The sequence below is a fragment of the Pyxidicoccus sp. M15 genome, from assembly GCF_056858435.1.
This window is the reverse complement of sequence record NZ_CM166495.1, coordinates 6019123-6249808: the sequence shown is the minus strand read 5'-3', so window position 1 is coordinate 6249808 and position 230686 is coordinate 6019123. Positions and strand designations below refer to the sequence as shown.

Sequence of the window (230686 nt, the reverse complement as noted above, 5' to 3'; positions counted from 1 at the left end):
TCTCGGCCACGCGCCGCTGCTCGTCGGACAGGTAGAAGATGGCGGAGCGGTACTGGGTGCCCCTGTCGTTGCCCTGGCGGTTGAGCGTCGTCGGGTCATGCATGCGGAAGAACCACTTCTCCAGCAGCGTCTCGTAGGTGAGCACCTTCGGGTCGAACACGACGCGCACCGACTCCGCGTGCCCGGTGTCGCCCGAGCTCACGTCCTGGTAGCTGGGGTGCTTGAAGGCGCCTCCGGTGTAGCCGACGTCCGTCTTGACGACGCCCGGAATCTTCCGGAGCAGGTCCTCCATTCCCCAGAAGCAGCCTCCCGCCAGCAACGCCGTCTCCGTGCCCGCCGCGGGGACGGTGAACTTCACGGCACCGACCGCAGCCTTCGGAGCGGTGCGGCCGAAGTGCGGCAGCCAGCCGCCGTAGCCCTCCTTCTCCAAATCATTCACGGGGACGAAGCGCAGCGCCGCCGAGTTGATGCAGTAGCGCAGCCCCGTGGGCTTCGGCCCGTCCTCGAACACGTGGCCCAGGTGGGAGTCCCCGGCCTTCGAGCGGACCTCCACGCGCACCATGCCGAGGCTGACGTCCCGCTTCTCCACCACGTGTGCGCCGTCGACGGGGCGGGTGAAGCTGGGCCAGCCGGTGCCGGAGTCGAACTTGTCGCGCGAGGAGAAGAGCGGCTCGCCGGTGGTGACGTCCACGTAGAGGCCCTCGGCGTGGTGGTCCCAGAAGGCGTTGTGGAAGGCGGGCTCGGTGGCGTCCTCCTGGGTGACCTCGTACGCGAGGGGCGACAGGGTGCGACGGAGCTCCGCGTCGGCGGGCTTCTCGTAGCGGCGGGTGTCGCTCACGGTGGGCCTCGGGGGGGTGGAGGCCGCGCTGGCGCCGGGGGCGGCCCCGCGGGCCTCGGTGCACGCGGCCAGCACGGCGAAGAAGGCCAGGGCAACGGGGAGGAGCCGGCGCGCCACCGGCGGCGGAGCGCGGCGGGACGGGGGTGGGATGGCGGCAACGGGCGACATGGGTGGGGCCTCCGGGCACGCCGGGTGCGTGCGGGTTCTCCCGCCTGTACGCACGAGGCCCGAACCGGGTTTCAGAGATGGGCGCCGCTCACACTGTCCGCGTGGGTCCGTGCCACCTGCCCCCTGGAAGGTCGTCTACTGAACAGGCGGCTTTGGTAGATACAGACCCCATCCACGTACGGCCATCAAGGAACGAAGCCCCATGGATTACGCCATCCGCACGGAGGGCCTGACGAAGCGGTACGGCGCCCTCGCGGCGGTGAACAACCTGAGCCTCGCGGTGCCCACCGGCTCCGTCTTCGGCTTTCTCGGACCGAACGGCGCGGGAAAGACCACCACCATCCGCATGCTGCTGGGACTCATCCGTCCCACCTCCGGCGCGGCGTCGGTGCTGGGAGTGGACGTCCTGCGCGAGCGACCCCGGCTCTCGACCTTGGTCGGCGCCATCGTCGAGGTGCCCGCCTTCTACCCGTACCTCGATGCCGCGGAGAACCTGCGCGCCATGGCGCTCGGCGCGGGGCATGCGCTGGCCGCGGGTGAGGCGGACCGGCTGCTGGACCTGGTGGGCCTGGCGAAGGACGGCAAGCGCCCGGTGAAGCAGTACTCGCTGGGGATGAAGCAGCGGCTCGGGCTCGCGGCGGCGCTGCTGGGCAACCCGCCCGTGCTCTTCCTGGACGAGCCCACCAACGGCTTGGACCCCGACGGCGCGCGGGAGATTCGCGACCTCATCGGCTCGCTGCGGAGCGAGGGCCGCACGGTGTTCCTCTCCAGCCACCTGCTCCAGGAGGTGGAGCGCATCTGCACGGACGTCGCCATCGTCCAGAACGGGGAGCTGCGCACGCAGGGCAACGTCGCGAAGCTGCTGGCGAGCAGCGGCATCGAGCTGCGCGTCTCGTCGGTGGCACGGGCCGCGGGCCTGCTGGGCCTGCCTCCGGCGGAGGCGCATACCTCCGAGGCGGGCTGGCTCCTCACCGACGGCACCGACAACACGGTGCCGGGCCTGCTGCGCAAGCTGCTGCAGGCGGACGTGGATGTCTTCGAGGTGCGCCCCAAGCGCAACTCGCTGGAGCAGCTCTTCTTCGAGGCCACCGCCGCCGCGCGGGGAGGGACCCACCCGTGATGCTCACCGCGCTCTCCCGCCAGTTCATGGCGGAGGTCCTGAAGGCCCGCAAGCGGAGCCTGTTCTTCGGCACCCTCGGACTGCTGCTCTTCTTCGCCATCCTCCCGCTGCCCATCGCCATCGCCGGGGCGGCGGATGCGTCCATCCGCGACTGGGCCCGGGACATCGTCACCTTCCCTGGCTGCCTGTTGAACACGCTCAAGCTCACCCACCTGGTGCTCCCCATCCTCATCACGGTGGTGGCCGCCGGAGCGGTGGGCGGCGAGTACTCCGGTGGCACGTGGAAGATGACGCTGCCGAGGACGACCTCGCGCGCCTCGCCGCTCGTGGCGAAGTTCCTGGCCACGCTGGCGCTGACACTGGGCTCGCTGGCCTTCACCTTTGCCTTCGCCGCGGCCATGGGGGCGGTGGGCTCGCTCATCCTCGGCTTCCCCTTCGTCCCCGCTCCGGTGGACGTGGACATGGGGGCCATCGGCCGGATGGTGGCGTACTTCCTCCTGGAGTTCTCCTGCATCATCAGCCTGGCGATGCTCGCGTCGGTGGCCACGCGCTCGCTCATCGGCGGCGCCGTGCTGGGCTACGTGGCCCAGCACCTGCTGCGCGCCCTGACGTTCCTGCCCGGCGGCTGGCTGTCGCCGATGACCAACCTGGAGTCGCTCCAGGCGCGGTGGCTGGCGCAGAGCAGCTACGGGGTCGCCGACGTGGAGGCGGCCATGGGGCGCGCCATGAGCTGGCAGGCCAGCACCGCGGCGGTGGTGGTCTTCACCGTCGGCTGCGGCCTGGTGGCCATCTGGCTGTTCGAGAAGCGGGACCTCGCGTCGGAGTAGCGGGCGTCAGCGGCACCGCACGTCCGAGGGGACGGGACCGATGTCGCCGGCCCTCCCCTCGGTCAGCCGCTTTCCGTGCGCTTTCCCTCACTCGGCGCCCCTTTCGGTCGGCAACGAAACGCTAGGCCACTTCGCCGGTACCCCACCCTCGCGCCGCGCACTATCCCCACGGGCCTGGGACTGGATGGCCCGGGGAGGTGCACGCATGAAGACGTCTGCCGAGCCGTCGACGCAACGGCTCTCGATCCGCATCAACGGCGCGGAGAAGCAGCTGGACGTCGCGCCATGGACCACGCTGCTGGACCTGCTGCGCGAGTCGCTGGATTTGACCGGGACGAAGAAGGGCTGCGACCACGGGCAGTGCGGCGCGTGCACCGTCCTCGTCGACGGCAAGCGCATCAACTCCTGCCTGACGCTGGCCGTCATGAAGGACGGCTGCGACGTGACGACCATCGAGGGCCTCGCGAAGGGCGATGAGCTCCATCCGGTCCAGGCGGCCTTCGTCGAGCAGGACGCGTTCCAGTGCGGCTACTGCACCCCCGGGCAGATCTGCTCCGCCGTGGGGCTGCTGTCGGAAGGCCGTGCCCGGACGGAGGACGACATCCGCGAGCTGATGAGCGGCAACCTCTGCCGCTGTGGCGCCTACCCCAACATCCTGGCTGCCATCCAGCAGGCGCGGCAGGCCCGCAAGGAGGGCAAATGAACCGCTTCTCCTACGTGCGTGCCGAGGACGTCCCCGGCGCCGTGGACGTCGTCGCGAAGAACACCACGGCGCGGTTCATCGCGGGAGGCACCAACCTCCTCGACCTGATGAAGGAGGACGTCACCCGCCCCAGCCACCTGGTGGACATCACCCGCCTGCCCCTGAACCGGATTGAAGACACGGCGGACGGCGGCCTGCGGATTGGCGCGCTCGTCACCAACTCGGACCTGGCCTGGAACGAGCAGGTGGAGCGCCGCTACCCGCTGCTCTCGAAGGCAATCCTCGCTGGCGCCTCGCCGCAGCTGCGCAACATGGCGACGACGGGTGGGAACCTGCTCCAACGCACGCGCTGCTATTACTTCTACGACGTGGGCACGGCCTGCAACAAACGCGAGCCCGGCTCCGGCTGTGGCGCGAAGGAAGGCTTCAACCGCATCCACGCCATCCTCGGCACGAGCGAGCAGTGCATCGCCACCCACCCTTCCGACATGTGTGTCGCGCTGGCGGCGCTGGAGGCCGTCATCCACGTGAAGGGTAAGGACGGCGAGCGAAGCATTCCCTTCGCCGACTTCCACCGGCTCCCCGGCGACACGCCGCACCTCGACACCAACCTGAAGCCGGACGAGCTCATCACCGCCGTGGAGTTGCCCCCGAGGGGCTTCGCCACGCACGCCGCCTACCTCAAGGTCAGGGACCGCGCGTCCTACGCCTTCGCGCTCGTCTCCGTGGCCGCCGCGCTCGAGCTCGACGGGGACCGCATCCGGACCGCCCGGCTCGCGCTCGGTGGTGTCGCGCACAAGCCCTGGAGGGACCCCGGCGCGGAGGCACTGCTGACGGGCAAGCCCGCCACGCGGGAGCACTTCCAGGCGGCGGCCGACGCCCTGGTCAAGGGCGCCAAGGGGTACGGGCACAACACGTTCAAGATTGAGCTGGCGAAGCGCAGCGTGGTCCGCGCCCTGGCCCAGGCCGCCGGGCTGGAGGGACAGCCATGACGACCTCTTCCAACTCCACGCAGCTCGGACAGCCGGTCAGTCGCGTCGACGGTCGCGCCAAGGTGACGGGCGAGGCCCGGTACGCCGGGGAGTTCAACGTCCCCGGGCTCGTCTACGGACAGGTGGTGTCGAGCACCATCGCCAGGGGGCGCATCAAGCACCTCGACGTGAGCGAGGCCCTGCGCGTCCCGGGCGTGCTCCAGGTCTTCACGCACGAGAACCGCCCCAGCCTCCCCTGGTTCGACCGCAAGTATCGCGACGATGACGCGCCCAAGGGCTCACCCTTCCGGCCCCTCTACGACAAGGAGATTGTCTACAGCGGCCAGCCCGTGGCGCTCGTGGTGGCGGAGAGCTTCGACCTCGCCCGCCACGCGGCCACGCTGGTGCGCGTCGAGTACTCGCGGGACGAGCACGAAACGGACCTGCGCGCCCGGCGTGGGAAGGCGTATGCCCCTGGCAAGGCCAAGGACGGCTACGAGCCACCGCCCAGGCCCTGGGGCCATGCGGACAAGGCGCTCGGGAAGGCCGCCGTCCGGGTCGACGTCGAGTACGAGTCCCCCGTCGAGCACCACAACCCCATGGAGCCGCACGCGTCCACGGTGATTGTCGAGGACGATGGCTCGCTCACCATCTACGACAAGACGCAGGGCGTGCTGAACAGCCAGCAGTACGTCTGCAACGTGTTCGACTTGCCGAAGGAGCAGGTGCGTGTGCGCTCTCCCTTCGTCGGAGGCGCGTTCGGCTCGGGGCTGCGGCCGCAGTACCAGCTGTTCCTCGCCGTCCTGGCGGCGCGGGAGCTGAAGCGCTCGGTGCGGGTGACGCTGTCGCGCGAGCAGATGTTCACCTTCGGCCACCGTCCCGCGACGCTGCAGCGCGTGGCGCTCGGGGCCGCGGAGGACGGCACGCTCGAAGCGCTCATCCACGAGGCGGTGGGAGAGACCTCGCGCCTCGAGCACTACGTGGAGAATGTCGTGAACTGGGGCAGCATGCTGTACCGCTGCGACAACGTCCGGCAGGACTACAAGCTTGTCCAGCTCGACTGCCCCACGCCCATGGACATGCGCGCGCCCGGCGCGGCCCTCGGCGTCTTCGCGCTGGAGGCAGCGATGGACGAGCTGGCCCATGCGCTGAAGATGGACCCCATCGCGCTGCGCCTGAAGAACTACGCCGAGAAGGACCAGAACAAGGACAAGCCCTACTCGAGCAAGGAGCTGCGAGCCTGCTACCAGCAGGGCGCGGAGCGGTTCGGCTGGGCGCGGAGGACGCCGGAGCCGCGCTCCATGCGCGACGGCCGGCAGCTCGTTGGCATGGGCATGGCCACCGGCATCTGGGACGCGATGCAGATGCCCGCGAGCGCGAAGGCCGTGCTCGGCCTGGACGGGAAGCTCACGGTCAGCAGCGCCACCTCCGACATCGGCACGGGCACGTACACGGCGATGACGCAGATTGCCGCGGCCACGCTCGGCCTGCGCGTGGAGGACGTGACGTTCAAGCTGGGAGACAGCTCGCTGCCCATGGCGCCCCTGCAAGGGGGCTCCTGGACGGTGTCGTCCGTGGGCTCGGCGGTGAAGGAGGTCTGCGAGAAGCTCCGCGAGCAGCTCTTCACCTTCGCCCGGAAGATGAAGGGCTCCCCGCTCGCGAAGGCGGACCAGGAAGAGGTGTCCTTCGCGGAGGGGCACATCCGCCTCAAGGCGGACCCGGCCCGGGCCGTCTCCTTCGTCGAGGCCATGCGGCACGGCGGCGTCCTCCACCTGGAGGAGAAGACGCTGGCCACCCCGAACCCGAAGCAGCTGGAGTACACGCGCAGCACGCACTCCGCGGTGTTCGTCGAGGTGAAGGTCGACGAGGAGCTGGGCACGGTGCGCGTCACCCGGGTGGTGAGCGCCATCGCGGCGGGCCGCATCCTCAACCCGAAGACGGCGCGCAGTCAGATTCTGGGCGGGGTCGTCTGGGGCCTCGGCATGGCGCTGGAGGAGGAAACGGCCATCGACCAGAAGCTCGGCCGCTTCATCAACCACAACCTGGGCGAGTACCACGTGCCGGTGCATGCGGACGTGCGGGACATCGACGTCATCTTCGTGAACGAGGAGGACACGGTGGTCAACCCGCTCGGGGCCAAGGGTCTGGGCGAGATTGGCATCGTCGGCGTCGCCGCGGCCATCGCCAACGCCATCTTCCACGCGACGGGCAAGCGCGTGCGGAGCCTGCCCATCACCCTCGACAAGCTGCTCTGACGCCCCCGCGAGGGAGTGGTCCGGGGAGCGTGCTGTTCACAAATGTCGGGGGGCTGCGGAGCGCAATGTCCCGACATTTGTGAACAGCGCAGTCCCGGAGCAACCCCGCACGTCCATCCACGCACGCCGCCAGGCGCCGGACGGGAGAGCAACGAGCCCGTGCCGGAGCCAGGCGGTCGCGGTCAGCCTTGGTTGTTCTGGATGATGGTGTCCGTCGCGAGGTTGGTGACCTTCGGATTGCTGGTCAGACCGGTGAAGTTGTTGTTCTCGATCACCACTCCGCTGCAAGCCGCGGCGACCCGGACTGCTCGTGCGGTCGTCGTCCCCGCGGCCTTGACGAAGGTGGAGCCGGCCACGCGGGCTCCGACGGCGGCGACCAGCTCGACCCCCCAGGCCGTGTTCCCGATTTCGGTGAACCGGCACTCCTCCACGGAGAACGCCGTCACCGGCGCTGCCGGTCCGGCCACGAGCAGCCGCTTCCCGGGTGCACCCGTGAACTGAGACCTCAGCATGCGCACCCTGTCGGCCTGGTCGATGACGGCGATGAGGTTCGACGGGCCGGAGGGAGCGGTGAACGTGCAGGTGTCGAAGGTGATTCCGCTGATGTTCGGGCCAAAGATGCGCAGGACGTTGTTGACTGGCCGGGTGATGTTCGTGCGGGTGAACGTCACGTCGTGGATGGAGCCCCCAGGGGCCGCGTCGTTCTGGATGCGGATCTCCTGCCCGTCCGCGATCAGGCTGCCGGCCATGTCGACCGAGCAGTCGGTGAAGCTCAGCCGTTCAATGGCCCCCGAGCTGTGCGAGTTCTTGACGACGATGCCCCGATTCGAGCCGGACCCGCTGCAGTTGATGAAGGAGCAGTCGCTGATGGAGGCGCTCATGCCGCTGTAGTCCCCACCGGTCCACTCGAGCCCGGCGACCATGAACCGGCTCACCGAGCTGTGACCGGTGCACCCGACGTAGCTGCCCCGGTTGATGCTCATGTTGTACAGAAGCGCACCCGGGGCGCCAATCGGCACGAACTGCAGGCAGTCGTCCCCGGATTCGACGTCACAGTGGGTGGCGAGGAAGTCGTTTCCGCCGATGACCCGGATGCCGCCGGTGCCGGTATCGACCGCGCTGTTGCGGATGTTCACCCGGTCCATGCGGCCCCGGTCACCGGCGTACACCACCGCCTGCCCACCCGCGAAGGTGTCGATGCTGAACTCGCTCAGCAGCACGTCGTCGCCGTAGAGGGCGAGGATGACGCCGGTGCGGCTGTGGTCCCTGGCTCCGATGGTGCCCGGCCCGGTGATGCTGACGCCGTTGGAGCGCACCGCGAAGTCGGCGTTGCGGAGGAAGGCGTTGGCCAGGCCGGGCTGCGTCGCCCAGTCCTTGAGCAGCAACGCGCCCTGCTCGAGGTGCAGTTTCGCGCCAGCCGGCAGGAACAGGCTGCTCGTGCACCGGTAGGTGCCGGCCGGCAACACGCCCACGGCCGCCTGGCTCGCCGTCGCGTTGATGAGCTGCTGCACCGCGGCGGTGTCGTCGGTAGTCCCGTTTCCGGTGGCGCCGAAGTCCGTCGCGTTCAGGGGGTCCGCCGCGAATGACTTGAATGGGGTGAGCCAGCCGAGCAGAGGAGCGGCCAGCCCCATCCCAGACAGGGCGAGGGCTTTGCGGCGGCTGAACAGCAGGGCGCGTCTATCGTTCATGAGACCCTTCATTTCCCAGGCGCACCGGAGCGCGCAGGTGTTCATGCGGCAGCTGCCGACCTGCTTGAGCGGTCAGCAGGGCCGACGGTAGCCCTGAGTGACCGTCGGCGGGCACTGCCGATCACACCGCACCCGATATCTGGAATGCCTGCCACGCCCGTTCTTTCACTCTCTGTCCGGGCGGGCACGGACCGCTCGCTCACCAGACGGGTGAGCCTGCGGTGCGACCGGTCGTTGGTGCCAGGACGTGCGGTGTCCCGCTGAAGGTCATCCAGGAGCTGAAGGACCACGCGACCATCGAGATGACCGTGCGATGCGGTCCAACGGGGGCAATCTGCTTGGAGGCAAGCGGCCTGAGTTCCCTGGTCTCCCAGGGATCACGAGAACCCCGTGGGAGGCGGACAGGAGCGTACGCCCTGGCAAGGTGTGGCGGGGAGGAGCGGGTGAAGGAGCACGGGTGGGCGTACCGGCGGAGGCAACCGGAGGGGACGGTGCTGTACGAGGCTGTGTAGGACAACCTCGCCACATTGCTGGCGGAAGCCAGCGAGGTGGGGCGCGGACTGCCCCGGTACGTGGAGCACGTGCCCTTCCGTCAGTGGACGCTGTCCTTTCCGCACCGAGTGCGGTGGGTGCTGCTGAAAGATGAGGGACTGATCTCGGACATCCTCACTCTCTTCCTGCCGGCGGTGTTCGCCATGCAGCGTCGGAGGGCACGGCGGCAGGGGTTGCGCGGTGGGCAGGTTGGGGCCGTATCGTTCATCCAGTTCTTCGGCTGGCGTTGCAGGTAACGCCGCACTTCCACTCGCTGGTGCCGGACGGTGTTTGGGTGCCGCAGGAGGACGGCGTGCATTTCGAGGCGTTGCCGCCGCCCACGCAAGCAGCCCCCGGCGCGAGGGCCCCCAGGCGGCGTGGTGGTGAGGTTCCAGCCACCCCAGCCAAGAGAGCCAAGCCCCTGTCGCGCACCTCATGGGAGCGCGGCCTGGGCTGGCGTGTACCCCAAGGGACTGCGCGGCCTCTCCACCCGCCGGCCGCACTGCTCGGGGGCCCATGTCCGCGGCCTTCCTCGCCCCCTCTGCAACTGCCCACCGCCCTTAACAGTGCCCCTATCCGTCCTATACTTCACCTCAACAGTGCCTCATCTCTCCTATACTTCAAAACCAATATTTCATAAGCTTGAGACCAATCTCTGGTGCAGATGGGAGAAACAATGATTGAGGTGCTTTCCATAGATCTGGACGCAAGGCTCAGGGCGCATTGTGTTACTGCACGTTGCAGTTACGAGCATTTCTTAAGGATAGTGCATGAGGCGGAAGAGAATTTGGAGATCCAAAGGAAAATAATCAAAGGAAGAACCGCCTATGCAACGCTCAGAGCGGATCTCAAGCGCGGCTGCGTGCTCCCTCCGCTAGTTCTTGCTGTGCACGATGCAGGGCTCCAATTGCCTCAATCTGCATCCCGCATAGACAACCCCGATGTCATCGACGAAACCGAAAAGAAGCTGTCAACGCTAAAACCAAGCCAAGTCTACATAATCGACGGCCTGCAGCGCACAAACACTATTCGCCAGACCATGCAAGAACTCCAAGGCGAAGAGCGTGCGACATTCCTGAAAAGGCAGATACGACTAGAACTCTGGGTCAACATTTCGTTTGGCGCGGTGGCCTACAGAATGCTGCTGCTAAATGCAGGGCAGCATCCAATGTCCATAAAGCATCAAGTGGAAATCCTGAGCATGAAGCTCAGAGAGGAACTCTCTGCCATTCCAGGCATCGAGATCGTCACCAGCCTAGAAGCAAGACGGAGAATACATGCCGGCCAGTTCCATCTCTCCAAAATAAGTCAAGCCTTCCAGTCTTGGCTGCAGGGACAGCCGAACATTGATCTTCGCAACACGGTCATGGAGCAACTCCTAGCGGAGTCGGCCATCGAAACTCTGGGCTCTGCACTTGGCACACAGGCAGATGGGAACTCGCGAGACTCCTTCAAGAGCCTCATGGAGTGGTTTGTGTCGATCGACTGCAAATTGCCGGCGGAGTCGATGGATTTTCTGGGCAACGAAACGGTACTGCAAGGGATCGCTGCGGCCGTTGGGGCTGCGGAGCGCAACCCAGCGCTTGTAGATCGCATGCGCCGTGGACTTGCACGACTGCGCGACGCAGTTGATTTGGAACCTAACTCCGACCCTTTGGCCATTCAAGATTTTGAAGAAATTCGAAAGGGAATTGACACAGCCAAGCGCAACGTAGGCCAAGCAACCCGAGACATGGTATTTCGAGCCTTCCAAGAGTATTTCGTAACAGATGGCACCAAGACGATGCAGGAGTGCTGGCGATTTGCCGGTGGCACATAAATGCAACCCCAACACATTCTAAAGGCATTGGGTTCAGACGGCGAACTCCCGCCTGAACGCATTGCTGAGAAAGTCAACGCGGCACGCAGCGACTTATCTCCCATTGTTTGCACTGATCAAGGCGCGGCTCGACTCATTGCGATACTAAAAGGGGAGCAAGGAGTTCGTCGCTTCAGTCTGCTAAGGTCACGCGTCAATTTTCAGAGTTGGCGATATCGCCAGTTGAATCTTGGGGGCACCCTTCTTGAGTCGCTCGAAATTCCTGGGCGTGAACCATTGGATGTTTCGCTGCCTCCTTCCCTGGCGGAAGAACTGCTTGTTGAGGCTTGGATTAAAGACGAGCAGTTGGTTCAACCCGTACGAACTACAAGTGCGGATTCATATATCCTAGTTTCTTGGCCAAATACCGGAAGGAGTGACTATAGCACTCTCGCTCCAGCACTATTCAATGCCGCACCTGCATTCGCACCAAATCTGCGGTGTCTTTGGCATGACGCATCGACTATAGACGTCGATCCACAGTCTAGCCTGCTAGGCCCTGCAGAAGGTGCGCTTCGGCGTATTTTTGCATCAGCCCTGATTCAAGATGCAGCTAGCCGTAGATTCATGGCGCTCTACAGGGTCTTGGAGCACGGCTATCTCAGCTCAATCTTGGACGAAATAAGATCCAGATTCTTTGAGGACCCTTCGCAAGCCATAGACAGAGCACAAAACGCTCTATCTTCCGAGCTACAACAACTGCGCGCACTGGCGGAGAAGTATTCACTGACGAGTCAGTTTGAGCATGCCTATGACATTATCGATGCAACACACACCTCCAATCGATTTGCCGCCGCGCTACATCGAAGACTAAAGAGCGACAAGGCAATAGGAACTCTACCAAAGGCAGCAAAGGGGACCTCCTATGTTTATCAGATTCGATGCGCAATTGCGCATGCCGGGACATCTCGGGTGTTTATTGAGCAGTTCGATGATGCCGAGCCGTTGATTGAGCAGGTTCTTGAGCCTGTTGAAAGGGCGGTGCACATCTACTTGCGCATCAAAGTGGCTTAAGGCCGCCTGGGGGGCCCACCAGCGCCTCCCATTTCGGACTTCAAGTGGGTAGTCAGTTCCATGGCTTCCAATCGCTTGCAGAAGGTTTCCTCGCTGCCGCTGCCTATGCGAATCCCTCGTGCCTCACCAACGCATGCATGAGGCTGATGAAGCGAGTGCGGGTGCGCACCAGGGCCTTGCGCACGGCCACCTGTGCTCGCAAGTGCCGACGTGCATCCGAGGTGCAGTGGGCCGGTTTGTACGCTCCCGGCTTGTAAGCCTCCGCCAGTGTTACAGGGCGCGTGACGCTCTGGCGCTGGAGCGCTTGTCGCGAGCGGAGGACGGCCGCATCGCCTACCGGATGAAGCGCCCGCTGCCCGACGGAACCACGGACCTCTTCTTCACCGGGCTGGAGCTTTTACGGCGTGTGGCGTCCCTGGTGCCTCCGCCTCGGTATCCGTACGGCGTATCCGTACGGCGGACGACGTGCCGGGCCGATTGAAGACGGACGGATGCTGTGCTCGGCGGTGGTCGCGAGCCTGGGCGTGAGCGATTGGGTGGGATGGGGCTGAGCGAAGGGCTCAGGAGGAGCCGGCGGCGCGTCGACGCTTCCACTCGTGCGGCAGCAAATCTCCGATGCGCGAGTCGGGGTGTGTCTGCACCCGAAGCAGCATGTCGGCGAGGTAGTCCTTGGGGTTGACGTCGTTGGCCTCGCAGGTGGCCGCCAGCGCGTAGAGGCCGGCCAGGTTCTCTCCGGCGGCCTCGTGGTCTACGAAGAGATGATTCCTCCTTCCCAGCGCTGCCTTTCTGAGCGCCGCCTCTGAGCGGTTGTTGTCCAACGGCAGCCGCTCATCCGAAACGAAGCGGCTCAGCGCGTTCCACTGCTTCAGCGCGTAGGAAATGGCCACGCCCAGCGGCCCCTTCGGCGGATGCTGAGGCGCCTGCTCCTTGAGCCAGGCGCGCAGACGCGCGAGGACGGGCGCGCTGTGTTGCTGGCGCAGCTCGCGGTGGGCAGCCGTGCGCACCACGTCCACCTTGCGCGCCTGGGCCTCCACACCCGGTAGAGCGCGAGGATGAGGTCCAGGGCCTCGCGGGCCTCGGGGGCGGTGGCGAACGCGTCGAAGAAGCGGCGCCGGCAGTGCGCCCAGCAGCCGACGCGCACGCGCCCGTCCGGCAGCGTCACCGGGTGGGAGTTCGGCCCCGGATGACCTTTCACTTCCGCTACGGCTACCTGTCTGCGTTTCCGAACCTGGGTGGGAGCCGGCTGATCAAGCACCACCTGTTTCCCCAAGAGGAACTCCTCGCACGCTGGTTCGTGCGACACAACATCAACATCCACGAGTTCACGATGGTGATTCCGGAGCACTTGCATCTCCGTGTCCACAATCCTGGAGGACGTGGAGGGCCGTGGAATGCGGCATGGCGGGAGTATATGAACGCCAACCTTCATCGACGTCACATCCCGCGCAAGGAGCTGCTGCGCAATGCGCTGGAGCTCGCCTTCAGATTCGATATCGCTGGACCCATCGTGTCCTACTACGGTCACCCCATCCCACCACCCGGCCCCCACATCTTCGCGGCCCCTTGAGGATGCATGCGGTTCTTCAGAATCGAAGAGGACGCGTCCTCACTGTACACAGGCAACTTGAATGCGGCGCACAAGTGGGGGCTGCCGGGTACCCAGCCCTGTCCCGCGTGTGGGCTCACCAATGCTGTCCTCGGGCTCGAGTATCCCTGTGTGGACTTGTCGGGGCTCCCCGCGTCGGAGCTGAAGAAGCTGTCCAACCCGGCCCCTGTCCCACTGGAGGAATACGAGCGACTGCGTGCACTGGTGCTGCCGCTGGTGCCTCAGAGCACGGTGCTAGAACCAGGAGCTGAGTTCGGCCCACTGACGGGTACAGGCTCCGGTACATTCGGTCAGCTCTTCATGCAGGCCAGTTGGTCGCTCTGCATGCGCCATGAGGCATGGGAGCGGCTACAAGCCGCCGGAGTGTCGGGCCTCCAGGGCTGTCCTATCGACGTACGCTTCCGTGGAAAGACCCCACCCAGATTGTTGAACATGCAGTTGGAAGTACACGGCCGGTTTCACTCCGACTGCCTGACCTGGACTCGAAAGCCCTCGTGCCCCAGGTGTGGTACGAGCGACGTAGAGGGGCCCATGCCGAACCCCGCCGTTCTCGATGCATCGACGTTGCCAACGGGGCTGGACCTCTTCCGCCTGCTCGACGTGCCGGGATTCATCGTCGCCACAGAGCGCTTCGTGGACGCGGCGAGACAGTTGCAACTGGACGGAGTGACGTTCCGCGAAGTCCAGGCACGGCCCGAGGCGCCGTAAGCGCACGGCCTCCGTGCCCTCTTCGCTCCGGGACGGAGGCCACAGCGCACCGATTTTCAGCTCGAAGTCCTCGAACGGCGCGGCCCGGATGATGTCCTCGTCACCATGGACGCCCAGCTCGACCCAGCGGCCGTTCATGAGCTCGCTCACTGTGAGCGTGCACGCATCCAGGTCGATGAACCAGAGATGGCGGATGCCGATGCGCGCGTAGAAAGGGCGCTCCAACTCCAACTCCACGGCGCACCTCCGGGTGTGGCCAATGGAGGTCTCACGACAAGCCGGCGCCCGTCGCGACGAGGCACGGCGAACACGTACCTTGCAATGCACCAGAAAATAGGAACCGTGATTCATGTCTCATCCCCGGGTGAGGCGGTTTCGGCCCTCGCCAGGGCGGTTTCGTCACATCACTCGCCGGAGCGCGCCCCGGCCTCTGTATCTCCGTTTCCACCGGGGGCCTGGAGTCACGGGCCGCCGGAAGGCCGCGCGCACTTTCGCGCTCGCGGCGCGAGGAGGAGACACCATGAGATTCTTGAACGCGGTACGAGGAATGTTCCTGGCGAGCGCGCTGGCGCTCGTGGGCTGCCAGGGCGGAGAGCCGGGCGATGACGGCCCGACGGAGGCGCCGGGGAGTCAGGAGCAGCCGGTCACCAACTGCGTCAGCCTGGTGCCGGTGATGACGAGCAACAGCGCGCCGTCGGGCTTCGCGTCGAGCTCGGGCATCTACGGCTCGAATCCGGCCGCCTACGAGCCCTGGAAGGCGTTCGACAACGCCACCACCTTCTGGCTCTCCACGGCCAACGTGACGCCCGCGTGGCTGGGGTACGAGTTCGGCAATGGCGTGATGAAGACGGTGCGCCGCTACGCCATCAGCTACTCCAACGGCTCCATCACCACGCGTGCCCCGAAGAACTGGACGCTGGAGGGCTCCAACGGCAGCACCTGGGTGGTGGTGGACACGCGGACGAATGTGACGGGCTGGACCAACGAGCGGCGCGAGTTCGACGTGGCCCATCCCGGCAACTACAAGAAGTACCGGCTGCACGTGTCGGACGACAACGACAACCGCGCGGGCATCGTCACCGTGTCCATTGGCCGGCTGGAGCTGTACCAGTGTGACGCGTTCCCCACGGTGTCCGACGTGTGGACGAAGACGTCCGGCGCTCCGGGTGGCTTCACGCGCATCCATGACCTGGCGGGAGACCCTGCAGGCCGCACCTACTCCACGGGCATGACGACGGTGGGGGTGGAGGGCCAGCCCATGGCGGGCTTGATGGACGGCTTCCTCACGGCGCGAGACTGGAACGGCAACATCACCTTCCACAAGCAGATTGGAGTGCCGAACTTCATGACTGTCGGCTACGGCATCGCCCGCAACCGCACGTTCGAGGAGATCTACGTCGTGGGCCTCACGGACGGCCCGCTCAACGGTGCGCCCAGCAGCGGTGGGCGTGATGCGTTCATCACCCGGTACCGCTACACCGGCGTGTTCGGCTGGACGCGCCAGATTGGCGTGGCGGGGGCTCAGACGGAGGGCTACGGCGTGTCCATCGACTCGTCGGACAACGCTTTCCTGGTGGGCTCCACCGACGGCAACCTGGATGGCAACGTGCGCACCGGCAACTCCGATGCGTTCGTCACCAAGTACAACGCCACGGGCGTGAAGCAGTGGACCCGCCTGCTGGGCGTGGCAGGGAAGACGACCCACGCGCAGCGGGCCTCCGCCGACACCTCCGGCAACGTCTACGTCTCCGGCTGGACGGACGGCAACCTGGACGGCCAGACGCTCACGGGCCCTCAGGATGCGTTCATCACCAAGTACGACGCGAATGGGGTGAAGCAGTGGACGCGGCTGGCGGGCGCTCCCGCCACGGCCGTGTGGCTCTACGGCTCCACGGTGGATGTGAACGGCAACGTGTACCTGACGGGCTACAGCGGCGGAGGCATGGACGGCGTGCCCAACGTCACGCCCCAGATTGACGTATTCCTCGCGCGGTTCAACCCGGCGGGCGTCAAGCAGTGGGTGTGGGAGCTGGACTCGGGCTCGGGCTCGTGGGGCATGGGCATCTTCGCCCATGACGATGGCATCTACCTGACGGGCGGCGCGGTGGCGGACGTGACGCAGACGACCGACACCACGGGCGGCAGGGTCCACAACTACGTGGCGAAGGTGAACTACTCCGGCGCGCTCCAGTGGATCAAGCAGCAGCCCACCGCCGTGCTCGGCGGCGTGGAGAAGGACGTGCGCAGCATGGGCGTCGTGGTGGACCAGGATGACAACATGTACGTCGGCGGCTACCTGGACGGGAACTTCGAGGGCAACACGCTGCAGGGGGCCCCCGACTCGTTCCTGACGAAGATCGCCCCGTAGCGAGGGCACTGGAGGCGCGGCACGCGGGACAGGTGCCGCGCCTTCATTCCTCGTCGCTGGCCAGCCGGGGGTTCACCTCCAAATGATGTCGTGCGACTTTGTCGCGGACTTTTCGTTCCCTTTTGAGCCGGCCGTGTTTCAGGCCGTGTTCACCGGGAGAGCGAATGCGTCTTCGCGATGCAGTGGCGGTTCTCGTCTCCTTCTCAAGTGTGGGGTTCGCCGCACCCACCTCGAGCGATGAGCTCGCGGAGGTTCGTGCCTCACTTCGCGCACACAATCGGGTCCCATGAATCTCACGCCTTTCCGCCTCCGAACCCTTCTCTCCCCGGCGGTTCTGCTGACGCTCATCGCTTGCGGCTCGGGAGAGCCCAGTGACCCGGGAGCTGACGCTGGAACTGACGCGGGAGTGAAGCCGGTTTATCCCGGCGAGTGGAAGGTCCACGCGCCCATGAAGGATCCTCGTCGCTCGGAGCTGGGCGCGGGAGTCATCGATGGGAAGATTTACGTAGCCGGCGGTAGATTGGACAACGACTTTCCGCTGGATCTCCTCGAGATCTATGATCCCGCTACGGACAGCTGGACGCCAGGCCCTTCGATGCCGGCCCCACGGGATCACGCGGGCGTCGCCGCAGTGAACGGTAGGCTGTATGTGATCGGCGGCTATGGCCCCGCCACCACTGCGACGGTGTTCGAGTTCGATCCACGCTCATCCACCTGGACTAGCAAAGCGCCGATGGTCTCGCCTCGCGCCGCATTCGCTGTCGCCGTGGTCGGAACCAAAATCCACTGCATGGGCGGTATCCCGGGAAACGCCCACGAAGCCTACGACGTCTCAACGGATACCTGGGAGATGTTGCCCAAGATGCCCAGGGGCCGAGAGCACCTGGCGGCCGCGAGCATCGGCACGACGATCTATGTCGTCGGCGGTCGTGTCGCACCCTATCCTTACGAAAACTACGCTGCCTTGGATGCGTATGACACCGTGACCAGGACCTGGACGCAGCTGCCCGCAATGCCCACCGCGCGCGGGGGGCTCGGCGCTGCGGCGCTGGACGGCAAGTTCTATGCGATAGGCGGCGAGTTCCCAAGCGTCTATGCCCATGTCGAGGAGTACGACCCAACCACCCAGGCCTGGCGAAGAATGAAGAACATGCTCACGCCGCGGCACGGCGTCGCCGCGGTCACGGTGAACGAGTGGATTCACGTGGTCGGAGGCGGTCGAAAGCTTGGCACTGCTGGCACGACTGCCAACGAAGCTTTCAAGCCGGACTAGGCACCGGTACCGGCAGCGCTGGCGTCAGCCCACCTGGGCCGTGGCGACGAAGAAGCCGGTGTTCACCTGGGAGGGGTCCACGGTGAGGCCGTACCGCTCGACGAACTCCGGCCCGAGCTCGCGCTGCATCAGGAAGAGGACCTGGTCCTGGGCATTGCGGACGGTCTCCTCGCCCCCGCCGCCCAGCTCCGGGTCGAAGAAGTAGTTGGGGCCGATGGCCTGGTCCAGGGTGCGCAGCGTCTCGGGAGACTCATCGCGCAGGTCGTTGATGAAGGCGACCGCCTCGTCGCCCTGGAGGCCGTAGAGGGCCGCCACGCGCCAGGCCGTGTCGATGTTCTGGATGTTCTCCACGTTCCCCGACGCGAAGGCTGCCTCCCGCGCCTCCAGCTGCGCGAGGAACTGCTCGCGGGAGAGCCCCAGGTTGCCGAGCTGCGCGGCGGTGTTCGGGTCGGCGGTGAGCAGCTCGCGCGTGTCGGCGGGGACGCCCGCCTGCTCCAGCAGCCGCGCGCGGTCCTCGGCGAGCGCCTCGCGCTCCTCGTTGCCGTTGATGATGCCGCTGATGAAGCCGCCAATGGCATGCACCACCCCGCCCACGATGCCCAGCGCTCCGCCCACCACCGTGCCCGCCGCGGGGACGAATTCCAGCACGTCACCCACCAGGCTGATGCCGGTGCCGATGGTGGAGATGATCTCCCCCGCGTCCGTCCCGTCCTCCCGGAGGTTGCCGATGTCCTCGGCCAGCTGGGCGGCATCCAGCGCCAGGCCGATGGCGGGCAGGAAGCGGCCGCCCACCCGAGCCGCGTCGCCAGCCAGGTCCGCCGTGCGGCTGAACATGCCGAGCAGCCCCGACGCCATCAGCACGCCGCCGCGCGCCGCGCCCAGGAAGCTCTGCAGGGCCTGCGGGTACTCGCCGTCCGCAAAGGCCTGGGCCCCGGCGTAGATGCCGTAACCCACCGTGGCCACCGCCAGCGCGCGCTGGAAGGGGTTCTTCTGGTCCCACTGCGAGACGATGGCCTGCGCGCGCGACGTGTCCCAGTCCGCGCCGGCCCGGAAGTTGGAGAGCGTGTCCAGGGCCAGCTTGAAGTTGTCCACCTCGCGCTTGATGCTGGCGAACTCGCTGCCCGCGGTGGTCAGCGGACCGATGAGCGCCTCGATTTCCTCGGCGGCGCGGGTGGCGCCCTCGGGGCCCTCGGCCTCGTGCGCGGCGAAGATGCCCGCCTGGGCCCGCGGCAGGCCCGGGGCGAGCACCTCGTTCTGCAGGCGCTCCTCCAGGTTGCCATCGGTGTGCTCGTCCATCTTCGCGGCGAGCGCCGGGTTGTTGCTCACGCGGCCCACGAACTCCACCGCCGCGGCGGCGTGCGCGTCCGTGTTGGCCAGCAGGGTGTAGGAATCCAGCAGCACCTTCGCCGCGTCCGAGTCGCCCTGCGCGGCGAGCGTCTCCAGCGCGGGGCCCGTCTCCTCCAGCGTCTGGGCGAGCTGGTGGGAGAGGCTGTTCATGCGGTCGCGGTCCGCCGCGCGCTCGGGGTCGGCCCAGAAGGCGTCCGTATAGGCCTGGCGCTGCTCGGCCGTCATGCCCGGGCCGAAGGCGGCGAGGTCCGCGGCCAGGCGCTGCTCGTGGACGGCCACCTCGCCCTGGGCGGTCGCGAGGTCCTCGCGAATCTTGTTCACCCCGTCCGTGGCCTCGTTGAGGATTTCGTTCCCCGCCTCCACGAGCCCGCGGTTGTTGATGAGGTCCTGCGCGAGCGCGCCGGCCAGCCGCACCCCCTTGCCCTCCTTGGCGAGGTCGTCGAAGACGTCGTCGAACTGGTTGATGTCGCCCGCGTCGCCCTCGGCGGCGAAGGCCTCACCCAGGGAGGAGGAGAGCTGCTCGACGCCGTCCTCGCTCGCGAGGTCCGCCACGGCGGCGAGGCTGGTGATGCCGGCCTCCGTCTGGCGCTGGGCGCCCTCGCCGGAGTCATCCACGCCATGCCGGGCGCGGTGCGCGAGGTCGCGGGAGAGGGTGTTCACCTCGGGCGCCAGCTCCTCGAGGAGCGCGTCCACCGCCTCGGGGTTGCCCAGGGCGCGGGCCTCCTGCTCCAGCGCGATGGCGGCGGCGCCGGTGCCTCCCTCCGCCAGGGCGGTGCGCACGCGCTCGGCGGCGGCCTCCGTGGCCTGGGCGGCCGGGTCCGTCACGGCGGCGGTGGTGCTCGCGCGCGGCGCGGTCTCGGAAGATGCGCGGGCGAAGGCTTGCGGCGCGGTGAAGGAGGTCCCCGGGGTGATGCGGAAGGAGTGGCCCTGGAGCATGGCCGGGGCTGACGCCGTCTCCCCCGTGAGCTTCTGGCGCACGGGGCCGGTGGGGGCCTCGAAGCCGGTGCGGCCGGGATCAACGCGCTGCGTGACGGGCTTGCGCTCGGGGACGTTGCGCGGCGCGGCGGCGCTGGAGGTAAAGGCCTTGGGCGTCGTGGGCCGGTTGCGGATTCCGTCGCTCTTCATGCGCCATCACCCTTTTTCGCGGAGCGTGGGAGTACTTCCGCAAGGGGCATTGTCGCGTAAGGAGCCTCGGAGGTTTCCAGGAGCCGGGTCGGACGAGTGGCCCGCCGAGGGGGCACGCTCGACTTCCACAGGTGGGGCAGGCCCACCCACCCCATTCCCGCCTCCCTACGCCGGCTGCTTCTGGCTCAGCGCCACGCTGCCGAGAATCAACGTCCCGGCGATGAGCATGGAGCCGGTGAGCGGCTCGTCCAGGAGCAACCACGCCCACGCCACGGCGAACAGCGGGACGACATACGTGACGGTGGAGGCCCGCGCCGCGCCGATGCGCTGGATGAGCCGGTAGAAGATGGCATAGGCCACCCCGGTGCAGAGCACGCCGAGCGCCCCGGCGCACAGCCAGGACCGCACGGGAATGGCGTGCTCCGGCCACGACATGACGGCGAACGGGAGCATGAACACCGCCGAGCACAGGAGCGTGGCCGCCGCCACCGCGCCGGCCGGAAGGCCCGTGAGGTTGCGCTTCACCATGTTCCCTCCAATGCCATACAGGAACGCGGCCGTGGTACCCGCCGCCACCGCCCAGCCGATGCTCGCGCCCGCCGTCTTGCCGCTGGCCAGCACCACCACGCCCGCGAAGCCCGCCAGCAGCGCCACCGCGCGCCGCGAGCCGATGCGCTCGCCGTAGAACAGGAACGCCACCAGCGCGGTGAACAGCACCGCCATGCTGTTGCAGATGGCCCCGATGCCGGCCGGCGCCCGCTGCGCCGCCCACGCGAACAGGGCGAACGGCACCGCCGAGTTGATGGCCCCGATCAAGGCCAGCCTCGGCCATAGCTTCAGCGGGAACGAGGCTCGGGCCCGCCACAGGAACGGCATCAGCACCAGCGCGCCCAGCGCCAGCCGCAATTCCACCAGGGGCATCGCGCCGAAGTCCTTGGCCGCGACGCGCATGAACATGAACGACGCGCCCCAGATGGCGCCCAGCAGCCCCAGCTCCAGCGGCGTCTGCCAGGTGACCGCGAGGGAGGGAACAGAGGGACGGACCAGCGTGGATGAGCTCATGGGTGAGGCTCCAAAATGACTGTTGGCTGTCCTCTAGATGTCGCCTGCCGCCCTTCCCCACAAGCGCATCTTTTTCCAGGCAGCCTCAAGTATGATTTGAGGCTCCTCATGCCCCTGCCCTCCGACTGGCTCCCGGCCCTGGCGGCGTTCGAGTCCGCCGCCCGTCACCAGAACTTCTCCCATGCGGCGGAGGAGCTGCACCTGACCACCAGCGCGGTCAGCCACCATGTGCGCAAGCTGGAGGCGCAGCTCGGCGTCGCCCTCTTCCAGCGGCATGCGCGCGGCGTGTCGCTCACGGCCGAGGGGCGCCAGCTCGCGGACACGGCCAGCAGCGCGATGGCCGACATCGACGGCGTGCTGCGAGGCCTGAGCGCCGCGCGCGACGAGCGCAACCGCGTGCGCATCAACACCCTGCATTCACTGACGTACACCTGGCTGCTGCCGCGCCTGCCGGCCTTCACCGCCCTGCACCCGCACATCCGCATCCAGATTGACACGGAGGCCTCGCTGGCACGCTTCGACGAAGGTGGCCCCGACCTGGCCATCCGCCACGGAGAGGGCCACTGGACGGGGCTGACGGCGCACCACCTCATGGACGAAGTCCTCTTCCCGGTGGCCTCGCCCCGGCTGGCCGGCTTCCAGGACGTCCGGGATGCGGCGGGTGTCGCGAAGCTGTCGCTGGTGAGGGACCTGTCTCGCCAGGGCTGGGCGGACTGGTTCCGCGCGGCGGGGGTGCGCGACGCGCAGTTCGACGAGCGCCACGTCTTCAGCGACACCACGGACGCGCTCAAGGCGGCGGTGCACGGCCTGGGCGCGGCGCTGGGGCGCGAGCAGATTGTGGCGCCGTACCTCGCGGAGGGCAGCCTCGTGCGCCTGCCCGGTCCCCCTCTGCCCGCGCGCTTCGGCTACTTCGTGGTGTACCCGGCGCACCGGCGACTGCGGCACGCGGCGCGGACCTTCGTCGACTGGGTGCTCCAGCAGCCCGCGCGACCGCCCGCTGAGCCGCCCCCGGCCCGGTAGGCGCTCGCTACATCCGTTTACACGCCGTGGGTCTGGGACTCACCCTGGTGCGCCACGGCCGCTGCCCACATTGACAGGTTCCTGTCGAATTGGCAGAAGCCTGTCCATGACGAAGCTCACGGAAGCGGGGGCGCTGTTCACGGAGCTGGTGCTGGAGGTGTTCCGGGTCAACGGCCTGACGCTGGAGGCGGGAGACGCGCTGACGGAGCCCCTGGGGCTGAGCAGTGCCCGCTGGCAGGTGCTCGGCGTGGTGGACCACGAGCCCGCGCCGGTGGCGAACGTCGCGCGCATCATGGGGCTCGCCCGCCAGAGCGTGCAGCAGACGGCGGACGCGCTGGAGCGGGATGGCTTCCTCGAGTACCAGGAGAACCCGCACCATCGCCGCGCGAAGCTCCTCGCGCTGACGCCCCGGGGACGCGAGGCGCTCCGCAAAGTCGAAGCCCGCCAGGCGGCCTGGGCCAACCGGCTCGCCGCGAAGATGGACGCGCGGGCCCTGCGGGCAACGGCGGACGGACTGCGGCAGATGCGCGAGCACCTCGAGGCCGAGGCCGCACCGGCCAGCGAAGGGCGGACGGGAGGTGGGCGATGAGCGGCGAGTCGACGATTCCCCTCCTCCCCTGTGTCGCGCTCGGCGAGACGATGGACTTCTACCGGGCCCTCGGCTTCGAGGTGACGTACCAGCAGACCTCGCCCAATCCGTACGCCGTGGTGCGCCGCGGGGGCATCGAGCTGCACTTCTTCGGACTCAAGGGACTGGAGCCCTCGGCCGCGTACAGCTCGTGCCTGGTGGTGATGCCGGAGGTGGAGTCCCTGCATGCGACGTTCTCCGAGGCCCTGCGGCGCACGCGCGGCAAGCTCCCGGTGTCCGGCATCCCCCGCATCACGCGGATGAAGCCGGGCCAGGGGCGGTTCACCCTGGTCGACCTGTCCGGCAACTCCCTCATCTTCGTCCGGCGCAAGGAGGCGGAGTCCGCCGAACCCGTCCCGGAACCGGAGCCCCGCTCCCGGCTGGCGAAGGCGCTCGCCGCGGCCGTCCGCCTGCGGGACTTCAAGACGGACGACGCCGCGGCGGCGAAGGTCCTCGACGTGGCGCTCGCCCGGAACGAGCCCGCCGCGCCCGTCGACCGGGCCCGCGCCCTGGCGGCCCGGGCCGAGCTGGCGGTGGCCCTGGGCGACCCGAAGCGCGCGAAGGCCCTGCGCGCCGAGCTCCAGCAGGTTCCCCTGTCCGGCGAGGAGCGCGCGCTCCTCCAGGTGGAGCTGCGCGCCGTGGACTACCTGGAGCGCATGCTCGGGCGGCGGGACTGAAGCCCCCGGGAGTCCCTACGCCGTCGCATCGAAGCCGTCGGTGGACATGGCCAGCTCGCGCCACGCGGCGAGCTCCTCGGCGACCTGCCGGTTCTTGGCTTCGACGACGGCGACCGTGTCGCTCCCCAGGGGCAGCCGCAGCGGCGGCCGCTCCGCGTCCACCAGCGTGAGCATGGCCTTCGCCAGCTTGTGGGGGTTGCCCGGCTGCGCGTGGTTCAGCCTCGTGGCGGAGGAGCGGATGACCCCGGACGACCCGGCGTAGTCGGCGATGGGCTCGGACACGGAGAGGGACTGCCCGTCGAGGAAGTCCGTGCGGAAGTAGCCGGGCTCCACCACCGTCACCTTGATGCCGAGCGGCGCCAGCTCCGCATGCAGCGCTTCCGAGAGTCCCTCCACCGCGAACTTGGTGGCGCAGTAGACGCCCCAGCCCTGGGCGGAGGCGTAGCCGCCGACGGAGGACATGTTGATGACGTGTCCCGAGCGCTGTCGCCGCATCTGCGGCAGCACCGCGCGGGTGACGGCGAGGAGGCCGAAGACATTGGTGGAGAACACGCGCTCCACGTCGCGAGCGCTGGCCTCCTCCACCGCGCTGAGCAGGCCGAAGCCGGCGTTGTTCACCAGCACGTCGATGCGGCCGAAGCGCGCCACGGCCGCCTCCACCGCGGCGCGGGCCTGCGCCTCCTGGGTGACGTCGAGCGCGGCGGCGAGCAGGCGCGGGTGCTCGCCGAACTTCGCGGTGAGGCTCCTGGGGTCCCTCGCGGTGGCGACGACGGCGTCTCCGGCGGCCAGGGCCTCGGCGGTGATGAGGGCGCCAAAACCACGGGAAGCTCCAGTGATGAACCAGACGCGCATGGCGGATTCCTTTCGGGTGCGTCGCCGGGCGGTGCGACCGGCTGACGATTCAGAAGGTACCGGCCGCACCTCGTTGAGAGAATCTCTTGAGTCCTCATCAAGTTGGTGAATTCATCTCAACAATGAAGCGCATCGACCCGGCGGCCCTGTCCCCGTTCCTGGCCATCGCCACGCACCGCAGCTTCCGGAAGGCGGCGGTGGAGCTGGGGGTGTCGCCCTCGGCGCTGAGCCACGCGCTGAATGGCATCGAGGAGCGCCTGGGCGTGCGGCTGGTCAACCGCACCACGCGCAGCGTGGCACTGACGGAAGCAGGCGAGCGCCTGTTCGAGCGCATCCGTCCCGCCTTCCGCGACATCAACGATGCCCTCGAGGACCTGAACAGCTTTCGCGGCCAGCCCATGGGCACGCTGCGCATCAACGCGGCGCTGCAGTCTGCCCAATTGGCGCTCCTGCCCATCGTCACCCGTTTCCTGCGGGTGTACCCGGACGTGCGCGTCGACCTCGTGGTGGAGGACGCGCTGACGGACATCGTCGCCGCGGGCTTCGACGCCGGGGTGCGCCTGGGCGAGAGCCTCGAAGCGGACATGCTCGCGGTGCCCATCGTCCCCCGCATCCGGTCCGCCGTCGTGGGCTCGCCGGGGTACTTCGAGCGGCATGCCCGGCCGAAGACGCCGCAGGACCTGCGCGCCCTGCCCTGCATCCGCTACCGCTTCCTCAGCGGCGCCCTCTACCGCTGGGAGTTCGAGCGGGGCACCGAGGAGGTCAGCATCGAGGTCGACGGCCCGCTGAGCGTCACCGAGCAGAACCTGATGGTCGACGCGGCGCTGGAGGGCGTGGGGCTGGCCTATGTCTTCGAGCCGAGGGTGAGCGGGCTGATTGCGCAAGGCCGCCTGGTGCGCGTGCTGGAGGACTGGTGCCCCTCCTACCCGGGCTTCTTCCTCTACTACCCCAGCCGCCGCCAGCTCCCGGCCGCCCTGCGCGCCTTCGTCGACTTCGCGAGGGCGCCCGCGCCCGGCCGGAAGGGCTGAGCGGCCGGAAGGGCACGTTGTTAGGATGGAGCGGCCCTTGGCGGAATCAAGCGCGAGGTGGACCTTGGATGAAGTGAGCCGGAGAGCGGCGTTGAAGCTGATCGCGGCGGCGGGAGTCACCACCGCCGCGGGGTGTTCGCGCGGCACCGGAAAGGCAGAGGAGCCGGGAATGAGTCAGCAGAAGAGTCCGCAGCAGCAGGAAGCCGTCCTCCGTGTGGACCCGCTCGGGATGCCGTGGCGGACGCCGGACCCGTTCCTCTTCTGCGTGCACCACGACGACCGGTACCCGGCGGGCAACGAGCACCTGGGGCCGTCCGCCTCGCTCGCGGGCCGCAACCTGGGTCAGGACTTCGACCAGCGGGACGGCTGGAACATGTATCACGGCACGGTGGTGCCCGGGTTCCCCCAGCACCCGCACCGCGGCTTCGAGACCGTCACCATCGTCCGCAACGGGCTGTTGGACCACTCCGACTCGCTCGGCGCGGCGGCGCGCTTCGGCGGGGGCGACGTGCAGTGGCTCACGGCCGGCGCGGGCATCAACCACTCGGAGATGTTTCCGCTGCTGAAGCGGGACCAGCCGAACCCGGTCGAGCTGTTCCAGATATGGCTCAACCTGCCGCGCGCGAACAAGCTCGTGGAGCCGCACTTCTCCATGCTCTGGAATCACGTCATTCCGAAGCACGTCGTGAAGGACGAGGCGGGACGCACCACGGAAGTCACGGTGGTGGCCGGCCGGGTGGGCGACGTGAAGGCGCCGCAGCCGCCGCCGAAGTCGTGGGCGGCGCACGCGGACGCGGACGTGGCCATCTGGACGCTCAAGCTGGCGCCGGGTGCGCGCTGGACGTTGCCGGCGGCGGCGCGGGGCAGCAACCGCATGCTGTACTTCTTCCTCGGCTCCGAGCTGCGCGTGGCGGGGCGTGCCATCGCGCCGTCGCATGGCATCGAGTTGCGCGCGGACGTGGACGTGGAACTGGAGAACGGCGCGGACGTGGCGGAGTTGCTGCTCCTGCAGGGGCGCCCGATTGGGGAGCCTGTCGTGCAGTACGGCCCGTTCGTGATGAACTCGCGGCAGGAAATCCAGCAGGCCTTCGCCGACTACCAGCGCACGGGCTTCGGCGGCTGGCCGTGGCCGAGCAATGCCCCCGTCCATGCGAGGGAGGAAGGCCGCTTCGCGAGGCATGCCGACGGACGGCTCGAACGGCCGGCCTGAGGACTCGAGACGCGCGGGAGGCGGAGCCCGGAAGCTCCCCTGGCGTCTGCAACCCGGACTCCTGCTGCGGCACGCGTTGGCAGTTCTTGGATGACGCCATCGGACTTCCGGGGGAAACGCTAGACTGGCCGCATGAGAAAGAAGCTCCTCGTCGGACTCGGCGTGCTGCTCCTCGGACTGGGCGGTTTCATCGTGAAGACGCTCGCGGACGCGGGCCAGTTCAAGCAGCTCGTCCCCCACTTCGCCGGCCGCTGCACGCCGGTGTCCGGCATGCCGGGCGCCGAGGACATCACCTTCCACCCGACGCTCGGCTACGCCTACGTCTCGTCGGATGACCGGCGCGCCACCCAGGCCGGGCGCCCCGTGCAGGGAGGCATCTACCGCCTCGACCCGGCGGGCTCCGCGCCTCCCGTGCTGCTGACCGGAGCCTTCAAGGAGTCCTTCCACCCGCATGGCCTCGGGCTCTTCGTCGCCCCGGACGGCGCGCAGACCCTGTTCGTCGTCAACCACGCGGAGGCGGGCCAGCAGCAGGTGGAGCGGTTCGAGGTTGGCGCGGACGGGATGCTCGTCCACCGCGAGACGCTGCGAGACCCGGCCCTGGTCTCCCCCAATGACGTCACGGCGGTGGACGCCAGGCGCTTCTACGTGACGAACGACCACCGCTTCCCGCCGGGCGCCATGCAGGTGATTGAGGACTACCTGCAGCTCGCCCTGGGCAACGTGCTCTATTTCGACGGCCAGGGCTTCCGGGAGGTCATCGGCGGCACGGCGTACGCCAATGGCATCAACCGCTCCGCGGACGGGCGGACGGTGTACCTGGCGCAGGTGCTCGGGCGCTCGCTGTCCGTCTACACACGGGACCTGGACTCGGGAGCACTGACGCACCGGAACACGCTCCCGCTGGGGAGCGGGCCGGACAACATCGAGGTGGATGCGCGAGGCGACCTGTGGATTGCCTCCCACCCGAAGCTGCTGGCCTTCGCGGCCCACGCGAAGGACCTGTCCGGAGCGACGCGAGCTCCCGCCCAGGTGCTGCGGCTGAAGCCCTCGGGAGATTCGTTCGAGGTGGAGGAGGTGCTCCTCGACGATGGTCGGCAGACGGCAGGCAGCGCCACGGCGGCGGTCTCCGGGAAGTGGATGCTGCTGGGCCCCGTCTTCGAACCGGAGCTGCTTCGCTGCGAGCTGCCATGAGGCCGGGGCGCTCGCTCCGCGCGTTGCTCGGCCTTGGCGCCATCCTCCTCGCCGTGAGTGCCTGCGGGCCCCGCCGCCATCCGGCCTTCCCGCCCGAGAAACACGGACTGCCGCCGGGGCTGCCTCTTACCTTCGCCCAGCTGCGTGACAGGGCGCTGCCGGCCGGGGACCGCTTCCAGATTGACGCCTACGTCGCGGGCTTCAGTGACTGTCCGCCGTGCCCTCCGCGGGCCAACTGCGCGCCCTGTCGGCGGCTCTCGACTGTCTTGTCCCTGCGCGAGGAGCCACCGCCGCACCACGCCGAGCCACCGCTGCTGAGCATCGACATCGGCGTCCATGACGGCCACGCGTTCGTGCCCGGCCGCAGGTATCGCTTCGAGATTGGCCCACCGACGCCTGACGACACCTCGGGGATGCTGTCGTACGAGGCGCCCCTGCTGCGCTACACGCCGCTTCCCCCTCCCCCGGAGGGGTGAGCGCCATATGCAGGCCCGCCGCTCAGCCGAAGGACACTGAGCGCAGCGCCCCTGAAGCCGCATCAATCCTGGAGACACATCGAGATGACGACAAAGTCCAAGATGGGCCGGTTGCTCGCATGCATGTGGGTGACGCTCGTGTTCAGCTCGTGCAGGACTGCCAGCGCGGTTGGAGTCAGCAGCGCGCGAAACGAAGGCACTCCCGATTCGCCTGCCGGGCTCCTCATCAGGAATGCGACGGAAGAACAGCGCGTCGCCATTGATGCAGCAGTTCGCGCGGTGGATGCCATATGGCGGGACCCTCGATTCTGGGAGCTTGTTCGCGAGCAGTCATTCCTGGCAGGCCCGGGAGGCGATATCGACGGTGGAGACAAGGTGGCGGAGGGCCTCGCCGCAGTGCGCCCCGAAGCCGTCGAGTACGTTGTCGGTGGTTGGCTCTGGTCCACCTGGACGGGATTCTGGTCCGGAACCACGGCATCGACGTCTTTCTGCGGAGCAGTCCAGCTCAATCGCGGTGCCATTGCGACTGGCTCCCCGAGGCTCGTCAACACGATCGCTCACGAGTTGACGCACTATCTGGGTGACGGCTCCACTCCCAATGGATGTCCTGGAGGGGGCTTCCGCTACTGGGACAAGGGGTACACCGAGGCGTCCCTCCCGTGGCTTGCCTCCTACGCGATCGGGGATCTGGCGCAATGCTTCCACGAGCAGGCCGGCGAGCGGGAGGCCGTGCTGACCTGCTTCCAGGGGCGCATCAACGCAGAGGATGGCGAGCGCAGGGCTTACGACCAGTGCTGTCTTGAAACGAAAGAGTCGGCCCTGGGTCCCGCGCGCAGGGACTCGCCCGTCTGCCAGGCCATGACATGCCAATGAACGCGGCCCGATAGCGCCCGCGTTCGTTCTCAGGTCAGCGGCCTGCGCCGACGACCGCACCGACGAGTCAGGGGCGCCCGTTCTTCACGGGCGCCCTCTTCACGCCGCCTGACGCTGAGGCGCGCGAGAGGCCTGGATGGCATCCAGCAGGCGCCGGCTCGTCTCGCGGTAGTCGAAGGAGCGCACGGCACGGTCGCGCGCGGCACGCGACATCTGCTCGCGCAGCGCGGCGTCCTGCCCGAGCCGGAGGAAGGCGTTGGCCAACCCCTCTTCATCCCCCTGGGCGACCAGCAGTCCGTCCGTCCCGTCGGAAATCATGTCCGGCGTGCCGCCGATGATGGAGCAGACCGGGGGGACGCCACACGCCATGGCCTCCATGACGGCGACGGGAGAGGCCTCGCCGAGGCCCACGCTGGAGAGCACGAAGGCATCTGCCCGGTGCAGCAGGTCCATCACCGCCGCTTCCCCGAGCGGCCCCACCATGTCCACGTGCGACTCCAGCCCGAAGCGGGCAATGGCCTCGCGGATTTCCTTCTCGTGGGGCCCCCTGCCCCCCACCGTCATGTGCGCCTTCAGCCCCCGGTCCAGCGCCTTGCGGAGCCCGGAGAAGGTATGGACGTGCCCCTTGCAGAGGTGCAGCCGGCCAATGGAGACCAGGTGGAGGCCGCGGGGGTCCTCCGCGCGCTGCGCCGGGGGGTGGAAGCGGTCGGTGTCCACGCCCATCCACAGGGTGTAGGTCCGCTCCGGAGGCAGGCCCGCGTCCTCGATGAGCTGGCGCTGCATGGGGCGCGCGGCGGCGGCCACGAACGTGGCGTCCCAGGCCTTGGCGGCGTGGTCCGTTCCGTACACCGGCAGGTCGCCGTGGAGGTGGAGGCTGTAGCGCGGGCCGCCGAGAATCCTGCAGAGCGCGAGCACGTGCGCGGCGTCCGCGGCGGAGTGGCCATGGATGTGGTCCAGCTTCCGCTCGCGCGCGTAGTGGAGGAGGTCCACCGCGCACGCCAGCATCCCCAGGGCCCGCGCCTTCTGCTTCATGTCCACCGAGAGCTTGGAGACGTACGCGAGGGCCTGGGCCACGCCCGGGAAGTCCCGCGGCGAGAGCAGCGCCGACGAGAGCCGCGGCGGGTAGAGGTACGTGGTCTCGGAGGCCGCACGCTCGGCCCATTCATGCGGACAGCCCTCCACGGGGCGCCGCGTGGAGAACACGTGCACCTCGACGCCAGCGGCGCGCAGGGCGGTGATCTCCCGCCAGAAGAAGGCGTGGGTCTGCGTGGGGAACTCTGGGATGAGCATGCCCAGGCGAAAGGGGGCGACAGTCATGGCGTGTGTTCTATCGAAAAGGGTCCGAGCCGTGGAACAACCAAAGCGCGGCGGGCCGGACGGAGGGAAGAGGTAGCAGGCAGCGTCCCCCCACGATAGACCGCCCCGGCCACGTTCGGCGCAGCCCCCCCGGAGCGCACCTCTGCGCACAGGTAGCTGCCGAGGCCCTCCACGAAGGCGCGGAGGGCGCGGCCCGCCTACCGACCGGACGCACGAGCGCCTGTTCCATCGGGGGCGCCGCGTGCCCGGTCTCGGCCTGTCGGCCCACCTCCGCTCGGCCCCTCACCTCGGGCGACCTCGGTGTCGAACGCCGGGCCGTGCCCCATCCGGCCCGAAGTGTCCCCGGGAAGGGTTCGGTCTCCCCGGCCGCGCACGACGCGCGCAGCTCAGGCGATGGCGATGGTGTGCAAATGACTGTCAGAAATCACTGTCTGCCTTTCAGGGAATCACAAGCCAATGCCTGTTCGAATGGAGTTCTGGTGCTGCTCCGTGCGGCTCCAGTTGGCGGGACAGTGGAGCATCAGGTTCCCGTCATGACCCATTGACCTGTGCACAGGACCGGGTTAGCGCCGTCCGTTCCCTTTTCCGCTCGAAAGGAGCGCACCATGGTCCGTCGTTTCCTTCCTGTTCTTCTGCAGCTCTTGCTGGTGGCCTCTCCCGCCGCTGCGCAGACCTCCCCCACCTCCATCACCTTCGATGGCTACTGGAACGAGACGCCGTCAGTGGCGCTGATCCCCGTGGGCGGCCAGGTGGTCGTCAACTATGACATCAGCCGCCTGCCGCAGTGCCGAAGCACCACCCCCTCGGGCACCCCGACCTGGACCATCACCGGCCACGTCCAGATGAACCGCGGCCCGGTGTCGAGCTTCTGGGTGGCCGGCTACGCGCCGGACGGCAACCCCGTCCAGCGCACCCTGCATCTGCCCGCGGGCGAGAGCGGCGCCCTGGTGATGTGGTTCGACATCTCGGGCCCGGGCTGCCAGGCCTGGGACTCCAACCACGGGAGCAACTACCACTTCCCCGTCGGCGCGCCGGCCATCTCCTTCAACTCGAACTGGGACGAGGTCGTCGCGGGCACCCCGAGCGCCGGCCAGACGCTCATCGTCAACTACGACGTGGCCCGCCTGCCCGAGTGCCGCGCGACGTACAACGGCCCGGCCTGGGTGATTGTCGCGCTGTACCGCTTCGACAACGGCCCCATCCAGGAGACGGTTGTCACCGGCAACGGCAGGTCCGTGGCGACGCCCATCACCGCTCCGGCCGGCGCCCGCCACCTGGAGATGTGGTTCCGCAACACGGACCGCAGCTCCTGCGTGCGCTACGACAACAACTACGGCGCCAACTACCACTTCGACGTGCAGTGAGCGGCACCGGCTGAGTCGTGAAGGTCCCCGGGGAAAGGTTGTTGAGGGCGTGATGGGGCACGCTCGTGCCCGCATCCGCGAACGTCCGCCGGAATCCGGTAAGCGGTGTCCTTCACCGCCGAGCGGAGGATGGCGGGCCGTCCCAAGCACCTTTCCCCGGGCATTCTCCGCCGATTGAGAATCGGAGGGCGCACCATGACTCCCGGCGGTCCTCGATGGACTGGCACAGGGTCCTGTCAGGACAGGTAGGTGCCGCCAAACGGCTTCAATACCAGAGGGGGCCGGGCTCACGCCCCGGGTGAGGGACCGTTCTCCCGACGGTGCGGAGATTCCGCGTCCAATACGTGTTGTCGTGCGTCATTGAAATCCCTGTTTTTAATATATTCCGGGTAGTTGATTGTTTTTGGGGCTTGGGCTACTCAGGTCCCGCTCGGGGACAGGATGGTTCCTGGGCAACCCGTCTGACATTGGAGGCGTACACCATGAGCAAGGGTATCGTGATGGCGTTGACGGCGCTGGCCGCGTTCGCGGTCGGCTGCGGCGGTGAAGTCGAGGCGGTCCAGGAGGAGGGCGCGCTGGCCTCGGTGGAGCAGGGGCTCGAGCGGGTCTGTGTGGCGCAGAGCTACGCGAGCGCCATTCCTCGCAGCAGCGGGCTCGACTACTGCCCCGCGAACCTGAGCGGTGCGACGACGCAGCTCAGCAACGGTCATCCGCTGAACATCCACTCCAACTGTGGCGGCTTCACCTACGTCATTGCTCGGAGCCTCTGGAACAGCAACTACTACTTCATGCGTCGGGACGCCCTCAGCCCCTGCTAGTTGGCGGCTCGCGACGTTCGCACGACCTCAGGCGGTACGCCTGAGGTCGCTGCGGGTGCCCCGCTGCGTTCACACCTGGAACTGCGCAGATGCGGTTAGGCTGACAGGCCACCCCGAGGAACGCCTGTGCCAATCCCGACCGCCGCAAGAAGCATCCTCCTGACGATTTCTGTCGTTCTGCTGTCTGCACCTGGCTGGGCCCAGGCACCTACCTGCTCGACGAGCCAGGTGGAGGACATGACGGGCCCGACCACGCCCGACAACATCGTGACGCGCTCGGGCGCCTACAGCGCCGCCTACGAGGCCTGGCAGGCCTTCGATGGCAATCCTTCCACCATGTGGATTTCGCCGGTGGGCCAGTCGCCGACCTGGCTTGGCTATGAATGGAGCCTGGGTGGGCCCAGGCTCATCACCCGCTACGCCATCACCTTCGCCAACGCGTCGCTCACCTCGCGCGCCCCCAGGTCCTGGACGCTCGAAGGCTTGGGCGCCTCCGGCTGGACCGTCGTCGACACGCGCAGGAATGAGACCAACTGGGCCGGTGTCGAGCGGCGTGAGTACGTGGTCGCCTCACCGGACCTCTATCGGCAGTACCGCCTGAACATCACCGACGACAACGACCCCAGCCCCGGCATCGTCGTCGTCTCCATGAGCAACCTCGAGTTCTTCGGCTGCTCCTGCTGGCCCACCGACCAGGTGCCGAGCATGACGGGCCCGACCTCTCCCAGCGGCGTGGTGACGCGCTCGGGCGTCTACAGTGCCACCTACGAAGCCTGGCAGGCGTTCGACAGGTTTCCCCACGACACCTCCACCATGTGGATCTCCCAGGTGGGTCAGGCGCCAGCGTGGATTGCCTATGACTGGAGCACCACCGGGTCCAGCACCTTCCTCTCGTACTCCATCACCTTCGCCAACGCGTCGCTCACCTCGCGCGCCCCCAGGTCCTGGACGCTGTGGGGGCTGGACGCGTTCTCCGGGGCGTGGCGCCTGCTCGACACGCGCACCAATGAGACCGCCTGGGCCGGGACCGAGCGTCGCATGTACTCGATGCAGCGGGGTTCCTACAGCAAGCTCCACCTGGAAATCACCGACGACAACGACCCCAGCCCCGGCATCGTCGTCGTCTCCCTGAGCCACCTCGAGTTCTACGGCTGCCGGTAGCGCCCGTCCGTCACCGCTTGCTCATGCCGCCCATGTCGAGAGGCCCGCCACGCTGGATGGCGCGCTGATAGGCGGGGCGGTCGTGCAGCCTATCGAGATAGGCGCCGAGGTTGGGGAGGGCGTCCAGGGCGCCCGTGGGCCGCGCCGCTTCCAGTACGAAGCTCATCTGGATGTCCGCGGCGCTGAAGCTGTTGCCCACCAGGTAGTCCCGCGTCCCGAGCGCTCCCGAGATGTAGCCGAGGTGGTTCTTCACCTCGCTGGAGATGCGCGGCTTGAGCGGCGCGCCCGCCTCGCCCAGCCGTCCCACATACAGGCCGAGCAGGAGGGGCAGCATCGCCGAGCCCTCGGCGTAGTGCAGCCAATGCACGTAGGTGTCGTACTCGGCCGAGTCCGGCGCGGGCGCGAGCCGCCCCTGCCCGTAGCGGCGCAACACGGAGTCGATGATGGCTCCGGACTCGGTGAGGACCCGCCCATCGTCCTCGAGGACCGGTGACTTGCCGAGCGGATGGATGGCCTTGAGCTCGGGAGGCGCGAGTTTCGTCTTCGGGTCGCGCGGGTAGATGACGAGCTCGTAGTCGAGCCCCAGCTCCTCCAGGAGCCAGAGGATGCGCTGCGAACGGGAGTTCACGAGGTGGTGCAGTTTGAGCACGGCGCCACGCTACCCCGTGGGCTCGCCCTTGTCCTCGCCCACCCTGCTCCGGCCGCGCCCTGTCGGCGGTGTATCCTCGCCCCGTCCCGGAGCGCCCATGCCGCGCTCCGGAGCGGAGCGGAGATACCAGTGACTCGCGGTGCTCGGAACGGAGGCGGGATGCGCGGGGGGAAGCTCGTGGGGTGGGTCGCCTGTCTCGTCCTCCTCGGAGGCGTGGGCCCATGGGGCGCGCCGCCGCCCGCCGGGGCCTGGCAACTTCCGCCCGTCAGCGACGGAGGCGTGGATGCCACCACCCCCGAGCGCCCCGTCGAGCAATTGCGCGACGCGCTCCAGACACGCCGCTCACCGGCCGCGCGGCAACTGCGGCTCGCCCTCGAGGCCGGCCCGCGCCAGCCCGCGGAGGTCCTGCGCGTCGCGGCGCTCCTGCAAGAAGACCCGCTCTTCCTCCCCTACGGCCTCCAGCTCGAGGCCGCGAGCGCACGCACCATGGCGAGGGAGCTCCTCGCCGGAGGCAAGCCCGTGGAGGCGCTGGCGGCGGCGACGCGGGCCCTCGCGCTCTACCAGCGTGCCGCAGAGAGCTGCCCGTCCCCCGTCGCGACGAGGAAGCTGCCGGAGGAGCTCGGGAGGACCGAGGCCCTGGCGGGAGAGGCCCACCACGGGCAGCAACAATGGGCGGAGTCCCAGCGGCTCTACGAGAGCGCCTTCGAGCACTTCGCCGCCGCCGAGCTGCTGAGGAGCTTCCTGCCGGAGACGCTCGGTCGCTACGCGGAGTCGTGCGCGCGGCAGGCGAAGCCCTCGGTCTCCCCCGCCTGCGTGGAGTGGCTCCGCCGCTTCGTCCAACTGGAAGCGCGAGGCTCTCCCAAGAGCCAGGCCATCGCGAAGCACGTCCCCCTCGAGTCGCTCGGCCCCTTCCCTGCCCCGAAGCCCCGGACACCCGCCGCGGCTGTCGTGGCCCCGGACACCCAGGCGTTCGCGGAAGCGATGGCGCTCTACCGGGCGCGGAAGTTCGGGGCCGCCGCCACCGCGTTCCAGGCCCTGACGGAAACGTACCCCACGTCGGCCCATGTCCTCCGCGCTCGCTACTGGCGGGGACGCGCGCTCGGCCGGAGCAAGCAGCTCAAGGAGTCCAGGGCCGTGCTCGGGGCGCTCGTGGAGGACGCGCCCCTCACCTGGTACGGCCTGCTCGCGGCGGGAGACTCGGGGGCGGACCTCCAGGCGCGCATCTCCTCCACCCCGGCGAGGGCGGCGGCGCGGGACGCGGCGCTCGTCCCGTGCGAGCAGCAGCGCCTGGAGCGGGCCGAACACTTCCTGGCCGAGGGCATGGCCCCGCTCGCGGCGGAGGAGCTGCAGGGGCTGGCGACGCGAGAGCCGGCGCGGCTCGGCTCTTCCTTCCTGCTGTACGTCGCGATGCTGCACTCGGAGGCCGGGGACGACCCGGCGGCGTTCCAGGTGGTCAGCGAGCTGCTGCGGAGGAAGCATCCCGACGCGCTCACGCCATTCGCCCTCCGGCTGCTCTTCCCGCCCAGGCACCTGGAGCTGGTCCAGAAGTACGCGGCCGAGCACGGGCTGGAGCCCGCGCTGGTGCTGAGCGTGATGAAGCAGGAGTCCTCCTTCCGCACCAACGCCGAGTCCGGACAGGGCGCGCTCGGGCTGATGCAGCTCTTGCCGGGCACCGCGGAGGGACTGGAGAAGGGCGCGAGCGGGCAGCTCCTCCAGGTGGAGCCCAACATCCGCGTCGGCACGAAGTACCTGCGCTATCTGCTCGACTACTTCTGCGGCAACCGCGCCTTCGCGCTCGCCAGCTACAACGCGGGGATGGGGCGGGTGAACGGCTGGAAGAAGCAGGGGCTGCTGGGGACGGACCTCATCGACTTCGTCGAGTCCCTCCCCGTGCGGGAGACGCGCGACTACGTGGCGCAGATCATCCGCAACCACTACTGGTACTCGTCGCGGGTCATCGACACGAAGGCGCGTCCGTTGGACCACTTCTGGGCCTCGGGCGCGAAGGCGAAGACGGGGCGCTGCGCGCCCAAGAAGGCCCAGAAGGCGCCCGCCAGGAAACAGTCCTCCAAGCGGTGACTTGCGGCGGGTCCGACGCCAGGGAGGGGAAGGCAGGCGTGAGCAGGGCCCGGCAGGAGCCCCGGTGCAACCGCATGGCAACACCGGCTCTGGACCTTCGGGTCGAGCGCCCGCTGCCAGTCAGCGAACGGGAGCCTACCCTCGGGTGTGTGCCTCGATGAGGAGCGGCGCCGTCGTCGGCATCGAGGGCCGCTTCCGGAGGTTCGCATGGAACGCCTTCTCACCCGCGCTCCGCGGTCCGCGCCGACGCACCGTGCCTGGCGTGTGAGCCGTCCCACGCCGCGCTGGCTGCATTGCACGTTGTCGGGGTCCTGGGTCGCGCTGGTCTTCGCCTGCCTGTCCTTCACCCCGTCCCTGCTGCCGCGCAACGGGCTCTTCCAGGGGTTCGTCAGCGGCATCAGCGCGGTCATCGGCTACGGGCTGGGAGTCCTCGGCGCCTGGCTGTGGCGAGAGCTCGTCAACCGTCCTCCAAGGGCCCCCCGCCCGCGAGCATGGCAGGCCCTCTTCGTCATGGGAGGTGTGGCCCTGGCCGGCGCGCTGCTGCTGGGCTGGCACTGGCAGCGCCGCATCCGCGAGCTCATGGACGTCCCCCACCCCGACAGCGCGGACTACCTGCTCGCCCCCGTCGTCGCGGCGGCTGTCTTCTTCGGGGTCCTCACCCTGGGGCGGGGCCTGCGGGCGGTGTACCGCCGGCTGGACGCGCTGCTCTCGCGGCACATCGGTCCTCGCGCGGCCCGGGCGATGAGCGGGCTGGCGGTGGTGGTGCTCACCGCCCTGGTGGCCAGCGGACTGCTCTGGGACGGGCTCATCGCCGCGGCGGACCGCACCCTGGCCGTGCAGGACACGGAGACCGACGAGGGCGTCGTCCCGCCCCGCGGCGCGCTGCGCTCCGGAGGCCCGGGCTCCCTGGTGGCCTGGGAGTCGCTGGGACGGGAGGGGCGCAACTTCGTGGGACGCGGCCCCACGGTGGACGAGCTCTCCGCCTTCAGCGGGACGACCGCGAAGGAGCCCATCCGCGTGTACGCCGGCTACGCCTCCGCACCGGACGCCGAGGCCCGCGCCGAGCTCGCGGTCAGGGACCTGGAGCGCGCAGGCGGCTTCGAGCGCGCCCACCTGCTGGTCGTCACCACGACGGGCAGTGGCTGGGTGGTGCCAGAGGCCGTGGCCGCCTTCGAGTACGTGACGGCGGGTGACTCCGCGATTGTCGCCACGCAGTACTCGCACCTGTGGTCGTGGCTGTCCGTCCTCGTCGACCAGGAGCGGGCGCGTGAGGCGGGCCGCGCGCTCTTCGATGCCGTCTACGAGCGCTGGGCGAGACTTCCCGCGGGCCAGCGCCCGAAGCTGCTGGTGTTCGGAGAGAGCCTGGGCTCCTACGGAGGCGAGACGGCCTTCAGCGGCGAGCGCGACCTGGCCAACCGTACCGACGGGGTGCTGTTCGTCGGACCGCCCAACTTCAACACCCTGTACCGCGAGTTCACCGACCACCGTGACGCCAGCAGTCCCGAGGTGGAGCCCATCTACCGGGACGGCCGCATCGTGCGCTTCAGCCGCAGGCCGGGCGTGGAGATTCCGCCGGCGTCCGCCCCGTGGGGTGACTCCCGGGTGCTGTACCTGCTCCACCCTTCCGACCCCATCATCTGGTGGAGCCCCTCGCTCCTGCTGAAGCGGCCGGATTGGCTGCGGGAGCCCCGTGGCGATGACGTCCTGGAACGGATGGTGTGGTTGCCCTTCGTCACGTTCTGGCAGGTGACGGCCGACCTGCCGCTGGGCATGTCGGTGCCGCCTGGTTACGGGCACGTGTACACCGGCGAGCACGTGGATGGCTGGGTGGCGCTCCTGCGTCCCGACGGCTGGACCGAGCAGAAGTCGGAGCGGTTGAGAGCGCTGCTGACACCATCCCGCCATGCGATTGCAGATGTCGCAGTCCATACCGAAGGTTGAGCCGGACTGGACGATGCATCGCGGATCGCGACGTCCGGCAAGCGGGTGGCCCCCCAGGCTTCCCACCCCGCTTCACGAGGTATGCATGAGCCCTCTCATCCTCATCTTCACGGTCATCTCCCAGGCTCCCACGCCTCCGCCCGACGACGCGGCGGAGGACGCTCCCCCGCCGACGCGAGTCGAGGCCGAAGAGGAAGAGGAGGACGAGGGCCCCTGGACGGGCTCCGCCGGGCTCGGCATGTCCTTCTTCACCGGCAACTCCCGCGCCTTCACCGTGACAGGCGACGCCATGGCGGAGCTCGACACTCCGGAGTGGGCGCTCACCCTGGAAGCGGATGGTGCCTACGGAGAGGCCGCGGAAGGTGACGACGCGGAGCGGGAGCTCACGGCCAAGACGCTCGGCGGGTGGGCACGCGGAGAATATCGCGTGAACCCCCTGCTCAGCGCCTACACGTTCGTCGGCGCCCAGACCGACCACCCCGCCAGCCTCGAGCTGCGCTCCGAGGTGGAGCTGGGTATCGGCATCACCCTCCTGGAGCAGGAGGAGAAGTCGAACGAGCTGTTCCTGCGCGGCTACATCGGTGGGAGCTATGCCAGGGACCGCAGGTTCCAGTACGTCCCCACGCGCGAGGAGCTCCCGGATGTGACGCTGTGGTCTCCCGCGTTCGGCGTGGCCTTTCGCTACGACATCAACGACCACGTGGAGCTCCGGGAGGACGCCCTGCTGCTTCCGGACGTCTTCGGCGACACCCGCGTGCTGTTCGACTCCACCACGAAGCTCGCCGTGCACCTGACGGAGCGCTTCTCGCTCACCACGTTCTTCGAACTGCAACACGACAGCTCTCCCGCGGAGGGGAAGGTGCCCACGGACACCTCTCTCTCGCTGGGGGGCGAGCTATCGCTCTGAGAAAGGATTGGAGCTCCCATGAGCAAGGCGGCGCATTTCGACGATATCCACCTCGAAGACGAGGCGAAGAAGAAGCAGCCAGCGAAGCCGCCGAAGAAGAAGGGCATGGCGCGGGTGCTGGACACGGTGGAGCGGGTGGGCAACAAGGTCCCCCACCCGGCGGTGATCTTCGTCGTGCTGATTGGCGTCGTGATGGTGCTCTCCCACGTCTTCTACCTCCTGGGAGCCAGCGTCACCTACGAGACCATCAACCCGGAGACCCACGCGGTGGAGCAGACGACCACCGCCGCGCAAAGCCTGCTCACCGGCGAGGGGCTGCGCTTCATGTTCGCGGGCGTCGTCCAGAACTTCATGAACTTCAACGCCGTCGGCGTCATCATCGTGGCCATGCTGGGCGTCGGTGTCGCCGACTCGGCGGGCCTGGTGGGCGCGTTGATCCGCAAGCTGGTGGCGGTCGCCCCTCGCAAGGCCCTGACGTACATCCTGGTGTTCGTCGGCATCCTGTCGAGCATCGCGGCGGATGCCGGCTACCTGGTGCTGATTCCCCTGGCGGCGGCGGCCTACCTCACCGTGGGCAGGCATCCGCTGGCGGGCCTGGCGGCGTCCTTCGCCGGCGTCGCCGCGGTCTTCACCGTCAACATCCTGATCAAACCGCTCGACGGCATCCTGACCGAGATCACCAACGACGCCATCCACATCATGGCTCCCGACCGCTCCATCGACCTGACGGCGAACTTCTGGTTCTCCGCCGCGTCGGTCGTCATGCTGACCGTCGCGGTCGCCCTCATCAGCGACAAGATCATCGAGCCCCGGCTGGGGGAATACAAAGGCGAGAAGCCGGCCGAGGTGGGAGCGAAGCTGTCCGCGGATGAGTCGCGGGGGCTGAAGTTCGCGTTCTGGGGGCTCATCGGGGTCCTGGTGTTCTTCGGCCTGCTGGCGCTGCCCCCGGGAGCGCCGCTGCGCAACCCGGAGACGGGCGCCCTCGTCGGAGACTCGCCGTTCATGAACGGCCTCATCGTCGCCATCACCGTGCTGTTCCTGGTGACGGGAGCCGCCTACGGCATCGGCGCGAGGACCATCAAGAACAGCGTGGACGTCATCAAGGCCATGGAGAAGGCCGTCGCCGGGCTGGGCAGCCTCATCTTCCTGCTGTTCATCATCAGCCAGTTCATCGCCTTCTTCACCTACTCCAACATGGCGACGCTCGCGGCCGTGAAGGTGGGTGATGCCCTGGAGCACGCGGGGCTCGGCGCCGTTCCGCTGCTCATCGGCTTCGTGGTGGTCGTCGCCCTCCTCGACCTCATCATGACGGGCGCAATCCCCAAGTGGGCCATCTTCGCGCCCGTCTTCGTGCCGCTGCTGATGCGGCTGAACGTCGACCCCGAAGCCGTGCTGGCCGCCTACCGCGTGGGAGATGGGCCGTTCAATGCCATCTCCCCGCTGAACGCATACTTCGCGCTGATCGTGACGTTCGCCCAGAAGTACCAGAAGGAGGCGGGCGTGGGGACCGTCGTGGCGCTGATGCTGCCCTACGTCGTGATCGTCTTCGCCATCTGGATCGTCATGCTCGTGGGCTGGCACCTGCTGGGGCTTCCGTGGGGGCTCGGGTGAGCCACCGCTGATTCCGGCGGACGTTCGAGCGGAAGCGAGGCAGCCATGTCGAGAGTGCGTATTCTGGCCACGGGCGGCACCATCGCGGGGAAGGCCGGGTCCGAGGTGGACCCGGGCTACACCTCCGGTGAGGTCGCCGTGGAGGGGCTCATCAACGCCGTCCCCGGGCTGCGCGCGCTGGCGCAGCTCCAGGGAGAGCAGGTGGCCCAGGTCGGCAGCCAGGACATGAACGACGCCCTCTGGCTGCGGCTGGCGGCCCGGGTGGGTGCGCTGTTCGCCGCCAACGAGGCCGACGGCGTCGTCATCACCCACGGCACGGACACGGTGGAGGAGACCGGCTATTTCCTCCACCTGGTGGTGAAGAGCCCGCGTCCGGTGGTCCTCACGGGCGCCATGCGGCCGGCCACCGCGCTGAGCGCGGACGGGCCGCTCAACCTCTACAACGCGGTCGCCGTCGCCGCGGACCCCGAGGCGCGCGGCCGGGGAGCCATCGTGGTCCTGAACGACGACCTCCACTGTGCGCGCGACGTGACGAAGGCCAGCACCACGGACGTGCACACGTTCATCTCGCCGGGCCCGGGGCTGCTGGGCAGCGCCAGCTATGGGCGCATCCGCTACTTCCGCCAGCCCCCGCACCCGCACTCCGTCGCTTCGGAGTTCTCGGTGGAAGGCCTCGAGCGCCTGCCCCGGGTCGACATCCTCCATGCCCACGCCAACATGCCCGCCGACCTGGTGCGTGCCAGCGTCGCGGCGGGGGCGCGCGGCATCGTGGTGGCGGGGATGGGCAACGGCAACGTGTCCACGGAAGCGGCGGGCGCGCTCGCCGAGGCGGCCAGGACGGGAGTCGTCGTCGTGCGCAGCACGCGCGTCGTCAGCGGCGACGTGGGCCGGAACATCGAGATGGACGACGACGCGCTGGGCCTGGTGGCCGCGGACCAGCTCAACCCGCAGAAGAGCCGCGTGCTGCTCCAGTTGTGCCTGGCCAGGGGCATGGGCCCCGGCGCCGTGCAGGAGGCGTTCTACCGCTACTAGCTGTCTCTCACCCGAACAGGAGGCTCCATGTTGTCTTCATTCCATTCCCGCGCGCAGGCCGCGTTCCACCCCGCCCCCTCCATCGAGAAACCCGAGGCCATCAAGCTCGACGCGGCGACCTCCGTCCCGACCAACGTCGACAGCATCGGCACGCTGTTGGGAGTCGACGAAGAGCCGAAGGACTTCGGCTTCGACCGTGCGGCGCTGAAGGCGGCGGGCTTCGAGGGCAAGTCAGGGCAGACGCTGGTCGTTCCGCGCACCAGTGGCCCCCCGCTCGTCGCCGTCGGCATTGGCGAGCGTGGGAAGCTCGACCCGGGCAAGCTCCGGGATGCCGCCGCCGCCTTCGCGCGGGCCGTGGGTCAGCAGACGCGTGTGGCCCTCCGCCTGCCCGAAACGGGCGCGGTGCCGCCGACCGTCGCCGCGCAGGTCGTCACGGAGGGCGTCCTCCTCGCCCGCTACCGGTACAGGCCCTACAAGCGGACCGCGGTGCAGGAGCCGCCGCTCGAGGCCCTGACGCTCGTCACGACCCAGGAGAACCTCGAGGAGGTCGAGCAGGGAATGGAGCTCGGGGGGGTCGCCGCGCGTGTCGCCGGGCTCGCGCGAGACCTCGCCAATGCCCCCGGCTCCCTCCTGACGCCCTCACGGCTGGCCGAGGTCGCCGAGGTGCTGGCCAAGAGCTCCGGACTGGAAGTCGAGGTCTTCGATGGTGAGGCCTTGTCCGAGCTCGGCTGCGGCGGCCTGCTGGGCGTCAATGCGGGCAGCGCGGAGCCGCCGCGGATGATCAAGCTGACGTATCGCCCCAAGGGAGACCGGGGGAAGGCAGCCGAGCCCGTGGGCCGCATCGCCCTGGTCGGCAAGGGCATCACGTTCGACGCGGGCGGCCTGGGCCTGAAGCCGAATGACCTCGTCCATGCCACCATGAAGGGTGACATGTCCGGCGCGGGGGCCATCCTCGCGGCGATGACGGCGCTGTCGCAGCTCGGCTGCAAGACGGAGGTGACGGCCTACCTGATGTGCACCGACAACATGCCCTCTGGCACGGCGATGCGGCTGGGGGATGTGCTGACGGTCCGGGGCGGAAAGACGGTCGAGGTCATCAACACCGACGCCGAAGGGCGCCTGGTGATGGCGGATGCGCTCGTCCTCGCCACCGAGCAGTCACCCAGGCCCGACGCCATCGTCGACATCGCCACGCTCACCGGTGCGTGCCAGCGAGCGCTCGGCGTCCGCAGCGCGGGAGTCATCGGCAACCACCAGGCACTCGTCGAACAGGTGAAGGCCTCGGGTGAGCGGACCGGCGACACGGTGTGGCAGCTCCCGCTGGACCAGAGCTACCGCGCGGAGCTCGAGTCGGACATCGCGGACATGAAGAATGTCGGCGGCGACAACGCCGGCGCCATCACCGCTGCCCTCTTCCTCGAGGAGTTCGTGGATGGCGTGCCCTGGGCGCACATCGACATGGCGGGCACGGCGAGGGCGGACAGCGACAGCGGGTGGCGCAGCAAGGGCGCCACGGGCTACGGCGCGCGCCTGCTGCTCGACTTCCTCATGGGCTTCACTCCTCCCACCGCCAGCCGCCACTGACACGCCCGCGCTCAGAAGGCCTCCGTGGCATTCAACGCCGTCACCACCATGCGGGGAATGCCACGGGCCAGGAGCGACACGGCGATGGCCGTGAGCAGGATGCCGGCAATCCGCTCGAGGAAGGACCGTGCCCTCGGGCTCACGCGGCGCTCGAGGTGCCCGGAGAGGTAGACGGTGAGGCCCGTGACGGCGGCGTAGGCGAGCCCCGCGACCGACAGCGCGATGACGTCCGGGAGGCTGTCGGCCTGGGTGCGGAACGAGACGAGGATGGCGAAGGTGGTCCCCCCACCGTGAGCGGGAAGGTGGTGGGCATGAACAGGACCGCCCGCCATACCTCGATTCTCGCTTCCGCTTCCTTGCCCGTCCCGTCGCCCTGGGGAGCGGGCTTCTCGGGCCCCGCGGGCACCGCCTCGTCCACGCCGCGCATCAAAGGGACGCCCACGTAGATGAGTGCGATGCCGCCGGTGACTGTCAGCGCATCGGTCGTGATGCCGAGCAGCTTGAGGAGCGGCTCTCCCACCCAGAGGGCCGTCATCGCGAAGACCGTCACGTAGGTGAAGACCCCCAGGGCGAGCCGGAGCTGCTCGGCCGGACGGAGCTTGCTGACGATGGGGAAGTAGGACGACAGCGTGGCCAGGGGGCTGTACAGGGTGAACAGCGCCATGAACATCAGCAGCGGATTGTCGAGTGACGGCATCGGGCTACTCCCCGCCCTGCCCCGGCTGCCAGGGCTCGTGCCGCGCCTGCGCCAGGAAGGCGCCGTGGCTGTCGAGCAGGGCGTCCTCGCACCACGCCAGCGCCTCCTCGGGTGAGGGCCGCTCGACGGCGGCATGCGGAAGGAGTCCGCGCCGGTGCGGGTCCGCGACGGCCACGACGACGCCGCGGCTGGCGAGCTCGCGCACGGCGGCGTCCAGCAGACGCGCCGCGACGGGATGGAGCCGGGAGACCGCTTGCAGGTCGAGCACCAGCCAGCGCGGGCCCTCCGGCACCGTGCCCAGCGACTGGAGGATGACCTCGGCGGCCGCGAACTCGATGTCGCCCTGGAGGCTCCTCACGTCGATGGCGCCTCCGTGCGCCTGGAGCACGTCACGCTCCTGGTGGAGGCGGCGCCGCCCGGACCGGAGCGTCAGCGCGCTTCCCACGCGGGTGATGACGGGAGCGGAGCGGCCGGGGTGGTGCATCAGGTGGAGCTGGAAGCGCTCGGCGAGCAGGCGGCTCGCGGCGACGGCGCGCACGCTGTTGCCCCGCTCATCGAGCAGGGGGCTGAAGAGCCCGATGCCGAACTGCCCCGGGCTGGCCGCCACCAGTCCGCCGGAGACGCCGCTCTTCGCGGGCAGCCCCACGCGCAGCAGCCACTCTCCCGCGAAGTCGTACATCCCGCAGCTCGCCATCACCGCGAGCACGTGCTCGGCAATCTGCTGCGAGACGACCACGGCCTTCGTGCAGGGGTTGACGCCGCCATTGGCCAGGGTGGCCGCCATGACGGCGACCTCCGCCGCGGTGGCCCGCAGCGCGCACTGGCGGAAGTAGACGTCGAGCGTCTCGTCGACGCCGCCGCGCAGCGAGCCCGCGTTGCGCATCAGCCAGGCCAGCGCGCGGTTGCGGTCCCCCGTCTCCAGCTCGGAAGCGAACACCGCCTCGTCCATTTCGAGACGACGGCCGGCGAACGCCGAGAGCACTCCCCGGATGCGCTCGAACCGCGCCGCCGGGTTCGAGGCCCGGACCAGGGACGTGGTGAGGATGGCTCCGGCGTTGACCATGGGGTTGGACGGACGGCCGCTGCCCGCCTCCAGGCTGATGGCGTTGAAGGCCTCTCCGCTGGGCTCCGCGCCCACGCGGGAGAGCACCTCCTCCAGGCCCAGGTCCGCCAGGGCCAGCGCGTAGACAAAGGGCTTGGACACGGACTGGAGGGTGAAGGGCACGTCCGCGTCACCGGCCTTGTAGAGGCGCCCGTCCATCGACGCGAGCGCCAGCCCGAACAGCCCCGGGTCCACCTCCGTCAGCTGGGGGATGTAGCTGGCCAGGGCGCCGCCCGGCTCGGAAGCGAGGCTGGCGTGAAGCTCCCGCAGGGCGGCGGTGATGGGGTCGACCGTCCCCTTCGGGGTTGTCGCCTCATCTCCGGTGCTCGTGGTGACCTCGGCCATCCCACAACGCTCACCACGCACCGCGAGGCGTGCAATCGCACACCGGGGCAACGTGGAGGCCACTCAGTCGGGTTGCCAATGGGCGCGCGTCCGTTCCACTGTCGTGCGCCGGCCCCCCTGGAATATCGCGCTGACGCGCTCCGCCTCGGTGAGCAGCCGGCGGAAGCGCTCTCGCTCCGGCGCGCCGTGGGCCCTGGCGTCGGCGAGCACGCGGGCGAGGAGCGCGTGTGCCGCCGCGCGGTCTTCCTCGTCGCGCGCGGCCAGCCCCACGACGAGCGCTATCTGGAGGACCTCCTCGAGCACCTCGGGGTTCCCCATTCCGTAGTGGAGGGGACCATCGACGGCGAGGAAGAGGAAGTCGCGCAGGCGCGTGGCCACGACGGAGACACGCGCCCTGCCATCCGGGTCCACCACGTTCCAGTCCCCGAGCGGCAGGCATGCCAGCCGGCGCATCACCGAGCGGACCTGCTGCAGCGCCTGCCGGGCCGTGTACGGGTCGTTCGCGGACGAGGACAGCGCGCGGTTGGCGACGTCGACGAGGATGCGGATGCCGAGGGCGGGATCGCACCCGGGATCTCTCGCCAGGGTGATTCTCAGGGCGGTGGCGAGGTCCCTGAGGGTGCGGTCGTCCACGGGCCCCCCACCGTCCGCCACCACCCATCCGACGACCTCGCCCTTGTCGACGTACTCGCCCACGGTGAGGTAGACGCGTGCCCGGACGCCCCACTTCCGGGCGCGGTGCGCGAGCCTCCGGAGGTCGACCTCCGCGAGGTAGCCCGACTCCGGAGCGCCAAGCGCGGTGGCATCCGCCGGCAGCACCAGGGTCGCCGCCGGGTCCAGCGGGAGCCGCTTCAGGCGCGCCTGGATGCGGCGCTCGGTCGCCGAGACGATCAACTCCTGGACGAGCCCGAGCACCCGCTCCACCCGCATGAACCGGAAGGTGCGAATCATGCAGAAGACGAGGGCGAAGAGCGCCCCGAAGACCAGGACGAAGGCGCCCGAGAGCACGGGGCGCGGCTGCACTCCGGTGTCCGCGATGAGGCCCAGCTCGCGGACGGCCGCGATGATGTACCCCATGGAGAGGGCGAAGAGCGGCATGGCGCGGCGCAACGGCGCGCTTTTCAGGTAGATGGGGACCAGGCGGGGTGAGTACTGGTTGGCCGCGGATTGGATGAACGGTGCGTTCAGGGACAACACGACGGTGAGGACGGTGATCTGCATTCCGAACAGCGTCGTGAGCGCGGAGCGGGTCTCGCTGGGGTCCCCCTTCCAGGCCAGCCCGAAGTAGCCCGGGGCGGTTTCCGTCTGCTGGTGGGCGAGCCAGCTGCCCAGCAGCAAGCCGACGACGAGCAGGCCGCTCAGGAGCAACCAGTAGGGATCACGGAGGTGCCTGCTCAGGTGGCGGGTGCTCATGCGTTCCTCGTGCCGGTGGCACTCGACTGCGGGCCGTCACGGGAGCGCGGGCATGCGGCGCGGGGACTCCTGAGCCGGGAGCGCCCTTCCTGGCGAGGGGGCCGAGCGCCCGCTGCCGGACGCATTCCGAGGGCCTACCCTCCGGTGTGCGCCTCGAGGACGGGGCGAGCACCGCGGGCGCGGCCCGCGGGGGCCTGCTGGGAGCTCCCGGACGGGCGGACCCGCTCGCGCGCTTTCGCCAGGGAGGCCGTCATGAAGCCAGTACAGGCAGCACCGCGCCCGGACCCCATCGCCCACGTCATGGAGGCGGCGGAGGAGCTGCGGCGACACTGGGGATGGTTCCTGGTGCTCGGGATGGTGCTCGTCCTGGTGGGTGGCTTCGCGCTGAGGGCGTCGGTGGCCACGAGCCTCGTCTCGGTGGTGACGCTCGGGATGGCCATCATCGTGGGCGGGGTCGCCGAGGTGGTCCATGCCTTCGGCGGGCGGCGCTCGCGTGGGTTCACCCTGCACCTGCTCTCCGGGGTGCTGGCGGTGGTGGTGGGCGCGCTGATGGTGCGCGCCCCGGTGCAGAGCGCGGTGTCCATCACCCTGCTCATCACCGGCTGGCTGGCCGCCTCGGGGCTCTTCCGCATCATCACCTCGATGACCACGCGTCAGGAGGGCTGGGGCCTGGAGCTGGCGAATGGCGCCGTCTCGCTGCTGCTGGGCGTCATCGTCTGGGGACAGTTCCCCGAGTCCGCGATGTGGCTGATCGGCACCTTCGTGGGCATCGAGATCCTCTTCCGCGGGTTCGCGTGGATCACCTTCGCGCTCACGCTGAAGGGCCTGCACCGGCGCGTGGCGCCGGGTGCCCGGTGAAGGCAGGCGCTCAGCGGCGCTGATCTCGCCGCGTCTGGGTCCGCCGCCCTCGGGCGGACGCATGGGCCTGGCGCTTGACGGAAGGGAAACGCTGCTGCTTGAGGGCCCCACCCTTCTTCTGACGCGAGGCCGCGCCCGCCACCTTCGAGGTGCGCCCCGCGGTGCGCGTGCGCCGGGCGGGCTTGCGTCCACTCGTGGCCACGCGGGCCGGAGCCCGACGCGTCGCCCTCTGGGTCCGGGCCCCGCCCAGGGCGCGGGTCCTGGCCGGCGTCTTCTTTTCGAGCTGGGCGAGTCGCTTCTCGAAGCGCTCGAGCGTGAGCTCGAAGTACTCGGCCTTCTGGCGGGTGTTGAGGTTGCCCTCGGCGCGCCGGCTCCGGGTGGGCGTCTTCCTGCCAAGCGCCTCCCGACGCTGTTGCCTCGCCTGGTCCTGATACTTCTCCATCAGGCGGCGCGTGCGCTGGATGCGGCTGCGCAGCTCCCGCTGCGACAGCTCGGACAGGTTGCGCGGGGCGCTGGACAGCACGAGCTGCGCCTCGCGCTCGGTGAGAAGGGACATCCTCTTCGACGGAATCGTACGCATGGAGCTCAACCTCTACGCATGGAATTGCCTGGCGGAACATCCACACCTTCCCCCGGGAAGCAACCTGCTCCCGGGGGCAGTTGCTCCGTTGCCGGAAGGCTTCAATGCGTGCCCTCCTCGTCGCCTTGCGCCAGCGCCTGGCCGCGGGTCAGCCGCTCCGAGGTGAGCAGCGCGGAGACCTGCTCCCGCGTCAGCAGCCCGGAGGCCACCACCAGGTCGGCGATGTTGGCATTCGTGGCGAGGGCCTCCCTCGCCAGCGTCGTCGCCGGGGCATAGCCGATGTGCGGAATGAGCGCGGTGATGACGCCCACGAAGGAGCTGACCTGGTGCGCGAGCCGCTCCTTGTTGGCGGTGATGCCCGTCACGCAGTTCAGACGCAGCGTCTCCATGGCGGCGGTCATGAACTTGAGGTTCTCGAACAGCACGTGGGCCATGACGGGCCCGAAGGCGTTGAGCTGGAGCTGACCCGCCTCGGCGGCCATGGTCAACGCCACGTCCCCTCCGGCGACCACGAACGCGACCTCGTTCACGACCTCCGGAATGACCGGGTTCACCTTGCCCGGCATGATGCTCGAGCCCGCCTGCCTCGGTGGGAGGTTGATTTCGTTGAGCCCCGCCTGGGGGCCCGAGCCGAGCAGCCGCAAGTCATTGCAGATCTTCGAGAGCTTCATCGCGCTGCGCTTGAGCGTGGCGGACACCTCCATGAAGACGCCCACGTCGGTGGTGGCCTCGATCAGGTTGGGCGCGGTGACGATGGGGTGTCCGGTGATGGCCGCCAGGTGCTTGCGGGCGGCCTCCGCGAAGCGCGGGTCCGCCGCGATGCCCGTGCCAATCGCCGTCGCTCCCAGGTTGACCTCCGCCAGGCGCCGGATGACGCCCTCCAGGCTCGCGTGGTCCTCGGCCAGCGTGACGGCGAAGCTCTCGAGCTCCTGCTGGAGCGTCATGGGCACCGCATCCTGCATCTGCGTGCGCCCTATCTTCACGATGCCGGCGAACTCCCGCCCCTTGTCGTGGAACGCGCGCTCCAGCTGCTGGAGCTCCGAGAGCAGCCGCTCGATGGACAGCATCAGCCCGACCTTGAGCGCCGTCGGGTAGGTGTCGTTCGTGCTCTGGCTCCGGTTCACATGGTCATTCGGGTCGAGATGCTCGTAGCTGCCCTTGGGATGGCCGGCCAGCTCCAGGCCGCGGTTGGCGATGACCTCGTTGAAGTTCATGTTCGTGGAGGTGCCAGCGCCTCCCTGCATGACGTCCACGATGAACTGCTCGTGCAGCCTGCCGCCCTTGATTTCCTCACAGGCCCGGTCGATGAGCGCAGCCCGGGTCGCATCGAGCGCACCGATTTCCGCATTCGCGCGCGCTGCGGCCTGCTTCACGCAGGCGTAGCCGAAGAGGAAGTCGGGATACACCGAGATGGGGCGGCCGCTGATGGCGAAGTTGTCGAGCGCTCGGCTGACATTGATTCCCCAGTAGGCGTCGGCCGGAATCCGTTTCGAGCCGAGGCTGTCGGTTTCGACCCGGAACGCCGCGCCGTTGGCGCTCACGGTGTGGATGCTCTTCTGGAACGTCTGCTCCGCGCGGGGGTCGGCCATCGTCGTGGTTCCTCGGCAGCTGGGGGACACACGCTGCGGCGCCCTAGGTGGACATCGCCGTGGGGGCGGGCCATGCGACCGGGGTGTGGTGTCCCGGCGGGCCGAGGACAGTGCCGGCGATTTTTTCGCGCAACTCCTGGACGCTTCCCGGGTTCACAGGGGTCTTTCCTGGAGGAATCACCCTATGAGGCGACACGGAAGGACGAATTTCATCTCGGCGTACGGGCTGCTGGCCCTGGGCATCCTCGGCTGTGGGGCCACGGAGGACGGCCTCGAGCCCATCGCGGACGCGCCCCAGGGTACGTCCCAGGCGGCCCTCACGGTGTACGAACAGGCCGCGCTGGACACGGCCAACAACGCGGCGAGCTGCAAGCCGCTCGGGAACTTCTATTGGGAGATTGGCAACGGGGCGGGGCTGCTCTACGGCATCCCGCGAGGCAGCGGCGTGTCGGCCACGACGGTGATGCCCATCGCGTCCGCGAGCAAGTGGCTGTACGTGGGGGCCTACGTGCAGTCCAGGGGGTACGCGAACCTCACCGCGGACGAGAAGAAGCGGCTCAACTTCACCAGCGGCTACATCGACGAGAACACCACCTTGTGTGGGGACGCCGGGGTGACCGTCTCGGATTGCTATGGACCGGCCTACAAGGATGTCTCCTACCGCCCGCTGCAGAATGGCCGGTACTTCTACAATGGCGGGCACATGCAGAAGCTGGCGCTGGACGATATCGGCGCGAGGAGGGGCACAGGCCTGTTGAGCGTCATGGACTGGCTCAACGCGCAGCTGGGCACCACCCTGCCGGAGTCCGACAGCGCCGTCGCCGTGGCCGGGGGCTTCTCGGGCAGCGCGGCGCAGTACCGCGTCTTCCTGACGAAGCTGCTCAACAACCAATATGAGCTGTCCTCCAAGCTGACCGTGGATTCGGTTCCGGCCTGGTCGGGAGGGCCCAACGTGTCCTTCACGCCGTGGACGGCGGGCCAGGCGTATTACGGGCTCGGACACTGGATTGAAGGAGAGCCCGTCAACGGCGTGTGGACCCTGACGGGCCACTCGTCGCCGGGAGCGTATGGCTTCTACCCCTGGGTGAATGCCGCCAGGACCCGGTACATGCTCCTGGCGCGCAACCGCCAGCTCGGCGCGGATGAGGAGGGCGAGAAGTCACGCGCCTGTGCCCAGACCATCCGCAAGGCCTACGAGCTCGGCGTGCCGCAGCCGTAGCCGCCGAGGTTCCCTCGGGGCTGCGACGCCGAACAGCGGAGAGTGGAGGCGGCGGGAATCGAACCCGCAGACGAGGCGATAGGAAACCCCAAGCAGGACGCGCTGTTACCCGCTATCGCCTTGAGTCCGCTCGGATTCGATATCCCGCCCCATCCCGTTTCGTCCCAGCTCGTCCCGCTCTAATCCCCGCTGGAGGGGAACACTGGGGGCACATGCGGCCCAACAGGGGCAATCCGCTCATGGACGCGACCGGCCCGAACTCCCCGGTCTCCCAGGGTTCACGAGAAGCCCTCGGGAGACTGACGATAGCGTGTGCCCTGGCGAGGTGTGGCTAGGGCGGAACAGGGGCACTATTGCGCGCAAGGAGGGGCATGGAGCGGCAGCGGAGAAGAGTTGACGGAGCCCCAGAATCGTACGCCGGGCGGGTAAAGAGGCCATGCCGCCAACTTGGAGCACACGTCCGCCGTGCCCACTGTTTGCTCAGAGACGGGCCGCTGGAGCTTTGACAATCCCTGCTTCGGACTAAGCACCGTGCGCTCGCCGGTGAGGAGGACGTCTCGCACAAAGATCACCTTCGAAACGGGCTTGAGAAGTCCTGCAGCCGCTTGACCAAGAATGTGCGTGCCGCAGCCACCGGGGTCATCACTGCGTCATCGAAGCCCTCATTATCCTCAGCCCGTCGCCAGTCCAAGCCCTTCAAGTCCTCCTCAGTGAGTCCGCGCACGCTGGAAAGGTGGTCGTCGAGAGGTGTCTCGCGCGTTCGCATGAGAGCCTGATAGACAATCACTTGAAGTGAGAGAATGCGCCAGAAGATAGGCCTCGTCTTCGGGTGAAAATCGAGTAGGAGGTGGCGCGCCTCGCCGAACGCACGGTGCAGGGAAGAATTCTGCTGACGATACTCGGACGCAAACTCGCTAAAGGTCTTAGCGCGCGGCGCCCGCCCCGACTCCTCGATAATCAAGGACTCGACCAAGCTCTCAAGGATCCCGAGATAGACTCCTTGGCGCCAGTATCGCTCGGGGGTCTTCGTCGAGTTTTCTCTCCAGTCTGGGGCATCCGGCGAATATTCAAGCGCCGGTGCCTCGACGGCCAGTGAGAAATCCTCGGTGAACGATAGGTAGAGGCACTTTGCGAGGCGATACTGCTCGGCGACGTACCGATCTAGCGTGAGATCGATCAGCGTGAGTCGATCCTGGATCAGCTTATATACAACGAGCGGGACAAAGAGAATGTAGAACGTCGACAGCATGTAATAACCGTCGCCACTCAGCCACCCTCCGTCTGGGCGCAGATCGCCCTTCCGCGAAGTACGCGCGATGCTCCTGATTCGCCGTAGGGCATTATTCGATAACTCGACGAGTTGGAACAGGAGTGGCTCGCACTCCACATATAAGCGCTTGCGCGCCTCATACTCGTAGTCTCGACGAGCGTCGTGCTCTTTCTGGTCAGCCTGGAGCTTCGCGCGGAGTTGCTCTAGCACGGTGATCACGGCGGTTGAGGCGGGTAGCCGCAGTAGGCGAACCAGGCGGCCGCGTCCTGCGGCCGCACGGTGGAGAGCGCCTCGCGCATGGCCTCGATGAGGGCGGCGTGGGTTCGCGCGCCGATGGCCCGCAGGCGCGTCTTCACCTTCAGCCAGCACGACTCGATGGGGTTGAGGTCGGGGCTGTAAGGCGGCAGGAAGAGGAGATGGGCCTTGCGGCTGCGAACGAGCGACTCGACTGCGGGACGGTGATGGGCGCTGAGGTTGTCCAAGACAACGACGTCGCCGGGCTTGAGGACGGGAAGTAGCCCCTCTCGGACGTAGGTCTCGAAGCGTTCGCTATTGGTGGCGCCCTCGAAGGTCAGCACGGGCCCCATCCCCTGGAGCGTCAGGTCCCCAATCATCGTGAGGACCTGCCGACGGCCCATCGGTACGTAGCCGCGTGTTCGCTGCCCTCGTTGAGCACGCCCATAGCGGCGAGTCATGGTGAGGGTGGCGGCGGTCTCATCGATGAAGTGGAGCTGCGAAGGCTTCAGCTCGGAGGCTTTATCCAGGTACCGCCGTCGCGCCTGGCGACTCTTCGCCAGCCGCCGCTCGGAGGCGAGGAGCGACTTTTTTTACGCGTGTAGCCCAGGCGCCGGAAGGCACGTCCCATGGTAGGGCGGCTCACCCGTACGCCTGTCGCCTTGGCGTAGGCATCCGCAATCTCCTGGGTGGTGCTGTCGGGGCTGGCATCCAGCAGCCGCTTCACCTTGGCGAGTTGCGAATCCGGGATTCGATAGTGGGGCCGCGGGCCAGGACGCAGCGGAGCGATGGAGTGGGTGCGCTTCCAGCGGCCGACGAGCCGATCAACCGTCGCGACCCCTACCCGAAACCGCTTGGCAAGTTCTTCCCACGTTTCTTCGTGCGCCAGGTACGCCTCGAGAATGCGTTGTCTCAAGTCCATCGACAGTGGAGTGCCCATAGTCCCAATTTGTGGGCTCCGCAGCGCACTGCCTTGCTCCTGTGCCACGGGACGGACCGATTCAGGGCTGCGCTACTTGCTTCGCACGATCAGCCTCCACGAGCACCGTTGTAAACCAACGTTCGCGATCGTCGATCGCGGTTGGAGAGCGAGCAGGCGCGGAGCGGACGGGAAGAGGCGGCAGGGGCACTTCCCGTTCGGCTCTGTGTGCGCAGAAAACCTGAGAGCGAGAAGGCCCTGCCCAAGGGCAAGGGTAGGTTCTGGTTGAAGCGTCGGCAGCGCCAGGCGCTGCTACGCTGGGGCGAGCTGAGCGGCTGCCCGCTCACCCTGCGGCGGTGCATGGCGGTGGCCGCCGTGGCGCGCGGCGAGTCGTGCAGCGCTGCGGCTCACTTCCTGGGGTGCGCCACCTCCACCGTCGTGTGCGCCGTGCGTCGCTACCGGGAAGGCGGGCGCGAAGCCCTCCGGGACAGGCGAAAGGGCAACGGCCAGCCCAAGGTCGATGACCGATTCCGCGAGAAGCTCTCGCGCGTGCTGGTGGGCACGCCCGAGGACTGGGGTTGGTGCCGGCCCACCTGGACGCGGGAGTTGCTGTGCCTGGAGCTGGAGCGCCGAGGCATGCCGCGCGTGTCCGTGGCGACCATGGGCCGGGCTCTGGCCTCACTCGGCGCGCGGCTCAAGGCAGCCAAACCCATCGTCCAGTGCCCCTGGCCGGGGTGGAAGCGCCGCCGCCGGCTCTACGAGTTGAAGTGCCTGGAGAGGTACACCCCGCCCGAGGAGCCGGTGCTCTACGTGGACGAGGTGGACATCCACCTCAATCCCAAGGTGGGACGCGACTGGTGCCTGCCCGGTCAGCGCCGGGTGGTGGTGACGCCCGGCAACAACCAGAAGCGCTATCTGGCCGGAGCTCTGAATGCGAGGACGGGGAAGCTGACGTGGGTCGAGGGCAAGTCCAAGGCCAGTGACCTCTTCATCCAGCTGCTCTGGCGCCTGGCGGGCGAGTACCGACGGGCTCGTCGCATCCACCTCATCCTCGACAACGCCTCGGTCCACAGCAGCAAGAAGACGCTCAAGGCGCTCGCGCAGCTGGGCGGGCGCATCGTGCTCCACTTCCTGCCGCCGTACTGCCCGGAGGGCAACCGCATCGAGAGGGTGTGGCTGGACCTGCACGCCAACGTCACCCGCAATCACCGCTGCCGCACCCTGGCCCGCCTCATGGAGCGGGTGCAGGCCTACCTCTCCGGACGCAACGCCCAGCGCTCTGCCAGTCCAAGCCTGCGCCGAGGGGACCTCAGGCGCACCGCCTGAGGTCGTGCGAACATCGCGATCGGCCGTTTAGCGCCTGCTGATTGGCGCTCAAGAGTTCCGACTTCAACTTCTCTTGCTCCTTCGCAGACCTACTCGTGAGTTCGCTCTTGTACCGCTCAAGCTTGCGATCGAAACTCAGCTTAATTACTGCCGATACGAGGCCTGAGACGACAAAGGCCGTGAGACCTGCCCCAGTAAGTTGATCCATGGTCACCGCTCGTTCATGCCAACCGCCATCCGCCATCGGCTAATCTCCGCCGCGAGGCCTAAGGTCGGCGCCTAGAGGGAGTCTATACCACCACCAGTAATAACAAACCCTTCGAGCTGGATCAGGACACGAACCATCAGCCCCGGGATTGGATTTCCACCGGCATCGACCGCAGGTAAGCTCTCCGACCACCATCCCCCTTCACCCAGGTCCGGGGTTCGCCTGATCTTCACGATAATGATGGTATCCGTACGGCGGACGACGTGCCGGACCGCTTGAGGATGGACGGGCGCTGTGCTCGGCGGTGGGCGTGAGCGGGGCGGACGTGAGCGACGGTGCTCAGGAGGAGTCGGCGGCGCGCAGGCGCTTCCACTCGTGGGGCAGCATCTCGCCGATGCGCGAGTCGGGGTGCGTCTGGACGCGCAGCAGCACGTCCGCGAGGTAGTCCTCGGGGTTGACGTCGTTGGCCTCGCAGGTGGCCACCAGCGCGTAGAGACCGGCGAGGTTTTCACCCGCGGCCTCGTGGCCCACGAAGAGAAAGTTCTTCCGGCCCAGCGCTGCCTTGCGCAGGGCCGCCTCGCTCCGGTTGTTGTCCAAGGGCAGGCGTTCATCCGAGACGAAGCGGCTCAGGGCGTCCCATTGCTTCAGCGCGTAGGAAATGGCCTGCCCCAGCGGCCCCTTGGGAGGATGCCGTGGGGTCTGCGTCTCCAGCCAGGCGCGCAGTTGCGCGAGGACGGGCGCGCTGTGAAGTTGGCGAAGCTCGCGGTGGACGGCCGTGCGCACCACCAGCGCCTCGCGCGCCTGGGCCTCCACCCGGTAGAGGGCCAGGATGAAGTCCAGAGCCTCGCGCGCCTCGGGCGCGGTGGCGAGCGCGTCGAAGAAGCGGCGGCGGGCATGAGCCCAACACCCGACGCGGGTGCGTCCGTCCGGCAGCGTCACCGGGTTGTAGCCGGTGTACCCGTCCACCACGAGCGCGCCCGTGGTGCCGCCCAGCACGTCCTGGGGCGTCTTGCCCCCGCGTCCCATGCTGAAACGGTAGCCGATGAGCCACTGGCCCTTCTCGTTCTGGGTGAGGAAGGTCCAGAGGTAGCCCAGACGCGTCTTCTTCGCGTCCAGCACTCGCAGCGGCGTCTCGTCGGCCCACACCACTTCGGCGGACGCAATGCATTGCAAGAGGTGGCGCGAGAGCGGCAGCAGCACCGAGGCGGACAGGTGGAAGAGGTCCGTCAGGGTGCTGCGGCTCATCGGCACCCCGCCTCTCTCAATCCGCTGAGCGAGCCGATGCAGGGGCATGGCGTCGGCGCACTTGGACGTCACCACGTGGGCGAGGAAGCCGGGGCCGTACTCGCCCCTGTCCACCACCTTGGCGGGCGCGGGCGCCGTCACCACGCCCCCGCCGCACTTGCACGAGAGGACTTCCTGCACGTGCACCTGCCGCTCGAAGCGGGCGGGCAGGTACTCGTACACCTCGGTGGTGCGGCCCTTGCCCAGCGGCTTCAAGTCCTCGCTGCCGCAGGCGGGGCAGTGGCGCTCCTCGGCCGGGACGGCGTGGCGAATCTCGCGCGTGGGCGCCCCCTCGGCCTTGCGGGCCGCTCGCTCGCGCCGCTTCTTCAGTGCCGCCGCCTCCCGCGCGGCCTTCGCCTCCGCCCCCGTCTCTTCCCCGCGCAGCTCGGCTGCCACCGTCGGCAGCTTCTCCGCCTTCTTGCCGAAGACGTGGCGCTGCAGGGCCGCCATCTGCCCCTTGAGGACGTCCAGCTCCCCGCCGATACGGCCCACCTCCGCCTTGAGCTCCTCGGCTTCCTCGCGCCAGGGACAATGGTGGTCGAGGGGAAGGACTCGGGGCACCCACGCGTAACAACGCCTCGGGTAGGGCATTCTCCACGTGACGTGCTCAGCTACCTGTCCGCCCTGGGGGCGTCCAGGCGGGCTGGCGCTTCACCTCGGCCACGTCGATGCCGTCCAGCAGCATCGCCAGCTGCGTGGCGTCCAGTTGCACCGACTGCGCGTCGGCGTCCACGGGCGGTAGCCGGAAGCGGCCCGTCTCCAGGCGCTTGTAGTACAGGACGAAGCCGCCCCGGCTGAAGGTGAGAATCTTCACCCGGTCTCCCCGCCGGCTGACGAAGGCGAAGAGGTGGCCGGAGTAGACGTCCTCGCCCCAGCCCGTGCGTACCAGCGCCATGAGGCCGTCAATGGACTTGCGCATGTCCACCGGCCCGGTGGCCAGCAGGATGCGCACCGAGGCCGGCAGTGTCAGCACGTGGTGCGCCCCAGCGCCGCTACCAGCCGGGCCACGTAGTCCACGTCCGTGCCTGGCCCGAACCGCACCCGCACGCCCCCGGCGATGACAACCTCCAGCGAGTCCTCACCCGAGACGGGCGCGCGGCTCACCTGCACCGGCAACAGGCGCACGGGCGGCTGCGCCACGGCGCTCTCCTGGCGCCTGCGTCGGTAGACCCACGACTGCAAGGTGCTCAGGCGCAGCCCCTGGCGCCCGGCGAACTCCCGCTGCGTCAGCCCGCTCGCTTCGAACTCCTCGGCGACGCGCAGCCACTCAGGCTTCTCAACTCTTTTCCGCACGCCTCGACGGATGACCTGTCTTCGTCATCCGCTCAATGCCCCGCAGCACGTCGTCCGTCGTACGGATACTAATGATGTAGATAGGCGGGGCGGTATCGTCCGCGGAGAAGAGCTGGTCGACAGTGGCGGACAGGACATCGAGCTGTTCGCGATAGTTCCGTTCGAAGCGCTCTAGGGTCGCTGCGGCGATCTCGCGCGTAACCATCGATTCGTCGCTCTCCACCATCGGCGAAGTACCCTACCTTTTGACACCGGTGAGTGTGACGAGCCCAGGGGACAGACAGGACGTGATGACAATTCACGGGCACCATTGCGCGTTGGCGAACCGCGCATGATGCCTATTAGGCCTTGAGTACAAAGGCAAAGCCCGACACGCCAACGCTGTTCTTGGAGCAGTCAAGTCAACTCTACCCCTGCCTTTCAATCGCTGCCGCTAAGGAAGTCTCAACTTTTCAAACAGGATTCGGTTCCGCTTCTTCGCATCCACCAACAACTTATCAAGCGAAATCACCTCAACATACGCCCGGAGACTCATGTTGAACCCGAAATACCCCATCTCGTCGGGCGTTTCCTTGAGGTCGTAATTCTGAACAACATCCCGCAAATGCGGCGTAACATCACAGATTACATAGCAATAAAATGGAATATTCTTCCCAACATTCATCGGGCGGCCGAGGCGATCGCGCGCTGTCCCTGCACGTACCTTTCGAACGTATTCATATACCTGCGAGATGGGATTCTCCTCATCTGTATAGTCATCGCGCGCAGGTCGCTTGAATTCAACAACCACAATCGATCCAAACGGACTGGTTTGGTCTGAAAACGCAAACGGTCGATTAAAGATGATTAGGTCGGGACGAGCGCGCCCGTCAGACTCAATTACTTCGATTCCCCTTAACTCCTTGTCGGAAGCGAGATATTGATGATACGCAAGCCGCTCATCAATCATCCAGAGATTGAGTTGCTCATACGGCACCTCATCCGATGTCGAACGCAGCGGAAAGATAATGCCATGAATAGCCTCTTCGACCGCATACCCGCCATCGGGCCGTCGCGCCAATGCCTTCTCAAACAAGTCAATAATGACGCGCCTGTGCACAATGTACTTGGCAAGGTTCGCCTTCCCGATGGCGTTCTCCTCACTCAGAAACTCATTGTACTTTGAACGATCGGTCTCTTCAGAACGAAGGAGTTCACGCCCCCGCTCCCTAAGATCAGCCTCAATCTTGTAGTTCAGTCGATGGAGTTCCGCATCGAGCTTCTCATCTGGAAGATCTGGAGGGAGCGTATCGATTATGTCCGGTCGAAGAGCCACCAAGTGGCGATACTCCGGGGCCCGGTCTTGTATGAATTTGGAAACCTGCTCGGCAGTTCGTTCCTTGATTGGTTTGATATATGGCTCAAGCCTCCGCAGGATTATAGGCTTAAGCTCTCTGCGGATGGACTGCATCGACAACTGCCCAGGAAAGAGAGAGCCAGAGTCCTCTGGGAGTTGGAATGCGTCACGCTCAGAGTTTACGGCACGATCCAAGGCAGGCGACTCAACCAAAGACAGCCACCAGAAGGACTCCCCACCCATCTCCAGTCGGCCGACAAGTTGAGGGATTACGTGCGAAAGCACATCGCTTTTGACTTCTCGTCTGTCCGCCAGAAATGCAAGCCTGTGAGACTGTATATCCGGAGATGTGACTCGCAGATGCGTGAGCCGAAAGGAATCCCCACCAACCTCGACCGTGTCGTGGAGTGCAGATGCAAGCATCTCAGACACCTGCTCAGAGACGCCGAAACGCTCATCTCCGTCCACAACCTCCACGCGTACGGGCGTCTCGGCGAGGGTGGCGCGAATTGACTCAAAGCAGTGATCAACTAACCGTTGACCAATGGTGCTTAGCTTCTTGGGCACATGGGCAAGGTATTGTGACTTCATGCCGCCGAGGGTCAGAATAGTCCCAGTTCGCCGGCTGCCCTTATACTCTTCGTCTACCAGCGAGCCAATGCCAAGCTCGGAAAAGTCGAATACTCTGCGGCGAAGAATCCCTGCCGAATCACGGTACACGCTATCGACGTGGACCTCGTCAAACGCCTTCAGCCACGTAAAGCGACCAACACCTCTCCCCCCTAACCTCTGCTTGAACATCGAATCTGAAGTGCAGAACGATTCGTAGTTCTCATCATTAAAGCCTATCCCATCATCAACCACTTGGAATCCAGATAAGGCTGGACCTGTTGCTTCATGGCCTAGCGGCAGCATCTTCTGCGCTGTGCCGCGTAAGACTTCAACAGTGACCGTTCCAGAGCCTTGGGCAGCGGCTTCAATCGCGTGAAGCGCATTGATCACGGCTTCGAATACCGGAAACAACGCTCGGGTTGCCGGAAGGTTGAAGTTCCGGAGTCGGCCACGTAGGTCGAGTTCGATCTTGGTGCTCACAGTGCGTTCTGCAGCAGAACTTCTTAGCGGATCGGTGCCTACCATGCCTCCCCCAGGTTCCAATGAAATGTGGACCCACACCCTACAACTGCAGAGCCAGCGCTTCAAGCATGTGCCGCTTCAGCGGGCCTCTCTCTGGCCTTTCCGGCGTCGCTATCCGGTCGAATTGGCCTGTCCCGTGTTGGCGCTCGGGACAGGCGAGAGTTCCGGCGGGCATCCGAGAAGTCCCAGGCTAGAGAATCCCTATACGGGAGCACCACCGTGAGCCCGCAGCGAATCTCTCAGCTGGCGCTCCGCTTGCCGCATTTGTCCTCAGCACTCTTCAGGTTGGCGATTGCTTGAACGATCGGTGCAGCCGTCCACCGGCGCAGTCGTCACCTCGTCTGGATGGCGCGCTGAAGCAGCGATCGTCCGCGTACTATTAGAGGGCTCATCCACATGGGCATCCTCCGTCACGGGTGGGGTGATGCCGCCTTCGTCGTCTGGCAGGTCAAAGTCCCTAAGCCCATCCCCCGCCTCCACGAGCGCCTGTTGAACCTCCTTCACCGCGTCCGCGCTGGAATACGGGCCCAACTGCGCCAGTCTCGCACGCATGACGGTTTCCAGCTCGGCAGCTGTGGCGAAGCGCTCAGCGGGGTTGCGCCTCAGCAGCGTGTGGAGGATGTCCCCGGAGTGGCACGGGCAGCCCTTCCGCCGCGTGCTCCACGTCCTCGGAGCGGTAGGCCATAGCGCACCAGATGGCGTCCTCCGCGAATGGCGGCAGCTCCGTCACCATCGACGCCACCGAGGCCGCGAGCGCCTGCTCTCGTTCCTCTTTCGACAGCCGCACCTCCACGTCCTCAATGCGCAGGTGGCCTGGATCGTAGAGATGCCGCCCGGTAGCAAACTCCAGCAGGGTGAGCCCCAGAGAGAAGAGGTCAGCCCGAGCGTCCACCACCTCTCCCAGCAGCATCTCCGGCGCGGCGTAGAGGACTTCGCCCTGGGTGTCGAGGACCGGGGTCATGGACCGCGTGAGGGGCGGCCAAGCGGATCGCCCTGGTAAGCTCGTCAGGGAGCCGTTGTGCGAGTTCGCGGCGTTGACTAGGTTGGGGTCGGCCAAGCGGATCGCCGGGTGCCTAACGCGCCTCGGTCGCAGCGGGCTTCCGGCGCCGGACCGGTGGCGGATTGCGGTAGCTGTCGCCTTCGATGACGAGGACGTGGGCGTGGTGGAGCAGCCGGTCCATGGCGGCACTCGCCATCAGCGGGTCGCCGAAGAGAGGCGGCCATTCTTCAATCGCCCGGTTGGAAGTGATGACGGTGCTGCGGCGCTCGTACCTCTGGCGGACTACCTCGTAGAGGTCCACCGGCTCATCCTGCGTCAGGCTGCGCAGGCCGAGGTCATCAATGATGAGCAGGTCGGGCGAGGTGAAACGCAAGAGGCGCTTCTCGTAGCTGCCATCGCCCCTGGCGGCTCGCAGTTGCATGAGCACCTCGTGGGCTCCGAGGTAGAGGGCGCTGTAGCCGGCACGGCAGGCTCGGTGGCCGAGGGCCTGGGCCAGGTGGGACTTGCCGACGCCGGTGGGGCCGACGATGAGCACGTTGTCGTGGCGCTCCAGGAAGCCGCACGTGCCCAGCTCTAGTACCTTGGCCTTGGGCACGCTGGGATTGAAGTGGAAGTCGAAGTCCTCGAGTGTCCTGGCGTGCTCGAAGGACGCGCGGCGCACGCGCTGGGAAAGCTGCTTGGAGTCGCGACGCTCCACCTCGTCGCCCAAGAGCCGGTAGAGGAATTCGGAGTGGGAGAGATTGTCGTCCACCGCCTGCTGGGTGCGCAGTTGCAGGGACTGGAGGACGCCGGACAGGCGCAGCTCCTTGAGCATGGGAATCAGCTCGTCAGTGGGACTCAATCTCGGACTCCTGGGCCACGGCGGGGTGGTGCAGCAACTCGGCCACGCTGCTTGCGAAGCGCAGCTGAGCAAGTGAGGCCGTCGCCGGAGCGGCGAGCGCCAGTGGCAGCGGCTGCAGGTCCAGCCCATGGCGCAGGATGTTCTTGAGACCCCCGTAGCTGTATGTGCCGTAGTAGTGGGCGCGCCGGGCAGCCGCTCGTGCGCGCTCGGGCGGGAAGGTCTCCAGGTGCGCAACAATGGCCTGCACCGCGCGCAGCTGCGACAACACGTCGTCGGAGTCGAAGACGGCGCGCACGTAGGTGAGCACCTCCTCTCCCAGCAGCGCCGCGCGGCCTTCCCAGTAGCCGCGGCTGCGATGGCGCAGGTCGGCGCGGTGCTGGGGCAGGTGCTCCTCGCAGGTACTGTAGAGGCCTGTGCCGCGCCGGGCGTGGGTGGCCACACGCACGTCGTCCGCAGACGCCTCCAGGCTGGCGTCGGTGACGCGCAGCCAGACGTCTCCAGGGTGAACGGACCGCCGCCCTAACTGCCCCGGACTGCGATCCGCTTGGCCGCCCCCGCTACGAACAGCTTGGGTGACCCGTCTGCGATCCATTACCCCGGCCCGTCACACTTCGGCCGGAATCGCTGATCGGCATGGCCGGAATACGCATGGGCACCCTACCATCGCCGATATGCGCGCAGGGGCACTGTCTCGACCGAACGGGAAGCCCGCCCCGGTGCTGCTACGAGTAGCTCGCCGGGGCAAGCCTATCGGTCGCGGGGGCGCGAGTCAGACCTCCTCGAATAGTCCTCCCGTGATGCCGGCTCGCTCCAGAGCTTCCTTGAACTCTCCGTCGACAATGATGGGGATGTGATAGCCCCAGAGTCGGAACACGCGGGCGTCGCCGACCTTCGCTTTATCGATCCGCAGTCCAGAAACGGAACGGTATTCGCCAAGCCGATCCGGCTCCTCGTCCTCTTCCGTGAAGAGCTGAACCTCTTCACACGCTGCGTCGTCAATGCAGCGAACTGTGCGCGCTACGTTCAACAAGTAGTACGGTTCGGTCTGTCTCTCGATCTCGACAGGGAAGAGCTGAACATCGCTAGGCGCCATCTCACGGAACACGGATGCCACCCGCGTGCTAACGATCGGAGTTCCTCCAACGGTCGTCTTGTCGAAGTCGAGCGGCCTTCCGGGTCGGGAGAACGGGACTCGCAGCAGCCCGGGAGCGTCCACCGGCCTCCCATAAACGAACGCCCAGATGTCGGCGATCTCTTGCCCCTCAAGATTCGTGGGCTCGCGCAAGTACCAACGCCCCGGCACATACACGTCGAAGTCAAGGCTGAAAAATCGTCGTTCCATGAATCATGCTCCCGGGTCCTTCATAATGAGTTTTCGCAGCATAGTTCCCGCCGTCGTAAGGTCGCGAGCAATTTTGCTCAGCTCATTGACCAATTTGACCCGACACTGTGCGGTGCCCTTGCATCCCTTCATCGCTATGCTGATTCGCTTCAGCACTTCTTGATGGTACTCGCGCGTGTGGGAGCCTTTGTGCCCCCTGATGCGCACCAAGTTTGCAGCGTCATCCAGAGTCATCCCCGCCTGTTTAAAGAAATCCTTAAAGACCGGAGTCCACGGGCCGCCTGTCTTGTCGGATATATCATTCTTGTTAGTGCAAATATGGTGAATCTCGCCGTCGGGGTCGCCCTGAATAGAGCTTTGTCCGCCGGAACTTCCGGGCCCCATTGCAACCGCTGCAACGGCAGTCGGCGCGAGCGTTATGTTCAACACGCCGGTCGCCGGGACCGCAATCGCCTGGACCTCGCCCGCGAAGGCGGCAGATAGCTGGAACCCGCCTTCGGCCTGTGCCCTCAATGCAGCCTGTGCCGCGCCCGGCAGCTTGGGGGCCTGCGCAGCCATTGCGTTCTTTCCGCCGAGTGCCGCCAACGCTACGACCACCAGAACGCGAGCCCCGTTGTCACCGAGTATCTTTCCGAAACGGTGCCCCGCGTCTTCCAGCTCGGAAAAGTTCTTCGCGTCCCTGGACTCGTCCCATAAGCGGAGGAACCCCCGTCCGAGATTCCACACAGGGCCGGTGCCAAGATACGCAATCAGGGATGCCGTCAGCGCAATCGCAATGACTTTCGTCACTGGCTCAGGAGCGACCAGCATGACGAGTGCGGTCCCAATCATTGCCGTAACCATCGCACGAAGCGCTGCGGGATTCGCCAAGTCCTTGATCGCCAGTTCAACCCCTTCCCAAACGGTGTCGAGCGCGAAGTAGAGGGCAAGCATCCGCCGTTCCATTACGCCCAGCGTAAACCCGCCTGTTATCAGGCTCAGGCAGTTGTCGGGCTCGCTCTGTCGCTGGCAAATCCGTTCATAGGACGACGGCACCGTGCGGCCATGAGCACCGTCTACAATCCCCTCTGCGGAAGCGAGCAACGAACGCCTGTCGTCTCTTTCCGCTTCAGCCAGTACGACGTTCAGCTTCAAGTCGAGCACGAGCTGCGTGACCGCGCTCTTGAACTCCTCTTCGCTTATTTCGACAGGCTCGGTCTCGACCGGCGTGTAGACGATCGGCGCTCCCTGCCCGGTGTCCAGGTGGACAACCCTCGTCGTCGAGCATCCTGCCGCGAGCACAAGCAACGCAACAATCCCGCATACCCTCATGAGAGCCCCCCAGAGTGAATGCCCCCAGCACATCAGGAGCAGGGCGCCACATACCAGCCGGCTCTGACGACCCTAAAGGTCTCTCACGAGAATCCTACCCAAAAAGCCCGCTCACAACCGGCGACCACACGAGTTCCGACGTCCGGTGAAAGTCCTGCGGCTGCCTGGGTTTAGATTCAGTCCCCCGTGCCCATCCATAAACGATTCCAACTCAGATGAACTCGGATGAGCTCTGCCTGGGGGTAGTGCACGTCTACCAGCTCGCGCATGCGTTCAGCGAAGTCCTTGGCCGTGCGCTGGTCCGTGACTTCGACGTGGCGCCAGGGACGGTGCACGTCCAGAAAGACGAAGAGGTTGGCCGTCCCATTGCGCCGGTACTCGTAGTCGTACCGGCGGGGCTTGCCCGTCGAGACACCTACCCGGACGCTCCTGGCAATCTGCTCGTCGGTGGCACGGGCATGAGCGGCCAGCAGAATCTGCGCGCGCTTGACCTGGCACACCCTCGCCGTGCCGCCGCGCACCAGCTCCTCCAAATGCGACTTCTCCTCGGGCTCCAGGGTGACGAGGTAACGTACATTCATGCGCTCCGACTCCGTGAAAGGGGAGTCGGACTACCTCGCGGCCACCGTGTCGATTCCCTCCGCCACCCCGCCCTTTACCGAGCTTCAAGGCCAATACCTGGCCTTCATCTACGCCTACACCAAGCTCAACCGGCGCCCTCCCGCGGAGGCCGACATGCAGCGCTACTTCGGCACCACGGCGCCCACCGTCCACCGCATGGTGCTGGAGCTTGAACGCCGAGGGCTCATCTGGCGCAGCGCCGGACAGGCCCGCAGCATCGAACTGCTGCTGGCCCCGGACCTGCTGCCCATCCTGCGCTGAGCTGGTCCGCGGCCAATCGGTCAGAACCTCTGTGCCGATGTACTAGGGGCGCGCACTCGGCGTCCGCTCCGAAGGGCGCTATTGTCTCCCTCCGTGAGGACGCCCCCTGCCCCTGCCCTCTTGAATTGCGCCGCCCTGAGCTGTGTCGTGGCGGCGCTGCTCTCCCTCCCCGCCCGCGCGCAGGACTGCGCGTTACCGGCGCCCCGTGACGCAGCGCTGCTGCTCGCGGCGGCCGAGGCGGACGAGCGGCTCGCGCGCTCGCTGGAGGAGGCCTCCAACGCCTGCCGCATCCCCGGCGAGCTGTGCGACGGCGCGCTGAAGCGCTGCCGCACGGACGCCGAGGCGGTGAACACCCGCGCCGCGGCGCACGACGAGGCGGCGCTCCGCGCCCAGCTCGCCGCGCCCGTGGGTGGTGAGGCCTTCGACCTCCAGCTTCCCCTTGTGCACGTCGAGGCCCCGGCCCACTGCGACCTTACCCAGGGAGGCTTCGCCGCGCAGGCCCGCCAGCGCCGCATCCACGCCTCGACGCACCGGCAGGTGCACGCGGAGGCGCTGCGGTGGGCCACCTGGACGCAGGGCGCCCTCGCGCGCTGCGGGCAGCGCCCCGGCGGCGCGGTGGTGAGCGCTGCGGGCACGTCGGGTGCCGCAGTCGCCGTTCCCGCCGTGGCCCAGCATGTGGCCGCGCCCACGCCCGCGGCGGCCGTGGCCGCTCCGGGGGCGGCCCCAGCGGCGGCAGTCCCGCCGGTGGCGCCTGCGCCGACATCCGCTGCGCCGATGACGGCTGCCGCGATGCCCGCTGCGCCGACATCCGCTGCGCCGATGGCAGCTGCCGCGACGTCCGCTGCGCCGATGGCAGCTGCCGCGATGCCCGCTGCATCGATGCCCGCTGCACCGACGGCGTCCGGAGCGAGTGCCTCTCCATCGGAGGCCCCTCTCCTGGCGGCCACCACGCCGGCGCCGTCTGCATCGAGGCCCGCGCCGCCTGCGCTCGCCACCATCGCGGCCCACACCATTCAGCCGGACGCACAGGCCGAGCAGGAGCATGCCGCGCGCGAAACGGCAGCGCAGCGCGCCCGCGCGGAGGCGGAGCAGCGCACCCGCGCCGAGGAGCAGCGCGCCCGCATGGAGGCGGAGCAGCGCGCCCGCGCGGAGGCGGAGCAGCGCACCCGCGCCGAGGAGCAGCGCGCCCGCGCCGAGGAGCAGCGGCGGTTGCAGGCCCAGCGCGAGGAGGCTGCGCGGCTGGAGGCGGCGCGTGTGCAGGCCCAGCGCGAGGAGGCTGCGCGGCTGGAGGCGGCACGAGTACAGGCCGAACGCGAGCGGGCCGAGCGCCTGGCCGCGGAGCGCGCGGAGCTAGAGCGCCTGCGGCAGGAGCAGCGCGAGAAGCTCGCGCAAGAGCAGGAGGAGCTGGAGCGCCGACGCGAGAAGGCGGAGCGCGAGGCCGAGCGGCGCAAGCTGGAGGCACAGGCCCGCGCCGAGGAGCAGCGACGGGAGGAGGCGCGCGCGCGCGCCGAGCAACTGGCGGAGCAGGCCGAGGAGCGCGCGGAGGCCCACCGGCGCGCCGTAGCGCAGCTGAAGGCCGAGCAGGAGGCGCGCGAGAAGGCGCTGCGTGCCCAGCGTGAGGCCCTGCAGCGCGAGGAGGCCGAACGGCGCGAGGCGCGCGTGGCCCAGGACGCGAGCAAGGCCCAGGGTGAGGCCCTGCGGCGCGAGGAGGCCGAACAGCGCGAGGCGCGCGTGGCCCAGGACGCGAGCAAGGCCCAGGCGCAGGAGGAGACCCGCCGCGCGAAGTACGCCGCGCTCGAGCTTCAGGAGCAGGAACAGCGCGCCGGTGAGGAGCGCCTGCGCCGGCTCGAGGCAGAGGGGGAGGAGCGCCGGGAGGAGGACGCTGAGGCGCACGCGGATACGCTCGCGCAGAGCGAGGACCCGCGGGCGCGCCCCGGCAGGGAGCTCTCGCTCGCCGCCAGCGGCGCAAGCCTCTCACTACCAGGCACGCTGGACTCCGGGAACACCTACCTGGGCGGCGCGACACTGGGCCTGCGCCTCGGCTTCTTCGGGGAGCCGCCGCTCGAGGGCGGGATGGCCTCGGGCCTCGAGCTGCACGCGCAGGGTCAGTACCTGCGGCAGCTGGGCGGCACGGCCAAACAGCAGCTCTTCCGGGTGGTGCCTGGCGCGCGCTTCTGGCTGGGGCGCATTGGCCTGGGAGCCTCGGCCGAGTGGCAGCGCGTGCAGGCGACCGCGCCCGTGACGGGCGAGACGCAGGCGACGAGCGCGCTTCTCGCCGGGCCGCAGCTCGCCCTGGCCCTGCTGGACGGCAGGGCGCGGCGCCTGGTGCTCAGCGCCCGCTGGCTGCCGCTGCTGGACGGGGAGCTCGGCACCTGGGGCGCCGCGGTGGAGGGGGGCCTCGGCCCGTTGCTGCTGGGCGCCGAGTTGCTCCGCGGTCAGGCTGGCTCTGGCGACGGGTGGACCGCCGCGCTGTCGGTGGGCTACCGCTTGCACTTCTGAGACACACCGGCAGCACGCCGGGCAGCGGTAGCTCTCGAGTGTTCGGAGTCCGAGGCGCGGATCCGAGTAGCGCACCAGCGGCGCGATGAAGTTCGGGCGTGTCGTGACACGCGAAGGAGCGGCGCACCAGCGGCCGTCCGAGCTGGCGGGCGACGAGGTGGGCGACGAGCGACGAGGCCGCTCTCATTCCGGGTGTGAAAAAGACGAGTCCTTCCCCGCACCGTCCTGCGAAGCTGGGACCATGGAACGCTTCGTCGAGGTCGCCGAGGGAGTCTCGCTCTGGGTCGAGTCACGGGGTCCAGAGGATGCCCCCGCCATCCTGCTCATCATGGGCTCCACCGTCTCGGGACTGGTCTGGCCCGACGCGCTCGTGGAGGCCCTGGCGCGCAACCACCGGGTCATCCGCTACGACCACCGGGACACCGGAGCGTCCACCTGGGCTTTCGACAGGGTCCCCTACTCCACGATTCGGATGGCCGAGGACGCACTGGCCATCCTCGATGCGCTCGGCATCGAGCGCGCGCACGCAGTAGGCCTGTCATTGGGAGGCATGCTGGTGCAGTGGCTCATGGTGGCGCATCCCGAGCGGCTGACCAGCGCGACGGTCATCGGGGTGCCCGCCCTTGAAGGCGCGCCCGCTCGCCCGAACGTGGCGGCCCGCGCCCCCATCGCCCCGGACCTGTATGAGTTCTGGCGCCACATGTTCGAGCCGCGTGAGCGCGAGGCGCAGATTGAATGGCGGGTCGAGAACTGGCGCAGGCTCAACGGCAAGGCGATTCCCTTCGATGCCGAGGAGTTCCGTGCGCTCGAGCGGCGCATCATCGCCCACGCCGGCCGGCACGACACCTCGACTGCCCATGCGCGGGCCGACCCCTCCGGCCTGGCCCTTGGGGCGGAGCTCGCTCACGCCACCGTGCCCACGCTCGTCATCGCCACCCCGGAGGACCCTACCAATCCCGAGTCCAACTCGCGGTTCCTGGCGGAGACCCTGCCGCGCTCGACCCTGGTGACGATTGACGGGATGGGGCATGCGATTCCACGTGCCGTCGTGCCCCCGCTCGCGGCGGCCCTTCTGGGCCACATCGAGACCGTGGGCCGCCGTTGAGCGTGTCCTCGCGTCCGGGACTCACGCCCCGCCCGTAGCGTCGTGAAGCCGCAGCACGTACAGGAAGTCCCGCAGGGTGCGGCCCCGGGCCACGACGAGCCCGTCACGCAGGATGAGATCTTCCTCCAGGACGTCCGGGAAGTGCGCCATGGGCGCGGGGGCCATCCGTCGATGGAAGGCGACGGGGCCCTCCCCCAGCACCTCCCAGTACCTGCGACGCGTCACCTCCTCGGGCTCCGCGTTGCCCTGAAGCACGGCGCGAGGCGCCCCCGTGGCAAGGTCGAAGAAGCGCGTGGTCTGGTCATCGGCGCGGGTGACCAGCCACTCCCCCGCCATGGCCACCGAGAACGGCAGCGCCGGATGCGGCACCTCGTACAGGAGCCTTCCCGTCGCGGCGTCGAAGAGGCGCACGCGCTCGTCCAGGCTGCACGCGGCCACCCGGCCGCCCTCGTCGGACAGCCGCACCGCGATGACGGGCTCGTCGGAGACCTGGAGGACGCGCCGCGAGCCTGCGGGCAGGTCGAAGAGCTCCACCTCCCCCGAGGCCCGTCCCACCGCGATGCGAGGCGCACGGGCCGCCGCCGCGTACGAGGGCGCGGGCTTCAGCAGCGCCTGGGTGTCGAGCACCAGCGCCCCCGTGCCCACGTCATGCAGCATGAGCCGCGAGGCCTCCGCGTAGCCCGAGACGACATGGGCCCCATCAGGCGTGAACTCCACCAGCGAGACGGGCGTCGCCGGCCCCCGCAGGGTGTGCCGCAGACTCCCATCCGCGACGCGCCACACCCGCACCACGCCGATTTCGATGACCGCGGCCAGCCACTGCCCGTCCGGTGAGAAGGCCATGGGCGGCTCCAGCGTCGGCTTCCTGGACGCATCTCTCCCCTCCAACGGTGGCGCGAACAGCTCCCGCACCGGCGCGAGGCGCTCCACGTCGACCAGCTGGACGCACCGCCTGGGAGGCTCCTCGTGGAAGCGCACGACGGGGTAGGCGGCCAGGGCGCCGTCCGGGCTGAAGCGCCAGGGCTGCAGGCCGGACTCGTTGGCGTCGATGGGCAGCTCCCGCATGTGTCCCCGGGCATCGATGGCGAAGGCCGCGTCGAACCGCTTCGCGATGGCGATGTTCCCCTCCGCCTGTCCCCAGAGGCACTGCACCCGGTGCTGCTCGGCGAGCAGCGTGGGCGGCGCGGGCGCGTGGAGCTCGCTCAGGAGCACGCCCCCGTCGGCGGCTGTCAGCGCGAAGTGCTTCAGGTCCGGCGAGAAGGCCGCCCCGCGCTCGTGGCCATCCGAGGCGTAGGGGCGCGTCCACAGCGTGACGCCGTCGCTCAGCTCCAGCACCTCCAGCCGGTCATACCGGAGCAGGCCCAGGCGCGATGTCCCCATCCAGCTCACCTGGGAATAGCGCCCCTTCCCCTTCAAGCCCTCCATCCGCTCCCAGTTCCGCGTCCGCGCCACGGCGACACCGTCCAGGGCCGCCCAGGCCAGCCACTCGCCATCCGGGCTGAAGGCCACCGTGCCGACGGACGTGTCGGAGTCCAGCCGCGCCACCTGCGTCCCCGACTCCACGTCCCAGACGCGCACCGTGTCGTCCGAGGCGCCCGAGGCCAGCCAGCGCCCCGAGGAATGGAAGGCCACGCTCAGCACCGACTGCTGGTGCCCCTGGAGCGTGCGGACCTTCCTGCCCGAGGCCACATCGTACAGGTGGATTCTCCAGCCGAGGTTGCCCACCGCGAGCAGCGTCCCGTCCGGGCTGAAGGCCACCGACGTCACCTGCCCCTCCTGGCCGGTGAAGGCCTGCAACTGCGCCCCCGTCTCGGCGTCCCAGATGCGCGCGTCGTGGTCTCTCGAGCCCGACGCCAGGCGCCTGCCGTCCGCGCTCCAGGCAATCCCTCGCACCTCGCCCTCGTGGCCCTCCATCACCTGGAGGCTCCGGGCGGTGGCCACGTCCCAGACGCGCACGTTGTGGCCATCCGACCACGAGCCGGTGGCGAGCCTCGTCCCCGACGGGTCGAACGCCGCGCATAGCACCTGGGCGTCGTGCCAGAGGACCTCGTCCACGCCGTCGAGGGCGCCGCGCAGCGGCAGCAGGGACTCCACCCAGGGGGCGCCACCCGCCGCTTCGCGCTGCCGTCGCCACTTCGCCGCCAGCGCGTACAGGTGCGCCTCCGGGTCGCTCCAGGGCTTCGCGCCTTCCCCCGAGTAGTGCGCGGCGGCGTCCGGCGCGTCGTACCAGCGCAGCCGGTTGTAGAGACATTGGAAGAGGGCCTCGGGGTGCGCCCGCAGGAAGTCGGCGTCGAGCGCGACGGCCTTGCGCAGGACGCGCAGTGTCTTCGGGCCCACCGTGGGCCCGTCCTCCCGCGACACGCGGGCCTCCTCGGGCGTCTGGGCGAGCGCCGAGTCCAGCGCGACGAGCAGCGCCTCCACGCCCTGTGTGCTCACGAGGTGTTCGAGGGTGGAGAGCTCGGTGAGGGATGCGAGGTCGTGGGGCATGGAGGGTCCTTCGCCGCGAAACGCGAGGGCGCGCATTCTCGCGCATTCCCGCCAGCGGTGACACCCACCGGGTGGCCAACGAGGCGGATGCCGGGCCCACGCGGGGACCCGGCATCCGCACCCGGACTTCAAACGGCGCGAGGAGGGACTACTTGACGCAGGAGCTCCAGCCGCGCTTGCCGTTGACGACCGTCATCTCCCAGTACCGGGTGCCGGCGTTGTAGTCGATGGACACGCCATCGGTGTAGCTGTTGGCCGTGAAGTGGCCACCGACGCCGGTGAGCATGCAGGCCACGCCACCCGGGTCATAGGTCATGTTCGCCGTGAAGCCGCCCGGGTCGCCGGCGCCGTAGAGCCAGGAGCCCTGGTCCGTGGGCACGTCCACACACCGGGCCCGGGCGCCACCCTCGTCCGACAGACTGCCGCCCAGGTACCAGTTGAGGCCGTCATTCCAGACGCGCGCGTAGTCCGAGTTCGTCTTGAACCCGCCCGTGCCTTCCACCCGCGTGAGGAAGCAGCGCCGCTGCGCGGTGACCGCCCCCAGCAGCCTCGCCGGGTCTCCCTTGAACCAGACGGCATCCGAGGTCCGGTTGGTGTCCGTGTTGATGCACTGCACGCCCGCGCCCAGCGCATAGCCGTTCTGCGGGCTGATGGCGAGGTACCAGGTCCCGCCGGAGATGTACGCATAGACGCTGCTCGTGAGCCCCGAGGACGAGGGCTTCAGGCTGCCCACGACGCTCGTGAGGAAACAGGTGCGACCCACGGAGGTCCCCATGTCGAGCCGGGTCCACCCGCTGGAGCCCCACCAGTACGAGCCCCCCAGCCCGACGCCCTGCTCGGTCTGCGCCACTTCCTCGCCAGGCGCCTCGGGCACGTCGCCCTCGGGCTGGCCCTGCTCGGGCAGCTCGCCGCCACAGCCCACGGCGAAGACGGCAAGGGGCAGCGCCATCAACGCCTTGCGCACCGACCGCGCACCCGTCTGCTTCGTGAATCGATCCATGTTCATGTTCCGGTCCTCTCGCTGAATGTCCTGGGGTGTTGCTTCTTGCCGAAGGCCCGCCGGGACGTGGTGTCCCGGCGGGCCGGCGTTGGGGAGCGGAACGTCCCCAGAGCAACGCGGATGCCAGCCCCCGCGAGGGCGTTTCCCCACCTGGAGGACCTCAGGAGCAAGGCAACCCTTGCCGCGCTCCGGGACTTCGGACCGGCAATCCTTGCCACCTCTGGCAAGGGTTGCGCGAAACACCTACGCCTTCCGGAGCCCCACCACCTCGCCGTAGCCCCCGGGGATGAAGAACTGGTGCGGCTCCATGCCCAGGATTCGCAGCGCGGTGGTGACGACGTCCGCGGACCGGGGGACGCGCTTCGAGGGCTGCCCCGTCTCCTCGATGAGGTCCACCGGGACGCCGAGCCCGCGCGTCGTGTACGAGCCCACCTGCCGGTTGCCCGCCACGTTCCCGCCCGCGAAGCAGACCGAGGTGTAGGGATGGTGGTCATCCGGCTGGGCGTAGCTGCCGTCGCTCGCGCGATAGGCCCAGCTCCGGCCGAACTCGCTCATCACCAGTACCAGGGTGTCGTCGAGCAGCGTCTTTCCCGGCTTGCCGGGCGCCGGCGTGGCCTTCATCTCCCCCAGGAAGCGCGCGACGCAGTCCATCAGCCCGCGGCCGTGCGCGCAGCTGAAGGCATGGCCATGGCCGTTGTGGGTGTCGAAGTCGAGCTGCAGGGAGACGTGCACCGAGGTGCACAGGTCCGACTTGAGCAGCCGCAGCGCCATGTCCATCCGCGGGTCCAGCCCGGTGAGGTGGAAGTTCGCGAGGCCGAACGTGTAGGTGAAGGTCTCGTTCAGGTAGCTCGACAGGTACGAGGGACGGCTCGTCTTCAGCGTGTCGATGCCCTTGGTGCCCTCCAGCAGGGAGACGACATCCGTCGCCAGCACGCGGGAGACGGACGACAGCGAGCCATGCAGGCCCTCCAGGTAGTTGTCCACCTTCGCCGTCGAGCGGCCCATGTGCTGCTCGGCGCGCGAGAGCGAGAAGCGCTCCACCGTCGTCGTCTTCAGGGTGCTCCCGGTGGGCCGGCCGCGCGCGTCCAGCTCGGGCGCCTCGGTGCGCGCATCCAGCCCCGTCCACCAGGCGTTGTCCGCGGGCTTCGCGGAGAGCATCGGCTTGAGCGCTTCGATGGATGGAACGCGAACCGGCGAGGCGTGGGAGGGCAACCCCATGCCCACCGGCACGCCCCGGTCTCCGGAGACGACCACGAACGGCAGCGGCCGGCTCTCGCGGTACCGCTCGTACAGGTGGTTCGCGATGACGGAATGCATGGCGGGCGCCCGGTAGTCCGCACCGGCGACGCCACACATCGCGGAGATGAAGGCGCTCGCGTGGTCATTGGTGCCCTGGTCGATGCCGTGCAGCACGCTCAGCTGCTCATGCAGCGCGAAGTGCTTGTAGCCGTACATGAGCGGGCTGTAGCTGCCGCGCGCGGCGGGGTCCTGGGGATTCCAGGACTGCCAGGTCCGCAGCGGCTTGTAGGGGCCGCTGGCGGGCGCGAGGCTCACCACCTTGCTCGCATCGAAGAAGACGGGCTCGCTGCTGTAGCCGGCGGGTGCCGGGACGCAGAGCGGAATCTCCGCATCCTCCAGCGGAGTGAAGTAGTACGCCGGCCGGAACCCGCCCGGGATGTAGAGCACCACGAGCCGGGAGGGGACGTCGGCATCCGCGGCCTGCGCGAGGCCTGAGCCCAGGAGCCCCGCGCGTTCGAGGAGCGCGAGCTGCCCCGCTCCGAGAGCCCACTTGAGCAGCGTGCGTCGAGAGGTGTTCGGCATGGGGTCCTCGGCTCAGTAGGTAATCCACAGCGGGTGGCGGATGAGCGCGGAGCAGACGCCAATCCAGGCCAGGCGCGTGCTCTGCGTTTCGAGCGGGAGGTACACCTGCTCGTGCAGCGCTTTCAGCTCCGCGTCCTCGGGCGGCTGTCCGAGCATGCGCAGGTAGAGGTTGCGCAGGTTCTTCTGCACCGCGTCCGGGTTCTTGGCGGAGGTGTCCGCGAGCGTCACGTAGCGCAGCACCGCCGGGTTGTTCCTCTTGTCCACCGCGCGCGCGCACCAGGCCTGGGACATCTGGACCAGGGCCTGCGCGGCGGAGGGACCGAAGCTCACGTCCCGCTTGCGGTACAGCAGCGAGTTGCCACCTCCGAGCGCCTCGAAGCGCTCGACGGTGCGCGGGTCGGAGACGTACTCGCCCGAGATGCCGGGCGCCCAGTCCCCCGGCCACACGAAGAACTTGTTCCAGTTCACCACGTACGCCCTGTTGCGCCAGTCCGGGTTGCTGGTGCTGACGAAGTCCTCGAGCGTGAGCCCCAGCTGGTCCATCAGGCTCACCACCATCTCCTCGGCGGACAGCCGGCGGACGCGGAACTCCTCGGGCGACGGCGTCTCCAGCTGCTCGGGCGGGGCCGGCAGGTCGCGAATCCAGGCCTCCACCTGTGAGCGGGTCAGCGTGACGCGGCCGCTGGCCACGAGCGCGTCGTAGGGCTGGCCCGGCGGCATCTGGGCATAGCTGCCGGGGGCGGTGCCCTCGAGCATCTGGACGAGGAGGCTGTTCTGCGGGTCCCCGCGCTTCACGTACCGCTCGTCGTAGACGAGCCCGCTCTCGAACGCGGCGAGCGAGGCGAAGAAGGGCTTGTTGCCGGTGAGGTGGCAGCCCTCGCACGCGGGCGCGAGCGCGAGCCGGATCTCGTCATTCTTGCTCGTGGCCTCGCAGGCCGTGCCGCCGTCCGGGAGGGTGGCCGAGTCATTGATGCGGGCAGCCTCCTGCTCCAGGCAGCCCGTCAGGGTGAGCGTGAGCGCGGCCAGCACGGCCGCGCCCAGCGACGAACGCCACGTGCGCATCACAGGCCCCTCCGGAGTTCGGGCTGCTCGAAGAGATACCGGAGGAAGGGCCTGAGCTTGCGCTCCCGGGCGACGAACTCCCGCGTGAGCTTGTCGATGAAGCCCTTCTCCGTGGCCGGGTTCAGCTCCCGGCCGATGAACATCGCGTAGAGCCTGCGCGCGGTGCAGCGGTCGAACTCGCCGGAGCGCACGAGGAGCTTGCCAAAGCCGAGCGGGCCCATGGTGCCGTCGCCGTGCTGCCCCAGCAGCGTGTACGACTCGGGCATCGTGTCGAGCAGCACCGCTTCCGGATTGGCCTTGAGCTGCTCGGGGGTGACCGGGGTCAGCACGGTGTTGGGCACGTAGGCGTTCTTCCAGCGGAAGCCCGGCATGTTGCCGATGTGCGGATACTGCCCGGACAGCCACTCCTTCGTGACGCGCTGGGTGCCCACGCCCGGGATGAAGGGCCACGGGACGTAGTAGCTCGGGGCCGGGTTGAAGTCCCACCGCTTGAAGGCGATGGCCGCGGGGTCCAGCGTCTTGTGGCAGTGCAGGCACGTCCCGCCGGTCGCCGGGTCGATTTCCAGCGGGGGGAAGTGCACGTCCGCGGGAGGCGGCGAGAAGCTCTGGCAGGCGAATATCTCCAGGAAGCGCGCGGCGCGGACGCGCTCACGAGGGAACGAGGACATCGCGCCCATCATGGTGAGCACCCCGGCGGCGGGAAGCCCCCTGGCCGCCTCGGTCGTGGTCCGCGGGTCGAAGCGGTAGGTGCGGTCGAGGCTGCCGGAGCGCGAGCGGTCGGCGGTGAGCGCGAGGTGGAAGGGCTCCAGGTCCTCCACCACGAACTCGCGCCACGCCTGCGGGTCGTTCGGCGCCGGGTGCAGCGGATCTCTCGGGGCGTTGTCCGCGTCCGGGCGCCACCACGTGGTATTCGCATCCACGGCGTTGCTGCCCAGCTGCCGGCCGAAGCGGACGTACAGCGCGCGCAGCCAGTTGGTTCCGACCGAGTAGTTGCCGATGACGAGGTCCGAGAGCGGCCGGTCATGCCACGCGAGGTGCGCGAACAGGCGCGCGGGCTCCTCGTACGGGTGGCGGCGTTGAGTGCCGATGAGGTCGAAGGTGCTCGTCCCGCCCAGGCCGGAGAGCGGCGAGCACCACACCAGGTTCGGTCCGCAGCCGCACCCCTTGGGGAGCCCGGGGTCGTAGTAGCCACCGCTGGCGACGCCGCAGTCGTACACCTTCCCGCTGGTGGAATCGACGACCTGGGTGACGCTGGAGCCGGCCTTGCCGAGCACCTGCACCGTGGTCCCCGGAGCCCACCACGGCTCGACGGGGTGGACCTCGGGCACGGCGGCATTGCCGTCCGCATCCTTGTCCGAGCACTGCTGGCCCGGGTCCTTCGAGCCGAACTCGTTCACGGCGTAGAACGCGCCCGGGTGCAGGCTGTTGGCGGGGCACCTGAACAGGTGGCCGGACATGTCGCCCTGGTACGCGTCGCCGCTGGCGCCGGCGGTATAGGCGCCCACCGCGAGCCACTCGTGTCCGAAGCGCAGCATGCGCTCGTAGAACTTCGGAGAGGTGAGCACCTCGTCGAGCGTCGTGCGCAGGAGCGTGGCCCGTGCTTCGGGCGTGGCCGCGGCCGCCATGGCCTCGTACTGCTCGACGGTCGGCGTGGTCCCCGTGAGCCCGAGCACGATGCGCCGCAACAGCCGCGTGTCGCTCAACGCGTCACGGGTCGGCTTGGCCGGCGGAGGCGGCTCGGGAGTGCATTGCTGCGCGTGCGCGTCGGGCCCGACGGGCCCGGACATCGCGAACAGCACGGCCAGGATGGCCGCGCTCTTCAGGTGCAGGTGCCAGTGCATGAATACATCATGACATGAAACACCGCATCCGAGCGCGAGGGATTCTGTCTGTCATTCCGTGAGAAAGAGGGGTGGACTCCCCTCTACACCTGTCTGTCTTTCAAGACGCCCGCTGCCGTTGACACAAGGACGCTGGAAGTTGCTGCCACCAGCGCGCGCGGGCCGGCCCCGCCGGGCTACGGCTGCGCCGTTCGTGGCTTCTGCCTCTGCGCATCATGATCCGCGAGCAACTTGCGGACACGGTCAGCCCGGCGGTCGTCCGGGTGATGCTGCACGAAGAGGCGGTAGTTCTCCGCCGCGGGCTCGTTGTAACCGAGCCGGGCCTGCGCCGTCGCCAGGTGGAGGAGGCAGCTGGCGTGAAGGGGCTCGAGGTCGAGGCACTGCCTGGCCAGCTTGGTGGCCCTGACGTAGTCCCGCTCTCGAAGGGCCTTGGAGGTGTTCCGCGCCAGCTCCTCGGGCTCGGAGCTGGCGGGCCAGTCCCCCTTCGCCCTGCCCGTCCGCCGGACCTGGAGCTCCGCCTTGCCCTGGTTGTCGGAGGGGTCATCGTCGACGAAGCCACACCTGAGCGCTTCGACGCCCTCGACGTGCACTTCCCTGCCCTGCTCCACGAGGAACGCCGCGGGCCAGCCCGCGGCAGCCTCTCCCGCTGGTTTGGACGGGCTCCACTGGACACAGGCGACCCTGCGCGCGGGACCTCGGGACAGGCCATGGATGAACGCCCCCGTGCCAGCGGACGTCAACGTCAGGGAGTACGCGTTCCAGCGGTTCAAGCCCTCTATCAGCGCCGCCTTGTCCACGGAGGCCACCCTCGACTCCGGGTGGAAGACGAACTGCTTCGCGGGGCCCCCCTGCGAGCTCGAGAGCTGGATGGTCCGCTGTGGCGCCCGGCCCCTGGGCGGCGAGCCCAGGGTGAAGAAGGAGATGGCCGACGCGCCCCGGACGTCCTGGCCGTCCGGGGTGACTTCTCCCAGGGTGGTCTCTCCGGACACGGAGGACCCCAGGAGCAGGAAGAGCAGGGGCGGCTGATTCGACGGAGTCGGTGCCTTGACACCCTCCGGCTCCGGACGGGGCACGTCGGAGGACTCGGAGACCCGATAGGTCCGCCCGGCCGACAGCCCCGGGAAGGCGACGAGCCGTCGATTCAGCACGATGACGTGCCGCTTCGCGTCCAGCCAGGTGGAGGACGGGGTGGCGGTCGCGGGCACCAACGCCGCGTCGCTGCCTGCATCGGCTGCACCGCTCGGGGCGAGCGCCAGGGCCTGCTCGGAAAGCGGGTCGGCTCCTCCATCCACCGGGGAGGCCTCCGGCTCCGGCGCGAGGGCCGTGGCCTCCGGTGACTCGACGACGCCGGAATCCGTCAGGAGCGTCCCGCTCACCGCGGGGAGCAACGCTCCGTCCGGGGGGACCCTGGCCGCCCCCTCCTCCGAGCCCACGCGGGGTGGGGCTCCCATCGGCGCGGTGGGTGTGGGGGACGCCGTCATGGCTGGCCCACCCAGGGGCTGGAGCGGCGACGGGTCCTTCGACACGGCTTTCGGAGAGGACGTCAGGAGCAGGGCCGCCGCCCCCAGGGCGAGGACCGCGCCCGCGCCGATGCCCACGGTGGCGAGCGAGACGCGCGACGAGCGGCCGGGCGTCACCGCGGGCGCAGGCGCGGCGGCGCCTGCCATCGCGTTCCGGCGCATGGGGCGCACGACCGTGGCGACTCCGCTGTTCGAAGGCGGAGCGGGCGCCACGGCCTCGTTGGTGCGCCACACGGCCAGCTCTTCCAGGAACGCGGGTGGCACCGCGAGCTGCCGCCCCTCGTTGACCAGCTCCTTCCGGAACAACTCACGGACGAGGTACGCCACGGTCATGGACGAGAACCGGGGCGCGAAGCGGTTGAGGAACGAGGCCAGGGCGTCGCCGAAGGCCTGGCTGGACTCGAAGCGCATGTCGAGGTTCACCGACAGCGCGCGCATGACGATTTCGTCCAGCTCCTCGGGCAGGTCCTTGCGCACCTCCCGGGGGGATGGGAACTCACCGTTCGACAGCCGCGTCATCGCCGTCAATTGCGTGTACTGCTCTCCGGACACGGGCGGCTGCCCGCAGAGCATCTCGTAGAGCACCACACCGGTGGCCCACACGTCGGTGCGCGCATCCACATCCTCGCCGCGCGCCTGCTCCGGCGAGAAGAAGAGGTACTTGCCCTTCACCACGCCGGGCTCGGTGAAGAAGTTGCGCAGGGAGCGCGCCTTGGCGATGCCGAAGTCGACGATCTTGACCTGGCTCTCGTAGCCGATGAGCACGTTGTCCGGGGAGATGTCCCGGTGGACGATGCCCAGCGGCACGCCCGTCTCATCGGCGCGGGTGTGGGCGTAGTGCAGCCCCCGGCACATCTCCAGGGCGATGAAGGTCGCCAGGGGAATGGGCAGGGCCCGCAGCCCCGTCTTCGCCGCACGCGTCAGGATGCGGTGGAGCGGCTGGCCGTCCACGAGCTCCATGGCCAGGAAGTAGTCGCCGTCCACCTTCCCGAAGTCGAAGACCTGGGCCACGTTGCCATGCGACAGCGTGGCGGAGATGCGCGCCTCGCTGATGAACATGGAGATGAAGGCCTCGTCGCCAGCGAACTCCGGCAGCACCTTCTTGATGAGGACGGGCTTGGTGACGCCGGCATCGCCCACCAGGCGAGCACGCCACGTCTCCGCCATTCCGCCCCGACCGAGCCACGACACCAGCTCGTATCGGCCGAACCTGTCTCCGGGTTGCAAGTCCATTCCTGCCCGCACACTACCGCCCCGGTGGGGGGGTTGCTAAGCCCCCACCCACGGAGCGCCCTTGGTGTCACTGCGGGCTCGGTTCCTTCCGGCCCTGGGCGGATGGACGGACGTACTCCCAGAAAATTCTCTCCGCCCCGGCTCAGCCGGGCTCCAGGACGTCCTGCTGGGCTCCCAGCCTCCAGTTGAACGTGTAGTAGCCCTTCGGCTGATCGATATGGTCGATCAGCTCCTCGCTGCAGGCCCGGATGAAGGCCCGCACGTGGGCCTCGTCCGGCGCGGCACCGACGTCCGTCAGGGCCATGCGCATGTTGTCCGAGACATCGCAGGCGACGGCATTGTGGATGAGGTAGAGGCGCACCTGGTCATCCACCTGCTCACCCGGGTAGCCGCCGCGCGTGGAATCGGAGGGCGCGCGGCACAGGTTGGCCGGGTTCCACATCATGACGGAAAAGTACCCGCCGACCCGATCCTCCACGCCGGCACCGTTTTCAGCGGTCACGAAGACCGTGTCTCGTGCCCCCCCCGCGGCGATCAGCCTGGCCTGGATGTACTCGGTGACCGCGGCGAAACCGACTTCGGGATACTGAGCCGCCAGATAGTCGGTGACATTGGCGAACGTCAGCGCATGGGCGGGGTCGGAGTCATCGAAGTGGTCGCTGACCTCGACGGCGATCGGCTCCAGCACTTCGTTGAGCAGGTTCTGCGGCACGATGTGGCCCTGGTGGTCATACACCGGGTTGGGAAAGCCCGGGCTCGGCGTGTAGGCGCCGCCCACGCGGCGGTTGATGAAGTTGCCGGGGCGGCGGCGCTCGAAGGTGAAGCTCTGGAAGCGCGGGGCGACGTGAGGGGCATCCTCCCGGTAGACCGGGTTGTAGCCGTGAAGGTTGTTGGTCAGTCCGATGTCCGGCATGGGAGCTCCTGTCCTGGGCAAGTGGGATGCACGCCAGCCGCGCGGGGGCGAGGCCGGTCTCCCCTGGACGCCCGACGACCCGGGGTGTGAATCCGGCTGGGGCCAAGGCCAGGTCTCATCCACCCCACACCGCCCCACTTCTGGACTGTAAATCTCCGCGCATGCCGAAACACATATCAAAACGTAGAGACACGTATGCCTATGTCTAAATACATATCAATGACTTGCACATATCCAGCCTAAACATAAACTCAATTCCTCTCATCTTTCCTTGACGTCAGGAAATAGCGGGAGTACTCAGGCGCTCATCCAGTCATCGCGCCTCGAGCAGGCCGCCCGTGTCTCACCGGGCGGTGCCGCGACGGGTGCGCGCAGGGCAGGTCCTTCCCCGGAGGCAGCCATGAAGTTCACCCGGTATTGCCGCTCCATCCTGTTCACCCCGGCGCTGGCCGTGGACCGCTTCACCCGAGGCCAGCAGGCCGGCGCGGACATCAGCCTGGTGGACCTGGAGGACTCCGTGGCGGCCAGCCACAAGGACGCCGCGCGGCAGCAGGCGGAGGCGTTCTTCTCCGCCCCGCGCTGCTCGAGCCGCCTGGCCGTCCGCATCAACGCCGTCACCCGTCCCGACGGGCTGCGGGATCTGCTCGCCCTGCGCAACTACGCCGTCAAGCCCGAGGCGGTGCTCGTCCCCAAGGTGGAGTCGCCGAGGGACCTGGAGATCGTCGAGCAGGTGCTCGGCCCCGCGTGCGCGCAGGTGGACCTGCTCGCCCTGGTGGAAACGCCGCGGGGGGTGGAGAACGTCCACGCCATCGCCTGCGCGACGCCGAGGCTCAAGGCGCTCGTGTTCGGCTCGGCGGACTTCTCCTTCAGCATCGGCGCGTCTCTCTCCTGGGAGCCCCTGCACTACGCGCGCTCCCGGCTCGTCACCGCGGCGCGCGCCGCCAACGTGCAGGTGGTGGACTCGCCGCTGTTCGACATGGCGGACGTGGAGGGCCTGCGCCGCGAGTGCCAGCTGGCCCGGAGCATGGGCTTCAGCGGCAAGGCCGCCGTCCACCCGCGCCAGGTGGAGATCATCAACCAGGCCTTCTCCCCGGACGAGAACACCCTGCGCAAGGCGCGGAAGATCGTCACGGAGAGCCAGGCCCGCGACTTCAACATCTGCGTGGTGGAGGGGACCATGATGGGTGCCCCGTTCGTCGAGGCGGCGAAGCGCACGCTCGAGGAGTTCGGCCCCCAGGAGGGCTGAAGCCCGCAGCGTCCTCGTCCCCCCACACACCGCAGGCCATCTGCCCCCAGGAGGAGTCCACATGGAAGAGAGCAGCGCGCAGAGCGTCTTGGGTCCCCGGCGCTATCGCAACAACGAGAAGCTCATCGCCGTGGGCGACCGTGGCTGGCAGCACGCCGCGGAGAACGGGCTCATCGGCATCAAGGTGGACTTCGAGTCGAACAACCGGCTCGTCGACACCCGGTCCGGCCACGAGTTCATGACGCTGTGCTCGTGCTCGTACCTGGGCCTCAACCACCACCCGAAAATCCTCCAGGGCTCCATCGACGCGCTGCGGGAGGCCGGCACCAACAGCCTGGCCATGTCCACCCTGCGCATCCGCCTGAACCTGATGGCGCGCATGGAGGAGGGGCTGCGGGACTTGTACGGCTGCCCCACCCTGCCGGGCGCCACCTGCAGCGCGCTGACCGCGGGCATCCTCCCGCTGCTGGCCTCCGGCCACGTCACCGAGGACGGTCAGCCGCGCGTCATGGTGTTCGACCGCTTCTGTCACTTCTCCATGGCCTACATCAAGCCCATCTGCGGCGACGAGAGCCTGGTGCTGACGAGCCCGCACAACGACCTCAACTACCTGGAGGACGTCTGCAAGAAGTACCCCCGCGTGGCCTACGTGGCGGACGGCGCCTACTCCATGGGCGGGCTGACGGCGCTGGAGGGGCTGCTCCAGCTCCAGGAGCGCTACGGGCTGTTCCTCTACATCGACGACTCGCACTCGCTGTCCATCACCGGCGAGCGCGGCGAGGGCTACGTACGCTCGCGGCTGAAGATGAACCCGCTGACGATGATTGTCGCCTCGCTGGCCAAGGCGTTCGGCAGCTCGGGCGGCATCGCCATGCTGGGCAGCGAGAAGATCTTCGACTTCCTCTACCGCAACGCGGGGCCGCTGGCCTGGTCGCAGAACCTCCAGACGCCCTCGCTGGGCGCCTCGCTGGCCAGCATCGAGCTGCACCGCTCGCCGGAGCTGCGCCAGCTCCAGGACCAGCTGCAGCGCAACATCCAGCTCTTCGACAGCCAGTTCCCCTCACCGCACGCGGGTAACGGCATGCCCATCCGCCTCATCCAGGTGGGCGAGGAGGAGCGCGCCATCCGGCTGTCCTCGGAGCTGTACCGGCGCGGCTACTACTGCTCGGCGGTGTTCTTTCCCGTGGTCGCCCGGGGCGAGGCGGGGGTGCGCGTGATGATGCGCGCGGACATGACGCTCGAGCAGGTCCGCACCTTCTGCGACGACGTCAAGGACATCCTCTCCCACTTCTGATGCCCCCCCACTCGGGCCACGAGGACACCACCATGGAGGGCACCGGAATCACCGGCTACACGCAGCTCGGACCGCAGCGGTACCGGGAAGTCATTGGCTTCCACTACGAGGACTTCACCGTGGGGGACGTCTTCGAGCACCGTCCCGGCAGGACGGTGACGGAGGCCGACAACGTCCTGATGAACACGCTGAGCATGAACCCGTCGCCGCTGCACCTGGACGCCGCGTACTGCGAGCAGACGGTGTGGGGCCGGCCGCTCATCTCCAGCCTGGTGACGTTCAGCATCGTCTGCGGGATGAGCGTGCGCAGCACCAGCGGCAGGGCCACCGCCAATCTCGGCTGGGACAAGGTCCGCCTCACCCACCCCGTCTTCGCGGGGGACACGCTCTACGCGGAGAGCCGCATCCTGGCGAAGCGGCTGTCCACGCGCCGGACGGGCGAGGGAATCATCACCTGCGAGACGGTGGGCCTCACGTCGAAGGGCGAGGTCTTCCTCTCCTTCGAGCGCAGCTTCCTCGTGCCCACCCGCGAGCGGGCCGTCGAGGAAAGGGCCAGGTACTGACGCCATGCGGGCCGTCATCTACGAAGGCTCCGGCGGGCCGGAGGTGGTGAAGCTGCGCGAAGTCGCGAGGCCCATGCCCACGCGCGAGGCGCTGCTGGTGAAGGTGCATGCCGCCGCGCTCAACCGCGCGGACCTGCTGCAGCGCCACGGCGAGTACCAGGTCCCCGAGGGCCAGTCCTCCATCCCCGGCGTGGAAATCGCCGGCACCGTGGAGGCCTGGGGGGAGGACGTGAAGGGCTTCACCCGGGGGCAGCGCGTCTACGGCGTGGTGGAGGGAGGCGGGCTGGCCGAGTACTGCCTGCTGGACCAGGGCATGGCCAACCCGATTCCCACCGGCTTCGACTTCGCGGAGGCGGCGGCCACCGCGGAGTCCTGCCTCACCGCCAACGAGACGCTCTTCACCCTGGGCCAGCTCCAGCGAGGGCAGGCGGTGCTCATCCATGCGGCGGCCAGCAGCATCGGCACCACCATGGTGCAGATGGCCCGGCACGTGGGGGCCACCACGTACTGCACGGTGGGCACGCAGCGGAAGGTGGAGGCCCTGCGCGCCCTGGGCGCCGATGAGGTCTTCAACTACCGGGAGCAGGACTTCGTGCGCGAGGTCCTCCGGCTGACGCGCGGCGAAGGCGTCCCGCTGGTGATGGACTTCATTGGCGGCGCCTGGCTGGAGCGCAACCTGGCGGTGCTGGGGCATGAGGGGTGCCTGGTGCTGGTGGGATTGCTGGACGGCATGACGGCGCAGGTGGACCTGCTGCGCGTCGTGCAGCGGCGCCTGCAGCTCAAGGGCTCCTCCCTGCGGCTGCGGCCCATGCGCGAGAAGCGCCAGGTGAATGAGCGCTTCCGCCAGCGGTGGATGGAGGTGCTCGCGCGGGGCGCGCTGCGCCCCGTCATCCACGCGCGCTACCCGCTGGAGGACGTGGGGGTGGCGCTGGCGGACATGGAGGCGAACCGCAACATCGGGAAGCTCGTACTCACACTCGAGAGGAAATCCAGCCATGCATGAAGAGCTGACGACAAACATCAAGAAGATCCTCATCAACAACCTGTTCGTCGAGCTGCCCCCGGAGCAGATCGGCGCGGATGACGGCCTGCAGTCCGTCATCGGCCTGGACTCGGTGGGCTTCCTCGAGCTGCGCGTCATCTGCGAGGACGAGTTCGGCGTGCGCATCTCCGACGAGGACTTCAACGCGGACAACTTCCGGACGGTGAACCAGCTCGTGTCGCTCATCGTGGGCCTGAAGACCCGGGCCCAGGGAGGCGCGTGGTGAAGGTGCCCGCTCCAGGAGGAACACTGGCCCCCGCGGAGCTGGACCGGCTGCGCGCCGGCCTGGCGCTGCACATGGACCACTACGGCGGCGGGCGCCTGCCCTTCGCCTGCCTGCAGGCGCGAGGGCTCGTCCAGCAGATGGTCCCGCTGGAAGGCGAAGGCGCGGGCCGGGTGATGGAGGTACTGGACGCGAGCGGAGGCTACGCCAGCGCGTGCCTGGGCGCGGGGCACCCCTGCCTCCAGGAAGCGCTGCGCGACGGCCTGGAGCGCGGCTACGTCACCGACGAGCTGGGCTCGCTGGAGCGGACGCGCCTCCTGGAGGAGCTGTTCGGCCCCGAAGGCCGCTGGGCGGACCGCTTCCCGGGAAGCGCGTACCACGCGAGCGGCCGCAACTCCGGCTCCGAGGGACTGGAGCTCGCGCTGCGGCTGGTGCTGGAGTCGGGCTTCGACCGGCGGCGCCTGACGGTGAAGCCGGGCCGGGAGGCGCGGCGCACCGTCCTCGCCTTCGAGGGCGCGTGGCATGGGTGGACGGGCGGCCTGGTGCCGCTGCTCAACCGCCGGCACTACCGGATGGGTCTGCCCCCGCAGTCCACCGAGCCGCCCTTCGGCCTGGACGTGGCGTTCCTCCCCTTCGGCCAGCCGGAGGTGCTGGAGCGCTACTTCGCCGAGCAGGGCGCGAAGCTGTCCGCGGTCTTCGTCGAGCCCATCCAGGGCGACGCCGGCATCCTCGTGCCACCGCCGGGCTACCTGCGGCGGCTGGCCACGCTGTGCCGTGAGCACGGCGTGCTCCTGGTGGCGGACGAGGTGCTCACCTTCGCGAAGACGGGCCGCTTCTTCGCCATGACGGACGAGGAGGGCCCCATCCCCACCGACATCACCGTCATCGGCAAGAGCCTGGGCATGGGCGCCGTCTCCACGTCCATGGTCATCGCGCGGCGCGAGCTGTCCGTGCGCTCCAGCGGCGCGGTGTCCACGTCGGACCTGCGGCCCCTCACCTGCGCGCTGATGCGCTCGGGCCTCCGGTACCTCGAGGAGGAGCGCCTCGTCGAGCGCGCCGGTCCCCTGGGCGAGGAGCTGCGCGCTCGGCTGCGACGGGACGTGGTGGAGGCGTTCCCGGAGCTGTTCCTGGAGGTCCGCGGCCTGGGCTACATGAACGGCATCGAGCTGACCGAGCGCGCCGCCGGCGGCCTCACCCGGCTGCGCCACCGGCTCCTCGAGTCCGGCGTCTTCGTGGAGTTCATGGCCGGCGCGGGCCGGCGCACCCACGGGCTGCGCTACCTGTTTCCCGCGATGCGCATCGCCCCGCCGCTCATCGCGGGCGAGGAGGACCTGCGGCACATCGTCGAGCGCATCCGCGAAGGCACGCGGAGGTTCGTCGAGGCGGGGTCATGATGCCCCTGCGCCACCGCGTGGAGCACGTCGACACCGATGCGTCCGGGGTCGTCCACTTCTCGCGCTACGCCTCGCTGCTGGAGACGGCCGCGTTGGAGGAGCTGGAGCGCAAGGGCTCGGGGCTGGTGGCGCTCGAAGGACAGGGGCTCGATTTGCGCGTGCGGGAGCTGCGCATCAGCTACCGCGCCGCCGCGCGCTTCCAGGACTGGCTGCGGTTGGTGGCCAGCGTGGAGCACGTGGGCCCCGCGAGTCTCAAGTTGGGCGTGAAGGTCTACCGCGAGGGCCAGGAGCCCGAGCCGGTCCTGCTCGCCTCTGGAAGTCTGGACATGGCAGTCGTCAACCGCGAGAGCGGAGGTCCCTCGTGCATTCCCCAAACACTCAGCGCCGCCCTCAAGCAATCCCTCTCCCCGTGAATGAAGGAGCGCGGCAGCCCAGACCCCTGGGCTTCACCGCCCTGCGCCAGTGGCTGCGCCACCGGCACCCGATGATTCTGCTGGACCGCATCGTGGACCACGAGCCCGGGAAGTTCCTCGAGGCGCTCATCTCCATCTCGGGGAACCTGGACTGCATCGCGGGCCACTTCCCCGAGCGCGCCATCTACCCCGGCAGCAACCTCATCCAGGCCTTCGCCCAGGCGGGCATCATCCTCTACCAGATGAGCACGTCGCTCCTGGAGGAGGACGAGCTGACGCTGATTGGCTCGGTGGAGAGCCGGTTCCTGCAGGTCGTCGTGCCGGGGGACCAGGTGCTGCTGCGCGTGCAGGTGACCCGCCTCGCCGGAGGCCTCTTCGTCTACTCGGGCAAGGCGACGGTGGGCACCCGCCGCGTGGCGGCGTTCCGCGCCAGCCTCGTCCGCACCAAGGTCTCGGAGCTGGGCTCGCCGCTATGGTAGCGCCCGTCGCGGTGACGGGGGCCGCGTGGAGCACGGCCCTCGGCCACGGACTCGGGGACGTGTGGCGGCGGCTGCTGGCCGGCGAGCACGGCTTCGTCGAGGTGGACTCCCCGCACCGGCTGAGGAACGCGCTGGCCGCGGCCATTCCTCCGCCCGGTGACGGCCCCGCGACCCGGCTGCGGCGCCTGGCGGTGGAGACGCTGCGCCGCGCGCTGGCCGAGGCACGGCTGGAGGCGGGCGGCGCGAGCACGCGCTTCGTGCTGGGGACGAGCCTGGGCGCCTGGCTCGACGAGGCGAGCGAGCGGGAGGCGCCGCTCCACGCCTGGGCGGACGAGGTGTCCCGCGCGGTGGGCGCGCACGCGGCGCCGGTGTGTCTCTCCACGGCGTGCTCCTCGGGCTCCGATGCCATCCTGGTGGGCGCGGAGCTCATCCGCTCCGGGGCGGCGGAGGTATGCGTCTGCGGCGGCGTGGATGTCCTCACCCCGAGCAAGCGGCTGGCGCACTCGGCGCTCTCCACCATGTCCCCCACCCGGCCGCGCGCCTTCGACGCGCGGCATGACGGCATGCTGCTGGGCGAGGGCGCCGGCTTCCTCGTGCTGGAGTCCATGGCCCATGCCCGGGAGCGCTCGGCGCCGCTGCTCGCCGTCTTCCGCGGGGCGGGCTCGGCCAACGACGCGGCGAGCATGACAGCTCCGGACCCCGACGCCATGGGGGCCCGGCTGGCGATGGAGCGCTCCCTCTCGGACGCCGGGGTGGCGCCGGGAGACATCGGGCTCGTCAACGCTCATGGCTCGGCCACGCCCGCCAATGACCGAGCGGAGGCGGAGGCCTTCCGCGCCGTCTTCGGGGCGGGGCCACGTCCGCTGGTCTTCGCGACGAAGGGCGCCTTCGGCCACACCCTCGGCGCCACCGGCGCCATGGAGGCGATTGCGCTCATCCTCGGGCTGCGCGAGGGCGTGGTGCCCCCCATCGTCGGCCTGGAGCAGCCCGACGCGGACTTCCCCTGTCCGCTCCCCATGGGCCGGCCGGTGCGGCACGAGGAGCGAATCGGCCTGAGCCTCACGCTCGGCTTCGGAGGCTTCGACACCGCTCTCGTCTTCGAGGTCCCCCGATGAGCCTGTCTCCTCTCGCAAGGACGTCCCTCGTCATCCGTGGCAGCGCGGCGGCCTGGGGCGGTGGGCCCAATCCGTACGCGGCGCGGGTGAAGACCTCCGTGCGCTATGCGGACCCGATGGCCTGGGCCCTCGTGCTCGCCATTGGCGAGGCCACCGAGCCGCTGGGGGAGGAATTCCGGGGCGCGGTGGCTCGGTGCTCGCTCATCCAGGTGGGCCCGGAGGCTCCAGCGGAGGCACTGAGTCAGGCCGCGAGCGAGGCGCTGCGCGGCTTCGCCTCGCCCATCCGCTTTCCCGCCGCCACCCCGAGCGCGCCCACGGGCCTGGCCTGCATCGTCCATGGCCTCCGCGGACCGACGCTCGCCCTGACCCTGCCCGTGGCAGAGGGTGCCGGGATTGCACTGGCGCTCTCCGCCGCATGGCTCGCGCGAGGCGTCGTCGACTACGCGCTCATCGGGACGACGGCTTCCGTGCCCGGCGGCCCGCCCCGCGCCGCCTGTGCGGTGCTCTCGCGGGGCGAGGGCCCGGGCGTGGCCCCGGCGCTCCTGCTGAAGACCCTTCTCCCCCGAGCCTCGCACCCGTGACTGAAACCACCAGGGCTGCCCCGGCGCTCCTGGTGACGACCCTTCACCCCGAGCCTCGCACCCATGACTGAAACCACCACGGATGTGGCGGGCCTCTCCCTGCCGACCATTCAAGCGTTTCTGGACCGCGTCCGGGACCTCACGGAGTCCGGCCCCCCGACGCAGCACCCGGTGGACCAGCTCGCGGCCTCCTGGAAGGCGCGAGGCCTGCGGCCGGGAGATGTCGTCCTGCTGGCCCTCCCGAACGGGGCGGAGCTGCTGGCCCAGGTCTTCGCGATTCTCGCCGCGCGTGGGGTGCCCGCACTGGTGTCTCCCTCCGCGCCCGCCGCGCGACAGCAGGCGCTCGTGGAGGCGCTTCCGGCGCGCGCGCTGGTGACCATGCGCCGGCCGGCCCCCCAGGCCCGGGAGGTGGACCGCTTCGCGCTGGGCGGAGCCGAAGTGGCCCTGTTCCCCGACGTGCAGCCGCCAGCTGCCCAGCCCGGGGAGATGGTCCTGCTCACCTCGGGTACCTCGGGCTTCGCCAGCGGGTGCGTGTTCGACCTCGACGCCCTCTTCCGGAACGCGAGCCGTCACGCGGACGCCGTCGGTCTGCGCGCCGGGGACACCGTGCTGGTGAACCTGCCGCTCTACTATTCGTACTCCATGGTGGCCCAGGCCTTCGCGGCGCTGCTGCGAGGCGCGGACCTGGTCATCAGTGGCCCCCCCTTCCAGCCCGCCGCCTACCTGCGGCTGCTGGCCGAGCACGGCGTCACCGTGTCCGCGCTGACGCCGCTGCTGGTGCGTTCGCTGCTCCAACAGGGCGGCACCTTCCCCGAGGGACTGCGCTCCCTGGGCGTCGGAGGGGACGTCCTGTCCGCGGAGCACGTGACGCTGCTGCTGCGCCAGCGGCCCCGGGGCGAGCTGTACATCACCTATGGCCTGTCCGAAGCAGGGCCGCGAGTCGCCACGCTGGCGGCCCATGCCGAGCCGGCCCACCGCTTCGCCTCCGTGGGCCTGCCGCTCCCGGGGACGCAGGTATCGCTCGTCCCCCGGGGCCCCGGCGGCCAGAAGGAGCTGCTGGTGTCCTCGGACACGCTGATGAAGCGGCGCATCGGACTGGTGGAGGGCGAGAAGCTCAACGCCTGGCGTGGCCCCCGCCTGCTGGCCACGGGGGACATCTTCGACATCGACGCGGAGGGCTACCTGTACTTCCAGGGACGGCTCTCCGACTTCATCGTCCGGGGCAGCGAGAAGATCTCCATGGCCTCCGTGCGCCGCCTGGCCACCACGCTCCCCGGCGTGCTCACGGCGCGCACCCAGGTCGTCCCCGGCGCGGAGGGCGACGACTACGAGATGATCCTTACGGTGGCGGATGAGGGGCGCCCGATGGACCACGTGTCCGAGGCGCTCTCCCGCCTCCTGCGGCTCGCGGAGCGCCCACGGCGCATCCAGGTCGTCTCCGCGGACGGCGCCACCGCCGCGCTTCACAAGTGAGCCGCTGACGCCACGCGTGCCGCGGTCTCCCCGAACCTGTCCCAAACATTGAAGGACTCCCCGATGACACTCGCCTCGCTGAATGCCAGCTACCAGCCCCCGCGCACGCCGACGGAGGAGGTCCTCTGCGAGCTGTGGAAGGTGATGCTGGAGGTGGAGCGCGTGGGCATCCACGACGACTTCTTCCTGCTCGGCGGCCACTCCCTCATCGCCACCCGGCTCGTCTCGCGGCTCAACGAGCTCTTCCACCTGCGCTTCCCCCTGCCCACCCTCTTCGACGCGCCCACCATCGCGCAGCTGTCAGAGGCCATCGAGTCCGCGCGGGGAACCACGGCTCCGGAACAGGACCTCGAGCTCCGTCCCGGCGTCCACGGAAGCGACACCCCGCTCTCCTTCGCGCAGGAGCGCCTGTGGTTCATGGAGCATCTGCATCCCGGGACGGCCACCTACAACATCCCCATCTTCTACCGCATCACCTCGCGGCTCGACGTCGACGTGCTCCAGCGCGCCCTCGACGAGTTGCTCCGCCGTCACGAGTCGCTCCGGGCCACCTTCACCTCCACGGGCTCGGGCCCTGTCGCGCGCATCGCGCCACCGCATCCGTTTTCCCTGTCGGTCATCGACCTGGGCCACCTCCCCGCGGACGCCCGCGACGCGGAGGCTTCGCGCATCGCCACCGAGCAGGCGCACCTGCACATCGACATCCGCACGGGCCCCATCATCCGCGGCACCCTGCTGCGGGTCGGCGCACAGGACCATCGGCTCCTCCTCACGGTCCATCACATCGCGTTCGACGGCCAGTCCCTGGGCATCCTCATGCGCGAGCTCCGGACGCTCTACTCGGACTTCGCCGCCGGCCGGCCTTCGTCCCTCCCCGCGCTCCCCCTGCGGTACGCGGACTTCGCCACGTGGCAGCGCCAGTGGATGCCGGGACAGGCCCGGGAGCGGCTCCTTCCCTACTGGCGCAAGCGCCTCGCCGGAGCCCCCACGCTCCTCGCGCTTCCCACCGACCGACCCCGGCCGTCGGTCCAACGTTTCAAGGGCGCCCGGCGGACCTTCCACATCCCCGAGGAGACGGCGCTGGCCATCGACGCGCTCAGCCGCAAGGAGCGCACGACGCTCTTCATGACGCTCCTCGCGGGCTTCTGCGCCGTCCTCCACCGCTACTCCGGGCAGGAGGACCTCGTCGTCGGCTCCCCCATCGCCGGACGCATCCGGCCGGAGGTGGAGGGACTCATCGGCTTCTTCGTCAACACGCTCGTCCTGCGCAATGATTTGTCGGGCAACCCCCGCTTCGTCGACCTCCTCGCCCGCGTGCGCGAGGTGACGCTCGGCGCCTTCGCCCACCAGGAGCTCCCCTTCGAGAAGCTGGTTGAAGCCGTCCAGCCGGAACGCACCCTCAGCCACGCCCAGCTCGTCCAGGTGATGTTCGTGCTGCAGAACGCGCCCACGCTGGAGGCGGCACCATCCGCCGCGCTCCAGCTCACCGCCACGGCGGAGTCCTGGGAGGTGAACACCGGGACGACGAAGGGCGACCTCGTCCTCTACATGGCGAGGACCACCGAGGGCCTCCGCGCCACCTTCGAGTACGACACCGACCTCTTCGATGAGGCGCGCATCGAGCGAATGGCCGGGCACCTCCAGGTGCTGCTCGAGGCCGCGGCCTTCGATCCGCACCAGCCACTCGCCGCGCTTCCGCTGCTCACGCCCGCCGAGCGCCACCAGGTGCTGCACGAGTGGAACAGCGCCTCCGCCGACTTCCCCCGAGACGTCTGCGTCCACGAGCTGTTCTCCCGGCAGGCCGCTCGGACTCCGGACGCCGTCGCCGTCTCCTACGGCGCCCACGGCCTCACCTACCGGGAACTCGACGCACGCTCCAACCAGCTCGCCCGCCACCTGCGCTCGCTCGGCGTCGGTCCAGAGGTCCTCGTCGGCCTGTGCGTCGAGCGCTCCGTGGACCTCGTCGTCAGCATGATCGGCATCCTCAAGGCGGGGGGCGCCTACCTTCCGCTGGAGGCGTCCTACCCCGCCGAGCGTCTGGCCTTCATGCTCCAGGACTCGCGCGTCGGGCTCCTGCTCGTCCACGACACGAAGCTCCAGCACCTGCCGCCGTTCCAGGGCCCCATCGTCCGCATCGACGCCGAGGGGGACGCCCTCTCCCGGCACTCCGCCCTTCCGCTTCCCGCCACCGCCTGCCCCGACAACCTCGCCTACGTCATCTACACCTCTGGCTCCACCGGCAGGCCCAAGGGCAGCGCCATCCTCCATCGCGGCATCGCCGCCCTGCTCTTCCACACGAACTTCGTCCGCTTCTCCCCCGGGGACCGCGTCGCCCAGGCCTCCAACGCGTCCTTCGACCCGAGCACGTTCGAAATCTGGGGTGCGCTGCTGCATGGCGCCCGCCTCGTCGGCATCACCGCCGATCCGGCGCGCGAGCCCCAGGAGCTTGCCGCGCAGATCCAGAGCGAGGCCATCACCGTCATGTTCGTCACCACCGCCGTGCTCCACCTGCTGGCGCGCCAGGTGCCGGACGCCTTCCGCCACGTCCATACGCTCGTCTTCGGAGGTGAGGCCGCGGACCCGCTGGCGCTGCGCGAGGTGCTCCGGCACGGCCCGCCCCGCCGGCTGCTCAACGGCTATGGCCCCACCGAGTGCACGGTCTTCTCCACCTTCCACGCCATCGACGCGCCTCCGTCGCTCGGCCACCCCGTGCCCATCGGCCGCCCCATCACGAACGGTCCCGTCTACCTGCTGGACAGGCACCTGCGACCGGTGCCCATCGGAGTTCCCGGAGAGCTCTACGTCGCGGGCGAGCGACTGGGCCGCGGCTACTTCAACCGCCCGGAGCTCACCGCACGGACCTACGTGCCCGACCCGTTCAGCGCCCGGCCCGGCGCGCGCCTCTACAAGACGGGAGACCTGGGCCGCTACCTGCCCAACGGCCGCATCGAGTACCTGGGCCGCGTCGACCTGCAGGTGAAGATTCGCGGCTTCCGGGTGGAGCTGGGGGAGGTCGAGGAGTCACTGCGCCAGCACCCGGAGGTGAAGGACTGCACGGTGGTGGCGCTGGAAGTCGGAGGGGACCGCAAGCTTGCCGCCTACGTCGTCGCCCACGGGCAGGCGCCCGCCCAGGCCTCGCTGCGCACCTGGCTGCGAGAGCGGCTGCCGGAGCACATGGTGCCCGCCTCCTTCACCCTGCTGCCCGCGCTGCCGCTGACGCCCAACGGAAAGGTGGACCGCCGCGCCCTGCCCTCGCCCGAGCCGGCCCAGGGGGATGCGGCCAGCTACCAGCCCCCGCGCACCTTCACGGAAGAAGCGCTGTGCCGGATGTGGGGCGCACTCCTGGAGATGGAGCGCGTGGGCATCCACGACAACTTCTTCCACCTCGGCGGCCACTCGCTCCTCGCCACCCAGGTCGTCTCACGGGTCCGCGCCGAGCTCGGAGTGGAAGTCTCCCTGCGCACGTTGTTCGCGGGACCCACGGTGGCCGACCTGGCGCGGCATGTCTCACGCGCGGAGCCTCCGGTGGTGCTCGCGCGGCCGGTGCCGCCCCTGCGCCGGGTGCCTCGCGAGGGGGCGCTGCGCGTGTCCTTCGCCCAGGAGCGCCTGTGGCGCTTCTTCCAGCGGGCGCCCGAGTCCAGCGCCTACAACATTCCCCGCGCGTTCCGGCTGCGCGGCCGGCTGGAGCCACGCCATCTCGAGGCGACCTTCCAGGCCCTCATCGCCCGGCACGAGTCGCTGCGCGTCACCTACTCCGAGGAGGACGGCGTGCCCGTGCAGCACATCCAGCCACCGGACGGCTTCCAGCTCCGGGAGGTGGACCTGCGCGGAAGGGAGGACCGCGAGGCGGAGGCGATGCGCGACGTGCTGGCGTCCGCGCTGCGCCCGTTCGACCTGACGCGAGGCCCGCTGATGCATGCGTCGCTGCTGCGGCTGGGGGACGAGGAGCACCTGCTGTTCTTCTGCATGCACCACATCACGGCGGATGGGTGGTCCATGGGCGTCCTCGCACGCGAGCTGGGCCGGCTCTACACGGCCATCGTCACGGGTGGAGAGGCCGGGCTGGCGCCGCTGGCCATCCAATACCCCGACTACGCGGCGTGGCAGCGCGCCTGGCTGTCCGGCGAGGAGCTGCGGGAGCGGCTCGGCTTCTGGCAGAAGGCGCTCGCCGGAGCGCCCACGCTGCTGAACCTTCCCACGGACCGGCCCCGGCCGGCGGTGCGCACGTTCAACGGGCTCCACCTGCCGGTCCAGCTCGGTGGGGAGCGCAGCCGGGCGTTGCACGCGCTTTGCCGAGGCGAGCAGGTGACGCCCTTCATGGCGCTGCTGGCGGTCTTCGGCATCGTGCTGGCCCGACGCGCGGGGCAGGAGGAGGTGGTCATCGGCTCCCCCATCGCCAACCGCCTCCGCCCGGAGCTGGAGCCGCTCATCGGGATGTTCGTCAACGGGCTGTGCCTGCGCATCAACCTGCACGGGAGCCCGGGATTCCGCGAGCTGCTCCAGCGGGTGCGCGAGGAGACATTGGCGGGCTATGCCCACCAGGAAGTTCCCCTGGACCTGGTGATGGCGTCGCTCGGGGCAGAGCTGCCAACGAACCGGCCGCCGGTGTTCCAGGCCATGTTCGTCCTGCAGAACGCGCCCACCGCGCCGCTGGAGCTTCCCGGGCTTTCCGTGACGCCGGTGGAGGTCAGCCGCGGCTCGGTCACCTACGAGCTCACCCTGGCCCTGACGGAGACCCCTGAAGGTTTCTCAGGCGTGCTGGAGTTCAACACCGACCTGTTCGAGCCGGCCACCGCGGAGCGGCTGCACGCAGACCTGGTGGAGTTGCTGGACGCCGTGCTGCTGGACCCGGACCTTCCCGTGGGTCTTGAAGAGCAGGCCGGATGAGGAGCGGCACCGGCAGGAGGCGGCCCCATGACAGGCCGTCCGAGCTCACCGCCTATGCCAGAACGCGCTCGGGCTCACCTGGGTGGGTTTTTCTCATTCGACCTGCTGCGTGCTGGGATTAATCGTGATGCCGGCCGTGATCTGGAGGGTGTCGGGCAGCTGTTCATATCCACCTGCGACGGCTTCGAGCAGATTGTCGCTCAGGCTGCGAAGGGTCTCTTTCTTCAAGGATAGCTTGGGCTTCCGGAACTCGGGCTGGGTGCGCTTGTCGGTCATGACTTCCTTCAGGGGAGTACGAGAAATGAGCGGCAGAGGTGCTGCCACGCGTCCGAATAAATGGAGACCACGAGCTGACCGACTATGCATGCCTGACGCCAGATGCTTGATGATGCACGGTGTCAGAGGGCGACCCAGGACCTTGTCCAATGGAGGGTGTGGGTCAGGGGGCCTGCTGCCTCCGCAGAGGCGGCAGGCCTTGAAGGGGGGCGTCCTTGCCGATGGCAATGAAGGGAGCCCAGAAGTGAGGATGGGAGTACTTGCGGCGCAGTTCCCGCATGGCCTGCCGTAGCGCGGCGGCGCGCCCCTGGCCTGTCATGAGGTTGCGGTAGTAGCGCTCCATCAGCTCATGTGTCGTCCCGTCATTGATCTGCCACAGGCTGGTCACGAGCGTCTCAGCCCCCGCGACGACCAGCGCGCGTCGCAGGCCATGGACTCCCTGGCCCAGCTTGATGTCGCCGCGGCCTGTGTCACAAGCCGACAGCACCACCAGCTGGCTGCCCCACAGGTCCATGCCGGCCAGCTCGAGCGCTGTCACCAGCGAGTGCTCGCGCGGATGGGCGTGGGACTGGGTTGCGGGTGCGTCAGCGCCCGCCAACACCAGGCCCGAGCGTAGCAATGGGTCGGGAACGTGCTGCGCCGGTGGGAAACCACCCGGCGCACCCGGACCCCCACCACCGCGGATATTCGCCGGCGCCGCTGCGTCCTTGAGGAAGAAGCCGTGAGTCGCAATATGGAGAATGCCCGGCGTGGGGAGCTCGAGGAGGGCGTCCTTGGTTGCCGCGCGGCCCAGCAGGAGTGTGGCGTGCGGGAACAACCGTTGAATGGCTTCTGCCTCCTGGCGTGTGCCAGGGAGCGATGGCCAGGAGACGTCAGGGAGCTCCACCAACCGCGACGAGAAGAAACGCTCGAGGGCCATCGAACGCTCGACCAGGACCGGGGCGGACTCGGCGGCGTGAACAGCCAGGGTGGAGTCGAAATCGGGATCAGCCAGGACCACCACGGAGTTCGCGGCAGGAGCCTCATTCAGGTGGCGCAGAAGGTCCTTGCCCGAAGTGAGGTAGGTGATGTCCAGGGCATCCAGCAGGAAGTTGCGCCCATCGTGGAGGGCAGCAAAGGGGATGAGGGCCAGCTGTCCGTCGGGCGAAAGAAGGAGCCGCTGCACCTTGGCGAGGTGAGGCATCAGAGGACGGAAGACCAGGGCATGGAGCTCCTGAGCAGCAAGCCGATAGGAGACTGCTTGCCGTGAGAGCGTCTCATGCATGCGCAGCGCGGCGCGGTCGATGGGCTCGGCTGGACCAAGGTCCTGAGCGTAGCTACGGCCATCCGGGAAGAGCAGGAGGGCCATGTAACGCTTCTCCCTTTGCGGTATCGAGGGCAGTGAGCCGGGCGTGGGGATGAGCGGGCTGTCGTTGTACGCGATGAACTCCACGAGCGCTCCGTTCCTGGGGAGCACCGCCGCCACACGGTCGACGATCTCGGCAACGGGAGGCTGAGCAGAGAGCGCACGCAGCGGCGCCGAGCGCGCGGCAAGCCTGGCTTCCAGGACATCGCTCTGGTGGACGAGGTCCTTGAGGCGCTGCTGGTATTCGGCGGCGGAGAGTGGGCCAGGCCCGGCCAGCGACGCCGTGGCGAACTGGGTGCGCAGGGTGCGCAACCGCTCGAAGGTCGAGTGATCCTCCTGCCCCAGGCTGCGGTAGATGATGCGAGAGATGTCCGCGAGCTCTCCAGCGGCCCGGCCCTTGCGAAGCAGCGCGGCAGACAACGCGAGGCGCCGCACGCGAGCATCGTCCGGGTGTCTGCGCGTGAGCGAATAGAGGCGCTCCTCGTCGGCGCGCAGGAGCTGCAGGATGCTGGAGAGGCTGGCGTCGGAGAAGGTGAAGAGCTCCTGGCGCAGCTGCGTCTCAGAGGAGGCGAGAGCCCGCTCGAAGAGCGTCAGGGCATCCGCGAGGCGGTGCTGTGCGAGACGGGTCAGCGCAAGGCCTTGGAGCGAGAGGATGACGTCAGGATGGTGCTCGCCGAACACCGCCTCCCGGATCGCGAGTGCGCGCTCATGAAGCGGCGCTGCCTGCTCGTAGCGTCCCTGGAAGAAATGGTGACTGGCAAGCCTGCGGACCGTGTCGGCGACGCTGGCGTCATTCTGGCCAACAGCCTTCTCCTGGATGGCGAGCGCCCGCTCGAGCAGTGGCGCTGTCCGCGCATGGTGGCCCTGGGCAAGATAGATGTCCGCCAGACTGTTGAGTGAATCGGCAACGTGTGGGTGGTCCTTGCCAAGCCTCGCTTCCCGGATCGCGAGCGCGCGCAGGCGCAGCGGTTCGGCCCGCGCGTAGAGCCCCTGGATGGAGTACAGGTTGGCGAGGATATGAAGTGAGTCGGCGATGTCGGGATGGTCCTGGTCAAGGGCCGACTCCTGAATGGCCAGGGCCTCCCGAAGGAGGGACTCGGCCTGTGCATGGAGTCCTTGGGCTTCGTAGATGCTGGCCAGCAGGCGAAGCGAGATGGCGATGCTGGGGTGACTGGAGCCGAGCGCCGACTTCTGGATGGCCAGTGCTCGATGAAGGAGCGGCTCGGCTCGGGCATATGAACCTTGAAAGAGATAGAGGTCCGCGAGCCCATGAAGCGAATAGGCAACAACAAGGTGGGTCCGGCCGAGAACCGCCTCCCGGATCGCGAGAGCGCGTTCGTAGAACAACTCGGCCCTGGCATGATGACCTTGAGAGAAATAGAGGTCCGCGAGGTTATGGAGCGAGTTGGCGACATCGCGATGGTTCGGACCGAAGACCTTTTCCCGGATTGCGAGCGCGCGTTGAAAGAGTGGCTCCGCGCGTGAATAGAGGGCCTGCCTTCTGTAGAGAACGCCAAGGACATTGAGTGAGTTGGCGACCTCGGGATGGTTGTCACCCAGGGACGCTTCCCGAATCTCAAGGGCCCGCTGCAGGATGGGCCCTGCACGTTCACCCAGGCCCAGCGTCATGTACAGAATGGCAAGATTGTGCAGGGACTCCGCGACGTCGGGATGGTTGCGGCCAAGGGCTTCTTCCCGGATCTCGAGCGCGCGCTCATGCAGCGGCTGGGCTCGCGCATAGAGTCCCTGGCTGGTGTAGAGGCTGGCGAGCTCGTTGAGGGAGGCCGCGACCTCAGGGTGATTCTGGCCAAGGGCCGCTTGCCGGATGGACAACGAGCGTTGAAAGAGCGGCTCGGCTTGCGTGTAGCGTCCCTGCAGTTGATGAACGTCCCCCAGCAGGCTCAGACAGCTTGCCACCGCCGGGTGCATCCCTCCCAGCGCCGTCTCCCGCAGTTTCAGCGCGCGCTCGATGGGAGGCATTGCCTGCGCATACTGCCCCGCTGCCTTCAGGCTCCGCCCCTCCTCGAAGGCCCGTTGCGCTTCGACCAGAGCATCCGGGGTCTCATGCCTGCTCGTCGCGCATGCAGCGCAACAGAGGATGGCGAGGACGCTCGTCACGACGGCGGTTCGCATGGTGTCCTGTCCTCATGATTCGGGTGGGACGAAGTCCGGCGCTCAGGGCGTTTGTTCCTCCACCTCCTTCAAGATTTCGCTGAAGCTCATGTCGAGCCGGCTGTGGATGTCGCTCAGCAGGCTCTCGAACTCGTGCGAGGACAGGCGCAACCGCTCCCTGAGGAGGCGCTTCGTCTCGTCGAAGACCGCCTGCCGGGCGCTCTTCAGCCAGCGGGAAGCCGTTGACTGGTCCACCCCGTAGAGCCTGCCCAGCTCGATGGTCGACAGCCGGTCGAGGAAGTGCAGCCGGAGCAGGTAGCGCGGCTTGTCCGGCAGGGCGCAGAACGCATCGCGCGCCGCCGCACGGAACTCATGGAGACAGCGGCGCTTGAGCAGCTCGAGCTCCGCGTCATTCCCGGTGTCCGGCGCGGCTTCGATGGCCGCGAGGATGCCCTCCTCGACCTGCTCCCGGGCCGGAGCGATGTGCCGGAGGCTCATTCGCGCGGCGATGACGCGAATCCAGCTCAGCAGCGAGCTCTGGGCCTTGTACAGCGAGAACTGGGGGCCCGCCTCGGTGCCGACAAGCAGGTGGATGCGAACCTGCTGACAGACCTCGTCGACGACCACGGGCGGCAGCCTCGGAGCCAGCAGCGCCGGCAGTCTTGCCAGGACCTCGCGCTCCAGGGTCTGGCTGGCGGAGGGCACCCCGTCCATGCAGGCCGCCGCGAGGTACAGACCGGCAAGGTTCAATCCCTCCAGCTGCCGCGCCAGCGCCTCCGCCAGCGGCCCCTCCCGGCTGAACCCTGGCGACACCCGGGCCAGGTGGTGCACGAAGCCCGCGTCGGACAGGGCCACTTGCGGCCATGCGGCATGTCCGGTCTCATGGGCCTGCCGGAGCAGGTCCTCGAGCGCTTCGAGCTCGTCTTCCTCGAGCTCGTCCGGCGCGACCGCTCGCCCTGGAATCCTGGCGAGGAAGAGCGAGGCAAGCCTGGGGGGAGTCTTCTTGTTGTCCACGGTACTCGCGTTATCCCCCATCTCCCACCCTCTTTGCCAAGCGGCCCCGGCCCGGCCGACACAATCCGCAGCCCTGCCTCCGACCCCGCATGCCTGACGAAGACGCGTTGCCTGCCTCGCCGTGTCTGACCGATGAGCGCCTCGCCGCGCTGCTCGATGGGGGGAGTGCCCCGGAGCAGCTCGCCGGCATCCATGCCCACGCCGCGACGTGCCCGGCCTGTCATGAGCTCCTGGTGGCGGTGGTCCGCGGCGGCATGCCCCAGGAAGCCAGCAGCATGTCTGGCAAGGCTGCCACGAATGGCTTCGAGCCTCACGCGTCGCGGCCCGGGGCAGCCGCCATGGGCTGGACCCCGCCCGCCGAGTTCGACGAGTTCCGGCTGGTGCGCCCGCTGGGCCGGGGCGCCATGGGGGTCGTCTACCTCGCCCATGACCGCTCCCTGGACCGGCAGGTGGCGGTGAAGTTCATCGCCGCGCACCAGCCCAATGCCCGGGCGCGCGCGCGCTTCCAGACCGAGGCGCAGGCCATCGCGCGCCTGAAGCAGCCCAACGTCGTCACCGTGTTCCGGGTGGGCGAGGTCGAAGGCCATCCGTACATCGTCTCCGAGTATCTCATCGGGAAGAGCCTCGCGGAGCTGTCCGCGCCGCTGCCGTGGCGCCGGGCCCTCACCCTGGGCATCGGCCTGGCCCGCGGGCTCGCGGAGGCCCATCGCCAGGGCGTGCTGCACCGGGACATCAAGCCGGCCAATGTCCTGCTCACCGAGCAGGACGAGGTGAAGCTGCTCGACTTCGGGCTGGCCGAGCTCGTCGAGGTGGAAGCCCTCCAGGAGCCCGGCACCGTCCGCACCGCCGCGGGCACCCCGCGCTACATGGCCCCCGAGCTCTTCGACGGCACCTCGGCGACGCCGAGGAGCGACCTCTATGCCCTGGGGCTGGTGCTCTACGAGCTGTGCACCGGCGAGCTGCCACGGCACCGCCGCGACACGCCCCGGGAGCCGCCCTCCTCCGGACCGGTGGCATCCGCCGCCCCCACCTACGGGCCGCCGCTGACCCTGCGCGTGCCGGGAATCGACCCGGACTTCGCCTCCATCATCGAGCGCTGCCTGCACATCGACCCGGATGAGCGCTTCGCCTCGGCCACGGCGCTCTGTGCCGCGCTCGAGCGGCTGGAGCGGCCGCAGGACCCGGACGTGCTCTCCACCGGCAACCCCTACCGGGGCCTGGAGCCCTTCGAGGCCGAGCACCGCGCGTTCTTCTTCGGGCGCGACACCGATATCCGGGCGGTCATCGAGCGTCTGCGCCGCCAGCCCCTGGTCCTGGTCGCAGGCGACTCGGGCGTCGGCAAGTCCTCGCTGTGCCGCGCCGGCATCCTGCCCCGCGTCACCCAGGGTGGGCTCGACGCGTTCCGCGACTTCAAGCTGCTCACGCTGACGCCCGGGCGCCGTCCCCTCGCGGCCCTCGCCGCCGCGCTGGCCCCCATCCTGCGCCAGGAGGAGGCCGGGCTGAGCGCCATGCTGGCCGAGGCCCCCGAGGCGCTGGGGCCGCGGCTGCGGGCGGCCTACCAGGAGCAGGGGGGCCTGCTGCTGTTCGTGGATCAGCTCGAGGAGCTCGTCACCCTGGCGGAGCCGGGCCAGGCGGCATGCTTCACCCGATTCCTGGGCGAGCTGGCCCTGCCATCGGCGGGCGTGCGCGTGCTGCTCTCGGTGCGCGGAGACTTCCTCACCCGGGCCGCCGCGCTGCCCGGCCTGGGCGGCGTGGCCGAGCGGGCGCTCTACCTGCTCCAGCCCCTCACCGCGGAGGGTGTGCGGGAGGCCGTCGTGGGCCCCGCCCGCAGCCGGGGCGTCGTCTTCGAACCCGAGGCGCTTCGCCAGACGCTCGACGAGGCCACCGCGGGGGGCCCGGGCAGCCTGCCCCTGCTCCAGTTCGCGCTGGCCGAGCTGTGGGAGCGGCGCGACACCGTCCGGGGCTGCATCACCCGCACGGCGCTCGAGTCCATGAGCGGCGTGGCCGGCGCCCTGTCGCGGCATGCCGACGGCGTGCTCGCGCCGCTCGGCCGCTCGCAGCAGCAGGCCGCGCGCATGCTGCTCGGCCGGCTCATCACCGCCGACGGCACCCGCAGCGAGCGGAGCGAGGAGGAGCTCACCGCGGCCTCGGAGGAGGCCCGCACCGCCCTGCGGGCGCTCGTTGACGGGCGGCTGCTGCACACGCGCACGGTGGGAGGGCGGGTGATACATGAGCTCGCCCACGAGGCGCTCATCACGAGCTGGGGCACGCTGCGCCGCTGGCTGGACGAGGACGTCGGTCAGCGCGCGCTCCGGCAGCGCATCGAGGCGGCCAGCGTGGAGTGGGAGCGACTGGGACGGGCCGCGGAGCTGCTCTGGCGGACGCGTCAGCTCGGCGAGGCGCGAGAGCTTTCCACCGGAGCCCTGGGCGCACGGGAGCAGGCCTTCCTCGACGCCTCCCGGCGCGCGGTGCGCCACCGGCACCTGCGGGGGGGCCTGGCCGTGCTCCTGCTAGTGCTCGGCGCGGGCAGTCTCGTCCTCTGGCCACGCCTGAAGGCGCACCAGGAGACCCAGCGCGTCCTGCGCGCGCGGATGGAGGTCGCCCAGGCCTCGCTCTCCCAGGGCAGAGACCTGGGCCAGCGCGCCTTCCTGAGCCGGGACACGGCGCTCGCGCTGTTCCATGGGCCGGCGCCCGGCGGCCCCGGGACGAGGCCCGCCTCCGCGGACCGCTGGCAGCGCGCCGAAGAGGCCTGGGACGAAGCCCGCGACGCGTTCACGCGAGCCGACGAGGCGCTGGCACAGGCCGAGCAGTCCCTCGATGACGCGCTCGCGCTCGTCCACGAGGCCCCGGACGCGCGCCAGCTGCTCATCGAAACCACCTACGAGCGCATCCTGCTCGCCGAGCGCTTCCACCGGAAGGACGAGCGCGACCGGCTGACGCATCGCTTCGAACGACTCACGGCCCGGGAGCCGGCATGGCGGGAGCGGCTGGCGACGCCGGCCAGACTCGAGCTGACGACCGAGCCGCCGGGAGCGCGGGTCGAGCTGCTGCGCTATGTAGAGGACAAGGGCGTCCTGCGGCGGGAGCCCGTGCCCGGAGCGGGCGCCCCCGGCCGGACGCCCCTCGCCGGGCTGAGCCTCCCGGCGGGCTCCTATCACCTGCGCCTGCTCCACGAGGGCCGCGCCCCGGTGGACCTCCCCCTGCTGCTGGAGCGCGGCGGGCACGAGCGAGTCCACCTGGCGCTGCCGGCCACCGTGCCCGAGGGCTATGTCTACATTCCGCCGGGCTGCGTCCTGTCGGGCAGCGCCGATTCGGAAGCGGAGCGGCGGTTCTTGCGCAGCGCGCCGCTGGACCGCAGCTGCCTCCAGCAGGGCTACTTCATCGGGCGGACCGAGGTCACCTTCGGCGACTGGCTGGAGTACCTCCAGACGTTGCCGCCCGGGGCGCCGGAGCGGCACCTGCTCGAGACCCGGCGCGCGGGCAGCGTCGATGAGCTGTCGCTGCGGCAGCTTCCCAACCGCACCTGGAGCTTCTCCCTGAAGCTGATGAGCGAGCACGTCCTCACGGCGCGTGCAGGGGAGCCCATCCGCTACCCGGGCCGGAGCCACCATCAGGTCCAGGACTGGAGGCGCTTTCCCCTGGCCGGCGTCTCGGCCGAGGACGTCTCGGGCTACCTCGTCTGGCTCGACCGCACCGGGCGCCTGCCGGGCGCGCGCCTGTGCAACGAGCTCGAGTGGACACGCGCCGCCCGGGGAGCGGACGGCCGCAGGTACCCGCACGGAGACCGGCTCCTCAAGGGCGACGCCAACATCGAGGGGACCTATGACCGCCGGACGGATGGCTTCGGACCTGACGAGGCCGGCACCCATCCCGCTTCGGTGAGCCCCTTCGGCCTGCATGACCTGGCCGGCAACGCCTTCGAAATCACCCGGCCCCTGGCGCCGGACCTCAGTGACATCATCCTCCGCGGCGGGGCCTGGTATTACGACGAGTTCGGCGCGCTGATTGCCAATCAGCAGTTCGGCAACAGCAAGCTCCGTGACGCCAGGGTGGGTGTCCGCGTGTGCGCTTCCGCGCCTTCCTCCGAGGAGGAAGATTCCAGGCAGGCCAGATGAGCTCGTGCGGTGAAAAACCCGGTGCATAGCCCACCGGCCATTTGCCTCTATTCAGGGAAGGCACGCGTCGCAACGGAGCCGCTGGCCCGAAGCGCGGCGGCCCGGGACGGGACGGCGGCGGTGACGAAGCGCATCCACGAGGCGAGTACCTGCATGAGCAAGCACATCCTGACACTGGTCTGTCTGTTGGGCGGCACTGCCGCGGTTGCCACGGGCCCCTCTCCCCAGAAGTCAGAGCAGGCCCGGCGCCGGGCATCCGCATGCCAGGAGCAGGCGCCCCAGCGCAACACGTGGCCGAACGGCACGCGGCTGTGGGGCACCACGCGCAAGGCGGACAGCGAGGAGATGAGCAGCGTGCTGGCCTCGGTGGACCTCGCACGCGCCCGGCGGGGCGCGACCCCGCTCAAGGGCCTGCGCCTGGAGAACGGACGCCTGGAGGCCCCGGCGACGTCGCCCGAAGGGCTCGTCGGCGTCTTCCTCCAGGGCACGGCGAGCGACGGCCAGCCCGTGGAGGTGGCCCTCTGCGACGCCGAGCCCGATGCCAGGGACTCCTCCATGGTCTGGTATCGCATCCAGGTGTGGAACACGGAGAGCGCCTCCTGGGCCAACCCGTGCACCGCCACCGGCCGGGCGTCCTCGCCCCGGGCGCTCGCGGTGCAGGGTGTCTGGGATGAGACGGGGGCACGCCGCGACGTGGAGGGCCGGTTCACCTTTGCCTGTGAGACCGGCGCCATCGCCAAGTGCATCGACTGGGGTTACAAGCCGTGGGCGCACCGGGACGGCCGCCCGCTCCAGGAGCTGCACCAGGCGTGCACCCGCATGGTGCGCGCCGACTACTGCGGCGACGGACGCAGCCATACCCGCGAGGACACCCCCATCGACCTGTACGATGACCTCCAGCTCCTCACCCGGACGACGCAGGCGTCCCGGGCCTGGGACCCCGAGCAGGCCTCCTTCGAGGCGGCGTGGACGCCCGAGGGAGCCTCATGCCTGGCGCGCACGCGCGATGGGCAGACGCTCGAGACGGCGCTGTCGCAGTGCCTCGAGCACTTCGAGCCAGGCGAGGCGGACCTCGGCGGGGGAGACCGCTGCACGGTGCGCCGCAAGGGTGGGGCCTCCGGGAAGGCCCTGCTGCGCAACCACGCGTACGACAGGGCAGCACAGGCCATGGCTCCGTAGGACGGTGCGACACCAGGAACGGGCCGCCCCGACGTTCGAACACGGACCTGCCCGTACTCACTTGGGGACGCAGGCCTGGAACTCGCACTTCTCCTTGGCGCCGCAGATGAGGGGACCGCTTCCTCCAGCGCCGGTGCCCTCCTTGCAGCATACCGAGCCCTGCTCCACGCAGCCGGCAGGACCAGGGCCGCAGCGCAGGCACTGCAAGCCGGGCTGGCAGATGACCGGCCCCTCTCCGCCCGCTCCCGTCCCCGCCGAGCAACACTCCGTGCCTTTCGGCTGACAGGAGAACTCCGAACCACAAGCCAGGCACATCTCATCGGCCTGACATGTCGTGTCGCCGCAGACCCCGCCGCCGGTCTCCGGACCGTTTCCAGTGCCGACGCCGGGCCCGCCGGAGCACGTGCCGAAACATCCTGTGAATGAGACGACCACCGCTGCCAAAGACATCATCAGGTACCGCCGCACACGCGTGTTCATGATTCCCCCTCGATGGATGCGGCGAACGGCATCCGCTCGCCCGGAGCCACCTTGGCTCCCTGGTAATCCAACGAGGCGGGTCGAACATCTTCCCGCGGCCTCACCGCGACGGCGACACGGGGGGCCTTGCTCCTTCGTCCACACGGGAGCCGCCCTGCGGACCTGTCAGAGCGAGTGGCTCAACATCCACGTGTAGATGTCATGGCCCGCTGAACCGCTGTAGGTCCGGGACCAGGAGTCATGCCCCACGCCCTGGTACAGCGTGAGCTGGGCCGGCGGGCTCGCCGCCGGATTGCAGACGTTGTTGAGCTTGTTGACCGGGTCGATGGACCCCCACTGGGACACGGTTCCATCCGCCGTGCCATGGAAGGCCCACACCGGGACGTTCCACATGTTGCAGATGGCAATCCCGTTGCCATTTCCCGCGATGGGGACGATGGCCGCGAGCTTGTGGGGAAAGGCCACCGCGTAGGACCAGGTGACGATGGCCCCCGCCGAGAGCCCCGTCAGATAGACGCGGTTCGGGTCGACGCGAGAGGCACACCACGAGGCCATGCTCATGACCGGCCAGGCGTCAGGTGCTGGAGCCCCGGTGGCGGACAGCAGGTAGAGCGGCCTGCTCCCGGCTCTTCCGGGCGCATCCCACTCTGGAGCAGATGGCTATGGACCGTTGTCTCGATCTGTGGGGCCCGAGGTGGGAGGGCGTGGCGGACTCAAGACGGGTTGGTAGCACGCGCCCCTGTATTCAAAGCCGCCCCAATCATCACAGTCCTTCAGCTCCACGGGCAGCTTCGTCCAACATCCGCCGTTGATTGCCACCTGCACCGTGCCGGGACAGCGGCCCTTGCCGTCCGGGCGCCGCTGCCCTGAGAAGGGTTTCGGTGGCAGCTCTACCGCGATGGACGCCCACACCGAGGGGGCTCGCTCGGGCGCCACCGGCGCTGTCAGTGCGGAGTCCCCGACGGCCACGGGGCCAGCATCCCTGGACTCTTCTTCCTGCTCCGCAAGCTGGGACACCGCGGGATTCTCCGTGCGACTCACGTTCTGCCCTCCCCCGACGCTCAGCGCCAGCGCGCCTCCGAGGCCGGCGGCCGCGAACCAGGGCCACCGCTGCATGCGCGGAGGGGGCTGCACCGTGACACGCTGGAGGACAGGGAAGAGGCTCGCGGGCCGCCGCTCTTCTCCGGTGAAGAGGGGCTCATCCGCCTCGCTTCCCTCGCTGCGCGCCGCCTGCTCCAGCGCTTCCGCCACCTCCCTCGCGCTGCCTCGCACCCCGGGCCCGGGCGAGAGCATTCGGGACACCAGCGCGCTCAGCTCCGGAAGGCAGCGGGGGTTGCAGACTCGCGCCGTCCAGCGTCCCAGCTCCTTGGGACGCCAGAGCCATGCATCCTCATGCCGTGGGTGCGCTGACGGCGGGTACTTCTCTGTAATGAGTCGATAGGCCGTGACACCCAGGGCGAAGAGGTCATCCGCGGGCCCCGGGGGATATGCGACCGCCGGGAGCTCGCGCGAGCCGAAGACGAAGCGCCACGCCTCCGGCGAGCGGTAGGGCGTCGTGCCGGGAGGAAAGAGATGCGAGGTCAGCGTGGCGGCCCCCACGAAGTGTCCGGAGCCGAAGTCCAGGAGGAAGGGCTGCCCGTCCGCGGGCCGGACGCGGACATTGTCACCCTTCACATCGCGGTGGACGCCTCCGGCCGCGTGGGTGGCATCCAGGGCGCGGGCCAGCCGGGCCAGAAGCTGAAGCACCTGCCGCGAAGACGGGCGCTGTGCCTGGGCCCAGTCATAGAGCGGTGCGCCCTCGATCCATTCCATGACGAGCCAGGGGTAGGACATGCCCTCCTGGGGCTGCCAGTGGCCCTGGTCAATCAGGCGGGGGACGGCGGGGTGATGGATGCGCGAGAGCAGCTCGGCCTCCCGCGCGAAGCGCGCATCCCCGATGTGCAGGGCCAGCTTGAGGGCCACGGGGCAGGCGGACTGCGACTCGGCGAGCTCGGCGCGGTAGACGAGGCCGTAGGTGCCCTGGCCGCGCTGCTCCAGCAGACGCCACGGGCCGATTCGCTTCTCGCGGGGAGGGCTCGCCGGATTGAAGTCGTCAGACGCCATGAGGTCCCTCGTGAGGCGGTCCGCACCGCGCACGAGGAGACTACTCGCGAGGTAGGTGAACTCCAACGCCATCCAGCAGGTGGACGACGGCCCTCTACGTCCGCCCCCCGCTGCCCGAATTGCTCCTCCACGCTCCTTCCCCCCTTGCGAATCAGTTGCCGGCCACGCGCCCATTCAGCCAGGGCACGATGCGGCTCAGCACATCAGGGCGCGGGTTCTCCAGGGTGATGGGGCCCTCGCTCTTCGTGGGAACGGGGACCGGCGCGGGAGGCGTGTAGATCCGGCCCTCGACCTTCAGCGTGGAGGGCAGCGTGAGGCAGTACGTCTGCGGCGTGAACGAGCCGAAGGTCTTGTACACGAGGACGTACTGGCGCCCCGCTTCGACGGGGTAGTCGATGATCGCCGTCCCCGTCTCCAGCGCGTCACGGAGGTAGCTGCCGCCGCCGGCGGTGAAGGTGACGCCATCCTCGATGGACGCCATGCTGAGCGGATACCCGTAGCCATATCGATAGCCATTGGGGTTGACCGAAATCACATCGCCCTGGATGACCACCATTCCGGTCTGTTGGGCGGTGAGGACGAAGGCGTCGTAGCGGAAGTCCAGGATGCCCAGCGCGGAGTCGGTGGTGAGCAGCCCATTGAGCGCGCAGCCCTCGGGTCCCGGGGTGTGGGTGTCGGGGGCCCGAGCCGACGACGTGAGGGAGAAGGGAGAGGTCTGTGTCCGCGGAGTGCCCGTTGATGAATCCGGGGGAGTGTCATCCGGCGTAGGCCCGGGAGCGGGAATGGGCTCCGACTCGGGTTGGCAGGCGGTCACCTGGGCCAGGAGCACGAGCAGGGCGGGGACACACCGATACGAACGCTTCATGGCAATCTCTCCCATCAGGCCGACCCCGTGGGCATGCTCCGGAAAGTCCGCTGCGACGTCAAGGAGGCCGCCCCCGCGTGTGCCGCGTCCGAACACCCGTCGTCCCACAGCCGTACAGCGCCCGAGGCTCTTGTTGACGGCACGTGTCGTCACTTCGCCCACTTGAGTCCCTGGCCGCGTTGGCACGCCTCTGGCTAAAGGAGTCCGGTCATGCCCTCCTTCCTCCAGGACCTGCGCTACGGCGCCCGCTCGCTGCGACGCAGCCCCGGCTTCACGCTGGCGACCGTGCTCGCGCTGGGGCTCGGCATCGGAGCCAACGCCATGCTCTTCAGCGTGGTGAGCGCCCTGCTGCTGCGTCCGCTGCCCCTCCCCCAGCCGGAACAGCTCGTGTCCGTGTGGGGGATGAACCGGGACGAGGGCGACGCCAACTCCGGTCTGGCCCGCCCGGACCTCGAGGACCTGCGCCAGGAGGTGAAGTCCTTCGCCGGGCTGGCTGCGTTCAATTCCGCGGGCGTCACCCTCACCGGCCCGGGCGTGGAGCCCGAGCGCGTGGAGAGTGCGATGGTGAGCGAGGACTTCTTCCGCGTCGTGGGCGTGGCCCCCCTGCTGGGGCGCTGGCTGTCCGCCGAGGAGCAGCTGCTCAACGGCCCACGCGCGGTGGTGCTGTCCCACGGATTCTGGGTGCGCCGCTTCGGGGGCGACGCCCAGGTGCTGGGGCGCACGCTGGAGCTGGACGGCCAGTCCTACTCCGTGGTGGGAGTGATGCCCCCGGGCTTCGACTTCCCCCGGGATGGTGCCAGGGACACGGTGCTGCTCTGGGCCCCGCTGCACGCCAATTCCTTCCTCCGCGCCAACTGGGACAACCGGGGCGCGCACAGCCTGAACGCGGTGGCGCGGCTGGCTCCCGGTGCCCGCCTCACGCAGGCCCAGGCCGAGGCCGATGCCATCACCACCGCGCTCGCCCGGGAGTACCCGGACAGCAACAGCCACCGCTCCGTGAGCCTCATGGGCCTGCAGGAGCGGCTGTCCGCCGGGACGCGCCGCCCTGCCCTGCTGCTGCTGGGCGCGGTGACGCTGCTGCTGCTCATCGCCTGCGTCAACGTGGCGCAGCTCCTGCTGGCCCGCGCGCTGGCGCGGCAGCAGGAGTTCGCGGTGCGCACCGCCCTGGGCGCGGGGCGGGGCGCGCTGGTGGGACAGCTCCTCGCCGAGGGCTCGCTGCTCGCCTTCGCGGGAGGGGCGCTGGGGCTGCTGCTGGGGGTGTGGGGCGTGGACGCGCTGAACGCGTTGCTGCCCGCGGCGGCGCACCAGGTGCAGTCGGTGCGGGTGGACGGGCTGGCGCTGGCGTACACGGCGGGGCTGTCGGTGGCGGTGGCGCTGCTGTGTGGCCTGGCGCCGCTGCACACCGCCGCGAGCGCCAGCCTGGGCGGGCTGCTCCAGAGCACGCGCGGCACCAGCGCGGGACGCGGGGCGCTGCGCTGGCGCGCGGTGCTGGTGTCCACGCAGGTGGCGCTCGCGCTGGTGCTGCTGGCCGGCGCGGGGCTCCTGGTGCGCAGCGCGCAGCGGCTGGCGGCGGTGGACCCGGGCTACCGGCCGGAGAACATCACCCTGCTCCGGGTCAGCCTGCCGGACGTACGCTATGCCGACGACGCCCTGGCCCCCTTCTTCGACCGGCTGCTGGAGCGCACGCGCTCGCTGCCCGGGGTGGAGTCGGCGGCCCTGGTGACGCCGGGGGTGGTGTCCGGCGGCGCCGTCTCACTCAGCCTGGACCTCCCCGAGCGCCCCTCCCCGCCGGGCGAGCATCGGTCCGTGGCCTACCGCGCGATGAGCGACGGCGTCTTCGCCACGCTGGGCATCCCCCTGCGGCGCGGGCGCGACTTCACGTCCCGGGACGATGCCAGCGCTCCGGCGGTGGTGGTGGTGAACGAGGCCTTCGCGCGCCGCTTCTTCCCGGGGGAGGAGGTGCTCGGCAGGAGCATTGTCATCGGCTATGGAAGCCCGCTGCCGCGCGAGGTGGTGGGCGTGGTGGGCGACGTGCGCGCCCGCTCGCTGGACGTGGCCGCCCAGCCGGAGGTGTATGCGCCACAGCAGCAGACGCCCTGGCCCTTCTCCACGCTGGTGGTGCGCAGCCGCCTTGCTCCGGACCAGGTGGCGGCCGCGGTGAAGACGGAGCTGCACCAGCTGGACTCCCAGCTGCCCCTTCCTCCGCCCACCACGTTGGAGCAGAGCCTGGAGCGCTCCGTGGCGGACCGTCGCTTCCAGCGCGTGCTGTTGCTGGCCTTCGCGCTGACGGCGCTGGCGCTCGCCTCGCTGGGCATCTACGGGCTGATGGCCTACAGCGTCGCGCAGCGGCGGCGGGAGCTGGGCATCCGCCTGGCATTGGGGGCGATGCCGCGCGACGTGGTGCGGCTGGTGATGCGTCACGCGCTGCGGATGTGCGCGGTGGGCCTGGGTGTGGGGCTGGTGCTGGCGCTCGCGCTGTCGCGGCTGCTGGAGGGGCTGCTGTACGACGTGAGCGCCACGGACCCGCTCACCTTCGCCGTCGTGCCGCTGCTGCTGCTTGGCGTGGTGGCGCTGGCGAGCTGGCTGCCCGCGCGGCACGCCTCACATGTGTCTCCAGGTGAAGCGATGTCGGCCGACTGAAGCTGTATCCACGTTGCATATGCATCTCTTCGTATTCAATCCCACCTTCCTTGACGGCCGGCATGTCAGACGCCCCGTGAAAATGCCCTGCAATCCCAACCGGGCTGGAAGGTCCCAGGAACGAAGACATGCATACAGGCAGTCGCAGTGCCCTTGTCGTTGGACTGTTGTGGATGTTGGCCGTGGGTTGCAGTCCCGCGAATGGGACAGGCGAACCACCGGCGCTTGAAACCCAGGCGGCAGGCGCCGTCACGCTCCCGGGAACCGCGCTCCAGGATGGCGTTCCCGTCACCGTGTCCGGGGCCGCGGGCTCGGTGACGTACTTCTACGTCGACCTTCCCGCCGGTCTCCAGGAAGTGTCCTTCGCGCTGACGGGAGGAACCGGCAACGCGAACATGTCCGTCAAGCGCGGCGAGGTTCCCACCAACACCGTCTACGATTGCAACCCACGGGCCTCCAGCAATGAGGAGAAGTGCAACGTGCAGGCTCCGCTCGCCGACACCTGGAGCGTGAAGCTCGAAGGGGCGGCGGCGTACGCCAACGTGAAGCTGGTCGTCTATTTCAACCAACCCCTGCCGCTCTTCGCGAACACCAACTACTTCCACTACTCCAACAAGCCGACGATGTTCTTCGTCGACGTCCCGGCGGGAAAGGGGCGACTCGACATCGACTCCTCGGGCAGCAGCACGGTGAAGGCGAGGTGGGGTTCCCGCCCCACCGACACGCTCTACGATTGCAGCGGCACCTGCGACATCTTCAAGCCCCGGGCGGGCCGGTACTACATCCTGATGTCGAACAACACGTCGGGAAACCAGATCCTCCCCTGGGTGACTGGGAGCGTGAAGCCCACCGTGGCCCTTACGAATGGGCAGACGGTGACGGGCATCACCCTGGCGCGGGATGAGCTGGCCTACTACACCCTGAATGTCCCCACGGGGCAGGCCCGGCTCACGGTGGAAATCTCGGCTGTGATTCGCTCCCTCTACGTCCAGCGCGGGGACCCGTTCCCCAGCGGCAGCAGCAGTGCGGTGGACTGCCTCGCCAGTGTTTCGAGCGGCCCCGCTTCGTGCACGTTCGACAATCCGCAGGCGGGGACGTGGTACCTGGTCCTCCGGGCGGACAATGCCTTCTCGAACGTGAGCCTGACGGCTCGCGTGGTCGCCAGCACGGGCACCGGAACGGCGACGTCCCTGCAGAACAACCAGCAGGTGACCGGGCTGTCCGGCAGCCCGTCCGAGGACCGCTACTACGCCCTCACCGTACCCGAGGGCATGCCGGTCCTGAACGTCCGGACGACGCAGGGAACGGGCACTGCCGAGATGTTCGTCCAGCATGGCACCCCGCCAACGCGGGGTCAGGGCACGGCCTGCGGAACCGGCTGCAAGTTCCAGAATCCGGCCGCGGGCACCTGGTACATCCTGGTTCGCGGCTTCACGACATTCTCCGGACTGAGCTTCTCCGCGGGGTATCCCAGCGTGCTCACGCTGGTGCCGGGACAACCGGTGCTCTACGGCGGCAGCGCGCCCTACTACACCTTCGATATTCCCGAGGGGCAGACGGAAGCCAACATCACGCTGACGACCGAGCACAACAACTGGGCCATGGTGAAGCAGGGCTCCTGGTCGACCCATGTCAGCGACGGCTGCCGCTCTCCGTGCCGGCTCTTCCGGCCCCAGGCCGGGCGCTATTACGTCACGGTGTATTACACGACCGGCATCGTCTACGGGACCCTGGCCGGGTGGTACGGGGGTGGCCCGGTCGCCCCGCTGACGGACGGCGTCCCCGAGGCCTTCACGGCCGGTGCGCAGCGTGAGTTCCGGTACTGGCGCATCGACGTTCCGGCGGGACAGTCGCAGCTGCGCGTGGACCACGCCTTCCAGCGCGGGCCCCAGACGCGCCTGTATGTCCGGTACGGGGACGTCCCCGCGACGTTCCAGTACACGTGCCAGGCGACCTCCTGGACGTACAACAACGTCCCTCCGGGGCAGACCTGCGTCATCGACAATCCGCAGGAGGGGGCGTGGTACGTCCTGGTGGCCAGCGAGTCCGCGCTCGACGGAGTCGTCCGGGCGACGACCTCCTCCGGCATCCCGCTCATGACTCCGGGCTACGAGGAGCAGCCGTTTTCGGGGGCCCCCAGCCAGGAACGCGTGTGGAAGGTCGAGGTTCCGGCCGGGCTCAGCGACTTCCGGGTGATGCTCAGCGGTGGATACGGGAACGCGGACCTGTACGTGAAGTACGGCGAGGCCCCGGGCACGACGTACGACTGCGCGTCCACCCGGCCCGACAACGAGGAGAACTGCGAGTTCGCCCACCCGCAGCCGGGCACCTGGTACGTGGCGGTTCGCGGCACAGAGACATTCACGCAGGCGCGCCTGCTCACGACCTTCGCGAGCACCCCTGGTGAAGGCGTGAGGGCGCTGGCCAGCGGGGAGAACGTGGTGGCGCTCGCTGGCAACGCGGGCTCCGTCCAGTACTTCAAGGTGGAGGTGCCGGAGGGCAGGAACCGGCTGGTGGTGGGCATGTCAGGCGGCCGCGGCAACGCGGACCTCGCGGTCAGCCGGGGCGTGCGTCCGACGCTGACGGCGGCGGACTGCCGGAGCCAGGACCTCACCAGCCTGGACGTCTGTGTCTTCGAGAATCCGGCGCCGGGAACGTGGCTCATTCGCGTCGACGGAGAAACGGCCTTCAAGGACGTGGTACTGACGGCCCGGTACAGCGTCACCAACGAGGTCATCCCGATGACGCCGGGCACCCCGGTTCCGAACCTCTACATCGGCCCCAACGAAGCCCTGCTCTTCTCTGTCAGCATCCCCTCTGCCTCCGACTTCGTGCGGGTCGATGTCCAGTCGGGTGTGAATCCGCCCACGGACGTGCGCTTCGCGGACATGACCTACAACAACGTCTTCACGTGCAACACGTCGGGTCGCTTCACGCAGTGCAGGGACAACTTCATGACCAGCTCCCCGGGTCAGCGACGCATTTCGGTCAAGTCCAAGATGCCGGCGACCGCGTCCTGGGGAAACATGGTCACCATCAACGATGGCATCGATGGCTGGAACGATGACACGACCTTCGCGTCCTTGATGAATGGCGTGGCCGTGACGGAGCTGACCGGCAACGGCCAGTTCAAGATCGAGGTGCCCGCAGGCGCCACGAAGCTGACCATCACCACCCGGGGGCCCACCGGGACATCGAGCGACCCGGGGCAGCTCTCCCTGTACGTCAAGGGTCTCAAGCCCGCCTCGAGCTCTCAGTACACCTGTGCTTCGACGGTGACGGGCATCTCGCAGGGGTGCAGCTGGACCAACCCGACGGCAGGGACCTGGTACCTCGCGACCTACTGGACCAGCGGGAGCTACGACGTAAAGGCCACGTTCGAATAGGCGGCCACCGGGCGTAGCCAGTCGCCGCCCCACGCAGCTCGGGTGGGGCGGCCGGCTTCCCCTCCAAGCACTGCGTCCGGCACCACGCGCCGCGCTGCTCCCGATGGCGCGACGAAATTCTCCTGGGACGACGCTGTCGTGGGGGCCTCCTCTGGGTGAAGCCGAAGCCCTCTCCTGGGAGACCTTCATGAAGCCTGGACGCACCCGTCACACGACTACGAAAGCAACGGAAATTCACACCTGGGCCCGCCGGCTGCTGCTCTGCGGCGGGGTGCTCTTCTCCACGGCCACGTGGGCGGCGGACTTCTACGTCGACCCTGTGAATGGCAGTCCCGAGGGCGACGGCAGCGCCACGAATCCGTGGCGGACGCTGCGGGAAGTCCTCAACGACGGGCTCGTGGAGAGCCGGAGCTGGGAGTGGCTGCCCTATGAGGAAGGGCAGCCGCTGGTGCCTCGGAACCCGGGGGCGCCCGTGAAGGCGGGAGACACCCTCTGGCTTCGTGACGGCTACCACGGCGAGGTGGAGGTCACGAGCTACTACAACACCGGCTTCATCACGGTGGCGGCCGCTCCGGGCCACCAGCCCCGGCTGGGCCGCCTGCTGGTGCGCTCCAGCTCGCACTGGGTCTTCCGGGGGCTGCACATCAGCACGGAGTTCCTCCCCGTCCATGACAAGTGGACCCTGGTGGACATCGACTGGCACAGCTACCGGGGGCCGGTCCACGACATCACGGTGGAGGGGAACGTCATCCAGGCCGTGTCGGACGTCTCGGGCTTCACGGAGGAGGACTGGAAGACCCGGGTCGGCCACGGAATCGTGGGTGACGGCTGGAACCTGGTCATCCGAGGCAACCACCTGAAGAACGTCGACTACGGCATCCAGCTCGGCGCACCTGACTCGGTGGTGGAGTGCAACACCGTGGAGAACTTCGCCGGGGACGGGCTGCGCGGGCTGGGTGACAACTCCGTGTTCCAATACAACACGGTGAAGAATTGCTACGAGGTGTATCCGGACCACCGGGACGGCTTCCAGTCGTGGACCGTCGGGCCCGGAGGCGTGGGGCGAGGCGAGCTCCGCAACGTCGTCCTCCGGGGGAACTACATCCTCAACTTCGAGGACCCCGCCCAGCCGTTCCGCTGCGCGCTCCAGGGCATCGGCAACTTCGACGGTACGTTCGTCGACTGGGTCGTCGAGAACAACGTCATCGTCACGGACCACTACCACGGCATCACCTTCATGGGCGCTCGCAACGTGCGGGTGACGAACAACACGCTGCTGGAGCCGAACGGCGCCGCGGGCCAGCCCGGGCCACCGTGGATTCGCGTGGTGGAGCACAAGAACGGCACCCTGCCCGAGGCCTGCGTGGTGCGTAACAACCTGGCGCCCGCGTATGCCAACTCCGACGTGGGCGTGACGGAGGACCACAACATCAAGGTGACGGACCCGGCGGCGTTCTATGTGAATCCCGCCACGTACGACCTGCGCCTCAAGCCCGGCTCACCCGCGATTGACGTGGGGAGCACCGGCCTGGCGCCACTCATCGACACCGTGGGCACCGCTCGGCCCCAGGGCGCGGGCGTGGACCTGGGGGCGTACGAGTGGACGCCGTCAGGTCCGCCGGGCGCGGGCTCCGGCGTTCCCCAGTGCGCGGCGTTCCGGGCGTCTTCGTTGCGCTGAAGCGAGCGCGGCGGGCCGGCCCTGGTCGGAAGCAGCAGGCGTCACTCTCGGCTGGAGGGGACGGGCCCTCCGACGGCATCAATGAGCGTCTATGTCTATAACGACGACGCTTGGCACATCGTGCCAGGCCATGGCGAGCCGGCCACCTCGCTGCATTATCTGCGTCTTCGAGGGTAGCTGGGTAGCCTACTCCACTGCGCTGGCAGTCAGCTGTGGCGCCAGGCATGTCACGGAGGTGCCGGTACTCGCGGGCGGCTCCAGACGTGCGGCGCAAGACAAATGCCTCTATCCGAAGTTCCAGATGACAGCTCCAATCACGAGAGCATCACCAAGCTCCCCAACCAATCAGACGCCTCCCAGGGCCATACGGAGACACCGCATGCGACAACTACAGTGCTCCTTTACAAGGAGAGTCTTATGGCTATCGACGGTGGTGGTGGTTGCGGTCCCAGTGGCGGATGCGGAGCAGAGAGCGCGGCGGCCAGCGCAAGCAGAGAGGCAGAGGCCGCGAGAGCAGAGGCAGAAAGGGCCGCTGCCGAGCAATCCGCAGCTGAGAAGGCCGCAGCTGAGAAGGCCGCGACTGAGAAAGCAGCCGCCGAAAAGGCGGCGGCCGCTGTGACCAACACGGCGGTGGTGCAGGCAGCTTATGGCGTGAGCAGCTTCACACCCGCTACCGCGCCCCCTAGCGGGATGCCCTCTCTGATGTCGCCCACCCCCGTCGCGCAGCAGCAACCCGCCCTCCAAGCGGCCAGCCTCACGGCCGCTGCCCTGCAGGCTGCGCCCTTGGGGCCACTGTCCACCTTCCAAGGAACCTTGAGCACCCAGGGGTTGGTCGCCAGTGCTATGCGCTTTGAATCACTCGCCGACAAAACCGCCTGGGGCGGTTCTCAGGCGGCGGCGCAGCGAGCCATCGACATCGCCAAGGAGATGGGTTTCACGATAGGGGACCAGAAGCGGACGGAAACGACATCCATAAAGTCCACGGCATTCTCCGACCATCACACATCGCAACTGACCGCCTATGGAGTAGATATCAAGGGTCGCAAAGACAAGAATGGGAATCTAATAGGTGGCTCCCAATTGGCTCAGGCCATTGCAAAAGCATATGGTTTCCCGCCGGAGAAGATCGGCACCTACCATCGGCACCAATTCCAGTTTGACGAGAACGCCTACCGGATGCAGCTCCTCTGGGACGTGCCGAACCACCACAACCACGTTCATGTGGGCATCCGTCGCGTTGAGTAACGCATGAACGCGCTGGAGGCCCTGGGCGAGCCCGCTCGGTACCGAGGATTCGGACGCACGATAGCGGACCGCCAGGGCGCTGCTGAAGAGCGGGATCGGCCCGCGTCCAAGGTCATCGGGCCCAACGCCTGGACTCGTGGCCAGGGGACACGCCCGCCGGCGCCGGCCGTCCGCGCCTGGCGACGTCTGGCGCCGGATTTCGACCGCTGGCCCCGACCGGCCCCCCGCCCTCGCGCGGAGGTGCCACCTTATGTCTGCGTCATGGGGCTGGGGCCCGACCCACCAAGGGTCTGCCCTGGTCCACGCCTTGCCTCTTTCCATCATCGTCAACGGAGATACGTCCATGCGAACCGCGACCCCCAGCACCGCGTACCGGGCCGCCCTTGGCCTCGCCCTCTTCGCCTCGCTCAGTCTTATCTGGCTGAGCCTCGGCGTCGGCATCATCGGCGCGGACGGAGACCGCACCAACCTGCTCTACGGCGGGGTGCTGCTCGTCGGCCTCGCCGGTGCCGTCATCGTGCGCCTGCGCGCGTCCGGCATGGCCCGCACGTTGGTGGCGATGGCATTCACGCAAGCCGTCATCGCCGTCATCGCGGTGCTCGCCGGATGGGGGCTGCCGTGGAGCCCGCCGGCCGAAGTCCTGACGCTCAACGCGGGCTTCGTCGCACTGTTTCTCGGAGCCGCCTGGCTGTTCCGGCGCGGTGCGCACGGGCGACTCGAGCCGGCGTCGTCCGAGGCGAGGTAGCAGGCCCAGGAGGGGGCGGGGGCGCTCCGCCAGGAGGTGAACGTCCCCCTCTCCTGCTCGCGGCCAGCGCACCGGCCGCGCGTTGCAAATCCGCCCGGCGACCGTCGCTTGCCACCATACCGACTGTCCGGTATGGTGGGCATCATGCCACGCCCGACAAAGCATGAGCCTGAACGCGGCGATGCCAGGGCCCGTCTTCTCGAGGCCGCTCGAGACACCATCCGCCTGAAGGGCTACGCCTCGACCTCGGTCGACGAGCTCTGCCAGGCCGCGGGGGTGACGAAGGGCGCGTTCTTCCATCACTTCAAGAGCAAGGAAGCCCTGGGCGTGGCGGCCGCGGAGCACTGGGCCGAGACGACGACCGCCTTCTTCGCGGGCGCGCCCTACCATGCGCCGGACGACCCTCTCGAGCGCGTCCTGGCCTACGTGGCCTTTCGCAAGTCGATCATCGCGGGCGAGCTGGCCGAGTTCACCTGTCTGGTGGGCACGATGGTGCAGGAGGTCTACGCGAGCTCGCCGGCCATTCGCGAGGCCTGCGCCGCGAGCATCTTCGGCCATGCCGCGACGCTCGAGGCAGATCTCCGCGCCGCCATGAAGCAGCGAGGCCTCTCGGGCGAGTGGACGGCCGAGAGCCTCGCGCGCCACACCCAGACGGTGATCCAGGGCGCCTTCGTGCTCGCCAAGGCCGGAAACGATTCCGCGCTTGCGCGCGAGAGCCTCGACCATCTCGACCGATACCTTCGCCTCCTCTTCAGCCACCCCCACACGAAGAAAGCGCGTCCATGACCCAGACCTCTCAACTCGGCTGCGCTTGCGGACAGGTGCGGCTCCAGGCGGAGGGAGCGCCCATCCTCAGCGCCGAGTGCTGCTGCAACAGCTGCCGAGCGGCCGGCGCCAGGATGCAGACGCTCCCCGCGGCCCCGCCGATCCTGGAACCGCACGGCGCGACGCGCTTCGTGCTCTACCGCAAGGACCGCATCCGCTTTCTCGCAGGCGCCGACTTCCTCAAGGAGTTCCGCCTCACGCCCGAGGCCAGGACCCGCCGGGTCGTGGCCACCTGTTGCAACACGCCGGTGTTCCTCGAGTTCGAGAACGGCCACTGGCTCAGCCTCTATGGCTGTCTCTGGCCCGCGGGAACGCTGCCCCCGCTCGAGATGCGGACGATGGCGGAGGACCTGCCGGCCGGCGCGGCGCTTCCGGATGACGTTCCGAACGCCAGGCGGCAATCCGTTTCATTCTTCGTCAAGCTCCTGGGCGCGTGGATCTCGATGGGCTTTCGAAGCCCGAAGATCACCTTCGTCAACGGAGCACTCCGTCTCTGATGTCGACGCTACGAACACGACTATAGTTCCGCCATGCACGCCTCCTGGAAGCGCAACACGGCCCTCTTCCTGGGCAGCCAGGCTCTCTCCCTGCTCGGCTCCTCCCTGGTGCAGTACGCGCTCCTCTGGCAGGTGACGCTGCAGACGCGCTCGAGCGTCATGATGACGCTCTACATCGTGGCCGGCTTCCTGCCCACGTTCCTCCTGTCGCCCTTCGCAGGGGTCTGGGCGGACCGGTATGATCGCCGCAAGGTCATCGTCCTCGCCGACGCGCTGATTGCGCTGGTGACCCTGGCGCTGGCCGTGGTGTTCACCCTGCGCGGCACGGAGCTGTGGCTCTTCTTCATGGCCGCGGCGGTGCGCGCCGTGGGCACGGCCATCCAGCATCCGGCGGTGGGAGCGCTGCTTCCGCAGCTGGTGCCCGAGGACCAGCTGATGCGGGTGAACGGCATCCAGGGCACGGTCCAATCCATCAACATGCTGGGAGCTCCGGCGCTCGCCGGCTTCCTCATGTCCGTGGCGCCCCTGCAGGTGCTCTTCTACGTGGACGTGGTGACGGCGGCCCTGGCCATCCTCCTCCTGGCCGTCTTCGTCCGGGTAGAGGCACGCCCCCGTCCGCCGGTGCAGGAGGGGGCCTCGCAGCTGAAGGAGATCCGCGACGGCTTCGGGTACATCCGCGGCCACGCGCACCTGGTGCCGTTCTTCGGCTACCTGGGAATCATCCTGGTGCTCATCACCCCCGCCGCGCTCCTCACGACCCTGCAGACGGCGCGCAGCTTCGGGCCCGAGGTGTGGCGGCTGACGGCCATCGAGATGGTCTTCTCGGTGGGGATGATGGTGGGAGGGGCAGCGCTCGCCGTGTGGAAGGGCTTCGACAACCGCATGCGGACCATGGTCGCCTCCAGCCTCATCATGGGGGCGTGCACCGTGGGCCTCGGCGTGGTGCCCCACTTCGGGGTGTACCTGACGTTCATGGCGATCTTCGGCGTGGCGTTGCCGCTCTACAACACCCCCGCCACGGTGATGCTCCAGGAGAAGGTGGAGCCGGCCTACCTGGGGCGGGTGTTCAGCGTGATGACCATGCTGTCCACCGCGCTGATGCCGCTGTCCATGCTGCTCTTCGGCCCCATGGCGGAGGTGGTCTCCATCGAGCGGATCCTCCAGGTCACCGGTGTGCTCGTGCTCCTCATCGGCCTGCTCGCGCCGCTGCACCGCCGGCTGATGGCCTTTGGCGATCCGAAGCGCGTCCTGCCCGAGCCCCAGGAGTCGGACACGCTGTCGGCATGAGGGGCCGTGCGCGCTCGGGGCGAACATAGCGCGTCCGCCGCACGGCCTGCGGCGATGAAGGCAGTCCCCGAACAGCGGCCCCGTCTCATCCGGGCCGTGGCAGCGCCGCCATCTCCTCGGGGTCCACGGGCACGGGCAGCCGCGTGTACGAGAACACCAGTGACGTCTCGATGCGGCTCACCTCGGGACGGTTGGTGAAGGACAGGATGGTCAGCCGCCGCAGGTGCTCGGTGTCGCGACACACCACGTGCACCAGGAAGTCCGTGCTGCCGCCCAGGCAATAGACAGCCACCGTTTCCGGCAGCGAGCGCAGGTGGTCTCCGATGCTGCCGAAGGCATGGTCGACATGGAGCCGCAGCTGGACGGAGATGAGCGCCTGGAGGCCCAGCCCCAACGCGCCCGAGTCCAGCTCCGCGCGATAGCCCTTGATGAAGCCTTCGGACTCCAGCTTCTTCACGCGCGCCAAGCACGTGGAGGGCGCCAGCCCCACCTGCGCCGCCAGCTCCTTGTTGGACAGCCGCGCATCCTTCTGGAGCGCGGTCAAAATCGTGCGATCGATTCGGTCGAGGGGCGTCATTCCGGGCTCTCAGTCGAATTTCATTCGATGGATGGAGGACTGGTCCGACACCTATTCTATACACATGCCCGGATACAGAATCGTGTTGCTCGGAGTGCTCACGGCCGGCGCCGTGCTGGCGGCCCCCGCCCCTTCGAATTCGCTGCTGGCGCCCTGGCAGGGGCCCTACGGCGGCGTGCCCCCCTTCGACCGCGTGAAGGTCGAGCAGTTCCGGCCCGCCTTCGACGCGGCAATGGAGGCGTCCCGGCGGGAAGTCGCCGCCATCGCCAGCTCCCAGGAGCCGCCCACGTTCGAGAACACCATCGCCGCGCTCGAGGACGCGGGGCGGGACTTCACGCGCGTCTACGAGGTCTACAACGCGTGGTCCAACCTGATGAACACGCCGGAGTTTCAAGCGGTGGAACGGGAGATGTCGCCCCGGCTGGCCGCCTTCTGGGACGAGACGCCGCAAGATGCGCGCCTCTTCCAGCGCATCCAGGCGGTCCATGTTTCGCCAGAGCGGGCGAAATGGACGCCGGAGCAGCGGCGGCTCGTCGACCACCTCCACCAGACTTTCGTGAGAGACGGCGCCCGACTCGACGCCCCGGGCCGCAAGCGCATGGCGGAGCTGAACCAGCGGCTTGCGGTGCTCTACACCTCCTTCTCCCAGAACGTGCTGGGGGACGAGGCCCAAGGCATCGTGCTCGAGAGCGAGGAGGACCTGGCGGGACTGCCCGAGCCCCTGCGGCAGGCCGCCGCCGCCGAGGCGGAAGCGCGGGGCATGAAGGGGCGGTGGGTCGTGGCCAACACGCGCTCGGCGGTGGCGGACTTCCTCACGTTCTCGGACCGGAGGGCGCTGCGCGAGAAGGTCTGGCGCAACTATGACAGCCGGGGCAACCGCGGGGGTGCTCGCGACAACCACGCCCTCATCGCGGAGATGCTGGCCCTTCGCGCGGAGCAGGCCCGGCTCCTGGGCTACCCCACGTATGCCCACCGGCAATTGGCGCCCACCATGCTCAAGACGCCCGAGCGCGCCATGGCGCTGCTGGAGGAGATGTGGACGCCCGCCGTCGCCCGGGTGCGTGAAGAGGTGGCCGACATGCAGGCCCTCGCGGCGCGCTCCGGCCAGCGCGAGAAGATTGCGCCCTGGGACTACCGCTACTACGCGGAGAAGGTCCGCAAGGTGAAGTACGACCTCGATGAGAACGAGGTGAAGCCATATCTGCAGCTCGACGCGCTTCGGGAAGGCATGTTCTGGCTCGCGGGCGAGTTGTTTGGCTTCAGCTTCACGCCCGCCCGGGGCGTGCCCGTCTACCATCCCGACGTGAGCGTGTTCGAGGTGAAGGACCGCGCCAGCGGCCGGCACGTGGGGCTGCTCTACTTCGACCCCTACGCACGGCAGGGCAAGTACAACGGCGGGCAGACGGACCCGTTCCGCATCCAGGAGCGGTTCCGGGGCACGGCGACGCCCATCGTGTCGAACAGCCTGCCCTTCGTGAAGCCGGCACCGGGGACGCCTGCGTTGCTGGGGTGGCGCGACGCCCAGACGCTCTTCCATGAGTTCGGCCATGCCGTGCATGGGCTGAGCTCGAATGTGGCCTACCCTTCCCTCGCGGGCACGCGCGTGGTGACCGACTACGCCGAGTTTCCAGGCAAGCTGTTCGAGCGCTGGGTGGCGACACCGGAGGTCCTCGACCGCTTCGCGCGCCACCATGTGACGGGCAAGCCGATGCCCGCGGCGCTCGTGGCGAAAATCCAGAAGGCGGCGGCCTTCAACCAGGGCTTCTACACGGTCGACTTCCTGACCTCGGCGCTGGTCGAGATGAAGCTCCACCTGGCCGCGACGCCGCCGAAGGACATCGGTGCATTCGAGCTGGCCACGCTGAAGCAGCTGGGCGCACCCGAGGAGGTCGGCATGCGCTTTCGCATGTCCCACTTCGGGCATGTCTTCGCCAGCAATGCGTACGCGGCGGGCTACTACCGTTACCTGTGGGCGGATGTCCTGGCCGCGGATGCCTACGACGCGTTCTCCGGCAAGACGCGCGCCCAGGTCCTCCAGGCCGCGAACCGCCTGCGGCAGCATGTGCTGTCCGTGGGAAACACCGTGGACCCGTTCGAGGGCTACCGCGCCTTCCGGGGCCGCGACGCCGACACCGGCGCGTTGCTGCGCGAGCGGCGTTTTCCCGCGACTCCAGCCACACCGGCTCCGGCGAAGCCCGTGGCACGTTGACGCATCGGCAGGCCAAGCAAGGCTTGCCAGCCCCCATGGCAGGGACAGCCCCTGGAGGACGGCTTCGTCCTTCAGGGGGTCCTCATGCTGGCTGAGTGCTGGCCAGTCGGTTGGGCGCGGAGGCCGCCGCCCTGGAGGTCCGTGGAAGTGCGGCGTCAGGGAGCCGACTGCAGCGGCTTGCGCTCCTTCACGCAGACCTGGATCAGCTCGATCACGCTCATGCGGGTGCCCCCGACGTCGAACTTCTGCTCCTTGAAGTCGGGATACTGGTTCTCCAGGATGCGCCCCTCCGCGACGCACGCGTGGAGCTGCTCGAGCGCCTCCTTCTTGCGCCCCTTGGAGAGGTGCGCCTTCGCCGAGTCGTAGGCCTTCCTCGGGCCTTCCAGGAACCGAAGCTCCACGTCGGCCCTCTTCCGTGGCTCCTGCAGCGCCTCCGCCTTCTGGGCGCACTGGGCCATCACCTCCTGGGGCCGGGTGGGGACACCGCCCACGAGCACGTCGGCCGTGGCGAGGCTGGCGTTCTCCTTCACCATCCTGGCGCCCTCGTCCTGGCAGGCCTTGAGCTTCTCCAGCGCGCTCGCGTACAGCGCCTGCCGCTTGCGCAGGTCCGTGGAAGAGGCGGCCGCGTCCGCCGCCGTGCTGGCGGCAGCCAGGGACTCACCCGTCGTCCGACGCAACGCCCGCGCCTGCTTCGCGAACTCGAGCGCCTCGACCAGCTTCAGCCACTCGGTGCGCGCCCGCTCCGCGTACGCCGCGTAGCCCGCGTCCTGCCGCTCCAGCTCCGCGCGCGCCTCGAACATCTTCATGATCTCGTCCACGCTCTTCGAGGCGGTCTCGACGTCACCATCGGTCGCCGCGACGCGCTTCGCGGCCTCGACCTTCTCCTTCGTCGTGGCCAGCCGGTCGGTGAGCTGAGCGCGGGCGTCCGCCGCGGCCAGCACCACCTTCCGCCGGTTGATGCGCTCGCCCAGCTCCGCCATGCGCTCCTTCGTCTCCTTGGCGTAGATGGCGTAGTCGCGGTCCTTCTTGACGAAGGCGGCGCCAGCCTCCAGCACCACGCCAATCTGCTTGACCGCGTTCTCCGCCTCCTGGAGCTGCGCCTCCGAGGGCGTCTCCTTCTGGATCTGCGTGACGAGGGCCGCCGCGTTCTTCCGCGCCTCGTCCACCTTCACGCGCTGCGCTTGCAGATCGACCTCGTACCGGCGCCGCTCCAGCGTCGCCCGCCCGTCCTTGAGCAGCTGACGCGCCTCGGCGGCGGCCGGGCTGATCGCGGGGTTCTTCGCGTGGACCGTCTCGAGCGTCTTCTCCAGGACGACCAGCGCCGTCTTCGCCTCCTCGAACTGCTCGGCGGTCGCCGCCCGCTTCTCGACATTGCGCAGGGCCTGCAGGACATCGGCGCGAGCCGCGTCGAGACTCCGGACCTGGAGCGCCACCTCCACCTCCACGAGCGTGTTCTTCACCTCGGTGAGGTACTGGCCAATCGCCTGGCTCCGCGCGGCCTGGGGCTCGTACTTCTCCACCAGCTTCCGGACGACGAACGCCGCGGTCTTCGCCTCGGCGAGCTGCTCGGACGTGGGCTTCCTCGCGCGAAGCGCCTTGGCGGACGCGACGAGCTCCTCATGGGCAGGCTCCATCTCCACCTTGACCCGCGAGACACCCGCCTGCACCACGAGCTCGTCCATCTTGCGCCGGGCCTGCGTGATTTCGGCTCGGGCCTTGTCCGCCTCCGCGCGATACGCCCTGTCGCGCGCCTCGAGCGGCTTGCCCTCGTCGAGCTGCTTCTGCAGCGCCACCGTCGCCTTGTCGGCGGCTGAGAACTTCTCGTCCGACCAGGCCTTGCCCAGCTCGGCGAGCGCGTTGGACAGCGCCTTGCGGCTCTCATCCAGGAGCCCCCGCTGCTTCTGTGCCGACAGCTGCAGCCACCGTTCGTCGAGGGTCTTCTCGTGACGGGCGAGGGTGGCATCGACCTCGGTGAGGTACGCGGCGAACTTCGCATCCTGGCTCGTCAGGGACCGGCCCTCCTCCGCCAGCTTCTTGACCGCCTCCACCGCGGCGCGGGCCTCGTCCATCGCCTTGGTGCCGGGGTCCCCCTGCCCGAGCTTCGCCATGCGCTCGTTCAGGGGCGCGAGCGCGCCGTCGATGCGCCGGCGGAACTCGTGGATGTGGACCTTGGCGCGTCGCTCGTCGACGTACTCGCGGCGCGTCCGGAGCTCCTTGCGCGCAGCCAGGACCGTCTTCGCGTACTCGAGGTCCTCCGTCTCGAAGCTCGCTCCCGCGCTGAGCGCATCCTTCAGCGCTTCCACCGCCGCGACGGCGGCGTCGAGGTCGGCGTTGCTCGGCGGCTCCTTCTCGATCCGCTGAACGGCCGTCGCGAGGGCTGCGCGAGCACGCTCCACTCGCTTCGTGGCCTCTGCCACGGACCTCGCGGTGCCGGCATCTGGAGACGCGGCGGAGGCCTTGGCGGAGGCGAAGAGGAAGAACCCGATCAACACCAGGACTGAAGTACGTACCATTCACACCAACCTACTACAGCGAGGCCGTGGGAGCCTCGGCATTGTGCCCGCCCCGCAGGGGAAGCTCGACGATGAACGTGGCGCCCTGACCGAGCGTGCTCTCGGCCCTCACCGTGCCGCCCAGGGCCTCGACAATCTGCCGCGAGATGTAGAGCCCCAGGCCCAGTCCTCCGTAATGGAGCTCGGACACCGCGCGCTCGAACTTGCCCCAGATGCGCTGGAGGTTCTCCGGAGCGATTCCGATGCCCCGGTCGCGGACCGTCAGCCTCGCGCGGCCCTCGACCACCTCCACCCCCAGTGTCACCGGGTGGCCGGGGCCGTACTTGATGGCGTTTGCCAGCAGGTTCGTCACCACCTGCTCCAGCCGCGAGCTGTCCCAGGCGCCCCACACCGGCACGGGCGCGTCGAGGTGGAGCTGGCAGCCCGCGCGCTTCAGCTCGGTGTCGAAGCGCCCGGCCACGTCTCGCACCAGCGCCGCGAGGTCGCACCGCTGGGATTTGAGCGTGAGGGCCAGCCGTCCCGCCCGGATGTTCGACACGTCCAGGAGGTCGTTCACCAGGCAGGACAGCCGCTTCACCTGCCGCCGCAGGACGTCCACATGGGGCGCGAGCCGCCGGGCCATGGGGGACTCCGGCTCGGCTCCAGCCACGCGCGCGAGCGCCTCGAGCTTGAGGGCCAGGGGCGTCAGCGGCGTCTTGAGCTCATGGCTGGCGATGCTCAGGAACTCGTCGCGGGCGCTGACCGCCAGCTTCAGCTCCTCCAGGAGCCGCTCCCGCTCCTGCTCCGCCTCCTTGCGCGCGGTGACGTCCACGCCCACCACCACGCCGTGGGTGACGAGGCCCTGCGCGTCGCGCACGGGCGTCGCGCTGTACTCGATGATGCCCCGGCTGCCGTCGCCCCGGATGACGTGGATGGCCTCGGCCATGACCGGCACCCCGGAGATCATCGCACGTGCCAGGGGCCACTCGTGGGCTTCGTACGGCCGCCCATCCGCATGGAAGCCCGGATAGGCGCGGTACTCCTCCACGTTCCTGGCGGGTTGGGCGGGGCCGCGAATCTGGGCCTCCGCCTGCGCGTTGGCGAGGAAGAGCTTTCCGCTGGGCGCCTCCGCGATGTAGACGGAGTGAGGCAGTTGCTGCAGTACGGCCTGGAGGATGCTCCGCTCGTGCATCAGCTGGCGGATGAGCTCCTCCCGCTCGGCCTCCACCCGGACGCGCTCCGTCACGTCCAACGACGCGATGCTGAGGGTGGTGACGCGGCCGGCCTCGTCCAGGACGGGCTGGTAGAACACCTCGAAGGTGAGGCCGGCGGTCTGGACGATGGTGGCCAGGCTCTCTCCCCGGAGCCCCCGGCGGAGGAACTCCAGCACCTGGGGCTCGTTCGCGTACATCTCGAGGGCGGACCTTCCCACCACCTGGCCCGGAGAGAGGCCGAGGTTCCGGAGCCCCTTGCCCTCGGACACGACGAAGCGGCCCTCGGCGTCCAGCACGGCGAGGACGAGCGGCCCGCTGTTGATGACGGTCCGCAGCCGCTGCTCCGCCAGCACGAGCTGCTCGCCGGCCTCGCGCTGCTGGGTGACGTCGCGCGCGGAGGCGTAGATGAGGCCCGTCTCCGGCACGGGCACGGCGGTCCAGTTGAGCCACTTCCACCCGCCATCCCTGCACGAGACGCGCACGGTGAGGCCGAGGCCGGCGTTTCCCCGCCTGAGGGAGGCCAGCGTCTCCTCCCCTCTTCCGCGGTCCTCCGGGTGGATGAAGTCCAGGAAGGGCCGGGCGTACAGCTCCTCCTCGCTCCAGCCCAGGATGCGCGTGAAGGCCGGGTTCACCCTCCTGAAGAAGCCGTCCATGGCGGCGATGCAGAACATGTCCGGTGCCAGGCGGAAGAAGCGCTCGCGTTCCGCTTCGGCCTCCGTGCGCTCGGCCAGGTCCCGCCCGGAGGTGGCATCCTGATTCGAGGCGGGCAGGCGGACGGTGCCCGGCATGTCGGCCTCCCATGGCTGGCTGGCACGGCTGCTCCGCTCGAGGCACACCATCAAACACCGCAGCCGGGGCGCATGGCCCTCGCCGTGTTCGAGCGTGAGCACCTTGGTGAAGAAGGTGAGCGCCTGCCCGTTCGCATCCAGGAATCGGAGCACGCCGCAGCGCTCGGTCCTGCGGCGCGTGCCGTCCTGGAAGAGCGTCAGCGCGTCGTCACGGTCCTCGGGGTGGACGTGCCGGGTGAGGAAGTCCGCCTCGGTCCACCACTGCTCCAGGGGATAGCCGAGAATGCCGGCGGCATTCGGGCTCACGTGCCTGAGCTGGAGCGTCACCGCGTCGGCGGCCCAGACGATGACGTCGAACTGCCGGGTCCAGTCGGAGAGGCCGCGCTCTTCGGTCGAGGCTTCCGCTGTCATCATTCCCGCACCCCCTTTGAGCCACCGCGGTCCGGGCCCTCCGTTGATTTTAAGAATGGTCGACAGGGTTGGATGGAGGAGGCAGGGAGAGGAGGGCCGCTGACGGCACGGTGGGCCGGGAATGAAACAAGCGAGATGTGTCAGACCGTTTTGATGTATTGAGCCGCGTCACCTCGCCGTCCCCCCCTCCAGGAGTCCCTGATGCGTCGTGTTGGCTCAGCTCTTCTCGCCGTGAGCATGTTCGCTGGTTGCGGCGGTCTCGAAGCCGAACCCTCCCCCGAGCCGCTCGCGGCCCCGTCCCTCGAGTCGCAGCAGTCGCCGATCCTCACCACCACGGACGTGGACGTCGCTCCGGAGTGCGAGGGCATCCTCACCTTCGTGAACACGGCGTCGTACCAGACGCTGGACGTGTACCTGCCCAGCAACGTCGTCACCAACCTCATCAGCCGGCGCACGCTGGCGCCCTTCACGTCGCTGGCGGACGTGTCCTCGGTGTCGCTGGTCGGTGAGGCCCGCCTCAAGCAGATCGAGAGCGGCGCCCGCACGCTGGACTACATCGACGCGGACTGCACTGGCATCTTCGACGGGCTGGCCATCTCCCATGACGACGCGGCCGCCATCGTGTCGCTGGTGAACACCATCGACGACTCGGAGCTGCACGACGTCCTGCCGGACGCGTGGAACGGCGCCGCGAACCTCCTCGGTCTGCGTCCCTTCACGTCGGCCCAGGCCATCTCCAACGTGGCGGGCATCGGCGAGGTGAGCTTCCGGAACATCCGGAACGCGGCCACGCTGAGCCGGCCGTTCGAGGCGCTCGCCGCCGCGCTGAACGCGCTTCCCAGCAACGGGTCCTACGGCGCGCAGCTGCGGCGCCACTTCGACTGGTGGAATGAGGTGACGGCCAATCACCCCTACTCCCAGGGCGGTCCGACGTGCTTCGGGCTCGAGCCCAGCAGCGTCCCGTCTGGCGCGACCATCCGGCCGTACCTGGCCAACGCCGCCGAGGTGCGCGCCGAGGTCGACTCCACGCTGGCCTACGTCAACGCGAGCAGCAGGATTTCCGCCAGCGTCATCAACGCGGGCCTGGCGAACCTCGACGCGCGGATCGCCGGACGTTCGTTCAAGGGCTGCATCTTCAGCTACGCGGATGACCCGTGGAGCCGGCACAACGTCGCCATCTTCGTCGACACGGTGAACGGCTTCAGCGTGCTGTCCGAGACCTGGTGGGCGGAGTAGTCCGAAGCCGGCAGTCCCGTGGCAAGAAGCCCCAGGTTCCGCGAGGAGCCTGGGGCTTCGTCCTTCCGGGTGGGCGTGGTGGTGATGGAGCGCTTCACGCGGCCCCGACGCGGGGCGTGCGGCTCAGCTCTCCGCGGCCTGCCGGGCGCTGGCCTCCGCCACGGAGCCGGGCGCGGGCGGTGCGCCGAAGAAGCGCGAGAGCTCGGCCCGGGCCTCGCGGGCCTGCGCTCCGCTGATGCGGCCCTCGCGCTCCAGCCTCCCGAGGATGACGCTGGCGCGGGTGCGCAGGGCCTCGGGCCGCTGGGCGGGCAGCCAGCGGCGCGGGGCGGGCAGCATGGCCGCGAGCATCGCGCCCTGCGCCACGCTGAGTGAGCGTGCCGAGGTGCCGAAGTGCTCGCGCGCCGCCGCCTCGATGCCGTACACGCCCTCCCCCCACTCCACGACGTTCAGGTACACCGCGAGGATGCGCTGCTTGGACAGGTGGGTTTCCAACCGGTGCGCGAGCAGCAGCTCCTTGCCCTTGCGCAGCAGGCTGCGGTCCGTGGAGAGGTAGAGGTTCTTCGCCAGCTGCTGCGTGAGGGTGGAGGCGCCGCGGCCCAGGCGCGCCTCGCGCACCGACTGCTCGAGGGCGTTCTCCACCTCGGTCCAGTCCACGCCCTCGTGCCGGTAGAAGCGCGCATCCTCGGACGTCAGCACGGCGTCCACCACGTGCGGGGCTACCGCGCCCAGGGACACCCAGGTCTGGCGCGCGCGGGGCTTCATGCCCGCCTCGTGCGCCTCCTCGGCCCGCTGCGCCATGAGCGCGGTGGTGCGCGGGTTCTGCGTCCGCAACAGGCTCACGTCGGGCAGTCGCGCGTACTCCACGCTGAGCCAGAGGACGAGCAGCAGCCACCCGCCGAAGACCCAGCGACCCCAGCCCGGGCCGGAGCGCTTCTCCACGACGCGCCGGGCGCCGGAGGGGGGCTGCTTCGTCTTCTGCGTCCGGACGGAAGAGGCTCGCGCGGGGGGCGGACGGGAGGCCATCGGTGTGTGTACATCTGCCCCGATAGGCGACCGCTGTCCAGAAGACGGCCGGGGCTGCCGGCGCCGGGGCCCGTCGGGGCCCGGCGCCGGAGACCGCCGGGGCTACTGGTGGAAGTAGATGTTGTCGACGAACATCGTGCCGCCGTTGGGCGCAATCAGGAGCATCTGGGACAGGTGGTTCAGGCCCGCCAGCCCCGGGAAGTCGCTGGCCAGCGACAGCTCATAGGTCAGCCAGGCCCCGGTGGCGAGCGGCGGCGTCGAGGTGGCCGTCATCGTGGCAACCCCCTCGGTGTCGTCGCCGCCGCCGTAGGCGCCATTGGCCCCGAAGTCGACCAGCTTCACCTGGAAGTTGCTCGAGTTGTCCGGCGTCCACACGTCGATGCGCAGCGTGGTGAGCCCCAGCCCCGCCGCGTCGATCTGGTTGACACCGGAGGCGCCGATGAACTCGATGCCGATGTAGTTGGCCCCGATGGAGAAGGCGTACTTGCGGGGCGCGGCGCTGTTCGCGCCGACGGTGATGGAGAACGGCGTCCCACCCGTCGCGGCGCTCCAGTCCGTCCTCCACGTGTCGACCTTGGCGCTCTTGTCGGAGACGGTGCCCGTGTAGCCACCCGTCACCGAGCTGTAGAGCGAGTACACGCCCGCCCCCGGCGCCTGGGTGGGCACCGGCGGCAGCGTGGTCGGCTCGCCCAGGACGCCCGTCACGCTGACGGCGTAGGAGCCGCTGACGTCCGCGCCACCCAGCTTGGCGGAGACAGTCACCGGGCCGCCGGCGCTGACGCCGGTGATGACGCCGCTGTCATTGACCGTGGCAACCGCCGTGTTCGACGAGGTGAAGTCGAAGAAGGCGTTGGCGACCGGCTTCACGGTGACGGGGCTCCCCGGATCGCTGGGGATGGTGAAGACGACCTGGCTCTGGGCCTGGTCGACGGTGAAGGTCCCCGCCGTCGCGAGCGACACCGCGGTGGCGGCGGTGCCGTTGGCGATGGAGGCCGTGCCCGTGCCGAGGGCTTCCGTGCCGAGGTGCTCGTACATGACGTCGGCGAGGTAGAGGGTGTAGCCGTCGGGCGCGTCGGCGATGTGGAACAGGCCGCCCACGTTCTTGAACCGGGCCGGGTTGGGAATGGGGATGGTGAACTTCTGCCAGGTCGTCGTGAGCGCGACCGTGGCCCGCTCGGTGGGGTAGCCGGTGCCGACGCCGGCGCCGGCGTCGTTGCCGAAGCCCGTCACGTTGAGCGTCTCGGCCTTGCTCGCCTTCGCCCAGAAGGTCAGCGCGTTGTAGGCGGAAAGGTCGCGGGGCGTCGCGGTGACCCAGGCGCCGCCGGAGTACCCGCTGGGGCTGGTGACCTGGAAGTTGATGACCTTGCGGCCGTTGAAGGTCTCGGTCGTGTCGATGGTGACGTTGTTGATGGCGCCGCCGAAGTCCCGGAAGCTCACGTCCGTGCCGTTGCCGTCGTAGAAGACGACCTGGTTCGCGTCAGGCTGGGTCGACACGCCGGTGACCGTCACGGCCAGCGTGGCGCTCTTTCCGCCCGTCGAGGCGGTGATGGTGGCGCTGCCGGCCTGCACACCGGTGACGACGCCGGAGCCGTTGACCGTGGCGGTACCGGTCGCGCTGGAGCTGAAGGTCACGTTCGAGGTCACCGCCCGGGTGGTGCCGTCGCTGAAGGTGCCCGTCACGGTGAGCTGGAGCGTGGCCCCCTGGGCGACCGAGGCCGGGGTGGGGCCGAGGGCGATGGACGAGAGCGTCGCCTCCGTCGCGCTGACCGTCACGGTGGCGGTGGCGCTCTTGCCGGAGACCGTGGCGGTGACCTTCGCCGTCCCGGCGGCGACGGCGGTGACCAAGCCGCCCGAGTTGCTCACCGTGGCGTTGGCGGGCGTGTCGGAGACGAAGGTCGCGGACGACGTGACGCTCTTCGTGGTGCCGTCGCTGTACGTGCCGGTGACGGCGAGCTGCTGCGTGGCGCCGACGGCGAGCGTGACGCTGGCCGGAGTCACGCTCACACCGGTCAGCTCCGCGGGAGTGGGGTTGGGGTTGGGCTTGTCCTCCGGGTCGCAAGCCGTGTGGACCAGCACCGTCAGCAGCAGCAAGGAGGTTGCGAACAGTCGACTTTGTCGGGGCATCACTCACGCTCCAGCGAGGATGGGGTTCTGCGAAAGCAGCCATGCGGCACGGGGCGGGCTCCTGGTGGGCGCCCTCGTTCCCCCGTGGGGACTTACTTTGTTTCCCGAACAAAGTAACAACCCAAAAGTCGACACGTCAACGTGAGTTCCCCGCCATGAACGTGACTTGGTGCGTCGCACGCTCGTCCTTGCGCGTCGCGTCTGGCGTGGAATGGGAGCACGTGTGTCTACACCCCGAAGAGCCGGGGCACGGCCTGCAACGACGGCAACGCCTGCACCACCGGTGACGTGTGCAATGGCTGCCCTCTCAGCCGGTGAACCCGGAGGGCCTGACGAGCAATCAGCGGCGTCTTGTCCATCCCAAGGGGGCCGCCACCCATTGGAGTGAGCATCGGAAACGCCGGGCCTGTGCGCTCCTGGGAAGCTCCATCCCAGGAGCGGTCAGGCCCGGTGTCCGCCCATGGGACGCGCCCCGAGACAGACAGCGGCACGAGGGTTGCTGCGGGAGGTGGACTCCCAGGAGCGCCTCTCATGCTGACGAGCCTCACCCAGGACGCCCGGTACGCGCTGCGCACCCTCCTCAAGAACCCCGTCTTCACGGTGGTGGCGGTGGTGACGCTGGCGCTCGGCATCGGCGTCAACACGGCCATCTTCACGGTGGTGGATGCCACCCTGCTCAGGCCCCTGCCCTACCCCGCCCCCGAGCGGCTGATGCAGGTGTGGGAGACGCGCCGGAACAATGCCGACTTCCAGAGCATGGAGGCCTCCTACCCCAACTTCGTCGACTACCAGGCCCGCGCGAAGTCCTTCGAGTCGCTCGCCGGCTATGTGGCGCGCACCGCGCCGATGCTGCGCGCCGAGGGCTCGCAGCTGGTGCAGGTGACGCTCACCTCGGGGAACTTCTTCGACACGCTGGGCGCGAAGCCGGCGCTCGGCCGGTTGTATGGCCCGGAGGATGACCGGCCCGGCGCGGAGCGCGTGGCCGTGCTGAGCCACGGCGCCTGGAAGCGCTACTTCGGCGGAGACGCGTCCGTGGTCGGCCGCACGCTCAACCTCGACGGTGAGCCGAGCACCGTCATCGGCGTGATGCCGGCGGGCTTCCAGTTCGCGCTCGCCGAGGCTGCGGATGTCTGGTGCCCGCAGCGTCCCAACCTCCCCGCCCGCATGGCGGAGCGCCGCAACATGCACTGGGTGCGCGTGGTGGGCCGGCTGGCGCCGGGCGTGACGCAAGCGGCGGCGCAGGCGGAGCTGGCGGGCATCTCCGAGGCGCTCGCGGCCGAGCACCCCGACAGCAACAGCGGCGTGGGCACCCGGCTCGTCCCCCTGCGTGACGAAATCGTGGGCCCGCTGCGGCCGCTGCTGCTGGTGATGCTGGGCGCGGTGGGGCTGGTGCTGCTCATCGCCTGCGGCAACGTGGCGAACCTCCTTCTTGCCCGGGCCACGGCGCGCCAGGGCGAGCTGGCCGTGCGGCTGGCGCTGGGCGCGAGCCGGTGGCGGCTGGCGCAGCAGCTCCTCACGGAGAGCCTGCTGCTGGCGCTGCTGGGAGGCGCGGCGGGGCTGCTGTGCGCGCAGTGGGGATTGGAGCTGCTGCTCGCGGCCATTCCCGCCGCGCAGCTGGGCACGATGCCGTACCTGCGGGACTTGCCGCTGGACGCGCGGGTACTCGGCTTCACCTTCGGCGTCTCCGTGCTGACGGGCGTGCTCTTCGGCCTCGCGCCCGCCGTGGTGGCCACGCGGCCGGACCTGCAGGGCGCGATGAAGGGACAGGCCCGGGGCCTGGCGGGCGGAGCGCGGGGGCGGCTGCGCCAGGCGCTGGTGGTGGGCGAGGTGGCGCTGGCGCTGGTGCTGCTGGTGGGCGCGGGGCTGCTGCTCAAGAGCCTGACTCGGATGATGGCGGTGGACCCGGGCTTCGACCGGGAGAACCTGGTGGTGATGGACGTGCTGCCTCCGCCGGGGAAGTTCCAGGACGACCGTCCCCTCTCGGAGCTGCATATGCGGCTGCTGGCGCGCGCGGAGACACTGCCCGGTGTGACGGGCGCGGCCTTCACCAGCAAGCTGCCGCTGAGCGGCCGCGGCAACACCATCCGCTACGTGGTGGAAGGCCAGCCGCCTCCGGTGCCGGGTGAGGAGAGCGAGGCCCACATCCGCTCCATCACCTCCAACTACTTCCGCACCCTCAGCGTGCCGCTGGTGCGGGGGCGAGCCTTCGCCAGCACGGACGACCTGGCCGCGCCCGAGGTGGTCATCGTCAACGAGACGCTGGCCGCGAAGCTCTTCCCGGGACAGGACCCGGTGGGCCAGCGCGTGCGCTTCACCTTCAACTCGGAGCAGAAGCCGCGCGAAATCGTGGGCGTGGTGGGCGACGAGCGCATGGCGGGCCTGGATGAGGAGCCCACGCCCATCGTCTACACACCGGACGCGCAGAATGCGTCCACCCGGGCCATCCTGGTGGTCCGCATGGCGCCGGGCGCCGCGAGCGTGGCCGCCGCCCTCCGTGCCGAGCTGCGGGCCGAGGACGCGGACCTGGTGCTGTCCGACGCGCGCACCATGGAGGAACTGGTGGCGACCGCGCCGTGGCTGTTCCTGCGCCGCTACCCCACGCTGGTGGTGGGCGTGTTCGCCGCGGTGGCGCTGCTGCTGGCCATGGTGGGCGTCTATGGCGTCATGGCGTACTCGCTCAGCCAGCGCTCGCGGGAGCTGGCCATCCGCATGGCCCTGGGGGCGAGCAAGCACGACGTGCTGTCCATGGTGGTGCGCCAGGGGGCGTCGCTGGCACTGCTGGGGGTGGGACTGGGGCTGCTGGGCTCGCTCGCGCTCAGCCGCGTGCTCCAGCGCGTCCTGTTCGGGGTGAGCGCGGCGGACCCGGTGGTGCTCGCGAGCGGCGCGGCCGTGCTCGTCCTCATGGGCGTGCTCGCCAGCTACCTGCCGGCCCTGCGCGCCTCCCGCGTGGACCCGGCCACCGCGCTGCGGTAGCGGTTGCTCCCCGGGGGCCTTGGGCCCCCGCCCCTCCCGGGCAGGGTACCGGTGCCCGGGTCACCGTCCCAGGGCGCCAGGGGCTCGGCTCACGTCCGCCGGCCTGTCCATGTCTCCGCGCGGTCGTCCTCATCCATCACCTGACCTGCACAGAGCCGCGGCCGAGAGGCGCGGCGAAGGGAGCCGGCAGCCATGACGGAGCAAGAGGCGTACGTGAAGAAGATGGAGGCGGAGAAGCAGCAGCTCGACGCGCGGCTCGCCGAAGTCGAAGCTGAAGCCGAGGTCCGCCGGGCGGAGGCCGACATCCAGGAGCTGTCCGGGGCGAAGCGCCGGTCGGAGAACTTCCGCCGCAAGCTGGAGGAGCTGCGCAGGCGGGGGACCGAGGACTTCGAGAACGGCAAGGCGGAATTGCACCGGGCCTACGAGGACCTCGACCAGGCCGTCACCGGGATGGAGACGAAGGTGGAGGTCCTCCGCGCGGGCTATGAGCGCAAGCGGGAGGCGGAGCTGGAGAGCCTGGGCGCCCAGTTCGCTGGCTGGGAGGCCTCCAGGGCCCGGACCCGCTCCGAGGACTCGCTGCTGACGCGCGAGGAGCTCGTGTTCCTGCGCCGCTCGCTCCAGAACACCCAGGCGGTGCTCAAGGACCTGATGAAGAGCAAGGGCAAGGAATGGCCCCGGCTGAAGAAGGAATACGAGGCCGCCTGGAAGGACCTGTGCGAGCGCTCCGAGAAGATTCGCGCGGACACGGTGAAGGCAGAGCAGCCGTCTCCCCAGCCCTGATGGGCAGGGGTGAGGCGGTGCCCACGACAGGGCATCGCCTCCGTGCCGCCTGCCACGCGTTCCAGCTCTCCCAAAGGGCCGCGTCGAAGTTCAGGCAGCCCGCCTTCCCGGATGAGCAGTTGTCCTGCTGCTTGGAGACCCGCTGGTCCCCCACGACGTAGTTCTCCAGCTCGAGGGACCTCCACGACGAAGAGGGCGCAGCACCCACCAACCGAATGGACAGACCATCCCTCCGGCGCCGCGCGTCCTGTCATTGATAGCCTGACAGTGTTGATAGGACGCCCTGAGTTCGCACGCTCCAAGGCTGGCCGCATACTGCGAGAGTCGAAGCCGCACTCCTGATTTCGTTTGCCCATGCTGCTTCGCCAGGATGGTGCAACCGTCGTGAAGTCAACAGCCACTGCCTTGTTCTTCAATTGCTTGCACCCATCAAACACTGAACAGTCAAATGGCATTTCCGGTGCAATGCCTTCAAGGCATACACGTCCATGTCAGACGTGTCTCGTACTTGTAGTGGGCGCGCAGCCGTCTGCCCTTCCGGGCGGCCCTGCCGCAATCCCCGGTTGCCTTGTCCTTCAACCTGACGGGGATGGGAGCCCACATGGCGAAGGCGCACACGCTGAACGACAATTTCGACGACAACCAGACGGACACCTCCAGATGGAACATCGACAATGACGCCCGGGAGGTGAACCAACACCTCGAGCTCAGGCCCCCGCTCAACACGAACAACGGGTACGCCGGCTACGGCTCGGCATCCACCTTCGACTTGACGGGCTCCTCGGTGAAGGTCCGGGCGCTCCAGACGCTGAGCTCTCGGAACGGCTACACCTATCTGCGCGCGGGCCCCACCAGCGACAACGTGAGGCTCGTCGCGGGCAACGGCTGGCTCTCCTGCATCCAGGTCGTCGGGAGCGTGGAGACAACGCTCGCCGCCGTCCCGTATGACCCGGTGAAGCACCACTGGTGGCAACTGCGGGAGGCCGGGGGCATCACCTTCTGGGAGGCCTCGAGCGATGGCTTGCACTGGGACACCCTTTTCAGCAAGAGCAACCCGGTAACCCTCACCTCGGCCGCGCTCTATCTCCGAGCCTTGACGGACGTTGCCACCCCCGCTCCGGGCCTGGCCATCTTCGACTCGTTCAACGCCCCGGGGTCCTCCCTGTCGCGACGGGTGGAGGAGCGAAGGCTGTCGGAAGACGCCGTGCGGGAGCGGGCCGCGGAGCTCGCCGCCGCGCGCTACCACCCCGCGCACTTCAACAACAACGACGAGGTCAACTACCCGAGCCAGCTCTTCATCGGGAACTACTCCAAGTCCCTGCGCCATGACTCCGTGGGAGACCCGGAGCCCCACTCCTACGGCACGCTGCTGCGCGCCCTGCAGAGTCGCGACCCGGGAGATTTCGAGGAAATCATCCTCGCGTCCAGCACCGCCAAGAAGCTCACCAATCCCCAGTCGGGCCTCGCCTTCGACCTGGAGGGCCCGGACGCGCAGGCGGTGACGCAGCCGCCCGCGCCACGCTTCGACAGCGCGCAGACGGCGGCGGAGATGGGCGAGCTGTACTGGATGGCGCTCGCCCGGGACGTGCCCTTCATCGACTACGCCACCCAGGCGGGCACTCCCGACAGCATCCTCAATCGCGCCATCAGCTCGCTCAACGGCGAGTTCTCCCAGTTCGGCGGCACGGCGCCCGTGACGGCGCAGAACCTCTTCCGGGGCGTCTACGTCGGCGAGCAGGTGGGGCCGTACGTCTCGCAGTTCCTGCTCAAGGGCAACATCGACCCGCGCCAGCCGGATGGGCAGGGACGCGACGCCAACGAGGGCTACATCCTCTTCGGCTCGCGCGTCATCGACCAGCGGCAACGGACGGTGAAGGGCTTCCCGGAGCTGGGCGCGGCGGCGGACTACCTGACGACACACGCGGACTGGCTCGCCGTGCAGAACGGTCGTGATGACCGGGGCCAGGACCAGTTCGACCTGACGCAGCGGCGCTTCATCCGCAACCTGCGCGATGGGGCCAACTTCGTCCACTTCGACCAGGTGGTGGACGCATGGTGGAACGCGGCCTACTACCTGCTCTCCGAGCCCGTCGGGAACCAGCTCATGGGCAACGCCACCGGCACCGGCCGCCCGCTGGTGGACCTGGAGTTCGCGAAGAACCCCGGCAACCCGTACGACCCGCCGGGCACGGCGGCGGACTCGCGCACGCAGGTGGGCTTCACCACCTTCGGCCCCATCCACCTGCTCCAGTCGCTCATCGAGGTGGCGGGGCGCGCCGGCCGCGCGGTGTGGTGGCAGAAGTGGGGCGTGCACCGCCGGCTGCGGCCGGAGGAGTACGGCGGCCGTGTGGACAACCAGCTCAACAACCGGCGCACCTACCCCCTGCACACATCCATCACCAAGTCATTGTCCACGGGCGGGCTCGCTCCGTACTTCCCGGAGCGCTACGGCTCGTACCTGCTGCCGCAGGCGTACCCGGAGGGCGCACCCACGCACCCGGCCTACGGCGCGGGGCACGCCACCATCTCCGGCGCGTGTGCCACCCTGCTCAAGGCCTTCTTCGACGAGAGCTCGCTCATCGAGTCGCCGGTGGTTGCCGCCGCGGACGGCCTGTCGCTGGTGACGTACACAGGAACGGGCGCGACGCAGCTCACGGTGGGCGGCGAGCTGAACAAGCTGGCGGGCAACATCGCCCTCTTCCGCAACGCGGCCGGCGTGCACTGGCGCAGCGATTACACGGAGTCGCTGCGGCTCGGTGAGGCGGTGGCCATCGGCCTGCTCCAGGAGATGAGCCTCACCTTCAACGAGGACTCCGCCTTCTTCCAGTTCACGAAGTTCGACGGCTTCCCCATCCGCATCCACGGCGGCATCGTCGAGCCCCTCGTCAATCCTTGAGGGGCCGCCGAGGTCTGCTCGGCAGGTCGCATGGGGCCGGGAGCCGCCACTGCATCCCTAGCACGGTGATCACGGCGGTTGAGGCGGGTAGCCGCAGTAGGCGAACCAGGCGGCCGCGTCCTGCGGCCGCACGGTGGAGAGCGCCTCGCGCATGGCCTCGATGAGGGCGGCGTGGGTTCGCGCGCCGATGGCCCGCAGGCGCGTCTTCACCTTCAGCCAGCACGACTCGATGGGGTTGAGGTCGGGGCTGTAAGGCGGCAGGAAGAGGAGATGGGCCTTGCGGCTGCGAACGAGCGACTCGACTGCGGGACGGTGATGGGCGCTGAGGTTGTCCAAGACAACGACGTCGCCGGGCTTGAGGACGGGAAGTAGCCCCTCTCGGACGTAGGTCTCGAAGCGTTCGCTATTGGTGGCGCCCTCGAAGGTCAGCACGGGCCCCATCCCCTGGAGCGTCAGGTCCCCAATCATCGTGAGGACCTGCCGACGGCCCATCGGTACGTAGCCGCGTGTTCGCTGCCCTCGTTGAGCACGCCCATAGCGGCGAGTCATGGTGAGGGTGGCGGCGGTCTCATCGATGAAGTGGAGCTGCGAAGGCTTCAGCTCGGAGGCTTTATCCAGGTACCGCCGTCGCGCCTGGCGACTCTTCGCCAGCCGCCGCTCGGAGGCGAGGAGCGACTTTTTTTACGCGTGTAGCCCAGGCGCCGGAAGGCACGTCCCATGGTAGGGCGGCTCACCCGTACGCCTGTCGCCTTGGCGTAGGCATCCGCAATCTCCTGGGTGGTGCTGTCGGGGCTGGCATCCAGCAGCCGCTTCACCTTGGCGAGTTGCGAATCCGGGATTCGATAGTGGGGCCGCGGGCCAGGACGCAGCGGAGCGATGGAGTGGGTGCGCTTCCAGCGGCCGACGAGCCGATCAACCGTCGCGACCCCTACCCGAAACCGCTTGGCAAGTTCTTCCCACGTTTCTTCGTGCGCCAGGTACGCCTCGAGAATGCGTTGTCTCAAGTCCATCGACAGTGGAGTGCCCATAGTCCCAATTTGTGGGCTCCGCAGCGCACTGCCTTGCTCCTGTGCCACGGGACGGACCGATTCAGGGCTGCGCTACTTGCTTCGCACGATCAGCCTCCACGAGCACCGTTGTAAACCAACGTTCGCGATCGTCGATCGCGGTTGGAGAGCGAGCAGGCGCGGAGCGGACGGGAAGAGGCGGCAGGGGCACTTCCCGTTCGGCTCTGTGTGCGCAGAAAACCTGAGAGCGAGAAGGCCCTGCCCAAGGGCAAGGGTAGGTTCTGGTTGAAGCGTCGGCAGCGCCAGGCGCTGCTACGCTGGGGCGAGCTGAGCGGCTGCCCGCTCACCCTGCGGCGGTGCATGGCGGTGGCCGCCGTGGCGCGCGGCGAGTCGTGCAGCGCTGCGGCTCACTTCCTGGGGTGCGCCACCTCCACCGTTGTGTGCGCCGTGCGTCGCTACCGGGAAGGCGGGCGCGAAGCCCTCCGGGACAGGCGAAAGGGCAACGGCCAGCCCAAGGTCGATGACCGATTCCGCGAGAAGCTCTCGCGCGTGCTGGTGGGCACGCCCGAGGACTGGGGTTGGTGCCGGCCCACCTGGACGCGGGAGTTGCTGAGCCTGGAGCTGGAGCGCCGAGGCATGCCGCGCGTGTCCGTGGCGACCATGGGCCGGGCTCTGGCCTCACTCGGCGCGCGGCTCAAGGCAGCCAAACCCATCGTCCAGTGCCCCTGGCCGGGGTGGAAGCGCCGCCGCCGGCTCTACGAGTTGAAGTGCCTGGAGAGGTACACCCCGCCCGAGGAGCCGGTGCTCTACGTGGACGAGGTGGACATCCACCTCAATCCCAAGGTGGGACGCGACTGGTGCCTGCCCGGTCAGCGCCGGGTGGTGGTGACGCCCGGCAACAACCAGAAGCGCTATCTGGCCGGAGCTCTGAATGCGAGGACGGGGAAGCTGACCTGGATAGAGGGCAAGTCCAAGGCCAGTGACCTCTTCATCCAGCTTCTCTGGCGCCTGGCGGGCGAGTACCGACGGGCTCGTCGCATCCACCTCATCCTCGACAACGCCTCGGTCCACAGCAGCAAGAAGACGCTCAAGGCGCTCGCGCAGCTGGGCGGGCGCATCGTGCTCCACTTCCTGCCGCCGTACTGCCCGGAGGGCAACCGCATCGAGAGGGTGTGGCTGGACCTGCACGCCAACGTCACCCGCAATCACCGCTGCCGCACCCTGGCCCGCCTCATGGAGCGGGTGCAGGCCTACCTCTCCGGACGCAACGCCCAGCGCTCTGCCAGTCCAAGCCTGCGCCGAGGGGACCTCAGGCGCACCGCCTGAGGTCGTGCGAACATCGCGATCGGCCGTTTAGAGGCGCCTTCCGGCCCCTTCAATCGGGCCTCGACCCTCCCCCTCCCCGGCCTCGCTCCTCCGGGACTGCGGGTGCGAGCCGGCGTGAGGCGTCTGCCCATTGGCGCCAGTCTTGTCACGCCCCGGCGCCTGCGGCTTCCCGCTCCGCCGCCGTCGCCTTCGCTTCGTCGGAGCGCCCCCGGACGGTCCTCCCAGCTCTCGCAGCACCCGCGTGCGGATGCCACTCTCCAGCCCCAATTCCTGCATCAGCGCATGCACCTGTCGGGCCCCGTGCGGGTGGCGCAGCGCCTCACTGAGCCGCTCGACGATGTCGATGCGCAACGCCACGGGACCGAACACCGCATAGCCAAAGGCCCGCGCATCCCGGCCGCCCAGCTCGGCGACCGGGAGCACCGGCGCTCCCGGCGCGCCCCTGGGCGGAGGGCTCTGCTGGAACAGCGCCATCAGCATGCAGCGCCGCTCCAGCGCATGCGGTGCGAGCGCCTCTTCGACGTAGAGGAAGCGCTGTCCCTCGCGGACGCCCAGCGTCCTCAGGTGCTCGCGTGCCGCGTCGTCTAAGAGCCGCCACTGCTCGCGCGCCTCGCCCTGGGAAATCACCCCCAGCCCCTCGGCCAGGCGGTAGGCAACGCCCCGCATGGCCGCGGAGCGCCCCGCTCCGGTGAGCGCCTCGGCGGGAAAGCCTCCCATCGCTTCGGTGACGAGGTCCCTCGCCAGCGCCACCAGGCGTCGCTCGAGCCGCTGCCTCGCGCCCCCCGTCCACACTTCCGGCTCCGCCAGCGCGAGCTGCGGGGTGCGCCGATCCCGCCCGCGCACCAGGCGGCCCAGCGGCTGCCCTTCGAACGAGATGCTCCCTGACGCGTCCACCTGGAAGGCGTCGTGCGTCGCGTCGACCACCCGCTGGACGAACTGCTCCTCCGTCAGCGCGGCGCCGTCCGCGTCCGGCATCTCCCCGAGCAGCTGCCCCAGCCTGGCGAAAGGACTGTCCGACCCGGGCGGCGGGTGGGCGCCGGCTCTCACGAAGCGGCGCGCGCTCCTCCGTGCGGCCCGCTGCACGAAGCGCTCCACGAGCCGCTCATGCAGGGCGTCACCCAGCGCGTCCTCGATGTGGCGCGTGCGCTCCTGCCACTGCTCGGCGTCGTGCAGCCAGCTCGAACGATGGCTGATGTAGGTCCAGATGCGGATGGCGGCCAGCCGGTCCATCAGCGTGTGGATGTCCCCGGAGACATCGTCGAGCGGGGAGACCTGTCTGGCCAGCCAGTCCTGCTCCAGCTTCCCGTCGCCCTCGGTGAGCTGGAGGAAGGTCTCTCGCAGCAGCGTCACGTGCTGGCCGAAGAGCCCCTTGCGGAAGTCCGGAATCTGGCAGACCTGCCACAGCAGCTCGACGCGGGCCTTGTCCGTGGCGATCTCGCGAATCGCTGGCACGTGCGAGAGGTCCTTGAGCGCGTCGAAGTCGTCCGCGCGCTCCACCCGCACGAAGGCGCTGTGCTGGGGAGCCCTCGACAGCGAGTCCAGCAGGGCCTCCGGGCTCGAGAAGTCGAGCGCGGCGTTGCGCCAGATGAGACTGCGCACCGCGGGGAAGCGGTGGGATTCAATGGCGGAGACGATGCGCGGATTCAGCTCGGGCAGCGTGTTCAGGGTGCCGAAGCTGCCGTCATTCAGGTGGCGCCCCGCGCGGCCGGCAATCTGCGCCATCTCGTCCGGGAAGAGGTCTCGCTGCTCGGCGCCGTCGAACTTGGAGAGCCCCGCGAAGGCCACGTGGTTGAGGTCGAGATTCAGTCCCATCCCGATGGCGTCCGTGGCCACGAGGTACTGGACCTCCCCCGACTGGTACATCGCCACCTGGGCATTGCGCGTCCTCGGAGAGAGCGCACCCAACACCACGGCGACGCCACCCCGGAGGCGGCGCAGCGCCTCGGCGAGCTCGTAGACGCGGTCCGCGGAGAACGCGACCACGGCCGAGCGCGGAGGCAGGCTCTTCAGGGAGCGGCGCCCGGCGTAGCGAAGCTGCGACAGGCGGGTGGCGCGCTTCACCGAGGCGTGGGGGATGAGCCCCTGCACCATCGGCCGCATCGTGTCCGCGCCGAGGAACCAGGTCTCCCGGCGCCCCCGCGCATGGAGCAACCGGTCCGTGAAGACGTGCCCGCGCTCGCGGTGGGCCGCGAGCTGGATTTCATCCACGGCGAGGAAGTCGACCTGCTTGTCGGTCGGCATCGCCTCGACGGTGCAGATCCAATAGTCGGGGCGCGGCGGCAGGCGCTTCTCCTCGCCCGTCATCAGCGCCACCCGGCCTTCGCCCACCCGAGCGGTCACCCGGTCGTAGACCTCACGAGCGAGCAGGCGCAGCGGCAGGCCCATCATGCCCGAGTCGTGCTCGAGCATGCGCTCGATGGCGCGATGCGTCTTCCCTGTATTCGTGGGCCCCAGCTCCGCCACGACGACAGACGACCGGCTGGATGGGCTGGAATGCATTGGCGAAGTCTAACCGCAGCGACGCGCCTCCGCCCCGGGAGCTGACCCCGGGAAACGTCGAGCACGCCGACCCGGCTCCCGACCGGGCCGGCCCCGACGGAGGCCCCTTGCGTCCTCCGTGCAGTCGACGGGCTACAGGGGGCGGCCGGGCAGGATGCAGCGCCCGACGTCCCAGTAACGCTTGCGCAGGGGGTTGTTCATCGGGAGCTGCCCCAGCCCGTTTTCATCGAGGTGATAGGCGCCCGGCGCCGGCGACTCCTTCCAGTAGGAGGCCCCCCAGAAGTAGGAGAACAGTCCCACGTAGCGCGGGTTGTTCGCGGCCATGGCGTAGAGGTTGTTGAGGAGCGAGCGCCGCGCCAGCGAGACCTGGGCGCGCTCCGTCGCATTCGTGGCGGGAATCGTGTTGGAAGCCGGAATCGCGAAGAGCCGCTGCTCGTTCTGCAGCGGCGACGGGGGCTGGAGCTTCGCCTGCATCGCGTCCGACAGCTTGTAGCCGTCGATGGTCTCCACGCAGGCGGCGACCTGCGCCGAATGGCGGAGGCAGGCCGCCTCATCTTCCCCCTCGATGCAGTGGTACGCATCCCAATCCGACCACGTGGTGCAGCTGCTCTTCACCCGCAGGCCCGCCGCCCGGAAGCCGCTGGGGTCGGCCTGGTAGAAGTAGGTCCCCAGGTAGTCCACCTCCTTGGGAATCCGCACCTGCGCCGCGCAGCTCTTGCAGAGCAGGTTCGGGCGGATGTACCGGAGGTCCCCGGAGAAGATCTCCGGCGTCTCCGCCAGGACGATCTTCGTGTTGGGGAAGTCGGCGCGCACCTGCTGCAGCAGGCAGGACAGGCGCTGATTGGTCAGCTCCAGGTCCGCGAGCACCATGTCGGGCGTGACGGGAGACGTCGCCATCGGACCGTTCTCGGCCTTGTAGTACGTGTGGAGCTGCCGCCAGTGCATCTCCTCGAAGTACAGCCCGCCAATGTCATTGACGTAGGGCTGGAGCCGGTTGGCGAGCGCGGTCCACTTCGGCAGCCACTCGGCCTTCTCGGCCGCGCTGCAGCCGGTGATGAGCCTGCCATGGGCGTCCTCCAGCTCCCCGCCCCAGAGGAAGACCAGGCCCTTCATGTCCGCGGCATGCAGCGCCGGGAACACCGTCTCCGGAGCCCGGGCATCCGTCGAGGGGAACATGTACACGGGGGTCAGGTTCGTGTGGTCCTTCAGCTCCGCGAGGTTCAACGCCGGAGTCTCGGGCATGTTGTAGTAGTTGTAGTAACCGTATTGCGTCAGGTGGGGCGTGGTGTAGCAGCCGGCGAGCCCGTACTGGAGCAGCGCGAGCTGGCCGTTGACGTCGCGGGCCTGGACCAGCACGTTCCCCATGGCGAGGAACGTGCCGTCGTAGGGCGCGAACATGTCCACGCCCCCCTTCAACGTGTACTGCGACTCATTCGGCTCGCGCACGTGGGAGAACACGCCCAGGCGCCCATTGGCATTCCACAGCTGCACGAGCGTGGAGCCCACCACCAGGTGCCGGGGCCCGAAGCCCGTGCCCACGTCGGGCTGCGCGGGCTGCGCGGCGAAGCCCTGCGGCGCGAGCGGGGCATACCGGACCATCGCCAGCCGCCCGTTGTTGTTCCTCAGCTGCAGCACGTCCTGTCCGATGACGTGGAACTCCCCTCCCCACGGCCGCTCCAGGTCCACGTCCCCCCAGACCTCGTCCAGGCCCTGCCCGTCCGAGCGCAGGCGGTACTGGATGGCGCCCACGGTTCCGTTGTTGTTCCAGAACTGCAGGAGGCTGTCGCCGGACGCGACGTACTCGAGGCCATAACCCTCCGCGTGCGTCTGGTTGGCCCGCCACACGAAGCCGCTGCCATCCGTGTCCAGGGCGTAGTGGATGGTGGCCGTCTGCCCGTTGTTGTTCCACAGCTGGATGAGGTTGTTGCCCAGGGCGAAGAACCGGGGGGAGTAGCCCTCCCCGATGTCCACGGTGGCCCACACCTCGTCGAAGCCGATGCCGTTGGCGCGCAGCCGGTACTGCATCATCCCCAGCCGGCCGTTGTTGTCCCAGAACTGGAGGATGCTGTCGCCCAGGACGAGGAGGTTGGTGCCGTAGCCCTCTCCGTGCGTCCCTTCCCAGACGAGCTGCAGCCCGGCGCCCGAGGCGGGAGCGCGGAACTGGCGCATCGCGAGGCTGCCGGCGTTGTTCCAGACTTCCACGAGGTTGCCCTGGACGTGGAAGAACTGGCCGCCGCGCCAGAGGCCCAGGCGCTCACGGCCCCACAGCTCGTCCACGCCGAGGAAGGGCGGGTCCACCAGTCCCGCCGAGGACGTGGCGGGCGTGGGCCCCTCCGTCCTGGAGGTGTCCGGCTCGTTCGAGGTGGGTGAGCAGGCCACGAGGGCAAGCAGGGGTGTGAGGAGCAGCAGTGCGACACGGGGGATTCGCATCACGGTCATTCTCCAGCGGGAGGGGTCGGCCACGGCCCTTCCCCTCGCTGCAGGGAAGGCAGAGACCATACGCACCCGGCTGGCGATTCCGGTCGCCACATCCTGGCGGCGACTCCCGGGCCCTACGCCTCGCTGTAGCGGACCATCCGTCCCCGCTCCGGGTCCCACAGGTTCTGCCGCAGGCACGCGAGCACGTCCGTCACGTTCAGCGTCGTGACGCGCGGGTGCTGCAGCTCCGGGATGGCGGCCATGGCCTCCGGCAGCCGGTAGAACGGGATGCGCGGGTTGAGGTGGTGGACGTGGTGGTAGCCGATGTTGCCGGTGAACCATGCCATGACAGGCCCGCAGCGCAGGTAGCTCGACGCCTCGAGCGCCGCACCCGCGTGCGTCCACTGCTCCTCGTGGCGGATGTCCACGTCGGGAAAGTTGTGCTGTGAATAGAAGAGATAGACGCCCAGGGCGTACGCGACGACGAGCGGGCCGAGGAAGGCCGTGAGGTAGACGCCCGGACCGAACAGCTGCCACACCGCCACCGACAGCGCGGCGTGCACCAGCACCGCGAGCCCCGAGGACGCATACCGGCGCGGGTTCTTCAGGAATGGCACCAGGCACTGGAGCAGCAGGAACGCGGTGACGTAGCCGGTGGCGAACGTCAGCGGATGCCGCTCGACGACATACGCGAGCCGCTGCCAGCGCGAGGCCTTCTTCCACGTGTCCGTGGTCCACGTGGTGAACGTGCCCGCTGCGGAAACGGCGAGGCGCGCGGTGTTGGCGTGGTGGTGGTTGTGCGTGTCGGCCCAGAGGCGCGGGGGCGTGAGCGTGAGGATGCCCTGCACGTGGAAGATCCACCGCGTCACGCGCGAGCCGGGCAGCAGCGCGCCGTGCATGAAGTCATGGAAGAGGATGAACGCGCGGATGAGGACGAGCGCCTCCAGGAACGTGCCCACGATTCGCAGCGGCCACCACGGCGCGGCCGCGGCGAGGGCGACCGCCGCTACCAGCGCGCCATAGGTGGCGGCGATGTTCCACCCCGCCCTCGCGGTGTCCTGGACGGCGAAGGGGCGTGTCCGGGCAAGGAGCTCCTTGTCGGCAATCTGGGGTGTCCTGTCCATGGGATGACGGGCTCCGAGGGGTGCGGGTGCGGCGAGTCACGACGCAACACCTCGGGCTTGTCCCATGCCCATGTCATGGGTCCGTCAGCCGGAAGGACGCCCCCGCCTGCCCGCCGAGCCGCAGTGCGTCGGGGCGCTCGGCCGCGCGGCGGCTCGCGTCAGGCCTGGAACGCCTGGGTGAGCCGGGCAATCGCGCCGGGAAGGCCACGCACCCGGAGCCTGCTGCCGCTCTCGTCGTACTCCTGGGAGAGCACCGTGGTGTGCTCGTACACCTCGCCGATGCGCCCCTGGTTCGCGTACGGAATCACCAGGTCGGCCTCCACCATGGACGCCTCGAAGAACTGGAGGATGCTCCGCCGCAGCGACGCCACGTCGTCCGGCCGGTGCGCCGACAGCTGGATGGCGTCCGGGTGCCGGGCCCGCAGCTCCTCGCGCGCCGCGTCATCCAGCCGGTCCACCTTGTTCAGGAGCAGCCGGCTGGGAACGGCATCCGCGCCAATCTCGCGGAGCACGCTCCGGGTGACTTCGAGCTGCGCGTCCCACGTCGGGTCGGACGCATCCACCACGTAGAGCAGCAGCGACGCCTCCAGCGCCTCGTCCAGGGTGGAGCGGAAGGAGGCGACGAGGTCGTGTGGCAGCTTCTGGATGAAGCCCACCGTGTCGGAGACGAGCACGCGCGGCCGCGTCTCCGGGTGCAGCGCGCGCACCGTGGTGTCGAGCGTGGCGAAGAGCTGGTCGGCCACCAGCACCTCGCTGCCGGTGAGGGCGCGCATCAGCGAGGACTTGCCCGCGTTGGTGTAGCCGACCAGGGCCACCCGGAGCTGGTCCCTCCGGGCATACCGGCGGTGGTCCTGTTCCCTTTCGATGGCGGCGAGCCCCTCGCGCAGCTCCGCGAGCCGGTCTCGAATCTTGCGCCGGTCGAGCTCCACGGCGGAGTCACCGGCGCCACGGCCCTGCTGGCGCTCGCTGCCCCCCGAGGACTCGCGCAGCCGGGGCGCGAGGTAGTTGAGCCGGGCAATCTCCACCTGCATGCGCGCCTCGTGGCTCCGCGCGTGCCGGTGGAAGATGTCCACGATGACGCCGGTGCGGTCCATCACCAGCGCGCCGGTGGCCTTCTCGAGGTTGCGGAGCTGGCTCGGGGAGAGCTCGTGGTCCACGACGACCACCGTGGGACGCGGCCCGGCGGCGGCGGCTTCGACGTCGGTGGGCTCCTCCGTCGGCTCGGCCTCTTCCTCCTCGGCGTCACCCGCTTCCGCGCCGGACGCCTCCGCGTCGGGAGCGGTCTCCTCCTCCTCGGCCTCCCACTTCGCGCGGGCCTTGGAGGTCTGGTTGCGGGCTCCGGACGTAATCACGCCAGGTCCACCGGTGAGCGCGGCCAGCTCCTTGAGCTTTCCCGTGCCGAGCACCGTCCCGGAGGCCAGGGCCGAGCGGCGCTGGGACACGGTCGCCACGGTGTCGTACCCCAGCGTGTGCACCAGCCGACGGAGCTCCGCGAGGTCGGCGGCGTGCTCCGTGTCCGAGACGCTGGGGAACTGGACGCCGACGAGGACGGCACGAGGGCGTGCGGGGAGGTTCTTGGACATGCGGACGCTCGTAACACGTCGAGGTCCGCAGCGGACGGTCCGAGTTGAGGCGCGCCTCAATCCAGGGTGAACGGCCAGGGGAGCACTCAAGCTGGCGGCCGCTGCCCGCCCGTCGGACACGGCGCGTCGACCCGTGCCTCCAGCACCTGGGGTTGCTGCACTCCTGCCCACTGGCACAGGCCTGGACGCAGGCGTCGGTGAGGCCACACACAGGAGGCGCTCACCGCGGTGCGACCGCCACCGCGGTGACGGACATACTCACGCCCCTGTCCTCACGTCATGTGGCCCGTGTTTCCGTGGACATCCCGGCCCTGCTCCATCACAGCTCGGGCGTCCACGGAAACAGAGGAGACTCACTTCGCTACTGCGTCGCTCTGAGCCGGCTCAGACTTCTGCCTGAACCGGTGACCGGCAACCCACATCGAAGTCGACTTGCACCATGCCTGCATATTGGCTGGTGTGCGGCAGTCGTCGGCTACAAAAAGCCGTCACAGATGCCATCTGCACACCAGTGGGCGGCGTAATCCCTGCAATTGTTTCCGCAATAGCCGCAATTGAAAAAGTCTGTTTGCAGGTTCGTACACGTCCCATCGCACCGGGTGAGACCGGGATCGCAGGCGACCTGTTCACAGGCTCCCGCCAGGCAGGCGTAGCCGCTCTGGCAGGTCTGGACGAAGGTGTCGGTGGAGCCACAGGAGCCGCCGCTGCAGCCGGTTCCGGTGATCCTGCGGACGTCGTTGCCACTGCAGTAGGTACTGCTCGCGGTGGAGCACGTCTGGACGGGTTGCGAGGTGGATGAGCAGGAACCGCCGCTGCAGCCATTATTGACGTTCTGGTAGACGGTATTGCCGCTGCAGTAGGTGCTGCCGGCGCCGGTCGGACACGTCTGGACGTAGGAGTCGGTGGAGCCACAGGAGCCGCCACTGCAGCCGGTGCCGGTGATCCTCCGGACGTCGTTGCCGCTGCAGTAGTTGCTGCTGGCGGTGGAGCACGCCTGGACGAAGGAGTCGGAGGTGCCACAGTTGCCGCCGCTGCAGCCGGTTCCGGTGGTCTTCCGGACGTTGTTGCCGCTGCAGTAGGTGCTGCTCGCGGTAGAGCATGGCTGGACGAACTCCTGGAAGGACGAGCAGGCACCACCGCTGCAGCCAGAGTTGACGGTCTGGTACACGTTGTTGCCGCTGCAGAAGGGGCTGCTGGTGCCCGTCTGGCAGGTCCGGACGAAGGAGTCAGTGGAGCCACAGGCGCCGCCGCTGCAGCCGGTGCCGGTGCTCCTGCGGACGTCGTTGCCACTGCAGTAATCGCTGCTGGAGGTGGAGCATGACTGGACGAAGGTGTCGGTGGAGCCACAGGAGCCGCCGCTGCAGCCGGTACCCGTGCTCCTGCGAACGTTGTTGCCGCTGCAGTAGGTACTGCTCGAGGTGTCGCACGTCTCGATGAGTTGCGGGGTGGACGTGCAGGCGCCGTTGACGCAGCCGCCGTAGACAGTCTGATAGGCGCCGCCGCCGCTGCAGTAGGGCCCGCTGGTGCCAGTCTGGCACGTCTGGACCAGGGCGTCGGTGGAACCACAAACGCCGCCGCTGCAGGTGCCGGTGCCGGTGGTCCTCCGCACGTCATTGCCGCTGCAGTAGTTACTGCTCGCGGTGGAGCAGCTCAGGGCGGTGCCGCCGCACGTGCCCGCGCCATTGCAGGCGTCACCCGTGGTGCAGGCGTTGCCGTCATCGCAGCTTGCCCCCGAGGACTTCGGCGCGTAGTTGCACGTCCCGTTGGAGCAGGTGCCCGCGGCCTGGTAGCACTGGCTGGGCGGGCTGTTGCAGCTCAGCGCTGCGCCGCCGCACGTGCCCGCGCCGTTGCAGGTGTCACCCGTGGTGCAGGCGTTGCCGTCATCGCAGCTCGCCCCCGAGGACTTCGGCGCGTAGCTGCAGGTCCCGCTGGAGCAGGTGCCCGCGGCCTGGTAGCACTGGCTGGGCGGGCTGTTGCAGCTCAGCGCTGCGCCGCCGCACGTACCCGCGCCATTGCAGGTGTCACCCGTGGTGCAGGCGTTGCCGTCATCGCAGCTTGCCCCCGAGGACTTCGGCGCATAGCTGCAGGTCCCGTTGGAGCAGGTGCCCGCGGCCTGGTAGCACTGGCTGGGCGGGCTGTTACAGCTCAGCGCCGCGCCGCCGCACGTGCCCGCGCCGTTGCAGGTGTCACCCGTGGTGCAGGCGTTGCCGTCATCGCAGCTCGCCCCCGAGGGCTTCGGCGCGTAGCTGCAAGTCCCATGGGAGCAGGTGCCCGCGGCCTGGTAGCACTGGCTGGGCGGACTGTTGCAGCTCAACGCTGCGCCGCCGCACGTGCCCGCGCCGTTGCACACGTCTCCCGTCGTGCAGGCACTGCCGTCATCGCAGACGGTGCCAGCGCCCTTGAAGGGGTAGGTGCAGGCCCCGTTGGCGTACGTTCCCGGGGAGTCGTGGCAGGCGCTCGGTGGCGTCGTGCAGGCCGGGACTCCCGCGCACACGCCCGTCCCGCTGCACACGTCGTTGATGGTGCCGGCATTGCCATCATTGCAGGCGGTGCCCGCGGGCTGCGGCGCATAGGAGCACGCCCCCTCGCTGCACGTCCCCGCCGCCTGGTAGCACTGCCCGGGCGGGCTGGTGCAGCTCAGCGGCGTCCCCGCGCACCCGCCGGCCCCGTTGCACGTCTCTCCCACCGTGCACGCATCCCCGTCATCACACCCGGCACCCGCCTCCTTGTACGCGTAGGTGCAGTTGCCGTCGCTGCACGCGCCCGCCGCCTCGTAGCACTGCCCGGGAGGGTTGCTGCAGCTGGTGGCACTGCCCGCGCAAACGCCCGCGCCGTCGCACGCGTCGGCCCCGGTGCACGCATTCCCGTCATCGCACGCCACGCCGGAAGCCTTCGGCGCGTAGCTGCAGGCCCCATTGCTGCACGTCCCGGCCGCCTCGTAGCAGGAGCCGGGCGCGCTGTTGCAGCTCACCCCGGCGCACGCGTCATACGCGTACACCTCCGCCGTCTTCAGGCTCGCACCGCTGGTGCCGATGCCTCCCACCACCAGCACCTTTCCCTCCAGCGCCACCGCCACGTGCACGTACCGGGCGCCGGCCATGGGCGTCGCCGTGCTCCACTGCCCGGTGCCCGAGTCGTACACCTCCGCGCTGCCCAGCGCGTTTGTCGCCGCACTCCCATACATCCCTCCGGCCACCAGCACCTTCCCCGTGCTCAGCCGCGTCGCCGTGTGCAGCTCCCTGGCGGTGCCCAGCGTGCCCGCCGCGCTCCACAGCCCCGTGCTCGGGTCATACTCCTCCGCGGTCGCCACCAGCCCGGCGCTGTTGCGGCCGCCCACCACCAGCACCTTGCCCGAGGGCAGCAGCGTCGCTGTGTGGTTGTGGCGTGCGGTGGCCAGGCTTCCCGTCGTCGTCCAGGTATTGCTCGACGGCGTGTACACCTCCGCCGTCGCCAGGCTGGTGTTGGACCTCCCACCCACCACCAGCACCTGGCCCGAGGGCAGCAATGTCGCCGTATGGTTGCGTCGCGCCATGCCCAGGCTCGCGCCCACGCTCCAGGCGCCGGAAGCCGGGTCATACACATCCACCTTGTTCTGCGGACCCGAGCCGTTTCCACCGCCCGCCACCAGCACCTGGCCCGAGGGCAGCAGCGTCGCCGTCAAGGAGTCGCGCGCCACTGCGGAGGCGAAGCTGCCCGCCGAGGCCCACGTATTGGTGGCCGGGTCATAGACGGCCGTGGACGCCAGGCGGCCGGTGGCATTCTCACCGCCCGCCACCAGCACCTTGCCCGAAGACAGCCGCGTCGCGGTGAGCACCTGCCGGGCCTCAGGCATGGGGGCCGCGGCCGTCCAGGTGCCCGTCGCAGGGTCAAAGATGGTCGCGGAGGACAAGTAGCCGCTGGAGTTGTAGCCGCCCAGCACCAGCACCTTGCCCGAAGTCAGCGCCACGCCCGCGTGGTACTTGCGCGCCTCCGCCATGGCGCTCGTGGCCTCCCACCCCACCGTCACCAGGGGCGCAGCCTGGCTGGCCACCGTCTTCTCCTCCGGCGGCTTGCTGCTACAGCCCACGACCACACAGACCAATCCCAACAGCAGGGCCCTGTGGGCCCGCATTGCGCGCATGACATCTCCAGTGAATGGATGAACGGAGGCTGTCGCTGCGGCCTCCTTGGTTTGCTTCAGTCAACCAAGATGCCCTATCCGACGTGGAAAACACAATCTTCTGGTCGTTCAACCGGCTGGCTCGGGGGCCTACGTCAAGCACCCTCATTGCCTTGGGACAGTCACCTGTGGGGCGCATCGACGCGAACTGGGGTGCCGAGTGACTCATTGATGGACTTCTAGCGACTCGTGCTGACAACTCGCGTCCAGCCGTGCGGCTACGTGACCGAGGAACTGCTCCCTGTCCTCATTTCAAGCGCGTATGGGACTCCACCAGAGTCCGCATGGGACGCCGAGTCGTCCTCTCAGTCGGGCTACATCCCATACACGGGCACCGACCGGGCACCGCCGGACGGGCCCATCCGGGCGGGCTCGAACGTGGACGCGGCGCAGGCCCCGCCGGGGCACAGCCTGTTTCTCATCACGCTTGGAGAGACAGGCTGGCCCGGCGTCTTCCTCTTCGCCCTCGTCTGGCTGCGCTGGTTCAAGATGGGGGCGAGCGTCTTCTTCTATCGCTCGCCCTCGGTCCGCTCACGCTGTGACAGCCACCGCGGTGACGGACATGCTCACGCCCCTGTCCTCACGTCATGATGGAGGGCGAGGACCTACAAGCAATTGGTCGGCGAAGCACAGCAATTTCCCCCCATACAGACGTTGTACTTGGGGCCCGTACAAGCATTCCCACAAGCGCCACAGTTGTCGTTGTCCTCTAGAGTCGTGCACGTGCCATTGGGGCACAGCGTCCAACCAGGCATCGCGGAGACTGAACAGTCCTGCGTCTCCGTGGTCGTGGACGCCACGCACGCCCCGCTTGCGCAGCTGTAGCTGTAACTCGTCACCGTCCTTTGTTGTATCCCCTGCCCGCAGGGGGTGGCGCGGATGCACGTGCCCCACGGCCCGTAGCTTGTCGCCGTGCACTGCTGTGGACCGGGAGGCGTCCGCGTACACGCCTGCGTCTCCGAGCTGCTGGATGTTGACGTACACTGTCCTGTCGCGCAGTTATAGGTGTAGTGCGTCACCTGGCGAGACTGCGTGCCCGACGCGTCACATGCATCGCTGAACCCACCACAGGCGCTCCAGCTCCCATAGCTCGAGGGGCACGATTGGGGACCGGGCGGCACCCGGCTGCACGACTGCGTCTCCGTGCTGGTGCTCGACGCGTCGCACGTTCCACCTCCGCACTCGTAATCTGTCACCGTCCTCGACTGCGACCCCGACGCGTCGCAGTAGTCACTGAAGCCTCCGCAGCTTCCCCAGCCTCCGGAGCTCGTACCGCAATAATCTCCGTCCGTGCCGCGCGTGCACGTCTGCGACTCCGTGCCGGTGGAGGCTCCGCATGTCCCGTTGGAGCAGGTGTACGAGGTAACAGAGCGTGACTGCCTCCCTGTTTGGTCACAGGTGCTGCTGTAGCCACTGCAGCTTCCCCAACCTCCGTAGGTGGGGGTGCCGCAACTGTTACCGTCCGTGGCGCGCGTGCAGGACTGCGTCTCCGTGCTGGTGGACGCCACGCACTGCCCGGTGGCGCAGCTGTAGCTGAAGCTCGTCACCGTCCTCGACTGCGTCCCCGTGGTCGAGCAGACATTGCCGGCACTGCACGCGCTCCATGCCCCGTAGCTCGGCGCCGCGCAGCTCGTGTCGGGCGCCGTCCGCGTGCACGCCTGCGTCTCCGTGCTGGTGCTCGACGCGCTGCACGTCCCCGCGCCACACGTGGAGGCCGTTACCGTCCTCGACTGCGTCCCCGTCGTGTCGCAGAAGTCACTGAAGCCTCCGCAGCTTCCCCAGGCCCCAGGGCTCGTACCGCACGCGGTGCCAGCCGTGCTGCGCGTGCAGGCCTGCGTCTCACTCGAGTCCGAGCCCGCACACGTCGCGCTGCTGGTGCAGGCATACGCCGTCACCGTGCGCGACTGGCTGCCCGTCTCGTCGCACGTGTCACCAAATCCACCGCAACTCCCCCAGGTTCCGGCCGCGGGAGCAGCGCACGTGGTTCCCACGGCCTTGTTGCTCCAGCCGCTCGTCGACACGCCCGGGTTGCACTCCTGGCAGGCGACGCTCGGGTGGGTGGCACCCGCCGCGTAGTACGCTCCTGCAATCCAGCACCCGCTCAGGCACTGCCCCGTCGTGTTGCACACCTGGCCCGCGCCACATGCCGTCCCAGCCGCCTTCACCGGGTACGTGCAGGCCCCGTTGACGTACGTACCCGGGGAGTCATGGCAGGCGCTCGGCGGCGTCGTGCACGCCGGTGCTCCCGCGCACACGCCCGTCCCGCTGCACACGTCGTTGATGGTACCCGCATTGCCATCATTACAGGCGGTGCCCGCGGGCTGCGGCGCATAGGAGCACGCCCCCGCGCTGCACGTCCCCGCCGCCTGGTAGCACTGCCCGGGCGGGCTGGTGCAGCTCAGCGGCGTCCCCGCGCACCCACCGGCCCCGTTGCACGTCTCTCCCACCGTGCACGCATCCCCGTCATCACACCCGGCGCCCGCCTCCTTGTACGCGTAGGTGCAGTTGCCGTCGCTGCACGCGCCCGCCGCCTCGTAGCACTGCCCGGGCGGGCTGGTGCAGCTGGTGGCACTGCCCGCGCAAACGCCCGCGCCATCGCATGCGTCCGCCCCGGTGCACGCATTCCCGTCATCGCACGTCACGCCCACGGCCTTCGGCGCGTAGCTGCAGGCCCCATTGCTGCACGTCCCGGCCGCCTCGTAGCACGGGCCGGGCGCGTTGTTGCAGCTCACCCCGGCGCACGCGTCATACGCATACACCTCCGCCGTCTTCAGGCTCGCACCGCTGGTGCCGATGCCTCCCACCACCAGCACCTTTCCCTCCAGCGCTACCGCCACGTGCACGTACCGGGCGCCCGCCATGGGCGTCACCGTGCTCCACTGTCCGGTGCCCGAGTCGTACACCTCCGCGCTGCCCAGCGCGTTTGTCGCCGCACTCCCATACATGCCTCCGGCCACCAGCACCTTCCCCGTGCTCAGCCGCGTCGCCGTGTGCAGCTCCCGCGCGGTGCCCAACGTGCCCGCCGCGCTCCACAGCCCCGTGCTCGGGTCATACTCCTCCGCCGTCGCCACCAGCCCGGCGCTGTTGCGGCCGCCCACCACCAGCACCTTGCCCGAGGGCAGCAGCGTTGCCGTGTGGTTGTGGCGCGCGGTGGCCAGGCTTCCCGTCGTCGTCCAGGTATTGGTCGACGGCGTGTACACCTCCGCCGTCGCCAGGCTGGTGCTCGCCCTGCCGCCCACCACCAGCACCTGGCCCGAAGGCAACAGCGTCGCCGTATGGTCCCGTCGCGCCATTCCCAGGCTCGCGCCCACGCTCCAGGCGCCAGAAGCTGGGTCATACACATCCACCTTGTTCTGCGGACCCGAGCCGTTTCCACCGCCCGCCACCAGCACCTGGCCCGAGGGCAGCAGCGTCGCCGTCAAGGAGTCGCGCGCCACTCCGGAGGCGAAGCTGCCCGCCGAGGCCCACGTGTTGGTAGCCGGGTCAAAGACGGCCGTGGACGCCAGGCGGCCAGGCTGCCCCTCACCGCCCGCGACCAGCACCTTGCCTGAAGACAGCCGCGTCGCGGTGAGCACCTGTCGGGCTTCCGGCATGGGGGCCGCCGCCGTCCAGGTGCCCGTCGCAGGGTCAAAGATGGTCGCGGAGGACAAGTAGCCGCTGGAGTTGTAGCCGCCCAGCACCAGCACCTTGCCCGAAGTCAGCGCCACGCCCGCGTGGTACTTGCGCGCCTCCGCCATGGCGCCCGTGGACGCCCACCCCACCGTCACCAGGGGCGCAGCCTGGCTGGCCACCGTCGTCTCCTCCGGCGGCTTGCTGCTACAGCCCACGGCCACACAGACCAATCCCAACAGCAGGGCCCTGTGGGCCCGCATTGTGCGCATGACATCTCCATTGAATGGATGAATGAACGGAGGCTGCCGCTACGCCCCTCCGTGCTCGACGTGAAAAACACAACGAAGTCCCACCGCGATCCAACAGGGCGGCCCATGACACGCGTCGCGCCATTCCCAGGCTTGCGCCCACGCTTCAGGTGGCTGAGTCCGAGTCATACAGCAGCTGTTCCAGCTCCCCGTGCTAGGGGGCGGGGCAGGTGGGAGGCCCAGGCGGTGTGTACGGGCAGTACTCCCTGTAGGATTCGAGGAAGTCCCCAAGCATGTGACAATCTCCTCCCCCGCACTCGAGCTCAACCACACCGCACGGTTTCCATCCCCCCTCGGAACATTGGTCCACGGGGAAGCAATCCAAACCACTGCAGCCCCTGTAGGTGCCGCAGACAATGCCGTCCGTGTCGCGTGAGCAGCTCTCCGTCCAGGAGCCTCCGCCCGACTCCTGGCAAGCTCCGTTGGAACATGAGTAAGACGTCCAGGAGCATGACTGCGTGCCCGTTTCACCACAGGTGCCATCGAAGCCACCGCACGAGCCGCAACCTTCGTCATAGCCGCAATCCTGGCCGTCCGTGTAGAGCTGGCAGTTCTGCGTTTGACTCGAGCTGGAGCTGGCACATGTCCCACCGCTGGTGCATGCATATGTCGTGACCGTGCGCGACTGGCGCCCCGATTCATCACACATATAATCGCCATTACACCCCCCCCAATTGCCGTAGGAGGTGGGGCTGCAGGTGGTGCCAACAGGCTTGCTGCTCCATTGAGACACCGAGAGGCTGGGATTGCACTCCTGGCATGCTGTGGTGGGATTGGTGGCTCCCGCCGAATAGTACACACCTGCAATCCAGCATGCGCTCTGGCATTGGCCCGCCGTATTACACAGCTGGCCCGAGCCGCACGAGGTGCCAGTCGCCACCGGCGGGTGGCTACAGGTCCCCGTCGCATTGCATACGTCCTGGGTGCAGGCGTTGCTGTCGCTCGTACACCCCGTGCCCGAGGCCTTGAAGGCGTTCGCGGGACAGCTCGCTCCCGTCCCGGTGCAGAGCTCCGCCACATCGCACGGTCCACTTGCGGCCCGGCACTCCGTCGTGGCCGGCTTGAAGCTCCAGTTGCTCGTCGAAACGCTCGGGTTGCACTGCTGGCAATCCCCGCTCGGGTTGGTTGCTCCGGCCGCGTAGTACGCCCCTTCAATCCAGCACCCGTTCAGACACTGGCCCGCGCTGTTGCACACCAACCCCGCGCCGCACGAGGTGCCAGAGGGCACCAGTGGGTGAGTGCACGCTCCGGCTCCATTGCACACGTCCTGGGTGCAGGCGTCGCTGTCACTGGCACATGCGACGCCCGAGGGCTGGGGCGTATAGTTGCAAGTGCCATTGCTGCACACGCCGGCCGAGCCGTAGCAGGAGGTTGGAGGGCTGTTGCACACCACCGGCGCCCCTCCACATGCTCCCGTACCGTTGCACACGTCCCCCGTCGTGCAGGCACTGCCGTCATCGCAGACGGTGCCAGCGCCCTTGAAGGGGTAGGTGCAGGCCCCGTTGGCGTACGTTCCCGGGGAGTCGTGGCAGGCGCTCGGTGGCGTCGTGCAGGCCGGGACTCCCGCGCACACGCCCGTCCCGCTGCACACGTCGTTGATGGTGCCGGCATTGCCATCATTGCAGGCGGTGCCCGCGGGCTGCGGCGCATAGGAGCACGCCCCCTCGCTGCACGTCCCCGCCGCCTGGTAGCACTGCCCGGGCGGGCTGGTGCAGCTCAGCGGCGTCCCCGCGCACCCGCCGGCCCCGTTGCACGTCTCTCCCACCGTGCACGCATCCCCGTCATCACACCCGGCACCCGCCGCCTTGTACGCGTAGGTGCAGTTGCCGTCGCTGCACGCGCCCGCCGCCTCGTAGCACTGCCCGGGAGGGTTGCTGCAGCTGGTGGCACTGCCCGCGCAAACGCCCGCGCCGTCGCACGCGTCGGCCCCGGTGCACGCATTCCCGTCATCGCACGCCACGCCGGAAGCCTTCGGCGCGTAGCTGCAGGCCCCATTGCTGCACGTCCCGGCCGCCTCGTAGCAGGAGCCGGGCGCGCTGTTGCAGCTCACCCCGGCGCACGCGTCATACGCGTACACCTCCGCCGTCTTCAGGCTCGCACCGCTGGTGCCGATGCCTCCCACCACCAGCACCTTTCCCTCCAGCGCCACCGCCACGTGCACGTACCGGGCGCCGGCCATGGGCGTCGCCGTGCTCCACTGCCCGGTGCCCGAGTCGTACACCTCCGCGCTGCCCAGCGCGTTTGTCGCCGCACTCCCATACATCCCTCCGGCCACCAGCACCTTCCCCGTGCTCAGCCGCGTCGCCGTGTGCAGCTCCCGCGCGGTGCCCAGCGTGCCCGCCGCGCTCCACAGCCCCGTGCTCGGGTCATACTCCTCCGCGGTCGCCACCAGCCCGGCGCTGTTGCGGCCGCCCACCACCAGCACCTTGCCCGAGGGCAGCAGCGTCGCTGTGTGGTTGTGGCGTGCGGTGGCCAGGCTTCCCGTCGTCGTCCAGGTATTGCTCGACGGCGTGTACACCTCCGCCGTCGCCAGGCTGGTGTTGGACCTCCCACCCACCACCAGCACCTGGCCCGAGGGCAGCAATGTCGCCGTATGGTTGCGTCGCGCCATGCCCAGGCTCGCGCCCACGCTCCAGGCGCCGGAAGCCGGGTCATACACATCCACCTTGTTCTGCGGACCCGAGCCGTTTCCACCGCCCGCCACCAGCACCTGGCCCGAAGGCAGCAGCGTCGCCGTCAAGGAGTCGCGCGCCACTGCGGAGGCGAAGCTGCCCGCCGAGGCCCATGTGTTGGTGGCCGGGTCATAGACGGCCGTGGACGCCAGGCGGCCGGCGGCATTCTCACCGCCCGCGACCAGCACCTTGCCTGAAGACAGCCGCGTCGCGGTGAGTACCTGCCGGGCTTCCGGCATGGGGGCCGCCGCCGTCCAGGTGCCCGTCGCAGGGTCAAAGATGGTCGCGGAGGACAAGTAGCCGCTGGAGTTGTAGCCGCCCAGCACCAGCACCTTGCCCGAAGTCAGCGCCACGCCCGCGTGGTACTTGCGCGCCTCCGCCATGGCGCTCGTGGCCTCCCATCCCACCGCCACCAGGGGCGCAGCCTGGCTGGCCACCGTCGTCTCCTCCGGCGGCTTGCTGCTACAGCCCACGGCCACACAGACCAATCCCAACAGCAGGGCCCTGCTTCCCCTCATCGCGCGCATGACATCCTCATGAATGGATGAACGGAGGCTGTCGCTACGCCCCTCCGTGCTCGACGTGAAAAACACAATCATCTTGCTCTGCAGCCAGCTCATTCGAGTGCCTGCGTCGAGCACGCTCGCGGCCTACAACCTTCCGTCGCTGCACGCCCCCGCCGCCTCATGGCACTGCCCGGGGTGGGCTGCCGCAGTGGGTGCCAACTCCCACGCGGGAGGCGCCGCGTTCGAGCCCGCCGCCTCCACGGAGAACAGCCGAGGCTTGACCCACCGCATTCTCGCGGCTGTTCCAGCGTAAGAGCTCGCCGTGCCCGTCGTGACGGGCGCTGCCTGACGTGAGACTTCCCGGCGCCAGACAGGGAGGCCGTCATGGAGAAGCATGAAGGGAGTCTCCACCCGCGCAGCCACCTGGCACCGCGAGGGCCGCGACCGCAAGAATGGGACGGGAAACCATTGGGCACGACATGCCGCTCCCTTGATGGGGTTAAAGGGAGGAGCCGACGAGGCTGAAAATGATGCAGGAAATCTGCTGGTCGCCGGGCACACGCCAAGCAAGGTCGTACTTGCGGGCCTGTCGCGAGCCCCCTGTTGGCGTCGCGGTCCTATCGCCCCTCACGGCTCGGGAGGCTCTGTACAAGAGATGGGTCGGAGCAGCCCCAGTGGCCCCAGGGCCACGCGCAATCACCGAGGTGGCCGTTACCGAGTAGCTGACGCGAGCAGTTCGAGTCTCAGGCTGACAAGGCGTCAAAAGTGCAATCCGGTCGCGACTATCTCGGTCCTGACGGGTGAGGCTCCCCTGGACAAGAAGCCCCGAGCGTGTCTGGAGGAACACCGGGCATGCCGATGCTCCAACGGAAGGCGCGATTTCGCTCGAGGACGAGGTAGAGGCCCAAGGGCCCCATCAGTCCTACGAGCGAGCCCAGCGCCAGGTGCAGCGCGAGCGGCGCTTCTGGCAGCACCTTCCCCAAAGCCAGCCTCAGCCCGGACACGAAGTAGATGTGGAAGAGGTAGAGGGGCATGCTGATCGAGCCCAGGTAGACGACCCGGCTCGCCAACCCCTTCCGCCCGGCGCCCGACCTCCGAGCCACACCCAGGAGGAAGACGGCCAGGGTGAACTGCATGCAGAAGCCCAGCGGCCCATTGATCAGACGCAGATCAAGAAGCTCCTCATCCAGACCTGAGGCGTAGAGCGAAACCAGTAGCCCCAGGAGCCCTGCTGGCAGCAGTCCCTGGAGTGCCAGCGGCAGCCGGGACAGCCGATGGTGCGCCAGCGCCAGCCAGGGTGACAGGCTCATTCCCAGGCCGAAGAGGCAGTTCCAGAAAAGGATGAAGCGGAGGTACCTCATCCCAGCCATGGGAGAGCTCCAGGCCTCGACGGCGCCATACAGCACCACGGACAACCCCAGGTATCCGAGCCCCTCCCATCTGCCCAGGGCCGGCGCGAGGCGCCTGTACGCCCATGCCAGGCATGTACAGCCCACCAGCGCGTGAACGAACCAGAAGATGGCGTACGGAGGGAACCAGGCAGCAGGGAACTGGCCCAGCAGCGCCAGCCAGCCTCCGAGAGTCTGCGGTCTCGCCCGGGAGAGTTCCTGGACATAGAGGAAGACGGGGGCCCACACCAACATGGGGACGACGAGCCTGTGCAGCTTCCTGTGTACAAACTCCCGGAAGGAGGTGTCCGGCCCCCCGAAGAGCGACACCGCCGCTCCCGAGTTGATGAGCATCACCGCCATGTTGAAGCTGTGGATGACCCCTGCGGCGAACCGTAGATCCTCGCGCTCCGGAGTGAACAGCTTGCGCACTCCATGGAAGGCCTCCACGCCAATCACATGAACGAGCACCACGAGCAGCAGGCTGACGCCGCGGACAAAGAACAGCTCCTCGGAGAGCGCCCTGCGAATCATCGGGTCTCGCATTCGCCTGTGCCCATGTGCTTCCTGCTGCCCGCGTCTTCCGAAGGAGCGGTCAGATTGTCCATGTGGACCCGCGGCCCATCCAGGTCCGCCACGAGCGGCACCCGCGGGCTCGGGGCCCCGGTTTCCGTGGGTACGTCAAAGAGAGCGAGCATGGCGGTACGGAGTCCTCGGCGGGGCCAGCCTCTGTATGCAGGTATCGTGCTCCACGCTCCCCGGTCTCACCGCCGCTTTCCTGTCTCTGCTGTCTCATCCCGGGACGTCAGGCTGTCTCTGAAACGGAAAAGCAGAAGTCGAGCGCCTGGACACCACTTCCGCTGGCTGGAACGGCACTTGCTTTGTCCGGCTCGTGCCTTCTTCCATGAGCCCCTTCCAGGACGGCGCGAGGAATCCCGCGAAGGTGAGGGTCCTCTTCGTCGCCTGGTTCCTGCGCGAGGAGCGACGGTGGCTGGGCGAGTTCCTCCCGCCGGAGCGCTTCGAGTGCGACTACGTGGGCCTGGAGGAGCCGGTCGACTCGACCCGGAAGCGCACGCCCGGCAGGAAGTGGTGGCAGCTCTTCCGGCTGGCCTTGAAGGCCCGACGGCATCTGGCCCGGCATCCGCAGGACCTCATCGTCACGGCCTTTCCGCAAACGGGCTTCACCGTAGGGCTGGTGAACCTGCTGAGCTTCGCGCGCACCCCGCACGTCATCTGGTACTTCAACTGCGGCCACGAGTACCGGGGGCCGCGCAAGTGGCTGTCGCGGCTCGCCTACCTGTGCGTCCAACGGTTCATCGTCTACACGGAGCACGAGCGCTCGGTGTACGCACGGGTCTTCGCCCTGCCGCGGTCCCGCTTCCAGTTCACGCACCTGACGGGAGCGGAGCTGAAGGCGGAGGACTTCCGCGGGGCGCGTGAGCGCTTCGGGCTGGCGCCGCGCTACCTCGCCGCGCTCGGCTCGTCGGGCCGCGACTACGCCACTCTCTTCCGGGCCGTGGAGGGCCTGCCCGTCCAGCTCGTCGTGGTGGCGCACCCCCATGCGCTCCCGGCGGGCCCCGTCCCCTCCAACGTCAAGGTCCTCACCAGCATCCCCCAGCAGGACTACCTGCGCATCATCGCGGAGGCTGAGCTCGTGGCCATCCCCGTCAGCAACCGCGAAACGGCGAGCGGGCAGATGACGTTGATACAGGCCATGGCGCTCGCGGTCCCGGTGGTCGCGACCCGGTGCATCGGGACCGAGGACTACATCCGTCACGGCGAGAACGGCTGGTTCGTCTCGATGGGAGACGTGGAGGCGTGGCGGCGCACCCTGCGCTCCATCCTGGACGACTCCGCGGAGCGGCTGCGGGTAGCCACCGAGGCCCTGCGCTTCGCCCAGGAGCGCTTCACGGACCGGGCCGGCGCCCAGGTGTTGAGGACGCTCGCCGAGGAGCTGTGCCCGGTGAAGGGCTCGCTGCATGGCCAGTCGCCGCGGGGCCCCTGGCATGCGCAGAGCCGTAGGAGCCAACCCGATGAAACCTTGTGACCTCTGTGGCGGTACCGACTCCCAGCTCCTGTGTATCACCTACAATGTCGCGCTGCGCTCGGATGACCAGCCGTACGAGCTTCGGCAGTGTCGCGGCTGCGGCTGCATCTTCACCGACATGCGCCGGGTGAGCGCCGCCACGGACTACTACACGGACGGCTACTACAGCTTCCAGCCGCATGGCACGAGGACTGCCGAGGAGGGGCGGGCCCGGGTCGAGCGACCCGAGAAGCTCCTGGACGTCGGGTGTGGTTCCGGAGCGTGGCTCTTCCAGCAGCAGCTCGAGGGCCACGAGGTGTGGGGGTTGGACGCGGATGCGCGGGCGGTCGAGGCGGCGCGGGCCCATGGGCTGCGCGCCGTGCGGGAGTTCAGCGAGCTGCCGGACGGCTACTTCGATCGGGTTCGGCTCTCCCACGTCCTGGAGCACACGTCCTCACCCACCGAGATGATGCTGGCCGTGGGGCGCAAGCTCGCTCCAGGCGGCAGGATGGAGCTCCTCGTCCCCAATGCAGACGGGGCGAAGTTCCGCGAGCTCCTGCCGGTGAGCGGCGCCACCGACGTCCCGCGCCACCTGTACTTCTTCGCGGAAGCCACGATGCGACGGCTGCTCCGGAAGACGGGCTTCGAGGTCGAGCTCCTCACCCACGTCAACATGGGCTGGGCCGTCAATCTCCGGGAGGTGGTGGGAGACAGCCGGCGCCTGCTGATGCATCGGGACAAGGCCAAGGAGCCGCTGCTGCGGACCCTGGGACTGCTCGGCAGGATTCTGAAGGTCCACCTCGACCCCACCGCGCGGGTGGGGGAGCGCAAGGACTGGCTCTACGCTCGCGCCCATCTGACGGGGGCCTGGAAGACATGAGGCTTGCTCGTGGGCCACGGCGTGATGACGGAGAGCGCCTGCTCGTCGTCGTCCGTGCGGTGGTCATTGCCTCCCTCGCCCTGGCCTTTGCGCGCGGCGTCGTCTTCAAGCGCATCGAGACCGGTGACGAGGGCGTCAATGGCACGATGGCCCTCAATATGTGCCATTCGCTGGCGCTCGCGGTGCGGCCCTCGTACCTCCCCGGCGGCTCGGAGGATTGGGTCGGTCATGATCTGCCGGGCATCGGCAACACGCCATTTCATTCGGTGCTCCTCGCGCTCGGAGGCTGCCCCTTGGGCGGCCGGCCCGAAGCCATGGGGCTCGTCTCATTCGTGGCGCTGGCCGCGACCCTCCTCTTTACCTACCGGCTCGTCGCCCTGTGGGAGCGTCGCGCGGCGCTCCTGACGACGCTCCTGCTCGCACTCTCGCCCACCGTCCTGTGGCAATTCCGGCTGATGGAGCTCGAGCCCGTCCTCGTGGCGTGGGGCATGGCAGGCACGTACTGGATTGCACGAGGGGAGCTCTCCGGGAGGAGGTGGCACTCCCTGCTGGGGGGCGCCTGCCTCGGCCTTGGCTTCTTGACGAAGCTGTGGCTCGTCACCCCCTTCGTGCTGGCTTCGCTGGGTCTCCTTGCCACCGTGCGTCTCCAGCGGCGTCAGCTGGCGGTGGTGCCTGTCGCCCTCATCATCGCCGGCTTTCTTGCGACGGCGTCCCTCCACCTCGCCTTCGTCGCCCTGCGGTCCCCCACGGATGTCTCCCTCTGGCTCACCCAGGTCTACTTCGCTCCATTCGTGGGGCAGGGCATCGGTGGGTCGAAGCTGGCAGGGGCGGGCGTGCCCCCGGAATGGGCTCATCCCTTCTGGTACTACCCGGCGATCCTCTACCGGGAGCACTTCTTCCTCGCCCCCCTCCTCGTGGCTGCGCTCCCCGCCTTGAAGCGGCGTGCGCCGACCGCGGCCGGGCTCTTCGGCGCTATCGGCTTGGGGCTCGCGAGCCTGGTTCTCCTCTCGCTCCCCGCCATCAAGGAGTCGCTCTACATCCTGGGCCTCCTGCCGTTCCTCTATGCCCTGGCCGGGTTCGCCGCCTCGGCGCTCTTTGCCGGGGAGGGCACCCCCGCGCCCCAGGGGACCGTGGACCGTCGAGCCCTCCTGGTGGCGGGCCTCTTCTCGAGCGCGGCAGTGCTCCTCGTCGGGGTGGCCCATGCCAGGGGGCTCAAGCGCGATGACCTCACGCCCGCCTACGTCGGCGCGCACGCGCTCGGGGTAGGGGGCGCCTGGCTCCTGGCGTATGCGGCGGCGCGCCTCGAGCGCGCGCGGGCGACGGCCCTCATCGGTGGCCTCTCCGCGCTCTCGCTGGCCGGCTTCGGGGCGTACGAGCTCACGACACCACAGCCACCATACAAGGAGATCTCGGAGCTTCTTCGCCCCTATATGCAGTCCCTGCCGCCCGGGCGCGAGAGCTTCATCTCGCCTCAGTACAAGGTTCTTCAGCTCTACCTCTTCCGCAACGGGCGCTACTGGCGTTCCTTCTACACGGACCTCCAGCCGGAGACGCTCATGGCCAGCATCACGGCCGGCGAGCACTGCGCCTTCGTCTTCGGCCCGGAGGAGCATGAAGACCCCCGGCTCGATCAAATGGAGCGGGACATCGCGCTGCGCGCCCTGGACTTGAGCGCGGGGCTGCCGGAGCGCGCGCGGGGTGCGTTTCGCGTCTATGTGAATCGTGCATGCATGCGAGAGGGGGCGCAGGGACTGGGCGGCGCGGAGGGCTGACGCCAGACTTCAACGCCGGATGTCTTCAGCCCGCTTCACAGAAGAGGGATTGGGGCTCTGGCAACCCACCAGAAGTCTCGCACCGTACCGCTGGACCTGCTCACGGTTGCTGTCCGTGTATTCAATAGGAGCGCTCAGTCGACGCGGGCCGGAGACTCAACGTCACGCCGAGGAGGCCCGCCTCGTCGTCACCGAGGGACGGGCCGGGTACACGGCCGCCAGCGCCCCGAGCAGGATGTGAAGCAGGAAGAACAGTGGTGTCTGCCGGTACTCCCACTCCGAGAAGCTCTGGGCGAAGGCTCCCAGCAGGCCAAAGAAGACGCCAATCCCAAAGCGTGAGCGCAACGCGGGCGAGCGTTTGAAGAAGAAGCTCGCTCCCATCTTGAACCAGCGCAGCCAGACGAGGGCGAAGAGGAAGACGCCGGGCCAGCCTGTCTCTCCAAGCGTGATGAGAAACAGGCTGTGCCCCGGCGGGGCCTGCGCCGCGTCCACGTTCGAGCCCGCCCGGATGGGCCCGTCCGGCGGTGCCTCGTCGGTGCCCGTATATGGGATGTAGCCCAACCCAATCATCCTGCCGTACTCGTTCGACACCCAGTAGGACCAGTTGTTCAGCCCGACGCCGAAGAAGTGGTCCTCGCGCATCAACCCGGCGAGGCGGACATACACGCCGCGCCCTTCGTGCGCCCTCCCCTCGAACTCCCTGGACAGTCCGCCCTCTGATTCGAAGCGGGCCTGGAAGGACGGGGCCAGCTTGATGCCCAGGGGAATCGCCGCGAGCAGCAGCGCGCACGCCACCGCGAGCGTCTTCGGGGTCGGCTTCAGCGCCCCGCAGGTCAAGGCCACCGCCACCAGGAGCAGCCCGAGCGAGACCAGTCCCGCGCGCGACACGGTGCAGAGCACCGAGACGGAGCCCAGGAACGCGGCCACACCGCACAGGCGCTTGAGGCGTGTCTCCTCGTCCGAGAGCGCGACCGCGAGCAACACCGGGATGGCGATGAGGTTGAACATGGACAGCGTGTTCGGGTGGAACAGCGTCCCATCCGCCCGCGAGTGCCCCAGCGCGACACGGGAGTGCATCGCCCAGAACCACTCGTAGATGATGGCGACCGCCAGCGCCGTGACGATGCGGCGAAGGTCCCGCTCGTTCTTCACGTAGTACGCCATCGTCACGTACACCATCAGGCCGCGGAGCATCTTCGACAGCTCGAACAGGCCGAACAGCTGGGGCTCGGAGAGGAGGACGTTCACCGCGTTGTACGCGAAGAACACCCCCATGCTGACCAGCCCGTAGGGCAGCCCGAGCCGCTGGCCCGGCCTGCGCCGCCGCAGCTCATCCACGAGCAGGAAGATCCACAGGAAGTCGAGCCAGCAGAACTCGAAGCCCCGGGTGGTGCCGCGGTACCACTCGCGGCTGAAGAAGTGGATGGTCCGCGCCGAGTAATGGGTGGTGCCCCAGATGAGCAGGCCCGCGCAGAGGTGCTTCAGGCGCGGCCACCGGCCCACGGCGAGGATTCCCCCGGGAATCACCACCGAGCACAGGCCCAGGAAGATGAGGGACTTCGTCTCCATCAGCGCGCCGCGACGTCGATGCGACGGTAGAGCTCGAAGTCCTCGAAGAAGCACGGAAGGAACTCGCCCCCGTCCACGTCCTCCAGCGTGTGCCAGCGCGGCTCCGCGTTGCGCCGCTCCATCTGCGAGGCGTGCAGCGCCAGCGCGGCGCGCTTCTGCCCCACCACGTCGCGGATGGGCACCTTCGTCCGGAACTCCTGGAACATCCGCAGCCCCAGTCGCGTGGACACCGTCCCCGCCAGCACCGACCGCCGCTGCCGCCGCGTCCGTCCGAAGCCCACCATGGGCCAGTGCCGCCACGCCCACACCGCGTACTCGAGCACCGTGACGGGCAGCCCCGCCCGGGCCACCGCTTCATGCACGATGTGGTTCGTGCTCACGTGGTCCGGGTGCTCGCCCCGGGCGTATGGGACGAAGAGCTGCTCTGGCCGGTGCCGCAGCAGCAGCTCCACCACCCTGGCCACGGCCGCCTCGCGGTGCGAGTCCAGCGCGGCGTCGGGAAAGCCCAGCAGGAAGACGCCCTCTTCCTCCACGCCCAGCACCTTCGCCGCCCCCAGCGCCTCCCGGGTCCGGATGGCTTTCAGCTCGTCACGCGCCATCAGGTGCGTGTGCGAGCCGGAGCCGTCCGTCAGGATGGCAATCCTCACCGCAGCCCCCGCGCGCCGCTTCTGGAGGATGGCGCCCCCGCAGCCCAGCGTCTCGTCATCCGGGTGCGGCGCGAACACCATCGCCGGACGCCGGAGCTCGTCCTCGTCGAGCGAGCGCGCCCGCCGTCCCAGCGCCAGCCGCTGCAAGTGGCGGAGCATCCGCCGTACCGGAGTCCCGTCCATCACCGCCGCCCTCCCCCGTCGAGGACCGCCTGGTAGAGCGCCTCGAGCCCGCGGGCCACCGCGCCCCAGCTGAAGCGTCTGCGCACCAGCTCCGCTCCCGCGCGCGCGGCCACCTCCAGTCGCTCCGGGCTGGCGAGTGCCTGGCGCAGCGCCGCGGCCCAGTCCTCCACCTCCAGCGTCGGCACGCTGAGTCCGTCCGGGCCAATGGCCCCGGCGAGGTCCGCCAGCCCCGAGTGCACCGCCAGCATCGCCGGGCGGCCGGCCGCCCAGGCCTCCAGCACCGCCAGTCCGAAGGCCTCGTGCGCCGAGGGCACCAGGACCAGCCTGGAGAGGGCCAGCAGATCCGGAACCTCGCTGGCCGCGTCCAGGTTGCCCATGACATGGACTCGCGCGCCGAGCCCCAGCGACTGGACTTCCCGCAGCAACCGCGCGTGGTACGCGGCGTCCACCACCGCGCCCGCGAGCACCAGGTGGTGGTCCATGGGCGCTCCCACCGCGAAGGCGCGGACGGCCAGCACCTGGTTCTTCTGCGGAGAGATGCGCCCCACCAGCGTGACCAGGCGCGAGCGGGCGAACCGGGGCCAGCGCTCGCGCGCCCGGTCCGCGCGTCCCGAGGCCATCCGCTCCAGGTTGACGCCCTGGTCGAGCCGCACCGCCCGGTCACCGACCACCTCGGACAGGGCGCGCCGCTCCTCCTCGTTGAAGGTGATGACACGCGCGGCGTCCTGGAGGACTCGCCGGGCACCGAGCAGCAGCCCGATGGGCCGGCCCACGTCGATGAGCCCGGACAGTCTTCGCGCGGTGTCCTGCTCCAGCCAGGACCTGCGCGCCAGCAGGGGGCCATGCACCGAGAGGACATACGGGCGCCCCGTGAGGCGCATGGCCGTCCGCACCGCTCCGCCAATGCGCCCCGCCGTGTGCAGGTGCGCCAGCGCGAGGCCCCGGTCCCCCGCGAGCCGGAGGAGCTCATCGAAGGTGGCCAGATTGCCAGCGTTGGCGACGAGCGCCTTTCGCTTCCCGGCCGAACCGATGAAGGGACAGAAGGCCCGGTAGCGCACCAGCGGCACCTGGGGGCCCAGCGCGCAATCCGGCTCCACCGGACCGCGCGGCGCGTGCACCTCCGGCTTCCAGCCCAGCTCCGCCAGCCGCCGCGTCACCTCCACGACGTGCGTCTCCGTCCCGCCCCACTCCCGAGGATCGTACTTGCGAAGGACGTGCACCACGCGCCGCCCGGAGCGCTCCACGGCAGTCATATGCGCGGACAACAGGCAAATTGCGGACCAGCCATGCCCGGCCCGCCCGCTGACTCATTTCAACACGGGCTCATTCCCGGGACGTCTCAAGGCGAGACACACGCGCTGGCGCCGGGCGTCTCCGGCGGGACGAGGCGGCACACCGCCTGCAACGCGCCCCGTGAGGACTCGCGGCGAATCCACTCCGCGAACGGCGGCCAACGTCCTCGCTGCCACGCCGACACGGAGGAAGGGCCCGCCCGTGAGAGTCACCGTCCTCACCAACCTGTACCCCCCCGACGTCCTCGGCGGCTACGAGCTGCTCGCGCAGGACGTGGTGGAGGCACTGCGGGGGCGTGGCCATGCGGTGGACGTCCTCACTACCGGCGACGGCTCGGAGGCCGGACACGTGCTGCGGACGCTGCGCCTGGCACGTCGCTTCGGCCGGCCCGCCGGGAGGGATCGCCTCCGTCACGTCGTGGCGGGTGCCGTGAATGCCGCGGCGGTGCGCCGCTACCTGCGCGTCCACGGGAGGCCGGACGCCGTGCTGGTCATGAGCCTGCGGAGGCTGGGGCTCGCGCCGCTGCGGGCGCTCCAGGAGGCCGGCGTGCCCGCGGTCATCACCGTGAATGATGACTGGCCGGTGGCGTTCCGCGTGGGACAGGACGCGCGGCCATGGGCCCGGCTGGGCGCCGTGCTCGACGAGCGCCTGGTGCCCTCGCGGACGTGGAGCGGCATCGAGCCCGCCGCGGTCGCCTGGCTCTCCGACGCGGTCCGGCGCACGGCACACGCGGTCGGCGTGCCGCTGGACTCCGGGGTGGTGCAGCCGCAGGGCGTGGACCTCTCGCTCTTCACCCCCCGGCCCTTCCGGCCCATGCGCCCGGAGCCACGGTTGCTCTTCGTCGGCCGGCTCCACCCGAGCAAGGCCCCCGACGTGGCCATCGACGCATTGGCGGCGCTGGAGCAGCGCGGCGTGCGGGCCACCCTCACGCTGGCGGGCGCGGCGGATGACCCGGCGTACCTCGCGGCGCTGCGGCAGCGGGCATGCGCGCTGCGCGTGGACGGGCGCGTGACGTGGGCCGGCAGGATGCCCCGCGAGCAGCTGCCCACGCTGTACCGGGACGCGGACGCGCTCCTGTTCGCCTCGACGCTGGAGCACGAGGGCCAGGGCCTCACGTACCTGGAGGCGATGGCCTGCGGGCTCCCGGTGGCGGCCTCACCCAGCGGCGGCGCCCGCGACTTCCTCGAGCGGCACGATGCGTCCCTGCTGGTGAAGGCGTGTACCGGCGAAGCCTTCGCGGAAACGCTGGCGGCCCTCCACCTGGACACGGTGGCCCAGGAGGCACTCGTCCGGCGAGCGCTCGACATCGTGAGGGAGCACGCCTCCCTCGACGCCTACGTCCGCTGCCTCGAGGGGCTGCTGCGCGGCGCGGTGGAGGCTCACTGCCGCCGCAGCACCACCTGCTGACCGGTGCTCGCGTCCATGTTCCCACTGCGCAGGCGCTGCTCCCCCCACTGGTGTCCCTTCAGCCAGGCCCAGTGGTACACGAGCCGCCGGGGGAATGAGAGCGCCAGGCCCGCTGCGTCACGCGCCTGGAGGTGCGCGACGGCATCCCGGGCCCATGCCGCCCCCACCTTCCGGGCCAGCCCCAACACCGACGCGTGCGCCCCCAGGATGAAGGCGTCCGCCTCGCCCTCGATGAAGCGGCGCCCGTAGAGTTGCTTCAGCGTGTAGTTGTGCGAGTGCATCACCCACGCGTCGGGCACGTAGCGAACCCGGAGCCCGTGCTTGCGCGCCCAGTGTCCCCACTCCGAGTCCTCGGAGCCCCACGCGTCCTCGTAGAACGGATGCTTCAGCCAGGCCTCGCGCGTCATCGCCGCGAACGGCAGCGAGTACGTCATCCATGGCGGCGCCGCTCCCCTGTCCGGGAACGACACCGCGTAGTCCCGCCGCACCCACGTGTGCGCCTCCGGCCGCGGCAACTGCCGGGCGAAGGTCGCGTCCGCCTGGCCGCTCTCGATGGGCGCCAGCAGCCGGTCCAGCGCCTCCGGCGTCAGGGGCACCACGTCGGAGTTCTGGAAGACGACGACGTCCCCCGTGGCCTCGCGGATGGCCCTGTTGAGCACCGCGCCCGGGAAGTACGCCTCCGCCTCGATGCGGATGAGCCGGCATGGGAAGCGCGAGACGATGTCCAGCGTCGCGTCCCTGGAGCCCGAGTCCACGACGAGCAGCTCGAAGCCCTTGCGCGCCTGCGAGAACAGACCCGCGAGCGCCTGGCCGATGACCCAGGCCGAGTCCTTCGAGCGCATGATGACGGTGACCTTGCGCTTCATGGGCCGTCTCGCAGGCTCAGGCCGAACTTCCGGGCCACGTGCTCGAAGTTGGGGTCGCCGGAGGCTCCCCAGTAGCGCAGGTAGGCGCGCCGCAGGTCCGCCGGCGAGCGGCTCGCCGCCCCCAGCACCTGCCGCGCGAACTCGGCGCCCGGGGGCTCGCCCACGTCGAAGGCCACGAACGGGAACGCCGCCGCCAGCACCCCGCGCGGCCCTCCGAGCCTCAGCCCCAGCCGCGCCCGGAGCCCCAGCTCCGGCGGGGCCTCCGGCCGGAACCGCACCGCGTTCCGTGCCCGCCGCGCCCATACCTTCGGCTGGAAGCCGCCCTCCCCCAGCGAGTGCCTCAGCGCCCGCTCGACGTACCCGGACCACGTCAACCCGCCCACCGACAGTCGCGCGGCCTCACACGCGAGGTGCACTTGCGCGAGCCTCGCCCGCACCTCGTCCATCCACGGCTCCAGCTCGCGCGGGGCGAAGCCCGGGGAGTCCGGCTCCAGGCGGAACGCGCTCGCCGCGTCGTACAGCTGGCGGAATGCCACCGGCACATCGTGTTGCCAGGCCATCCGCCGCCGCTTCTCCGCGTAGCTCCAGTCGTAGGCCCCCCGGAAGTACAGCAGCGCGTCGCCATAGCCGATGATGGCCTTCGCCGTGTGCCGGAGGATGGTGCGCCGCGCCTCCTCGTCCAGCGCGCCCCTGTCCCGCAGCGCCTCGTTGATGACGAGCAGCGTCCCCCGGTTCACCGCCAGGTTCCGCACGTCGTCCGGTGGGATTCCCTCGCGCGTGAAGTGCACCAGCCCCGGCAGGAACGACGCATCACCCGCCACCGTCTTGTGGCCGAACCGCATGTCGTACCACATCACCAGGCACGGGGACCGCCGCAGCGCCCGCACCGTCGTGAGGCCCAGGTCCAGCCCCAACCCGTGCTGCTCGCGCAGCGGCTCCAGCGCGAGGTCCAGCTGCCCCTTCAGCCCTTCGCGCGGCGCCCGCTCCAGCACCAGGAGGAAGTCGAGGTTGTTGTGGGGCCGCTCGAAACCGTCCCGCTTCTCCACGCCGCCCTCGCCGCGCCCGTAGCCGCCGATGAGGGCCAGCGTCCGCAGCGCGCCCGCTGGCACGTAGCCCTGGATGACGGCCGCCACCTCGCTCACCGCCCGGGCGACTCGCGACTCCACCTCGGCCGAGCCCTTCAGTGTGAAGCGCCCGCCCATCACGCCGCCCTCCGGCCCGCGCTCGCCACCGACTCCAGCAGCGCCAGCAACCGCGTCATATGGCGCCCGGGGACGAAGCGCTCCTGGTACGTCTTCAGCGCGTTCTCCCCCATCCGCTTCCTCAGGTCCGGCTCCGCCATCATCCGGTCGATGGCCGCCGCGAGCGCCACCGGCTCGTTCGGCGGCACGCCGAGGCCCGTCTCGCCGTCCGTCAGCCACTCGCCCACGCCGCCCACGCGGCTGGCGATGACCGGCGTGCCGTGCCCCAGCGCCTCGATGCCCACGAGGCCCGAGGTCTCCGGCGCACGGCTCGGGAAGACGACACACGCGGCGCGCCGGTACAGCGCGGAGAGCGCCTCGGGTGGCATCGCGCCCAGGAAGGCCACCCGGCCCGACAGCCCCAGCGCATCCGCCAGCGCCCGCAGCTCCGCCTCCTGGCGGCCCTTGCCCACCACCACCAGCCGGCACGGTTGCCTGGTGCGCGCCAACGCCTGGAACAGCACGTCCAGGCCCTTGCCCGTCGCCAGCTGCCCGGCGAACAGGAGCAGGTCCTCCTCGCGCGCCACGGGCGTCCACGGCGCGGGAGGCAGCTGCGCGTACAGCGGGATGACGTGCATCCGCTCGCGCTCGAAGCCGTGCGCCGCCACGTGCTCCGCCATGTACCGGGAGCCCACCACGAAGGCGTGATGGCGCCGGGCCAGCTCCTGCTCCTCGCGCAGCCTCCCCATGGAGGCCAGCTTCACCCCGGGCCACTCCTGCGAGCGCCCCACGAAGCCGAGGCACGCGTAGCAGGCCGCGCCCACCGTCTTCGTGCACGTCTGCCTGCCCAGCGTCGTGTACTTGTGCTCACGGAGGCAGAACAGCCGGTGGTCGTGGAAGAAGCGCACCACCGGCGCGGGCGAGTCCCGCAGCGCGCGCTGGGCCGTCAGGCTCGACAGCTGGTGCACGTAGACGACGTCCGGCGCCAGCTCCCGCAGTTGCCGCGCCAGGTCCACGATGGGGAAGACACCCGCGAAGGGCTCCAGCATCACCGGGTGCGGGTCCGGCGAGACGCTCACGTCGTAGAGGAGCATCGACTCCACGCCCCGCCCGCCCAGCTCCCGCGCCGTCTCCCGCACGTAGCGCTCGGCGCCGCCGATGGGGGCGGCGGCCTCGTTGAGCCATGCGATTCTCAAACCCCGGCCCATGGGCTCCTCCCGTCCTGGACCGCCTGGGCTGCGTCCAGCCCGAGCAGCGAGCGCACCCACCCGGCCACGTCCATCAGCGCGCCACAGCCCTGGGGCACCGGCGCATCCGAGGCGATGGCCGCGTCCGCCGACGGGCTGTCCACGTCATAGCCGTGCATCCCCCGCATCGCGCCTCCCACGAAGCTGGGCGCGAACAGGGCGCCCTCCCGCAGCACGAAGAGCGCCTGCCCGAAGGGCGCGCCACGCACCGGCGCCCGCCGCTCCACGAGCGCCTCCTCGTCCAGCCACCTTCCCTCCAGCCCGTGCTCGGCGACGCGCGCGCGCGCCCGCTCGAGCGTCCGGGCATCTCCCCAGAAGCGCATCATCGTGCTGTCCACGAACAGCCGCATGCCCCGCAGCTCCTGGAGCAGTCGTCGCGGATCCACCACGTCGCGGATGTCCGCCATCCCGTGGTCTCCCACCACCACCGTCGTCACCTCGCCGCCCCCACCGCGCATCGCCTCCACGGCCCGCTCGATTCGCTCGGCGATTCGCTTCGCGGCCGCTCGCGCCGGGTGGCTGCCGTTGCCCGCCCGGTGCAGCGCTCCATCCAGCTCGGTGGCGTACGCGAAGGCCAGGTCCGGCTGCCGCGTCCGCAGCTCCGCGAAGGTGTGCGACCAGCGCTCCTCCTCCGGCAACTGCCATGGCGCCGCGAACACCCGCAGGCCCGCGCGCCTCGCCTCCGAGAGGAAGGTCTCCACCCCGCCGATGCGCTCGGCGTTGAACAGGTCCTCCCGCTCCGGCAGGTCGAGCCAGCGGAACAACTCCGGCGGCACCCGGTACAGGTCCACGTACCCGGTCAGCCCCGCCGTCTTCTTCAGCACCCGCGCCGCCGCCCGCCGCAGCCTGCCCCGCTCGTGCACCAGCCGCGGCAGCAAGCCCAGCCACTTCAGCGGCGCCAGCACGCCCTGCTCCCCGCGCTCCACGTGCGAGAAGAGGCACATCCGCCCATGCCGCTCCGGCGGCGCTCCGGTGAGGAGCGTCGGCAGCGCACCACACGAATAGCCGAGGATGCCGCGCAGGCGTCCCCGGTGCGGCAGCCCGCCCAGCCCTCCGGCGGACTCCAGCTGGTCCGGGCCCAGCGCATCGACGAAGACGACGAGCACACGGCGCCGCCTGGCCGGGGCCACCGGAGCGAGCCCTCCCGCTCGTGCCTCCGCGCTGTCTGCTCCTCGGGTCATCTCATTCCGGGACATGGGGTTTGTCTCAACGTGAGACAGGCGCCTCGCGCAGCTCCATCACCGTGGCGGCGAGCGCACCTGCCGTCCGCAATGGAGGCGGGCAATGCAAGACATCCGCCACCTCCGCGTCCATCACCGGCACATGCGCGCGCCAGACAGTGCGCTGGCATTCACCGTGCAACCAGCCCGTCCCCATGGAGTCCTCTCGCGCCACGGCCCAGCCCCTTCCCCTGCTCGAGCCCATGGGCCCGAGCTGACGGAGGCGCCCGGGATGTTCTCAGTGGAAGAGGACGCGGATCAGGAAGCTCCGGTGGCGACCGCGAGGCTCGCGACCGCGCGCTCCGGGGCTCCCGTCGACCTCCTGCGCATCGCCCGGGTGCTGCGACGCCGCTGGCGCGTCATCGCCGGAGCCTTCGTCGTGGGCCTGCTGCTGGGCGTGCTGCTGGCCAAGACAGTGGTGCCCCGCGAGTTCACCGCCCGCACCGTCCTGGTGTGGGAGCCCGCGCGCATCCGCGCGGTGGCGAACCCCGAGCGGGAGCTCCAGACGGTGATGGACACGCTCAAGCTCCCCAACAACCTCGCGGAGCTGCGCCAGCGGACGCAGCTGCCGGTGACGCTCGACGCCCTGGCCCGGCAGGTGGACATCTCCGTGGCCCGTGACTCCAACGTCCTCACGCTTTCGGCCACGGCGGCCAGTCCCGAGGAAGCCGTCCGGCTGTCGGACACCATGACCCAGGTGTTCCTCGACAGCCTGCGCGCGTCGGAGCGGGCCCGGGCCGAGGAGCAGCTGAAGTCACTCAGCGAGGAGGTGGGCAGGGTCCAGGCGCAGTTGGAGGAGGCCCGCGTGCGCTACGACGTCTTCCGCCAGGAGCACGGCATCGCGGACCTCACGCTCGACCGGCAGGCCACCATCGAGGAGGCGGCGCGGCTGCGCACCGAGATGAACCGCTTCCGCATCGAGGCGGAGTCCTCGGACGCCAGGGCCAGCCTGCTGAGTCACGCGGTCCGCGAGCAGCCCGCCCGGGTGGTGCTGTCGGAGACCGAGAGCCACTACGAGCTGCGCAAGCTGGCCGAGCTGCGCACGGAGCTCACCGCCCGCAGGGCCCGCCTCTCCGAGGACCACCCCGAGGTGCAGGGCCTCACCGCCGCCGTGCGGGCCCTGGAGTCCGAGCCGGCGAGCAGCCCCGTCTCCGACCGCGTCGTGGGTGCCAACCCCGCCTGGACCTTCCTGCAGAACAGCCTCATGGACGTCAGCGCGCAGCGTGAAGCGGCCCAGAAGAAGTGGCGCGCCTATTCCGAGGTGGAAGCCGCGGCGAGGGAGCGCATCGCCAGGCTCTCCGCCCTCGAGGGCCAGGCCAGCTCGCTGCTCGCGCAGGTCCACCTCACCGAGACGCGCCTGGGCGACCTCGCGGTGCGCCAGAAGGTGGTGGAGGGCGAGGTGCGCCAGCCGGAGGTGGAGCTGCGCGTCCTCACCCCCGCCACCCCACCGCTGCGCCCCTCGAAGTCCCACCGCCGCGCGGTGGCCCTCCTCCTGCCGTCCTTCTTCGCGCTGCTGGCCGCGGGGGTCCTCGCCGCCTCCGCGCAGCGCGGCCTCACGCTGTGGACGCCGGCCGAGCTCTCCTTCTGGGGACGCGGCCCGGTGGTGGCCGCCACCACCTGGCCCGCCACCGCCGAGGGCCTGGACGACCTCGTCCTGGAGCTCCGTGCCGCGCTGGACGCGGCGCGCGGCACGACGCTGCTGTTGCCCCTGTCCACGGCGCAGCGGGAGCGGTCCAGGGAGCTGCCGTCCCGGCTCGGGGCGGCGGACGTCCTGGTCCGGGATGATGTCCTCGGGCGAGACGCGGCGCTGGTGCCGTGGGAAGACGTGGAGCGCCCCATGGCGCTGCGTCGCGCGGCCCGCCAGAGCGCCCGGGTGCTCGTCCTCGTCGGGTCCGGCGCGCACTCGCTGCTCGAGGTGCTCGCACTGCGCCGGTTGCTCGGGAGCGAGGTGCGCATCGGCTTCGTGATGGTGGGGCTCGGCACCGACCTTGCTACCCATCCCGACCGCGTGGGTGACGTGACGGGCTTCTGGTCCGGGCCCGGAGAGGCCCGCCCCGCGAAGGGAGCAGCGCCGACATGAAGACGACGTCCCCCTCCGCCATCCCCGAGCGGCCCTCCGTCCGACAGGGCCGGGACACCCCGCCACACGGCCGCGGAGCCTGCTTCCGCTAGGAACGGGAGCGACACCACCATGTTCGCGGTCATCCATCGCAGCGCCACGACTCCCGGCGCCGGACTGCTGTCCGTGGCCGGGCCGCCGCTCGTCACCCGCCAGCTGCAGTGGCTGCGCGGGGCGGGCTTCGACACGGTGGCCATCGACATCGGTTCGAGCGCTCGCGGCGAGGAGCTGCGGAGCCTCGTCTCCCGGCAGGAGACGCTGGCCCGGCACGTGGTCTTCGTCCCCACGGCCTCGCTGTTCCCACCGGGCGTCATCGCGGACTCGGCGGGCCTTCCCGCCCGAGCGCCCTTCCTCGCGCTGCCGGACACCGTCCTGGGCAACGCGGACCTCGCGGCCTTCTTCCGCCGGGCGCCGGACCGGGGCGTGCGCGTGGGCCGGCTGGCGCCGCCGCCGGCCGTGGAGCCCTTCGCGCCGGCCGAGGTGCGCCTGTTCACCGCGGCCACGGGCCCCGTGGAGCAGGAGGACCTGGCCGGCTGGGGCACCCACCTGGAGACGCCGGGCGCCGCCCTGCGGCTGGCCTGCAAGGCGCTGCTGGGGCGGCTGCCGGGGGCGGAGGGGACGTCACGCCTCCTCATCCACGCGGCCGAGCGCACACCGGGCGTCTGGGTGGCGCGCGGCGCCCTCCTCCAGCGTGGCGTGGAGGTGTACCCGCCGGTGCTCATCGGCCCCCAGGCGCTGGTGTGCGGCGGCGCGAGGATCGGCCCGGGCGCCATCATTGGAGCGCGGGCCATCATCGAGCGCGGCTCCATCATCGTGAATGCGGTGGTGGACGAGGAGACGGTGGTGGGCGAGGGACTGGAGGTGCGCGACGCCATCGCCACCCCGGACGGCCTGGCCTCGCTGGATGGCACGGGCCCCGTGCTCCCGCTGGGAAATCCCCTGCTGCTGGCGCGGCGGCGGCTCCTCTCACGCGCGGCGTTGCGCCTGCTGGGGCTTCCCCGGTGACTGACGCCCCGTCAGGAGGGACGCCGGCTGTAGACTGGCTCCGGTGTCACACCAGGCCCCGGCTCCACCTGGATGCGCAGCTCGGCCACGCGGCGGTAGAGCGTGGCCCGGCCCAGCCCGAGCAGCCTGGCCGCCTTGGTGACACTTCCGTTCGTCACCGTGAGGGCCTTGAGGATTTCCCGGCGCTCCAGCTCGCGCAGCGGCACCACCACGTCGGAGGGAGCGGGCGGGTCGCTGGCGACAGCCCTCAAGGGCGGCGGCGCGGCGGGGACGGGCGGCAGCACCAGGACGCGCAGCTCCGGCGGAAGGTCCGCCAGCTCGATGCGCGCGCCGTCACAGGAGAGGATGGCGCGCTGGACGACGTTCTGCAGCTCGCGCACGTTGCCGGGCCAGCGGTGGCACATGAGCGCCTCGCGAGCCTCGTCCGTCACGGTGAGCGACGCGCCGCCGAACTTCTCCATGAAGTGGTCGACGAGCGGCAGGATGTCGGTGGACCGCTCCCGCAGGGCGGGCACCTGCACCGGGTACACCGCCAGCCGGTAGTACAGGTCCTCCCGGAAGCGCCCCGCCTTCACCTCGGCCACCAGGTCCCGGTGGGTGGCCGCGATGATGCGCACATCCACGCGCACCTCCGCGGTGCTGCCCACCCGGCGCAGCGTCCGCTCCTGCAGGATGCGCAGCAGGCGCACCTGGGTGGCGGGGCTCATCTCACCCACCTCGTCCAGGAAGAGCGTCCCCCCCTGGGCCTGCTCGAAGCAGCCGCGGTGCAGCGCCAGCGCGCCGGTGAAGGCGCCGCGCTCGTGGCCGAAGAGCTCGGACTCCAGCAGGAACTCCGAGAAGGCCGCGCAGTTGACCGCCACGAAGGGCCCTCGCGAGCGCGCGCCCTGCTCGTGGATGGCGCGCGCCACCAGCTCCTTGCCCGTCCCCGTCTCGCCGAAGATGCACACCGGCACCTCGGCCTGGAGGATGCGCTCGAGCTGACGCGCCAGCCCCCGCATTGGAGCACTCCGCCCCACGAGGGCCCCGATGAGGCGCTCCGGGCCGACATCCCGCACGCTTCGCGCCGTCCGCCCGCTCACCCGGCGGGCCTTCGCGGCGTTCTGCAGCGTCCGCTCGAGCCGGGCCGGCTCGACGGCCTTGTCGAGGAAGGCGAAGGCCCCCAGCCGGGTGGCGTCCACCGCGGTGTCGAGCTGAAGGTGCCGGGTGAGGACGATGACGGGAAGCGAGGTGTCCCGCGCGCGCAGGTGCCGGAGCACGTCCAGGCCTGACATGTCGTCCAGTCCCAGCTCCAGACACACCGTCAGCCACTCACCGCTGTCCGCCTCCAGCGCCTCGCGCGCGGTGGCGTACTCGTGTACCGCGTAGCCGGCAGCCTCGACCCAGGCCCCCAGGCGGCGCCGGGCCACGGCATCCCCGTCGATAATCACCACGGGGGACTGCCGGTTGATGTCCACGACATTCACGGGTTCGGGTCTCCTGAGACATGGGGCTGCGCTTGACGGGGCTGCCTCCACCCTGTCTGGGGAAAGAGCCGGGAAGCCGCTCACCGATGCAAGCGGGTCCTCAAACACATCCGTTTGCACATACCATTCCCGCACGTCGGGCCGTCCGCGATGGCTGACACATGTGCGCTCGGCCAAAGACTCGATCTCCAGCCAGTCCGCCAAATCCTGACACCGTACAGCGTTGAGACACCCCGGCCGTCTCAATCAGAGACATCCCAATTCGAGACGGCGGTACGTTCATGGACAGCCGGCACACGGCGGCGGTGCGCAAGGCAGTGGTTCCCGCCTTGCAGATGAGCGCCGCCCATGCGCTCGCTCATGGAATCAGTACACGCAGGCCTGGAGCCACTGCGCTCGCTGCGCTCGGACGGGGCTCGCGTGGTGGACGCGGTCAGGGACCGAGGTGCGCGCTACCCCAGGGCCTCGGCGCTGGCGGAGCCGTCCTTGTGGGCGGTGGGCCTGCTCCGGGTGGGCGCGGCGCTCCGGCGGGGACTGGGGACGTCGCTGGGCCTGTCCACGTTGCTGCGCCTGGGCTTCCACATCGACGTGTGGACGGATGACATCGGCCCCGGGCTGAGGCTGCCGCACCCCTTCAACATCGTCATCGGTGACGGGGTGGAGATTGGCCCGGAGTGCACCCTCCTCCACGGCGTCACCGTCCAGCGCGGCGCGGGCACGCGCATCGGCCGCGGGGTGGTGCTGGCCAACGGGACGACGGTGCTGGCCGGCTCGACGGTGGGCGACGGGAGCCTGGTGGGCGCGGCCAGCGTGGTGCGCGGAGCGATTCCGGCGGCCTGCGTGGCGGTGGGGATGCCGGCGCGCGTGGTGAGGGCGTCGCGGCCCGGGGAGGCGGCGCCATGAGGCTGGCCGTCGCGCTGGGGGGAACGGACTGGGGACGCTCGGGCATCGGCAACTATGTGCGGGCGATGCTGCCGCGGCTGGCGCGCGGGCTGGCGCAGACGGGGGGCCGGCTGGTGGCGCTCGGCACGGCCCGGGACTTCGCCGCCTATGCCCCGGAGCTGGAGGGCGTGGAGCGCGCCGCGGCGCCGGACGCCGTCGACAGGCCGGCGCTGAGCGCTTCGTGGTACCTCGCCCGCTGCGGCGCGCACGCTCGCGCGGCGGGCGCGGACGTGCTGCTGCTGCCCGCCGCCAACCGCCGGGTGGCGCTGCGCCCGGGCCTGCCCACGGTGGGCGTGGTGCATGACCTCGCCCAGTTCTCCGTGCCGGGCAAGTACGACCGGCTCCGTACCGCGTACGTGCGCTGGCTGCTGCCGAAGGCGCTGAGGTCCTTCGAGGCCCTGGCCGCCGTCAGTCACGCCACCCGCGGCGACATGGCGAGCTTCCTCTCCTGCGCGCCAGAGCGGATCCACGTCATCCCCAACGGCGTGGACGCGGACCGTTTCGCGCCCGTGGGTGGGGCCCGCTCCGCCGAGGCCCGCGAGCGCCTGGGCCTGACGGCGCCGTACCTGCTGTACCTGGCGCGCCTGGAGCACCCCGGGAAGAACCACCTGCGGCTGCTGCGAGCGTTCGCCGCGTCACCGGTGCGGCAGGGCCATCAGCTGGTGCTGGCCGGCGCGGACTGGGGCGCCGAGGGGCGCATCCGCGAGGAGGTCGGGCGGCTGGGGCTCCAGGAGCGCGTGAGGCTGCTGGGCTACGTGGAGGATGGCCTCATCCCGGGCCTGGTGGCGGGAGCGGAGGCCCTCATCGCGGTGGGGCTGTGCGAGGGCTTCGGCCTGCCGGCGCTGGAAGCCATCGCGGCGGGCAGGCCCGTGCTGGCGGCCCGGGCGGGCGCGCTGCCCGAGGTGGTGGGCGAGCTGGGCGTGCTGTGCGATCCGCTCGACGAGCAGGACATGGCGGCGGCGCTGACGCGGGTGGTGCGGGACGGGCCGCTGGCCGTGCGCGTGCGCCGCGAGGGGCCCGGGCACGCCCGGCAGCGCAGCTGGGACCGCACGGGTGACGACCTGCTGGCCCTGTGCCGCTCCGTGGCGGGTGCGCGATGAAGGCCCCCCTGCCCCGTGCGCCGCTGCGTGACGTGCTGCGCGGGCGCGCCCCGCTGGTGGGCGCCCGCTTCAACGAGGTGCTGCCGCGCGGCTACCTCTCGCCGGTGGAGGCGCGCTGGCTGCTCGGCCTGCCCTACGGCGACCTCGCCGCCGAGGAGGCGCGCTACCTCGCGGGCCGCACCCCCGCCACGGACTTCGGGGTGATGCTGCGCACGTCGGTGGCCCGCGCCCTGGCGCCGCCCGAGAGCGCCGAGCCCGAGGTGCGCCCGTGGATCGTCTCCGCGCGCGTGGACAACCTCACCGTCGAGCAGGCGGTGGAGCAGCTCTTCACGCAGGGGGCGCAGGGCCGGGCGAAGCGGGTGTCCATCGTGCACCCGCACGCGCTGAACCTGGCGGCCTGCGACGAAACGCTCGCGCGGATGCTGGCCGAGGCGGACGTCGTCCTTCCGGACGGCATCGGCATCCGGGTGGGCGCGGCACTGCTCGGGGTGGCCATGCGCCACAACCTCAACGGCACGGACCTCCTGCCGCGGCTGTGCAGGGAGGCGCTGGCGCGCGGGTGGCCCCTGGTGCTGGTGGGCGCGGCCCCCGGGGTGGCGGAGGCCTGCGCGGAGAAGCTGCGCGAGGCCCACCCGGGCCTCCAGTTGCCCATCGTCTCGCATGGCTACCTCTCCGAGGCAGGTTCCCTGACGCTGGCGGAGTCCATCTCGCGGCTGGGGCGCTGCCTGGTGCTGGTGGGCATGGGCAGCCCGCGGCAGGAGCTGTGGTCGCGCGAGTACCTCTCGGGGGCCTCGCAGGCCGTCATCCTCACCGTGGGCGGGCTGTTCGACTTCTACTCGGGGCGGATGCCGCGTGCGCCCATCGCCTGGCGCGAGCTGGGCCTGGAGTGGGCCTACCGCCTTCTCCAGGAACCCCGCCGCATGGCCGGCCGCTACCTCCTCGGCAACCCGCTCTTCCTGCTGCGCATCCTCTGGCAGAAGGCGGTGAGCGCCTGGCGCGGCACCGCCCGCCTCAGGGCGAGGGCGCACACGCCGGTGCGCTCTCAGGCAACGCGGAGCCGCTCCGTGGAGCGGCTGCCACCGCCGCGATGAGCACCTGCCGGCGCCACCAGACGAGGAGCGCCATCCCCGTCCCGAGCAGCGTGACGAGCGCGCAGACGAGCGCGCTCGCCAGCGGGCCCCGGGAGGCGAGCGACGCGAGGCCCCGGCCCACGACGAGCGACACGAGGCCCGCCACACCGACGGGAGCCAGCGTCCAGAGCACCTCCCGGAGCCGCCACTGCACCAGCGTGCGGACCCTGCCCCAGACGAGCCAGGCGATGAGCACATTCCCGCAGACCGTGCCTCCGGCAACGGCCCAGACGCCGAAGTAGCCCACCCCGGCCAGGGACACGGTGACGTTCAGCGCGTGGCCGAGCAACACGGGCGTCGTCAAATCCCACGGCGTCGCTCCGCCCACGTTCAATGTCGCGGACGCGACCTCCTCGGCCGCGGCGATGATGGCCGCCGTCCCCAGGAGGCCCACCGCCAGCACCATGACAGGCGAGTGCGCGAGTGGCCCCACCCACGCCTCCAGCAGGGCCGTTCCATCCAGGGCCAGCGCAATCACCCCGCTCGACACCAGCGCGCCCAGCAGGGCCGTGCCCAGGCGCAGCGCGCCGGGGCGATGCTCGGGGTGTCCGAGGCGATGGAGGAGCCATCCGCTCGTCTGTTTCGCGAACGAATAGATCTGATCCACGGCCCGGGACGCCACCTGATACGCGCCCACCGTGCTCAGGGAGGCGGAGTGGGTCAGGATGAGGACGTCCGCGCGGGTGGCCGCGGCGACCCCCACGTTCAGGGCCAGGGCCGCGGCCCCCTGCCGGAACGCGTCGCGCACCCGGGCCGCGTCCGCCGGCCAGCCGGGGCGCAGGTCGAGCCGTGGGTCGATACGCCTGGCGGCAACCGCGAGGAGCAGGAGCTCCAGCGCGGCTCCAGCGAGCAGCCCCAGCGCCGGACCGAGCAACGAGCGCGTGGTGGACAGCACCGCCGCGGTCAGCCCCACCTGGAGCAGGGCCGCTGCGGCGCGCGCCCAGGCCAGCGGGGTGAAGGCCCCCCGCATCAGCAGGAACGAGCGCAATGGGGCCGCCAGCGAGCCCGCCAGCCCCGCGGCGAGGACGGGAAACGCGGCGCGAGCCACGTCCGCGCGCAGGGCCTCGGACGCGGACGGGAGGTGGAGGAAGAACGCGTAGGCACAGGCGCACAGGCAGGGACAGACGAGCATCACCACCAGCACCGTGAGGCGGATGACCTGGCGCGTGGCGCCGTCATCCGGCCGGGCCGCCGCGCGCTGGACGGCGATGCTGAGGCCGAGGTCCGACAACCCGATGAGGAAGCCCGTCGTTCCCAGGACGCCCCAGGCGCCCAGGCTCTCCGTGCCGAGCACGCGGACCACCAGGGCCACCGTCGCCAGCCCCGTCACGACCTGCGCGGCATGCCGGGCGCACGACGAGAGCAGGTCGGCAATCCTCTTCAGGGGCGAGGCCTCGTGCGCCATGGCCCCTGGCAATGCAGCCCGTATGCCGCTTCACGCCGCGCCCGCCGAGGGAGGCTCAGCTCCGCGACTTCACGGCGCGCACGCCGATGGTCACCTCGTAGTGCGGATCATGCAGGTCCAGGTCGGCGGTTCGCAGCTCCTCCCGCGCCAGGCCGTGCAGCGTCGCAATCGCGGCGCGGATGTTCCCGAAGGACTCCACCTGCACGTTCCCGGTGCCGAAGGACTCCTCGAAGAGCCGGTGGACGGAGCGGGAGGTGAACCGCCAGCAGTCCGGCCATTGGTCCATCGCGCCCCAGTCCACCTTGATGATGCCCGGCACGGTGAGCAGCGCCACGCCTCCAGGCTCGAGGATGCGGTGCAACTGCCGCACGGCGGCCCGGACGTCGAAGACGTACTGCAGCACCTGGGTGAAGATGACGCAGGCGAACGCATCCCCGGGGAGGTCGGCGGCCTGGGTGATGTCACCGACGAAGGTGGCGTCCGGGTTGCCGGGCAGCGCGTGAAGGATGTCGGAGCGGGTGACGCGGCCGGCGCCGAACTGCTTGGTGTAGCGAGCGTCGCCGACTTCCAGGGCACGGCCTTTGACGTCCGCCGCGTGCTTCGCGAGAAAGCGCTCGATGTAGTAGCGGTCTATGGGCTGGCCACGGTCATGGCCCCAGGACGCGCTGATGGGCGTCTCGCGGCTCAGGCTCCCCCAGCGCACCCAGCCCCTGGAGGCTCGGCGCTTCTGGTGGGCCAGCCACTGGTACATGCCCTCGGGCACCACGGCGCGGAAGAGTCGAAGGTTCACGATGCGCTGCCTAGCGCGAATCGTGCCAGCCGCCCGCCCTCAGTCCACCTTCGCCACGCGGCCGCGGTCGTCGAGGAAGGCCTCCACGCCCTGCGAAATCGCCTTCGCCACCTCGGTCTGGAACGCGCCCGAGGCCAGGCGCTCCTCGTCCTCCGGGTTCGACAGGAAGGACGTCTCCACCAGGATGGCCGGCATCTTCACGCCCAGCAGCACGTAGAACAGCGCCTCCTTGTGCCCCAGGTCCTTGATGCCCGTGTACTTGCGCGACAGGCCCGACACCAGGTTGCGCTGCACCTGGTTCGCCAGCCGCGACGACTCCTCGGTGTTCGCCTTCGTCGCCAGGTCCGCGAGGATGAACTGCAAGTCACTGATGCCCTTCTCCGACGACTGGTTCTCCCGCGCCGCCAGCCGGATGGAGTAGCGGTCCGCCGACGTGTTCAGCGTGTACGTCTCCACGCCGCGCAGCTTGCGGCTCGCCGCCGCGTTGCAGTGGACCGAGATGAACAAGTCGCCGTGCTCCGCGTTGGCGAACTTCGCCCGGTCCTCCAGGCGGATGAAGCGGTCATCGTCCCGCGTCAGCACCACCTCCAGGCCCTTCTCGCGCAGCTCCTCCGCCAGCTTCTTCGAGATGGACAGCGCCACGTCCTTCTCGCGCGTCCCCTCCTTGCCGATGGCGCCCGTGTCGTGCCCGCCGTGTCCCGGGTCGATGACCACGCGCCGCACCTTGAGCCCGAGCTGCTCCGCCAGCGTCAGCTCCGCGCCGCGAGACTGCTTGGACACCGCCTTCAGCCGGGCCTGCGCCACCTTCTCGTCCACCGGACGGGTGATGGGCTTCGGCGGCTCGGGCGGCGCGACGACGATGGTGTACGGCGCCTCGGAGTCCTTCGCGTTCCCCTTCGCCTCGGGCTTCTCCGCCGCCGCGACGACGGGGGCCGGCTCGGCGGCCGGCTTCTTCGGCGCGGCGGCCACGGCCACCGGCTCCGCGGCGGCGGACTGCGACTCCAGCTCGTCCGAGGGCTTCTTCGGCACGGCCGTCGCGGCCCGGGCCTCCTTCGCCGCGAGCGCCGCCGCCACCGCTCCGTCCAGCCCCTTCTCCTCGTCTTCATGGGGGGCCGGGGGCGCGCTGGGGTCCAGCCGGGGAATCATCGGCGACGGCTCCCGCGCGAGCTTCTCGATGGCGCCCACCAGCGCGGAGCCCTGGCGCGCGGCCGGCGGGGACACCTGGGCCACCGCGGAGGCGCGCTCCTCGGCGGCGGGGGACGCGGGCTTCGCGGGCGCGGGCCGGCTCGCCGGGGCAGACTTCGCGGGCGCGGGCAGCGTGGCCAGCAGCGCCTTCATGTCCTTCGCCTGGTCTCCCTTGCCATTCCTGGCGAGCGTCTCCGTCAGGACGCGCCGGGCCACATCCGGCTGGTCCAGCCGATTCACGTAGATGCGCGACAGCGCCAGCGCCGAGTCATCCGCGAGCCGGTGCTTCGGGTAGTTCTCGCTGACCTGCTTGTAGTGGGAGATGGCCGCCTTGAGGTCGTCCTCGACGAAGGAGACGCGGCTCAATTCCTGGAGCAGCTCGGCTGCGGTGAAGAGGGCGTCCGGGGCGCGGTCCGACTTCGGGTGGCGCGTGGCGACCGCCTCGAACTTGCGCACCACGTTGAGCCAGTGGTGGCGCAGCTTGCGCCGGGACGCGTCGTCCTTCAGCGCGTAGTAGGAACGCCGGGCGCCCTGGTAGGCCTCCTCGGCCTCATTGCGCTTCGCCGCTCCCACCGCGCCCGGGACGAGCAACAGCAGCACGGGCAGCACGAGAGCGAGGCGCATGGATTCCTCCGGCGGACAAGGAGCTACAGGCGTGTGTCACACGGCCCCATGTCACCGGCAAATTTTCGGCCCCTACCATTCCCGTCAGCGCACCCAGCCCAGCTCCTTCGCCAGGTCCTGGTCGATGACGCGCGCCCAGCCGGGCTGACGGGGCACCACCGCCGCCAGCACCTTCTCCGCGTTGCGCACCGGCGCCCGCCCGGGCCGCACCCGCGCGCGCACCGCGTGCTTCACGTCCTGCCGGAAGTAGTGCGCGGGGAAGGACACCTCGCCCCGCGTCTCCGGGAGCGGCCCGTCCGGCGTCAGCCACACCAGCGCGCCCAGCCGCAGCGGCTCCACCTCCGCGCGCCACAGCCGCCGCACCTCCCACGCGAAGAGGCCCACCGCCACCAGCGCGCCCAGGCCCAGGCCCCAGGGCAAGAGCCCCACCCGCGTGGCCCGGGCCCGCGCGAAGCCCGCCTCGCGCGGACGGTCCGGCACGGCCGGGTCCACCAGCAGCTTCACCTTCGCGCCCCGACCCAGCCCTTCCGCGTACTCGGCATAGGTGCGGACTCCGGAGACGGAGTGCTCCCGGTCCTGGAAGGTGTAGAGCACCTCGAGCGCGCCTTCCGCTCCGTCACGCGCCTCCGGAGGCGGCAGGCGCGTGGCCATGACCAGCCCGTCGATTTCCTCGGCGCGCGCGGCGAAGCCCTGCTCCTCCACGAAGAAGCGCCCGGCCCACGTCGCCCCGGTGCCGAGGAGCGCGATGAAGGCGAGGCCCAGCACCACGCCTCGCACGAGGCGCGTCACCGCGCCGGGCACCTGCGTCAGTCGCACCTTCCGGGGCGCATGGGGAATGGCCAGCTGCATGCGACGGACAGCCTACCCCACCTGCGTGCCGGTCCGTGGGAGCCGTCCGGCGCGTGAGCCGGGGCGCGCCTCACGAGGCATGGGTGTGCCGGCCTACGCGGACTTGCGCAGCTCCTCCGCGAGCGACTCCAGCAACTGCCGCCAGCCCTCATCGCGCCCCTTCGGCCCGTCGCCACCGAAGTAGGCGCCCTGCTCGGTGAAGATGAGCTTCGTGCCACCCTCTGCTGGCATGAACTCCATCGTGGCGAGCGAGGCGGAGAAGCGATTGTCGCCCATCGCCATCGTGTACGCGATGACGATGCGCTCGTTGGGGACGATGTCCTGGATGACGCTGTCGTTGCGGATCTCCGGCCCGTCCTTGAGGCGGAAGCGGCTCTTCTCGAGGCCTCCGACGCGGAAGTCCATGTCGAAGGACAGGACCTCCCAGCCGCCGCCCTCGGCGAACCACCGGCGCTTCGTGGCGGGCGTGGAGAAGGCGGCGAAGACGCGCTGCGGGGAGGCATTCTTGTAGACGCGCTCGATGCTGAAGGTGCTGTGAGTGACGGCTTGCCGGGTCATGGTTCGTCCTTCCTCTTCGTGTCGGGTTCGGGCTCTTCCTGCTCCGCGAGCAGGTCTCCAAGGCGGTCCAGCCGGCGCTCCCACAGCGTGCGCCGCTCCTCCAGCCACCGCTCCGCCGCGCGCAGTCCCTCCGGCTCCAGCCGGCACGTCCGCACGCGGCCCACCTTCTCCGTCCGGATGACGCCGCTCTCCTCGAGCACCTGGAGGTGCTGGACGACCGCCGCCAGCGTCACGCCGAGCGGCCGCGCCAGCTCGCTGACCGAGGCCGGGCCCCGGCTCAGCCGCTCCAGGAGGCCCCTCCGGGTCGGGTCGCCCAGGGCGTGGAACACCCGGTCGATGGACTCGCGATGGTTAAGCATGGACTTTAGTTAAAGGGCGCACGCCCAATAGTCAAGTCCGCGCTTGAGTATTGTCAGGGATGGCGAAGCGGGAGGCGTGTCACTTCGGCTCGGGCGGCAGCCGCACCCAGACGCCGCGGAAGCGCTTGCGCGACGGGTCCTTCAGTCGCTTGCACTCCACGCCGTCGAGCGGAACCGTGCCGTCGTCGCTCAGGAGCAGGACTTCCTCCGCCGTTTCCGGCGTGAAGAAGGCCTCGGGGTTCAGCCCGGTGAGGTCCACCTCCGACACCGGCACGGGCGCATCGTCCCCGCCGCGCCAGGTGAACAGGCGGGAGGTGGCCTCGCTCGCGGTGCCCCCGCTGATGATGAGGTAGCGCCCGCGCCACCACGACAGCGAGCGGATGCCCAGGCCGCCCAGGTCCAGGAGCCGCGGCTCGCCCAGGCGGGCCCGCGCCCCCTCGCGCACCACCTCCGTGGGATTCAGGAGCGGTACCACCAGCGCCCGGCCCTGAGGCACGGGGCTGCGAAAGCCGATGAGGAGCGAGGTGCCATCCGCCATCGCCGTCAGGCCCTCGATGTTCAGCCCGCCCGGCGACTTCGGCGGCAGCCCCTCGGCCTGAGTGAGCGCGAAGGGGGCCATGCGCGGGTCCGCGAGCAGGTCATCCAGCAGGTGCGCGTAGGGATGCCCCACCACCTTCGGCCCCGCGTCCGTCTCCTCCGTGGCGAAGAAGCGCAGGCGGCTTTCCTGCTTCTTGCCGGAGCTGTTCCGGCCATGCGACGTGAGCCAGAAGGACAGCGAGCCCAGCCCCGTCGCCGCCTCGATGTCCGCCTCCGGGGGCTTCTTCTTCGCGGGCAGCTCCAGGTCCGGGGACAGGTCCACGCTCTGCACCGCGGCGCCGCCGCGCCGGGCGTCGTAGACGCGGAGGATGTTGTCCTCGTCGTCTCCCACCACGAACTTGTCCCCCCCGAGCGCCACCGCGCCCGAGGCATCACACATCCCCTCGAAGACGATGGGCGCTCGCCCATCCGACGAAGCCAGGGCGGCAACGGGCTGCTGCTCGGACGCGCCGCGGGCGGCGCAGCCCGTGGCCAGGACTCCCACACAGATGAAAACCAGCCTCATGGCCCTCTTCTTTCGCATGAAGAGGGCGCCTGGGGAGTGGCGGTAGACGCTCTGTAATCCAACCGACAGCCGGGAGCCGGGCTCCGGCTACTCCAGCTCCCGCTGCAGCCGCGCCAGGAGGTTCAGCGCGTCCAGCGGCGTCATCCGGTCGACGGAGATGGCCTTCAGCGTGTCCAGCGCCTTCTGGTGCGCGGGCGGGAGCGCCGGGGCCGACGGCTGGAGCACGGGCGCCGGCTCCGCCACGAACAGCCCGAGCTGCCCCGCCGAGCTGCCCTTCTTTCCCGACTGCCGCACCGCCACGCGGGGCCGGCCCGCGTCGTCCAGCTCGCCCGACTCCAGGTTCTGCAGGAGCTCCCGCGCCCGGGACACCACCTCCGGAGGGAGGCCGGCCAGCTTCGCCACTTCGATGCCGTACGAGCGACTGGCCCCGCCCGGCACCAGCTTGCGCAGGAAGATGACCTTGCCGCCCTGCTCCTTCACGGCGATGCACAGGTTCTTCACCCGGGGACGCTCGCGGGCCAGGTCCACCAGCTCGTGGTAGTGCGTGGCGAACAGCGCCCGCGCGCCCACCGTGTCGTGCAGGTGCTCCGCCACCGCCCAGGCGATGGAGAGCCCGTCGAAGGTGGACGTGCCGCGGCCAATCTCGTCCAGGATGATGAGGCTCTTGCGCGTGGCGTGGTGGAGGATGTGGCTCGTCTCCGTCATCTCCACCATGAAGGTGGACTGCCCGCGCGCCAGGTTGTCCGCCGCGCCCACGCGCGTGAAGATCCTGTCGCACAGGCCGATGCGCGCCGCCTTCGCCGGGACGAACGAGCCCGCCTGCGCCATCAGCGCCGTCAGCGCCACCTGCCGCATCACCGTGCTCTTGCCCGCCATGTTGGGGCCGGTGATGACGAGCAGCTGCGCGTCCTCCGGGTCCATCCGCACGTCGTTGGGGACGAAGGACTCGCCCGCCCCCAGCATGCGCTCCACCACCGGGTGCCGGCCGGCGGTAATCTGCAGCACCTCCGATGCGTCCACCTCCGGCCGCGTGTAGCCGTACTCCGCCGCGCAGCGCGCGAAGGACAGGAGCGCGTCACACGCCGCCACCGCCTCCGCCGCCGAGCGGATGCGCGGCGCCTCCGCCACGACTTTCGCCCGCAGCTCCTCGAAGAGCTGCAGCTCCAGCACGCACCGCTTCTCCTCCGCGGTGAGCACCTGCTCTTCGTACTCCTTCAGCTCCGGGGTGACGAAGCGCTCCGCCCCCACCGTCGTCTGCTTGCGGATGTAGTCCGAGGGCACGAGGTGCAGGTTCGACTTCGTCACCTCCAGGTAGTACCCGAAGACCTTGTTGTAGCGGACCTTCAGCGAGGAGATGCCCGTGCGCTCCTTCTCCCGCTGCTCCACCTGCAGGAGCACGTCCTTGCCGGACGTGGAGAGCGCCACCAGCCGGTCCAGCTCCGCGTGAAAGCCGGCGCGAATCATCCCGCCTTCCTTCAGCGTCACCGGCGGCTCGTCCGCCACCGCGCGCCCCAGGAGCTCCGCCAGCTCCGGCAGCGCCGTCAACGGCCCGGACAGCGACTGGAGCAGCGCGGACTGGCACCGCGCCAGCGCCGTCCCCAGCCGGGGCAGCCCCGCCAGCGACACGCCCAGCGCGCGCAAATCACGGGCGTTGCCCGCCCCCAGCGACAGCCGGCCGCACAGCCGCTCCAGGTCGCCCACCTCCTTGAGGATGGTGGCCAGCTCCTCGCGCCACACGCTGCGCCCGGACAGCTCCTCCACGGAGTCCAGCCGCGCGTGGATCTCCGGCAGCGAGCCCAGCGGCGACGCCAGCCACCGCGCCAGCTTGCGCGCGCCCAGGCTCGTCACCGTCCTGTCCAGCACGCCCAGCAGCGAGCCCTTGCGCCCGCCGTCCCGCAGGGAGCGCAGCACCTCCAGGTTGGCCCGGGAGGACTCGTCCATCAGGAGATTGCCGGCGCGCTCCTGGCGACTCAGCCGGTCCACGTGCGCCGCGGCCGTCTTCTGCGTGTCCTTGAGGTAGCGCAGCGCCGCGCCCGCCGCCCCGGTGGCCAGGGGCGAGTCGTCCAGCCCGAAGGCGGACAGCGACTGCACGGAGAAGTGGCTCCGCAGGTAGCCCGCGGCCCGCGTCGGCTCGAAGCCCGCGGGCTCCCCCTCCGCCACCGCCGGCGTGCGCGACAGCCGGCCGCACAGCTGGGCCACCTCCGGCGAGCTGCGCTGCCCCGCGGGCACCAGCAGCTCCCGGGGCTCCACGCGCGACAGCGCCTCCGCCAGCTCCGCGGACGTGGCCGCCTCCAGCGCCATGAACTCGCCGGTGGACGCCTCCAGCAGCGCCGCGCCCCAGCCCCGCTCGCCCCAGCACACGGCCGCCAGGAAGTTGCTGGCCTGGGGCTCCAGCACCTCGTCGTCCAGCACCATGCCGGGCGTAATCACCCGGGTGACGTCCCGCCGGACGAGGCCAGGGCCGCTGCCGGCCTCCTCCACCTGCTCGCAGATGGCGACCTTCAGGCCTTCGTTGATGAGCCGGGCGATGTAGCGGCGCGCCGAGTGGTACGGCACCCCGCACATGGGCACCTTGTCCGCGCCCTTGGCCCTGGCGGTGAGGGTGATCTGCAGGAGCTCCGAGGCGCGCACCGCGTCCTCGAAGAACATCTCGTAGAAGTCCCCCAGCCGGAAGAACAGCACCGAGTCCGGGTGGAGGGCCTTCAGCTCCAGGTACTGCCGCATCATCGGTGTCAGGGAGGCGATCTCCCGCGCGCCCGCTCCCTCGCCCGCCCCCTGGCCGACGTCTGGAGTCACGTCCCCGGGGAGGTCCACCGCTGCCTTCACTGCCTTCGCCTGCTGCGTCACGGCCATCCCTTCCCTTCTCTCATGACCCGACCTGCGGATCAATCAACCCGCCACCCTACCTGCCGCGTTCCTTTATCATCCGCCGCCGACATTCGCCGGGGCCCTCCGGCCGAAAACGGGTGCGCCCGTCCGCCCGGGCGTGCATGGTGCCCACGCCATGGAAACGCCTCCGACGACACCTCCACCGCGCGCCTCGCCACCGCCCCCCGTCCCGGCCCTCTTCCGCGCCGCCCTGTTCCCCCTCCAGGCCTTCTTCCGGCTGGAGGCCAGCAGCGGCATCCTCCTGGCCCTGTGCGCCGTGGCCGCCATGGTGTGGGCCAACTCCCCCTGGGCCGGCACCTACAGCGCCCTGTTCGACGCCCACCTGGAGCTGGGCCTGGACGGTATGCGGGCGGGCTTCAGCTTCCGTGAGTTCGTCAACGACGGGCTGATGACGCTGTTCTTCTTCGTGGTGGGCATGGAGATCAAGCGCGAGCTGACCTCCGGCGAGCTGCGCACCTTCTCCCGCGCGCTGCTGCCGCTCATCGCCGCGCTGGGCGGCATGGTGGTGCCCGCGGCCCTCTATGTCGCCTTCAACCACGGCACCCCGGCCATGGCCGGCTGGGCCATTCCCATGGCCACGGACATCGCCTTCGCCATCGGCTGCCTCACGCTGGTGAAGGCCCGGGTGGGCCACGGGCTGGTGGTGTTCCTCACCGCGCTGGCCATCTTCGACGACATCGGCGGCATCCTCGTCATCGCCCTCTTCTATGGCACCGGGCTGCACGTGGAGTGGCTGCTCGTGAGCGCGGGCGTGCTGGCCGTGCTGCTCGTGCTCAACCGCTTCTACGTGCGCAGCGGCATGGTGTACCTGCTGGCGGGGGCGGCGCTCTGGTACGCCATGCACCACGCGGGCATCCACGCCACGCTGTCGGGGGTGGCGCTGGGGCTGTTCATCCCCGCGCTCCCCACCCGCAGCGGCAAGGAGGTGCTGGAGGAGCTGGCCGGCTTCGCGTCCCAGTGCGTCCGGGAGGTGGGCGACGAGCAGGTGCGCGGCGCGCAGATTCTCTACATCGAGGAGCGGCTGGAGGACCTGGAGCCGCCCCTCAACCGCTTCGTGCACCTGTGGCACCCGTACGTGGCCTACGGCATCGTCCCGCTGTTCGCGCTGGCCAACTCGGGCATCTCCCTGGCGGGCATGGGCTGGGGGGACCTGCTGAAGCCCCTGCCGCTGGGCATCATCGTCGGCCTCTTCGTCGGCAAGCAGCTGGGCATCTTCGCCTTCACGTGGGCGGCGGTGAAGGCGCGGGTGTCCGCCATGCCCGGGGGCGCGGGCGTGGGGCAGGTGTACGGCGTGGCGGTGGTGGCGGGCATCGGCTTCACCGTGGCGCTCTTCGTGGCGGGGCTGGCCTTCGCCCAGGAGCCGGAGCTCCTGAGGGAGGCCAAGCTGGGCATCCTGGTGGGCTCGCTCCTGGCCGCGGTGGTGGGCTACGTGCTCCTGCGGTTCGTGGCGAAGCCGGTGGCCCCGGCGTAACGTAGGGACAAAGGGCGGCGTACGTGATTTTCCAGGACCTCAACCGCGTTCGGCAGATCTCCGTCATCGCGGCGCGCCATGGCTTTGGCGAGCTGGCCGAGCGCGCCGGCCTGTGGCGCATGTTGGGGCGCAAGGAGAAGGTGGAGGTCTCCCCGGAGACGCAGCGCGCGTCCACCGCCCGGCGCTTCCGCATGCTGCTGAGCGACCTGGGCCCCACCTTCATCAAGCTGGGCCAGGTGCTCTCCACCCGCGCGGACCTGCTGCCCGCGGAGTTCATCGACGAGCTGTCGCTCCTCCAGGACCACGTGGTCCCCATCCCCCTGGAGCAGGTGCACGCGCAGATTCGCGACTCGCTGGGCAAGGAGGTGCAGGAGCTGTTCGCGCAGATAGACCCGACGCCGCTGGCGGCCGCGTCCATCGCCCAGGTGCACCGGGCCGTCACGCTGGAGGGCGACGAGGTGGTGGTGAAGGTGCAGCGGCCGGGCATCGCCGCGAGCATCGACTCGGACCTGGGGGTGCTGCGCAGCCTGGCGCGCCTCCTGGAGGCCGTGGTGGAGGAGACGGGCGTCTACACGCCCACCGGCATCGTCGACGAGTTCGACCGGGCCATCCACGAGGAGCTGGACTTCCTCAACGAGGCCGACAACGTCCGCGCCTTCCTGGAGACCCACCGCGAGCGGGCGTACCTCAAGATTCCGCGCGTCTACTCCGGACTGTCCAGCCGCACGGTGCTGACGCTGGAGTTCATCCGCGGGGTGAAGATCAACCAGGCACAGCTTCCCGAGGAGGACCGGAAGGTCATCGCGAAGAACATCCTGGAGGCGAGCTTCCGCCAGCTCTTCACGGACGGCCTGTTCCACGGAGACCCGCACCCGGGAAACATCCTCCTGTTGGAGGGCAACCGGCTGGCGCTGCTGGACTTCGGCGTGGTGGGGCGGCTGACGCGGCCCATGCAGGAGACGCTGGTGATGCTGTGCCTGTCGGTGGCGCTGAAGGACAGCGACTCGGTGGCGCGCATCCTGTACCGGGTGGGCGTGCCGGACGCGCGCGCCAACCTGGTGGGCTTCCGCAACGACATCGACGCGATTCTCGGCCAGCACCTCGCCACCACGCTGGGGCAGGTGGACACGCGCTCGCTGCTGCGGGATTTGCTCGACCTCGCGGTGAAGTACCGCATCCGGATTCCGAAGGAGTACGCGCTGCTCAGCCGCGCGTCCGTCTCCACGGAGGGCATGCTGCGCAGCCTCTACCCGGAGATGAACATCATCGAGGTGGCGCTGCCGTACGCGAAGGAATTGCTCGCGGGGCGGTATGACCCGTCGCAGCTGCAGGGCGGGCTGATGCGGACGCTCCTGCGCTTCCAGTCCATGGCGGCGGACCTGCCCACGCAGCTGTCGCAGATTCTGTTGGACATGGAGTCCGGCAAGTTCACCGTCACGGTGCGCGCGGACCAGTTCGAGAAGCTGAACGAGAACATCCGCAGCGCGGCGGTGATTGCCTTCCTGGGCCTGTGCGCGTGCGGCTTCATCGTGGGCGCGTTCATCGCCTTCGCGCCCAAGCCGTGGATGTACGGCAACGTGCCGGTGCTGGGCGTGGTGGGCATCGCCTTCGCGGCGGCGCTGTTCGGCGCCGTCTTCACCTGGTACCTCTTCGGCGGGCGGGGGCTGGGCAAGGTGCGCCTGAGCCGCTTCCTGAAGAAGCAGCCGAAGCGCAGGTAGCCCCCGCCGCGTCTACACCGGGCGGCGGAACAGGTCCGCGAGGTCCGCGGGGAGCTGCGAGGCCACGGCGGCCACCTCGTCCTCGGGGATGCGGTCCCGGATGGCGGTGAAGACGGCCGTCACGACGCGGAAGGACTGGTCCACGGGGATGCGCAGGTGGTCCGCCACGTCGCCGAGGAACTCGTCGCGGCCCATGCGCTTCGCGTGGGACGGGCCCCGGTGGATGGAGCAGGCGCCGAGCATGCGGCCGATGCCTCCGGGCAGCGCGCGCAGCAGCTTCACGTCCTCGCCGTCGGACAGGCGGCGTGCGAGGGTGCAGAGCACGGCCTCGGCCGCCTTGCGCGCCTCCACCTTGTTCACCCGCAGCTCCTGGCTGTTCTGCAGCTCGTCCAGGAAGGGCTGAAGCTCCGTGGATTCGTCCCGCTCCTTCACCGGCTCCGCGGATACGTCGCGAGGGGGTTGGGTGTGCTGCGCCATGGGGTCGTCTCCTTGCTCGCGGTGGCTGCCATGCTGCTACCACCCGACCCACGTCACGGTGGCCACGCCACGCGCGGGCATCAGCGGAACGAAGTCGGCACCTCCCGCCGCGAGCCCCGGGGCGGGAGCCCGCCGGGACGCCCGCCGTCAGCGCGTCGCCAGGCCGTCCCTTCGTGGCTACCGGCCCTGTCCGACGGGAGCCACCGGCACGGCCCTCACCAGCTCATCGCGGACCACCACCCCGCCCTTCATGACGAACCGCACGCGCTGGAGCTCGGTGACGTCCGCCAGCGGCTCTCCCGTGACGGCGATGAGGTCTCCATAGCGCCCCGCCTCCAGCGAGCCCACGTGCGCCTGGAGGCCCAGCAGCTCCGCCGCCCGCGAGGTGGACGCACGCAGCGCCTCCAGCGGTGGCAGGCCTGCCCGGTTGAGGGCCACCGGCTCCATGGCATTGCGCCCCTGCTGCCAGGCGGTGGACGCGTCGAAGCCGCTGGCGAGCTTCACGCCGAGCTGCTGCGCGAGCGCCACCGTCTTCCGGGCCGACGCCAGGCGTGCCTCGAAGCGGCTGCGCGTCGCCGCGTCCGGGGCGCGCTCCACCAGGGCCTCGAGGATGCCGACGGTGGGCACCAGGAAGGCCCCCTTCTGACGGATGAGCTCCAGGGCGGCGCGGTCCGCGTTGTGGCCATGCTCGATGGAGTCCGCGCCCGCCGTGAGCGCGTTGCGGATGCCCTCGGGCGTCATCGCGTGGACGGCCACCTTGCGCTTCTGCTTGTGCGCCTCGTCGATGATGACGCGCAGCTCCTCCACGGTGAGCGTGGGCGTGGCCCAGTCCGCGTAGATTTTCAGCAGATCCGCGCCCTGCCCCAGTTGCTCGCGCGCGGCGCGCCGCGCCTCCTCCACCCCGCTGACGAACTGCGCGCCCGTGGGCAGGTCCTTCACGTCGGGCGAGGTGCCGAACGGGTGGTACGCCCCCACCGCCGCGATGCCCTTCGTGGCCACCAGCATGCGCGGCCCCTCCACCAGCCCCTGGCGGATGGCGTCGCGCAGGGCCACGTCGGCGAAGCCGCTGCCCTCGTTCTCCACGTCGCGCACGGTGGTGAAGCCGGCGCGCAGCGTGGCCCGCGCATTGGCCGCACCCTCCAGCGCCCGGGTGGCCTGGGACTTGGTGAGCAGGGACAGCTCGTAGCTGTTGGGCGTCTCCGCCTCTCGTGCCATCAGGTGCGTGTGACAGTCGATGAGCCCTGGCAGCACCGTGGCCGCCCCCAGGTCCACCACCTCGGTGCCTTCGGGGATTTGCAGCCCGGGGCCGGCCTTCACGATGCGCTCACCCTCGATGAGGATGACCGGCTGGGCCACGTACTTCCCGCTCTTCACGTCGAGCAGCCGCGCGGCGCGCACAGCCACGCGGCGGGGCGCCTCGGCGGGCTGGGCCGAGGCCACGGCCCCGATGGCGACGGTGAGCAGGGACAACGCACGGGCAAGCCGCTTCACGGTACCTCCGAAGGGAATCACGACGCGGCGGAGCGTAGCGCGTGGCGCGTTCAGGATGCGACACCCACCCTCAGAACCCTGAGGGTTCAATGCCGCGCGCCTCAGATCTCCGAGGAGCCCATCCGCTTCGGATTCGGGTAACACTTCGCGGTGCGCAGGGGCCTGCGGTCTCGTGACTCCAAATGGGAGGGGAACCATGTCCTGGAAGCACCCTGGCTCACTCACGCTGCTCACGCTCTGCCTGGCCGCCTGCGGAAGCCCCGCGGGTAACGAGTCTCTCGACGCCGAGGGCACGGCGCTCGGCACACCCGACGTGCAGCAGCCCGCGGAAGCGGCCCCAGCGCAGCAGCCTGCCGGAGCACCCCCACCGCAGCCCGAGCCCCGCGCGCCGCGAACCCTCGTGGTGCCCGGGCACCACGACACCATCCAGGCCGCCATCGACGCCGCGCGGCCCGGGGACACGGTGCTCGTCACGCCGGGCGTCTACACCGAGCACGTCCGCCTCAAGAGCGGCATCCGGCTCACCGGCGCGGGCGCCCCCCTCACCTTCTGGGACGGCCAGGGCCAGCCCTTCAACCTCATCGACTACTCCGGCGCCAGCGACGTGGAGATCTCCGGCTTCACGTTCCGGAATGTGGGCTCCACCACGTGGTGCACGATGACGTCCGAGCTGGACCGCTGGTGCGGCGGCAACTGGTACGCCTCCGCCATCTACGCGGACGGGCATGACGCGAAGACGTCCGCGCTCGTGACGAACAACATCTTCGAGGGCAACGGTACCGGCGTGCTGCTCTACTTCCACGCGCTCGCGGACGTGCGCCGCAACCTCTTCTGGCGCAACGACTACGCGCTCGCCTTCAACCACTTCAACAACGTGGCCGTCGTGGAGGAGAACATCTTCTGGAAGAACACCTCGCTCGCCCTCGGCGTGCAGGCGGGCTACGTGGACATCCGGCGCAACGTCATCGCCGGCTCGGCCGTGGGCCTGAGCCACATGTACGTGCAGACGGGTGACATCCGCTGCAACGTCTTCTTCCAGAATGACCAGCACGTCGTGGAGACGCACGCCGTCCCGCCGCGCGTCGTCCTGGGGGAGAACGGCAACGTGGTGCTGGAGCCGCTGTTCCAGGATGCCGACGCGGGCGACTTCCGCCTCCAGCCCGGCTCGCCGCTGAAGCGCGAGGACTGCCTGGGCGGCGTCACCTTCGAGGGCCTGGGGCGCGTGGCGCCCTGAAACGACGAAGCCGCCAGCCCCACCCGGTAGGACTGGCGGCGTGCGTGGAACGGAAGCTCTGTTCCGCCCGCTTCAGCCGTGGTGCGTGGCCGGCCGGGGCTCGTCGGTGCGAGGCGGGTGCGTCCCCGACTCGGCGTCCGGCTTCTTCCCCAGCTTCGCGCCCAGCCGCGTCTTCATCCGGTCCGCGATGACGTAGAAGGCGGGCACCACCAGCAGGCTGAGCACGGTGGACACGGACAGGCCGCCGAGCACCGCGATGGACATGGGCGCGCGCGTCTCCGAGCCCGCGCCCAGCGCCAGCGCCGCCGGCACGGCCGCCATCATCGTCGCGGTGGACGTCATCAGGATGGGCCGCAGCCGCACCGGGCCCGCGCGCAGCATGGCGTGGAACGCATCCGCCCCGCGCTCGCGCTCCTGCAGCGCGTAGTCAACCAGGATGATGGAGTTCTTCTTCACGATGCCCATCAGCAGCAGCAGGCCAATCATGCTGAAGATGTTCAGCGTGCTGCCCGTGGCCAGCAGCGCGAAGGCCGCGCCCGCCACCGACAGCGGCAGGATGGTGAGCACCGTGACGGGGTGCAGGAACGAGTTGAACTGCGCCCCCAGCACCATGTACGCCACGCCAATCCCGAGGAAGAGCGCGAAGAACAGGCTGCTCATCGAGTCGCGGAAGGCCACGCTGGCGCCGCCGGGCACCAGGCGCACGCCGCCCGGCAGGTCCTTGGAGAGCCCCTCCACCGTGGCCAGCGCCTCCTCCTGGTTGGAGCCGGGCGCCACGTTGGCGAAGACGCTGATGGCGCGCTCGCGGTCTCTCCGGGTAATCGCCTGCAGCGCCGGGCGCTCCTCCTGCGACACCAGCGAGGACAGCGGCACCAGCGCGCCGCTGGCGGTGCGCACCTTGAGCAGCGACAGGTCCTCGGGCCGCGAGCGCTGCCCGGCCAGCAGGCGCAGCCGCACGTCGATGCGCCGGCCGCCCGTGCTGTACTTGCCCACCCGCAGGCCGCCCACCAGCGCGTTGATGGACGAGGCCACCGCCTCGATGGGCACGCCCAGGTCCGCCGCGCGCGCCCGGTCCGGCGTGATTCGCAGCTCCGGCATGCCGAGCTGGTAGTCCGTGTCCACGTCCACCACCTTGCCGCTGGCCTGGAGCCGCTCGCGCACCTCCTGGCTGGCCGTCACCAGCGCATCCCAGTCCGAGCCGCGCACGCTGAACTCCACGGGGAAGCCGCGCTGCGCGGTGAAGCCCGACTGCGACATGTCCTGCACCACCGCGCGCAGGCCGGGAATGCTGTTGAGCTCCTTGCGGAAGATCTGCTGCAGCTCCGCCTGCGGCATGCGCTTGTCCGGCGGCGTCAGCGTGAGCATCAGCATGCCCGCGTTGACGCTGGACGCACCGCCGCCTCCGCCCACCGTCGCGAAGACGCTCTCCACCTCCGGCCGCGAGCTGGCGAAGGCCTCCGCCTTCTGGAAGATGCGGTTCGTTTCCTCCAGGCTGCTGCCCACCGCCGTCTGCAGGCGCACCATCAGCCGGCTCTGGTCCTGCGAGGGGACGAACTCGCCCGGCAGCGCGCGGAAGGCGAACACGCTCGCGGCCAGCAGCACCGAGGCCGTGCCCAGCACCCACCAGGGGCGCTTCAGGCCCCAGCCCAGCGCCCGCTCATACGCGCGCTCCAGCCGCGAGAAGGCCCGGTCCACCATCAGGCCCACCTTGCCGCGGCCCTCGCGCGACGTCTTGAGCAGCTGCGCGCAGCGCGCCGGCGCCAGCGTAATGGCCTCCACGTAGGACAGCAGCACCGCCACGCACAGCGTGACGCCGAACTGGAGGAAGAACTTGCCGATGATGCCCTTCATGAAGATGACGGGCAGGAAGATGGCCACCACCGCCAGCGTCGCCGCGAGCGCGGCGAAGGTGATTTCCGCGGTGCCCTCGCGCGCGGCGCTCACCCGGTCCTTCCCCTCCTCCGCATGCCGGAAGATGTTCTCCAGCACCATGATGGCGTCGTCCACCACGATGCCCACCGCCAGCGCCAATCCCAGCAGGGTGAAGGTGTTGAGCGTGAAGCCCAGGAAGTAGATGACGGCCACCGTTCCCAACAGCGACATGGGAATGGCGAGCACCACGTTCATCGTGCTGGACAGCGAGCCCAGGAACACCCAGCACACGAAGGCGGTGAGGATGCAGGCCAGCAGCAGCTCGAACTCGATTTCATGGACGCTCTCCTCGATGAACTTCGTCGAGTCGAAGCGGATGCCGACCTCCATGCCCTCGGGTGCGTCCTTCGCGATCTTCGACAGCTCCTCGCGCACCGCCTGGGCCACGGCCACCGCGTTGGCGCCGCGCTGCTTGCGGATGCCCAGGCCCTGCGCGGGCTGGCCGTTGACGCGCGTCAACCGGCGGATGTCCTCGAAGCCGTCCTCGATGAGCGCCACGTCGTTCAGGTACACCGGCTTCCCGTCGGCCTCGCGCACCACCAGGCCGCGCAGCGTGTCCAGGTCCAGCGCCTCGCCCATGACGCGCACGTTGACCTCGCGGCCCTCCGTCTCGATGCGGCCCGCGGGCAACTCCACGTGCTCGCGCTGGAGCGCGGCGATGACGTCCGTGACGGTGAGCCCGCGCGCGTCCAGCTTCTGCGCGTCCACCCAGATGCGCACGTTGCGCTCCAGCGAGCCGCCCAGCTGCACCTCGCCCACGCCCGGCACCGTCTGCAGGCGCTCCTTCACCCGGTAGCGGGCGAAGTCGCTCACCGCCTGCTGGGAGAAGGGCCCGGACACGCCCGCCCACATGATGGGCTGGTCCTCCGGGTTCGTCTTGGAGATGACGGGCGGGTCGATTTCGCGCGGCAGCGAGCGCTGCGCCTGGCTCACCTTCGCCTGCACGTCCTGCAGCGCGAGGTCCACGTTGCGCGACAGGTCCAGCTCCACGGTGATGCTGGCGCCGCCCTGGCGCGCGTTGGAGGTGATGCTCTTGACGCCCTCCACCTGCGTCACGGCCTCTTCAATGGGCTCGATGAGGTCGCTCTCCACCGCCTCGGGATTCGCTCCCTCCCAGGCGACGGAGATGTTGATGGTGGGGAAGTCCACGTCCGGGAACTGGCTGATGCCGATGCGCTGGGCCGCCACCAGTCCGAAGACGATGGTGGCCGCCATGATCATCCAGGCGAAGACGGGCTTCTTGATGCAGGCTTCCGTGAGGCTCATCTGCGGGCACCTCCGCCCTTGCCTTCATTGCTGGCCTCGGGGCTGGCCTCGGGCTTCGGGCCCGGCTCGCCGCTGAGCGTGGGCCTGGGCGCCTGCGCCACGCGCACCGCCACCCCGTCACGCAGCGCCTCGGCGCCGCGCACCACCAGCGTCTCGCCGGACTTCACGCCGTCGAGCACCTCCACCAGGCCGTCCGCCGTGCGCATGCCCAGCTCCAGCACGCGCTCGCGGGCCTTGTCGCCCTCCACCACGAAGGCGAGGAAGCCGCGCTCGCTGGGGCGCACCGCCGTCTGCGGCACCACCGGGCTGCCGCCCCGCGTCTCCACCGGCACCGTCACCGTGGCGAACGTCCCCGGGCGCAGCGCCTTCGCGTCCTCGCCGGACACCTCGCCCGTCACCGGCACCATGCGGCTGGCGTCGTCCGCGGCCGCGGCCACGTGGGTGATCTTCGCGGTGAAGTTGCCGCCGCCGTTGCGGATGGTGAAGCGCGCCGCCATGCCGGGGGTGATTCGCGTCACGTCGGCCTCCGGCACGGTGAAGCGCAGGAGCAGCGGCTCGCGGCGCACCAGCGTGGCCATGACGAGGCCCGGCTGCACGTACTGGCCCGTCTGCACCGTGCGCGTCTGCAGCACCCCGTCCATGGGGGCGCGCACGTAGGCGTCACGCTGGTTGAGCTGCGCCTGGTCCAGCATCGCCTTCGCCGAGGCCACCTCCGCCTCCGCGGTGCGCGCGCGCGTCTGGTACGTCTCCAGCTGCTCGGCGGGCAAGAGGCCCGGCTTCGCCTCGTTGACGGCGGCGCGGCGCGCGGCGCCCGCCTTCGCCTCCTCGAGGGAGGCCTTCGCCTTGGCCAGCGCGGCCTCCGCGGAGCGCACGGCGATGGCGTAGCGCGCGGGCTCGATCTCCGCGAGCGGGTCGCCCTTCTTCACCGTCTGCCCCTCCGAGAACAGCACCCGCTCCACGGCGCCCCCCACGCGCGCGGTGATCTGCACGCGCTCGAAGGCCTCCACGGAGCCCACCGCGCTCACCACGTACTCCACGTCGCGTGTCTCGACCCGGGCGACCTCGACGGGGAACTGGATGGGCCCGCGGCCGCCGCCGCGCCCGCCCGGGGCCGCCGCCGCCGTGCCCGGGCCGCCCTTGGGGGCCTCCGCGTCCTTCTTGCATCCGGCACCCAGGGCCATCACGGCCACGGCCAGCGTCAGCGTTCCTGCGCGTCGCATCAGCTTCACGGTTCCTTCCCCAGCGGATCGAGTCCCACAGCCGCCCTGAGTCCCAGCAGCGCCACGCCCAGCGCATAGCGGCTCTGCGCCTGGGCCACTTCCGCCTCGAACAGGCTGACGGCCGCGTCCGCCACCGTCAGCGCGGTGGACAGGCCCTGGCGGTACAGAATCCCCTGCTCCTCGGCGTTCTGCCGCGCCGCGCGCACCGCCAGGTCGCTCTGGGAGAGCGCGGCCTGCGCATTCTCCAACCCCACCCTCGCCCGCTGGATGTCCACGTCCACGCGGCGCGTGCCCGCCTGCTCCTCCAGCTTCGCGGCCTTCGCCAGCGCCACCCGCTCACGACGTTCTGCATACCGCTCGCCACCGTCGAAGAGGCTCCAGGTGAGGTCCACGCTGAAGAAGCCGTCACCGGTGCGCCCGGTGAGGCCGGACTCGTTGGTGAGCCGGTAGGTGTACGACGCGCCGAGCACCGGCAGCAGGCGGGCCAGCGGCTCCAGCGCGTTGGCCTCCAGTGACTCCACGCGCAGCCGCGCGGAGAGGATGTCCGGGCGCCGGTCCGCCGCGTCCTGCACCACCGCCTGGTGGGAGGCCAGCGGCCGCGCCGCGTCCGTCAGCAGCGCATCCGGCGGGGCCAGGCCGCCCTCCACGGGCTCCACGAGCAGGTAGCCCAGCTCCAGGCGGCTCGTCTGCGCGGTGTTACGCGCGCGGGTGCGCTGCACGTCCGCGCTGGCCACCTCCAGCTCCGCGCGCGTCACGTCGTTGGTGCTGGCGAGGCCCGCCTCCGCGCGCGCCTTCGCGTCCTCCAGCGACTGGCGGGCGAAGGCGAGGCGCTGCTCGGCGGCCTGGAAGACCTGCTGGTCGGCCAGGGAGACGAGGAAGGCATTGGCCGCCTCGAAGGACACCTGGCGGCGGGCCTCCACCGCGTCCAGCCCGGCGGCCGCACCCTCCAGCCGCGCGGCCCGGTACAGGGGGAAGCCCCGGGCGTCGAAGAGGGTGACGCGTGCGAGGAAGCTGGCGCCGAAGGCGTTGTAGCGCTGAAGGATGACCTCCTGGCCGCCCACCTCGCGCGACGACTGGTTGGAGCGCCGCGTGTAGGTGCCCGTCGCCGTCAGCTCCGGGAAGAAGAAGGCGCGGGCCCGGGCCACGCGCGCCTGGGAGGCCTCGGCCCGCTGCTGGGCCGCCAGCGCGGACTCGTTGCGCTCGGCGGCCAGGGACACCGCCCGCTCCAGCGTCAGCGACGCCGCCTGCTCTCCGGGGGGTGCTGATTCCGCGCGGGGGGGTGCGGAATCCGCACCGGGCGCTGCGGATTCCGCATCCGGCGAGGGAGCCTGCTCCGGAGCCATGGCGGGCGAGCCGGACGTCCCCGCGTCCTGGGCCAGGGCCTGGGGCGCGGCGAGCGCGAGCCAGGCGCAGAGGGGCGTGGCGAGGACGGGACGGACGGTAGGCATGGGCGGGCGGAGAGGGGTCGAGCCAGGGGATGCGATTCGGCGCGCCATATAACGAAGGTGACGGAGGGGAACCATGGCCATTCGCGCGTCTGGACGGTGGCCAGTACGGCGGTCTATTGGGTCTGTTCAGGGTCTCCGGAGTTTCTGACCTCGGTGCGTCATGACGGCGGGCGCCTTGGCGCGCCCGGGAATGCACAAACGATGCGTTTATTCCTTCTGGGTGTGCTGCTGGCGGCGGTTTCCATCTCTGGGTGCAAGAAGGAGGAGGCGCCTCCGGCCGCGGGGGCCCTGCGGGTCTCCCTGGCCTATGCAACCTTCCAGCCCAGGTGCCTCACGCTGACGGTGGTGGACCTGGAGGACGCCTCTCGCACCGAGTCCAAGGAGGTGCAGGTGGTGCCGGGCGTGCGCAGCGACACGCGGACGGTGGCCATCCTCGGCCGCGACGGCTGGAGCCGGAACCTGCGCCTGACGGCCACCGCGCACGAGCGCTCCTGCAACGGGGCGCTGGTGGCGGAGCAGTCCGTGGAGGCCCAGATGCCGGAGGTGGGCGTCGCCGACGCGCGGCTGGACCTGCGCGCCGAGGACCTGGACAACGACAGCTATGTCTCCAACAAGGGCACGCGCCCGGGCACGGATTGTGACGACTCGGACGAGAAGGTCCATCCGCAGGCGACCGAGCTGTGTGACGGGGTGGACAACAACTGCGCGGAGGGTGAGGCCGACGCGCCCGGTGCCCAGGAGTACTTCGCGGACCGCGACTCAGACGGCTATGGGAGTGGCCTGGGGGTGCCCTCGTGCGTCCAGCCCGCCAGCACGGCCACGCGCGGCGGCGACTGCAATGACGAGGACGGCACCATCCGCCCCGGCCAGCAGGAGTCCCGCTGCGACAACGTGGACGAGGACTGCGACGGCGTGAAGGACGACGATGCCTTCGCCGTGGGCGCCGCGTGCACCACCGCCCTGGGCTGTCAGGGGCAGAATGCCTGCCAGGGCGTGTCCTCCACCGCGTGCGTCAGCGCCGAGCAGCCGGTGCCCTGGTTCCTGGACGACGACGGGGACGGCAGCGCGGGCACGGAGACGGCCGCCCGGTGTTCATCCCCTGCGCCGGGGGCCAGCACCACGCGCACGGACTGCGACGACGGCACGAGCCTCGCCTCCGGCACCGGCACCGAGGTGTGCGACCGGCTGGACAACGACTGCGACGGCGCGAGGGACGAGGACCTCGCCGGGTGCGCCGCGACGCCGTGGGACACGGACTCGGGGGTGGGCTCCGCGAGTGCGAGGTGGAACGCGGTGGCACCGTACGGTGGCAACCGGGGCTGGCTCGCGGGCGATGGAGGCCGGGTGCTGCACGTCAACGGCGACACCTTCACGGCCGTGGGGAGCTGTGCCGGCGACTGGAAGTCGGCCTGGGTAGCAAGCACCGGGCGCGTGTTCGTCGGCTCGAGTGCGGGCAAGCTGGCCACGGTGTCGCCGGGCGCGCTGGACACCTGCGCGCAGGTGGATGGCGTCGCGAGCAGCGCCATCAACGGCATGGTGGGCTTCGAGCAGGGACAGGGGGCCACCGTGCAGCTCTTCGCGGTGGACAGCCTGGGCCGCGTCATCCGCTGGGAGTACGTGGAGGGCGCTTCGAGCCAGGCCGCGCCCACGCTCGTCACCCAGGTGGCCGCCAACCTGCGCGCGATTCACGGGCTGGGCCCGGAGACGCTGCTCACGGTGGGCATGGAGGACGTCGGTGGAATCGAGCGCCCCGCCGCGTGGCGCGCTCCCGCGAGCGGTAGCACGTGGACGAAGGAGGACCTCGGCAATCCGGGCACCACGGGGTTCCTGCGCGCGGTGCGGGTGCTGACGTCCGGGCTCGCCTATGCGGCGGGCGACAAGGGCCTGCTCCTGGAGCGCACGGGCACGACGTGGACGAAGAAGCCCGTGCTCACGGTGTCGGGGGATCCGGTGGACCTGCGCGCGATGATGGCGTTCGGACGCACGGCCGTCTACGCGGTGACATCAGTCGAAAGAGACATCCGATTTTTCGACGGCGCGAGCTGGACCAGCGTCAACGTGCCGCCCAACACGCTGAATGCACTGGAGGCCACCGGCCCGGGTGACCTCTGGGGAGCGGGCTCCGGCGGCGCCCTGGTGCGCTGGCAACCCTGACCATGGACCTGCGCGCGGACGGCCTCACGGTGCGGTACGGAGCGCGCACGGTGCTGGCGTCGGTGGACTGCGCCCTGCCCCCGGGGACACAGGCGCTGGTGCTCGGGCGCTCGGGCTCGGGGAAGACGACGCTGCTGAAGGCGCTGGCGGGGCTGGTGACTCCGGCGGACGGACGCGTGCTGTGGGACGGGCAGGAGGCGGCGCGCCTGTCCTCCGCCGAGCGCCGGACGCGGCAGGCGGCGTTTGGAATGGTGTTCCAGACGGATGCGCTGTTCGACTCGCTCACGGTGCGGGACAACGTGCTGCTGCCCCTCACCCGCCGCCGCGTGCCGGAGGCCGAGGCCCGGACGCGGGCGGACGAGGTGCTGCGAGCGGTGGGCCTGGCGGAGGCCGCGGACACGCTGCCCGAGCGGCTGTCGGGAGGGATGAAGAAGCGCGCGGGGCTGGCACGGGCGCTGGCCGCGAAGCCTTCGGTGCTGCTGGCGGATGACCCGTTCGCGGGCCTGGACCCCGGCACGGCGCGGCAGGTGGCGCGGGTGCTGCTGGAGGTGTCCCGGGGCGGCACGCTGCTCGTCGCGGCCCCGGAGGCCCCGGTGGACCTGACCCTGCCCCGCTGGCTGTATCTGCGTGGCGGGAAGCTGGTGCATGACGGGCCCCCCGCGCCGGACCTGGAGCACGCACCGGACGAGGCGCTGGCGTGAGGCCGACGGCCAGGTCGGGGCACGGGTGCGGCCCGCACGAAGTGAGGCGCCCGCCGGTGGCTGGTGGCCGCGGAAGGAACGTTCATTCCGCGAGTCCCCCGTCCGAAGAGGTGGCCTGGGGCACAAACGTGGGTGGTCCCCTGGTGGCCGGCCGCTGCGGAAGGAACGTTCATTCCGCGAGTCCCACGCCCAAAGGGGTGGCAGGGGGCACAAACGTGGGTGGTCCCCTGGCGGCCGGTCGCCGCGGAAGGAACGTTCATTCCGCGAGTCCCCCGCCCGAAGGGGTGGCGGGGGGCACAAACGTGGGTTGTCACCAGGTGGCCACCAACTGCGGAAGGAACGTTCATTCCGCGAGTCCCCCGCCCGAAGGGCAGGCCTGGGTCGCAAACGTGGGTGGTCCCCCGGTGGCCTGCCGCTACGGAAGGAACGTTCATTCCGCGAGTCTTCCGCCCGAAGGGGTATGGGGAGCACACGTGGATTGCCCCCCGGTGGCCGGCTGCAGCGGAAGGAACGTTCATTCCGCGCAGGCTCTGGCGGCGGCGTGGCGTGCACGGGGGCTCGCGTGAATCCCCTCTCCTGGCTGGGCCGCACCGGCCTGGAAGCGGTGCGCGGCGCGGGGGCCCTGGGCCTCGTGGCGGGGCGCACGGTGCTGGGGCTGCCCAGACTGGAGCGGCGCGAGCTGGCACGAGCACTGGTGCAGTTCGGTTACGGCTCCTTGCCGCTGGCGCTGGCCACGGCGGCGCTGGCGGGCGTCATCGTGGTGCTGCAATCAGGCCTCTACATCCAGCGCTTCGGAGCACGGGCGTTCCTCGGCTGGGCCGCGGGGTACGGCGTGCTGTGGGAGTTCGGGCCGCTGTTGCTCGGGCTCATCATGTCCGCGCGCATCGGCGCGAGGAACGCGGCGGAGTTGGCCACCATGCAGGTGGGCGGGCAGATTGAAGGGCTGCGTGGAATCGGTCTGGACCCGTTCGCCATCCTCGTAGCGCCGAGGGTGGTGGCCATGGAGCTGAGCATGCTCGCGCTGAGCACCTTCACGTTCCTGGTGGCCATCCTCTTCGAGTCCGTGGCGGCGCTCCTCACGCTGGGGCTGCCGCTGCGCGTGTTCTATGGGACGTTCGCGGACATGCTGAGCCCGCTCGACATCCTCGGTGGGGTGGTGAAGACGGGCGCCTACGGCCTGGCCATCTCGCTGGTGTCCACGGCGGTGGGCCTGTCCGCGCGAGGCGGCGCCAGGGCCGTGGGCCAGGCGGCGGCGAGCGCGGTGGTGCGAGGCTGCGCGGCCATCTTCGTGCTCGACTTCCTGCTCACCTCGCTGCTGGCGGGGTGGATGGCATGAGCGCCGTGTTGTCCTTCTTCGGAGCGCCGGCGGTGATGCTGGCGCGCACCGTGCGGGCCTCGCTGCGAGACGGAGTGCCCTGGCGCGAGTCGCTGGCGCAGTTGCACGAACTGGGCGGGCGCAGCGTGTGGCTCGTCATGTCCGGCATGGCCTTCTTCGGCGCGGTGCTGGTGACGATTGCGAACAGCCAGGCCACGCGCTTCGTGGGCAACGTGGCGGTGCTCGGACCCGCGTACTTCGAGCTGCTCGTCCGCGAGCTGGGCCCGGTGATGTCCGCGATGCTGACGGCGTCGCGAGCGGGCGCCAGCCATGCGGCGGAGCTGTCCACCATGAGCGTCAACGAGCAGGTGGAGGCGCTGGAGATGTCCGCGGGAGACCCGCACGCGGACCTGGTGGCGCCGAGGGTGATTGCCGGGGTGCTCGGTGTGCCGATGCTGAGCGCGCTGGGCACGGTGGCGGCGACGCTGGCCGCGGTGACGGTGGCGAGCCTCGCCTTCGGAGTGGATGGGCGGGCCTTCATGGACCCGCGCTACGTTGACGGCTGGGACTTGCTCGCGGCGGGGCTGAAGGCGGGAGGCTGCGGGTTGTACATTCCGCTGGCGGCGGCGGTGGCGGGCCTGAGGGCGAGGGGCGGGGCCGAGGCGGTGGGCGAGGCCACCACCTCTGGCGTGGTGGCCGCGAGCCTGGGGTGCCTGTTGATCGACTTCACCGTGTCCCTCGCCTTCCAGCTGCTGCGCCTGTGAGCCCGAGTGTGAGTCAGAGCCCCTCCCCCGCCGACGACACGCTGCGCTTCACGGACGTGCACGTCGCGTTCGAGACGGGGCGGCAGGTGCTGCGAGGGCTGACGGCAGAGGTGTCCACGCGGGAGCTGACGTTCATCGCGGGGGCGAGCGGCTCCGGGAAGAGCGTGCTGTGCCGGATGGCGGTGGGGCTGCTGCGGCCGGACGCGGGACAGGTGGAGCTGTGGGGCGAGCGGGTGGACTCGCGGCCCGAGCGCGAGCTGGTGCGCCTGCGCCGACGGGCCCCGTACCTGGTGCAGGGCCCGGCGCTGCTGGACTGGCGGACGCTGCGAGAGAATGTGCAGCTGGCGGACCCGGAGGCGCCCGCCGAGGCGGTGGAGGCGGCGCTGGCGCAGGTGGGCCTGCAGGAGTGGGCGGACCGGCTGCCCCCGGAGCTGGGGCCCGGAGCGAAGAAGCGCGCGGCGATTGCGCGGGCCCTGGTGCTGAAGCCACGCTACCTGCTGCTGGACGAGCCGACGACGGGGCTGGACCGGAGGGCGGCGTCGCAGGTGGAAGAGGTGCTGGCGTCGTTGAAGGCGCGGGGGCTGGGCGGGTTGGTGGTGACGCATGACTACCGGCAGTTGAAGGGCCTGGCGGACCGGGTGCTGGTGGTGGCGGGAGGACGCTGTGCATACCTGGGCCCACCGGCCGGGTTCCTGGAGTCCTCCGCGCCCGAGCTCCGGGTGCTGACGGCGCCATTCATGGAGGGCGCGACGGATGGATGAGCGACGGTTGGAGCTGAAGGTGGGCGCCCTGGTGCTGGCGACGGTGGTGGGCGTGCTCGTGCTGCTGTGGCTGATGGGCGAGCTGTCGGTGGGCTCGAGCGCGGGGCTCGCGGTGGACTTCGGCCACACGGGCAACGTGGTGGAGGGCGCACCGGTGAAGCTGGGCGGCGTGCAGGTGGGGCGCGTTCAGGCCATCCGCCTGCTGCCCGAGCGCAGAGACGGACAGGGCAAGCCGATGCCGGTGCAGATGGAGCTGGCGGTGGCGCCGGAGGCCCTGGGAGCGCTGCGCACGGATGCGCGGGTGACGGTGGCCACGGTGGGCCTGCTGGGTGAGCCGTACCTGGAGCTGAATCCAGGGGCGGCCGGGAAGCCGCTGGGCGCCGGGCAGGCGGTGCGCGGGACGGATGCGCCGAGGCTGGACCTGCTCGCGGAGCAGCTCTCGCGCTTCGTGGAGATTCTCTCCGCGATGCTGGAGAAGGACCCGGAGGCGGTGACGGACCTGGCGGCGAACGTGTCGCGGCTGACGAAGACGCTGGACCGGATGCTGACGGAGAACGAGGGCGACGTGAAGGTGCTGGCCTCGGAGCTGGCGGCGACCTCGAAGGACCTGCGCCAGCTGGCGGCCTTCGCGCGTGAGTCCTTCCAACCCGGAGGCAAAGGAGCGCGGCTGCTGGATGACGCGGCGGCCACGGCGGCGGTGATGCGCAGCGAGCTGCCCGGACTGACGAAGTCCGCGGGCACGACGCTGGACGGACTGGCGGCGGTGACGGGCGCCCTGGGCCCCGAGGACGGTCAGCGCGTGAAGGTGGCGCTGGAGCGCTTCACGAACGCGGCGGGGCAGCTGGAAGGAATCGCCGCACGGGCGGACCGGGTGCTGGCGAAGATTGAGAGCGGAGAGGGCACGGCCGGGGCGGTGCTCCAGGACCCGACGCTGTACAACGAGCTGCGCACGCTGGTGACGGACCTGCGCAAGCATCCGTGGAAGATTCTCTGGAAGGACTGAAGGGTCACCCTCCGCCATGTTCCGACGCCTGCTCATCCTCTTCGATGCCAGTGCGAACCCGGAACAGGTGCTGACCGCCGCGCGGCGCCTCGCCCCCGCGCCCGAGAGCGTGCACCTGTACGGCCTGTCGCCCGAGCGCAGGGACCTCGAAGCACCTCGGCCGCCCAGCCTCACCTCGCTCGACCGACTCTGGGAAGGCGTGCGGGAGTGGCACGTGGAGACCAGCGTCGGCCACCAGCTCGAAGACCACCTGTCGACCGATGCCGTCACTCAAACGGCCCGGCAGCACGGCTCCGAGCTCGTCGTCATCGGCCCGCTGTTCGCCACGTCACCACGGGCCCGCGTGAGCACCCTCCTGACGCTCGCCATCCGTGAGCGACTGCACGTGCTCTCCGTCGGCGCGCATTGTCCCACGGCCCCCTCCCCTACTTCGCGACTGGCCATCGCGGCGGCGCCCGATGGCAGAGGGCTCGCCTCGGTGGCGGGCTTCCTCGCGAAGCACGCCCCGCCCACCGAGCTCATCGCCCTCACCACCCCGGAGGCACCCGAGAAGGCCGGTGAGCTCCAGACCCTCTCTCTCGCGCTCGGCGTCGCCGAAACGCTGCGCATCGAGTCCCTATCGAGTGGACCCATGGGGCGCGCCGAAGCCTTCGAAGAAGCCGCGCGGCGCTGGGGCGCGGACCTGCTCCTTGTCGCCACGGATGCGGTCGATGAGCTGTACGCGCGCCTGATTGGCGTCTTTGGAGCCAGGGCGCTGCAGGACGCCTACGTCCCCACGCTGCTGCTGCCTCGCACGCTCCCCTCCACCCCACTGTTCGAGGAGCGCTACGCCATCTCGGACTCACTGCTCCTGCCAGGACATGCGCCCCGTTTCGCCGTCGAACAGGCCTGGCTCCTGTCGAATGTCACGGTGCCCCCCCCCGGCGTCCTGACCGCCTTCGAGGGCGGCGCACCTCTCGGAGGCGCCCAGCACCAAGGCGGTGCCGTCGCACTGCCTGCCTCCTGGTTCGCCCACGTCCAAAAAGGGCACAGTCGGGCCCTCGCCTTCGCCTTCGACTCCGCCGCGAGACAGCTCGCACCGTGTCACTTGCTCGCTCCCGAGCGACCCCTGTTGCTCATCGACAGCCACATCACGCAGCCGTCGCTCCAGGAGACACTGACGGGCTTCGCGGACACGTGCCACCCCGTCTTCGTCCGCTTGCGCGACACCGAGCCGCTCGAGGCGCATCGGGAGCGGCTCCACAAGCTCATGCCGGGCCTCGCTGCGCCGCTCCTCATCGACGCCAGTGCCTGGCTCGAAGACGCGCGCGCCGACGATGTCCCGCGTCAGGTGGATGCCCAGCGGCTGCTTCGCGTGGCCATACGCCTCGCCATCGCGGGAGCAGCCATCTCCGCGGTCGTCACCCGGGACGAGCACAAGCCCGTCCACCCCTTCCTTCGCACCCTGACTCCGAACGAGCTGATGCTCCTGCCGGACGGGCATGCACCGGCGCCCCTTTCGATACCCGACGAGCCGGACAGCTTCTCCCGTGAGCTGACGCTCGCCGGAGGCGGCCGCTGCGTCGGCGGCCACACCATCGACTTCGAGCTCGACAACGCGAGTGCGCGGGAGACGGTGATTGCCGCCATCGACGGCGCCCGGAGCACCGTCCACTGGCAGTGCTACATTGTCGAGGACGACGGCGTGACGGCCCGCTTCGCCGAAGCACTGAAGCATGCGGCGGCGAGGGGCGTACGCGTGCGCCTGCTCGCCGATGCGCTCTACAGCGGGCATGACTCCTTCGGCGCGATGAACCCCGCGCTCGTCCACCTCTCCGAGACACCCAACATCGAAGTGCGGGCCATCGCTCCGCTGTCCGGGTTGCCGAACCTCCAGTCCCTGAAGCAGCGCAACCACCGGAAGCTCATTCTCATCGACACGGAGCAGGCCTTCGTCACGGGGCGCAACATGGGCGCGCCCTATTACACGGGCTTCGACGAGGTCGCCCTCCGGAGAACCTCCGACTACCGCGAGGTGCCGTGGCTGGACTGCGGCGCGCGGCTCTCGGGCCCGCTGGTCTCTGAGCTGGAACGCGCGTTCCTCGCGGAGTGGACCCGCGCGGGCGGGGAGGCCTGGCCGGTGCGCACCACGTCTCCGGCGGGAACCGTTTCCGCGCGGCTCGTCCTGCATGAAGGGCTCAAGGACACGCACACGCTGGACGCCCAGCTCGCGCTCATCCGCCATGCGCGCTCGCGCCTCGTCCTCGTGAACACCTTCCCGCTGCTCCTCGAGTTGCAGAACGCACTCGTCGCCGCGCTCCATCGCGGCGTGCACGTCGAGGTCCTCTTCGGCAGCGTCCGTCCCTACCATGGTCAGCAGGAATACTTCCCGGGCGGCACCATGCGCGAGGTCGCGGACCGCTACGTCCGCAGCCGCCTGGACGCGGTCATCGACGCGGGTGGAATCGCCTACGAGTTCGCGATGCCGCCGGCCCCAGGGTGGGAGCCCGAGCTGGAGCGGGTCTTCCCCCACGTCCACGCCAAGCTCCTGGTCTGCGACACAACGGCCGTCGCCGTGGGCAGCGCCAACCTGGACGTCACCGCGGCCTACTGGGAGAGCGAGGCACTGCTCGTCGTACACGACGCCCCCTTCGCAGACCGCATGCTCACGGCCCTGGCCCCGCTGCTCGCCCGCTCACGGAGGATTGACCGCGAGGACCCCCACTGGCGCACCGAGGCCGAGCAACGCGCGTGGGTCGGCCGCAACTGGCCTTCGTTGGTTGGCTGAGTCAGCCCGACACCCACCGCCCCGTCCCTGTACGGCAACAGGCCCCACCATGCCCACCGACATCAACGAGGTCTTCTTCGCCGCCGTGGGGGACGTCCACGGGCACATGAACCGCATGGTGAACGACCTCCGGCACGCGACGGAGGTCTTCCACCGGCAGTTCGACTTCGTCCTCCAGGTCGGCGACTTCGAGCCGCACCGCGACGAAGCGGACCTCGCCACCATGGCCGCTCCCGCGAAGTACCGGCACCTCGGCGACTTCGGCGCCTACCACAAGGTCCGGCGGAGCTTCCCCTGGCCCCTCTACTTCATCGGCGGCAACCACGAGCCCTATGGCTACCTCGACACCCACCCCGAGGGCTTCGAGCTGACCCGCCACTGCCACTACCTCGGCCGCGTCGGCGTCATGGACCTGCACGGCCTGCGCGTCGTGGGCCTGTCCGGCATCCACAGCGAGGAAGCCTTCCGCGACACCCGCCCACCCCTCTCCGCGCTCGGCTCCTGCTCCAACAAGGACTTCACGTACTTCAACGAGCGAGACGTCGAGCAGGTCCTGGAGCTCGGGCACGCGGACGTGCTCCTCGTCCACGACTGGCCCTCCGGCATCGTCGAGCCGAAGGACGCCACCGACTTCCAGGGACAGCGCCGGAGCTTCAGCCACGACACCGTGGGCAACGAGTACGCACGGCTGCTCGTGGACGCGCTCCAGCCGAAGCTGGTGCTCTGCGGGCACCTGCACCGGAGCTACGCCACCGAAATCCAGCACCCCTCCGGGAAGAAGACCTCCGTCCGCTGCCTGGCCAGCGTGGAGCAGGGGCGGGAGGCCTACGGCTACTTCGGCATCCGCGGCGGCTCGCTCCTGACCTGGGGCCTCACGGGCTGAATCCGCCCTACTTCACCGCCTGGGCGCAGTGCTCGTTGCCGTCCCCGAAGAAGTAACCCGCGCTGACATACGTTGTGCCCGCCAGCACGCAGAGGTTGGTGTCGAACGTCATCGTCCGGCGGTCGACGCTCGTGTTGATGTTGTTCGCCAGGAGCGAGCCGTCGAGCACCGTGCCATCCGTCCGGACGTAATAGAACCAGTTGCTCAAGCCCGAGCGGCTCGTCGGCAGGTTCGCGGACGGCGAGTAGGCCTTCAGCCGGAGGATGATGCGCTCATACCCCGCCAGGCACCAGCTGGTGTCCGGTCCGAAGAAGATCTGCCCCGACTGGTAGATGACGGGCCCGAGCGACGTGCTGGGATTCCAGCTCGTCCCGTGCGCCACGAAGTTCGCGCACGTGGGCGCCGCCACCGGCGTGCAGAACGCATTCACCCCGCAGTACTGGCCGTAGTAGCAGCCCGCGGGCTGTGCGGCGGTGGTGCTGCACGACTGCAGCTCCGCCTCGGCCACCCCCATCGTGTCCGCCAGGTCCTCCCCCGGGGCGCCCGGCCCACAGGCCACCAGCGGCATCCCCAGCACCAGGGCCCGGCCCCACCAGACACGTCGCATGGCGCTCTCCTCGGCGGGCCTCAATCCCGCCAGCTTTCCAAGCCACGTACTCTATGACATCCCCGCCCCGGCCCATGACCCCACGGCACGGGCTGTTTTCAGATGTGGGACAGAGCCGACAATCTTCGAGGCCATCCGGCGAGTGCAGGTGGTACAAGCCCCGGCTGTGAAAGCCTCGCCTCCTCCCCCCGAAGCCCCCGTCAACCCCACCTTCGACTCCCTGGGCCTCAAGCCCGCGCTGGTCGAGGCGCTCAGCGCGCTCGGCTACGAGGAGCCCACGCCCATCCAGGCCGCCGCCCTCCCGCCGCTGCTCGCCGGCAAGGACCTGCTCGGCATCGCCGCCACCGGCACCGGCAAGACGGCCGCCTTCGCCCTGCCCCTCCTTCAGCACCTGACGGCGGGCAAGAGCCGCCCGAACACCACCGCCGCGCTGGTGCTCGTCCCCACGCGCGAGCTGGCCATGCAGGTGTCCGAGGCCATCCACCGCTACGGGCAGAAGCTCGGCGTCACCGTGCTCCCCCTCTACGGCGGGCAGGTCATCGGCCAGCAGCTGCGCGTGCTCAAGCGCGGCGTGGACGTCGTCGTCGCCACCCCGGGCCGCGCGCTGGACCACCTGCGCCGCGGGACGCTCCAGCTCGACGACGTGCGCACCGTCGTGCTCGACGAGGCCGACGAGATGCTCGACATGGGCTTCGCCGACGACCTGGAGGCCATCCTCTCCGGGACGCCCGAGGACCGGCAGACGGCCCTGTTCTCCGCCACCCTGCCCCCGCGCATCGCCGCCATCGCCGAGCGCCACCTGCACGAGCCCGTGCGCGTGAAGATTGCCCGCGAGAAGGTGGAGCAGGGCGAGATTCCCCGCGTCCGCCAGACGGCCTACGTCGTCCCGCGCGCCTTCAAGATTGCCACGCTGGGCCGGCTGCTCGACGTGGAGTCGCCCACCGCGGCCATCATCTTCTGCCGCACCCGCACCGAGGTGGACGACCTCACCGTGTCCCTCAACGGCCGCGGCTGGCGCGCCCACGCCCTGCACGGCGGCATGACGCAGGAGCAGCGAGATCGCGTCATCAAGCAGCTCAAGTCGCAGGGCACGGACCTGCTCGTGGCCACGGACGTCGCGGCGCGAGGCCTGGACATCCCCCGGCTGTCGCACGTGGTGAACTTCGACGTGCCCAACGCGCCGGAGGCCTACGTGCACCGCATCGGCCGCACGGGCCGCGCCGGCCGCGAGGGCGTGGCGATTACGCTGGTGGAGCCCCGCGAGCACCGGCTGCTGCGCAACATCGAGCGCGTCACCGGCCAGCGCATCGAGGTGGCCACCGTCCCCACGGTGGCGGACCTGCGCGAGAAGCGGAAGGAGATGCTCCGCTCCTCCCTGCGCGAGACGCTGGTGGCCGGCGAGCTGGACCCGCTGCGCAGCGTGGTGGAGGACCTGGCCTCGGAGTTCGACGCCATGGACATCGCCGCCGCCGCGCTGAAGCTCCTCCAGGACTCGCAGGACGAGGGCCGCGAGGGCAAGGAGGAGGAAATCCCCACCGTCGCCCCGCAGAAGGACCGGCCCGAGCGCGGCAAGTTCGGTCCTCCCGGCGCGCCCGGAGGCCGGCCCGGCGGACGTCCGGAGCGGGGCCCGAAGTCCCGGGGGGGCCCGCCTACGTGGGACATCACCCGGCTGTGGATTGGCGCGGGCCGGCGCGCGGGCATGCGGCCGGCGGACCTGGTGGGTGCCATCGCTGGTGAGGCGGGGCTCGACTCGTCGCGCATCGGCGCCATCCAGATTGGCGACAGCTTCTCCCTGGTGGAGGTGCCGGAGCCGGACGCCAACCGCATCATCGCCGCGCTGAAGGAGACCACGCTCCGCGGCAAGAAGGTCATCGTCCGCAAGGACAAGGGCTGAGACGGCGGACGTCCCCCGGTGCGAGTCACCGGGGGGCGCGTCCGTCAGGGAGTCGCGCCTACGGCTCCGCCCACTGCCTCAGCAGGTTGTGGTACGTGCCCGTCAGCATGACCAGGGCGGGGCTCCTGGGCACCTCCTGGTTGAGCTGCGTAATCGCCGTGTCCATGTCGAAGAGCAGCGCGCGCTTCGACACGTCCCGCACCAGGCTCTGCACCCAGAAGAACGACGCCAGCCGCACGCCGCGCGTCACCGGCGTCACGTGGTGCAGGCTCGTCGCCGGGTAGATGATGAGGTCCCCCGCTGGCAGCTTCACCGCGTGGTTGCCGTAGGTGTCCTCCACCACCAGCTCGCCGCCGTCGTAGCTGTCCGGCTCGGAGAGGAACAGCGTGGCGGACACGTCCGTGCGGATGCGCTCCGCCATTCCCGGCAGCCCGCGGATGGCGTTGTCCACGTGCGAGCCGAAGGTCATCCCCGGCTCGTAGCGGTTGAACAGCGGGGGGAACACGCGCTGCGGCAGTACCGCCGAGATGAACAGCGCGCTGCGCTCCAGCCCCGCCAGCACCAGCGCCCCCAGCTCGCGAGCCTCCGGCCCGCCCTCGGGGAGCTGCAGGTTCTTCTTCACCTGACCGGACTGGTGCCCGGCGGTGACGCGGCCATCCGTCCAGGAAGCCCTCTCCATGACGGCGCGGAAGTGGGCCACCTGCTCCGCGCCGAGGACGTTGGGGATGTGGACCATCATGGAGAGGACTCCGAAAAGGACGGGGGCCGCGACGCGCGACTAGAAGCGGTAGCGCGCGGTCAGCAGCGCGGAGATGCCTTCCGCGGGGACGGCCTGACCCGAGTAGTACTGGTCGTAGTAGAGCGCGTCCGTGAGGTTGTACAGGTTGAGCTGCAGCGCCGCCTTGCCCCACTGGTAGCTGGCGAACGCGTCGAAGCGCCAGAAGTTCGGCACCTTGTTCGTCACCGCCGTGGCCGCGGTCGGGTTGTTGACGCTCGTCACGTCCTGGTAGACGGCGCCGCCACCCACGGACAGGTTCTCCAGCACCTGGTACGTGGACCAGAGCGAGATGCTGTGCCGCGGCGTGTTCGGCAGGCGCTGGCCGACGAGGAACGGGTTGGTGTGCTCCGTGATGGCGGAGTCCATCAGCGTGTAGTTCGCCAGCAGCTTCAGGCCGCTGGTAATCGTCCCCGCCACGCCCACGTTGAAGCCCTGCACGCGCTGCTCACCGGCGAGGATCTGCGGCGGCCCGTCCGGGTCCGTGTTGGGCACGCGCGCGTCCGTCTTGGTGATGCGGAACACCGCGCCGCTCAGGCCCAGCCGGTCCCCGAGGAACGAGCCCTTGGCGCCCGCCTCGACGATGGTGTTCTTCTCCGGGTCCAGGCTCACCGTGTCCGCCGTCAGCGTGCCCACCTCGGCCGAGGGGTTGGCGGACGTGCCGTACATGCCGTACACGCTCGTCCCTTCCATGGGCTTGAGGACGACGCCCGCGCGCCAGTTCATCAGGTGGTCGCTGTTCTGGAAGCGCGACTTCACGCCCGTGGCCGCCGTGGTGACGTAGTCCGTGTTGAACACGTCGTAGCGGAGCGAGCCGAGCACCTCCACGTACTTGCCGACCTCCACCTGGTCCGCGACGTAGAGGCCCATCGTCCGCTGCACGCTGGTGTTGGCGGTGGAGAAGACGCGCTGCACGGCGGACAGGTCCGGCTGCGGGTCCGGGTCGAACAGGTCCGCGGGGAGGTTGTTGCCGGTGGGCAGGCCCACCGCGTTCAGGTTGAAGCGGCCCTGGCCGCGCTTCTCCCACGTCAGCTCGACGCCGGCGTTGGTGGTGTGCTTGAGGAAGCCCGTCTCGAAGGTGCCGCGCACGTCCGCGAGGTTGGCGAGGTAGCTGTTGTCCGTCTCGGTCTCGAAGCGCTGCCGGCCGATGGTGGTGGGGGCCCCCGCGGTGGGCGTCAGGCCGCGCGGCGCCGTGGGCCGCGAGAAGCGGTCCACCCGGCCGTAGCGCAGCGTGTTGGTGAAGAGCACCGCGTCACCGAAGCGCTGGAGCAGCCGGCCGCTGGCGACGTGCGCGTCCACGCGCGTCTTGTCCGAGCCCTCCACGCCGTAGAAGGACTCACGCGGCACGTCGAGCGTCGTGGAGACGGGGTAGGTGTTGAAGTACGGCTGGCCGTAGTCGGGGACGCCGGACTCGCGCTGGAAGAGGTAGTCGGCCTCGAAGGCGGTGTTGTCGCTCAGCTGGTAGCGCAGCGAGGGCGCGAGGCCGAGGCGGTTGTCGGTGACGACGTTGCGGGCCGCGGCGTTGCCCAGCTCGCCCATGGCGTTGACGCGGACCTGGAACTTCTCGTTGACGGCCTCGTTGAGGTCGACCTCCAGGCGGCCGGAGGGCGCGGTGCCGCCGCTCAGCGCGACGTCCTGGAACGAGGTCCTCTTCGGCTTCTTGGTGACCAGGTTGACGGCGCCGCCGGTGGAGCCGCGGCCGAAGAGGACGGCGGACGGACCGAAGTAGGCCTCCACGCCCTCCAGGTTGAACGTGTCGCGCGAGTACCAGCCGAGGTCCCGGGCACCGTCGCGGGAGATGTCGTTCTGCGCGGAGAAGCCGCGGACGATGAAGGCGTCACCCTGGCGGCCGCCCTCGCCCGCGCTCATGGTGATGCCGGACACGTTGCGCAGCGCCTCGCGCACCGTCGTCACCTGCTGCTCCTCGAGCACCGCCTCGGGGACGACGGTGACGGACTGCGGCGTGGTGACCAGCGGCTTCGGCAGGCGCGTGAGGCTGCTCGCGGGGGCCTGGTAGCCCTTCTCCGCCTCGCCCTCCACCTTCACCGTGGGCAGCACGAAGGTGTTCTCCGTGCCCTGCTCCGTCGTCGGCTGCGCGGCCGTGTCCGTGCCGGACTGGGGCGCGGCCGGGGTCGCCTCGGTGGCGCCGCTCGTCTCCGCGCCTTCCACCACCGCCGGCGGGCTGGCCGGCGTCACCGGCGCGGCAACAGGCTCCTGGGCCATGGCGCCAGTGGCGGCCAGCGCCGACGCGAGGCCGACCGCGGCCTGCCCCCAGGGACGCAGCGCGGCGCGCACGCCTCCGGAGTGACCAACGGCCGAGCGGATACCTGGGGTACGGGGAGTCTTGGGGGACATGGCTGCTCTCGTGCTCCTGGCCGGGGAAGGCCTGTTCAACGTGTTCGTTCGATACCGATTTTGATACGCAAAATCAACTTGAGGACACAAAGAGGTCTGGCACGGGCGCTCGCGTCCGGCGGACCTTCTCGATGGATTCGGGGTTACGCGGTCGTCTCCGGCTCCGCCTGCACGGAGGCGGCTTCGGAGGCAGAAACGGTGCTGGTGCGGGTGCTGCGGCGCGGGAAGAAGCGGCGCCACGCGAGGGCGAAGCCCGTGTACACGAGGACCGCGCCTCCGAGCGAGGCGATGGCGGCGACGAGCTGACCGAGCCAGCCGAGCGCCTCGCCCGTGTGGAGGAAGCGCAGCCACGTGCGCAGCTTGCGGCCACTGTTGTAGTCCGCGTAGCCCTCCTGCTTCGCGACCTGGCCGGTGAACGGATCCAGCGACACCTGCGTCGACGCGAAGAGCGGCCACGCGCCCTGCTCGCGCACGGTGAAGGTGAGGGCCTCCACACCGCCGCCGCGACCCTCGCCGCCGCCACGATTGCCACCCGCCGGCGGCTGACCGCGGGGGCCGTCCTGCCCCGGAGCGCGCTCCGCGGCCTGCGCCTGCGGGCCCTGGCCACCCGGAACCGGGCCTCCCTCACCCGCGCGAGCCTGCGCCTGTGCGCCCTCCGCGGCCTGCGCCTGCGGGCCCTGGCCACCCGGAACCGGGCCTCCCTCACCCGCGCGAGCCTGCGCCTGTGCGCCCTCCGCGGCACGGGCCTGGGCACCGTCCCCGCCCTCACCCGCGCGAGCCTGCGCACCCCGCATGCCCTGGCCTTCCGGACCGGCCGGCTTCGCACCCTCCCCGCCCTGCCCCTGCGCACCACGAGGCCCCTGCCCCGGAGCGCCCCGCTGTCCCCCGGGGCGCGGCGCGCCACCCAGGCGCAGCGAGACGGACTTCCACTCGGGAGTCCCCTTCCGGGCCTCGGCGAAGAGCGCGTCCAGCTTCAGCTTCTCGGCGCCCGGAGGCGGCGTGGGCAGCTTCACCCCCGCCTGCGCGCCCGGCGGCCCCTGATTCGAGGGAGGCGTGTTGCCCGTCACCTTGAACACCAGGTCGGACGCCCACCGGTACGAGATGACCATGCCGGACGCGGTGAGGACGATGATGACCGGCAGCGACCAGAAGCCGATGACGTTGTGCCAGTTCCAGTCGCGCGCCTTGCCCTTCAGCCCGCGCCGGAACCACAGCGACGGCCGCATGGCGCGCAGCGTCCACTTGCGCGGCCACCACAGGTACAGGCCGGACACGGCGAGGAAGAGGAACACGATGTTGCTCACGCCCGTGAGGGCCTTGCCCACCGCGCGGTTGTCACCCGACGCCGCGAGCCAGCGGTGCAGCTCCTCATTCACGTGGAAGAAGTTGCGCCACCCCTCCGCGCCGCCGTCCTTCACCTCGCCCGTGTACGGATTCACGTAGACGAGGCTCTCGCGGCCCAGGTTCACCAGCACCGCCGCGTCGGGCTCCGGGTACACCGTCACGCCCGAGGGCTGCGCGTCCGGACGGGCGGCGCGCACGCGCGCCAGCAGCTCGTCCACGGAGAGCCGGGCCGCGTCCGGCGCGGGCACCTGCACCTGGCGCGCGTCGCGCTCGGCCCACTCCAGCAGCTGCGGCTCGAAGGCAATCGCCGCCCCCGTCAGCGACATGGTCGCGATGACGAGCCCGGCGACGATGCCCACCACGAGGTGAATCCAGAAGAGGATGTTGCGGAAGATGCTGTTCATGGGCGGAGACGGGCCCGGGCGCGAGGCCCGTGGCTTCACTTCAGTGAGAACTCGACGGGAATCTCGATGATGACGCGCACCGGCCGGCCCTCGCGCCCGAGCGCCGGGGAGAAGCGCCAGCGGCTGACCGCGTCGATGGCCGCCTGGTCCAGCGCGGGCACCGAGCGGATGATCCGCGTGTGCTGGGGCTCCACCTTGCCGTCCGTGCCGATGATGATGCGCACCACCACCAGCCCCTGGATGCCCTCCGAGCGCGCGCGGCGCGGGTAGTCCGGGGCCACCTGCTTGAGCACGGCCGGGGGACGCGACACCTGCTTGAGCCCCAGGGCCTCACCCGTCCCGCCCGAAGCGCCCACCACCCCGCCCTGCTGTCCACCGAGGACACCGCCCACCACGCCACCCACCACCGCGCCCACGTTGGCCGCCGGAACCTCTTCCGTGGGCTCGGACGGCGCGACGTCGACGGGAGGCTCCGGCACCGGCTCGGGCTTCACCTCGGGCTCGGGGATGGGCTTCGGCACGGGCACGACGAACTGGCGCTCCACGGGGCGCGGGGTGCGCGCCTGCGTCGGGCGCGCCTTCTCCACCTTGGCGGCGCCCGTACTGGCGGGCGCGGGCGGCGGCGGCGCGAAGGTGAGGAACACCAGCTCCGGCTCCGGCGCCGCGAGGGCCCTCTCCGGCCGCGCGGACGAGAACATCACCCCGCTCGCGAACACCCCGACGTGCACCGCCACGGCCACCACCACGGCCTGGCCCCAGCGCTTCGACGGAGCCTCGCCCGGAGCCGCTTCGCCCATGCGAAACAGCCCCACCGCGGGCCGCGCACGCTCCACCGGAGCGACGCGCTCATCCGCCACCGCCGGATAGTCGAAATTGAGAATCGTTCTCATTTTCACGTCAGAGATGGATACTCCCTGAGCAGGCCAGCCGTCAACGGGTGAGTTCAGTCCCACCGTACTTGGAGTGTGAGGCTGTTGCGGATGGACAGCCTGCTGTTGCGTGAGAGACCCCCGACGCGCGAGCGGTGCTTATAGCCGCGTGAAGGACCAGCTCACCGCGCGCCCGCCCTCGTAGGGCATGACGCCATGGAAGGGCCGCGAGTCCCCGTCGAACACGAGCGGCAGGAAGTGCCTGTCCCCGTCCCACAGGTTCAGCTTCGGCAGCTCCGCCACGGGGACCCAGGACAGCGAGCCCTCCGGGTTGCGCTCCAGCGGCGTGCCCTCGAAGCGGTCGATGCGGAAGACGAAGCCGAGCCAGTCCTCGCCGTGCTTGCCGAAGCCGGGCCAGGAGATGGTGCCGCGCAGCACCATCTCCACGCACTCGATGCCGGCCTCCTCGCGAATCTCGCGGCGCATGCACGCGGCCACGTCCTCGTCGCGGTCCAGCTTCCCGCCCAGCCCGTTGTACTTGCCGTAGTGGGCGTCATCCGGCCGCGCGTTGCGGTGGATCAGCAGCACCCGCTGCCGGTCCGGCGACATGACGTAGCCGAGCGTTCCGATGATGGGCGTGTAGGGCATGGCGGGCTCCGGCGCGGCGGGACTGGCGCGCCTGCCTAGAACAAAGGGCCGCACCGCACCAGCGCCGTCCCCGTGAGCCGGGGCTCGCGCGTCCAGCGACATGGCGGCTGCCGGCGCGCCTGCCTGAAACAAAGGGCCACCCGCCCCCCGTTCCATCCTCCATGCGGCGCGTCACGCCCAGAGTCCCGGGCGCCGCCTCGCGTCGCGGGAAGGCACACCCCTGGCGGCCCTGGAGCTGCCGGGAAGGCGACACCTCCCTGCCCGGCGGTGTCGGCCAGCCCCGCTGGCGTCCCCCGCGAGGCTCGCTGGGGACTGCCATTCGCCAACGCAACGCGTTAACATATCGCGTCATCCACATGACCTCCCGCGTCAGCGGAGAAGGGGGAAGTTGATGTCCGCAATCCTCCCCGGCCGGTACGGCCTCTACGAGCCCGACACCGAGCACGACGCCTGCGGCGTGGGCTTCGTCGCCCACCTGCGAGGTGAGCGCTCCCGAGGCATCGTCGAGGACGCCCTGGAGCTGCTCAACCGGCTGAGCCACCGGGCCGCCGCCGGGAGGGACCCTCGGACGGGAGATGGAGCGGGCATCCTGGTGCAGCTCCCCCACCGCTACTTCGAGCGTGTGGTGCCGGGGCTCGGCTTCGAGCTCCCCCCGCGCAGGCACTACGGCGTGGGCCAGGTCTTCCTCCCGCCCGAGCCCCAGGCGCGCGCCGCGTGCGAGGCGGCCTTCGAGGAGGTGGTGGCCGAGGAAGGTCAGCGCGTGCTCGGTTGGCGGGACGTCCCCGTGGACCCCGAGCACCTGGGGCCGGTGGCCCGCGAGGCCGCGCCCGTCATCCGCCAGCTTTTCATCGCCCGGCGCCGCGTGGTGCCCAGCGCCTTCGAGCGCAAGCTCTACCGCATCCGCAAGCTGACGGAGAACCGCGTGCAGGCGCGCGGCGTGGACCCGGGGAGCCACTTCCACGTCGCGTCCCTGTCGTCGGAGACGCTCATCTACAAGGGGCTGATGCTGCCGGCGGACCTGCCCCGCTTCTACACGGACCTGCAGCAGCCGGACTTCGTGAGCGCGCTGGCGCTGGTGCACTCGCGCTTCTCCACCAACACCTTCCCCAGGTGGGAGCTGGCGCAGCCGTTCCGCTTCATCGCGCACAACGGCGAAATCAACACCCTGCGCGGCAACCGCAACTGGATGACGGCGCGGCGCGGGCTGCTCCAGACGGCGCGGCTGGGCGGGAGCCTGGAGCCGCTCCAGCCCATCATCGTCCCCGGCAAGAGCGACTCGGCGCAGTTCGACAACATGGTGGAGCTGCTCTACCTGGGCGGCCGCACGCTGCCGCACGCGCTGATGATGATGATTCCGGAGGCGTGGGAGGGCGACGCGCTGATGGCCGACGAGCGCCGCGCCTTCTACAAGTACTCCTCCGCCCTGCTGGAGCCGTGGGACGGGCCCGCCGCCATCGCCTTCACGGACGGGCAGCTCATCGGCGCCACGCTGGACCGCAACGGCCTGCGGCCCGCGCGCTACCTCGTCACGGAGGATGACCGCATCATCCTCGCGTCGGAGACAGGCGTCATCGACGTGCCGCCCGCGCAGGTCCGGCGCAAGGGGCGCCTGACGCCGGGGCGCATGCTGCTGGTGGACACCACCGAGGGCCGCATCCTCGAGGACGCGGACGTCAAGCGCGACATCACCACGCGCTGGCCCTACCGCAAGTGGCTGGAGCGCAACGTCTATACGTTCGATGACCTGCCCTCCATCACCGCCCCGGTGCGGCTGCGAGGTGAGGAGCTCTGGCGGCTCCAGCGCGCCTTCGGCTTCACCGCCGAGGACGTGCGCACGGTGCTGGCCCCCATGGCGGAGACCGGCAAGGAGCCCGTGGGCTCCATGGGCACGGACACGCCCCTGGCCGTCCTGAGCGACCAGGCTCCGAGCCTCTTCTCGTACTTCCACCAGCTCTTCGCGCAGGTGACGAACCCGCCCATCGACCCGCTGCGCGAGTCGCTGGTGATGACGCTGGCCACCGCGCTCGGGCCGGAGAGCAACACCTTCGAGGAGACGCCGGAGCAGTGCCACCGGCTGTCGCTGCCGGGCCCCATCCTCACCAACGGGCAGCTCGCGAGGCTGAGCGCCATCCATGGCGAGGGGCTCTTCGAGACGAAGCGCCTGTCACTCCTCTACCCGGTGGACGGTGGCGAGGGCGCGCTGGATGTCGCGGTGGAGCGGCTGTGCACGGCGGCCGTGGACGCGGTGGACTCGGGCGCCAGCATCCTGCTGCTGAGCGACAGGGGCGTGGACGCGGCGCACGCGGCGATTCCCGCTCTACTCGCCATGTCCGCGGTGCACCAGCGCCTGGTCCGCGACGGCATCCGCATGTACACCGGCCTGCTCCTGGAGACGGCCGAGGCTCGCGAGGTGCACCACTTCGCCTGCCTCTTCGCCTATGGCGCGTCGGCGGTGAACCCGTACCTCGCGCTGGACACGCTGCGCGCCATGGCGGACTCGGGCGAGCTGGCGGTGGACGCGGAGAAGGCCCAGGAGCGCTTCATCCACGCCGTGGAGGAAGGGCTCCTCAAGGTCATGTCGAAGATGGGCATCTCCACGCTCCAGTCCTACCGGGGCGCGCAGCTCTTCGAAGCGGTGGGGCTTCAGCGCTCGCTGGTGGAGCGGCACTTCACCGGCACCTCCTCGCGCGTGGAAGGCGTGGGGCTGTCGGAACTGGGGCGCGAGGTGCGCGAGCGCCACACGCGCGGCTTCGGCGCGGAGGCGGACGCGGAGAAGGGCCTGCTGCCCGTGGGCGGCCAGTTCCGGTGGCGCCGTCTGGGCGAGCGGCACAAGTGGAACCCGGCCACCATCGCGAAGCTGCAGGCGGCGGTGCGCGGCAACGACGCCGCGCTCTTCTCGGAGTACTCGCGGCTGGCGGACGACGAGACGCGCGAGCACTGCAACCTGCGTGGCCTGCTGGACGTGGTGACGGAGGGCCGCACCGCGGTGCCGCTGGAGGAGGTGGAGCCCGCGCTCTCGATTGCGCGCCGCTTCGTCACCGGCGCCATGTCCTTCGGCTCCATCAGCGCCGAGGCACACGAGACGCTGGCGATTGCCATGAACCGGCTGGGAGGGCGCTCCAACAGCGGCGAGGGTGGCGAGGAGTCGCGCCGCTACACGCCGGACGAGAATGGAGACTCGCGCCGCAGCGCCATCAAGCAGGTGGCGAGCGCACGGTTCGGCGTCACCACCGAGTACCTCGTCAACGCGGACGAATTGCAGATCAAGGTCGCCCAGGGAGCCAAGCCCGGCGAGGGCGGCCAGCTCCCCGGCCACAAGGTGGACGAGCGGATTGCGAAGGTGCGCTGGTCCACGCCGGGCGTCACGCTCATCTCCCCTCCCCCGCACCACGACATCTACTCCATCGAGGACCTGGCGCAGCTCATCTATGACTTGCAGTCGGTGAACTCGCGCTCGCGCGTCAGCGTGAAGCTGGTGAGCGAGGTGGGTGTGGGCACCATCGCCGCGGGCGTGGCGAAGGCGGGCGCCGGGGCGGTGGTCATCTCCGGGTATGAGGGCGGCACGGGCGCCTCGCCCCTGTCGAGCCTCCTGCACGCGGGCCTGCCGTGGGAGCTGGGGCTGGCGGAGACGCAGCAGGTGCTGGTGCACAACGGGCTGCGCTCGCGCATCCGGGTGCAGGTGGACGGCGGCCTGCGCACCGCGCGCGACGTGCTGGTGGCCGCGCTGCTGGGTGCCGAGGAGTTCGGCATGGCCACCGCGAGCCTCGTGGCCGTGGGCTGCATCATGCTGCGCAAGTGCCACCTGAATACGTGCTCGGCCGGCATCGCCACGCAGGACCCGGCGCTGCGCGAGCGCTTCCAGGGCAAGCCCGAGGACGTGGTGAACTTCTTCCTCCTCGTCGCGGAGGACCTGCGCACGAAGATGGCCGCGCTGGGAGCGCGCACGCTGGAGGAGCTGGTGGGCCGCGTGGACCTGCTGCGGCAGCGTCCGGCGGTGGACCAC

The 230686-nt window shown here is 69.7% G+C and carries 165 protein-coding genes and 7 pseudogenes (2 of these 172 running past the window's edge); 86 read left to right on the top strand and 86 right to left on the bottom strand.

Going from position 1 to position 230686, the window contains the following annotated elements; all coding sequences use genetic code 11:
- On the bottom strand, positions 1-1006 hold the 5' portion of the coding sequence (locus ACX9TP_RS23465) for a bifunctional methionine sulfoxide reductase B/A protein (RefSeq protein ID WP_482981958.1). It extends 155 nt beyond the left edge of the window; only the first 1006 of its 1161 coding nucleotides appear in the window; the start codon lies at positions 1004-1006; its stop codon lies off the left edge, out of view.
- Between the two features lie 202 nt (positions 1007-1208).
- On the opposite strand from ACX9TP_RS23465, the gene ACX9TP_RS23460 reads away from it, so the two are divergent.
- From ACX9TP_RS23460 to ACX9TP_RS23440, 5 genes are all read left to right on the top strand, one after another.
- Positions 1209-2126, top strand: a complete 918-nt coding sequence (locus tag ACX9TP_RS23460; RefSeq protein WP_482981957.1) for an ABC transporter ATP-binding protein — start codon at positions 1209-1211, stop codon at positions 2124-2126.
- The gene (locus ACX9TP_RS23455; RefSeq protein ID WP_482982208.1) at positions 2126-2953 is read left to right on the top strand and encodes an ABC transporter permease; all 828 of its coding nucleotides are present in this window, start codon (positions 2126-2128) and stop codon (positions 2951-2953) included. The genes ACX9TP_RS23460 and ACX9TP_RS23455 overlap by 1 nt, the downstream gene beginning before the upstream one ends.
- A gap of 205 nt (positions 2954-3158) precedes the next feature.
- Positions 3159-3656, top strand: a complete 498-nt coding sequence (locus ACX9TP_RS23450; RefSeq protein WP_482981956.1) for a (2Fe-2S)-binding protein — start codon at positions 3159-3161, stop codon at positions 3654-3656.
- Positions 3653-4648 (top strand): FAD binding domain-containing protein, encoded by a 996-nt coding sequence (locus ACX9TP_RS23445; RefSeq protein ID WP_482981955.1) that lies wholly within the window; start codon positions 3653-3655, stop codon positions 4646-4648. The genes ACX9TP_RS23450 and ACX9TP_RS23445 overlap by 4 nt, the downstream gene beginning before the upstream one ends.
- Positions 4645-6882 carry a xanthine dehydrogenase family protein molybdopterin-binding subunit gene (locus tag ACX9TP_RS23440; protein WP_482981954.1) on the top strand — a complete coding sequence of 746 codons (2238 nt, stop codon included), beginning with the start codon at positions 4645-4647 and terminating at the stop codon, positions 6880-6882. Before ACX9TP_RS23445 ends, ACX9TP_RS23440 begins: the two co-directional genes overlap by 4 nt.
- A gap of 182 nt (positions 6883-7064) precedes the next feature.
- On the opposite strand, the gene ACX9TP_RS23435 is transcribed toward ACX9TP_RS23440, so the two are convergent.
- Positions 7065-8615, bottom strand: a complete 1551-nt coding sequence (locus tag ACX9TP_RS23435) for a glycosyl hydrolase family 28-related protein (RefSeq protein ID WP_482981953.1) — start codon at positions 8613-8615, stop codon at positions 7065-7067.
- Between the two features lie 1162 nt (positions 8616-9777).
- On the opposite strand from ACX9TP_RS23435, the gene ACX9TP_RS23430 reads away from it, so the two are divergent.
- From ACX9TP_RS23430 to ACX9TP_RS23420, 3 genes are all read left to right on the top strand, one after another.
- Positions 9778-10920, top strand: coding sequence for a hypothetical protein (locus tag ACX9TP_RS23430; protein WP_482981952.1), 1143 nt, complete (start codon positions 9778-9780; stop codon positions 10918-10920).
- Positions 10921-11973 carry a hypothetical protein gene (locus ACX9TP_RS23425; RefSeq protein WP_482981951.1) on the top strand — a complete coding sequence of 351 codons (1053 nt, stop codon included), beginning with the start codon at positions 10921-10923 and terminating at the stop codon, positions 11971-11973.
- A 133-nt stretch (positions 11974-12106) separates the two neighbouring features.
- Positions 12107-12454, top strand: coding sequence for a transposase (locus ACX9TP_RS23420; protein ID WP_482981950.1), 348 nt, complete (start codon positions 12107-12109; stop codon positions 12452-12454).
- Positions 12455-12533: 79 nt separating this feature from the next.
- On the opposite strand, the gene ACX9TP_RS23415 is transcribed toward ACX9TP_RS23420, so the two are convergent.
- Both ACX9TP_RS23415 and ACX9TP_RS23410 read right to left on the bottom strand, forming a co-directional pair.
- Positions 12534-13007 carry an IS66 family transposase gene (locus ACX9TP_RS23415; protein ID WP_482981949.1) on the bottom strand — a complete coding sequence of 158 codons (474 nt, stop codon included), beginning with the start codon at positions 13005-13007 and terminating at the stop codon, positions 12534-12536.
- 53 nt (positions 13008-13060) lie between these two features.
- A pseudogene (locus ACX9TP_RS23410) lies at positions 13061-13114 on the bottom strand (hypothetical protein); the annotation flags it as partial.
- Between ACX9TP_RS23410 and sitA6 the strand changes: the two are divergent.
- The 4 genes from sitA6 to ACX9TP_RS23390 all read left to right on the top strand — a co-directional run bounded on the left by sitA6 (position 13091) and on the right by ACX9TP_RS23390 (position 17928).
- Positions 13091-13540, top strand: coding sequence for a SitA6 family polymorphic toxin lipoprotein (sitA6, locus tag ACX9TP_RS23405; protein WP_482981948.1), 450 nt, complete (start codon positions 13091-13093; stop codon positions 13538-13540). The pseudogene ACX9TP_RS23410 and the gene sitA6 overlap by 24 nt on opposite strands.
- A gap of 6 nt (positions 13541-13546) precedes the next feature.
- Positions 13547-14287, top strand: a complete 741-nt coding sequence (gene sitI6 / locus ACX9TP_RS23400) for a SitI6 family double-CXXCG motif immunity protein (protein WP_482981947.1) — start codon at positions 13547-13549, stop codon at positions 14285-14287.
- Positions 14288-14807: 520 nt separating this feature from the next.
- Complete coding sequence (locus tag ACX9TP_RS23395) at positions 14808-16655, top strand: SBBP repeat-containing protein (protein WP_482981946.1); 1848 nt, start codon at positions 14808-14810, stop codon at positions 16653-16655.
- A 448-nt stretch (positions 16656-17103) separates the two neighbouring features.
- Positions 17104-17928 (top strand): Kelch repeat-containing protein, encoded by an 825-nt coding sequence (locus ACX9TP_RS23390; protein WP_482981945.1) that lies wholly within the window; start codon positions 17104-17106, stop codon positions 17926-17928.
- A 24-nt stretch (positions 17929-17952) separates the two neighbouring features.
- Here the strand turns inward: ACX9TP_RS23390 and ACX9TP_RS23385 are convergent, their stop codons facing one another.
- Together ACX9TP_RS23385 and ACX9TP_RS23380 are read right to left on the bottom strand one after the other, a co-directional pair.
- Positions 17953-20400, bottom strand: coding sequence for a hypothetical protein (locus tag ACX9TP_RS23385; RefSeq protein ID WP_482981944.1), 2448 nt, complete (start codon positions 20398-20400; stop codon positions 17953-17955).
- Between the two features lie 165 nt (positions 20401-20565).
- Positions 20566-21462, bottom strand: a complete 897-nt coding sequence (locus tag ACX9TP_RS23380; protein WP_482981943.1) for a DMT family transporter — start codon at positions 21460-21462, stop codon at positions 20566-20568.
- 108 nt (positions 21463-21570) lie between these two features.
- Between ACX9TP_RS23380 and ACX9TP_RS23375 the strand changes: the two genes are divergently transcribed.
- The 3 genes from ACX9TP_RS23375 to ACX9TP_RS23365 all read left to right on the top strand — a co-directional run bounded on the left by ACX9TP_RS23375 (position 21571) and on the right by ACX9TP_RS23365 (position 23787).
- Positions 21571-22482, top strand: coding sequence for a LysR substrate-binding domain-containing protein (locus ACX9TP_RS23375; RefSeq protein WP_482981942.1), 912 nt, complete (start codon positions 21571-21573; stop codon positions 22480-22482).
- Between the two features lie 106 nt (positions 22483-22588).
- Positions 22589-23071 (top strand): MarR family winged helix-turn-helix transcriptional regulator, encoded by a 483-nt coding sequence (locus tag ACX9TP_RS23370; protein ID WP_482981941.1) that lies wholly within the window; start codon positions 22589-22591, stop codon positions 23069-23071.
- A complete protein-coding gene (locus ACX9TP_RS23365; RefSeq protein WP_482981940.1) occupies positions 23068-23787 on the top strand; it encodes a VOC family protein in 720 nt (239 codons plus the stop codon). The genes ACX9TP_RS23370 and ACX9TP_RS23365 overlap by 4 nt, the downstream gene beginning before the upstream one ends.
- Positions 23788-23802: 15 nt before the next feature.
- Here the strand turns inward: ACX9TP_RS23365 and ACX9TP_RS23360 are convergent, their stop codons facing one another.
- On the bottom strand, positions 23803-24639 hold the full coding sequence (locus ACX9TP_RS23360; RefSeq protein ID WP_482981939.1) for an oxidoreductase: 837 nt from the start codon (positions 24637-24639) through the stop codon (positions 23803-23805).
- Between the two features lie 122 nt (positions 24640-24761).
- On the opposite strand from ACX9TP_RS23360, the gene ACX9TP_RS23355 reads away from it, so the two are divergent.
- The 5 genes from ACX9TP_RS23355 (at position 24762) to ACX9TP_RS23335 (ending at position 29417) form a co-directional block, all read left to right on the top strand.
- Positions 24762-25667, top strand: coding sequence for a LysR family transcriptional regulator (locus ACX9TP_RS23355; RefSeq protein WP_482981938.1), 906 nt, complete (start codon positions 24762-24764; stop codon positions 25665-25667).
- A gap of 169 nt (positions 25668-25836) precedes the next feature.
- Positions 25837-26877, top strand: a complete 1041-nt coding sequence (locus tag ACX9TP_RS23350) for a pirin family protein (RefSeq protein WP_482981937.1) — start codon at positions 25837-25839, stop codon at positions 26875-26877.
- A gap of 132 nt (positions 26878-27009) precedes the next feature.
- A complete protein-coding gene (locus ACX9TP_RS23345; RefSeq protein WP_482981936.1) occupies positions 27010-28068 on the top strand; it encodes a strictosidine synthase family protein in 1059 nt (352 codons plus the stop codon).
- The gene (locus ACX9TP_RS23340; RefSeq protein ID WP_482981935.1) at positions 28065-28544 is read left to right on the top strand and encodes a hypothetical protein; all 480 of its coding nucleotides are present in this window, start codon (positions 28065-28067) and stop codon (positions 28542-28544) included. The genes ACX9TP_RS23345 and ACX9TP_RS23340 overlap by 4 nt, the downstream gene beginning before the upstream one ends.
- An 84-nt stretch (positions 28545-28628) precedes the next feature.
- Positions 28629-29417 (top strand): hypothetical protein, encoded by a 789-nt coding sequence (locus ACX9TP_RS23335; RefSeq protein ID WP_482981934.1) that lies wholly within the window; start codon positions 28629-28631, stop codon positions 29415-29417.
- Between the two features lie 99 nt (positions 29418-29516).
- Here the strand turns inward: ACX9TP_RS23335 and ACX9TP_RS23330 are convergent, their stop codons facing one another.
- Entirely contained in the window at positions 29517-30734 is a 1218-nt protein-coding gene (locus ACX9TP_RS23330) for a glycosyltransferase family 4 protein (protein ID WP_482981933.1), read from the bottom strand.
- A gap of 605 nt (positions 30735-31339) precedes the next feature.
- Between ACX9TP_RS23330 and ACX9TP_RS23325 the strand changes: the two genes are divergently transcribed.
- From ACX9TP_RS23325 to ACX9TP_RS23315, 3 genes are all read left to right on the top strand, one after another.
- Positions 31340-32098: a DUF6209 family protein gene (locus tag ACX9TP_RS23325; protein WP_482981932.1), complete on the top strand. Its 759-nt coding sequence runs from the start codon at positions 31340-31342 to the stop codon at positions 32096-32098.
- A 482-nt stretch (positions 32099-32580) separates the two neighbouring features.
- A complete protein-coding gene (locus ACX9TP_RS23320; RefSeq protein WP_482981931.1) occupies positions 32581-32916 on the top strand; it encodes a hypothetical protein in 336 nt (111 codons plus the stop codon).
- A gap of 237 nt (positions 32917-33153) precedes the next feature.
- A complete protein-coding gene (locus tag ACX9TP_RS23315) occupies positions 33154-34077 on the top strand; it encodes a discoidin domain-containing protein (RefSeq protein ID WP_482981930.1) in 924 nt (307 codons plus the stop codon).
- A gap of 10 nt (positions 34078-34087) precedes the next feature.
- Here the strand turns inward: ACX9TP_RS23315 and ACX9TP_RS23310 are convergent, their stop codons facing one another.
- Positions 34088-34705, bottom strand: coding sequence for a glutathione S-transferase family protein (locus tag ACX9TP_RS23310; RefSeq protein ID WP_482981929.1), 618 nt, complete (start codon positions 34703-34705; stop codon positions 34088-34090).
- Between the two features lie 180 nt (positions 34706-34885).
- Between ACX9TP_RS23310 and ACX9TP_RS23305 the strand changes: the two genes are divergently transcribed.
- From ACX9TP_RS23305 to ACX9TP_RS23280, 6 genes are all read left to right on the top strand, one after another.
- A complete protein-coding gene (locus ACX9TP_RS23305; protein ID WP_482981928.1) occupies positions 34886-36805 on the top strand; it encodes a transglycosylase SLT domain-containing protein in 1920 nt (639 codons plus the stop codon).
- 300 nt (positions 36806-37105) lie between these two features.
- A complete protein-coding gene (locus tag ACX9TP_RS23300; RefSeq protein WP_482981927.1) occupies positions 37106-38746 on the top strand; it encodes an alpha/beta hydrolase in 1641 nt (546 codons plus the stop codon).
- Positions 38747-38831: 85 nt separating this feature from the next.
- Positions 38832-39653, top strand: coding sequence for a DUF481 domain-containing protein (locus tag ACX9TP_RS23295; protein ID WP_482981926.1), 822 nt, complete (start codon positions 38832-38834; stop codon positions 39651-39653).
- An 18-nt stretch (positions 39654-39671) separates the two neighbouring features.
- Entirely contained in the window at positions 39672-41264 is a 1593-nt protein-coding gene (locus ACX9TP_RS23290; RefSeq protein WP_482981925.1) for an AbgT family transporter, read from the top strand.
- Between the two features lie 45 nt (positions 41265-41309).
- Entirely contained in the window at positions 41310-42296 is a 987-nt protein-coding gene (locus ACX9TP_RS23285; RefSeq protein WP_482981924.1) for a type II asparaginase, read from the top strand.
- A 27-nt stretch (positions 42297-42323) separates the two neighbouring features.
- Positions 42324-43880, top strand: a complete 1557-nt coding sequence (locus tag ACX9TP_RS23280) for a leucyl aminopeptidase (protein WP_482981923.1) — start codon at positions 42324-42326, stop codon at positions 43878-43880.
- A gap of 11 nt (positions 43881-43891) precedes the next feature.
- On the opposite strand, the pseudogene ACX9TP_RS23275 reads toward ACX9TP_RS23280, so the two are convergent.
- The 3 genes and pseudogenes from ACX9TP_RS23275 to ACX9TP_RS23265 all read right to left on the bottom strand — a co-directional run bounded on the left by ACX9TP_RS23275 (position 43892) and on the right by ACX9TP_RS23265 (position 47437).
- Positions 43892-44544, bottom strand: a pseudogene (locus tag ACX9TP_RS23275) (MarC family protein).
- A gap of 37 nt (positions 44545-44581) precedes the next feature.
- Positions 44582-46024 (bottom strand): glutaminase A, encoded by a 1443-nt coding sequence (gene glsA / locus ACX9TP_RS23270; RefSeq protein WP_482981922.1) that lies wholly within the window; start codon positions 46022-46024, stop codon positions 44582-44584.
- A gap of 63 nt (positions 46025-46087) precedes the next feature.
- Positions 46088-47437 carry a DUF2254 domain-containing protein gene (locus ACX9TP_RS23265; protein ID WP_482981921.1) on the bottom strand — a complete coding sequence of 450 codons (1350 nt, stop codon included), beginning with the start codon at positions 47435-47437 and terminating at the stop codon, positions 46088-46090.
- A gap of 252 nt (positions 47438-47689) precedes the next feature.
- On the opposite strand from ACX9TP_RS23265, the gene ACX9TP_RS23260 reads away from it, so the two are divergent.
- Positions 47690-48295, top strand: a complete 606-nt coding sequence (locus tag ACX9TP_RS23260) for an HdeD family acid-resistance protein (protein WP_482981920.1) — start codon at positions 47690-47692, stop codon at positions 48293-48295.
- Positions 48296-48305: 10 nt separating this feature from the next.
- On the opposite strand, the gene ACX9TP_RS23255 is transcribed toward ACX9TP_RS23260, so the two are convergent.
- Positions 48306-48851, bottom strand: coding sequence for a hypothetical protein (locus tag ACX9TP_RS23255; protein ID WP_482981919.1), 546 nt, complete (start codon positions 48849-48851; stop codon positions 48306-48308).
- Positions 48852-48976: 125 nt separating this feature from the next.
- Positions 48977-50464: an aspartate ammonia-lyase gene (locus ACX9TP_RS23250; RefSeq protein ID WP_482981918.1), complete on the bottom strand. Its 1488-nt coding sequence runs from the start codon at positions 50462-50464 to the stop codon at positions 48977-48979.
- A 184-nt stretch (positions 50465-50648) separates the two neighbouring features.
- On the opposite strand from ACX9TP_RS23250, the gene ACX9TP_RS23245 reads away from it, so the two are divergent.
- A complete protein-coding gene (locus ACX9TP_RS23245; protein WP_482981917.1) occupies positions 50649-51683 on the top strand; it encodes a hypothetical protein in 1035 nt (344 codons plus the stop codon).
- Between the two features lie 568 nt (positions 51684-52251).
- Here the strand turns inward: ACX9TP_RS23245 and ACX9TP_RS23240 are convergent.
- The 4 genes and pseudogenes from ACX9TP_RS23240 to ACX9TP_RS23225 form a co-directional block, all read right to left on the bottom strand.
- Entirely contained in the window at positions 52252-52932 is a 681-nt protein-coding gene (locus ACX9TP_RS23240; RefSeq protein WP_482981916.1) for a hypothetical protein, read from the bottom strand.
- Positions 52933-53168: 236 nt separating this feature from the next.
- A complete protein-coding gene (locus ACX9TP_RS23235; protein WP_482982159.1) occupies positions 53169-53699 on the bottom strand; it encodes an IS630 family transposase in 531 nt (176 codons plus the stop codon).
- A complete protein-coding gene (locus ACX9TP_RS23230; protein WP_482982373.1) occupies positions 53696-53914 on the bottom strand; it encodes a winged helix-turn-helix domain-containing protein in 219 nt (72 codons plus the stop codon). The genes ACX9TP_RS23235 and ACX9TP_RS23230 overlap by 4 nt, the downstream gene beginning before the upstream one ends.
- 96 nt (positions 53915-54010) lie before the next feature.
- Positions 54011-54109 (bottom strand): annotated as a pseudogene (locus ACX9TP_RS23225) (hypothetical protein); the annotation flags it as partial.
- 282 nt (positions 54110-54391) lie between these two features.
- Here ACX9TP_RS23225 and ACX9TP_RS23220 point away from each other — a divergent pair.
- Complete coding sequence (locus ACX9TP_RS23220; RefSeq protein WP_482979987.1) at positions 54392-55432, top strand: IS630 family transposase; 1041 nt, start codon at positions 54392-54394, stop codon at positions 55430-55432.
- 547 nt (positions 55433-55979) lie between these two features.
- On the opposite strand, the gene tnpC is transcribed toward ACX9TP_RS23220, so the two are convergent.
- From tnpC to ACX9TP_RS23165, 11 genes and pseudogenes are all read right to left on the bottom strand, one after another.
- Positions 55980-57485, bottom strand: coding sequence for an IS66 family transposase (gene tnpC / locus ACX9TP_RS23215; RefSeq protein WP_482979752.1), 1506 nt, complete (start codon positions 57483-57485; stop codon positions 55980-55982).
- Between the two features lie 46 nt (positions 57486-57531).
- A complete protein-coding gene (tnpB, locus tag ACX9TP_RS23210; protein ID WP_482979751.1) occupies positions 57532-57897 on the bottom strand; it encodes an IS66 family insertion sequence element accessory protein TnpB in 366 nt (121 codons plus the stop codon).
- Positions 57891-58217 (bottom strand): IS66 family insertion sequence element accessory protein TnpA, encoded by a 327-nt coding sequence (gene tnpA, locus ACX9TP_RS23205; protein WP_482979750.1) that lies wholly within the window; start codon positions 58215-58217, stop codon positions 57891-57893. Before tnpA ends, tnpB begins: the two co-directional genes overlap by 7 nt.
- Entirely contained in the window at positions 58201-58443 is a 243-nt protein-coding gene (locus ACX9TP_RS23200; RefSeq protein WP_482981915.1) for a hypothetical protein, read from the bottom strand. The genes tnpA and ACX9TP_RS23200 overlap by 17 nt, the downstream gene beginning before the upstream one ends.
- A gap of 207 nt (positions 58444-58650) precedes the next feature.
- Positions 58651-60645 (bottom strand): hypothetical protein, encoded by a 1995-nt coding sequence (locus ACX9TP_RS23195; RefSeq protein ID WP_482981914.1) that lies wholly within the window; start codon positions 60643-60645, stop codon positions 58651-58653.
- A 628-nt stretch (positions 60646-61273) separates the two neighbouring features.
- Positions 61274-61648: a protein kinase family protein gene (locus tag ACX9TP_RS23190; RefSeq protein ID WP_482981913.1), complete on the bottom strand. Its 375-nt coding sequence runs from the start codon at positions 61646-61648 to the stop codon at positions 61274-61276.
- Between the two features lie 112 nt (positions 61649-61760).
- On the bottom strand, positions 61761-62501 hold the full coding sequence (gene istB / locus ACX9TP_RS23185; protein ID WP_482981912.1) for an IS21-like element helper ATPase IstB: 741 nt from the start codon (positions 62499-62501) through the stop codon (positions 61761-61763).
- 13 nt (positions 62502-62514) lie between these two features.
- Positions 62515-62973 (bottom strand): hypothetical protein, encoded by a 459-nt coding sequence (locus tag ACX9TP_RS23180; protein WP_482981911.1) that lies wholly within the window; start codon positions 62971-62973, stop codon positions 62515-62517.
- 324 nt (positions 62974-63297) lie between these two features.
- Positions 63298-63870, bottom strand: a complete 573-nt coding sequence (locus tag ACX9TP_RS23175) for an imm11 family protein (protein ID WP_482981910.1) — start codon at positions 63868-63870, stop codon at positions 63298-63300.
- 3 nt (positions 63871-63873) lie between these two features.
- Positions 63874-65181: an AHH domain-containing protein gene (locus tag ACX9TP_RS23170; protein WP_482981909.1), complete on the bottom strand. Its 1308-nt coding sequence runs from the start codon at positions 65179-65181 to the stop codon at positions 63874-63876.
- 212 nt (positions 65182-65393) lie between these two features.
- Positions 65394-65585, bottom strand: a pseudogene (locus tag ACX9TP_RS23165) (IS630 family transposase); the annotation flags it as partial.
- Between the two features lie 175 nt (positions 65586-65760).
- Here ACX9TP_RS23165 and ACX9TP_RS23160 point away from each other — a divergent pair.
- From ACX9TP_RS23160 to ACX9TP_RS23150, 3 genes are all read left to right on the top strand, one after another.
- Entirely contained in the window at positions 65761-66063 is a 303-nt protein-coding gene (locus ACX9TP_RS23160) for a LexA family protein (RefSeq protein ID WP_482981908.1), read from the top strand.
- Between the two features lie 147 nt (positions 66064-66210).
- On the top strand, positions 66211-68562 hold the full coding sequence (locus ACX9TP_RS23155; RefSeq protein ID WP_482981907.1) for a hypothetical protein: 2352 nt from the start codon (positions 66211-66213) through the stop codon (positions 68560-68562).
- 241 nt (positions 68563-68803) lie between these two features.
- Positions 68804-69667, top strand: coding sequence for an alpha/beta fold hydrolase (locus ACX9TP_RS23150; RefSeq protein WP_482981906.1), 864 nt, complete (start codon positions 68804-68806; stop codon positions 69665-69667).
- A gap of 21 nt (positions 69668-69688) precedes the next feature.
- Here ACX9TP_RS23150 and ACX9TP_RS23145 read toward each other — a convergent pair whose 3' ends face one another.
- The 7 genes from ACX9TP_RS23145 to ACX9TP_RS23115 all read right to left on the bottom strand — a co-directional run bounded on the left by ACX9TP_RS23145 (position 69689) and on the right by ACX9TP_RS23115 (position 81544).
- Positions 69689-72154, bottom strand: coding sequence for a WD40 repeat domain-containing protein (locus ACX9TP_RS23145; protein ID WP_482981905.1), 2466 nt, complete (start codon positions 72152-72154; stop codon positions 69689-69691).
- A 148-nt stretch (positions 72155-72302) separates the two neighbouring features.
- Positions 72303-73160, bottom strand: a complete 858-nt coding sequence (locus ACX9TP_RS23140; protein WP_482981904.1) for a hypothetical protein — start codon at positions 73158-73160, stop codon at positions 72303-72305.
- A gap of 237 nt (positions 73161-73397) precedes the next feature.
- On the bottom strand, positions 73398-74975 hold the full coding sequence (locus ACX9TP_RS23135; protein ID WP_482981903.1) for a DUF1501 domain-containing protein: 1578 nt from the start codon (positions 74973-74975) through the stop codon (positions 73398-73400).
- A gap of 12 nt (positions 74976-74987) precedes the next feature.
- Positions 74988-76037: a hypothetical protein gene (locus tag ACX9TP_RS23130; protein WP_482981902.1), complete on the bottom strand. Its 1050-nt coding sequence runs from the start codon at positions 76035-76037 to the stop codon at positions 74988-74990.
- The gene (locus ACX9TP_RS23125) at positions 76037-77878 is read right to left on the bottom strand and encodes a hypothetical protein (RefSeq protein WP_482981901.1); all 1842 of its coding nucleotides are present in this window, start codon (positions 77876-77878) and stop codon (positions 76037-76039) included. The genes ACX9TP_RS23130 and ACX9TP_RS23125 overlap by 1 nt, the downstream gene beginning before the upstream one ends.
- A gap of 176 nt (positions 77879-78054) precedes the next feature.
- The gene (locus ACX9TP_RS23120; protein ID WP_482981900.1) at positions 78055-80631 is read right to left on the bottom strand and encodes a protein kinase domain-containing protein; all 2577 of its coding nucleotides are present in this window, start codon (positions 80629-80631) and stop codon (positions 78055-78057) included.
- A 142-nt stretch (positions 80632-80773) separates the two neighbouring features.
- Complete coding sequence (locus tag ACX9TP_RS23115) at positions 80774-81544, bottom strand: hypothetical protein (RefSeq protein ID WP_482981899.1); 771 nt, start codon at positions 81542-81544, stop codon at positions 80774-80776.
- A gap of 400 nt (positions 81545-81944) precedes the next feature.
- Between ACX9TP_RS23115 and ACX9TP_RS23110 the strand changes: the two genes are divergently transcribed.
- The 12 genes from ACX9TP_RS23110 (at position 81945) to ACX9TP_RS23055 (ending at position 96254) form a co-directional block, all read left to right on the top strand.
- Complete coding sequence (locus ACX9TP_RS23110; protein ID WP_482981898.1) at positions 81945-82790, top strand: HpcH/HpaI aldolase/citrate lyase family protein; 846 nt, start codon at positions 81945-81947, stop codon at positions 82788-82790.
- Between the two features lie 61 nt (positions 82791-82851).
- Positions 82852-84084: an aminotransferase class I/II-fold pyridoxal phosphate-dependent enzyme gene (locus ACX9TP_RS23105; RefSeq protein ID WP_482981897.1), complete on the top strand. Its 1233-nt coding sequence runs from the start codon at positions 82852-82854 to the stop codon at positions 84082-84084.
- 32 nt (positions 84085-84116) lie between these two features.
- The gene (locus tag ACX9TP_RS23100; RefSeq protein ID WP_482981896.1) at positions 84117-84647 is read left to right on the top strand and encodes a MaoC family dehydratase; all 531 of its coding nucleotides are present in this window, start codon (positions 84117-84119) and stop codon (positions 84645-84647) included.
- 4 nt (positions 84648-84651) lie between these two features.
- Complete coding sequence (locus tag ACX9TP_RS23095) at positions 84652-85650, top strand: NAD(P)H-quinone oxidoreductase (protein WP_482981895.1); 999 nt, start codon at positions 84652-84654, stop codon at positions 85648-85650.
- Positions 85643-85915: an acyl carrier protein gene (locus ACX9TP_RS23090; RefSeq protein WP_482981894.1), complete on the top strand. Its 273-nt coding sequence runs from the start codon at positions 85643-85645 to the stop codon at positions 85913-85915. Before ACX9TP_RS23095 ends, ACX9TP_RS23090 begins: the two co-directional genes overlap by 8 nt.
- Entirely contained in the window at positions 85909-87306 is a 1398-nt protein-coding gene (locus ACX9TP_RS23085) for an aminotransferase class III-fold pyridoxal phosphate-dependent enzyme (RefSeq protein ID WP_482981893.1), read from the top strand. Before ACX9TP_RS23090 ends, ACX9TP_RS23085 begins: the two co-directional genes overlap by 7 nt.
- Complete coding sequence (locus ACX9TP_RS23080; protein WP_482981892.1) at positions 87303-87719, top strand: acyl-CoA thioesterase; 417 nt, start codon at positions 87303-87305, stop codon at positions 87717-87719. Before ACX9TP_RS23085 ends, ACX9TP_RS23080 begins: the two co-directional genes overlap by 4 nt.
- A complete protein-coding gene (locus ACX9TP_RS23075) occupies positions 87716-88198 on the top strand; it encodes a 3-hydroxyacyl-ACP dehydratase FabZ family protein (protein ID WP_482981891.1) in 483 nt (160 codons plus the stop codon). The genes ACX9TP_RS23080 and ACX9TP_RS23075 overlap by 4 nt, the downstream gene beginning before the upstream one ends.
- Entirely contained in the window at positions 88192-89313 is a 1122-nt protein-coding gene (locus tag ACX9TP_RS23070) for a beta-ketoacyl-[acyl-carrier-protein] synthase family protein (protein WP_482981890.1), read from the top strand. Before ACX9TP_RS23075 ends, ACX9TP_RS23070 begins: the two co-directional genes overlap by 7 nt.
- Positions 89310-89894: a coronafacic acid synthetase gene (locus tag ACX9TP_RS23065; protein WP_482981889.1), complete on the top strand. Its 585-nt coding sequence runs from the start codon at positions 89310-89312 to the stop codon at positions 89892-89894. The genes ACX9TP_RS23070 and ACX9TP_RS23065 overlap by 4 nt, the downstream gene beginning before the upstream one ends.
- A 63-nt stretch (positions 89895-89957) precedes the next feature.
- Complete coding sequence (locus tag ACX9TP_RS23060) at positions 89958-91367, top strand: class I adenylate-forming enzyme family protein (protein ID WP_482981888.1); 1410 nt, start codon at positions 89958-89960, stop codon at positions 91365-91367.
- Positions 91368-91430: 63 nt separating this feature from the next.
- Positions 91431-96254 (top strand): amino acid adenylation domain-containing protein, encoded by a 4824-nt coding sequence (locus tag ACX9TP_RS23055; protein ID WP_482981887.1) that lies wholly within the window; start codon positions 91431-91433, stop codon positions 96252-96254.
- 93 nt (positions 96255-96347) lie between these two features.
- Here the strand turns inward: ACX9TP_RS23055 and ACX9TP_RS23050 are convergent, their stop codons facing one another.
- The 3 genes from ACX9TP_RS23050 to ACX9TP_RS23040 all read right to left on the bottom strand — a co-directional run bounded on the left by ACX9TP_RS23050 (position 96348) and on the right by ACX9TP_RS23040 (position 101001).
- Positions 96348-96530 (bottom strand): class I lanthipeptide, encoded by a 183-nt coding sequence (locus ACX9TP_RS23050; protein ID WP_482981886.1) that lies wholly within the window; start codon positions 96528-96530, stop codon positions 96348-96350.
- A gap of 163 nt (positions 96531-96693) precedes the next feature.
- On the bottom strand, positions 96694-100008 hold the full coding sequence (locus ACX9TP_RS23045; RefSeq protein ID WP_482981885.1) for a CHAT domain-containing tetratricopeptide repeat protein: 3315 nt from the start codon (positions 100006-100008) through the stop codon (positions 96694-96696).
- Between the two features lie 42 nt (positions 100009-100050).
- Positions 100051-101001 carry a sigma-70 family RNA polymerase sigma factor gene (locus tag ACX9TP_RS23040; protein ID WP_482981884.1) on the bottom strand — a complete coding sequence of 317 codons (951 nt, stop codon included), beginning with the start codon at positions 100999-101001 and terminating at the stop codon, positions 100051-100053.
- 89 nt (positions 101002-101090) lie between these two features.
- Here ACX9TP_RS23040 and ACX9TP_RS23035 point away from each other — a divergent pair, with 89 nt between their 5' ends.
- Both ACX9TP_RS23035 and ACX9TP_RS23030 read left to right on the top strand, forming a co-directional pair.
- Positions 101091-105116 carry an nSTAND1 domain-containing NTPase gene (locus ACX9TP_RS23035; RefSeq protein WP_482981883.1) on the top strand — a complete coding sequence of 1342 codons (4026 nt, stop codon included), beginning with the start codon at positions 101091-101093 and terminating at the stop codon, positions 105114-105116.
- 153 nt (positions 105117-105269) lie between these two features.
- The gene (locus ACX9TP_RS23030) at positions 105270-106295 is read left to right on the top strand and encodes an ADYC domain-containing protein (protein ID WP_482981882.1); all 1026 of its coding nucleotides are present in this window, start codon (positions 105270-105272) and stop codon (positions 106293-106295) included.
- A 645-nt stretch (positions 106296-106940) separates the two neighbouring features.
- Here the strand turns inward: ACX9TP_RS23030 and ACX9TP_RS23025 are convergent.
- From ACX9TP_RS23025 to ACX9TP_RS23015, 3 genes are all read right to left on the bottom strand, one after another.
- Positions 106941-107336 (bottom strand): carboxylesterase family protein, encoded by a 396-nt coding sequence (locus ACX9TP_RS23025; RefSeq protein ID WP_482981881.1) that lies wholly within the window; start codon positions 107334-107336, stop codon positions 106941-106943.
- Positions 107337-107435: 99 nt separating this feature from the next.
- A complete protein-coding gene (locus ACX9TP_RS23020) occupies positions 107436-108878 on the bottom strand; it encodes a serine/threonine protein kinase (RefSeq protein WP_482981880.1) in 1443 nt (480 codons plus the stop codon).
- A 151-nt stretch (positions 108879-109029) separates the two neighbouring features.
- Positions 109030-109743 carry a hypothetical protein gene (locus ACX9TP_RS23015; protein ID WP_482981879.1) on the bottom strand — a complete coding sequence of 238 codons (714 nt, stop codon included), beginning with the start codon at positions 109741-109743 and terminating at the stop codon, positions 109030-109032.
- Between the two features lie 210 nt (positions 109744-109953).
- On the opposite strand from ACX9TP_RS23015, the gene ACX9TP_RS23010 reads away from it, so the two are divergent.
- From ACX9TP_RS23010 to ACX9TP_RS22975, 8 genes are all read left to right on the top strand, one after another.
- Positions 109954-112383, top strand: a complete 2430-nt coding sequence (locus ACX9TP_RS23010) for an ABC transporter permease (RefSeq protein ID WP_482981878.1) — start codon at positions 109954-109956, stop codon at positions 112381-112383.
- 293 nt (positions 112384-112676) lie between these two features.
- Complete coding sequence (locus ACX9TP_RS23005; RefSeq protein WP_482981877.1) at positions 112677-115769, top strand: PPC domain-containing protein; 3093 nt, start codon at positions 112677-112679, stop codon at positions 115767-115769.
- A gap of 187 nt (positions 115770-115956) precedes the next feature.
- Positions 115957-117447, top strand: coding sequence for a choice-of-anchor Q domain-containing protein (locus ACX9TP_RS23000; RefSeq protein ID WP_482981876.1), 1491 nt, complete (start codon positions 115957-115959; stop codon positions 117445-117447).
- A gap of 417 nt (positions 117448-117864) precedes the next feature.
- Positions 117865-118692, top strand: a complete 828-nt coding sequence (locus ACX9TP_RS22995) for a hypothetical protein (protein WP_482981875.1) — start codon at positions 117865-117867, stop codon at positions 118690-118692.
- A 343-nt stretch (positions 118693-119035) separates the two neighbouring features.
- Complete coding sequence (locus ACX9TP_RS22990; protein WP_482981874.1) at positions 119036-119437, top strand: hypothetical protein; 402 nt, start codon at positions 119036-119038, stop codon at positions 119435-119437.
- A 132-nt stretch (positions 119438-119569) separates the two neighbouring features.
- Positions 119570-120223 (top strand): TetR/AcrR family transcriptional regulator, encoded by a 654-nt coding sequence (locus ACX9TP_RS22985; protein ID WP_482981873.1) that lies wholly within the window; start codon positions 119570-119572, stop codon positions 120221-120223.
- Entirely contained in the window at positions 120220-120759 is a 540-nt protein-coding gene (locus tag ACX9TP_RS22980; RefSeq protein WP_482981872.1) for a GFA family protein, read from the top strand. Before ACX9TP_RS22985 ends, ACX9TP_RS22980 begins: the two co-directional genes overlap by 4 nt.
- Positions 120760-120792: 33 nt before the next feature.
- A complete protein-coding gene (locus tag ACX9TP_RS22975; protein WP_482981871.1) occupies positions 120793-122046 on the top strand; it encodes an MFS transporter in 1254 nt (417 codons plus the stop codon).
- A gap of 85 nt (positions 122047-122131) precedes the next feature.
- On the opposite strand, the gene ACX9TP_RS22970 is transcribed toward ACX9TP_RS22975, so the two are convergent.
- Positions 122132-122623: an Lrp/AsnC family transcriptional regulator gene (locus ACX9TP_RS22970; RefSeq protein WP_482981870.1), complete on the bottom strand. Its 492-nt coding sequence runs from the start codon at positions 122621-122623 to the stop codon at positions 122132-122134.
- Between the two features lie 64 nt (positions 122624-122687).
- Here ACX9TP_RS22970 and ACX9TP_RS22965 point away from each other — a divergent pair, with 64 nt between their 5' ends.
- Positions 122688-124832 carry a M3 family metallopeptidase gene (locus ACX9TP_RS22965; protein ID WP_482981869.1) on the top strand — a complete coding sequence of 715 codons (2145 nt, stop codon included), beginning with the start codon at positions 122688-122690 and terminating at the stop codon, positions 124830-124832.
- A 155-nt stretch (positions 124833-124987) separates the two neighbouring features.
- On the opposite strand, the gene ACX9TP_RS22960 is transcribed toward ACX9TP_RS22965, so the two are convergent.
- Positions 124988-127345 (bottom strand): hypothetical protein, encoded by a 2358-nt coding sequence (locus ACX9TP_RS22960; protein ID WP_482981868.1) that lies wholly within the window; start codon positions 127343-127345, stop codon positions 124988-124990.
- A 13-nt stretch (positions 127346-127358) separates the two neighbouring features.
- Positions 127359-129740, bottom strand: coding sequence for a PAS domain S-box protein (locus ACX9TP_RS22955; protein ID WP_482981867.1), 2382 nt, complete (start codon positions 129738-129740; stop codon positions 127359-127361).
- A gap of 198 nt (positions 129741-129938) precedes the next feature.
- Here ACX9TP_RS22955 and ACX9TP_RS22950 point away from each other — a divergent pair, with 198 nt between their 5' ends.
- A complete protein-coding gene (locus ACX9TP_RS22950) occupies positions 129939-130973 on the top strand; it encodes a hypothetical protein (RefSeq protein WP_482981866.1) in 1035 nt (344 codons plus the stop codon).
- 123 nt (positions 130974-131096) lie between these two features.
- On the opposite strand, the gene mtgA is transcribed toward ACX9TP_RS22950, so the two are convergent.
- Entirely contained in the window at positions 131097-131996 is a 900-nt protein-coding gene (gene mtgA / locus ACX9TP_RS22945) for a monofunctional biosynthetic peptidoglycan transglycosylase (RefSeq protein ID WP_482981865.1), read from the bottom strand.
- A gap of 102 nt (positions 131997-132098) precedes the next feature.
- A complete protein-coding gene (locus tag ACX9TP_RS22940; protein ID WP_482981864.1) occupies positions 132099-134120 on the bottom strand; it encodes an Ig-like domain-containing protein in 2022 nt (673 codons plus the stop codon).
- Between the two features lie 531 nt (positions 134121-134651).
- Between ACX9TP_RS22940 and ACX9TP_RS22935 the strand changes: the two genes are divergently transcribed.
- Both ACX9TP_RS22935 and ACX9TP_RS22930 read left to right on the top strand, forming a co-directional pair.
- Complete coding sequence (locus ACX9TP_RS22935) at positions 134652-137093, top strand: ABC transporter permease (RefSeq protein WP_482981863.1); 2442 nt, start codon at positions 134652-134654, stop codon at positions 137091-137093.
- A gap of 192 nt (positions 137094-137285) precedes the next feature.
- Complete coding sequence (locus tag ACX9TP_RS22930; protein WP_482981862.1) at positions 137286-137873, top strand: hypothetical protein; 588 nt, start codon at positions 137286-137288, stop codon at positions 137871-137873.
- Positions 137874-137982: 109 nt separating this feature from the next.
- Here the strand turns inward: ACX9TP_RS22930 and ACX9TP_RS22925 are convergent.
- Positions 137983-138027 (bottom strand): annotated as a pseudogene (locus ACX9TP_RS22925) (hypothetical protein); the annotation flags it as partial.
- A gap of 447 nt (positions 138028-138474) precedes the next feature.
- Here ACX9TP_RS22925 and ACX9TP_RS22920 point away from each other — a divergent pair.
- Entirely contained in the window at positions 138475-140769 is a 2295-nt protein-coding gene (locus tag ACX9TP_RS22920; protein ID WP_482981861.1) for a vanadium-dependent haloperoxidase, read from the top strand.
- Between the two features lie 69 nt (positions 140770-140838).
- Here the strand turns inward: ACX9TP_RS22920 and ACX9TP_RS22915 are convergent, their stop codons facing one another.
- The 3 genes and pseudogenes from ACX9TP_RS22915 to ACX9TP_RS22905 all read right to left on the bottom strand — a co-directional run.
- The gene (locus ACX9TP_RS22915) at positions 140839-141369 is read right to left on the bottom strand and encodes an IS630 family transposase (RefSeq protein ID WP_482982159.1); all 531 of its coding nucleotides are present in this window, start codon (positions 141367-141369) and stop codon (positions 140839-140841) included.
- Positions 141366-141584, bottom strand: coding sequence for a winged helix-turn-helix domain-containing protein (locus ACX9TP_RS22910; protein ID WP_482982373.1), 219 nt, complete (start codon positions 141582-141584; stop codon positions 141366-141368). The genes ACX9TP_RS22915 and ACX9TP_RS22910 overlap by 4 nt, the downstream gene beginning before the upstream one ends.
- A gap of 96 nt (positions 141585-141680) precedes the next feature.
- Positions 141681-141779, bottom strand: a pseudogene (locus tag ACX9TP_RS22905) (hypothetical protein); the annotation flags it as partial.
- A 282-nt stretch (positions 141780-142061) separates the two neighbouring features.
- On the opposite strand from ACX9TP_RS22905, the gene ACX9TP_RS22900 reads away from it, so the two are divergent.
- Positions 142062-143102: an IS630 family transposase gene (locus tag ACX9TP_RS22900; protein ID WP_482978523.1), complete on the top strand. Its 1041-nt coding sequence runs from the start codon at positions 142062-142064 to the stop codon at positions 143100-143102.
- Between the two features lie 27 nt (positions 143103-143129).
- Here the strand turns inward: ACX9TP_RS22900 and ACX9TP_RS22895 are convergent, their stop codons facing one another.
- The 5 genes from ACX9TP_RS22895 to ACX9TP_RS22875 all read right to left on the bottom strand — a co-directional run bounded on the left by ACX9TP_RS22895 (position 143130) and on the right by ACX9TP_RS22875 (position 154846).
- Positions 143130-145601 (bottom strand): helicase-related protein, encoded by a 2472-nt coding sequence (locus tag ACX9TP_RS22895; RefSeq protein ID WP_482981860.1) that lies wholly within the window; start codon positions 145599-145601, stop codon positions 143130-143132.
- 132 nt (positions 145602-145733) lie between these two features.
- The gene (locus ACX9TP_RS22890) at positions 145734-148031 is read right to left on the bottom strand and encodes a hypothetical protein (protein ID WP_482981859.1); all 2298 of its coding nucleotides are present in this window, start codon (positions 148029-148031) and stop codon (positions 145734-145736) included.
- A gap of 122 nt (positions 148032-148153) precedes the next feature.
- Positions 148154-149143 carry a fatty acid desaturase family protein gene (locus ACX9TP_RS22885; protein ID WP_482981858.1) on the bottom strand — a complete coding sequence of 330 codons (990 nt, stop codon included), beginning with the start codon at positions 149141-149143 and terminating at the stop codon, positions 148154-148156.
- Between the two features lie 158 nt (positions 149144-149301).
- Positions 149302-150726, bottom strand: coding sequence for a GTPase HflX (gene hflX, locus ACX9TP_RS22880; RefSeq protein WP_482981857.1), 1425 nt, complete (start codon positions 150724-150726; stop codon positions 149302-149304).
- 475 nt (positions 150727-151201) lie between these two features.
- Positions 151202-154846: a Kelch repeat-containing protein gene (locus tag ACX9TP_RS22875; protein ID WP_482981856.1), complete on the bottom strand. Its 3645-nt coding sequence runs from the start codon at positions 154844-154846 to the stop codon at positions 151202-151204.
- Positions 154847-156517: 1671 nt separating this feature from the next.
- On the opposite strand from ACX9TP_RS22875, the gene ACX9TP_RS22870 reads away from it, so the two are divergent.
- The gene (locus ACX9TP_RS22870; RefSeq protein ID WP_482982379.1) at positions 156518-156961 is read left to right on the top strand and encodes a hypothetical protein; all 444 of its coding nucleotides are present in this window, start codon (positions 156518-156520) and stop codon (positions 156959-156961) included.
- A gap of 779 nt (positions 156962-157740) precedes the next feature.
- On the opposite strand, the pseudogene ACX9TP_RS22865 reads toward ACX9TP_RS22870, so the two are convergent.
- The 3 genes and pseudogenes from ACX9TP_RS22865 to ACX9TP_RS22855 form a co-directional block, all read right to left on the bottom strand.
- Positions 157741-158622: pseudogene (locus ACX9TP_RS22865) on the bottom strand (Kelch repeat-containing protein); the annotation flags it as partial.
- Positions 158623-158959: 337 nt separating this feature from the next.
- The gene (locus ACX9TP_RS22860) at positions 158960-162004 is read right to left on the bottom strand and encodes a Kelch repeat-containing protein (RefSeq protein WP_482981855.1); all 3045 of its coding nucleotides are present in this window, start codon (positions 162002-162004) and stop codon (positions 158960-158962) included.
- 761 nt (positions 162005-162765) lie between these two features.
- Positions 162766-163905 carry an acyltransferase family protein gene (locus ACX9TP_RS22855; protein WP_482981854.1) on the bottom strand — a complete coding sequence of 380 codons (1140 nt, stop codon included), beginning with the start codon at positions 163903-163905 and terminating at the stop codon, positions 162766-162768.
- Positions 163906-164275: 370 nt separating this feature from the next.
- Here ACX9TP_RS22855 and ACX9TP_RS22850 point away from each other — a divergent pair, with 370 nt between their 5' ends.
- Genes ACX9TP_RS22850 through ACX9TP_RS22840 form a run of 3 tightly spaced genes read left to right on the top strand, consistent with a single transcriptional unit; the run spans position 164276 to position 168049 of the window.
- Positions 164276-165418, top strand: coding sequence for a glycosyltransferase family 4 protein (locus ACX9TP_RS22850; RefSeq protein WP_482981853.1), 1143 nt, complete (start codon positions 164276-164278; stop codon positions 165416-165418).
- Entirely contained in the window at positions 165405-166277 is an 873-nt protein-coding gene (locus ACX9TP_RS22845) for a class I SAM-dependent methyltransferase (RefSeq protein ID WP_482981852.1), read from the top strand. The genes ACX9TP_RS22850 and ACX9TP_RS22845 overlap by 14 nt, the downstream gene beginning before the upstream one ends.
- Entirely contained in the window at positions 166274-168049 is a 1776-nt protein-coding gene (locus ACX9TP_RS22840; RefSeq protein WP_482981851.1) for a glycosyltransferase family 39 protein, read from the top strand. The genes ACX9TP_RS22845 and ACX9TP_RS22840 overlap by 4 nt, the downstream gene beginning before the upstream one ends.
- Positions 168050-168211: 162 nt before the next feature.
- On the opposite strand, the gene ACX9TP_RS22835 is transcribed toward ACX9TP_RS22840, so the two are convergent.
- Genes ACX9TP_RS22835 through ACX9TP_RS22825 form a run of 3 tightly spaced genes read right to left on the bottom strand, consistent with a single transcriptional unit; the run spans position 168212 to position 171671 of the window.
- Entirely contained in the window at positions 168212-169618 is a 1407-nt protein-coding gene (locus ACX9TP_RS22835) for an O-antigen ligase family protein (RefSeq protein WP_482981850.1), read from the bottom strand.
- The gene (locus ACX9TP_RS22830; RefSeq protein ID WP_482981849.1) at positions 169618-170424 is read right to left on the bottom strand and encodes a PIG-L deacetylase family protein; all 807 of its coding nucleotides are present in this window, start codon (positions 170422-170424) and stop codon (positions 169618-169620) included. Before ACX9TP_RS22830 ends, ACX9TP_RS22835 begins: the two co-directional genes overlap by 1 nt.
- A 23-nt stretch (positions 170425-170447) precedes the next feature.
- On the bottom strand, positions 170448-171671 hold the full coding sequence (locus ACX9TP_RS22825) for a glycosyltransferase family 4 protein (RefSeq protein ID WP_482981848.1): 1224 nt from the start codon (positions 171669-171671) through the stop codon (positions 170448-170450).
- Between the two features lie 271 nt (positions 171672-171942).
- Between ACX9TP_RS22825 and ACX9TP_RS22820 the strand changes: the two genes are divergently transcribed.
- Positions 171943-173148 carry a glycosyltransferase family 4 protein gene (locus ACX9TP_RS22820; RefSeq protein WP_482981847.1) on the top strand — a complete coding sequence of 402 codons (1206 nt, stop codon included), beginning with the start codon at positions 171943-171945 and terminating at the stop codon, positions 173146-173148.
- Here the strand turns inward: ACX9TP_RS22820 and ACX9TP_RS22815 are convergent.
- Genes ACX9TP_RS22815 through ACX9TP_RS22800 form a run of 4 tightly spaced genes read right to left on the bottom strand, consistent with a single transcriptional unit; the run spans position 173121 to position 177638 of the window.
- On the bottom strand, positions 173121-174014 hold the full coding sequence (locus ACX9TP_RS22815; RefSeq protein ID WP_482981846.1) for a glycosyltransferase family 2 protein: 894 nt from the start codon (positions 174012-174014) through the stop codon (positions 173121-173123). The genes ACX9TP_RS22820 and ACX9TP_RS22815 overlap by 28 nt on opposite strands.
- Positions 174011-175216, bottom strand: coding sequence for a hypothetical protein (locus ACX9TP_RS22810; RefSeq protein WP_482981845.1), 1206 nt, complete (start codon positions 175214-175216; stop codon positions 174011-174013). Before ACX9TP_RS22810 ends, ACX9TP_RS22815 begins: the two co-directional genes overlap by 4 nt.
- Positions 175216-176391 carry a glycosyltransferase family 4 protein gene (locus ACX9TP_RS22805; RefSeq protein WP_482981844.1) on the bottom strand — a complete coding sequence of 392 codons (1176 nt, stop codon included), beginning with the start codon at positions 176389-176391 and terminating at the stop codon, positions 175216-175218. Before ACX9TP_RS22805 ends, ACX9TP_RS22810 begins: the two co-directional genes overlap by 1 nt.
- Positions 176388-177638 carry an alkaline phosphatase family protein gene (locus tag ACX9TP_RS22800; protein ID WP_482981843.1) on the bottom strand — a complete coding sequence of 417 codons (1251 nt, stop codon included), beginning with the start codon at positions 177636-177638 and terminating at the stop codon, positions 176388-176390. The genes ACX9TP_RS22805 and ACX9TP_RS22800 overlap by 4 nt, the downstream gene beginning before the upstream one ends.
- A gap of 256 nt (positions 177639-177894) precedes the next feature.
- Here ACX9TP_RS22800 and ACX9TP_RS22795 point away from each other — a divergent pair, with 256 nt between their 5' ends.
- A complete protein-coding gene (locus tag ACX9TP_RS22795) occupies positions 177895-179742 on the top strand; it encodes a GumC family protein (RefSeq protein ID WP_482981842.1) in 1848 nt (615 codons plus the stop codon).
- Between the two features lie 111 nt (positions 179743-179853).
- Positions 179854-180786 carry a hypothetical protein gene (locus tag ACX9TP_RS22790; RefSeq protein ID WP_482981841.1) on the top strand — a complete coding sequence of 311 codons (933 nt, stop codon included), beginning with the start codon at positions 179854-179856 and terminating at the stop codon, positions 180784-180786.
- Between the two features lie 11 nt (positions 180787-180797).
- Here the strand turns inward: ACX9TP_RS22790 and ACX9TP_RS22785 are convergent, their stop codons facing one another.
- Complete coding sequence (locus tag ACX9TP_RS22785) at positions 180798-182249, bottom strand: sigma-54-dependent transcriptional regulator (RefSeq protein WP_482981840.1); 1452 nt, start codon at positions 182247-182249, stop codon at positions 180798-180800.
- Positions 182250-182597: 348 nt separating this feature from the next.
- On the opposite strand from ACX9TP_RS22785, the gene ACX9TP_RS22780 reads away from it, so the two are divergent.
- Genes ACX9TP_RS22780 through ACX9TP_RS22770 form a run of 3 tightly spaced genes read left to right on the top strand, consistent with a single transcriptional unit; the run spans position 182598 to position 185382 of the window.
- A complete protein-coding gene (locus tag ACX9TP_RS22780) occupies positions 182598-183152 on the top strand; it encodes a serine O-acetyltransferase (protein WP_482981839.1) in 555 nt (184 codons plus the stop codon).
- Positions 183149-184291 (top strand): glycosyltransferase family 4 protein, encoded by a 1143-nt coding sequence (locus ACX9TP_RS22775; protein WP_482981838.1) that lies wholly within the window; start codon positions 183149-183151, stop codon positions 184289-184291. Before ACX9TP_RS22780 ends, ACX9TP_RS22775 begins: the two co-directional genes overlap by 4 nt.
- Complete coding sequence (locus ACX9TP_RS22770) at positions 184288-185382, top strand: WecB/TagA/CpsF family glycosyltransferase (protein WP_482981837.1); 1095 nt, start codon at positions 184288-184290, stop codon at positions 185380-185382. Before ACX9TP_RS22775 ends, ACX9TP_RS22770 begins: the two co-directional genes overlap by 4 nt.
- Here ACX9TP_RS22770 and ACX9TP_RS22765 read toward each other — a convergent pair.
- The 8 genes from ACX9TP_RS22765 to mutS all read right to left on the bottom strand — a co-directional run bounded on the left by ACX9TP_RS22765 (position 185303) and on the right by mutS (position 195146).
- Positions 185303-186826 (bottom strand): lipopolysaccharide biosynthesis protein, encoded by a 1524-nt coding sequence (locus ACX9TP_RS22765; protein WP_482981836.1) that lies wholly within the window; start codon positions 186824-186826, stop codon positions 185303-185305. The two genes, ACX9TP_RS22770 and ACX9TP_RS22765, sit on opposite strands and share 80 nt — an antisense overlap.
- Before the next feature lie 55 nt (positions 186827-186881).
- On the bottom strand, positions 186882-187616 hold the full coding sequence (locus tag ACX9TP_RS22760) for a class I SAM-dependent methyltransferase (RefSeq protein ID WP_482981835.1): 735 nt from the start codon (positions 187614-187616) through the stop codon (positions 186882-186884).
- Positions 187617-187655: 39 nt separating this feature from the next.
- On the bottom strand, positions 187656-189425 hold the full coding sequence (locus ACX9TP_RS22755) for an N-acetylmuramoyl-L-alanine amidase (RefSeq protein WP_482981834.1): 1770 nt from the start codon (positions 189423-189425) through the stop codon (positions 187656-187658).
- An 84-nt stretch (positions 189426-189509) separates the two neighbouring features.
- Complete coding sequence (locus ACX9TP_RS22750) at positions 189510-190274, bottom strand: DUF3592 domain-containing protein (protein WP_482981833.1); 765 nt, start codon at positions 190272-190274, stop codon at positions 189510-189512.
- Between the two features lie 93 nt (positions 190275-190367).
- Entirely contained in the window at positions 190368-190832 is a 465-nt protein-coding gene (locus tag ACX9TP_RS22745) for an SRPBCC family protein (protein WP_482981832.1), read from the bottom strand.
- Positions 190829-191191 (bottom strand): ArsR/SmtB family transcription factor, encoded by a 363-nt coding sequence (locus ACX9TP_RS22740; protein WP_482981831.1) that lies wholly within the window; start codon positions 191189-191191, stop codon positions 190829-190831. Before ACX9TP_RS22740 ends, ACX9TP_RS22745 begins: the two co-directional genes overlap by 4 nt.
- 79 nt (positions 191192-191270) lie before the next feature.
- On the bottom strand, positions 191271-192293 hold the full coding sequence (locus ACX9TP_RS22735) for a DUF3616 domain-containing protein (RefSeq protein WP_482981830.1): 1023 nt from the start codon (positions 192291-192293) through the stop codon (positions 191271-191273).
- A gap of 87 nt (positions 192294-192380) precedes the next feature.
- Entirely contained in the window at positions 192381-195146 is a 2766-nt protein-coding gene (gene mutS / locus ACX9TP_RS22730) for a DNA mismatch repair protein MutS (protein WP_482981829.1), read from the bottom strand.
- 151 nt (positions 195147-195297) lie between these two features.
- Here mutS and nhaA point away from each other — a divergent pair, with 151 nt between their 5' ends.
- Both nhaA and ACX9TP_RS22720 read left to right on the top strand, forming a co-directional pair.
- On the top strand, positions 195298-196653 hold the full coding sequence (gene nhaA / locus ACX9TP_RS22725) for a Na+/H+ antiporter NhaA (RefSeq protein ID WP_482981828.1): 1356 nt from the start codon (positions 195298-195300) through the stop codon (positions 196651-196653).
- Between the two features lie 23 nt (positions 196654-196676).
- Positions 196677-198371 (top strand): ABC1 kinase family protein, encoded by a 1695-nt coding sequence (locus ACX9TP_RS22720; RefSeq protein WP_482981827.1) that lies wholly within the window; start codon positions 196677-196679, stop codon positions 198369-198371.
- Between the two features lie 12 nt (positions 198372-198383).
- On the opposite strand, the gene ACX9TP_RS22715 is transcribed toward ACX9TP_RS22720, so the two are convergent.
- Both ACX9TP_RS22715 and ACX9TP_RS22710 read right to left on the bottom strand, forming a co-directional pair.
- Positions 198384-198848 (bottom strand): DUF2267 domain-containing protein, encoded by a 465-nt coding sequence (locus ACX9TP_RS22715; RefSeq protein ID WP_482981826.1) that lies wholly within the window; start codon positions 198846-198848, stop codon positions 198384-198386.
- Positions 198849-199025: 177 nt separating this feature from the next.
- Positions 199026-200339, bottom strand: coding sequence for an amidohydrolase family protein (locus ACX9TP_RS22710; protein ID WP_482981825.1), 1314 nt, complete (start codon positions 200337-200339; stop codon positions 199026-199028).
- A 196-nt stretch (positions 200340-200535) separates the two neighbouring features.
- Here ACX9TP_RS22710 and ACX9TP_RS22705 point away from each other — a divergent pair, with 196 nt between their 5' ends.
- The gene (locus ACX9TP_RS22705) at positions 200536-201573 is read left to right on the top strand and encodes a right-handed parallel beta-helix repeat-containing protein (protein ID WP_482981824.1); all 1038 of its coding nucleotides are present in this window, start codon (positions 200536-200538) and stop codon (positions 201571-201573) included.
- A gap of 72 nt (positions 201574-201645) precedes the next feature.
- On the opposite strand, the gene ACX9TP_RS22700 is transcribed toward ACX9TP_RS22705, so the two are convergent.
- Genes ACX9TP_RS22700 through ACX9TP_RS22690 form a run of 3 tightly spaced genes read right to left on the bottom strand, consistent with a single transcriptional unit; the run spans position 201646 to position 207439 of the window.
- Positions 201646-204771 carry an efflux RND transporter permease subunit gene (locus ACX9TP_RS22700; protein ID WP_482981823.1) on the bottom strand — a complete coding sequence of 1042 codons (3126 nt, stop codon included), beginning with the start codon at positions 204769-204771 and terminating at the stop codon, positions 201646-201648.
- Positions 204768-205991 carry an efflux RND transporter periplasmic adaptor subunit gene (locus ACX9TP_RS22695; protein WP_482981822.1) on the bottom strand — a complete coding sequence of 408 codons (1224 nt, stop codon included), beginning with the start codon at positions 205989-205991 and terminating at the stop codon, positions 204768-204770. Before ACX9TP_RS22695 ends, ACX9TP_RS22700 begins: the two co-directional genes overlap by 4 nt.
- Positions 205992-205996: 5 nt before the next feature.
- Positions 205997-207439 (bottom strand): TolC family protein, encoded by a 1443-nt coding sequence (locus ACX9TP_RS22690; RefSeq protein WP_482981821.1) that lies wholly within the window; start codon positions 207437-207439, stop codon positions 205997-205999.
- Between the two features lie 201 nt (positions 207440-207640).
- On the opposite strand from ACX9TP_RS22690, the gene ACX9TP_RS22685 reads away from it, so the two are divergent.
- The 8 genes from ACX9TP_RS22685 to ACX9TP_RS22650 all read left to right on the top strand — a co-directional run bounded on the left by ACX9TP_RS22685 (position 207641) and on the right by ACX9TP_RS22650 (position 217787).
- Positions 207641-209593 carry a MopE-related protein gene (locus tag ACX9TP_RS22685; RefSeq protein ID WP_482981820.1) on the top strand — a complete coding sequence of 651 codons (1953 nt, stop codon included), beginning with the start codon at positions 207641-207643 and terminating at the stop codon, positions 209591-209593.
- Between the two features lie 2 nt (positions 209594-209595).
- Complete coding sequence (locus tag ACX9TP_RS22680; RefSeq protein WP_482981819.1) at positions 209596-210294, top strand: ABC transporter ATP-binding protein; 699 nt, start codon at positions 209596-209598, stop codon at positions 210292-210294.
- Positions 210295-210856: 562 nt separating this feature from the next.
- A complete protein-coding gene (locus tag ACX9TP_RS22675; protein ID WP_482981818.1) occupies positions 210857-211630 on the top strand; it encodes an MlaE family ABC transporter permease in 774 nt (257 codons plus the stop codon).
- The gene (locus tag ACX9TP_RS22670) at positions 211627-212373 is read left to right on the top strand and encodes an MlaE family ABC transporter permease (protein ID WP_482981817.1); all 747 of its coding nucleotides are present in this window, start codon (positions 211627-211629) and stop codon (positions 212371-212373) included. The genes ACX9TP_RS22675 and ACX9TP_RS22670 overlap by 4 nt, the downstream gene beginning before the upstream one ends.
- An 8-nt stretch (positions 212374-212381) precedes the next feature.
- Complete coding sequence (locus tag ACX9TP_RS22665) at positions 212382-213134, top strand: ATP-binding cassette domain-containing protein (RefSeq protein WP_482981816.1); 753 nt, start codon at positions 212382-212384, stop codon at positions 213132-213134.
- On the top strand, positions 213127-214137 hold the full coding sequence (locus ACX9TP_RS22660; protein ID WP_482981815.1) for an MlaD family protein: 1011 nt from the start codon (positions 213127-213129) through the stop codon (positions 214135-214137). Before ACX9TP_RS22665 ends, ACX9TP_RS22660 begins: the two co-directional genes overlap by 8 nt.
- Positions 214138-214153: 16 nt before the next feature.
- Positions 214154-216904 carry a phospholipase D-like domain-containing protein gene (locus tag ACX9TP_RS22655; protein WP_482981814.1) on the top strand — a complete coding sequence of 917 codons (2751 nt, stop codon included), beginning with the start codon at positions 214154-214156 and terminating at the stop codon, positions 216902-216904.
- 49 nt (positions 216905-216953) lie between these two features.
- A complete protein-coding gene (locus tag ACX9TP_RS22650; RefSeq protein ID WP_482981813.1) occupies positions 216954-217787 on the top strand; it encodes a metallophosphoesterase in 834 nt (277 codons plus the stop codon).
- Positions 217788-217794: 7 nt separating this feature from the next.
- Here ACX9TP_RS22650 and ACX9TP_RS22645 read toward each other — a convergent pair whose 3' ends face one another.
- Positions 217795-218394, bottom strand: coding sequence for a hypothetical protein (locus ACX9TP_RS22645; RefSeq protein ID WP_482981812.1), 600 nt, complete (start codon positions 218392-218394; stop codon positions 217795-217797).
- Between the two features lie 166 nt (positions 218395-218560).
- On the opposite strand from ACX9TP_RS22645, the gene ACX9TP_RS22640 reads away from it, so the two are divergent.
- Positions 218561-220288 carry a DEAD/DEAH box helicase gene (locus tag ACX9TP_RS22640; RefSeq protein WP_482981811.1) on the top strand — a complete coding sequence of 576 codons (1728 nt, stop codon included), beginning with the start codon at positions 218561-218563 and terminating at the stop codon, positions 220286-220288.
- 58 nt (positions 220289-220346) lie between these two features.
- Here the strand turns inward: ACX9TP_RS22640 and ACX9TP_RS22635 are convergent, their stop codons facing one another.
- The 5 genes from ACX9TP_RS22635 to ACX9TP_RS22615 form a co-directional block, all read right to left on the bottom strand.
- Positions 220347-221027 carry a Fe2+-dependent dioxygenase gene (locus ACX9TP_RS22635; protein ID WP_482981810.1) on the bottom strand — a complete coding sequence of 227 codons (681 nt, stop codon included), beginning with the start codon at positions 221025-221027 and terminating at the stop codon, positions 220347-220349.
- A gap of 39 nt (positions 221028-221066) precedes the next feature.
- Positions 221067-223358 (bottom strand): TonB-dependent receptor, encoded by a 2292-nt coding sequence (locus tag ACX9TP_RS22630; protein WP_482981809.1) that lies wholly within the window; start codon positions 223356-223358, stop codon positions 221067-221069.
- Between the two features lie 203 nt (positions 223359-223561).
- Positions 223562-225166, bottom strand: coding sequence for a PepSY-associated TM helix domain-containing protein (locus ACX9TP_RS22625; protein WP_482981808.1), 1605 nt, complete (start codon positions 225164-225166; stop codon positions 223562-223564).
- A 35-nt stretch (positions 225167-225201) separates the two neighbouring features.
- Positions 225202-226056 carry an energy transducer TonB gene (locus tag ACX9TP_RS22620; protein WP_482981807.1) on the bottom strand — a complete coding sequence of 285 codons (855 nt, stop codon included), beginning with the start codon at positions 226054-226056 and terminating at the stop codon, positions 225202-225204.
- A 138-nt stretch (positions 226057-226194) separates the two neighbouring features.
- Positions 226195-226683, bottom strand: a complete 489-nt coding sequence (locus tag ACX9TP_RS22615) for an NUDIX hydrolase (protein ID WP_482981806.1) — start codon at positions 226681-226683, stop codon at positions 226195-226197.
- A 391-nt stretch (positions 226684-227074) separates the two neighbouring features.
- On the opposite strand from ACX9TP_RS22615, the gene gltB reads away from it, so the two are divergent.
- Positions 227075-230686, top strand: partial view of a glutamate synthase large subunit gene (gene gltB / locus ACX9TP_RS22610; protein WP_482981805.1) — the 5' portion only. Its footprint extends 960 nt past the window's final position; 3612 of the gene's 4572 nt are visible here — the first part of the coding sequence; its start codon is at positions 227075-227077; its stop codon lies beyond the right edge, outside the window.

What these genes read in the sequence shown, in the direction of transcription:
- ACX9TP_RS23010 (WP_482981878.1), top strand. Translation starts at nt 109,954, where the DNA reads ATGCCCTCCTTCCTCCAGGACCTGCGCTACGGCGCCCGCTCGCTGCGA.
- ACX9TP_RS22840 (WP_482981851.1), top strand. Translation starts at nt 166,274, where the DNA reads ATGAGGCTTGCTCGTGGGCCACGGCGTGATGACGGAGAGCGCCTGCTC.
- ACX9TP_RS23430 (WP_482981952.1), top strand. Translation starts at nt 9,778, where the DNA reads ATGATTGAGGTGCTTTCCATAGATCTGGACGCAAGGCTCAGGGCGCAT.
- ACX9TP_RS22995 (WP_482981875.1), top strand. Translation starts at nt 117,865, where the DNA reads ATGGCTATCGACGGTGGTGGTGGTTGCGGTCCCAGTGGCGGATGCGGA.
- ACX9TP_RS23435 (WP_482981953.1), bottom strand. Translation starts at nt 8,615, where the DNA reads ATGAACACCTGCGCGCTCCGGTGCGCCTGGGAAATGAAGGGTCTCATG.
- ACX9TP_RS22620 (WP_482981807.1), bottom strand. Translation starts at nt 226,056, where the DNA reads ATGAGAACGATTCTCAATTTCGACTATCCGGCGGTGGCGGATGAGCGC.
- ACX9TP_RS23375 (WP_482981942.1), top strand. Translation starts at nt 21,571, where the DNA reads ATGCCCCTGCCCTCCGACTGGCTCCCGGCCCTGGCGGCGTTCGAGTCC.
- ACX9TP_RS22980 (WP_482981872.1), top strand. Translation starts at nt 120,220, where the DNA reads ATGACCCAGACCTCTCAACTCGGCTGCGCTTGCGGACAGGTGCGGCTC.
- ACX9TP_RS23130 (WP_482981902.1), bottom strand. Translation starts at nt 76,037, where the DNA reads ATGCGCACGTGGCGTTCGTCGCTGGGCGCGGCCGTGCTGGCCGCGCTC.
- ACX9TP_RS22795 (WP_482981842.1), top strand. Translation starts at nt 177,895, where the DNA reads ATGTTCTCAGTGGAAGAGGACGCGGATCAGGAAGCTCCGGTGGCGACC.
- ACX9TP_RS22715 (WP_482981826.1), bottom strand. Translation starts at nt 198,848, where the DNA reads ATGGCGCAGCACACCCAACCCCCTCGCGACGTATCCGCGGAGCCGGTG.
- ACX9TP_RS22615 (WP_482981806.1), bottom strand. Translation starts at nt 226,683, where the DNA reads ATGCCCTACACGCCCATCATCGGAACGCTCGGCTACGTCATGTCGCCG.
- ACX9TP_RS22775 (WP_482981838.1), top strand. Translation starts at nt 183,149, where the DNA reads ATGAGGCTGGCCGTCGCGCTGGGGGGAACGGACTGGGGACGCTCGGGC.
- ACX9TP_RS22735 (WP_482981830.1), bottom strand. Translation starts at nt 192,293, where the DNA reads ATGAGGCTGGTTTTCATCTGTGTGGGAGTCCTGGCCACGGGCTGCGCC.
- ACX9TP_RS23190 (WP_482981913.1), bottom strand. Translation starts at nt 61,648, where the DNA reads ATGACCCCGGTCCTCGACACCCAGGGCGAAGTCCTCTACGCCGCGCCG.
- ACX9TP_RS22670 (WP_482981817.1), top strand. Translation starts at nt 211,627, where the DNA reads ATGAGCGCCGTGTTGTCCTTCTTCGGAGCGCCGGCGGTGATGCTGGCG.
- hflX (WP_482981857.1), bottom strand. Translation starts at nt 150,726, where the DNA reads ATGTCCAAGAACCTCCCCGCACGCCCTCGTGCCGTCCTCGTCGGCGTC.
- ACX9TP_RS23385 (WP_482981944.1), bottom strand. Translation starts at nt 20,400, where the DNA reads ATGAAGAGCGACGGAATCCGCAACCGGCCCACGACGCCCAAGGCCTTT.
- ACX9TP_RS23100 (WP_482981896.1), top strand. Translation starts at nt 84,117, where the DNA reads ATGGAGGGCACCGGAATCACCGGCTACACGCAGCTCGGACCGCAGCGG.
- ACX9TP_RS23140 (WP_482981904.1), bottom strand. Translation starts at nt 73,160, where the DNA reads ATGAACATGGATCGATTCACGAAGCAGACGGGTGCGCGGTCGGTGCGC.
- ACX9TP_RS23135 (WP_482981903.1), bottom strand. Translation starts at nt 74,975, where the DNA reads ATGCCGAACACCTCTCGACGCACGCTGCTCAAGTGGGCTCTCGGAGCG.
- ACX9TP_RS23020 (WP_482981880.1), bottom strand. Translation starts at nt 108,878, where the DNA reads ATGGCGTCTGACGACTTCAATCCGGCGAGCCCTCCCCGCGAGAAGCGA.
- ACX9TP_RS22835 (WP_482981850.1), bottom strand. Translation starts at nt 169,618, where the DNA reads ATGGAGACGAAGTCCCTCATCTTCCTGGGCCTGTGCTCGGTGGTGATT.
- ACX9TP_RS22830 (WP_482981849.1), bottom strand. Translation starts at nt 170,424, where the DNA reads ATGCTCCGCCACTTGCAGCGGCTGGCGCTGGGACGGCGGGCGCGCTCG.
- ACX9TP_RS23250 (WP_482981918.1), bottom strand. Translation starts at nt 50,464, where the DNA reads ATGGCCGACCCCCGCGCGGAGCAGACGTTCCAGAAGAGCATCCACACC.
- ACX9TP_RS23045 (WP_482981885.1), bottom strand. Translation starts at nt 100,008, where the DNA reads ATGCGAACCGCCGTCGTGACGAGCGTCCTCGCCATCCTCTGTTGCGCT.
- ACX9TP_RS23145 (WP_482981905.1), bottom strand. Translation starts at nt 72,154, where the DNA reads ATGCCCCACGACCTCGCATCCCTCACCGAGCTCTCCACCCTCGAACAC.
- ACX9TP_RS22970 (WP_482981870.1), bottom strand. Translation starts at nt 122,623, where the DNA reads ATGACGCCCCTCGACCGAATCGATCGCACGATTTTGACCGCGCTCCAG.
- ACX9TP_RS22860 (WP_482981855.1), bottom strand. Translation starts at nt 162,004, where the DNA reads ATGCGCGCGATGAGGGGAAGCAGGGCCCTGCTGTTGGGATTGGTCTGT.
- ACX9TP_RS22990 (WP_482981874.1), top strand. Translation starts at nt 119,036, where the DNA reads ATGCGAACCGCGACCCCCAGCACCGCGTACCGGGCCGCCCTTGGCCTC.
- ACX9TP_RS22965 (WP_482981869.1), top strand. Translation starts at nt 122,688, where the DNA reads ATGCCCGGATACAGAATCGTGTTGCTCGGAGTGCTCACGGCCGGCGCC.
- ACX9TP_RS22955 (WP_482981867.1), bottom strand. Translation starts at nt 129,740, where the DNA reads ATGATGACAGCGGAAGCCTCGACCGAAGAGCGCGGCCTCTCCGACTGG.
- ACX9TP_RS23120 (WP_482981900.1), bottom strand. Translation starts at nt 80,631, where the DNA reads ATGGACTTGCAACCCGGAGACAGGTTCGGCCGATACGAGCTGGTGTCG.
- ACX9TP_RS22740 (WP_482981831.1), bottom strand. Translation starts at nt 191,191, where the DNA reads ATGCTTAACCATCGCGAGTCCATCGACCGGGTGTTCCACGCCCTGGGC.
- ACX9TP_RS22810 (WP_482981845.1), bottom strand. Translation starts at nt 175,216, where the DNA reads ATGGGCGGGCGCTTCACACTGAAGGGCTCGGCCGAGGTGGAGTCGCGA.
- ACX9TP_RS23285 (WP_482981924.1), top strand. Translation starts at nt 41,310, where the DNA reads ATGTCGAGAGTGCGTATTCTGGCCACGGGCGGCACCATCGCGGGGAAG.
- ACX9TP_RS22770 (WP_482981837.1), top strand. Translation starts at nt 184,288, where the DNA reads ATGAAGGCCCCCCTGCCCCGTGCGCCGCTGCGTGACGTGCTGCGCGGG.
- ACX9TP_RS23200 (WP_482981915.1), bottom strand. Translation starts at nt 58,443, where the DNA reads ATGGTGGAGAGCGACGAATCGATGGTTACGCGCGAGATCGCCGCAGCG.
- ACX9TP_RS22920 (WP_482981861.1), top strand. Translation starts at nt 138,475, where the DNA reads ATGGCGAAGGCGCACACGCTGAACGACAATTTCGACGACAACCAGACG.
- ACX9TP_RS23335 (WP_482981934.1), top strand. Translation starts at nt 28,629, where the DNA reads ATGACGACAAAGTCCAAGATGGGCCGGTTGCTCGCATGCATGTGGGTG.
- ACX9TP_RS23150 (WP_482981906.1), top strand. Translation starts at nt 68,804, where the DNA reads ATGGAACGCTTCGTCGAGGTCGCCGAGGGAGTCTCGCTCTGGGTCGAG.
- ACX9TP_RS23065 (WP_482981889.1), top strand. Translation starts at nt 89,310, where the DNA reads ATGAGCCTGTCTCCTCTCGCAAGGACGTCCCTCGTCATCCGTGGCAGC.
- ACX9TP_RS23390 (WP_482981945.1), top strand. Translation starts at nt 17,104, where the DNA reads ATGAAGGATCCTCGTCGCTCGGAGCTGGGCGCGGGAGTCATCGATGGG.
- ACX9TP_RS22750 (WP_482981833.1), bottom strand. Translation starts at nt 190,274, where the DNA reads ATGCAGCTGGCCATTCCCCATGCGCCCCGGAAGGTGCGACTGACGCAG.
- ACX9TP_RS22950 (WP_482981866.1), top strand. Translation starts at nt 129,939, where the DNA reads ATGCGTCGTGTTGGCTCAGCTCTTCTCGCCGTGAGCATGTTCGCTGGT.
- ACX9TP_RS23315 (WP_482981930.1), top strand. Translation starts at nt 33,154, where the DNA reads ATGACGGGCCCGACCACGCCCGACAACATCGTGACGCGCTCGGGCGCC.
- ACX9TP_RS23160 (WP_482981908.1), top strand. Translation starts at nt 65,761, where the DNA reads ATGCGCTCCGACTCCGTGAAAGGGGAGTCGGACTACCTCGCGGCCACC.
- ACX9TP_RS23000 (WP_482981876.1), top strand. Translation starts at nt 115,957, where the DNA reads ATGAAGCCTGGACGCACCCGTCACACGACTACGAAAGCAACGGAAATT.
- ACX9TP_RS23445 (WP_482981955.1), top strand. Translation starts at nt 3,653, where the DNA reads ATGAACCGCTTCTCCTACGTGCGTGCCGAGGACGTCCCCGGCGCCGTG.
- ACX9TP_RS23420 (WP_482981950.1), top strand. Translation starts at nt 12,107, where the DNA reads ATGCATGAGGCTGATGAAGCGAGTGCGGGTGCGCACCAGGGCCTTGCG.
- ACX9TP_RS23380 (WP_482981943.1), bottom strand. Translation starts at nt 21,462, where the DNA reads ATGAGCTCATCCACGCTGGTCCGTCCCTCTGTTCCCTCCCTCGCGGTC.
- ACX9TP_RS22815 (WP_482981846.1), bottom strand. Translation starts at nt 174,014, where the DNA reads ATGAAGCGCAAGGTCACCGTCATCATGCGCTCGAAGGACTCGGCCTGG.
- ACX9TP_RS22745 (WP_482981832.1), bottom strand. Translation starts at nt 190,832, where the DNA reads ATGACCCGGCAAGCCGTCACTCACAGCACCTTCAGCATCGAGCGCGTC.
- mutS (WP_482981829.1), bottom strand. Translation starts at nt 195,146, where the DNA reads ATGGCCGTGACGCAGCAGGCGAAGGCAGTGAAGGCAGCGGTGGACCTC.
- ACX9TP_RS23050 (WP_482981886.1), bottom strand. Translation starts at nt 96,530, where the DNA reads ATGACCGACAAGCGCACCCAGCCCGAGTTCCGGAAGCCCAAGCTATCC.
- ACX9TP_RS23345 (WP_482981936.1), top strand. Translation starts at nt 27,010, where the DNA reads ATGAGAAAGAAGCTCCTCGTCGGACTCGGCGTGCTGCTCCTCGGACTG.
- ACX9TP_RS23325 (WP_482981932.1), top strand. Translation starts at nt 31,340, where the DNA reads ATGGTCCGTCGTTTCCTTCCTGTTCTTCTGCAGCTCTTGCTGGTGGCC.
- ACX9TP_RS22850 (WP_482981853.1), top strand. Translation starts at nt 164,276, where the DNA reads ATGAGCCCCTTCCAGGACGGCGCGAGGAATCCCGCGAAGGTGAGGGTC.
- ACX9TP_RS22765 (WP_482981836.1), bottom strand. Translation starts at nt 186,826, where the DNA reads ATGGCGCACGAGGCCTCGCCCCTGAAGAGGATTGCCGACCTGCTCTCG.
- ACX9TP_RS22635 (WP_482981810.1), bottom strand. Translation starts at nt 221,027, where the DNA reads ATGATGGTCCACATCCCCAACGTCCTCGGCGCGGAGCAGGTGGCCCAC.
- ACX9TP_RS22690 (WP_482981821.1), bottom strand. Translation starts at nt 207,439, where the DNA reads ATGCCTACCGTCCGTCCCGTCCTCGCCACGCCCCTCTGCGCCTGGCTC.
- ACX9TP_RS22885 (WP_482981858.1), bottom strand. Translation starts at nt 149,143, where the DNA reads ATGGACAGGACACCCCAGATTGCCGACAAGGAGCTCCTTGCCCGGACA.
- ACX9TP_RS23170 (WP_482981909.1), bottom strand. Translation starts at nt 65,181, where the DNA reads ATGAGGGTATGCGGGATTGTTGCGTTGCTTGTGCTCGCGGCAGGATGC.
- ACX9TP_RS23365 (WP_482981940.1), top strand. Translation starts at nt 23,068, where the DNA reads ATGAGCGGCGAGTCGACGATTCCCCTCCTCCCCTGTGTCGCGCTCGGC.
- ACX9TP_RS22780 (WP_482981839.1), top strand. Translation starts at nt 182,598, where the DNA reads ATGCGCTCGCTCATGGAATCAGTACACGCAGGCCTGGAGCCACTGCGC.
- ACX9TP_RS22680 (WP_482981819.1), top strand. Translation starts at nt 209,596, where the DNA reads ATGGACCTGCGCGCGGACGGCCTCACGGTGCGGTACGGAGCGCGCACG.
- ACX9TP_RS23460 (WP_482981957.1), top strand. Translation starts at nt 1,209, where the DNA reads ATGGATTACGCCATCCGCACGGAGGGCCTGACGAAGCGGTACGGCGCC.
- ACX9TP_RS22960 (WP_482981868.1), bottom strand. Translation starts at nt 127,345, where the DNA reads ATGGTACGTACTTCAGTCCTGGTGTTGATCGGGTTCTTCCTCTTCGCC.
- ACX9TP_RS23455 (WP_482982208.1), top strand. Translation starts at nt 2,126, where the DNA reads ATGCTCACCGCGCTCTCCCGCCAGTTCATGGCGGAGGTCCTGAAGGCC.
- ACX9TP_RS22875 (WP_482981856.1), bottom strand. Translation starts at nt 154,846, where the DNA reads ATGCGCGCAATGCGGGCCCACAGGGCCCTGCTGTTGGGATTGGTCTGT.
- ACX9TP_RS22845 (WP_482981852.1), top strand. Translation starts at nt 165,405, where the DNA reads ATGAAACCTTGTGACCTCTGTGGCGGTACCGACTCCCAGCTCCTGTGT.
- ACX9TP_RS23175 (WP_482981910.1), bottom strand. Translation starts at nt 63,870, where the DNA reads ATGGAACGACGATTTTTCAGCCTTGACTTCGACGTGTATGTGCCGGGG.
- ACX9TP_RS23355 (WP_482981938.1), top strand. Translation starts at nt 24,762, where the DNA reads ATGAAGCGCATCGACCCGGCGGCCCTGTCCCCGTTCCTGGCCATCGCC.
- ACX9TP_RS22655 (WP_482981814.1), top strand. Translation starts at nt 214,154, where the DNA reads ATGTTCCGACGCCTGCTCATCCTCTTCGATGCCAGTGCGAACCCGGAA.
- ACX9TP_RS23015 (WP_482981879.1), bottom strand. Translation starts at nt 109,743, where the DNA reads ATGAAGCGTTCGTATCGGTGTGTCCCCGCCCTGCTCGTGCTCCTGGCC.
- ACX9TP_RS23090 (WP_482981894.1), top strand. Translation starts at nt 85,643, where the DNA reads ATGCATGAAGAGCTGACGACAAACATCAAGAAGATCCTCATCAACAAC.
- ACX9TP_RS23245 (WP_482981917.1), top strand. Translation starts at nt 50,649, where the DNA reads ATGAGGCGACACGGAAGGACGAATTTCATCTCGGCGTACGGGCTGCTG.
- ACX9TP_RS23105 (WP_482981897.1), top strand. Translation starts at nt 82,852, where the DNA reads ATGGAAGAGAGCAGCGCGCAGAGCGTCTTGGGTCCCCGGCGCTATCGC.
- ACX9TP_RS22700 (WP_482981823.1), bottom strand. Translation starts at nt 204,771, where the DNA reads ATGAGCCTCACGGAAGCCTGCATCAAGAAGCCCGTCTTCGCCTGGATG.
- ACX9TP_RS23360 (WP_482981939.1), bottom strand. Translation starts at nt 24,639, where the DNA reads ATGCGCGTCTGGTTCATCACTGGAGCTTCCCGTGGTTTTGGCGCCCTC.
- ACX9TP_RS23265 (WP_482981921.1), bottom strand. Translation starts at nt 47,437, where the DNA reads ATGAGCACCCGCCACCTGAGCAGGCACCTCCGTGATCCCTACTGGTTG.
- ACX9TP_RS22660 (WP_482981815.1), top strand. Translation starts at nt 213,127, where the DNA reads ATGGATGAGCGACGGTTGGAGCTGAAGGTGGGCGCCCTGGTGCTGGCG.
- ACX9TP_RS23280 (WP_482981923.1), top strand. Translation starts at nt 42,324, where the DNA reads ATGTTGTCTTCATTCCATTCCCGCGCGCAGGCCGCGTTCCACCCCGCC.
- ACX9TP_RS23340 (WP_482981935.1), top strand. Translation starts at nt 28,065, where the DNA reads ATGAGGCCGGGGCGCTCGCTCCGCGCGTTGCTCGGCCTTGGCGCCATC.
- ACX9TP_RS22940 (WP_482981864.1), bottom strand. Translation starts at nt 134,120, where the DNA reads ATGCCCCGACAAAGTCGACTGTTCGCAACCTCCTTGCTGCTGCTGACG.
- ACX9TP_RS22895 (WP_482981860.1), bottom strand. Translation starts at nt 145,601, where the DNA reads ATGCATTCCAGCCCATCCAGCCGGTCGTCTGTCGTCGTGGCGGAGCTG.
- ACX9TP_RS23025 (WP_482981881.1), bottom strand. Translation starts at nt 107,336, where the DNA reads ATGAGCATGGCCTCGTGGTGTGCCTCTCGCGTCGACCCGAACCGCGTC.
- ACX9TP_RS23450 (WP_482981956.1), top strand. Translation starts at nt 3,159, where the DNA reads ATGAAGACGTCTGCCGAGCCGTCGACGCAACGGCTCTCGATCCGCATC.
- ACX9TP_RS22975 (WP_482981871.1), top strand. Translation starts at nt 120,793, where the DNA reads ATGCACGCCTCCTGGAAGCGCAACACGGCCCTCTTCCTGGGCAGCCAG.
- ACX9TP_RS23295 (WP_482981926.1), top strand. Translation starts at nt 38,832, where the DNA reads ATGAGCCCTCTCATCCTCATCTTCACGGTCATCTCCCAGGCTCCCACG.
- ACX9TP_RS22930 (WP_482981862.1), top strand. Translation starts at nt 137,286, where the DNA reads ATGACGGAGCAAGAGGCGTACGTGAAGAAGATGGAGGCGGAGAAGCAG.
- ACX9TP_RS23425 (WP_482981951.1), top strand. Translation starts at nt 10,921, where the DNA reads ATGCAACCCCAACACATTCTAAAGGCATTGGGTTCAGACGGCGAACTC.
- ACX9TP_RS22705 (WP_482981824.1), top strand. Translation starts at nt 200,536, where the DNA reads ATGTCCTGGAAGCACCCTGGCTCACTCACGCTGCTCACGCTCTGCCTG.
- ACX9TP_RS23305 (WP_482981928.1), top strand. Translation starts at nt 34,886, where the DNA reads ATGCGCGGGGGGAAGCTCGTGGGGTGGGTCGCCTGTCTCGTCCTCCTC.
- ACX9TP_RS23030 (WP_482981882.1), top strand. Translation starts at nt 105,270, where the DNA reads ATGAGCAAGCACATCCTGACACTGGTCTGTCTGTTGGGCGGCACTGCC.
- ACX9TP_RS22625 (WP_482981808.1), bottom strand. Translation starts at nt 225,166, where the DNA reads ATGAACAGCATCTTCCGCAACATCCTCTTCTGGATTCACCTCGTGGTG.
- ACX9TP_RS23035 (WP_482981883.1), top strand. Translation starts at nt 101,091, where the DNA reads ATGCCTGACGAAGACGCGTTGCCTGCCTCGCCGTGTCTGACCGATGAG.
- ACX9TP_RS22855 (WP_482981854.1), bottom strand. Translation starts at nt 163,905, where the DNA reads ATGATTCGCAGGGCGCTCTCCGAGGAGCTGTTCTTTGTCCGCGGCGTC.
- ACX9TP_RS22695 (WP_482981822.1), bottom strand. Translation starts at nt 205,991, where the DNA reads ATGCGACGCGCAGGAACGCTGACGCTGGCCGTGGCCGTGATGGCCCTG.
- ACX9TP_RS23110 (WP_482981898.1), top strand. Translation starts at nt 81,945, where the DNA reads ATGAAGTTCACCCGGTATTGCCGCTCCATCCTGTTCACCCCGGCGCTG.
- ACX9TP_RS23125 (WP_482981901.1), bottom strand. Translation starts at nt 77,878, where the DNA reads ATGCACTGGCACCTGCACCTGAAGAGCGCGGCCATCCTGGCCGTGCTG.
- ACX9TP_RS23060 (WP_482981888.1), top strand. Translation starts at nt 89,958, where the DNA reads ATGACTGAAACCACCACGGATGTGGCGGGCCTCTCCCTGCCGACCATT.
- ACX9TP_RS23370 (WP_482981941.1), top strand. Translation starts at nt 22,589, where the DNA reads ATGACGAAGCTCACGGAAGCGGGGGCGCTGTTCACGGAGCTGGTGCTG.
- ACX9TP_RS22685 (WP_482981820.1), top strand. Translation starts at nt 207,641, where the DNA reads ATGCGTTTATTCCTTCTGGGTGTGCTGCTGGCGGCGGTTTCCATCTCT.
- ACX9TP_RS23260 (WP_482981920.1), top strand. Translation starts at nt 47,690, where the DNA reads ATGAAGCCAGTACAGGCAGCACCGCGCCCGGACCCCATCGCCCACGTC.
- ACX9TP_RS22755 (WP_482981834.1), bottom strand. Translation starts at nt 189,425, where the DNA reads ATGCGCCTCGCTCTCGTGCTGCCCGTGCTGCTGTTGCTCGTCCCGGGC.
- ACX9TP_RS22800 (WP_482981843.1), bottom strand. Translation starts at nt 177,638, where the DNA reads ATGTCCCGGAATGAGATGACCCGAGGAGCAGACAGCGCGGAGGCACGA.
- ACX9TP_RS23395 (WP_482981946.1), top strand. Translation starts at nt 14,808, where the DNA reads ATGAGATTCTTGAACGCGGTACGAGGAATGTTCCTGGCGAGCGCGCTG.
- ACX9TP_RS23115 (WP_482981899.1), bottom strand. Translation starts at nt 81,544, where the DNA reads ATGCCGGACATCGGACTGACCAACAACCTTCACGGCTACAACCCGGTC.
- ACX9TP_RS22890 (WP_482981859.1), bottom strand. Translation starts at nt 148,031, where the DNA reads ATGCGAATCCCCCGTGTCGCACTGCTGCTCCTCACACCCCTGCTTGCC.
- ACX9TP_RS23055 (WP_482981887.1), top strand. Translation starts at nt 91,431, where the DNA reads ATGACACTCGCCTCGCTGAATGCCAGCTACCAGCCCCCGCGCACGCCG.
- ACX9TP_RS23320 (WP_482981931.1), top strand. Translation starts at nt 32,581, where the DNA reads ATGAGCAAGGGTATCGTGATGGCGTTGACGGCGCTGGCCGCGTTCGCG.
- ACX9TP_RS23070 (WP_482981890.1), top strand. Translation starts at nt 88,192, where the DNA reads ATGGTAGCGCCCGTCGCGGTGACGGGGGCCGCGTGGAGCACGGCCCTC.
- sitI6 (WP_482981947.1), top strand. Translation starts at nt 13,547, where the DNA reads ATGCGGTTCTTCAGAATCGAAGAGGACGCGTCCTCACTGTACACAGGC.
- ACX9TP_RS23255 (WP_482981919.1), bottom strand. Translation starts at nt 48,851, where the DNA reads ATGTCCCTTCTCACCGAGCGCGAGGCGCAGCTCGTGCTGTCCAGCGCC.
- glsA (WP_482981922.1), bottom strand. Translation starts at nt 46,024, where the DNA reads ATGGCCGAGGTCACCACGAGCACCGGAGATGAGGCGACAACCCCGAAG.
- ACX9TP_RS23095 (WP_482981895.1), top strand. Translation starts at nt 84,652, where the DNA reads ATGCGGGCCGTCATCTACGAAGGCTCCGGCGGGCCGGAGGTGGTGAAG.
- ACX9TP_RS23240 (WP_482981916.1), bottom strand. Translation starts at nt 52,932, where the DNA reads ATGCTGTCGACGTTCTACATTCTCTTTGTCCCGCTCGTTGTATATAAG.
- ACX9TP_RS23290 (WP_482981925.1), top strand. Translation starts at nt 39,672, where the DNA reads ATGAGCAAGGCGGCGCATTTCGACGATATCCACCTCGAAGACGAGGCG.
- ACX9TP_RS22935 (WP_482981863.1), top strand. Translation starts at nt 134,652, where the DNA reads ATGCTGACGAGCCTCACCCAGGACGCCCGGTACGCGCTGCGCACCCTC.
- ACX9TP_RS22985 (WP_482981873.1), top strand. Translation starts at nt 119,570, where the DNA reads ATGGTGGGCATCATGCCACGCCCGACAAAGCATGAGCCTGAACGCGGC.
- ACX9TP_RS22650 (WP_482981813.1), top strand. Translation starts at nt 216,954, where the DNA reads ATGCCCACCGACATCAACGAGGTCTTCTTCGCCGCCGTGGGGGACGTC.
- ACX9TP_RS23080 (WP_482981892.1), top strand. Translation starts at nt 87,303, where the DNA reads ATGATGCCCCTGCGCCACCGCGTGGAGCACGTCGACACCGATGCGTCC.
- ACX9TP_RS22645 (WP_482981812.1), bottom strand. Translation starts at nt 218,394, where the DNA reads ATGCGACGTGTCTGGTGGGGCCGGGCCCTGGTGCTGGGGATGCCGCTG.
- istB (WP_482981912.1), bottom strand. Translation starts at nt 62,501, where the DNA reads ATGCTCAAGGAGCTGCGCCTGTCCGGCGTCCTCCAGTCCCTGCAACTG.
- ACX9TP_RS22790 (WP_482981841.1), top strand. Translation starts at nt 179,854, where the DNA reads ATGTTCGCGGTCATCCATCGCAGCGCCACGACTCCCGGCGCCGGACTG.
- mtgA (WP_482981865.1), bottom strand. Translation starts at nt 131,996, where the DNA reads ATGGCCTCCCGTCCGCCCCCCGCGCGAGCCTCTTCCGTCCGGACGCAG.
- ACX9TP_RS23330 (WP_482981933.1), bottom strand. Translation starts at nt 30,734, where the DNA reads ATGACTGTCGCCCCCTTTCGCCTGGGCATGCTCATCCCAGAGTTCCCC.
- ACX9TP_RS23440 (WP_482981954.1), top strand. Translation starts at nt 4,645, where the DNA reads ATGACGACCTCTTCCAACTCCACGCAGCTCGGACAGCCGGTCAGTCGC.
- nhaA (WP_482981828.1), top strand. Translation starts at nt 195,298, where the DNA reads ATGGAAACGCCTCCGACGACACCTCCACCGCGCGCCTCGCCACCGCCC.
- ACX9TP_RS23350 (WP_482981937.1), top strand. Translation starts at nt 25,837, where the DNA reads ATGAGTCAGCAGAAGAGTCCGCAGCAGCAGGAAGCCGTCCTCCGTGTG.